The organism is Methanoculleus caldifontis, from assembly GCF_032842345.1.
Lineage (GTDB): Archaea > Halobacteriota > Methanomicrobia > Methanomicrobiales > Methanoculleaceae > Methanoculleus > Methanoculleus caldifontis.
Genome location: NZ_WBKO01000001.1, coordinates 1 through 223,277, shown reverse-complemented (window position 1 = coordinate 223,277; position 223,277 = coordinate 1). Strand labels below are relative to the sequence as shown.

The window sequence follows — 223,277 nt, the reverse complement described above, 5'->3', positions numbered from 1 at the left end:
CGGCACTCCCGCGAGGCGGTCTTTCGCCCCGGCAGGATCAAGTCCCTTGATCCAGAGGAGGTGGGCCCGGAGGGCGTCGGCGTAACGCCCCCGCCACCCGTTCCGCGGACCCGCTGCGAGCATCACGGCGGGGTCGAGTCCGATGCCGCAGACGTAGTCGACGACCTCGCGCCGCTCCGGGCTTCCCCACCCCCGCACGGCGATATCGGTGATGTGGATATGGTAGCCGCGCCCTCCTGAGAAGGCGATCCGGATATGGTTCCGCGAAAAGCCGAGCTCGTCGACGAGCATCCCGACCAGTTTCACGGTCTCCTCTCTCACCCGCTCAAGCATCATCGTGTAGGAGCCGCGGATGATATGGTCCGCGTCGAGGTCGAAGATCAGGTCGGCACCGGCCCAGCGCTTCTCGTTCATCGTCGGCGCCGACGGGGTCTGGTAGTAGGCCGTCGAGTAGTAGACGTGGGCGGGCGTCATGTTCCTGACGTAGGCCGAGAGTTCCAGCGGGTCGGAGAACGCCATGTGCCGCCGCATCCGGATCTCAGCCGCGGCGTCGAGGTAGGCGAACCCCCACTCGCGCTGCTCGAGGGATGACGGAGCGGGGAGGTTCTGCTTCCGGTAGTACTCGGAGAACCTCTGCTTCACAAACTCGAGCGTTGCGGGCCTCATGGAAACGTCTTGATCATATATGGGCCCACTCGTTCATATCCCTGTTTCCTGTAGTAGGGCCGCACCCCGACACCGCTCATCACCGCGAGCCGCCGGTAGCCCTGCTCAAGGGTCTCCTCCTCGGCGGCAGAAAGGAGCCGGACGCCGAAACTGCGGTGCTGCCACTCGTCGGCTCCTGCCTGCGCGTTGAGGGGGACCACGCCCCCGTAGACGTGGAGCTCGCGCAGGAGCGCGGCGCCCTCAAGCTCGCTCCGGAAGGGCCGGTGGGGGAACCGGAGCCGGGCGAACCCGACGAGGGTGTCCCCGGAGCCCGCCTGGATGAACCGCTCCTCGCCGCCGCAGGCCTCGTAGGCCAGGGTCGAGATCGAAGCCTCCTCCGGCGCGACCGTCCTTCCCACCTCGCGGCACCGGATACACCTGCACCGGAGCCCCTGCGAATGGAGGCGCCCCTCGGCAAGCTGCCGGAAGTTGCTGTGGCGCGAGCCCGCGACGATCAGTTTTGCCGGGATGTCGCGCTGGATCCGCTGGAGGCGGACGTACTCCGGGAGGAGCGATTTGGCGTAGGCCACAAGGTCTATCAGTTCCTCCTCGGTGTAGGGCCGGTACTCCTCCCGTTCCCAGAGGGCCTCGATCTCCGAGCCCGGCGTCACCAGGGTCGGGTAGATCTTCAGGAAGTCCGGCCGGAACCGCGGATCGGAAAAGAGTTCTTCAAACATCCGCCGGTCGTCCGCCATGCTCGCGCCGGGGAGATTCGGCATCACGTGGAACCCCACCTTCAGCCCGGCGTCCCGCAGAAGGCAGTTTGCCGCCGCCGAGTCCGCGACCGCGTGGCCCCGCCGGTTGTAGTCGAGGATCCGGTCGTCCACGTGCTGGAAGCCGAGCTCCACCTTCGTCACGCCCATCGCGAGCATCCGGTGTATGTGCTCCTCGCGGCACCAGTCCGGCCTCGTCTCGAAGGTGGTGGCGACGCACCGGACCCTCGAGGACTCGTTCGCGGCAAAGACCGCGTCGAGATCGGGTCTCTCCTGAGGGATGCCCGCGCGGGGGTAGTCGTTCATCGCCTGGACGGCGGCCCCGACGAACCACTCTTGGTATTCGATCGGCCGGGCGGTCATCGTCCCGCCCATCACGATCAGCTCCGCCTTGTCGACGTGGTGGCCGAGCATCTCGAACTGGGCGAGCCGTGCCTGCACCTGGGCGTAGGGGTCGAACGCGTGTTCGCGGGCCCGGAGCGCCGCCGGCTCCTCTCCCGTGTAACTCTGGGGAGACGCAAAGGGGTGCTCCGGCCCGCCGGGGCAGGGGAGGCACTTCCCGTGGGGGCAGGGATGGGGAGAGGTCATCACCGCGACGGGCGCCACCCCGGAGATGGTCCGGGTAGGCTTGACGAGCAGAAGCGGCCGGAGAAGCGTGCGCTCCTCCGGCGTGGCTGCGGCAAGGACGGCCGAGTTTTTGGGCATGTTGGCGCTGTAGGCCCGGCAGACCTCGAGTTTAATCTTCTGAACGCCGGCAGGGTCCGGCTTCATAGAAAGGATGCGGGAGATGATCTCCCGGCAGGTATCGGTATCGTTCATCGTTTAATGTTCGGTTGCAATCTGTTCGGACGAAAAATCGGCGTGGTATTCGATGTATGGGTTGTGGTTCGTGCGGATGTGCTGGACGATCTCGTTTCCGAGGGTCAGGATGGCTTTTTTGTGCGTCACCTTATTCTTATGGATGTGGACGGGTGAGATGCGGAGAGTATTGTACTGGTCGGTCGTGACGTCCTCGCCTGTGGTGCTTTCGTAGTACTTTCTAATGTGGACTAATAGCATGTGTAGATGGAGCAACTCTTCCTTTTGCACAATATCACCTTTCCTCGAAGAATACTACTGTCCGCGGGTAAATATAATTTGTTGGTGATCTTTTTTATATGCAGAAGGTGCGGGCGGTCGGAGCGTTTATCGGGCTCGCTATCGGGGACGCCATGGGCGCGCCCCTGGAAGGTCTTCCTCCGAGGCCGGTTGCCGTAACGGAGATGTCCGGAGGCGGCGTTCACAACACCGCGCCGGGGCGGTATACGGACGACACCCTCCAGGCGTCGGCTCTCGCGGAGACCCTGGTGCGGTGCGGGGGGTTCGATCCGGACGATTTTTCCCGCCGGCTGGTCCGCGCATATCACACCGCCCCGCAGTTCTTCGGGCCGACGTCGCGGGCGGTCCTCGACCTGATCGAGGGGGGTGTCGCGCCTGCGGCCGCTGCGCAGATGGTGCACGAGGCGAAGGGTGCGAGCCGGAGCAACGGGAGCGTGATGCGCGGGATCCCTATCGGGATCTTCTACCCGCCCGAGGAGGTGCGCGAGGCGAGCCTCGCCGCATCCCGCGTCACCCACTTCGACCCCGTCGCCGGCGAGGCCTCGGCGTTCGTCAACCGGATGGTCGGCGGGCTCTGCCGTGGGGAGGAGGCAGAAACGGCGTTCGGCCGGGCACTCGCCGCATGCCGCGACCCCGAACTCCGGGGACTGCTCGACGACTATCGGGCGCACCCCCTCGTGCCTTCGCTCGACGCCGTCCTCGCCACTCACTGCGCCGTCAGGGTCTTTATGGAGGCCACGTCGTTTCGTGATGCGGTGGTCACGGCCGTCAACCTCGGCGGCGACGCCGATACCGTCGGGGCGATCGCCGGCGCCCTTGCCGGGGCGCGTTTCGGGTGCGGGGCGATTCCGGAGTCGTGGCTCGCGGCGCTCCAGGGCCGGGAGGAACTCATCGACCTTGCCGGCAGGCTCTGGGCGGCAAGCAGGCCGTAATGCTCTAATTGTCATACAACGAGGACGCGAAGTTCGGTGACTGGATGCTGTAACTCCTCTTCGCGCTCTTCGCGTGAGGCCGTGTCACTCTCCAGACGAGTACCTCACGCGAAGCCGCGAAGCCGCGAAGGAGAGTGTCAATGCCCATGCCGGCCTCGCATGAGATAACCGTGCAGGGATAAGGTCCTATGCAGCAGCCTCAGACCGGCCGCAGTTCCACCAGTTTCAGCGGCCGGCCCCGTTCGCAGACGTCGGGAGCGTTGCCGAGGACCTCGCCGATGACGTACTTCGCCCCCTCGATGATGCCGTCGGGGCGGCAGAGCCGGTAACTCCGGCAGCCCGTCCGGGGGCACGAGAACTCGTAACTGATCCTCGAGTTCGCGATCGCCATATCGGCGCCGATCAGCGCTACGATCGCCGCCTCCGCAACGTCGACCGCGACCGCCGCCCCGTGGTGGACCGGGCAGTCGTGCCGGGTGTTGGTCCGGATCGCGACGACCTGGTATTTCCTGCCCGGTTGCAGGTTGTGGCAGGTCTTACGCACCCTGCAGCCCTCGCACTCCGTGCAGGCGCTTCCCTCGTAGATGAACTCGAGCCCGACCTTTGCGAGCGTCGACCCGATCAGCGTCACCTTTGTCTTCTCTTTTGCCATCTCGTCTCACTCCCGGTAGAGCATCTTCACGAGGTCCCGTGCGGACTCCCTCGTCAACCCCATGTCGAGGATCGTAAACCGTTCCGGTCGGATCGTCCGGGCGGCGAGCAGCGCCTCCACGGCCGTCTCGTCGTCGACGCCGATCCCGGCAGGGGTGGTCGGCGCACCGACCTTCTTCAACGAATCCCGGATCCCTCTCCAGTCCCCGCCGTGGAGATACATCGTGATGATCGCCCCGATACCGCACTTCTCCCCGTGCAGGCCCTTCTCCGGGGCGAGCCGGTCCAGTGCGTGGGAGAACTTGTGTTCGCCGCCGCTCCCGGGCCGCGACGACCCCGCGATGCTCATCGCGACGCCTGAGGAGACCAGCGCTTTCGTCACGATCCAGGCGCTCTCCTCGGAGTGTGGTTTGATGAGGTCGGCGTTCTTAAAGAGGATCTCGGCGGTCATCCGCGAGAGCGTCAGCGCGTACTCCGAGAGCGGCTCCCCCCTGAGGCGGTGGGAGAGTTCCCAGTCGAGGATCGCCGTATAGTTTGCCATGATATCCGCACACCCGGCCGCGAGCAGCCGGTGGGGTGCCGATGCGATGACGGCGGTATCGGCGATGACGGCGACCGGCGGTTCCGCCGCGAGCGAAACGTTCCCGTCGGCGGTCGGGACCGAGGCCCTCGACGAGGCGATGCCGTCGTGGGATGCGGCGGTCGGGACGCTGATGAAGTGGCGGTCGGTGTTGTAGGAGGCGATCTTCGCCATATCGATGACCCGGCCTCCGCCGACGCCGATGACGAACGCGGCCTCTGCCGCTGCGGCCTCGGCCTTCTTGATCGTCTCGAAGGGGTCGCCGCCTCCGGCGGCAAACGTCGTGACGTCGTAGGAGGCGGCAAGGAGGGCCTCGACCCTCTTCCCCGCGATGTCCCGTGTTTTATCGCCGGTGATGACGAGCGCAGAGTCACCAAGGGAGAGGTCCTCACAGACCGCAGGGATCTGCTCGATGACGCCGTGACCGATGACGACGTCGCGGGGGAGCTGCATCCACTTCGATTTGTCGAAGACCTTGGCTCTGAGTAGGTTTATGCCGTCTGCGCTCATTCAGATCAGTAATGATTAGGGAGTTCCTCTACAAATACTACATCGATCCCATCCGTTACGGTGAGGCGTATACGCTTGTCGATACGCTGACCTATGCCCTGATCCTCATCGTTGCGGTCTATCTCGTCTACCGGGGGCTCCAGCGGTACAGGATCGCCGTCGACGGCGAGCTTGTCCTCGCGACCCTCCCCTTCGTCGTTCTCGGCGGCCTCCTCAGAGTCGTCGAGGATACCGGGATGATCACCTCCGATCTCCGGTTTCTCCTGATCACGCCCCTGATCTTCTTCACGATCTTCGCGATTGCGGCGATCGCCCTCTTCACCGGGAAACTCGCGGAGAACGCGGGGCTGGTCGCCCGCTACAGCCGGGTCTACGGGGGAGCGGGCATCGTCGCCTGCCTCCTCTCCGGAGCGGCACTCGTCTGGTTCGGCCTCACCGAGTCGACGATCGCGCTCGACGTCCTCGCCATCATCCTCGTCCTCGCCACGGTCACGTCGGTTGCCTTCTGGGCGTTCCTGGTCTACGTGCTGAAGTGGGATTACGCCTCGAACATCCTCTACAAACTCCTCATCTTCGGGCACCTGCTCGACGCGAGCGCGACCAGTTACGGTATCGACATCCACCCCATTCAGTATGTGGAGCAGCACGTCGTGGGCGGCGCCCTGATCGAGGCGACCGGGACCGCGTTCTCGATGTTCCTCCTCAAGATCGCAGTCCTCCTCCCTGCAATCTACGTCCTCGAGCTGTACCGGCGGGAGGGGAATTCGGGGCTCTGGCACCTCATCCTCCTCGCCATGATCGTCGTCGGCATGGCGCCCGGGATCCGGGGCCTGATGCGGATGGTGCTCCATGTCTGAGGACTCACCCCTCCGGGCCGCGGTCTTTGCGGCTGCGGTCTTTGCCGTCTCGGTCGGGATCGGCGTCGCCGTCGTGGCCGGTAATCCCTCGATCGGTGCGGAGATGATGACTCTCTTCAGCGAGGAGGTCGTGGCCGGCCTCCTCTCCGACTCCGCGGCGGTCCTTGCGGGGAAACTCTTCCTGAATAACCTCGGCGTCTGTCTCATCCTCTTCCTCGGGGGAGCGTCGTTCGGCGTGGTCACGGGGCTCGTCCTCGCGGTCAACGGGCTCCTGATCGGCATGGTGACGGAGGTCGTCCGGCAGGAGCACGGTCTCCTCTACATCGCTGCGGCGCTCGCACCGCACGGGATCTTCGAGATCCCCGCCTTCCTCGTCGCAGGGGGTCTCGGCCTCCTCCTCGGGAAGGAACTCCTCGCCGAGTGGTACGGGAGGGGCGACGCCGCCGGTCGGGCGGTGCCTCTCGCCGGCCTCTTTCTCCGGACGGTCGTCCCTCTCCTCGTGCTTGCGGCGGTCGTGGAGGCATTTATTACGCCGGCAGTCCTAAGTATGATAGCTTAGGGCAATAGTCACAATTTTTGAGGTACGAGACGGATGGAAGAAGATACAGGCGTACTTCCCCGGAAAGAGAGTTTTTCCGAGTGGTACAACGAGGTTCTCTGGCGAGCCGAGATCATGGACGTCCGCTACCCGGTCAAGGGGCTCTACGTCTGGTATCCCCACGGGTTCGGCATCAGGAAACGTGCATACGGGATACTGCGGGACCTGATGGACCGCGACCACGCCGAGACGATGTTCCCTCTCCTGATCCCCAAGACCGAGTTCATGAAGGAGGCCGAGCACATCAAGGGCTTCGAGGACGAGGTCTACTGGGTCACTCACGGCGGCACGAGCGAGCTCGACGTGCCGCTCGCCCTCCGCCCCACGAGCGAGACCGCCATCTACCCGATGTACTCGCTCTGGATCCGGTCCCACACGGACCTGCCCCTGAAACTCTACCAGATCGTCAATACGTTCCGCTACGAGACGAAGCACACCCGCCCGCTCATCCGTCTCCGGGAGATCACGTCGTTTAAGGAGGCGCACACCGTCCACGCGACATGGGAGGAGGCGGCGGCCCAGGTCGAGGTCGCGCTCGACCTCTACAAGGAGTTCTACGACAGCCTCCGGGTGCCGGTGATCATCTCCCGCCGCCCGAACTGGGACAAGTTCCCCGGAGCCGACTACACCATCGCGGTCGACACCATCATGCCCGATGGAAAGACGCTCCAGATCGGGACGGCGCACATGCTCGGCGACCACTTCTCCCGCACCTACGATATCACCTATGAGGACGCGAACGGGGAGCGGCAGTACGCCTATCAGACCTGCTACGGGATCTCCGAGCGGTCGATCGCGGCCGTCATAAGCATCCACGGCGACGATAAAGGGCTCGTGCTGCCGCCGGAGGTTGCGCCGATCGAGGTCGTCATCGTCCCGATCATCGTCGGGAAGCGGCGCGACGAGGTGCTCGCGGCGGCGAAGGGACTCGAGGAAGAGCTCCGGAACGCTCGCTTCGCCGTGAAACTGGACGACCGGGATATGCGGCCGGGCGCGAAGTACTACCACTGGGAGATGCGTGGCGTCCCGCTCCGGGTCGAGATCGGGCCCCGCGACATCGACGCGAACACGGTCGTCGCCGTCACCCGGACGGGCAAAAAGATCACGCTCGATCGCCGCGGCGTCGTCGAGGGAGTCAACTCCGTCCTTGCAGAGTTCGGCGAAGAGATGGGCCGGGCGGCGCACCAGGCGATGGCCGATAAGATCGTCGTTGCGGCGACGCTCGAGGAGGCCGCGGCAGCGGTGAAGACAGGCGTTGCGGTCGTTCACTGGTGCGGGTCGCAGGAGTGTGCAGAAAAGATCGAGGCGGCGGTGGATGCGAGCATCCTCGGGTCCGATATCCGTTCGGACCTGATCACCGTCTCGGACGGCCCGTGCATCGCCTGTGGCGGGAAGGGCACGTCGGCTCTCGTCGCCCGGACCTACTGATTCAGCAGGACGGGCAGGTATACGTTTTTGGGTGGTCGGGGGACGAGATGTCCCCGGAGATCACCGCTTTTCCGCCGGAGAAGAATATCCGGCCGCATTTTGCGCACCGTTTCGGGACCAGCCGCTCCCAGCGGCTCATGGGAACTTCCAGAGAGAACTGCATCGTCTCCGCGTCGGCGGGGTTGCACTGGGTGAGCTCCTCGTACCGGGAGAGGACCTGCATGACCTGGAACGGGCTTGCTCCCCTGTTGCAGAACCGCTTGAAGACGAAGAGCTGGAAGATCATCCATCCCAGGTCGGAGCGTTCGAGGGTCTCCTCGTATTCGCTGCACGTCCCGTCATCTTCATCGAGGGAATACCCACAGAGGGGGCAGCGCCCGCCCACGAGTTCGTCCAGGAAGACCTCTTCATGGCAGCTCGGACAGGTGGTGTGGGGGGTATGCATTCTGGAAGTCATGGTTGTAATAGCCTCATAACCTTCTACCCTTCGGGGGCGCCCGACCTGCGCCGGGCACCTCCGAAAGTATTCCACGCCGGATGCGCGGTCTCTACGATGTCCTGAGGTTTTACTACGTATTGCGCTCGGTGTGCTCTTATACGTGTCGAATGTGGCGTCCGGGTCGCGCCTTTCTGCGGCGTTCGATCTCCTGCGCGTCCGGGATGGCGGGTGCGCCGGTGCCGGTCTGCGGTCCTCTCTCCCCCCGCAGGGCGCCGTTTCCCGTACCATCCCTGCCCGCCCTCCCGCGCTCCACGGGGGAGGAGGGCCGGCGGGACCCGCGGCCCCGGCTCTCCTCTCCGTGGAAGTGCAAATCCCTTGCGCCAGCCGCGTTTGCTGCATCGGGGCATGATACGGGCCGGGCAGCGTTCAGTTTTTATATCTTGGCGGGGCACTCTGCGCGCATGGCATCTCCAGCGGCATCTGAAGTCTACATCGTCGAGGCATCCGATCGCGATCACGCCGCGAAGGCGCTCTGGAGCGAGGCGGGGTTGCCCTCGCTCGACGGAAAGGCGGTCGCGGTCAAGGCGAACTTCAACAGCGACGACCCGTTCCCCGCGACGACCCACCCCGAGATGCTGGAAGCACTCCTCGGCCGGATCCGCGATGCCGGTGCCCGGTCGGTCCTGCTCGGCGAGCGGAGCGGGATGGGAAAGACCGCCGCGGTGCTGAAGAACCGGGGCGCTGTCGATCTTGCAGGCCGGGCGGGGGCGGAGGTGGCGGTGCTCGACGATCTCGGCCCTGAAGGGTGGGAGGCGGTCCCGCCGGACGGGCTCCACTGGGAGCGGGGATTCCTGGTCGCCCGGGTCTTTTCGGAGGCGGATGCGGTGATCCAGACCTGCTGCTTGAAGACTCACCGTTTCGGCGGGCATGTCTCCCTCTCCCTGAAGAACACGGTCGGGGCCGTGGCGGCGCGGGACCCCGCGACCGGCTACAACTACATGGCGGAACTCCACTCGTCGCCGCACCAGAGGAGGATGGTCGCCGAGATCAACCGGTTCGTTCCCTGCGACCTCGCCGTCATGGACGCGACGGAGGGGTTCTCGAAGGGGGGGCCCGAGCGGGGCGAGCGCATCGCCCCGAACGTCATCCTCGCGAGCACCGACCGCATAGCCCTCGACGCCGCCGGGATCGCCCTCCTCCGGCTCTACGGCTCGACGCCGGAGGTGATGGGAGGCCGGATCTTTGAGGCGGACCAGATCGCCCGGGCCGCCGAACTCGGCATCGGGGTCCGTTCGGCAGAGGATCTCAGGCTGGTCGCGCTCGACTCCGAGAGCAAAGATCTCGTCCTCGATATGCGGCGGATCCTCGACGAGACCGTGTAAGCCTCAGAGGATCTGGTGCTCAACGAGGATCCGGAGACCGATCCCGATCAGGATGATGCCGCCGAAGATCCCGGCTTTCCGCCCCAGGAGGCCGCCGAACGAACTCCCGATCAGGACGCCCGCGGCGGAGATGGCAAAGGTTACAACCCCGATCGTGACCGCAGGGACGAGGATCGGGGTCTCGAGGAAGGCGAAGGTGGCGCCGACGGCGAGGGCATCGATGCTGGTCGCGACGGCGAGGAGGAGGAGGACGGCCGCTCCGTTCTCGAACCGGACGCTCTCGCCGTCGCCCCGCACCGCCTCAACGATCATCTTCCCGCCGATGAGGGCGAGGAGCAGAAAGGCTATCCAGGGGGCGTAGGCCTCGGTGAACGAGGCGAGGCCCGTCCCGCCGAGCCAGCCGAGCACTGGCATCCCCATCTGGAACCCGCCGAAGAGCGCTCCGATGACGAGCGCCCACCTGACCCGGCCTTCCCTGATCGCGGCCCCGCCGCTGATCGAGACGGCCAGCGCATCCATAGCAAGCCCGACGGCGACGAGGAGGGTTGTCGCGAAATCCATTCTTCCCGATAATTGGAGGCGGTCCGGGATAACGGTATGCTCATAGGTTGCTATAAAACGCTGAAGTGCCCTACGGATACGGAGAGATGATGGAGATGAGCACACAGAAGATCGGCCTCATCCAGGCGGCGGTGGGCGACGACCCCGACCGTAACCTGGCCCACACCCTGGAGCTTGCGCGACAGGCTATCGCCGGGGGTGCCCGGATCCTCTGCCTGCAGGAACTCTACCGGGTCCCCTACTTCCCGCAGTACGAGGATACCGACGCCTCTCGCTATGCGGAGACGATCCCGGGCCCTTCGACGGAAGCCTTCGCGGCGCTCGCCCGGGAGCACGGCGTGGTGGTCGTCGTCCCGGTCTACGAGCGGACCGGGTCGGGCGAGTATTACAACGCGGCGGTGGTGATCGATGCGGACGGGCGGCTCCTCCCGGCCTACCGGAAGGTGCATATCCCCTTCGACCCGCTCTTCTACGAGAAGTCCTACTTCCGGGCCGGGGACCATTACCGGGTCTACGAGACCTGTTACGCCCGGATCGCCGTGCTCATCTGCTACGACCAGTGGTTCCCGGAGGCCGCGAGGGCGGCCGCGCTCAGGGGTGCAGAGATCATCTTCTACCCGACCGCCATCGGCCGGATCGCCGGGGAGGAGCCGCCCGAGGGGGACTGGCGCGAGGCGTGGGAGACGGTGCAGCGGGGCCACGCGATAGCAAACAGCGTCCACGTCGCCGCCGTCAACCGGGTGGGCGACGAGGGCGAGATCCGGTTCTTCGGGAGTTCGTTCGTCGCCGACGCCTTCGGAAACATCCTCGCCCGGGCGAGCGGGACCGACGAGGAGGTCCTCGTCGTCGAGGTCGACCTCTCGATGAACCGGAGCGTCCGGGAAGGCTGGGGCTTCTTCCGGAACCGGCGGCCGGAGACCTATGGTGCGCTCACCCGGAGGCTCCCGCCGGGCAGGACCCCTGCGGGGTCCGGCTATCGTATGCCGGCGGAGTGGGAGCCGCACGACGCCGTCTGGCTCTCCTGGCCCCACGACCGCGAGACGTTCGCCAACCTCGCCGGCGTGGAGCGGGCCTACATCGAGATCATCGCGGCGCTCCGGGGCTCCGAGACCGTCGACCTCCTCGTCACCAATGAAGCGATGCGGACCCGGATCGAGGCGATGCTCGAGGAAGAGGGCGTCGATACGAGGGGCGTCAGGTTCCATATCGCCGACTACGTCGACGTCTGGTTCCGCGACTACGGGCCGACGTTCGTGGTCAACAGAAAGACCGGAGACCTCGCGATGGTCGACTGGACGTTCAACGCCTGGGGGGAGAAGTATCCCGAACTCATGAGGGATACCGGGATCCCGCTCTTCATGAACCGCGAGATGGGTCTCTCCGTCTTTTCGCCAGGGATCGTCCTTGAGGGCGGTTCGATCGAGGTGAACGGCTGCGGCACGGTGATCGTGACGGAGGCCTGCCTCTTAAACCCGAACCGGAACCCGCACCTCTCGCGGGCGGAGGTCGAAGGCTACCTGGAGGCCTACCTCGGCGCCGGCCATATCATATGGCTCAGGCACGGCATCGCCGGCGACGACACCGACGGCCACATCGACGACATCGTCCGGTTCGTGGACGAACGAACCGTCCTCTGCGCCGTCGAGGAGAACGAGGACGACGAGAACTACGCCGTCCTGCAGGAGAACCTCGCCGTCCTCCGGTCCTCGACCGACCAGGACGGCAACCCCCTCAGGGTCGTCCCGCTCCCGATGCCGGGGAAGGTCGGCGGCGAGGAGCGGCTGCCGGCGAGTTACGCGAACTTCTATATCGGCAACACTGTCGTGCTGGTGCCGGTCTTCGGACACCCCAACGACGAGGTCGCGCTCGCCCGGATCCGGGGGTTCTTCCCGGACCGCGAGGTCGTCGGGATCGACTGCACGGCGATGGTCGAGGGGTTCGGCGCGATCCACTGCATCAGCCAGCAGCAGCCGTCGGCCGTGCCGGACCTCACCTGCCCTGCGGCAGAAACACCATCACGAAGGGAATGAGCGCGTAGAGCACCGTGCTCCAGGTCCAGCCGGCGAGGGCAAGCAGGATCGCGACGGCGGAGACGGCCGGGACCACCGCTACCCGCTGGTTTACGCGCATCACGTCGGTGCCGGACTGGACGAGCCGCCCCCTGTTCACGGCATACCACCACTGCGCGGCGAAGAACAGGCCGATGAGGAGGAGGTTTGCCTCGAAGACGACCGCCGCGAAGGGCTCGTCAGGGTAGTCGCCGATGAGGTTGACGGAGAAGGGGACCAGCGTGACGAACATCAGCGTGGCGATGTTGAGCCAGAGGAAGCGGCGGTCGATATGCCGGAGCCGGTCCACCTGGGCGTGATGGGCTATCCAGAAGGAAGCGAGGATGAAGAACGCGAGGAAGTAGTGGTAGAGGTCGGGAGCAAGGTCGGCAAGCATCGCCACGACGGTGATGTTGGAGGAGTTCTGGATGCCTGCCGGGACGTCGAGGCTGAGGACCAGAAGAGTCATGGCGATGGCGAATATCCCGTCGGTGAGCGCCTCCATTCTGTTCTTCGGAAAGCCGAATGGTGAACCGGCTTCCCGGCCGGTTTCGTCTCCCTGCTCCGTCTGCACGGATCCCTGTTGGAGGGCCGGCCTGATAAGGGATGAGCATTTGCGTCCGGCAGAGGGAGCCGTCACCAGGCGTTCCGGTGGACCCGGTCCTCGCGATAGCGGTCGATAGGCGGCAGGCGTACGGCCGGGTGACCGACGGTGACGAGGGCGAAGGGTGCGATCTCCCTCTGGGACGGAGCTTGAGCACCGGCGCCCGGGAGCGAGAAGAGGTTTGCGAACCCGAGCATCCGGTCGGGGTCCGGGTAGACGGCGGTCCAGACGGCGCCGAGACCGAGGGCGTGGGCGGCGAGGAGGAGGTTCTCCGTCGCCGCGGCGCAGCCCTGGACCGCAAGATCGGCCCCCTCCGGGAGGTGCAGGTCGGCGCAAACGAGGACCGCGAGCGGTGCGGGGGTGCGGACCTCCACGTAGGGGCTGATCGCCGGGACGGCATCGAGGATATGGGGGTCGTCGATGACGATGAAGTGCCAGGGGGGCTCGCCCCCGGCAAACGGGGCCTGCATCGCGGCGGCGAGGAGTTGCCTCACCGTCCCGGCCGGCACCGGGCGGTCGGTGTACTCCCGCACGCTCCGCCGGGTCATGATCACTTCGAGGGTGTCCATGTGCCGCCCTCTGGCCGGCCGGTGACTTCAATCATTCGCTGGAGTTCCGTTCGCGGCTCCATATTGTGAACGGTATATTTGCATGGTCAACCTCACGCGAAGCCGCGAAAAGACGCGAAGTCCATCGTTAGCAGTCACACCCTTTCGCGGACTTCGCGGCTTCGCGTGCGCTGATCCCTCAAGTCCCCGGACCGGGGTGCCCCACCGGCATGAGGTAGAGCGGCACGGTCCCTTCGGGGGGTGCGAGGATCTCCCCGACCTCGCCCTCGTCGAAGGCGGCGATCGCGACGGTACCGAGTCCGAGCGCCTCAGCCTGGAGGTAGACGTTCTCCGCGGCATGCCCAACCTCCATCTCGACGTAGCGCATCCCCCGCTCACCGTACCTCTCAATCGTCCTGTCCGGGACCGCGGCGATGACGATGGTTGCCGGTGCATCCCCGACGGAAGTCTGGCTCGCGGCCGCCGCCTGGAGATCGGCCCGCCGGTCCCCGTTGCCGACCCGGAGGAGCAGGTGCTCGCCGGGCCGGTAATGGTAGACCCCCGGCTCAATTCCTTCAACACTGCCCGCGACGACATAGACCTCCAGGGGGTAGAGGGCGCCGGCGGAGGGAGCGGTCCGGTGGCCCTCATCATCCGTGACCCCCTGTGCCGCCCAGAGGAGCTGGCCGACGTCGGCGAGCGCGAGCGGCAGGTCGGCGTAACTCCGGACAGACCGCCGCTCTCTCAGCGCCTCCTCGACGGAGACGCCGCTCTCAAACCGGGGCTCCGGGAGGGTGACTCCTCCCTCCGCCGTTCCCGGCGTGCTGTTCCCGTCGAGCGTCCGGAAAGCGCCTGCGCACCCGGAGACGAGCACCCCTGCGAGGAGTATCGCGACGGCGAGGCCCGCGATCCAGCCCTTCCCGCCCATGATCCTGTTCACCGGTACGGGGCTATGGATGGCGGGGGCATGAAGGTATCGGAGCGCCGCCTCTCCCTACCGCCGCTTCTTCCGCTGGCTCCTGAGAGCCGAGAAGGGGAACTTCACCAGGTCGCGGAGGCCCCCGGCCGGGGAGAAGTTCCGCATGTCCCGCCTGACTCCCGCGATCAGTTCGTCGACGACCTCCTGCTCCTTCGCCTCCCCTTCCTCCTGCACCACCGTCAGGCGGTGGAGCGAGTAGAGGCCGAGGAGGAAGGCGAAGAGGAAGAAGAACTCCCACTGCTGGATGTCGAGGGTGACGAAGACGAGTTCCTGCACCGGGTCCCTCCAGATCAGGGTCCAGATGAGTTCCCGCTCCGCGAAGAAGTCCACGAAGAGCCCGCCGAGGATCGGGGCGACCCCTGCGGCGACCGAGTTGACGAAGGTGCTCGCCGCAAGGTAACTGGTCGCCTGGCCCTGCGGGGCCATCTTGAGGCTGATGTTGCCCGAGGCGAGCGAGACCCCCGCAAGCGAGATCCCCATCAGGATGTGGATGAGGATGAGCAGCGGGTAGGTCAGGGCGTAGATCCCGGGAAGGGTGACGAACATCCACGCGAAGATCGCGAGCATGAAGAGCGGGCCGCTCACCGCGAGGACTGATTTGTTGGAGAACCGGTCGGAGACCCGGCCCCATGACCGGTAGAAGACGATGTTCATGACCTGGCTCAGGACGCCGAGGATGACGACGACCGAGATGTCGAGCCCTATCCGTTGCAGCATGTAGACCGTGAAGAACGGCGCCGCGAGGTTGACGGCGAAGTTCCAGGAGCCGAGAAAGACGATGAGGTTCTTGAAGTTGAGGTCCTGGAAGGGTTTTCTGATGGCGGCGATCAGGCTGTCGTCCCCGCCGTCGACGATCATCTCCGGTTCGGGCGTGCGGGCGAGGAAGATGATCCCGATGAGCCCGGCGATGAGCCCGAAGAGGAAGAGGACCGAGTAGCCGTAGGCGGAGAGGTCAGGAACGACGACGTTCCACGTGTCGATGAAGAAACCGGCGACGAGACTGATGACGAGGGCGATCACCGTGGAGAGGGTCAGCCGCCGGGAGAAGAAGTCGCCGAGCCGGTCCTGCGGTATCAGGTCCCGCATCCACGAGTTCCAGCCGCAGTGGGATATCGCCGAGAACGATGCGTAGAGGGCTATCGATGCGACGAGCACGATGATTCCCTGTCCGGGCGAGAGGAAGAACGGTATCAGGATGATGGGGATCCAGCAGAGACGCGCCGCAAGCGATGCCGTGACGACGACCAGCCTGCGGCTCTGGATGCGGTCGACGATGTAGATGGAGGGTATCTGCAGGAGTCCGGCAAGCGGCGGGATGGCGGCGAGCAGGCCGATGACGGTGTTCGACGCGCCGAGCTGGAGGGCGAACGCTACGAGAAAGATGCCGCCGGTCAGCGTCACCATCGCCTGGGTGGCAAGGCCGTCGCGGATGACGAGTTTCAGGCCGTGGGCGACCTCTTCGTCTGTCAGACTCTCTTTTGCCTCAAAGACCATGCCTTATCGCGCCTCTTCCACTGCTCATGGAACCGTCCCTCGCAGAGACTCCCGTGCCGGGACTCCCGGGGGCGGGCCCGGTATCGAGCGTCCATTTTTAGGGGTTATTGTATAAAAATAGAATTATATTAATTTGTTTGAATAAATTGGGGGCATGCCGGGGATTCCGGCAGGAGCCGGTGCGCGATCCCGGTGGTTTGCGGGGGTCCCGCCCCGCGAGGCCGGGCGGGGTTCGCCCCTGCACCTCCTAACTCCCCGACGACCACGGCGTCCGGAAACCCGGGTAGAGGGTCAGACCGCCGTCCACGTAGATCGTCTGCCCGGTGATGTAGGCGGCCTCGTCGGAGGCGAGGAACGCGAAGACCGCGGCGATCTCCTCGACCTCTCCTGCCCGCCCCATCGGGATATTCTCCTCGACGAGCGCCTTCTTCTCGGGGTCCTCCGCCCACTCCTTATTTATCGGGGTCGCGATCGCGCCGGGGGCGACCGTGTTGACCCGGATCCCTTCCCCGGCGTACTCGAGCGCGAGGGTCCTCCCGAGCGAGCCGAGCCCCGCCTTGCTCGCGGCGTAGGGGGCATACTGCGGTTTTGGGATGATCTCGTGGACCGATGTGTTGTTGAGGATGATGCCGCCGCCCCCGCGGTCGAGGAAGTGCCGCACCGCCTCGCGGGCGCAGAGGAACGCCCCCCGGAGGTTCACCGCGAGGACCCGGTCGTAGTCGTCGGCCGTCATCTCGTGGGTCGGGCTCGCGGTCTGGATGCCGGCGTTGTTGATCAGGATGTCGAGCCGCCCCCAGGCGTCGAGGACCTCCCGGAAGATGCGCCTGACGTCCTCCTCGCGGGAGACGTCCCCCTGGACCAGCATACCCTCGCACCCCTTCTCCCGGGCGAGGCTGCAGGCTTGCCTCGCCTCCCCAAGCGTGATCTCCGCCTCCTTCTCGCCTGAGTGGTAGTTGATGGCGACGTTTGCGCCCTCGTCCGCGAACCTGATCGCCGTCGCCCTGCCGATGCCGGTCGAGCCGCCGGTGATGAGGACGTTCTTCCCTTCCAGTCGCTTCATCCTTCTCACTTCCCGGGCCCGGGCAGCCTGCCCGGACCGGCCCTGTGTGATCCAGAGGAATTATGAAGGTGCCGGGCGGGGAGCATGGGGCCGGGCAGGTCCCTTCCTTCTGATGGAGTATCTCAAAAACAGTAAATAACCCGGGTCCGATATCATTATGCGAGGCCATCGCGCGTGCGGCGGAGCCGGGAGCGGCTGCGCGGCAGGGGCGGGCAGGATGTATAAGATGACCGGAACGGGTGAGGAGACACGGATACTTGTCGTCGAGGACGACGGCATCATCGCACTCGACATGGTGGCGCGGCTCGAAGATCTCGGCTACCGGAGCGTCGCGGTGGCGACGACGGGTGAGGACGCCATCAGGGAGGCCGAGCGGGTGCGGCCGCACCTGATCTTCATGGATATTACGCTCAAAGGCAGCATGGATGGCATTGAGGCGGCGCGGATCATCCGCGACCGTCTCGGCCTCCCGGTCGTCTACGTAACTGCCTACTCGGATCAGTCCGTCAGGAGCAGGGCCGAGGCGACCTCTCCTGCCGGATATGTCCTCAAACCGTTCACCACCGGGGACCTGATCTGCGCGATCAGGCACGCTCTCCAGCCGACGTAACTTCGGGGGGAGGCGTGAGGAGCTCGTCTCCTCCGAAGGTTATCGTCACGATCGTCCCACTGTCCCGTTCGATCGTGATCCGTCCGTTGAGGTACCGCTCGACGAGGAGCCGAACGGTGGAGAGGCCGGGGTTGGTTGTCGCGGCGATTGCGAGCCCGTCCGGGATGCCCACCCCGGTATCCCGGACTCTGACGGTGTATGCGCCCGACTGCTCGCGGTCGATCGTCACCTCCATCGTCCCGGTCATGCTGCCCGGGAATGCGTGCTGAATGACGTTGGTGATGAGTTCGGTGAGGAGGAACCCGGTGAACTGGGCAAGTTCGAGCGGCATCTCGATCTCCGGGGCGCGTACCGTCCAGGCGATCTTCTCCGGGGACACGCCGTAGGTGCCGATGAGGGTGCCGGCGAGGCGGGTCAGGTACTCCTCCATCCTGACGCGGTCGGAGTTCTGCGAGAGGTAGAGGTCCTCGTGGGCGAGGGCGAGGGCGAGGATCTGCTGTTCCGTCGCGCGGATCGCCCCTCTGGCGACGGGATCATTGAGCTGCGAGGTCTGCAGGTGCATGATGCTTGAGGCCGTCTGGAGGGTGTTCCTTATCCGGTAGTGAATCGCGTGAATCAGCGCCTCCTTTTCCTCAAGGGCTTTCTCGAGGCTCCGCGCCGCTTCGACCTCGCGGGTGACGTCCTCGAGAATGACGGTCACGCCCGGAGCTCCGTCTTCGAAGACCACGGGGACGAACTTCGCGCGGAACTGCACGCTGGAACCGTCGCTCTCCCGGTGAATCTCGCATCTGCCCTCATGCCCCCGGAGCGCGGTCCCGGTCATCTTCTCGATCTCCCGGGGGAGGGAGCGTTCCGGGAAGAACACCTCAAACGAACGGCCGGTGATATCGATCCTGCGGGGACAGAATGCAGCCAGAAACGCACCGTTAGCGAGCACGACGCGCAGATGCCGGTCCAGCACCACGATCAGGTCTGAGGTCAGCCCGAGAAGCGCGGAGACCGGTACCCGGTGCGCGAGGGTGTAGAGTTTCGCCGCGGCGACCCGGCGGACTTCGACCTGGCCCGCGGCGTAGAGCATGCTCAGGTACTTCGCAGTCACGTTCCTGCCGATCTCGAGTTCCCGTGAGATCTCAAGGATGCTGAGACCTCGTGGTTCCTGGCGGAGGAGTTTCTTGATCTCTTCAAGCTCCGGTATGGTGTCAGGCATTAGGACTTCCCCTTTTCTGTAGCCTTTCTCTCCTGTTTCCCATAGGGGTGTATGGGACCCCCGGGGTTGGGATCGATTCGCAGAGTCCCGGATCTGAAATATCACTATTCCGGCTGAATATTCAGCTGATCCGATCGACTCCGGGTGGGTATCAATTCACAAGTCATATATATAAAATGAAGCCTATCTGCGATAAGCATACGCACACACATATGCATGCATATGAGCGATGCAAAGCAGGCCAGGCTCTCAGCACTCACCCATACCCACTGACGGCAGAGCAGAGTCGGATAGACTATCCTTACTTCTGAGGCAGATCGCCGTTCCGCTCCCGTACGAGATACTCCTGACCCGTACAGATGCTGCCCGCCCCGGGGCGACATATCGATCCGGGGAGAACCCAAGAAGGATGATCACGATGGAGAGTACGCCGGAACTGTCTGATAACGATACCCTCGACTATGGCAAAGAATGGAGAATAAGCGCCGACCTCATGCGCCTGCTCAAGAGCGCCGCCGGTGGAGAGTTTGAGCCCGGGATGCTTGCCGGCGGGCTTGCCGGCGGCGAGCTGGCGGAAGTTCTCACGAAGATTGCCGATACCCGGGGTTTGATCGACAGGAACCCCCTGCCCATGATCACCGTGGACCGCGATCTCAACTTCATCGACCTCAACAACACGGCGCTCGAACTCTTCGGGTGGAGCCGCGAAGAGGGCCTGCGCCTGAACATCAAGGCCCTCGAGATTCTGGAACTGAAAGGCGAGAGCGTTGCCATCTCCATACGCGAGAAACGCCTCACCTCCGCCGAGGTGAAGATAAGGTGTCCGAAGGGCGTCCTGATCCTCAAGGAGTGGGCAGCACCGCTGTTTGACGCCGCCGGCAGCGTCAGGGGGGCGCACATGGAACTTGTGGACGTCACCCGCGAGAAGAAGGCGGCTGCAAACGTCGCAGCCTGGTATGAGTCGATCCTCGATGCGGTGCCGTTCCCGATCTCGGCTACCGACCTCGATATGAACTGGACGTTCATCAACGAAGCGGCGGAGAGCCTCATCGGCAGGAAGAGGGCGGACGTCCGTGGCAAGTCATGCGCCACCTGGAACACGGGGATCTGCAACACCAAGGACTGCGCCGTCGCCTGCGTGCGGCGGGGCGAGAGCCAGACGTTCTTCGAGATGAACGGCGGCAGGTACCAGGTCGACATATCGTACGTGACGGACGCGGACGGCGAGCCGATGGGCCAGGTCGAGATCATCGAGGAGATCACTGACCGTGCCAGGGTCTCGGAGTACATGGAACGCGAGGTGGATCGTATCGCCGGAAACCTGGAATTGCTTGCCCGCGGCGACCTCAACTTCAATCTCGCGGTCGCCGAGGCTGACGAGTATACTCAGGACCTGCGTAGAAACTTCACTAAGATCGCCGGGAGCCTGGAGAAGGTGAAAGGGGCCATCGGGCTCGTGATCGCCGATACGGAGCGACTGACCCGTGGCGCCGCCGCCGGAAAACTTGACGCCCGCGCTGACCTCGCCAGGCACCAGGGGGACTACCGCTCGATCCTCGAAGGCGTGAACGAAGCTCTCGATGCTTTCATTGATCCGATCGAAGTGACAGCGAATTACATCAACCGGATAGGTCGCGGAGAGATCCCTGAAAAGATCACGGCCGATTACCGGGGCGACTTCAACAAGATCAGGGAGAGCCTGAACCAGTGCATCGACGGCCTTGCCGGACTTGCCGAGGCGGACCGCATCCTGCAGCGGATGGCCGTCAACGATTACACGGTCCGGATGGCCGGGCAATACCAGGGTATCTTCGCGGAGGTCGCCACCGCGGTCAACACGGTCCAGGACCGGGTCAACCATATTGCCGAGATCGTCGAGCGGATCAGCCACGGCGACCTCTCCGACCACGCTGCCCTGGTGAAGGTCGGCCGCCGTTCCGAACAGGACCGGCTTGTCCCGGCGTTCGTCCGGACCCTTGATACGCTCCAGGCCCTGACCGCCGATACGGAACGCCTGACCCGGGCGGCGAAGAAGGGCGACCTGGCTTTACGCGCCGATGCGGCGAAGCACGAAGGGGAGTACCGCAATATTGTGGAGGGAATCAACGAGACGCTGGACACCGTCGTCGTCCCCTTCAAGAAGGTGCAGGGCGCCATCATCCAGCTCGAGAGCAGCACGCAGGACACGAGCAAGAGTTCCGACGAGATCGCGAAGGCAGCCGAACAGGTGGCGGTGACGAGCCAGAAGTGCGCAGACCTCTCAAAGAAGGTCCTTGAACAGATCGAGAATATCGAGGGCCAGATCGCCGACCTCTCCGCCTCGAACGAGGAGATCGCGGGGACGGCGCAGGAGGTGCTCGGTGCGACCAACGAGGCGACACGGAACGGGAGGGAGAGCCTGGAACTCGGTGAGGCCACGAAGAAGAAGATGGCGGTCGTCGAGAAGATCTCGCGGCAGAGCATGGACGAGATCGTCCGGCTCAACGGCCAGATGGCGGAGATAGGGAAGATCGTGAAGCTCATCAACGATATCGCCAACCAGACCAACCTCCTTGCGCTGAACGCCGCGATCGAGGCGGCCCGGGCCGGGGAGCACGGCCGCGGGTTTGCCGTCGTCGCCGGGGAGATCCGGAACCTCGCCGGGGAGTCCAAGCGGGCGAGCCACAACATCGAGGACCTCATCACCTCGATCCTCGACAACAGCAACCAGACCGCAAAGAACATGGAGCAGGTCTACTCGGAGATCGAGAGCGGCGTCGAGAGCGTCAACCAGACCATCGCCGAATTGAAGAAGATCGTCGCCGGAGCCGAGGCGATCAGCGGCGACATGGGTGAGATCGCCCGGGCGATCGAGGGCCAGGCGAACGTCGCGAACCGCGTCGTGCAGGCGATGGACGAGGGGGCCCGCCTGACCAAGGAGACTCAGGCGCAGGTGGAGGACCTGGCGTCGCTCTCCGAGGAGGCGAGTGCTTCGACCGAGGAGATCGGCAGCGCCGCGCACGAGCTCAACAGCATGGCACGCGACCTCAAGGAGACCATGCAGCGGTTCTCCTTCTAGGGCAGGTGTCGCGAATGGCAACCATGGGTGTTGTTGAGTTCCAGATCGGGGGTTCCCTCTATGCCCTCGATATCGGCCTCGCGCGGGAGATCGTCGAGATGATGCCGATCACGCCGCTGCCGAGGGCGCCGCCCTACCTGGAAGGGATCATGAACCTCCGCGGCGAGATCACGAACATCGTCAACCTCTCGGAGATGCTGGGCCTCTCCGGGCAGGGGGCCGGCGAGAGCCAGAAGATCATCGTGCTCGCCCCCGAGGCCTCCGGCGGGTCGAACGTCGGGATCGTCGTCGACGACGTCCACAGCGTCATCCAGGTCACGGAGGCCGATGTCGAGCGGATGGACGAGGCGATCTCCAGAGAGGCCTACATGAAGGGGATCATCAAGCTGCAGGGCAGCGATAGCCTCGATAAGGAGAGGAAGGCAGACAAAGATCTCATAATCTGGATCGATATCCAGAAAATCCTTGACGACCTACTGAGATGCAGGGATGCTTGATTGAGGGAGATGGGGCAGTGCCGGTCTTCGGGTGGGCCGGAGGCTGTTCCGGGTTCCCTGACCTGAGCCGACGTTGGGGTGAGCCGGAGATGATGACTCGGACCATGCGGAGGCGGACCTCCCCCCGACTCCGGGCGTACATGCAGTTTCTTGCAGATGCGACGGAGATCGTTTCCTGTGGCGGCGAGGAGGATGGCCGGATACAGACCTTTATCCGGCGTCTTGGCAGGACGGCAGGAGCGAGTAGCGCCTGCTTTGCCGAGATCGTCCGCATACCGGAGACGGGCGGGGTCTGCCTGCGCGTCCGTTACGAGTGGGTCGACGGCGAAGGCCAACCGCGCGGTGAAGGACGGTCCCTCTCCTGCGGGGCTCTGCCGCCCGGCTCAGCAGAGGAGCTCGCGGCAGGGCGGCCGGTCGTGGGTCTCTCTACGCCGGCCCTGGCCGTCCCCGTCTTCTTCGGGTCCGGGTTCCAGGGTGCCCTCGTGCTGTACGGACCCGAAGGGCGCGCGTGGCACCGGTTCGAGATTGATGCGGTCTGGGCGGCTGCAGGTATCCTCGGTTCGATCGCGATCTCCCGGTCCGGGGAACTGGATCCTGCCGGCTCCCCCTATCGCGTCATCGTCGAAGACCTGACCGACCCCCTCTGCAGGCTCTCGCCTGATGGAAGGATAGTGTACGCAAACAGACTGTTCTGCTCCCTCTGCTCCAGAAGACCCGACGAGATGGTGGGAATGCCGGTGCTCTCGGTCCTCCCGCCTGATATAGCGAAGAACTTCTCCGTCCCGGCTGACCTGCCCGGCACGGAAAATCCTGTCGTCACCCATGAGTTCAGGGTCGGTGGGGGGGGCAGCGCCGAACGCTGGTACCGCAGTGTATGCCGGGTGGTCCTCAATGGAGGGGGTGCGGTCTGCGGATACCAGGTCGTCGGCCACGATATCACGGAGCGTAAACGGTGGGAAGTTCGGAACAGGCGCATGAACGACCAGAGACTGGCTCTTCTGGCCGATGCCGCATCCGACGCGATAGTCGTGATTGACGATTTCGGCAGTATCACCTACTGGAACTGTGCCGCCGGAGATCTCTTCGGGTATCCTGCGAAAGAGATGGTCGGCAGGGATGTAAGCATCCTGTTTCCGCCCGGGTACTTCTACCATCCATACGTTGAGGGTGTCAGGCAAGCCGTTGCGGCTGCGTCTGGACGGGTCCTCCGCCTGCGGTTCTCTGACGTTATGTTCGCCCGGAAACAGGGCTCCGTATTCCCGGCAGATCTCTCGATAGCCGCGGTCCGGACCGGGGACGAATGGTACAGCGTCGGGATCATTCATGACACCACGGTGCAGAGAGCACGGGAGCAGGCGCTTCACGAGGAGATGGAGCGGACCGGGACACTGCTGCGGATCGCGTCGCGGCTGAGCGGCAGCATCGCGCTCGATGCCGTACTCGATGCGCTCTGCGAGGAGGCGGCCCGGGCGCTCCGGGCCCCGGCGGCGGTCGTCTTCCTCAGCGATACCTGCCGTGATCTGCTCGTCCCGGCCCGGTCGTTCGGGGTGCCGGAAGATGCACGGGATTATGTACCCTGCGTTCCCCTGGAGATTTACGAGCGCGAACTTTCGAACCAGGGGTCGGTCTTTGTCATCGGGGACCTGGTCTCCCGGACGGGCGAGGTGATCCGGGAAGGGCACCTCGAAGATCTCCCCCGGACGCTTGTGTCTGCTGCAATTTTCCACGAGGGAACCCTTATCGGCAGTCTGAACCTGGTGGCGCCCGGTGCCTCACGCAGTTTCTCCCCGGAGGAACTCGCGCTCCTGAAAGGGATCGCCGATCAGGCCGCGCTTGCGATAGTCAATGCCCGGCTCTTTGAGGAGCGGAGAGCGTACGAGCGCCGGCTGCAGGCCTCGCTCGAGGAGAAGACGGCGCTCTTAAAGGAGGTCCATCACCGGGTGAAGAACAATATGCAGGTGATCTCAAGCCTCCTCTCCCTGCAGGGCCGCCTGATCGAGAATGCCGCGGCACGCGAGTGCATCAGAGAGAGCGGGAACCGGGTGAAGTCGCTCGTGCTCGTCCACGAGGACCTCTACCGGTCGGAGTCGTTTTCCGCCGTCGATATCGGCGCTTACACCCGCAGGCTTGCAGGTGACCTGGTCCTGTCATATGACCTGCAGGACTCTGTCTCCGTCGCCGTCGAGACGGCAGGGGGGGTTACGGTCTCCGGCGATACGGCGATCCCGATCGGTCTCATCCTCAACGAACTTATCTCCAACTCCCTCAAGCACGGGTTTGCCGGCAGGGATAGGGGAGCGATCGTAGTCCGGATCGCCCTACTGCCGGACTGTTGCCTCACCATCGATTACCGTGACGACGGCGTCGGCATGTCTCCCGAAATCATCGATCAGCCGCCGGCAACCCTGGGGTTGCAACTGGTCCGGGTCCTTGCGGCACAGGTCGGAGGGACCATCGACTTCCGACGGGGAGATCCCGGAACCGTTGTAGAGATCATCGTTCCCGACAATCCCGCGAACGGGAGGAAGGATCGTGGGTAGCCTGACCCCTCTCAACGTCCTCCTTGCAGTGCCCGACAACTCCGCGGCGGGAACGCTCTCCACCTGGTTGCAGGAGCGGGGGCATACGGTCGTGGGCGTTGCCGTACGGGGCGAGGACGCCCTTAGAGCCGCAGCCGCGTCACGGCCCGGGGTTGTCGTCCTCGATGCCTCCCTCCCCTGCCCGATGAGCCCCCTCTGGATGGCCCTTGCGATCCGGGACGGGCTCGGGATCCCCATCCTCCTCGCGACCGCAGATCCGCACGATACGCTTCCGGCGGGCGGGGAGGCGGCCCTCTCACCGCAGGAGATCCTCGCGGTCCCCTTTGGCCCGGAGAGCCTTGCCGCTGCAGTAGAGACCCTGGTCGCCTGCGAGCGGGCCCGGGGTTCCGGGGGGCGTTGCACCGCCCTCACCTCCTGCCTGCAGAAAGAGGTGTTGCAGCAGCTTGAGACGAACATCGAGCAGCTCGCGACCTTGAACGACCGTATCCGCAACCCCCTCCAGGTGATCACGGCATACGCCGGATTGATGGAAGGCGACGCCCGCGACGCGATCCTGCTCCAGGTGGCGGCAATTGACGAGGTCGTCCGGCAGCTGGACCGGGGAACCCTTGCGTCGGTGGCGGTCAGGGAGTACCTCCGCAAGCACCGCGAGATCCCGGGATCATGAGGGCGCCGCCCGGTCTCACCGCCGCTCCTCGATCACCTTCCTCACAAGCGCCCTCCTGTCCGGCCTCCCCGCCGTGAGCGCCTGGAACTTCTCCTCGTAGGTCGGCCTCTCGACCGAGTAGAACGTCCCGAGCGCGATCGGCGCCTCCCGGTCGTAGTCCCACTCCCGGATCTTTCCTAGAGCGCTCTCGAACCTGCCCGTATCGACCTCGCCCTCCGCGAGCTCGTAGGCGTGAGCGTTGTAGTAGTCGGTCAGGTTGAAGTAGGTCGCGCAGATCTGGAGGACGTCGATGAACGAGAACCCCCGGTGCATGATCGCCTCCTTGAAGAGGTCTTTTAGGTGCCGGACCTTCTTCGTGTAGCCCCGGGCGATGTGGGTCGCCCCGGCGGCGAGCATCAACTCGAGCGGGTTGATCGGGTGCTCCGTGATCCCGCCGGGGGTGGAGCGGCCCTTGAAGCCGGTGGGGGATGTTGGGGTATACTGCCCCGTCGTCAGCCCGTAGACCCGGTTGTCGTGGACGACGACCGTGATGTCGCTGTTCCGCTTGGCCGCGAAGATGAGGTGGTCGAGGCCTTCGGCGTAGATGTCCCCGTCCCCGACGTGGCAGATGATCTTGAGGTCCGGGTTGGCGAGGCATATCCCGGTGGCCGCCGGGATCGAACGGCCGTGGATGCCGTAGAAACTGTTGACGTTCAGATAGTCGGTCAGTTTTCCGTGGCACCCGATCCCGCCGACTATGACGAAGTTCTCAAGGGGTATCCCCTCCTCCTCCGAGAGTTCTGCGATCGCCGACTTCATCATATGCTCGATCGAGAAGTTTCCGCAACCGGGACACCAGGTGTTCTGCGCCGGGCTGATGAGGTCGCCGGCCGGCCGGCCGGGGGGCCGGGTCGGGGTCATGAGAAGACCTCCGCGAGCCGTGCCTCAAGTTCGTCGACCGCGAACGGCCGCCCGTCGTATTTCAGGACCGATCTCCCCGGTTCAAAGCCGTGCTGCCGGAGGAGGCGGGCGAGCTGCCCGGTGGCGTTGTTCTCGACGCAGGCGACCCTCCCTGCCCCGATCATCGCCTCCTTGAAGGCACGGGTCGGGAACGGCGCGAGGACGAGCGGCTGGACGACCCGCGCCCCGAGCTTCTCGGCCGCCTCGATGCAGGCCCACTTCTCCGAGCCCCAGCAGACGATCGTCGCCCCGGCGTTCCGCTCGCCGTAGGACCTCACGACGGGATAGCCGGCAAGCTCCCGGCTCAGGCTCTCGCCCTTCTCAAGCATCTTCTCGCGCAGCCGTATGGTCTCGTCCACCGCCTCCGTGGTGAACCCGGCCTCGTCGTGGACGTAACTGTTCGCCTTGACGACGGCGCCTTCCCTCCCCGGGAAGGCAAGCGGCGAGACGCCGCCCCCGGTCCGGGCGTAGCGCCGGTACTCGCCCGTCCCGTCCCAGAGCACGGGCTCCTGGTCGGGGTGCGGGGCGACTGCGTCGATATCGAAGGAGAAGGCCCCTTCCGCGAGGGTCTTGTCGGTCAGGACGATCGAGGGGACCTGGTACTTCCAGGAGAGCATCAGGGCCGTCGCCGACCAGGCATACGTCTCGTCGAGGTCGCCGGGAGCGACGACGAGCCGGGGGAACTCCCCCTGCCCTGCGTTCAGGACGAAGTGGAGGTCGGCCTGGGAGGTGTAGGTGGGGAGGCCGGTGCTCGGCCCCGGCCGCTGGCCCATCACGATCGTCACCGGTATCTCCGCCATCCCGGCGAGGGAGAGGCCTTCCGTCATCAGGCAGAACCCGCCGCCCGAGGTCCCGACCGCCGCCTTCTCGCCGGCGTAGGCGAGGCCGAGAGCCATCAGGATGACGCTGATCTCGTTTTCGGGGTGGAGAACCTTGATCGCGAGGCCTTCTGCGTGGTTGGCGAGGAAGTGCAGGACGTTCGAGGTCGGCGTCATCGGGTAGGCGACGTAGGATTCGAGCCCGCCGTGGACGAGGCCGAGCCCGGTGACCTCGTTCCCCGTCAGGACCGGGAGCGCCGGTCCGCCGAGGGGTTCGACGGAGAAGACGCGATCCGCGCCGTCGTAGCCCCGCCCGGCGACCCGGAGGTTCGCATCCAGGTGCTTTGCGGGGACGCTTTCGCGGAGGACGTCCTCGAGGACCTCCCGGCCGATCCCCGCGACCCGGGCGAGCGCGCCGAGCATCGCGGAGTTCCCGGTGATCCGGGGTGCTTTCTCCTCGTTGAGGATGGTGTCGAGCGGGAGGCCGTAGCCCTCGGCCTCGACGACCTGCGAGGCGTCGTAGATGACGGTCGTGCCGCTGTGGATTCGCTCCCGGTGGTTATCGATGCTGTTCTGGTCGAAGGCGAGGAGGACATCGACCGGGGTGCGGTGCGCCCCGATCGCTCTTGCCGAGGCCCGGATGATCGCGAAGTTGTGCCCGCCGCGGATGAGCGAGGGATAGTCGAAGTACATGTAGGTGCGGTAGCCGAGGCGGGAGAAGAGAGCGGCGATCGAGAGACCTGCCGTATTGATACCTTCGCCGGCCTTCCCGCCGATCAGCACGGAGTATTCGCCCATGATTATCAGACGTGCCGTAGCCCGCCTGTGGGTAAATAGGTTATGCACCCCGGGGCAGTCGTTACCCGCAACTCGCACCTGACGGTGCTCGAACTCCGGGCCCGCACCTAGCGGTGCTCATGTTCCGGCCCTTCGGGCCATCGCACCCTCCGGCCCGTCGTTCAGCGCACGATCGGCGACGCCGTCTTGTTGAACGGGTTCGTCCGTATCGCGAGCGAGAAGAGGTACGGGTAGTTACGCTGGAGGTACTCCATGTAGGCGAGCCACTCCCTGACGAGCAGGCCGTAGACCCGCTCGACGTCCCCGGCGAGGTGCCGGAGATCGCTCTCCGGGAGCCCGGCAAAGTCCCCCCGGCGTTCGAGCTCCTCGGTCAGGTGGAAGACCGCTCGCAGAAGGTTGGTGAACGACTCGTGCTCCATGAGGACAGGGTTCTCGAGCAGCCGCAGCAGGAAGCCCCGCCGCTCCGTGAGGTACCGGCAGAGCTCCTCCAGATCCGCGGCCTCGACGGCGACGCCGCAACGGTGGCCCCGGAGGCTGTCGCGCGCCCCGGAAAACTTCTCCGGCGTCCAGGCCTCCGTCACGACGAGTTCCTCCCTGAGCCGGGACAGGCCCGGGTCCCGGTCAGAGACGAAGGTGAGGAGCCCGGTCCCGACCTCCGAGAAGAAGGTCCCGATCACCATGTTCAGTTTCTCAAGCCTCTCGCGCTTTGCCCGGACGCTCAGGAGCTGGTTCAAGATCAGCGTGACCAGGAGGACGTTGATCGGCAGAAAGCCGAGCGCGTTGAAGATGTAGTGGTAGGTGTTCTCCGGATCGCCGAGCACGAGGTACTTCACGGTGTAGATGACCGCCGACGAGGCAACCAGGACGATCCCGAGCCGCACTTCCCAGGTCCGGAGGTTGAGAGGCATGCGCAGGGGAATGTACGCGTGCCGGGAGAAATAAAGGTTGGGCCCCGGCCAGCCCTTATACCCGGAGGCTTGACGGCACCGTGGCGCTGACCGGCGAAGGGACCTTCTGCCGCCGTGCGATCTCCGCCTCGACCCAGGCGGTGAGTTCGAGCAGGCCCGCCTCGAGCGGGACCTCCGGGGCGTAGCCGAGCACCTCGCGGGCCTTGCCGATATCCGCGATGCAGTGGCGGACGCCGCCGACCCGGCCGGTCCCCGTGACCTCGGGCGCGAGGTGCTGGCGCCGGGTCATCGTCGCGAACAGTTCCGCGATGGTCCGGAGCGTGTGGGAGCGGCCGCTCCCGATGTTGAGCGTCTTCCCGGCGGCGGCCGGGGTCTCGAGGGCCAGGCGGAAGGCCCGCGCCGCGTCGTAGACGCTCACGAAATCGCGCTGCTGGCCGCCGTCCTCGGGCAGCCGCACCGGGAGGCCCTGGAGCAGGCGGGACGCGTACTCGGTCAGCATCCCTGAGTAGGGGTTGGCGTACCCCTGGTACGGGCCGTAGACGTTGAAGAGTCTGAGGACTGTCGTCGGGATGCCGTAGGTCCCGCCGATCATCCTGCACATCTCTTCCTGGTCGTGCTTGGAGAGTGCGTAGATCGAGCGCGGCGACGCCTCCTTCGTCTCCGGCGTCGGGAGGGGATAGAGCACCTCGCCGTCCGGGCCCCGGGGCTCCCAGTCCCCTCTTGTTGTCTGTTCGGGTGAACGCCGGACCTTCGGGTGGACAATACCGTTGTAGGAGTTGTAGAGCCCCTCCCCGTAGACGGCGGCGCTCGAGGCGACGATAAGCCGCTCGACCGGATGTTCCAGCAGCGCCTCCAGCAGGACGGCGGTCCCGGTGGTGTTGACGCTCATGTACTTCTCGATCCGGTACATGCTCGGACGCTCACCGACGACCGCCGCGAGGTGGAGGACCGTGTCGACCCCCTCGAGAGCCTCCTCTAACCGATGCGGGTCCCGGATATCGCCGACGAAGACTTCAGCCCGCCGGTCGAGGTGGGCGGGTCGCTGCCGCTCCGGACCGTGCACCTGCGGCGTCAGGTTGTCGAGGATGCGGACCCGGTAGCCGTGCTGCAGCAGCTCTGCGGCAAGATGTGACCCGATGAATCCCGCCCCCCCGGTGATGAGGAGCGTCGGATTGGTATCCGTTTGCATGGTATATCAGGCACACCTGATGGCGCTCTTCGCATTAAATATTATCGAGAATGCGAAATAATTTTAAAAACGAGAGACCCGGGGGATCCGCTCCACTCCGGATCGCTTTCTCCTATCCTGCGATCCGTCCCGTCAGGCCGGTGCATACGGCCGTGAGGGGAGGTGGAGGGTCTCCCCCTGCCGGTACCGCTCCGGTGCTCAGGAGTCGAGGATCGACTCGGCAGCGTCGCGGTAGGCCCGCATGACGTAGGGGATGCCGGAGACCGCTTCCGCCTCTTCGGTCAGCGCCATCAGGTCGCTCCGGGAGACCGACTTGAGGCTGAAGTTCCGCGACCCGGCCATGACCTGCTGGAGCCCGGTCCTGAACTTCTGGGCGTAGGTGTAGATACCGAGCGCCCCGAGCGGGATCTCGTTCATCCGGCCCTGGTGCTTCTCCTTGAGCTCCTCGTAGCAGACGAAGATCTCCTCTACGCTGCTGCCGTACTTCGAGACGGTCTTGGGGAGTTCGCCGTTTGCGAGCCACTTCTGGATGTTCTTCCCGACCATGCCGGGGATCATCAGGCCGCGGCCCATGCAGACGGCCTTGACGTAGGGGCTGCCCATGGCGATCGCCTTGAAGGCGTTTGCCTCGTCGGAGAACCCGCCCGCGATCGCGAGGTCCGGGACGCGGATGCCCCGTGCCTTCAGCCGCTCGGCGAACTGGTAGGCGAGGGACTCGATGTAGAACGTCGGGATACCCCACTCGTTCATCATCGGCCAGGGGCTCATGCCCGTGCCGCCGGGGGCGCCGTCGATGGTGAGGAGGTCGATCTTGGCTTCGGCGCTGTAGCGCATTGCCATCGCGAGTTCGACGGCCGAGTAGGCGCCGGTCTTGAGGGTGACCCGCTTGAACCCGATGTCGCGGAGCCGGTCGACTTCGTCAAGGAACCCTTCACGGGTGACGAAGCCGAGGCGGGAGTGCCGCTCGAACTCCTTGATGGCACCGTCCTTGAAGGCTGCCTGGACCTCGGTGGATCTCGGGTCCGGGAGGACGATGTAGCCACGGTTCTTGAGCTGGTTTGCCCGGTCGAGAGTGTTGACCTTGATCTCGCCGCCGATGCACTTTGCGCCCTGACCCCACTTCAGCTCGATGGTCTCCAGGTTGTGCTTCGAGGAGACATACTCCGCGGTTCCAAGCCGCGTGTCCTCCACATTCAGCTGCACCAGGAGTTCGCCGTAACTGTCATGGAACCTCCGGTAGGTCTCGATCCGGCGGTCCATCTCGGGGGACTTGCTGACCTTGCCGTTGTGGTCGAGCTCCAGCTTCGGGTCGACGCCGCAGACGTTCTCACCGCAGACGAGGGTGATCCCCGCTATGGCGGCTCCGATCGCGAAGTGCTCCCAGTTGGCCCGGGCGATCTCGGTCGAGCCGAGCGCTCCGGTGAAGATGGGGACCCGCAACGGGACCTTGATGTCCCATCCGTACTCGGTCGTGGTATCCACTTCGGAGAATACCGCGGTGTCGGGGTTTGCCTCGACGCCCTCGGGCAGCCCCTTGGCGCCCTGTGCGTATCCCTGGATGTTTAAGTGCGAGTAATCGATCGGGTAGTCCTTGTCGGCTCCGGCGGTGATCTCGCCGAACGGGCCGGGGTAGAGAACTTCTCTGCCACGGAAGGAAGAGAGCCAGATCTCACAGGACCCCTTGCAGCCGTCCACGCAGCGGGTGCAGATGCCCGACATGGGCACGACGTCCCGGGAACGGTTGGTCGTTCCTGTTGCTTCGTTAGCGTTGGGTCGTTTAAGATTCATGCTTGTACCTCTATGGGTATAGATAGAAGTTTCCTTCTCGCAGTCATAAATATTGTGTATTTGTAAGCCTTCTGCCCCGCTCTATTTCCTGCTATCTTCTGGCCCGGATTTTTATTCGCTTGGTTTAACCCGGCTTTTCGTTCCGGTCTCGATACTGCGGCGGAACCCGGTATTTATATCGCTGCATTCCCGGTATCTCGCGGACACGGCGAAAGGGTAAAATATCTTCGTGTACATGGAGGTTTATGAACTTCAGGTTACTGTCTTCTCTCATCGTGCTGCTGATTGCGTGTTCGCTCTGTGCAGCCTGTACCGGCACCAGCGAGACGCCCGGCCCGTCCGCGACACAGACTCCGACGGTTACGGCGACGCCTGTTCCCGCGACGCCGGCCTCGCTGACTCCCGGCCCGACACAGACGGCGCCGCCGGGAAAAGAGGTTGAGTTCCAGATCACCGAGAACTACCCCTCAAGGGTTACAAGCGATCTCACCATCACCTTCGTTGGCGGTGCCGGCCAGAGTTACGTAACGGGCATCGATCTGCGCGTCACCAAGGCAAACGGTGAGGTTGTCACCAGCCCGATGCAGCCGATCACCAGAGAAGAGTTCACCGTCAACAACGCAAAAGGAGAGAACCGCGTTGAGATAACCGTTGCCTTCGTCACGGGAGGTTCGTACAAGGTTGTAGACCGAATTGTGAAAGTTCCGTAACTTCACTATTTTTCAGAAAAGTCGTAATTTGCCGGGTTTACCCCGGCTATCTCTTCTCCACGCCCCATCGTATGAGGAGCCCCTCGTCGAGGCGGACGGCCTCGGTGAGGCGGAGACGCGGGAAATCCTCCTCCCGGAGGAGACCGGGGCCGTCGGCCGGCGTGGGGGCGTCCTCTCCGCCGATGACGATGTTGCCGACGAACGTCTGGAGCTCGTCGACGAGCCCGCGGGCAAAGAGCGCACCGATCAGGGTTCCCCCTCCCTCGACCATCAGGCGCCCGACGCCCCGGCGGTGCAACTCCTCAAGGAGCGCCGTGAGGTCGACGGTCTCCTCGCCGGCGACGATGACCGTCGCGTACTCTTCGAGGGCCTCGAGCTTCTCGGGCGGCGCCTGCTTTGAGACGGCGACGATCCGCCTCCCGGTCCCCTTATGGAGGATATCCGAGTCCAGAGGAATCCTTCCCCGGCTATCCACCACGACTCTGATGGGATGCTCGTCCCTGCCTGCCGCTCTCCGTTCGGCCCTGAGGTCCGGCGACTTGACGGTGAGCGAGGGGTTATCGGCGAGCACGGTCCCGATGCCGACCATGATGGCGTCGCTCTCCGCCTTGATCCGGTCCACCCGGGAGAAATCCTCCTTGCCGGATATTCGCACCTGCCGCCGCTCCCTCGTTGAGATCTTTCCGTCCGCGCTCATGGCGATGTTGACGAAGACAAACGGGCGCATATTTCAGGGTTATGCGGCGATCGTAATATATGCTCTCCTCCCGGAGGCGCTACGGGCGTCTGCTGCGGTTCCGGACTCCCATCGGGGGCGGGGGAAAATATCTGTCGCGAACCCCCGGACATGGGCTATTTTTGTTGAGTTTCTGGAAATATTCTCTATCTTGCGTCGCAGAATTCCGAATAGCATATATAGGCCCACCGGATAACTCTCTGTATCGTCTATGTCCCCAAACCGGTGTCGTGCGAGCTGTTTCCGGGAGGATCTCTTTACCGGGACCGACGTTGTCAGGATGATCGTCATCGTGTCGTTCTCGGCGGTCTCGCTCATGCTGACGGCAGCTGCACCGGCTGACGTTCACCTTATCTGCCCCCTCACCTACTGCATCCCCATCCTCCTTGTCGCCATCTGGTTCCCCCGCCAGGGGTTCCGGGTGACCGCACTCCTGGTCGCCGGGTTCCTGCTCATCCTGACCTACGTCTCGACCCTGGGCTTCGCCGTCGACCCGGTGATGACGGGGCTCCACGCAACGCTTTTCCTCTGGGTCTTTGGGGCCACGGTCCTCTTTACGCCGGGCACCCGCGGCCTGGTCGACTCGCGATGCCGGGAGATCCTTGCAGAGACCCACGACGCAAAGTTTCTCTGCGACCCGCAGACCCTTCGGCTGCTCTGTGCGAGCCCACGGTGCGCCGAGATCCTCGGCTACGCCCCGCAGAACCTTGTCGGGGTTCCGGCGGAGAGGCTCTGGGCGGACGAGGGCGGCAGGACGCGGTTCGTCGAGAGCATGAAGCGGGAGAGTTACATCGGAAGCATGGAGGCGACGCTCCGTGCGCAGAACGGCGATCTCCGGGCAGTCCTCCTCTCCGGCCGGGCGCTGGTTCCGGAGAATCTCTACGAATGCACCATCGTGGATGCAGGCAATCTCCGGGACGGGAACACGGACCTGGTCAGGTCGAACGAACGCCTGCTGCAGCTCATCCAGCAGTCGAACGACATCTTCTTCGTCCAGGACGCTGAAGGCCGCATCCTCCACTTCTCGTGGCTGCGCGCTCCCGATTACGGGATCTCACCCGACGACCTGATCGGGCGGGGTGCGGAAGCCCTTCTTCCCGGCGACCTTGCGGCCCGGCACGCTGCATGGGTCCGGAAGGTGGTCGACGAGCAGAAGACCGTCCGCTACGATCTCGACCTGGAGATCGGAGGCGCCCTTCACATCTTCTCGGTCATGATCGCTCCCTACCACGGGGCGGACGGCAGCTTCATCGGGGTCGCCGGCTCGGCGCGCGACACGACCGAGATCCGGCGGCAGAGGCTCGCCTGCAGGCAGATGGCCTGGGAGATCGACCAGTGGAAGGGGCTCGTCGCCACCCTGTCCCACGAGCTGCGCACACCGTTGCAGCCGCTCATCGGCTACCTCCAGATGATCGTGGAGGATCCCGCCTACTCCGGCATCAACGGAGAGACGGAGAAACTCCTTTCGACCTGCCTTGCGTGTGCGAGGCAGGAGCGGGCGGTGGTGGAGAGGATGGTCGAGTTGAGCCTGCTCGCGAAGGACGATGCCGACCTGACCGTCCAGGATATATCCGTCCGTCAACTCGTCGACTCCGTCATCTCCTCCGGCGAATACGGCCTCGAGACTGAGATAAGCAATGAAATCCCCGAGAACGCCTGCATCTGGGGGGATGGCGGCCGGCTGCGCCTGGCGGTGGAATGTCTGGTATCGAATGCGGTTAAGTATAATGACCCGCCAAGGAAAGTATGGATCCGCTATGCGGAATCAAACCAGAACCATTATATCATGGTGTGCGATAATGGCATCGGTATCCCCGCAGATCGCATCGCATCGATCTTCGGGTCGTTCTCTATCGGGGGCGCCGGGCAGCCGAACCGCAACGGCTGGCGTATCGGGCTGGGACTCTCGATCGCGAACAAATATGCCCGTTTGCACGGCGGGGAGATTACCGTGACGAGTGTGGTGGGCGAGGGAAGCACGTTCACCATCAGGATACCAAGGGAGGTATAAACTGTGGGAAACAAGATCATGGTCGTCGACGACGACCTGCCGACGCTGGAAGTAATGGAACTGCTGCTCAAGAAGATCGACCGCGAACCGCTCCTGGTCCACAACGGGTGGGACGCTCTCCGGGCGATCAAGAAAGAGAAACCTGCGCTCATCATCCTGGATGTGATGATGTCGCCTATCGACGGCTGGCAGTTCCTTGAAGAACTGAAGAGGAGCGAGGAGCTCAGGGATATCCCGGTGCTGCTCTTTACCGCAAAGCACGTCTGGCCGGAGGAGTATTCCCGGTATGCGAACGATATCGTCGGTGTCCTGGAGAAGCCCATCTCGCTTGCCGAGTTAAAGACGGCACTGGAGAGAGTCCTCCCCAGGGATGCCTCTTCCCGTACGGGGAACGACAGCACCCGTCATACGCCGCAGATCCGAAGCGGGTAACCCCTTTTAGGAGCATATCCCGCCGGCACCCGGTTACCGGGGCCGCACGCTCCCCACCGAAAGGCATTTTATCAGCCGAAGGCGTATCACGGGCAGTGAGACCCTTATGATCGTGACGGATCTCCCCGGTCTGCCCTCGCTCAGGGAATACCGACAGATTATGGGAGCGGAGCAATTCCTGGCACTCGAGGAGATGGCCGGCCGCCTATCGGGCGTCCGGATGCAGGAGATCAACTCGACCCGCCACGGGGGGGGCGTGGCGGAGATCCTGATCTCCTACGTGCCGTTCCTGAACGCGCTCGGTCTTGAGACGACCTGGAGCGTCATGGAGGCCGGGCCCCCGTTCTTTGAGGTCACAAAGACCCTCCACAACTTCCTCCAGGGCCGTGACGGGTTCTCATCCGAGATGGTCGAGACCTACTGGGAGGCCCAGCGGCAGAACGAGGGGCTGATCGAGGACGATTGCGACGTCGTGACCGTCCACGACCCCCAGCCGCTCGGCCTGGTCGAGTTCCTGACCGCAAAGGAGCGCGAGCGAAAACGGCTGCTCTGGCGGTGCCACGTCCAGCTGGAGACGGTCCCCACCGCGACCGCGGGCAGCATCGGGAACATCCTGCGAAGGCTGGTCGAGAAGTACCACGCAAGCATCTTCTCGAGTTTCCAGTACCTCCCCCTCTGGAACGTCCCGAGTTTCATCATCCCGCCCTTCATCGACCCCTTGTCCGAGAAGAACCGCGACCTCCCGGCGAGCGAGATCGACGCCGTCCTGAACAAATACGGCATCGACCCGGAGAAGCCGATCGTCACCCAGGTCTCCCGCTACGACGTCTTCAAGGACCCGGTCGGGGTTATCCAGGCGTTCCGGAGGGTCCGGCAGAAGACCCCCTGCCAGCTCGTCCTCGTCGGCGGGCGGGCTTGCGACGACCCCGAGTGTTACCTCGTCCTGCGCGAGGTCCGCGGGGCGGCCGAGGACGACCCCGATATCCACGTCCTCGACCTCCCGCCCGACAGCCACCGGGAGATCAACGCGCTTCAGCGGGCTTCGGACGTGATCATCCAGAAGTCCATAAAAGAGGGGTTCGGGCTGACGGTGACGGAAGCGCTCTGGAAAGGAAAGCCCGTCGTCGCCGGGGACGTCGGCGGCATACCGCTCCAGATCCGCGACGGCTGGAACGGTTATCTGGTCTCGACGGTCCAGGAGACCGCGGACCGGGTCCTCCATCTCCTCCGGAACCCTGAGAAGGCGGCAGAGATGGGGACGCGGGGACGGGAGTTCGTCCGGGAGTACTACCTCCTCCCCAGGGGCGTGCAGGATCACCTCGCCGTCGTCGACCAGGTGGTCAACGGGAAGATCACCGCCCGCGACAGCGTCATCTGTTACCACCCGCAGGTGGTGACGACCCGGATGGCAACCTGCTCCCCCCGGTACTGATACCTTCCTCTCCCGTGCCGGGTCCGGGACCCGTCACGTGATTGGGATCTCCCGTCCTCCGGGCTCCGACCGGCGCCTCATCTTCGCGAGGCGCACCTCAAGGACGCCGTTCTTGAAACCGGTCACGGCCCCCTCGCTCACCACGCTCGCCGGCAGGCGTATCAGCCGGCTCAGGATGCCGTTCCCGCGCTCGTGGATGGCGTAGTTGCCGGACTCCTCCCCGGCCGGCCCGCCGCGCCTCGCCGTTATCCGTATGGTCTGGGGGTTGAGCAGGGTGATCGCGATCGCGTCCTTCTCCGCGCCCGGCAGTTCGGCGACCACGATCACCTCGTTCTCGTGGTCGAGGATGTCGACCCTGAAGTCCGCAGCGAGGCCCGGGAAATCGTGGCTGCCCCCGCGGGCGAGCGGCGGCGGCCTGCCTGCCGGGATATCGCGGGTGTTCGGGTCGCTTGCTCTCTCATCCGTGCCCCGCCTTCCGAAGCCGGCGGGGTCGTCTTCTCTTCCAGTCATGGCCCTGTACCTCCTGTTCTCCGACGGCCCTCGGATGGCCCGTCCGGCGATCTCTCTTGAGCCGGTGCATTTAATCCTTTGCGCAGGAGAGATGGACGGCGGGCAGGCTCCACGAACCGGCAGACCTGCCGCGCCACCCCCTCGTTGAGTCCGGCCGGGCCGGCAGGTGTGCGTCTGTCGGCCGGGGGGTGCACCACCCGCTCTGAGCCCGTAATGCGTCCGATTCCCCTCCTCCCGCAGAACCGTGCCTCCTGCGGTGTATACCTTGGGGTCTCCCGGCGGTCCGGCCCGGTGCCGGACAAGAAATCTCTCCGGGCATCGCCGTCGATACCGGCGATGCACCCGCGATATGGGTTTCCCATGCCTTTTTCACTGTCCGTCAGGTTTTTCTGGCGTGACCGGTATGGTGGGGAACCCCCGGTTCTCCCGGGTGCGGGGTTGATTGGAACGGCTCGCCGCCCGTGCCGTCATCCTGCCGGCAATGCCCGTACCGGCGGCTCTGCGGGGGTTATGGAGAAGACTGATATGGCTCAATTCAGACCGTTTGATATGGAGGGCATGCCCGTCGAGGAGCAGCCCATGAGCTGGAAGGATATGATCAAGGCTCCGTACGACAAGAAGTCGGTCGACGCCTACACCCGGACCCGGATCATCCTCATGAACGGCATCGAGAACAACGCCGTCATCATGTCGCACGCCATCGAGCGGATGCACCCGGATCCCGGGGTGAAGAAGTCGATGGCCATGATGCGGCGGATCGACTCCCAGCAGCAGGAGACGATCAACTGGCTCAACCCGGCGGACCAGTCGGTCATCGAGACCACTCTCGGCTACGAGCAGGTTGCGGTCGACCTCACCGCGAACCTGGCGCAGAACGAGCCGGACCCCTACGTGAAGCAGACGCTGGACTTCGCCCTGCTCGAGGACTTCGATCACCTCTACCGCTACAGCTGCCTCTACGACTACATCGAGGGCGGCGACCCGGAGGCGATCGTCCAGGGCAAGACCGAGGTGAAGCCGGGCCGGCCGACGAGCATCGAGCACCGCCACCCGGACGAGTCGATGCGGAAGCACTACGACAAGGACACGGCCGACATCAAGACGAAGATGAACTACATCACGATCGTCGCGGGAGAGCAGCAGACGATGCTCTACTACCGGGGGCACGGATTTATGTACCCCGACGAGATCGCACGCCACCTGTATGCCGAGATCGCGGAGATCGAGGAGCAGCACGTCACCCAGTACGGGCTGCTCGGCGACCCGAACGAGACGATGCTTGAGAAGATGGCGATGACGGAACTCAACGAGGCATATCTCTACCACTCCTGTGCGGCGACCGAGAGCGACCCGAGGATCAAGGGGATCTGGCAGATGTTTGAGAAGATGGAGATCACCCACTTCAACGAGTGCGCACGGCTCATCAAGCAGTACGAAGGGCGGGATATCCACGACCTCGTGAAGGCCGACGTCATCGAGCCTCTGGTGGTCTTCGAGCAGAACAAGGACTACGTCAACAGCGTCATCGAGAACCAGCTCGATCTTGCGCCGAACAACATGGAGTTCGTCCGGATGCGGGACCTCCCGGACAACTGGGCGACGTTCGGCTACCAGCGTGTCATGAACGCAAAAGGCGTCCCGAGCGAGGAGATCGTCTCCAAGGCGGGCCGGGACCTCGCGGAGCGCGATCAGGCGGAGAATATCCGGAAGGTCAAGCAGGAGATGGCCCGCCGGGTGGAGAAGGGCATGGCGGCGGTGCCCACCCGGTGATCATTTTTTTGGATGCGAGTGTCTGCTACGCCTCCCGTTCGGGAGGCTCGCCGTCTTCAACTCTTCTGAGGGTGAACCGGAAGGCCGCCCCCTCCTCGGGCCGGCCGGGCAGGCGGTCCTCGGCCCGGATGGTGCCGCCGTAGCGGGCAAGGAGCATCCGGCAGATCGAGAGGCCGAGGCCCTGGCCGCTCCCCCGGGCTTTCCCCTGCTCGAACCGGGCAAAGATCGCTTCCTTCACGTCGTCGGGGACTCCGGGGCCGGTGTCGGCGACGCTGACCCGGACCGTCCCCTCGTCCGGTCCTTCCTCGACGGCGATCGCTATCTCCACGTCCGGCCCGCCGTGTTTTGCGGCGTTCCCGATGAGGTTCGTGAAGACCTCGGGCAGGAGATCGTCGGCGAGGACCGCGACGGCGAGGCCGTCGTAAGTGATACGGGCGTCCGGACGGTGAGCGATCTCCTCGCGGACCACCCGGTCGAGATCGACCGGGACGAGCCCGGCCCGGCTCTCGCGGATCTTCCGGATGGTCCCGACGTTTGCGGTGATCTCGATGCTCTTCTTGATGCCCGCCCGGAGTTTCTGCAGGTACTCCCGCTCGACCCCGGAGAGCGTCTCGTCGAGGAGGTCGGCGTAGCCGAGAGTGACGTTCTCGGCGTTCCGGATATCGTGGGTGAGGATATCGAGGTAGAGGTTCGCCTCCCGGTTCGCCGCCTCGATCCGCGGGTAGAGCATCCCCCGGAGGATCCCGGCCCCGACTTCCCGGCCGACCGCTTCGAGGATCCGGCGGGCTTCCTGCGGGATCCCCTCCCCGCCGGTGCTCCCGAGGACGAGCGTCCCGATGACCGAGGACTCCGCGACGATCGGGATGAAGGCGAGGGAGGAGACGCCGAGGGCGGCGGCAAGGTCCTGCCGGGCGGGTGCCGTCTCCCCCGCCTCGATATACCTGGGCTCCCCGGCAGCGAAGAGGTCGTCGTAGGGGGAGAGAAGGGCGTTGAGGGTCCGGTAGCGGGAGAGGTAGCGATCGGGCATCTCCCGGTGACAGCGGAGCACCGCCTGCTGCCGGTCGGGATCGAGGAGGTAGACGGCGCCGACGTCGAACTCCATGTGCTCGAGCGTGGCATCGAGCGTATCCCTGAGGAGCTCGTCGGAGGCGAGTGCGGATGCAGATGCCGCGATGATCCGGTTTAAGACCGCGAGTTGCTGGTTCCGCACCCGGATCTCTTCTTCGGCGCGCTTCCGGTCGGATATGTCCACGAAGCTCTCGATGAGACAGGGCCGCCCCGAGAGATGCACTCTGGCAACCGATTTCAGTACCGGGACCTCTTCTCCATCGGCGGTGAGGACGACCCGCTCGGACCTGTCGAACGTGCTGCCCTGATCGGTGATGGGGCAGTTCCCCTCCTCGGCAGGGCAGATATGGTTATGACAGCACTTCCCGACGACCTCCTCACGGGGGGCCTTGAAGAGTGCGAGCGCTGTGGGATTCGCGTCGAGGATCCGGTGAGTCGCTGCATCGACGACGACCACGCCTGTCGGGAGAGACGCGAGCAGCACCTTCAACTCCTGTTCCCTCCGGCGCAACGCCTCGACTGAGCGTTTGCGCTCGGTTATATCGCGTGAGGTGGCGAGCAGCCGTTCGGGGACGCCCTGGGGATCACAGATCGGAGTGACCACAACTTCCCAGTACCTCATCTCTCCCGCCGCCGTCCGGCAGGGCGCTTCAAACTGCCCTCTGCCGTTCCGCCGTGCCGCTGAAAGGGCCTCCGCGACCATATCCCGGTGCTCCTCCTCCCAGAAACACAGAAAGTTGGTGCCGAGATAGGGCGTGATATCGGCGATCCCGAGTTCCTGCAGCCCGTACGGGCTCATCGAGATGAGATTTCCGTCCAGGTCGAGCACCTTGATGCACTCGTGGACGCTCTCGAATATCTTTCGGTTGAACTCCTCGGACTCCTGAAGTTCTTCCTCTGCCGCTTTCCGCCGCGAGACGTCCGAGAATGTCATGACGCCATAGCGCACGACCCCGTCGGGGTCCCGGACCGGTGCGGCGCTGATGCAGACGTGGCCCGTCGTCCCATCGCCGCGGAGGATCTCGATCTCGTCGTCGATGATGGCCTCTCCGGTCCTGATGATCCGCGAGAAAGGGTATTCATCGATCTCGTAGGGCCGCCAGCCCAGGCGGACACCTTCGCTGCTCCCGCCCGGGCAGGGTTCCTCCCCCTCCGGAAGGGAACACGGCCAGATCTCCCGCATCCTGTCGTTTGCGAGGACCAGCCTGCCCGAGGGGGCCTCGGTGAGGATGACGCCGCAGGGCATCTGCTGGAGCACTGCTTCGAGGCGCTTCCTCTCCGACTGGATCTGCCGCATCAGGCGTGCGCGTTCCTGTTCTGTCCGCTTTATCGCGGTGATATCTTCGACCAGGCAGCCGAACTTTCCCCGCTCCGGACAGAACGCGATGATGTCGAGGTACTTCTCCAGCACCGGGTTATAGTGCTCGAAGCGCACGGACAGACCCGTCTGCGCCGCCCGGCCGAGAGATGCAATAACCTCGCCTCCTATATCGGGCAGGATCTCCCGGATCGTCCTGCCGACAAGGCAGTCCCGGCCTATTCCGGCAAGCGCCTCAAACGCCGGATTGATCTCGAGAAACCGGTAGTCGGCGGGCTCCCCCCGGTCGTCGCAGACGATCTCGCAGTAGGCAAACCCCGTGGCCATCGACTCGAAGAGTGCGCGGTACCGATCCCTGCTCTCCCGGAGCGCCAGTTCAAGGCGTCTCTGCTGCGAGATGTCCCGGCATACGGCGAAGATATAGTCTACGCTGCCCGAAGGGCCGTAGAACGGATTGATCAGGTAGTCACAGACGCTCTGGCTCCGGCCGGCCGTACCGGGCGAAAATTCGCCGCGTAAGGCGATTCCGGTCGTGAAGACCTCCCGGGCATGCCTGAGAAACGGGTCCCATCTCCCGGCGGCCCGGCCGGCCGGATCCCGCAGGTCCATGACGGGTGCGTGTGCGTAGACGCAGGCGAGGTTGCGGTCCAGGATGAAGATGGAGTCGGGCAGGTTTGCGAAGGCGGCGTCGAGACAGGCGGTATCGCACCCAAACCCCGGGCCCGGCTCCGCAGGACTGCCCGTTTTGGAACGGCGATGGCTGTGGGCCGCGTTGCGCGCCTCGCGGATCGCTCCCGAACAGGTATCGAGGGCTTTCTGGATCGCAACCTCATCCGCGCCGCTCCGGCCGCTCTCAGCCTCCAGGCTCTGGAGTTCTTCGATGATCTCCTGAATGGACCGGCGAATGGCGTTATTCATGACCGTCCGGTCTTCCCTCCCTGCGGCATTCCCCCTCATCCTAGCGACGGATCTCCAGACCGACGAGGACCTTCTCCCCGTCGGAGAGATCGCCTATGAGTTTTCTCAAGGGAGGAGGCAGTTGCCGGATCAGGGTGGGTATCGCGATGATCTCTTCGCGGCGAGCGATCTCCGGGTGATCGAGAAGGTCGACCACCTCGATCGAGTACTTCCCGGGAAGGTGCTCCTCGCAGATCCTCCGGAGGTTCTCGATCGCTCTCCTGGACTTGCTGGTTCTTCCTGCCACGTAGAGCCGGAGTTGCCAGAACTCGCCGGCGTCGTCCGGGGCCGTGATGCCGTTGGATTCAGGGTTCAAGAACTCTCCTCTCCGTCCCGGTCGCTCTTCAATCGGCTCTCCGCCGCGTCGCCATCTCTCTGCGGTACCCGGCACGGGTCTCGTCGTCGAGCTCCAGCTGCCGGCGGTACCGGTCGAACTCGTCTGTTTCCGCTTCAAGTTCCGCTTCGAGTGCGGCTATCTGCGCCTCGACCGCCTTCTGCCTTCTCTCGAGTTCGATCCTGCGCTTTCTGAGACTCTCCGCCCGTTCGCTCGCCTCGGCCCTTTCTTTAGCCTCCTGAACATGGCGTGCCGAACCGGTCAGGACGCCGGCCGGGCCGAGGTAGACGTCCACGAGGTCGATCCCTTCGTCGGTGATGACGAACTCGCGGACCTGGTTGGAATGGGCCATGCCCCGGGACTTCAGGATGTGGAGGACGCGGTTGCGCTCGCCGCTGGAATCGACGTTCTTGAGGAGGATCCAGGTATCCATCAGCGACGAGATCCCGATCGTTGTCTGATCGGAAGACCCCTCCGCCCCCGGGGTCAGATCGGTGAAGAGCCCGGTGACGTGGCGGCTCTTTAAGTGGTCGATGAGCCGGGTCAGCATCGACTTCGTGTCGATCTCCTCCCCGACGGCGATCAGGCTCGAGATCGGGTCGACGACGACCACGTCGGGCGCGAGGTCCTGGACGGCCTTGATCATCGTCGCAAGGTGCGTCTCCAGGCCGTAGGTCATCGGCCGGGAGGCGTGGATGGTGAGGAGCCCGGCATCGATCAGGGGGGCGAGGTCGATCCCGATGGACCGCATGTTCCGGACGATCTGGCCTGGCGACTCCTCGAAGGTGAAGTAGAGGCATCGCTCGCCTCGTTGGCAGGCGGCCCGCGCGAAGACCGCGGCGAGGCTCGTCTTGCCGGTGCCGGGGGTCCCGGAGACCAGGACGCTCGAGCCCCGGTAATACCCCTCCCCGCCGAGCATGGTGTCGAGCCGGGGTATGCCGGTCGGGATACGCTCGTCGAGGGCTTCGTGCGTCAGGCCGAGGGTGGTGACCGGCATGATGACGAAACCTTCGCGCTCCGTGATCAGGAACGGGTACTCGTTCGTGCCGTGGGACGAGCCGCGGTACTTGACAATCCGGAGCCGGCGGGTCGAGATCTCGTTCCGGATCCGGTGGTCGAGGAAGATGACGGCGTCGGAGACGTACTCCTCGAGACCGTGCCGGGTCAGGCTGTCGCCCGAACCGCTCTCGCCGGTCACGACGGCCGTGACACCCTTCTCCTTGAGCCAGAAGAGGAGCCGGCGGAGTTCGGCGCGGAGGATCCCCTCGTTGGTGAGACTGGCAAAGAGGGTCTCGATGGTGTCGAGCGCCACTCTCTTCGCTCCGATAGAGTCGATCGCGTAGGCGAGCCGGATGAAGAGTCCGTCGAGGTCGAACTCGCCGGTCTCCTCGATCTCGCTCCTCTCGACCCGGATGTATTCGAGGGCGATCTTCTTCTCCGCGATGAGTTGCGGGAGATCGAAGCCGAGCGAGTGGACGTTCTTCACCAGGTCCTCTTCCCTCTCTTCGAAGGAGACGAAGACGCCGGGTTCATTATACCGGACTGCGCCGTTCACCAGGAACTGCATGGCAAAGAGCGTCTTTCCGCTCCCCGCTTTCCCGGCGACAAGCGTGGGCCTGCCCTTCGGGAGCCCGCCGCTGGTGATCTCGTCAAGCCCGCTGATCCCGCTCGCGGTCTTGAGAAGGGCATTCTCAGTATCCCCCGACTCTGCCGCGACACCTGTGGATGGGTACATTCGTTAGAAAGTTCAGCGGGTCTTGATATTATACCTGCTTATGGTGGTAGCTGCTCTCCGGCCCCCCCGGAGCCTCCAGGGGCCGGAGAACAGCTCGATCGGACCTTACGGGGCTCCGGGGGTATCCCTGAAGTCGTGTACGGGGTTTTTTACCGGTTTCGCACAGGTGCCGTCCCCGGGCATGGGCGAGGTCTCTTCCGTACCGGTGCCCGTGGCCTCCCTGAGGGTGAACCGGAACGCCGCGCCCTCCTCGGGCCGGCCGGGCAGGCGGTCTTCCGCCCGGATGGTGCCGCCGTAGCGGAAAAGAAGCATCCGGCAGATCGAGAGGCCGAGGCCCTGGCCGCTCCCCCGGACTTTCCCCTGCTCGAACCGGGCAAAGATCGCTTCCTTCACGTCGTCCGGGACCCCGGGGCCGGTGTCGGCGACACTGACCCGGACCGTCTCCTCGTCCGGCCCTTCCTCGACGGCGATCGCTATCTCCACGTCCGGCCCGCCGTGTTTTGCGGCGTTCCCGATGAGGTTCGTGAAGACCTCGGGCAGGAGGTCGTCGGCGAGGACCGTGACATGCAGCCCGTCGTAAGTGATGCGGGTGTCGGGGTAGTGAGCGATCTCCTCGCGGATCACCCGGTCGAGGTCGATCGGGACAAGCCCGGTCCGGCTCTCGCGGATCTTCCGGATGGTCCCGACGTTTTTGGTGATCTCGATGCTCTTCTTGATGCTCGCCCGGAGCTTCTGCAGGTACTCCTGCTCCGTCCCGGAGAGCGTCTCGCTGAGCAGGTCTGCGTAGATGTTCGCGACGTTGTCGGCGTTCCGGATATCGTGGGTGAGGATATCGATGTAGAGGTTCGCCTCCCGGTTCGCCGCGTCGAGCCGGTCGTATAACATCCCCCGGAGGACTCCGGCCCCGACCTCCCGGCCGACCGCCTCGAGGATCCGGCGGGCTTCCTGCGGGATCTCCTGCCCGCCGGTGCTCCCGAGCACGAGCGCCCCGACGACCGAGGACTCGGCGACGAGCGGGATGAAGGCGAGGGAGGAGACGCCGAAGTCCGCGAGTGCGTCCCGGTCGCGGGTGGAGGCACTCTCCGTCCCCTCGACGAACCACGGCTGCCCGGCGATGAAGACCCGGTTGTAGGGCCAGTGGCGGACGTCGAGGGTCCGGTTCTGCATAAGGGCGAACTCCGAGACCCTCCGGTAGCACCGGATGACCGCCTGCATCCTGTCCTTCCCCTCCAGCATGTAGATCGACCCGACGTCGAAGCCGAAGGTGTCGAGCACCGCATCGAGCGCGTTCTCGATGAGTTCGTCGAGGGTGAACGCCGAGGCCGATGCCGTGATGACCGCGTTCAGGACGGCGAGCCTCCGGTTCCGGATACGGATCTCCCCCTCTGCCCGTATCCGCTCCGTGACGTCGGCGAGCGAGAAGACCAGCCCCTGAACGGTTCCCGCTGCGTCCTTCACCGGGACGAGGCTCCAGTCCCAGTGGGTCGTGCCGCGCTCGGGCTGGCTCTCGTAGACGAACGGTTTTGCGTATATCCGGAACGCCTCCCCGGTATCCCGAACCCGCTCGAAGATCGCCTGGTTCTCCGGGTTCGGGAAGAGGTCGAAGTGGCCCCGGCCGAGGAGTTCCTCCTTCGCATACCCGGAGCCTTCCGCGTAGGCCGTGTTGACCCGGACGAACCGGAGATCGGCGTCGAGATAGGCGAGGTGAACGTCGGTGTGCTCCATGACTGTCCGGAGGAGGTCGCGCTCCTCCGCGAGGTCGGCCGCGAGCGACCGGTTCTCGCCGAGCAGCCGCTCCCGCTCCGCGTCCGCCTGCTTCCTCCGGCTGATGTCCCGGGCGAGCCACCGGATCTCGACGAGGCTCCCCCGGTCATTCCGGACTGCCGTGGCCGAGAGGGAGACCGGGACGGGCTTTCCGGCCGCCGGCTGCATCCAGACCTCGATCCCCCGCAGGGGTTCGGGGCCGCCGTCCTCCAGCCGTGCGATGAGCTCCTGGTAGGCCCCTCTGGACTCCGGGACGATGTGCGACAGGCCGGGTGTCCCGATCAGGCTCGCTTTCTCTTTGCCGAGGAGGAGCGCTCCCGCCCGGTTCACGTCGAGGATCGACCCTGAGGGGTCGCAGACAAAGTAGCCGTCGGGAGCGAGGTCGAAGAGCTCCCGGTAGCGGCTCTGCTCCTCGCTCTCCCTGCTCGCGGTGACCTCGCTGACGAGAAGAGCTACCGTCCCGTTGCCCGGTGTTCTGACCGAGCACGCCACCCGTCGGCCGGGAGCGATCCGGCACTCGAGCCCGGAGAGCGGTTTCTCTGTCCGGATCGAAGCGAGCAGGCGGGCGGCTGCCTCCGCGTCGGCGATGAGCGGTGCAAGATAGGTGCGGACGAGCGCCGTTCCGTCCGCACCCGAGAGGTCCCGGTCTTCCGGCACCGGCACAAGGCGGCGAAAAGCCTGGTTGACCTGCACGACCCGTCCGTCGGAGTCGAGCAGGAGCAGACCTTCACTGAGGTCGTCGAGGACGGCGTCCGGGACGGCTGGCATCGGCGGTGGCGTTGCATGCATGGTGGGTCGAGCTCCCGGATCACCTGACTATGTTGAGAAGAGATCTCTCTGGTACGGATGGTAATAAAGGTGGATGGGATGGATTCCGGCACAATCGGTCATCCTGCCCGCGCGCATGTGTATCGGCATCTCTTACCTGACAGATCCCATAAATACCTTGTCGTCCGGCAGAGCGGCTCTCGCCTCGCGGGCGAATGCCAGGGTCCTCTCCGGGTTGCGGACACCGTCTCTCTTGATCCCGGTGTGGACGTCGACGCCGTACGGGCGGACTATCCGTATCGCCTCCGCGACGTTCTCCGGCGTGAGCCCTCCAGCGAGCAGAACGGGGATTGTCGAATTCGCGACTATCGTTGCACTGATCTTCCAGTCGTGGGGGATCCCCGTTCCGCCGATCTTCTCCGTGGTCCTGGTGTCGAGGATGAGCGCGTCGGCATAAGGCTCGTAGCGCTTTCCGGCCGTGATAGCCGACCTGTCCATCACGTGAACGGCTTTGACGATCTTGAGGTGCGGGAGAGCGTCGCGGATGGCATCCATCTCCGCCGGTTCGATGCTGTCCTGGATCTGCAGGGTCGTGCAGTGCGAGTCTCTCACCAGCCGAATAAGGTCTTCAGTCTCCTGCAGGTGGGTGACCGCGACCGGTTCGATGAACGGCGGGAGGTGCCGGATCATCGCTGCGGCATCTTTGGGCGTCACAAAATCGCTGCTCTGGTAGGTCACGCCCATGATGAAGCCCATGGCGTCGCAGCCTGCATCGATCGCACACTGCATATCCGCAAGACCGGCCGTTCCGCAGAATTTGACACGCATCAGGTCCTCCCTGCCGTTGTGGTGGATTGAGAATTATATGGCGTTAAAAATCCGGTCTCACGGTCGAATGCCGCTTATTAGGCCGTGATACGTAAGCCTTCGGCGGGAATCGAACCCGCGACCTCGTCCTTACCAAGGACGCGCTCTACCGGCTGAGCCACGAAGGCGCTATCTCCATAGATACTTCTGAAGCAAAAGTCCAGGAAAGTTGCTTGAAGTGCCCCCGCCCGGATTTGAACCGGGGACAACCAGATCTTCAGTCTGGCGCTCTCCCAGTCTGAGCTACAGGGGCTGCTGCCTTACAATGTTGTCTGTTGTCCCTAATAAACCCTATGCCTCCGGGGTGTCCCGCACCCCCGCCGGTTGCGAGACGGCGGTGGGCAAAAACCGCCTGTTTATCTCGTCGCACGCCGATGTATGAAGAATGGGCCGAAGCGATCCAAAGTCGGATGCCCGGAGCGCGAACCTGATGCAGGCGCTCTCCGGGCGGACGGAACACGTCGTGCACCTCACGCACAACGACCTCGATGCCGTCGGGAGCGACGCCATCCACCGGAGGAAGTACGGGGAGGTCTTCACGGTCTGGTCTTCGGTCGGCAAGTTCCTCGCGAACTTCGACGCCGTTGCGGGTTCTCCCGGGCGGGGCGACCTCCTCAGCATATCGGATATCGGCTACCAGCAGGGTGTCGAGCAGCGGCTCGCGAAAGCGCGGTCGAACGGGTGGCGGATCGAGTGGCGGGACCACCACCGCTGGAAGGACGAGGAGGTCAAGGCCGTCGAGAAGAAGACGAGCCTTCTCAGGGTCGATGTCTCCACCTGCGCGACGGGGCTTGTCGCCCGCGACCTCGCCGGCGGCGATCCGGTGGCCGAGGAGATCGCGCGTGTCGTCTGCGACTACGACCTCTGGAAGCACCAGGACCCCCGGTCGAAGGTCCTCGGCCAGGTGGTGATGCAGAAGGGCTTCCGCGAGTACGTCCGGGACAATCTCGTCCGGGGCACGATCCTTGACGCGAAGATCGAGGGCGAGTACGAGCGGATCGTCCGCGATATGGAGCGGGATATCAGAAAGAGCCTCCGGCACACCACCATCATCGAGAACGGCCGGTACCGGATAGCCTTCGCCCCGCTCTACGGCTACCCGAGCGAGACCGCCCACGCCATCCGCGACGAACTCAAGACCGATATCGAGGTGGTCGTCTCGGATAACGGCCGGTTCTCCATCCGCTCCGTCCCCCCGGTCAGCCACCTCATCGCCCGTGCCTTCTCCGGCGGCGGCCACCCCCACGCGTCGGGAGGGACGTTTCAGTTCGGCCTCATCGACCGCCTCCTCTTCTGGCTCCTCAAACGGAACCGGCACTACCGCCTGCTTGCAGAAGAAGCGGAGTCTATCGAGTGACGAACGCCCGGTCGAGGAGCCTCTTCCAGTACTCCGGGCAGCCGTCCTCGCAGTAGCCGCCGACGTCGAGCATATCCGGGTCGGCGAAGGCCGTTGCGGCCGCGAGGTCTTCCTCTCGGGCGTCGAGCAGGATGAGTCTCCTGACCCGGAACCGCTCCATCAGGTCGGGGGCCCGCGAGAGGTCTTTTGCCGGGAGGACGAGATCGCCCTGGTACTCGAGCAGGAGTTCGAGGTCGAACTCTCCCGGGCTCCGGGGGTAGAAGAGGATCTTTCTTGATGCGAGGACCTCGAGTTCGATCGGGTCCGCCGTATCCGCGACGAGGACGTGCCCCCGGACGCCTGCGTCCCGCATCTCCCGTGCGAGCCGGGCATATGCGCCCGCGACCGTCTCGCTGAACTCCTCCTCGTCCCCGATGTAGTCGTCCTTCAGGTCGAGCATGTGCGGAGCGGGGAGGGAGACCCGGGCCTCTTTCGACCTTGCCCGGATGAGACGGGCATCGGCGACGACAGCCTCCGGGTCGGTCCCCGGCTCGCCGACGAGCACCCCGTCCTTCATCCCGATGAAGGCTTCCCGCCACCTCTCACCGTAGAAGAGGCCCCCGGCGGCAGGCGCCGTCACGCCCTCCTGGGCGTCGAGCGAGCGGGAGAGCCGGTAGCTCGTGAGGTCCGCCTCCTCTCCCCTCACGCCTTTCAGCCACTCCGCGAGTTCCGGTACCCCGGGCATCCCTACCTCGGAGCCGAAGGACCGGACTTGTATTGGAATCCGTCGTGCCATGCGCTGGTATCTTTATTAGCATCGCAACCAGAGTAGATAAGGATGAGTGGTAAGCCGTTGCTGGTAACGTGCGGGCTCCCGTATACGAACGGTCCCTGCCATATCGGGCACCTGCGGACCTACGTGCCGGCGGACTTTTATGTCCGGTATATGCGCCGGTCCGGGGAGGAGGTCGTCTTCGTCTGCGGTTCCGATAACCACGGAACCCCGATCGTGATCAGCGCCGAGCAGGAAGGTTCGACCCCCCGCGTCCTCTCGGAACGCTATCATCAGCACTTCTACGATACGTTCCGGAAGATGGGTGTCGTCTTCGACCGGTTCGGGATGACCGACGACGCCATGAACCACGAGACCACCCGCTCGATCGTCGATCGGCTCATCGAGAACGGCTACGTCTACGCAAAGACCATCAGCCAGAGTTACTGCCCCCAGTGCGAGCGGTTCCTCCCTGACCGCTACGTGGAGGGGATCTGCCCCCACTGCGGAGCGGTCGCCCGGGGCGACGAGTGCGACCAGGGGTGCGGGCAGCACCTCGAGCCCGGCGAGATCAAGGACGCGGTCTGCAAGGTCTGCGGCGGGAAGGCGGAGTACCGGGAGCAGGAGCACTACTTCTTCAGGCTCTCGGCCTTCCGCGAGTTCCTCCTCGAGTACCTCCCCGACCTCCGGGGGACTTCGACCGCCCGGAACTACGCCCTTGGCTGGGTAAAGGAACTCCTCCACGACTGGTGCATCACCCGGACGCTCGACTGGGGCGTTAAGTTCCCGGGGAACGACGACCTCGTCGTCTACGTCTGGGTCGACGCGCCGATCGGCTACATATCGTTCACGAAGGAGTGGGCGGAGGCGGCAGGCGCCGACTGGAAGGAGTACTGGTGCGGCGACGAGACCCGCGTCACGCATTTCATCGGCGGAGACATCATCTACCACCACTGCATCTTCTGGCCGGCCCTCCTCAAAGGAGCGGGCTACGGTCTTCCCCACGCAGTGGTCGCGAGCGGGATGGTCACGATCGAGGGGAGGAAGTTCTCAAAGTCCCGCGGCTACGTCGTCTGGACGAACGACGACTACCTCGATCAGGGCCTCCCGGCGGACTACCTCCGCTACTACCTCCTCTCCTACACGAACCACACCAAAGAGTTAGACTTCTCCTGGAAGGTCTACGCAGAGAGGGTGAACAACGAGATCGTGGGCACGCTCGGGAACTTCATCTACCGGACGATGTACTTCGCCGAGAAGGAGTTTGCCGGCGTGCCGGATCTGGCCCCGCGGCGGGAGGTCATCGAGGAGATCGAGCGGTCGCTTGCCGTCATCGATGCCGGGATGCGGGACTATGACTTCAAGAACGCCGTCGACTCGATGATGGCGCTCGCGTCGTTCGGGAACTCCTACATCCAGAGCAACGCACCCTGGAAACTGATCAAGGAGGACCGCTCCGCGGCCGAGCAGGCGATCGCCGACTGCCTCCAGATCGTCAAAGCGCTCGTCCTCGTCTTCCAGCCCCTGATGCCCGATGCGATGCAGCGGGCCTGGGCGATGCTCGGCTACGACGACGAGGTCGCGGGCCACCCGATTGCGGAAGCCACGGCGCCGATAGGAGCACGGGCACTTCCAAAGCCCTCCACCCTCTTTACGAAGATCGAGAAGGAGCAGGTCGCCGACCTTGATGCGACCCTCAACCTGCGGGTCGAGAAGGCGAAGGCGGCCGCCGCACCGAAGATGCCCGTCGTCTCGATCGAGGAGTTCGGGAACCTCGATATCCGGACGGCGAAGGTAGTCTCGGCCGAACCGATCAAGGGCTCGAAGAAGCTCTACAAACTGATCGTCGACCTCGGCGGCGAGAAGCGCCAGGTCGTCAGCGGGATCGCCCAGTTCTACAAGCCCGAGGAACTCGTGGGCCGGGACGTCGCGATGATCGCAAACCTCGCGCCGGCAAAGATCTTCGGCGTCGAGAGCCGGGGGATGATCCTCGCCGCCGGCGACGAGGCCTCCCTCCTGGTCCCCCTCCGCCCGGTCAAGCCGGGGACGAAGGTCCGTTGACCGGGACGACCCGGTCAATCCTGTTTTTCATCGAGCGCCGGTCGTAGACGACCACCCGCCACTCGCCGCCGGGCGAGAACGGACGGACGCCGGGGTGGTGGTTGGCCGTAAAGACCATCTCCGGCTCGTCGGTGATCCAGTAGCCTGACGCCGCCGGATCGTCTATAGGGAGGTAGAAGATGTATGCAGCCCTTCCGTCGTCGAGGGCCGCGTTCCCGAGTATCGCGGTCTCCACGTTGTGGAGTATTCCATCAGGGCCGGTGAGATAGACCCGGCACTCCGTGAGGTTGACGGCGCTCGCGGTTATCCGTATCACCGGCGCCCCGCCGTAGCCGGCGACGGCCTCGACCGGGGAATGAGAAGGGAGGCCGAGGCTTGAGATCTCCCCTCCGTCGCCGGGAGAGAGCAGAACCCCGGCTACGACGGTCATCATCACTGCGGCCATGACGATGGCGCAGACCGTTGCCGTTCCGGTCGAGATGGGGCCCTGCTTCACGAGCAGCCAATGGACATCACCCTATATTTGAAACTATGGGTTGAGCGGGACCGGAGGGGCCCGATACCGGTATTTCGCAAGAACGGAGATCAAATTCTTGAATTCCTTTTGAAGCCCGGCGTTTTCTCAAACTCCGGCCCAAAGGGCCATCATCTTTCGCGACTTCGCGGCTTCGCGTGAGGTTCTATCACCCCTCTATGCTGAGAACTCACGCGAAGCCGCGAAGAACGCGAAGGGAAGTCGATGGCTTAACCTTCTGAGAACGGTCTGATTCTAGCGAAGTACTAGGTTTGAAAGAGCGAGGGGTCAGTCCGGACACTAGAGCCGGTCGAGCGCTTCTCTCCCGGTCATGCCGACGGCAACGCCGCGGTCGGATGCACACCTGTTCGCCCCCTTGATCTCGCCGCGGAGGAGGTCCTCGACGGTCTCGATCGAGGATGCGCCTCCTGCGGGTTTGACACGCGCCGCGGGATATCCGAACTTCTCGAGCGCATCGACGTCGAACGCGCCGCAACCGACCATGCCTGCGTCGGTCACCACCGCCACGAGGTTCACCGGGCCGAGGGGGATGACGTACCCGTCGGCATCTTTGCCGGTCAGTCTGACCGTTTCATGCTTCATAGCATGAGGTTAGCCAGACACCGTCATCAATCTCGCGCTTTTTGCCGGGGTGTCCACTAACAGGGGGTTGAGGGCATTTCCCGGTATCGAGGGGGTGCCGGACCCGGACGCTCCTTACGCAGGCCTCGCGAGCTCGGGGGCGATCGGCGGGATGTCGGCCGAGTGTACGTGCAGCGCCTTCACGTCGGGGGGAGAGGCCGTATACCGCTCGATATCCTGCACGGCCTCCTTAAAAATGCTCTCCCTCGATGCCTGCAGCGACTCCTCGTCCTCCCAGAGGGTGATGAGGATGGCGGCGTCCTGGTCTTCGGGCGACATCAGGAAGAGGTACCCGCGGAACCCCTGCATCCTCTCTGCATCGTCGCCTTTCTTCGAGATGACCTCAAGCGCGGCATCGCGCTGGCCCGGCCTGAACTTCCAGGTAGACATTCGTGCAACAGCCATGGTAACCGGGGCCCCGAATGGTACCGGTAGTGATAAACTTTGTCCACCCCGGAGATCGAGAGGGCGGCCGGGTTCAGGGAGGAAGTATCCTCCGGAGGAAGATGACGGATCGCAAAAACGGACGGGCCTGGAGGGATTCGAACCCTCGACGTCCGGGTTAGAAGCCCGGCGCTATGTCCTGGCTAAGCCACAGACCCCTGTGGTATTCCCATACATTTTGGTTGTCCGGGGATATTAACCCTTTGTGGGCCGGGCGCGGGTCGCACCTGACGGTGCTCGAGCTCCGGCCCTTCGGCCCTTCGCACTTCGAAGACCTTCGGTCTTCTCGAGCTCCTTTCCCTTCGGGAAAGTCGCTAAAAAAAAGAGAGCGTATCATCCGGCACGATAACACGCCGACCTGATGATCTCGACCTTGGTGGGATCGCCCCACTTGTGTCCGTCGACGCCGCTCGCGATGGTCGTCCCCCTGAACTGGACCTTGATCCGGGCCGACATCTGCTCACGCTCCTCGTAGAAGAACGGGTTGACGAAATCGACGACCCGTTTCATGCCGATGTTGAGGACGAGGAGGTCCGCCATGATCCCCGGGTCGCCCGGCGAGAGATCCTCCTCGCTGATCGACGTGATGAAGATGCACTCCCCCGGGGCGGCCTCGGTCAGGGTGATGATGTTGTGGGCGCTCTTCAATTCGAGGGTGCGGGCCTTGCCCGTCTTGAGTTCTGCAATGACTGACGGCGAGATTCCGGTTAACGCTGCATACTTCATGGTTATCACCCGTACATCGGCAACTGATCTCTCCGCGGCGTGGCCTCGGTCTTCTGCACCTGTTCGGCGATCTGGGCCATCGCCGCCTCGATCTCCACCGCCTGCTCAAGCAGCGGCTGGACATCCAGGTTGAGGCCGTAGATGCGGTTCAGGACCTCGATCGTGGCCGCAGAGGACCGCGGGTCGGGGGTGTTCACCGTCTCGCCAAGGAGCCCGAGCCCCGGGATCCCCCGCGTCTTGCACTCGGTGAGGAGGCTTGCCGCGATGCCGGAGATGCTCCCCATGGGGAGGATGATCGTCTGCTCCTCGATGCGCTGGAGGACGCCGCTGCTCGTCGCCACTCCAAAGACTCTCTTCTCCGGCTCGTTCGTGATGATCCCCGCGATCGTCGCTATCTCCTTGATATGGAACTGGGTGAGCCAGTTCATGATCCCGTTCGCCACCTCGTAGCAGATCGCCGGGTGGATGGGGACGTCGGAGATGATCGCCGCGAGGCTGTCCTTCTCGTAGAGGCGGACGGGCACGTTGATCACGCCTTTCGTCATCAGAGCGACCGGCGGGAAGTATTTGCTCGTGATCGCCCCGATCTGCTCGAACTCCATCTGCTCGACGAGGTATTGCAGCGCAATACTCCCCACAAGCCCGCTGCCGGGAAACCCGATCAGCACCGTTTTTTCAGCGCCGGCAAGCGCCCTCGATATCACCTTTATATCGTCCATACGATCAACCACTCGTTCCCGGATTAGTTTAACATAGAAGGATGTCCCTTAAAAATATTATGCAGGAATACCAGATCAAGCGCGGATACACAAAAACTCTTGCAGAATCGATGGTACAGGCCCTTCGCGACCAGTTTGAGGCCGAACCCACGGCGGCGGAGGACGGCCATTATATCGTCACCTACGGAGCACTCCGGCGCCTTGAGGTCTGGTGCGGTGCGGGAGGCAAGACCCTGGTCGTCGATACCGAGGCGAACAAGGAGGCCGACGACGAGGCGATCATCGATACCAACCGCCGGTTCAGAAACTATCTCCAGCAGGTGACCGGGTATACCGCAAAAGAGCGGGCGAAGAAGGCCCAGCAGGCCCTGAAGGGAAACGAATAACCGGACAATCGTCGCCGGCAGGCGGTATGAAGTGGATACCGCTTGCTTCAGGCTGAATCTCCGGTTTTTCTGCTTTTCTTTCCGGGTTTCGGTGCGGGGAGTGCGGCACAGGTGATCCGTGTCAACTCTTTCAGGAACTCCCGATCGTCCAGTTCGGTCATCAGGAAGTACGGTCTTGCGCCTCCGTAGGGAGGAGCGGTCTCGCAGTCCGGCATGAACGCCTTTCCGGGCTCGGTGATCTTTACAAAGAACTGGTTGTCGCAGACACAGGCGAAGAATACTCCATTGCAGTAAATCCCGTATTCGCCGAAGATCTTCCTATAGGTGATATCGCCTGCGTCGCCGAGCTGTTCGACCACGAACTCTACGAACTCCGACGTCGATGCCGTATGCATCGCCTCCTCATTCTCCACACCATGCTCTGCACTGCTCGATCCTTCTTCCATCGTCACCCTGGTTCTCGTCGAACGCGAACTGCACGAGCCGCTCGCAGGGGAACTCGTTGCATCGGCCGCAATTATCGAGCCCCTTTACCTCGCAGCAGGCCTTCAGCGGGCAACTCTCGCCCCAGAACGGCTTCTCTATCACCGTGCATCCTTTACAGCCCGTCTGTGCCCGGTACTCGCACTCGCCGCAGAGTATTCCACACCTTGACTCGATCATCTTTTCACGCTCCGTCGGCTCCCATTGCCGCATCCTTGCAAACAGCCCGCAGAAGGCGGGCACCGATGTATTCACGGTCTCCGGAAAGGGTGATATATCTAACTCCCGCAGGGCGAAAGTGAATCGGAAGCTTACAGGCCCAGTATTTCGCTAACACGTTTGAGACCGTCTTCAGGAGTTCAAACCATCGACTTTTCTTCGCGTTCTTCGCGGCTTCGCGTGAGCTAACCCGCGAGGATGTTATACGGCCTCACGCGAAGCCGCGAAGCCGCGAAGAACGACCTCCCCGAAGGGGAGGGAGTTTGAGCACCGCAGGTGTGAAGTGCGACTGCCTGCAGGGCAGGAGCATGAGCACCGTCAGGTGCGACTTGCGAGCATAGCGAGCATGAGAAGCCCTCCAGGCTTCGAAGAACAACATTCCGTAGGAACGGAGTTTGAGAAGACCGGAGGTCTGCGAAATCCGGTGTCCGGGTACTGCCAACTTCTCGTTACGGTGCCATATGAGACCACATCACTCAATGTAGGATGCCAAAACTAGTGAAGTGCCGGGGCTGTATCAAAAAAGAGAAGGAGATTATTCGATCACGATCGCCGGCTTGAAGGGCAGGGCACCCGACGCCTTTGCGTGCGTGCTCTCTCCGGCGTCCTGGACCGTCACCGGCACGCGGAACTCGTGCTCCAGGAACTGCCGGGCACCCTCGAGGATCGCCTGCTCGTCGAGGGTCGACTCCAGGATCTGCTTCACCAGTTCGGGGGGGAGTTTCAGGACGAGTTTCGTGATCTGCTTTGCGGCGTCCGTCGCCTCGCGGCCGCGCTTGCGCATCCCTTCGTTCTGCATGATCTCGCGCATCACCCTCGTCTTGTCCGTCGAGGCCGCGATGATCCGGAAGGCCTCGTGCTTCCAGTCGGGGGCGACGAAGAGGCTGATGGACTTCGGCTCCATCGGGATGAGTTTCAGGATGGACTCGATATCCTCGACCGTCCTCTCCAGGAGCTCTTCCGCAAGCTCGATCTCGGGGCTGATCCTGCTCTCGTCCACCGCCGGCCAGGGGGCGAACGATGCCAGGCCCTCCCCGCCGATATCCTTCCAGAGCGACTCGCAGGTGAAGGGGATGATCGGCGCGAGCAGCCGCACCCAGGTCCGGCAGAGGTCCTGCATCACGGCTCCGCCGGCCACACCCTCGGGCAGGCGGCGGCGGTACCACTTCAGGTCGGCCTCAACGCCGAAGAACGCCTCCTGCAGCGCCTGCCGGGTCTGGAATGACTCGAAGGCTTTCGTGGTGCTCTCGACGCGGCGCTGGAGCCTGCTCGCGAGCCAGGCGTCGATGTCGTAGGCGCCTTCCGCCTGCCTTGCGTCCGTGACGGTGTTCCAGAACCGCTCGATCTGTTTCCTCGTCGAGGAGACGAGTTCGTTACGCCAGTCGAAGTCCTGCCAGGGCTCGGCGCTCCCGACCAGGAACATCCTGACGGTATCGGCGCCGAACTCCTCCACGGCATCCTCGAGCAGGAAGACGTTGCCCTTGCTCGAGGACATCTTCGCACCGTTCAGGAGACCCATGCCGAAGACGACCATGCCCTTGGGCTGGAAGTCCTGCGGGAAGATCGCCCGGTGGTGGAAGAGCTGGAAGGTGAGGTGGTTCGAGATGAGGTCCTTTGCCGAGAACCGGTAGTCGTAGGGGTACCAGTAGAGGAACTCGCTCCGGATCGCATCGAGGGTCTCGCGGTCGACCGTGGTCGGGTTCCCTTCGCCCTTGAAGATGTACTCAAAGACCTCCGGCGTCAGGTTCTCCGGCGGGATGGCTTTCAGGTGGTGGGAGATCGTGTAGTAGGCCATGTAGACCGTCGAGTCGGAGAGCGGCTCGATGATCCAGGTCGGGTCCCAGGGGAGCTTGGTGCCGAGCCCCACCCGCCGGGTGCAGGCCCAGTCCTTCAGCCAGTCGACCGTCCGGTCGAACTCCGCCCTGACCTCGGGCGGGACGAGCGACATCCGCTCGAGCTGGGTCTTCACCTGCTCCTTCCAGCACGGGTCGCTGTACTCCAGGAACCACTGGTCGTGGAGGATCTTGACAAAGACCCTCCCGCCGCACCGGCAGATCACCTGGCGGTTGTCGAACTCGTACATCGGGATGGAGCCGTAGCGCTCCATCATCAGCGCCGCAACGTCGTCGCGGGCCTCGCGGACCGGTCTGCCGCCGTACTTCTCAAAGACCTTCCCGCGGGAGAACTCGGCGCTGTAGACCTCCTGGGTGAGCGCCTCCATCCCCGGGTCGTTCTGGTCGCGGATGCCGGCCCGTTCGACGGCGTCCCTTGCCGGGATCTCGCCGTACCCCTCGACGGAGATGAGCGGGATAGGCCGGAGGGACGTGTACTTCCCCTGCTGCTGCAGGTCGCGGAGAGCGATGTAGTCGAAGGGCGCGTGGGCCGGGACGCTCATGACGATCCCGGTTCCCATATCGGGGTCGACGAACGTCGCCGGGAGAACGGGGACGTCGCCGGAGAGCGGGTGGGAGACCGTCTGGTCGATCAGGACGGTGCCGGGGATCTCCTCGGTCACGGTGACGTTGTGGTCCTGGAGGTTCAGTTTCCCCGCCGCCTCGCGGCTCAGGATCCACTCCTCGCCGTCGACCATCGCCCGCACGTAGGTGACTTCGGGGTTCACCCAGAGGTTCGTCACGCCGTAGATCGTCTCTGGCCGGAGCGTGGCGCACGGGATCTTCGCACCGTTCCAGGAGAAGACTACCAGAGTGAACCTGATGATCTCGGCCTTGTCGCCCTCGAGAAGGTCGTGGTCGCCGACCGGGTTCTCGCACTGCGGGCAGTACTTGACCGGATGGGCCCCTCTGACGACGTGCTCGTCCTCGTGCAGGTGACCGTACTGCCACTCGATGAACTTGCTGTACTGGGGGTCGACGGTGATGAACCGGCGCCGCCAGTCGATCGAGAGGCCGCACTTCTGCATCACCCGCCGGTACTCCTCCGAGAAGTGCCGGACGATCTCCTTGGGGTCGGTGAACCGATCAAGGATGTCCTGCGGCACCCGGTAGAGGTCGCGGTAGAGCCCGACCGTCTTCGCATCGCCGTTTGCGATCCGCTTCGAGATCCCGATGACCGGGGTGCCGGTGACGTGGAACGCCATCGGGAAGAGGACGTGTCTCCCCTTCATCCGCTGGTACCGGGCAAGGACGTCCGGAACGATGTAGGTCCGCCCGTGCCCGACGTGCATCGCCCCGCTCGGGTAGGGGAACGCCACGGTCAGGTAGTACTTCTCTTTGCTCTCTACCGGATCAGCCTCGAACGCGTGCTCCCACCGGGCTCTGCACTCCCGTTCGTTGCCTTGCATATCTAATCCGCTCACTATAAGCCTCCGAATCCTGGATTACTCATCATCCCATCTGCATCTCATACCGGCCGCAGCCGGATCGTCTCGCCCTCGTTGTAGCGCTTGAGCATCTCCTGGGCGATGGTGCTGTTCTTCGCGAGGAGGATATCCCCCTCCTCGTTGACCGTCGCCGTGAAGAGATACTCCTTCCCGGCGAAGACGTCGACGATCTTGCCCCTGTTCTCCGTCGAGACGATGGTGAGCTGCTTCTTGTCGATCCGGATCCGGATCCCGCCGGCAAGTTGCATCTCCTCCTCGGCGGGCTTCTTCGTCTCAAGCTCGCTCCGCGGCCTGATGTCGATCCCGATACCGAGTTTGTTCACGATCGCCGAGACGTTCTTGCCGCCCTTCCCGATCGCTGCCGGGACGTCCTTGTCCTCGATGTAGACGACGGCCTTGTTGTCGCTGATGATCCGGACCTCGACCGGGCCGCTCGTATACCGCCCGATCTCCCGCTGGACCTCCTTCTCCGCGACCTTCCAGGAGACGTTCTCCCCGGCCTCTGCGGGTGCCGCTGCGGGAACTGGTGCGGGTGCTGCCGCGACGGCAACCGGCGCCACCACCGGGGCGGCGGCCGGTGCTGCGAGTTCTCCGGTGTTCTTCCGGACGATCGGCATCACCAGGGTCTCTCCCTCGTAGCGGAAGATCTCGATCTCGGGCTCCCGCCGGGAGTGCTCGCGGACGACGATGACCGGCCGGATGTGGGTCTCCCCCGGCATGCCCTCGGGAGCCTTGATCGTCAGTTCGAGATCGTAGATCTTCATGATCCTGCCCTGGACGACGTAGATGATGGTGTTGACGATCTGCGGCAGGACGCTGTAGTCCACGCGGTCGCAGAACCGCCGGAGGCAGTCGTGCACCTCCATCGCGTGGACCACGCCGACCATGCCCATCCCTGCAAGGCGCATATCGGCATAGACTGCGAAATCCTCGTTCTTCCGGATCTCGTCGAAGACCACGTAGTCGGGCCGGACGAGCAGGAGGGCCTCGGCGGTGTTTGCCATGCTACCTTCAAGCGCCGTATACTGGGTGATGTGGTCGGGCACCTGCAGGTCCCGCGGCGCCTCCATCGTCTTGACGATGAAGTCGTGGTCGGCAAGGAACGTCGCGAGGCTCTGGGCGAGCGTGGTCTTCCCGGATCCGGGAGGGCCGGCCACCAGGACGCCGCGGCGGTTCCCGAGGATCCGCTTCTTGATCTCGGGCGCCATGTCGTAGTCGTCGAGCGCGAGATCCACGAGCGGCCGGACCACCGTGATCTCCATCCCGTCGGAGAACGGGCGGCGGGCGATCGAGATCCGGAGCGACCCGATCTGGACGACCGTGATCCCCCGCTTCTCGAGCTCGATGAACCCGTCGGGATCGCGCTTTGCCCGCTCGAGAAGTTCCTGCGCCATCGACCGGAGTTCGTACTCCGACATCGGGGCGTCCCGGAGCATGACGAGCCTGACATCCCGGAGTTTCCCCTTCTTTGCCATCGGCGGGGCCCGCTCTTTAAGAGTGACCGCGATCGTCTCCTCGTCGAAGTACTGGTCGATCGAGAGCGGCGAAAAGTCCCCTATCTGGGGTTTTAAGTAGGTGACGTCGAGGCCTTTCGCCTTAGCCACCTCCGCCTGGACGAGATCGCTCGTGACGAACCGGGCCTCGTGCTCGATGGCGACGTTCCGGATCAGGGCGTCGATCTCGCCGCCGCTTGAGAGTTTCACCTGGTCGAGGCTCGGCCGGCCCCCGGAGTACTGGAGGGAGATGACATCTTCTTCAGACATCCTGAAAAGTTCCTGGAGTTCGTTCAGACCAGAAAACCCTATCTCCCGTCCTTGATTCGCCTGTGCCTCCAGTTCGGCGACGACGGCTTCCGGTATGATTATTGTTGCGCCTTTATATTCGCCGGTTTTTATCAGCGATGTTATGCGCCCGTCTATCACGACGCTGGTATCGGGTACAATTTTCATAAAAAATCACCATAGTAATGAAGTCATTCACCCTTATTAGCGTATACCTTCTCCGGATCAAAGACTGTTCCGGCGATCTCTTCTCCATCGGCCGTCCGGTAGAAGCACGAGGCATGGCCGGTATGGCAGGCGGCACCGGTCTGTTCCACCTCGTAGAGCACCGCATCCTCATCGCAGTCCACGAGTATGCGGCAGACCCGCTGGAAGTGCCCGCTCTCCTCGCCTTTCTTCCAGAGCTTCTGCCTGCTCCTGCTATAGTAGTGTGCGTATCCGGTGGTCCGGGTGAGTTCCAGTGCCGTAGCGTTTGCGTAGGCGAGCATCAGGACCTCACGGGTCCGTCTCTCCTGCACGATGACAGGCACCAGTCCGTCCTTGGTAAATTGTATCTCCATATTTTCACATTCCTGCGAGCGTCTTCATGATGACAAAGAGGATATCTCCCATGAATAGTGCGGTCAGGAATCCCGCAGTGATCGGTATGATGAACGGAATGCCGTAGGATATCCAGACCCTGCCGGCCTTCCGGTAGAGGGCAATCTCCTTCTCGTAATCTTTCGGGTGCATCCTGAGATCTTTTGTGTAAAGCCGCCGTTCCCCTCGCGTCATGCGTCCGAGCGATTCGGTAAAACCGACGAACCGCCTGACCAGCCTGCCGTCCTCTTCTGTTATATCTTCCATGACGAAACCGAACTCGTTCTGGATCGTTTTTCCGTCGACGGGAAAGCCGAGAAAGAGGCACGGCAACGGGGCCCTGTTCCCCTCCAGCAGATTCTTTGCGAATATTGCAACGGGTGCCGCGATATTGATGAGCACGGCGTTGGTCAGCACCGTGAACGGGAAGAATCCTGTTGGCGAAATGCCGAAATACGGCTCCATCGGGAAAAACGGGACGCATGCGGTGATGATGATGAGGGCATACGCGTCTGCCCCTCCAAAGAGGTTTGCAGCCTGGAAGAAGTAGAAGAATCCGCAGAAGATTGCGACAAGGACAAGATATCCTGCCGCCATTCGCCAGTCTGCAAGGAGGGTCAGTCCGTATACCCAGAAAGCCGCCGGGACCGCGACTGCGAGTGCGGGGCGCCAGGTCCTGTGGGGCACCCGCCGCTCCCGTGCGTCGAGGATCGATGCGTAGATGAGCGTGACTCCTATCGCGGCCGCTGCAATCATGAGCGGGACGGCTGCCACGGGCGGAAGAATCATGGGCGAGTACTTTATCCACCTTTCATCTCTTATTTCTGGCGATCTCGCTTTGTCGGGATCTCCGCCGTCATGTCCTGCTTTTAGGCCTGATAAACCTTTCCGTCGCTCGCTGCACCCTCGAGACGCCTCTTCCTCCCGGCCGGCAGTTCTCGCGGTTGTCCGGGGCATTCTGGAGATCGCCACCGACACGCTGCCTCATCGGATTTTTTGTACCGGGTACTTTCAGTTCAATTTACACGAGAATCCGTTCCGACTCATCACAAGGTATTAATAATAGTATACTGATGTGGTATAATGTGGTTGGGGATAAAATCCCCGTTCTGGCATAAAAACCACTGAAATACCATACCTGAAGATATTCATGGACATAAACGACCTTATAGGCCAGATTCTCAGGCAGTCGGAGTACGAAGGCCGCTTTACGCTCGACGAGTTGTTGCACTACAGCAGCGTCCATTCCCTGACCGGTATCGGGGTCTCGCGAGAGGGGACGCACGCATTTTTCCTGGTTCTCTCCGGGGGCGAACCGGACGGCGCGATACTTGTCGACGAGAAAGGGACGCTCTTTGGCGACGCGGCGGTCCTGCACCTGAACGGAGGGGAGACGTTCGAACTCTCCCGGGTGACGCCGCAGATCACCGAGGCGCTGATTTCGCGATGCAGGGTCTACGAGAAGAGCCATCTCAAGAAGAACGGCCGTCTCGAGATCCCGACCATCGGCACCCCCGTCCGGCAGCGGGTGGGGGTGCTCTGCCTGACCGTCCGCAGCGGCGGGGAGCCCCTGGGTGGAGTTCACGTCTCGATCCGGAAAGGAAAACTCGTCACCACGAGCGACGTGACGGACTCAAAAGGCAGGGTCCGTTTCCGGCTGCTGAACGGGCGTTATATGTGCGTGGTCTCGGACCGGAACACGGAACGGACACGGTGCATCATCGAATTCCATGAGCCTCAGGTAGAAATGTGCGTAAATATTGGGGGCACAGAGGATGAGAGCAAATGAGGATGAAGAACGTGAATTGATAGCAGCGGTCAGGAACCTTCTTACGCAGCCCGGGAGACCGGAGGACAGCGGGGCAGGTACCGTGGCGGAGGACGGGGATGTTGCCCCGCCGTTCCGGCCTGTGGAGGAGGAGGCCGGGGAGGAAGTATCCCCGGATGTCGACACCTCCGACCCCGAGGTAGAATGCGAGACGCCGGAGCCGTCCGACCAGCAGACACCGCCGAAGAGGGCGGGCATCCGCTCGCTCATCGACTCGGTGGCGAGATCCGGTTCTTCCGGAGGGCGGCAGGCAGGCGGCGAAGACCCCGTCAGGGCGCTCCTCGACCGGATCGAGCAGCGCAAGGCGGACGACGCCGGGGAAGGCGGGGACGCCGGGGCGGGGCGCAGGGACCCCTTCGGCCTCCTCAACCGGATGAAGGGCCGCAGAGAAGAGGAGTTCTCCGGGCAGGAGGACTCCGTTGCGGCGGAGATCGATGAGCCTGACTCCGCCGAGGAGATCTCTGCCGGAGTGGTCTCGGTCGACGACCTCGGAAATCTTGCGGACCTGATCCTCCCGAAGAGCGCGACGTTCACGGTCGAGGAACTGAACATCAACCGCAACCATAATCACTTCGATTTCGTCGACAACGCCCGGGTCGTCTCGGAGTTCGACGACCTCTTCTCGCGGGCTTTCACTTCCACCACGCTTGCCGTGGCTGCGGCGAGCGAGGCTGCTCAAGCCGAGGAGGCTTCGCAATCGCGGTTCCCGTTCCTCAAGAAGTTCCAGGGCGCAAAACTCGCGGCAGCGATCGAGGAGTACAACCCGGCGATCCACGGGGCGCTCGTCGATCTCTCGATGCGGCCGTCCCCGGGGCTGGAGGAGATCGAACTCTACCCGGTGAACGAGCCGTATGCCTACGTCAGGGTGACCTACGACAGCACGACGCACGAGTACACCTACCATGTCATCGAGCCCGTGCTCACGCCTGCGGAGCAGGAACTCTTCTCGGAGATCAAGGAGCGCCTCTTTGAGACGCTCAACATCACCACCCGCGACATCAGCCGCGATGCGGCGAAGACGGCGCTCCGTGATGCGGCGAATATCATCATCGCCGATTATGGAATCCGCCTCTCCCCGCCGGAGCGGGAGAAGATCCTCTACCATGTGGAGAAGGAGTTCCTCGGCGACGGGCTGATCGACCCGGTGATGCACGACAAGTATATCGAGGATATCTCCTGCGACGGCGTGAACAGTTCGATCTTCGTCTACCACACGACGTATGAATCGATGAAGACGAGCCTCGTCTACCGCGACGCCGTGGAGCTCGACTCGTTCGTGACGAAACTCGCGCAGCGGGCCGGGAAATACATCTCCATCGCCGAGCCGATGCTCGATGCCACGATGAGCGACGGGTCGCGTATCCAGATGACGCTCGGGGCGGAAGTGACCGCCCACGGTTCGACGTTCACGATCCGGAAGTTCCGCGAGGAGCCGATCACGCCGACCGACCTCATCGAGTGGCACACCTTCTCGCCGCTCGGCGTCGCCTACCTCTGGCTCGCGGTCGAGAACGCCAAGTCCTGCATCTTTGCCGGCGGGACGGCGTCGGGGAAGACGACGACCTTAAACGCCATATCGCTCTTCATCCCGCCGCTCGCAAAGATCGTGACGCTCGAGGATACCCGCGAGTTGAAACTCCCTCACCCGAACTGGATCCCGAGCATCACCCGCGACTCGTTCTCGCAGGACGGGCGGGGCGAGATCGACATGTACGAACTCCTGCGTGCCGCCCTCCGGCAGCGCCCGGAGTATATCCTGGTCGGTGAGGTCCGCGGCAAAGAGGCCCTGACCCTCTTCCAGGCGATGAGCACCGGTCACGTTACCTATGCGACGATGCACGCCGACTCGGTCGCGAGCGCCGTCCACCGTCTGGAGAACCCGCCGATCGACGTGCCGAGGAACATGCTCTCGGCGCTCTCCCTGATGTCCATCCAGGTCCAGGCCCGGGTGGGCGGCCAGCGGATCCGGCGGAACAAGCAGCTCATCGAGATCCTCGATATCGATCCGCGGACGAACGAACTGATCACGAACGAGGTCTTCCGCTGGCATCCGGCGACCGACGAGATCCGTTATTCCGGCAAATCCTACATCCTCGAGCAGATCATGGAGGACCGGGGATGGAGCGAGGAGCGGATGCGCGAAGAGCTGAAACGCCGGCAGGAAGTGCTCGAATGGATGCGCATCAAGAAGATCCGCCACTTCCGTGACGTGAGCAAGATCCTGATCTCCTACTTCAGGGACCCGGAGTCGGTCATCCAGCGCGTGCGGACCGACCTCTACGGGGAGGCTGGTTCGGCATGAACGGATTTGAGCGGTTCTGCTTCAACCTGATCGGCCGCGAATTCAAGGCGAAGCGCGGGAACTACGTCAGCCTCAGGAACGACCTGATGGGGGCCCGGATGAACACGCCGTTCGAGGCCTACCTCGCGACCGCCTACGTCTCCTCCATCGTCGTGGGACTTGCCGCTGCGGTCCTCATCGGGGTTCTGACCTATATCCTGAAAGTTCCCGACATGATCACCTACCGGGGAGCGGTGCCGGAGATCTTCTACGCGTTGAACGACTACAAACTCGTGCTCGGCACCGTCGTCATCACGGTCCTCTCGCTCCTGATCTTCGGGGGCATCTCGTATCTGGTCTTCCTCCTCTACCCCGGCATACGGGCCGGCGAGCGCCGGAGGAACATCGACGCCACCCTCCCCTATGCCATCAACTACGTCACCGCGATGTCTTCGGCCGGGATCACCCCCGACGAGGTCTTCCGGCTGCTCGGCCAGAGCAAGATCTACGGCGAGAGTGCCGTCGAGGCCCGCTATGTCTCGCGAGAGACCGATTTCTTCGGCAAAGACCTCCTCGACGCTCTCCGGACGGTCTCGCAGGCGACGCCGAGCGAGCGGATGCGGGAGTTCATGCAGGGAGCGGTCGCGAGCATATCGAGCGGGAGCAACCTCACGGAGTACTTCCGTGCCAAAGCCCACCAGTATACGCTCGAGAACAACCAGCAGCAGAAGTCGTTTCTGGAGACGCTCGGCCTGATCGCGGAATCTTACGTCACCGCGATGGTCGCCGGCATGCTCTTTCTGATAATTCTGCAGTCGGTGATGACGATCCTCTCAGGCGACTCGGACCCGTTCTTCCTCTACATCATCATCTACCTGATCGTCCCGTTCGGGAGCATGATGTTCGTCATCCTGATCAGTTCCATGACCCCGGAGGTGTGATATGGGATTCAAAGATATCTTCGACGATTTCCTGAACCGGTTGCCGAACCGGGACCGGTCCGGAGGCTCCGGGATGGATGGCGATGCGGCAGGACTCAATGCGTTCGAGGAGCAGGAACGCCAGATCTTCGATCAGATCGAGAATACGAGGAAGTACCGGGAAGGATTCTACCGCTTCATCCGGCATCCCCTCCAGGTGATGATCGAGGAGCCCTTCACCGTCCTCTACATCTCCGTCCCCGCGGCGCTCGTCCTCCTGATCGGCGGATTCATGAGCCTGGTGATGTCCTACGGCGTCGGGGTCCTCTTCTCGACGACGATGATCGACGACGTCCTGGTCTTTGCCCTCCTCATCGCCATCGTGCCGCTTGCGCTCCTCGACCTCAAGGAGTCGCTGCGGGTCTCGAGCATCGAGGCCTCGCTCCCGAACTTCTTCCGGGACGTGGCCGGGATGAACGACTCGGGCATGACGCTCCCCCACGCCATCCACATCGTCTCGGAGGGCGAGTACGGGGCGCTCACCCCGCACATCCGCAAACTCGACACCGAGATGTCCTGGGGCGTCCCGTTCGTCGAGGCCATCCGCCGGTTCGGAAAGACCGTGAACACCCCGCTCGCCGAGCGGAGCGTCGACCTGATCGCCCACGCGAGTTCTGCGGGCGGCGACGTGAGCGAGGTGCTCCGGGCGGCTGCCCACGACGCCTACGAGTTCTTCAACCTGAAGTCGGAACGGCGCAACGGGATGATGATCTACATGATCATCGTCGTGATGTCGTTCTTCGTCTTCCTCTTCGTCATCGGGGTGCTCTCGAGCACCTTCCTGACGACGATGGCGGAGGCGGGGCAGGCGGTCGCGAGTTCGGGGTCGAGCCAGACCTTCATGGGTACCGTGGACCTCTTCCTCTACAACCGGATCTTCTGCCACGCCGCCCTGATCCAGGGGTTCTTCTCCGGGCTTGCGGCGGGCGTCATGGGCGAGGGCCGGGTCCTCGCGGGGCTGAAATACTCGGCGCTGATGGTCCTGATCGCCTGGATCGCGTTCCGGTTCTTTATCTGAAGAATCGGGACGGATCTTCTTTTTTCGGGGGACGCCCCGGCTCCAGCAGCCCGGTTTCACCATGCGCCCATAGGGCGGCGGGGCGCATTTTAACCGTTCAACGGTGTCGGGATCCGGGTAGCACCGGATTAGGCGGAGCGATCGCGGGGCTGACCGGGCCCGCTCGGGGAGAATTTTTAACCTGGCATAAAAGATATACCAGCATGAAGATGCAGGCCGTTATCACCGGTGGAAGAGTACACGGTGTAGGCTACCGGGTGTTCCTGCTCCAGAGATCCCTTGAGTTGGGGTTCCAGAGGTTCAGCGCAAGAAACAGGGTTCAGAACGGCTCCGAACAGGTGGTCGTGCAGTATGAAGGCGAGCCCGGGCAGGTGGATGCACTCGGTTCTATCATCCGGGAGGAGCATCCCCCGGATGCAGATGTCTCCAATATTGCATTTGAACAGTATGAGGGCTACGTCGTCGCGGTAACCGACTATATGCATGTCATCCAGATCGAGCAGCTCTCCAAAGGCATTCCTGCAATTATCAGCATCGATAGGAAGCAGGATAGTCTGCTTGAGAAGAACGATCAGATCCTCCAGAAGATGGATCAAATGGAAACATCGATCACAGGCGAGATCCGCGACCTGCGTATCGATCTGCGTTCCCACCTCGATCGAAAGTTATCTGCAATGGAACAGGATATCCAGCAGATCAAAGCAAAGATCGGTCTGCTCTAAAGACCCTTAATTTCTGCCCTCGATGTGCTGGAGCCCGGCGGCTCTCTTCAGGTCGTACCTGGTGATGTTCATGCCCCTGTTCTAACGGCCCGCCACAACCCGAAAGCGCTTCGCGGTTTCTTATGCTCCGGCCCTTCGGCCCGCCACAACCCGAAAACGCTTCGCGGTTTCTTATGCTCCGGCCCTTCGGCCCGCCACAACCCGAAAACGCTTCGCGGTTTCTTATGCTCCGGCCCTTCGGCCCGCCACAACCCGAAAACGCTTCGCGGTTTCTTATGCTCCGGCCCTTCGGCCCGTCGCATCCATAAACCACGCCATAATTGCATCCATATCCACGTGCGCCTCGAAGTGCCGGGCAAGTTCGTCATACGCATCCGCGGCGCCGAGAGCCCCCCCGCCGGACGCGGCGACCGGTTCAAACGGCACTCCCCGCCGCTCCGAGAGGTAGGCGAGGAGGGCGTTTGCGGCCGAGGGGTTCTGGAAGAGGCCGTGCATGTAGGTCCCGAAGACCAGACCGTCGGGGGTCGCGGCCCCGTCGCCGGAAAACGCCGCCGGCAGTTCCCCCTGCTCCGTCTCGCCCATGTGGATCTCGTATCCCTCCACCTCTCCCATGCCCGGGAGGATGGGACCCGGCCCGGTAGCCCGGCGCCGGACCTGGACCGTCGTCTTCCGGTAGCCGGTGAAAGCCGTGGCGACGTCGAGGAGCCCGAATCCCGCGTAATCGCCGGGGATATCCGACTCGATCCCGGCGTCGACGATCGTGCGGCCGAGCATCTGGTAGCCGCCGCAGATCCCGACGATCGGGACGCCCCGCTCGCGGGCGAGCCGGAGTTCCTCCCCTGTGCCCGCCAGCTGCAGCGCCTCGAGATCCGCGACGGTGTTCTTCGTCCCGGGGAGGATGATGCAGTCGTAGCCGGCGAGCGATCCTCCCGGCGGGACATAGTCGACCGTTGCATGGCGCTCGAGGAGCTCGAAGTCGGTGAAGTTCGAGATCCGGGGCAGGCGGACGACGGCGATCCTGACCGATCGATTGGCCGCCCGCCGCCCCTTGTCGGCGATCGAGAGGGAGTCCTCGCTCGGGAGCGGGATCTCCGCGTAGGGGACCACCCCGAGCACCGGCACACCCGTGAGGTCCTCGAGTTTCGTCACGCCCGACGCAAAGAGCCCGGTATCCCCCCGGAACTTGTTGACGATCACCCCCGCGACGAGGGGCCGGATGTCCTCCGGGAGGAGGGCGAGGGTTCCGTAGACCTGGGCAAAGACCCCGCCCCGCTCGATATCGGCGACCAGAATAATCGGGAGGCGGAGGTGCCGGGCGAGCCTGATGTTTGCGATGTCGCGGTCGTAGAGGTTCACCTCCGCCGCTCCCCCGGCTCCTTCCACCACGATATGGGCGTAGCGGTTTTGCAGGCGCTCGAACGCCCTAAGAGCCTCTGAAAGAAGCGTATCGGTCTCCGCGTAGTAGTCCCGGATCTGCACATCCTTATAGGGCCGGCCGAGCAGCACCACCTGCGAGGTCTGGTCCCCCTTCGGCTTCAGGAGGATCGGGTTCATATCGGCCGAGGGCTCGACCCCGGCCGCGAAGGCCTGGACCGCCTGGGCGATCCCGATCTCGCTCCCGTCGGCGGTGACGTAGGAGTTGAGGCTCATGTTCTGGGATTTGAACGGCGCGACAGGGATTCCACGACGGTAGAGCGCACGGCAGAGCGCCGCGACCGTCATGCTCTTCCCGACGTGGGATGCGGTTCCGAGGACGATAAGAGACATTACCGACAGGAGCGTTGGGCACGACGGGTTATTAAGGGCGGGGGTTCATGGTTGCAACATGGAGTTCTCCCCGCAAGGCCGTCTCCTCCTCGAACGCCGCTACCTCCTCCCCGGCGAGACCCCGGACGGCCTCTTCTCGCGGGTCGCAAACACCGTGGGCGGTCCGGCAAAATCCCGCGAGTTCTTCTCGCTCCTCTCCGATCTCCTCTTCCTCCCGAACTCCCCGACCCTGATGAACGCCGGCACCGCGGCCGGGCAGCTATCGGCCTGCTTCGTCCTCCCCGTGGAGGACACCCTCGAGGGGATCTTCCGGACCCTCGGCCAGATGGCGCTCGTACACAGGTCCGGCGGAGGGACCGGGTTCTCGTTCTCCCGCCTCCGACCCCGGGGAGACGCCGTCAACGGGACCGCCGGCGCCGCAACCGGGCCGGTCTCATTCATGCGGGTCTACGACGCGGCGACCGCGGCGGTCCGGCAGGGCGGGAGGCGGCGGGGGGCGAACATGGGCGTCCTCGCCGTCTCTCACCCCGACATCGAGGAGTTTGTCACCGCGAAGCAGACCGGGGGCTTTGCGAACTTCAACATCTCGGTCGGCATCGACGAGCGGTTCCTCCGGTGCCTCGCGACGGGGAAGGCCTACGACCTCACGAACCCCCGCGACGGCAGCGTATGGAGGAGCATCGAGCCCGGTTCGCTCTGGCGCCTCATCGCCGCCTCCGCCCATGCCTCCGGGGAGCCGGGAGTGCTCTTCCTCGATGAGATCAACCGGCGGAGCACCACTCCCCACCTCGGCCGGATCGAAGCAACCAACCCCTGCGGCGAGCAGCCGCTCTACCCCTACGAGAGCTGCAACCTGGGAAGCGTCAACCTGGCCCGGTGCGTCAGAAAGGGCGACCTCGACGAAGATCTGCTTATCGCCACCGTCCGGTCCGGCGTCGACTTCCTCGATGCGGTCGTTGATGTCAACCGCTTCCCCCTCCCTGAGATCAGGGAACGGACCCTTGCCACCCGGAAGATCGGCCTCGGGGTGATGGGATTTGCCGAGGCGCTCATCCGGCTCGGCATCCCCTACGAGTCGGGGGAGGCGCTCCGGTTTGCCGAAACCCTGATGGAGCGGGTCCAGAACGCCGCCCGCGGGAGGTCGGAGGAGCTCGGGAGGGAGAGAGGGTCGTTCCCGGCGATAGAAGGGTCCGTCTATACCGGAGAGATGCGGAACGCCACCGTCACCACCATCGCCCCCACGGGTTCGCTCCACCTCATCGCCTCTACGACGGGCGGAATCGAGCCGGTCTTCTCGTTTGCCTATAGCCGGACGATCGACGGAGAGCAGGTCGAGATCGTGAGCCCCCTCATCCGGGAGTTCCTGCCGGAGACCGCCGGCGGGAGGGATGTCGCGGCGCACGTCCGCCGCTACGGGACAGTCGTTGGCCTCCCCCTCGACGAGCATACTCGGAACCTCTTCAGGACCGCCGTCGAGATCGCACCGGAGCACCATGTCCGGATGCAGGCCGCGTTCCAGAAGCACGTCGACAACGCCGTCTCAAAGACGGTGAACCTCCCGGAGAGGGCAACCCCCGACGAGATCGTCGGCATCTTCTCCCTCGCCCGTGACCTGGGGTGCAAAGGCATCACCGTCTACCGCCACCTGAGCCGTCCGGACCAGGTAATCTCTCTCGGCTGCGATGTCTGTCAGATTGGCGGATGACATGCCAACTAATATATAACGAGAGCTGAAAGGTACATGCAATGAACGGTGGGATATGTCCGACCTGCGGACTGCCAAAGGAACTGTGTATCTGTGAAGAAGTCGCGAAGGAACAGCAGAGAATCAGCGTAAAGATCAACAAGCGGCGCTATGGAAAGGAAGTCACGGTCATCGAGGGCCTCGACCCCTACGATATCGATCTCGAAGACCTCTCCAAGTTCCTGAAAGCGAAACTCGCCTGTGGCGGCACGGTCAAAGACTCCTCGATCGAGCTGCAGGGCAATCACCGCGAGCGGGTGAAGGACCTGCTCGCTCAGAAAGGATACAACATGGAAAATATCAGTTGACCCCGATCGGTTCTCTGGAGGGAGAACCCGGGCAGCTCTTTTTTTGCCGGATTCGTGGCGGTTCTGCCGGGAGCGGATGCCGTCTTTTGCCGCCCTGACGGCTCCCGGAGCGATAGACATTATAATCAGCAGGGAAATCCAATTACACGGGAAGTAGATGGACCATGGTGATGAGATGTTCGTTTGCGCTCGATCCCGACCTGATGGAGCAGATCGACCAGTTTGCCCGGGATCACGCGTTCGACCGGAATGAAGCTATCCTCGAGCTGATCGAGGCCGGTCTTGCCAGCCGCCAGGATAACGGGACGGTGATGGTCCGGCAGCAGCGCTCGTTTGAGGAACTGAACCGGCTTCTCAAGGAGATCGAGGACGTCAAAGAGGTCCTCACCGAGCTCAGGAACGAGGTGCGGCTGGTCCACCATACCATCGAGACCGACTGGAACAAGGAGGCGAAGGGCGTTCCGTTCCAGACCAAGCATCCCTGGGAGTTCTGGCGGAAATAGTCCGCTCAACCTGCTCTGGAAAGACCATTTTTCAGAGGTCTGATCTCCAGCGGCTGATTCCTCTCCTGGATTGGGGGATGCCGCTCTCCAGGACAGGCCATGCCTCGTTACCTCACGCGAAGGCGCGAAGCCGCGAAGACCGAGGATCTGCTGGTTACTTCCCTTCGCGCTCTTCGCGGCTTCGCGTGAGATGACAGGCTGATCCGGAATCTACTGCGCCAAACTGCATTGAGGACCGGGTATGTTCTTGGATGAAGTACTGCCGCAGAGTCCGCTCAACTGATGATATTCGCGATGCTTCGGAACCCCTCGCCGGACTGGTCGTCGCAGACGACCGCTTCGACCTTCTCCATATCGACCCGCTCCGCGTCCCGGCAACGGCTACAGTAGGCCCGTGCCGGTGAGGGCAGTTCCTTTCCTCTGACCACGACGCGGGCGGAGTGGACGCAGAATCCGCACCGGTCGACGGTTACGGCCCCGCCGGGGGTGCACTCCACCCGGCCGCGGACGACCGGGAGGCGCCGTACCTCACTCATAGGCCTCGACCCGGTAGCCGGCACGGCCGAGGATCCCGGCGACCTCGGCCCGCCAGGCGATATCGTCGTCGGTCCCGAGCGGTGCGACCGATTCGTCCCAGCACCGGCGGAGGGTGTCGTCCTCGGTGACGAGGCTCCTCCTCCCCTGCACCTTCCCGACCTCCCGGCCGTCGCCGGCAAAGATCCGCATGGTGCAGCAGGCGTAGGACCGGCAGATGTAGGGGCGGCTGTTGTGGATGGTGCAGCCGTACTTCCCCTCCTTCCCCGGGAGAGGCCGGAGGAACGGGCACCAGGTCTGGTGCCTGCTGCTCTCGGTGGTGTCCTTAAACGCGTCGACGAACCGGTCCTCGACCCGGGCACGGAACGTGCCGCCGACGATCTTCTGCCGGCAGAGAAAGTCCCGCCCGGTGAGCCTTTTTTCGATCTCGATCAGGTGGCCGCCTGCGTTCATGCAGCACTTCCCGCAGAGCGTACATTCAAACGCGGTCATCTTCCCTGTAGACTCTCTCTGCAACAGAGAATAAAGGTTCGGGAGAGCATACCGGGTCACCCCCAAATGTTAAATCGATACGCGGACAACGGAGAGCTATGAAGGTGTGCATAATGTGCGGAGGGGAGGGCACACGGCTCCGCCCCCTCACATTCGGGCGTCCCAAGCCCTGTATCCCGATTGTCAACAAACCCTCGATCCAGCATCTGGTCTCACACCTCGCGAACCTCGGGTTCAACGACGTGGTCGTCACGCTCGGCTACATGAGCGATGCCATCGAGGCGGCTCTCGGAGACGGGTCGCTCTTCGGGGTCAACGTCACCTACGTCCACGAGAAGACGAAACTCGGGACGGCGGGGAGCGTCAAGAACGCCCAGAAGTACCTCGAGGAGCAGCCGTTCCTGGTCGTCGGCGGCGACCACGTCGTGGGGTTGAACCTGCTCGAGTTCTACCGCGAGCACCTGGCGAACGACTCGATCACCACGATCGGCCTCATCAGCATCGACGACCCCACCGAATACGGGATCGCCGAGATCGACGCGAACTACCATATCAAGAGGTTCAAGGAGAAGCCGAGTCCGGGCGAGATCTTCTCGAACCTCGCAAGCACCGGGATGTACGTCTGCAACCCGGAGATCTTCGACCACATACCCTCCGGCGAGAAGTTCGACTTCGCCCGGAACCTCTTCCCCGAGTTGATGGAGAAGGGCTACGCCCTGAAAGCCTGGCTCGCCCGCGGCAACTGGTCCGACGTGGGGAGCCCCCGGTCGCTCCGCGAGGCGGAGCGGTGGAAGCTGCAGAACATCGGGTTCACGAACATCTCCGGCGACCTCTACATCAAGGGCGCCCGGATCCTCGGCCCCGCCCAGATCGGGAGTTCGGTCTCGATCGCCGCGAACTCGCGGGTGATCGGGCCGGTCTCGATCGGCGCCGGGACGATCATCGAGGAGAACGTCATCATCGGGCCGTATACGAGCATCGGGGAGGGGTGCATCATCAAGAACGGCGCGAAGATCTTCTCCTCGTCCATCTACAACCGGGTGGTGATCGGCAGGGAGAGCACCGTCAGCGGGAGCATCATCGACAACGACACGCTCATCGGCAGCGGGTGCAACATCGAGCACGACACGGTCATCGGGCCGCACGCGGTCCTGAAGAACGGCGTGGTCGTCCACTCGGGAACCCGGCTCTGGCCTGAGGTGATCATTCCGGAGGGGACGGTCGTCAAAGAGCATGTCTTGAACGAGGACTTCGACACCCGGATCGAAGGGTCGTAAGGGCCGGGCTCTCTCTCTCTTCAGCGGGTGGGGCGCCAGCACCCACCCTCTCTTCTACCCGCCCTGGTAGCCAGATGGGACTATATACGCGGACTGTAGGTGAAAGTCCGGGGTAGCTCTCCCCGTGAAAAAAAAGGATCTGTTCACCCGTGCCTGACAAGCCGGTGCGTCAGCGCGACGAGCGGGTGGCGGGCGTAATCGAGCACCTTGATGTCGTCGAGCGTATTGAGGTTCAGGGTCTTTGCCGTCCGCTCCATTCCGAGCTCGATGTTCTCCCTGACCTCGATGATGTAGGCGTCGAGGTTCTTGATCCCGAGCCTTTTAGCCGCGATCGCCCGGTGGTGCCCGTCGACCAGGATCCAGCGGCCCGGTCGGCGGACCACGATCAGGGGTTCGGCGAGCCCTTTCTTTATCTCGTACATCCTCCCCTCCAGTTCGTCCTCGTAGATCTTTGACTGGGTGGGCAGGAGTTCGTTGATCGGGACCGACCCCCGCCGGAGGGCCGGCTCGACCCCGTAAAGTTTCTTTAAGGTCTCGATGAACTTGAAGACCTTCTCCGGCGAGACGTGCTCGATCTGGGACCGGATGACGTCGGCGTTCGACATGATCCCGATGAGCTCGTTCTTGTCGTTGACGACCGGGAGTTTCTGGATGCCTGAGCGGAAGATGACGCGGGCCGCATCGTTCACGCTCATGTCCGGGTCGGCGACGATGAGGTGGCGGGACATCACCTGCTCGATCGGTGTTGCGGGGTGGGCGAAGAGGAGGTCCCGCGCCGCGATGTAGCCCACCACCTCTTTCGAGTTGTCCTCCACCACCGGGAAGCCGTCGTGGTGCGTCTTCTTCATGGCTTCGATGACATCCCGGACTGTTCCGTGAGCGTTGACGGTGACGACGTCGTAGGTCATGTAGTCTTTGACCCGCTTCTTATCCATCATGATAGTGTCACACTGGCTCGACATGAATTGTTCGGTCGGAATTCGCGAGGAATAGGAAAAAAAGTTACTCGATCGGGATTGTCGTCCCGGTCTCGACGGGTGCCTTCTTCAGCCGGACCTCGAGCACCCCGTTCTTGAACGAGGCGGCGGCGCCCTCCTCGTTCACCTCCGCGGGGAGCATGACCGTCCGGCTCATCTGGCCGTAGACCCGTTCCCGCATGAAGAAATCCCTTGCCTCCTCCTCGGTCTGGCCGCTCCGGATGCTCACGATCTCCAGGTGCTGGGGGTCGATGAGCCGGACGGCGACGTTCTCCTTCTCGACGCCGGGGAGATCGGCAACGACGATCACCTCGTCCTCGTGGTCCCGGACGTCCACACGGAAGTCACGGACTGCCGGGACGATCCGGCCCCTGACCTCCTCCCCCCGTGCGCCGATTCCCCCGATCATGGACTGGAACCTGCTCTCCATCTCGGCCATAAGGTCGTCGAAGTCCTGCCATATGGAGCGATACGGTCCTCGTTCAATTCTTGTCATCGTAATCACTTCTCCCGATTGATATGGCCCCGGGCGAGCGGGTCGCCCTGGCTAACTTTAAGGTAGTGATATTGGCATATATATCTTTTCATCGGGGGCTCGGCGCTCCTTCGCAACAATACTATTTTATTTCACCGAAAGTCGATTGTACCGTAATGAAACAGACACAACAGAAATCCTCGAAGGACGAGACCTCGCCCTGGATGAAATGGGCCTATGTCGGTGTCGCCCTTCTCGTGGCAGTCGCCATGGTGGGGACGTATCTGGCCCCGCTCCTTGATGCCCCGCGGAACGCTCAGGTCGGCAACACGGCGCTGATCGGCTATACCATCCGCGGCGAGGACGGGCGCCCTCTCGTCACGACCAACCAGAATCTCGCCGCAAGCGAGTACGAGAAGAACAACCTCGTCTTCCTGACGGGCAACCTGGAGATCCCGGTGGGCACCCTCTCGAGCGAGGGCGTCGAGATCGTCCCGATCCCGGTCGTGTACCCGACCGATGCGCCGAACTTCGGCCTGATGGGCTTTGAGCTCGGCGCACTCTCGCAGGGGCTTGTCGGGATGCGCGTCGGGGAGACCAGGACCGTCAGCCTCGGCGCCGGGGCGAACGACCTTGCGCTCACCCTGAGCCGCGAAGACGCAGATGAGATCGGCCTTAACTTCACGGAGATAGAAGTGGGCGACGTCTTCCTGCGCGAGTTCATGGTCTCGTCGGGCGTCCCTGTCGGCAACCAGACCAACCAGACCTCCGCACTCCGTTTCTGGAAGGTCAGCGAGAAGACCTCCGACTCGGCGATCGTCACGTGCCGCTACGGCAACGCCGAGGTCACCCTCAATGGTATAACGGGGTAACGGCACCCCACTATTTTTTATAGTCTTCCTGCCTCCTGACACATATGGCGTTGAGAATACTGACTTTTTACCAGGAAGGCTGCATGGGGTGCGAGGAGCAGACCCCGATCCTTCGCGAGGTGGAGGGAGATCTCGGTGTCAAGATCGAGGAGATCAATGCCGTCGAAAACCCGCAGTACATCAAGGAGTACAATCTCCGGGTGACGCCAACGACCCTCGTGATCGCGGACGACGAGGTCAGGGAGCGGATGGAGGGGCTCGTCCACCGCGAAGACCTTGAGGCTGCGGTCCGGCGTCACCTGCCCGAGCCCCTGCCCCGGTGAGGCGGGGTCTCTGGCGCTGCGATCCGCTTCCGGCCACGGAGACGGTCTCCTTCCGGGATCATGCCCGGCCTTCGTCGAGAACCGGAGGTCGGGGAGGCGGCGGTAAAAAAAGAGGTCTTCAGTCCGTCAGAGGAGGGACCGGGGATCGCTACCGCCGGTAGCCCCGCTCAAGGTAACCATAGATCCGCTTTATCCGGCGGGCAAACGTCTTCCAGCCTTCCTTGCGCAGGACCGGGCCGTCGCGGAGTTTGATGTGCGAGATCTTCATCCGCCGCCCGCCGAACGTATAGGTCTCCCCGACGGCGAACTCATCCTCCCCGTCCGCCGCCTGGTAGAGGGGGATGGTCGTCCGCCCGGAGTGGACGGACGCCCTCACGACGACCTGCTCGATCCCCCGGGTCCAGAGGGTCGTCACCTCATCGGCCTTCGCGTGGGAGACCCTTCGCTCCCCGGCCTCGATGCCGGTGACCTCGACCCCGAACACCTCGTCGCCGCACTCCGCGGCGATCCGGTCTCCGAGGGAGACGGCCTCGTCTTCGAGCATCTCCACGCTGCAGACCATCGACTCGGTCTCGCGGCTCACGATCGCCTTGACGGTGAAGATCCGGGGTTCGGGGGGCTTCGGAATCCGGTGGACCTGACCGCACTCGGCGCACTGCACCACCAGATCGGCGGCTTCACGGAGGACCTGGTGTTCGCACTCCTCTTTACAGACGGGGCAGACGATACTAATCATTCATTAGCAATAGAAGCCCTCACCTAATTAAGCATGAAGGCGAGGGACATCGTGCGGGCACGGGGGCACCCGCTGATCCGGGGAGCCCATCCGACCACGTTTGAGGTGACGAGAGAGGAGACGCTGACCCTTGCGGGCGACTGCATCATCGGCGTCGCCGCCGACAAGGGTGCTGCCGATCTTGCTCCGGATCTCAAGGCGCTGCTGTGCGACGACCGGGCGGTGCTCACGACCAGGCTTACCGCCGGCGGCGAGACCGTCGAGATCCGGTCGCGGGGCAGTGCGGCGCTCACCCTGGACCACCCGGCGGACCTCGTCTGGCGGCGGAGTGACTTTGCCTCCGACCGGACTGTGGCCATCCGCTCCGATTGCGTCGCGGCGACCCTTCCCCGGGAGTTCATCGAGGCGCTCCGGCGTGGGGAGGAACTGGTCGTCGAGCTCGAGGCGGAGATCCCGGAGAACGACTGTCCGTAGGGCGCGACGGTTCTAGCGAACCGTTGTCCTTTGCGTTCTTCGCGGGTCGCACCTACAGTGCTCCAACTCCGCTCCTGATGGAACGTCGTTCTTCGCGTGAGGTGGAGTATAAGGGGAGTGACAAAGTCTCACGCGAAGGCGCGAAGGCGCGAAGGCCGCGAAGTCCCTGGTGGTTGCCCCCTCCCCCCTCCGCGTGAGGCCGCGTCCTCCAGCCCCCGCCCGCACCGGCCGCCGGGGATAGGTTTATGCATCCGGGTGCGGGGAACGGGAGGGCATGCAACCGTTCACCCCGGCGCTCGACGACCTCCTCGAACTTCTCGCGGCCCTCGACCGCCGCCTCCGCCCGCCCGAAGCCGGCGGGAGAGCGGCCCCCGCGGGGGACCAGCTCCTGCAGAGATCGCACCTCGTCGAGATCTACAACGAGGTTGACGCCCTGATCGCCGGCATCCGGAGCGTCGAGGCCGGGTACCGGCGGTGCCGGGACCGGTTCACCCTGGTCCCGGCCGGATGCATCTGCACCGGGCCGGACGGGGCCATCCTGGAGGCGAACCGGGCGGCGGGCACCCTGGTCGGCGTCGAGCCCGACCGCCTGCAGGGGTTCCCCCTCCAGGCATACCTCGAGCCCGGGTGCGTCCCGGCGTTCCGGTCGGCGGTCGCAGCCCTTGTCCGGGGCGAAGAGGTCCCGCCACAGGAATTCCGGTTCGCACGCCCCGCCGGGCGCACCTTCCCCGCCGCCGTGGCGGTCAGGGTCGCTCCCGACCCCGGCGGCGGCCCGCCCGAGTTCCTCTGGGCCTTCTGCGATCTATCGGGGCAGGAAGAGGCGCTCCGGGAGAGCGAGGAGCGCTACCGGGAGCTGACCGAGAACATCAGCGACGCCTTCATAGCCCTCGACCGCGAGGATCGGATCATCTCCTCGAATCGGGCCGCGGTCCGCCTCCTCGGCAGCCCCGAGGAGGAGGTCATCGGGAAGAGCATCTATGACATCTTCCCTGAACTCCAGAGCGAAGCCGTCACCGGGTTTTTGCGGGAGATCCGGGAGTCCGGTCGGGCAGATATCGCCGAGTACAGTTTCCACTTCCGCGGCCGGGAGCACACCTTCGAGGTGCGGGCGCTGCCCACCCGCGAGGGGGTCGCCCTCTACATTCACGATATCTCCGACCGCCGGCAAGCGGAAGAGGCCCTCAGGAAGAGCGAGGAGCAGTACCGTGCCGTCGTGGAGAGCCAGACCGAGATGATCTACCGCCGGTCGCCCGACGGCACCATCACCTTCGCAAACGATGCCTACTGCCGTTCCATCGGGATCCCGTGCGGGGACCTCGTCGGGCGGCGCTACGTCCCCGCCGTCCCGGCAGACGACCGGGCCCGGGTCCGGCAGCACCTCACCTCTCTCACCCCCGCCCATCCTGCCGCCACCATCGAGCACCGGGTCGTCATGCCCGACGGCAGGGTCCGGTGGCAGCAGTGGACCGACACCGCCTTCTTCGACGACGGGGGCGCCGTCACGGAGTTCCAGTCGGTCGGCAGGGATATCAGCGAGGCGCAGATGGCGCGGGAAGCGCTCCTCCTCGCGAACCGTAAACTCAACCTGCTCTCGGACGTGACCCGGCACGATATCTTGAACCGGCTCAACGTCCTCTCAGGCTACCTCGACCTCTCCCGCGAGCAGGCGGACGACCCGGTTCTGCTCGAGTATTACCGCAGGGAGGAGGATGCCCTCCGGGAGATCCGGCGCTACATCACCTTCACCGGGGAGTATCAGGATATCGGCCTCTCCGCGCCGGCCTGGCAGGATGTCGGGGAGGCTGCCCTCGAGGCGGCGGCGGGGCTCGTGACCGGGGGGGTTGCCGTCGAGGTGCAGGTCCGGGATCTCGAGGTCTACGCCGACCCCCTCATCGTCCGCGTCTTCTCAAACTTCATCGAGAACTCACTCCGGCACGGAGGGGGCATCACCCGGATACGGATCTATCCCGAAGAGTCGGAGAGCGGGATGACCGTCGTCTACGAGGACGACGGGATAGGTATCCCCTACCCGGAAAAAGAAGCGATATTCGAGCAGGGGTTCGGGCGGCAGACCGGGCTCGGCCTCTTCCTTGCCCGGGAGATCCTCGCGATCACCGGCCTCTCCCTGCGGGAGACCGGGATCCCGGGCACGGGTGCGCGCTTTGAGATCGCCGTCCCGCCGGAGTCCTACCGCCTCACCGATCGCGGCCGAGCTCGGTGAGCCGCATCTCGGCCGTGCCGAGGATGTCTTCGCACTGCTTCACGAGGAGCGCGCCGCGCTCGTAGATGGCGATGCTCTCTTCAAGGCTTGCATCGCCGTCTTCCAGCCTCCGGACAATCTTCCGGAGTTCTTCCAGTTTCTCTTCAAACGTATCCGTCATACGTCGTCTCCTCCACGGTGACCCTGCACGCCCCGTCTCTGAAGCGCAGCACCACGTGGTCGCCCGGCCTGAGGTCGCGGACGCTCCTCGCCACCTTCCCGCCCGACCCGGCGATGCAGTATCCCCGGTCCAGGACGGCGAGCGGGTTTCTGCCCGAAAGATCCGCGCGGATCTCCGCGAGCGCAGCCCGCTCGCGCTCGAGTCTCGCCGTCGCCGCCCGCCGGAGCAGGTCCTCGTGCTCGGCGAGGCGCTGCATTCGCTCGTTGACCTTCCGGGTGAGCCGCCGGGGGTGCATCCGCCCCCGGAGGTCCTCGACCTCGGCTGCGGCGGTGTGGACCCGGTGGAAGAGGAGCGCCCCCATCCTCTCGCGGTGAGCGGAGAGTTCGCGGAGCACCTCTTCCCGGTTCGGCACCGCCCGCTCCGCCGCAGCCGACGGCGTCGGGGCCCGGAGGTCCGCCGCGAAGTCGCAGAGGGCGGTATCCACCTCGTGCCCGACCGCACTGATCACCGGTGTCCGGCACGCCGCGACGGCCCTGACGACGTCCGGGTGGTTGAAGGCGAAGAGGTCCTCGAAACTTCCTCCCCCGCGCCCGACGATCATCACGTCGACGAGGCCGTCGAGCCGCCGGATCGCCTCCGCGATCTCGAGGTGCGCTCCCTCGCCCTGGACGGCCGCCGGGGAGAGGACCACCTCGGCCGGATAGCGACGGGAGACGACCGAGAGGATGTCCTGCAGCGCCGCGCCCGTCGGGGAGGTGACCACGCCGACCCGGCGCGGGAAGAGGGGCAGGGGCCGCTTCCGCCCGGGATCAAAGAGCCCTTCCTCCTCGAGCTCCCGCTTCCAGCGCTCGACCATGAGGTGGCGTTCCCCCGCGCCTGCGGGAAGGAGTTCTCTGACGATCAGCTGGTACTTCCCGTGCGGCTCGTAGACCTCCACGGTCCCCCAGGCGAGGACGTCCATGCCGTCCCTCGGCTCGAACGCGAGGGCGGAGGCGTAGGAGCGCCACATGGCGCAGTTGATCAGGGCGGAACTCCTTCCGTTCCTCTCGCCGAGGGAGAAATAGCGGTGACCGGAGGAGTGACCCTTGTAGTTGGTCACCTCCCCCCGCACCCAGATCCCCTGAAGGCGGACGTCGTCGAGGAGGTCGCAGATGAGCCGCGAAACCTCGGAGACCGCGAGAATCGGGGTGCCGAACCGGTCCGGACCGGCAGATGGGCTGCCGAGTATCATCACAATCTATTAGACCGATGGTTTATATCAAGTAGTGTCATGGGCCGTTTCGCCGTCTCGACCATGTTCTTCCACGAATACCCGTGCGACCACATCTTCGATTACGTCGCCGAGTCCGGTCTCGACGGCCTCGAGTTCTGGGTCGAGACGCCGCACTTCTGGCTTCGCGACCGCCCCGAAGACGAACTCGCCGGGTGCATCACCGCTCATCCGGACCTCGCCCCGATCACCGTCCACGCCCCGACACTGGACCTGAACCCCTGCTCCATCAATCCCCGGGTCGCCGCGATCTCGGTCGAGTACGCCGTCGAGGCCGTCCGGATGGCCGACCGGATGGGGGCCGCCGTGGTCACGGTCCACCCCGGACGGCGGACGGCGAAACGGCAGCCGAGCGCCTACGACTACCGGCGGTTCGAGGAGTACATCTCCCGGCTCCGGGAGGCGGCAGGGGAGGCGCGGGTGAAGGTCGCGATCGAGAACCTGGAGCCCCGGGTCAACGCCCTGCTCTACACGCCGGAGGATGCGGCCGAGTTGCTCGAACGGGAGCCGTGGCTTTCGTTCACCCTCGATATGGGGCACGCCATGATGACCTCAGCCGACGAGGCGCTCCGGTTCGTCGACCTCTGCGGGGACCGGACGGTGAACGTCCATGTCAGCGGTCTCGGCGGCAACAGGCGCCCCCACCACCCCATCCGAGATGACCCGGCCGCGAAGCGGTTCCTCGCGGAGCTTGCCGACCGGGGCTACGACGGCTACCTCACCCTGGAGCTCGAAGACATGGTCTTTTCGGCCCCCCTCTCGTCCGAAGAGAAGGTTGTGCTGCTCGCGCGGGAACAGGAGGCGCTCGGACGGATATTTCCCTGATGCGCTGGGTTTATAATCTCTGCCTGCAACATAATTGATATAACCCAACCTTTCGACGACGCAATATACAGCCGCTGAACGCGGCGTGGAATAAATGGTAATCGTAGACATTGTAACTATAGAGATCGTACTATTTCTTATCTGCCTGCTCCTGTCGGGCTTCTTCTCAAGTTCCGAAGTCGCCCTCGTCTCGATAACCCGGGCGAAAGTCCACGCACTCTTATGTCAGGGCCGGAAAGGAGCGGAAGCGCTCGAGAGACTGAAACGATCGACGGATTCTCTCCTGATCACCATCCTCGTCGGGAACAATATCGTCAACGTGGCCGCCGCCTCGCTCGCGACCGCGATCGCCATAGGCATCTACGGCGACGTCGGTATCGGGATAGCGACAGGTGTCACGGTCATCCTGATGCTGATCATCGGCGAGATCGGGCCCAAGATGTATGCCTCCCGGCACACCGAAGAACTCGCGCTCCGGGTCGCCGGGCCCATCCTTCTCCTCTCGAAGGTGCTCTATCCGGTGCTCTGGGTCGCGGACCGGATCAAGGGGCAGTTTGCCTTCAGGCCCGGCGTGGCCGAACCGGTCGTCACCGAGGAAGAGATCAAGGAGTGGATCGACGTCGGCGAGGAGGAGGGGACGATCGAGGAGGAGGAGCGGGATATGCTCTACTCCGTCCTGCGCTTTGGGGACACGACGGTCCGCGAGGTGATGACGCCGCGGGTCGACGTCGTCATGATCGAGGACACGAGCACGCTCGAGCACGCGCTCTCCCTCTTCAACGAGACCGGGTTCTCCCGGATCCCGGTCTACCACGAGCGGATCGACAACATCCTCGGACTTCTGAACGTAAAAGACGTCTTCGCTGCCGTATTCCGCCAGCAGACGAGCGCGACGATCCGCGACCGGATGTACGAACCCTACTTCGTTCCCGAGAGCAAGAAGATCGACGAGCTCTTAAAGGAGCTCCAGTTAAAGAAGCAGCACATGGCCGTCGTCCTCGACGAGTACGGGTCGTTTGCCGGGATCGTGACGGTCGAGGATATGCTCGAAGAGCTCGTCGGCGAGATCATGGACGAGTTCGACGAGGAGGAGCCCGAGGTGCAGCAGATCGAGGAGGGCGTCTACCTTGTCGATGCACGGACGTGGGTCGAGCACATCAACGAGGACCTGCACCTCAACCTCCCGGTGACGGACGCCTACGAGAGCATCGGCGGCCTCGTCATCGACCGGCTGGGGCATATCCCCCGCCGCGGCGAGGTGGTCAGGGTCGAGGAGAGCAACATCACGCTCGTCGTGATGCAGATGCGGGGCCGGCGGCTCGTCAAGGTGAAGATGACCATCGCGCCGTCGGCCGTGCCGGATGAAGCCCGGTGATATCCGGAGCATGATACCTATGGATGGAGAGAAACCTCTTAACAGGAAACGGATCGCAGTGCTCGCCTCGGGAAGGGGGTCGAACTTTCAGGCGGTGATCGACGCCATCGCGGCCGGTGAGATCCCGGCGATCTGCGTCGGTCTCGTCACCGACAACCCCCGGGCTTACGCGATCGAGCGGGCGAAAGCCGCCGGGATCCCGGTGACGGTCGTCGAGTATGCACGGTTCCCGACGAGAGCCGCCTACGAGGATGCTCTCCTCGCCGCAATGCGGAACTGCCGGGCGGACCTCTTCGTCCTCGCCGGCTACATGCGGATCCTCGGGACCGGGATCGTCCACGAGTTTGCGGGCCGGATGATGAACATCCACCCCGCCCTGCTCCCGGCGTTCACCGGGCTGCACGCGCAGCGGCAGGCGATCGAGTACGGGGTGAAGGTCGCAGGCTGCACCGTCCACCTCGTCGACGAGGGGACCGACACCGGCCCCATCGTCATCCAGCGGTGCGTGCCGGTCCTCCCCGACGACGACGAGTCGACGCTCGCCGACCGGATTCTGGTCGAGGAGCACGCGGCGCTTCCGCTTGCCGTGAAGCTCTTCTGCGAGGGCCGCCTGGAGGTCAGCGGCCGGCGGGTGCGGGTCCGCTGACCCGGTCCATCAAATTCTTATATATTCTTCCGCCTCCAACCTCAAGACCCACTACCTGTTGGAACAGATATGGCAGATACGACACGAAGATCGGGCTCCCGGAGGCTCGCCCGGGAGAGGATCGCTCTCCTTTTTGCGCGGGCAGCCGAGTTTTACCCGGAGAATCCCGGGTGGAGCAACCGGTGCGTGGAGCTCGCGCGAAAGATCGGGATGCGCCACCGCGTACGGATCGAGCGGCCGCTGAAACGCCGGTTCTGCCGCCGGTGCAGCACTTACCTGGTGCCGGGATCGAATGCCCGGGTCAGGATTCACCGCGGGTGCGTGATAATCACCTGCCTTGCCTGCGGACACCGGTCGCGGTATCCGGTCGGGAGACCTCAACCATGAGCAAAGAATCATTTCAGGATCTCAAACCCACCATCTGGGTGGGGAAGCGTGGTATTACGAACGTCATGATCGAAGAGATCCGGCGCCAGATCAAAGACCGGAAGGTCGTCAAGGTCAGGTGGCTCCGGAATACGGAGGTCGATCCCGAGGCGATAGCCGCATCGGCCGGCGCGGTCCTCGCCGAGGTCAGGGGGCGGACTCTCGTTCTCACGGAGCGGCGAGGCCGATCTCCCGGGCGGGATTCTCGAAATATATAAAACATCACTGGACGAATATGTAAAGACTGTTAGCGATAGTGAGGTTCATCTATGACGACTGTATACGACATCCCTGCCGACATGTTCATCCGGCAGGTGGCAGAAGAACTCAAGAAAAACCCGCAGATTCAGCCCCCTGGATGGGCCGCTTTTGCAAAGACGGGGGTACACAAAGAGATGCCCCCCGAGAATGACGACTGGTGGTATGTGCGTGCGGCGGCGATCTTCCGGCGTATCTACACCGACGGCCCGGTGGGTGCCCAGAGGATGCGCTCCATCTACGGCGGCAACCGCGACCGCGGCTCGGCCCCGAGCCACTTCCGGAAGGGAAGCGGTTCCATCGCCCGGAAGGTCTTCCAGCAGCTCGAAGCGGCCGGATACGTCTCCCATGCGAATGAGGGGCGTGTGGTCACTGCGGCGGGGAGATCGTTCCTCGACAATGTTGCAAACGGTCTGAAGCCCCAGGCTGCACAGAACGCGCCCGGACTTCTGAAATACTGATCGACCGGTGGTGTGACTGATGGTAGACGACGAACTCGCGGAACTCCGCCGCCGGAAGATGGAACAGATGCAACGGCAGGCGATGGATCAGCAGACGATGGAAGACGAGGCGCAGCGCCAGCAGCAGATCGAATCGCAGATCCGCGTCATGCTTATGGAGATCCTTGAACCCGAAGCGAGGGAGAGGCTCAATACCATCAAGTTGACCCGGCCTGAGTTTGCGAAAGCGGTCGAGCAGCAACTGGTGATGCTGGCCCAGAGCGGCAGGATCCGGCAGCGGATCAACGACGAGCAGTTGAAGGGTCTGCTGGCCCAGTTGACGCCGTCGAAGAAAGAGTTCAGGATCACGCGGAAGTAATGGAAGCGGGTGTGCTCTTCTCAGGAGGGAAAGACAGTTCGCTCGCGGCGCTCATGCTCGCGCGCGACTACGGCGTGGAGTTGAATACCTGCGTATTCGACCCCTGCCGCGAGGTCCCGGCGGTGCAGGCTGCTGCAGCCGCTCTGCATCTCCCCTTCAGGAAGAGAGTGCTCGGACGAGACCTCCTTGAGGAGGCCGTCGACCTGCTCCTTACGTGCGGTTACCCGAACGATGCTATCAACCTGGTCCACCGGGCGGCGGTCGAGGCCCTCCTCGACGAGTATGAGGTGGTCGGCGACGGCACCCGCCGGGAGGACCGGGTCCCCCGGCTCGAGCGCTCCGAGGTCCAGCACCTGGAGATGACCACGGGCCGCTCCTATATCCGGCCGCTCCTCGGCTACGGGAAGACGGAGGTGGAACGCCTCGCGGGCAGGCTGCTCGTGATCCGGTATGGGGAGACCGGGAGCATCGGGAACGGCGACTACGAAGGAGAAATTCGCTCGGCGATCCTTGAACGCGGCATCGATCTGGCTCCGTTCTTCCCTCCCCGCCACCTGCAGTCGCTGGTGGTCGGGCTGAGAGAGACCTGAAAGATATAAGAGTGAGAATCATGAGCAAGTTGATGAAGGGCCGGAAGATCCGGCTGGCGAAGGCATGCGAGCAGAACCGCCGCGTGCCTGCATGGGTGATGATCAGGACCAACCGTGCAGTCGCGTCGCACCCCAAGCGGCGCAACTGGAGACGGAGCAGCTTAAAGGTGTAGGGCTATGGCAGAGGCATTGAAAGAACATATCTATATCATTCCGCTCCGCGAAGTGAAGCGTGCGCCCCGGTGGAAGCGGTGCAACACCGCCGTCAAGGACATCAGGGCGTTCCTCGTACGGCACATGAAGAGCGAAGAGATCAAGCTGGATAAGAGCATCAACGAGAAGGTCTGGGAGCACGGCAGCGAGAAGCCCCCGAGAAAGATTCGCGTCCGCGCGATGAAGTTCGAGGACGGGCAGGTCCAGGCCGAGCTCGCCGAGGAGTGAAATGACAGGGACGATCGATCTCACCGGCGATCCGAACATCGGTGTCTACGCCCGCGTCTTTGAGGATATCGCTATCGTGTATCCCGGAGCTCCGGAAGAGTTCACTGAAGCTCTCGCACGGGAACTCGATGTCGAGATCGTAACCACCACCATCCAGGGAAGCAGCATCATCGGATCGCTTGTTGCGGGAAACAGCCAGGGCATGATCGTCAGCGATCTTGCCGCCGCCGAGGAAGTGGCGGTCCTCGAGGAATACCGTGAGGTCTTCCGGCTCGGAGGGTCCATGAACGCTGCCGGCAACGTCATCCTCGCAAACGACTACGTTGCCGCCGTCCACCCGGAGATGGAGATCGGTGTCGCCGAGGAGATCGGGTCGTTCCTCTCTGTGCCGGTAGTCCGGCTCTCGCTCGGCGGCATCAAGACCGTCGGCATGGCCGCATTTGCGACGAACCGCGGTATCCTCGTCCACCCGAGAGCGAACGAGTCGGAGATCGCCGCCCTCGAGCGGGTGGTCGAGCTCCCGATCGGCCTCGGGTCGGTCAACATGGGGACCGGGCTCGTGGGGACCGGGCTCCTTGCGAACAGCAAGGGGTACATTGCCGGGTCGGTCACGACCGGGTTCGAGCTCGGACGAATTGAGGAAGTCTTTGGATTTTTGGAGTGAAGTGTCATGGAGAACCAGATGTTTGAAGTTGTAGGCGCGTGCAAGATCAACGACACGTGGAAACCGTACCGCAAGGTCATCGGGGCCCCGAACGAGAACCAGGCAAAAGAGAGGGTTCTCGCGGTGATCGGAAGCAAACACCGCCTGAAGAGAAATTATATCACCATCGAGACGGTTAACGTAGTAGCTGGTGAATAACGTGGAACAGGCAGATCCTCGCGAGATACAGACCCTCCAGATGTACTTAAACGAGTACGGGCAGCAGATCGAGATCCTGACGCAACAGCTCTCGATGATCGAGCAGCAGCGCCTTGAGGCCGCCGCCGCCATCGAGACCCTCCGGGCCATCACGGAGACCGAAGACGGCGTCGTCCTCCTCCCCATCGGGGGCGGTGCCCTTCTGCGGGTGAAGGTGCTCGATGCCGGACACGTTCTCGTGAACATCGGCGCCGATGTCTCGGTCGAGCGCGCCGGTGCGGAGGCCATGGAGTATCTCCAGGATCGGATCACCGAACTTGAGGCCCTCGGAAAGAAGGTCGCAGGTTCGGTCGAGCAGTTGCAGGGGCAGGCAACGGAGATCTCCCGCCGCCTGGAGGCGGCCTACCGGGGGGCCCGGCAGGCTCAGGCAGGTCAGGGCGGAAGCTGATAATGTTCGATTCTTTAAAGAAGAAACTTCAGAATATCAGGACCAAGTTCACCTCGAACATCGAGGAGGTTGCCGCGGCCGAGCCGGCACCGCCGGCGGTCGAGCAACCTGCACTGCCGGAGGCTGCAGAGGCCGCGCCCTCTCCCTCTCCTTCTTCTCCCGTCTCCCCCGAACCGGCGGCCGCTCCGGCGGCTCCGGCCGCAAGGGAGGCAACCGCGGAGGAGAAGCGGGAGGCGCCCACGTTTTTCAACAGGTTGAAGGTTCTCGTCAAAGAGCGTGAAGTCCTCCTCCAGGAGAAGGACATCGAGGAGCCCCTGATGGAGCTCGAGATGGTCCTCCTCGAGAACGACGTCGCGCTCCCGGTCACGGACGAGATCATCGCCCGCATGCGTGGCGACCTCGTGGGTCGGCACCGGAAGATCGGGGCCTCGGTCGACGATCTGGTGGCCTCCACCCTGCGCTCGGCGCTCTGCGGAGTGCTCGGCGACGGGCTCGACCTCCTGCACTACGTCCGCGAGCACGAACGGCCCGTGAAGATCCTCTTCACCGGCGTGAACGGGACCGGGAAGACGACGACCGTCGCCAAGGTCGGCCATTACCTCCAGAAGAACGGCTTTACGGTCGTGATCGGCGCTGGGGATACCTTCCGTGCGGGCGCGATCGAGCAGATCCGGACTCACGCCGACCGTCTCGGCATCAAGACCATCCAGCACCAGGCGGGCGCCGACCCCTCGGCGGTTCTCTACGACACCGTCCAGTACGCAAAGGCGCACGGGATCGACGTCGTCCTCGCCGATACGGCCGGCCGGTTCCACAACCGGGCGAACCTCATGAACCAGCTCGAGAAGATCCGGCGGGTCATGAAGCCCGACCTCGTCGTCTACGTCGACGAGGCGGTTGCGGGCAACGACGCGGTCATCCGGGCCGACGAGTTCAACAAGGCCGTCGGGACCGACGCGGTCGTCCTGACGAAGGCGGACATGGACCCGAAGGGCGGCGCGGCCATCTCGGTTGCGCACACGGTGGGCAAACCGATCCTCTTCCTCGGGGTCGGCCAGGGCTACGATGACATCATGCCGTTCAAACCCCGGGTCGTGGTCGACGAACTCCTGGGGGAGGAGGCCTGATGCTCGACAACCTCGGCGCGTCCTTAAAAGACGCGGTCAAGAAGCTCGCCGGCAAGACGGTGATCGACCGGGCCGCCGTCGACGAACTGGTCCGCGACCTCCAGCGGGCGCTCCTTCAGTCCGACGTCAACGTCAAACTCGTGATGCAGCTCTCGCAGGCGATCAAGCAGCGTGCCCTCGATGAGGAGCCGCCGAAAGGGATGGGCGTGCGCGAGCACGTCCTCCGGATCGTCTACCAGGAGCTCGTCCGCCTGATGGGAAAACCGGGCGAAGTGACGCTCGGCCCCCAGACGATCCTGATGGCCGGCCTGCAGGGGAGCGGCAAGACCACGACGACCGCAAAGCTCGCCCGCTACTTCCAGCGCAAAGGCCTGCGGGTCGGTGTGATCTGCGCCGATACCTTCCGGCCGGGCGCCTACGAGCAGTTGAAGACGCTCTGCGACCGGATCAGCGTCCCCTGTTTTGGGGACCCGAAGGAGCAGGACGCGCTCAAGATCGTCCGCGAGGGCCTCCCGAAGTTCCGCAAGCTCTACGAGGTCATCATCGTCGACACTCAGGGAAGGCACGCCCTCGAGGAGAACCTGATCGAGGAGATCATCAACATCAACGAGACCTCGCATGCCGACCACCGGTGGCTCGTGATCGACGCGGCGCTCGGCCAGCAGGCGAGCGAGCAGGCCCGCCGGTTCCACGCGGCGATCGGGATCGACGGCGTCCTCGTGACGAAGATGGACGGCACCGCCCGGGGCGGCGGCGCGCTCTCGGCGGTCTCGGAGACTCAGAGCGGGATCGTCTTCATCGGGAGCGGCGAGACGATCGAGGACCTCGAACGGTTCGACCCGGACGGGTTCATCTCCCGGCTGCTCGGCATGGGGGACTTGAAAGCCCTCGTCGAGCGGGCGGAGGAGGCGGTCTCGGCCGAGGAGATCGACGTCAACGCGATGCTCAAGGGGAAGTTCACCCTCCGGGACATGTACAAGCAGCTTGAGGCCTTAAACAAGATGGGGCCCTTGAAGCAGATCATGAGCATGCTCCCCCTTGGCGGGATGCAGATCCCCGACGACGCCTACGACATCACCAGCACCAAGATGCAGCGCTACAAGGTGATGATGGACTCGATGACGGCATCGGAGCTCGACGACCCCTCGGTGATCGGGAGTTCGCGGATCCAGCGGATCTCTCGCGGCGCAGGGGTCTCGACCGACGATGTCAGGGACCTCATCAAGTACTACAAGATCATGCAGCGTGCCTTAAAGGGCATGCGCGGCATGAGCGGCGGCAAGTTCAACATGCAGCGCATGATGAAGAAGTTCGGCAGGAACCAGTAGATGAAGCGCTTTGCCGTCGTGGGCCACCTGGCCGCAACCAGCGGCGCCTTCAGCCTGAACGACCTTGCCGGCAGCGGCGGAAGGATGGACGTCCTCTGCCGCTGCATCAACTCCTCGTTCTTTCTCTCCCACGATCTCCGGCGCGACGTCGAGTGTTACCTCATCCTCTGCGGAGAGCCCGGCCCCGAGAAGACCGTCCTCTTCAGAGGAAGCGAGGTCCGCTACCTCTCGCCGGACGAGCGGAGCAGCGCCGCCCTGATCAAGAAGGCGCTCTCGATCCCCTGCGGCGACTCTTTCCGGGAGTCGACGCCGGGGGTCTACGTCCGCCGCGGCGGGTTGTCGAGGCTTCTCGCCGAGATCCCGTTCGCGGTCCTCGACGAGGGCGGGGAGGATATCCGGGCGGCCTCAGCCCTTCCGGAGAACTATCTCCTCTCCGACCACCACAACCTCACGGCCGAAGAGGGGGCTCTGGTCGAGGGGTATCGCAGTTACTCGGTCGGACCGCGGTCGCTGCACGCCGATCACACTATCACCGTCCTCTTAAATGAGATGGACCGGAGGGAAGCCTGATGGAAATCATAGAAGAGGTAGAAGCAATCCTTGGATACGGCGAGACCTGCGACCGCTGTCTCGGCCGGTTCTTCGGGAAGCGGTCGTTTGGACTGACAAACGAGGAACGGGGCCGGGCGCTCCGGATCACGCGCGAACTTGCGGCGAACGTGCCCCACCGGGAGGCCGACCACGGTTCCTGCTGGATCTGCGGCGGCGAACTCTACCGCGTCGACGAGTGGGCGGCGAAGGTCGTCGAAGCGGTCCAGGGTCTCGAGTTCGAGACCTTCCTCGTGGGGACGAAGGTTCCGCCGCTCGTCGCGGAGAGCGAGGAGATGGTCTGGAGCGATCTCGCTCTCCGCGACCCCGAACCGCTGAAGGCCGAGATGAACCGGGAGGTCGGCAAAGCCGTCTCGGTGCTGGCGGGCAAGACGGCCGACCTGAAGAGGCCCGACATCGTCGTGATCCTCGATCTCTCGGAGGGGACCGTCGAGGTGCAGGTCAACCCCATCTACTTTGTCGGTCGCTACCTGAAGTACGAGCGGGGGATCCCGCAGACCCACTGGGACTGCCGGGCCTGCCGGGGAGCCGGGTGCGAGAAGTGCAACTTCACCGGCAAGCAGTACGCGGACTCCGTCGAGGAACTGATCGGCCGGCCGGTCATCGAGGCCTTCGACGCGGAGAACGCCGTCCTCCACGGCGCCGGCCGGGAGGACATCGATGCAAGGATGCTCGGGTCGGGCCGCCCCTTCGTGATGGAGGTCGAGGTGCCGCGGAGACGGTCGGTGGACCTCGCGGCCCTCGAGGAAGAGATCAACCGGAACGCCGACGGCCGGGTGGGTGTCCACCTGACCGGATGGGCGGACCGGAAGACGGTGCAAAGCCTTAAATCAGACCAGGCGCATAAAAAATACAGGATCCTGGTCGAGACAGACGCCTCCGTAACGCCAGAGGAGTTCGGAGCGGCCCTCGATCAGTTAAAAGGTGTAACGATACGACAGCGCACCCCCATCCGGGTGTCACACCGACGGGCAGATAAAGTCCGGGAACGGCAGGTCCTCGATATCCAGTGTACAGGCACACAAGACGACAGATACTGGGTGGAAGTCGTCGGCGAAGCAGGCCTCTACATCAAAGAACTGGTATCGGGTGACAGCGGCAGAACCCAGCCCAGCCTCGCCCAGATCCTGGGGCGCACCGCACGTGTTGTCAGCCTCGATGTAGTGCTGGTCAAAACAGCGAACGAGTATGGTGAGTAATCATGGCACATCATAATGGACCACGCAAGAAGACGCGGTATAAGTTCAAGAAGGACCTCCGAAAACGCGGTATCCCCCCGGTCACCTCGGTGATCCAGAATTTCGAGATCGGGCAGAAGGTGCACGTTGTCGTCGAGCCGAGTGTCCAGAAGGGCATGCCCCACCGGAGATTCCACGGTAAGACCGGCACGGTCATCGGGCAGCGCGGACGCGCATGGCTCCTCGAGGTCAGGGACGGAGATACGATGAAACAGGTGATTGCGAGACCGCAACATCTAAAAGCGCAGAAAGTATAGTTCTCATCAGTTGGTGATTGGCATGAAGGTAAAACGGATCGTTAGCGAAGAGCGGATGCTGCTTCCCGAACTGCGTGAAACGCTTCTTACGGTGGAGGCAGCCCGGCTTGAGTCCGGCGAGGAGATGTCTTACGAACTTCGTAAGAGTATCGAGCATGCCAACCACCTCTCAAAGACCACCGCCGAGAAGGCCCACGACCTCGTCGCCGAGCTTGTGAAGCTCGAGAAGATGAAGGAGGATATCGCCTTCCGCATCGCGAACCTGATGCCGCGGACCCGGGACGAACTGCGTGCTATCTACGCTAAAGAACGGTTCAACCTTACGACGGAAGAGCTCGACGAGATCCTCGATCTGGTAATGACTCACTTCTGATTGAAGGGGTGGTGCCTGTGAGGACCGAAAAGAAAGAGGAGAACGCTATAGTCATCGATATCCTTCCAATGGGATATGCGAACGACCAGCGTCCTGTCTACAAGCGCGAACCGGTCGTCCTCGCCGTCGGCGTGGACCAGTTCAAGTTGCTCGAGCTCGTCCCGAAGACGGGTGCGAACATCCAGGTCTACGACCGGGTCTACATCGGCGATGCGGAGCGGGAGAAGATTGAGCGGGTCAAGCGGCGGATGAGCTACGAGGACCTGACGGCGACGGCGAAGCTCGAGTTGCCGTTCGTGGTCGAGCAGATCGTCCGCGAGAACGAGTCGAGGTTCGTCGACTTCTTCAACAAGTCCGTTCCCATCACGCCGAAGTTCCACATGCTGCACCTGCTTCCCGGCATCGGGAAGAAACTGATGTGGGAGATCATCGAGCAGCGGGGGAAGAAGCCGTTTGAGTCCTTTGCGGACATCTCTGCACGGATCAAGTCGCTCCCGCACCCCGACCGGATGATCATCAACCGGATCCTGCACGAGATCGAGGATCCGGAAGAGAAGTATCACGTCTTTACGTCGAAATGAGCGCTCCAAGAGATCAGCACTTCCTCGTCGACCGGAGGGCCGTCGAGAGGATTGCGGGTTCGGTCGAGGTCTCCGGTCGGCGGGTGCTCGAGATCGGGCCGGGCGAGGGGATCCTCACTCGCGCCCTCCTCGACCGTGGTGCGCACGTCATCGCGGTGGAGATCGATCCCGCTCTTGTGGAAGAACTCGAGTTGACCTTCGCCGACGAGCTTGAGGAAGGCCGTCTCGAGATAGTCCCCGGCGATGCGAAGAAGGTGGAGATCCCGCCGTTCGACCTCGTCGTCGCGAACCTCCCTTATTCTGTCTCTTCTAAGATCACCTTCCGACTGCTCGATATCGGGTTTGAGGTCGCGGTCCTGATGTACCAGAAGGAGTTTGCCCAGCGGATGATCGCGCAGCCGGGGACGTCCGATGTGGGCCGGCTCTCGGTGATGGTCCAGACCTATGCGTCGGTCAAACCCATCCTCGAGCTCTCGCCCGCCTCCTTCCGGCCGAGGCCCCAGGTCCGCTCCTGGGTTGTCAGGATCACTCCGCACGAACCGCCGTACCCGATAACTGACCGGAAGGTCTACGCCGACGTCGTCCGGGTGCTCTTCTCCCACCGGCGAAAGACCATCAGGAAGGCGCTCAGGCTCGGGGAGGATGCGTTTGCCTCCGAGACGATCGAGCGGGCGATCGCGGCCCTCCCCGAAGATCTTCTCCAGCGGCGGCCCGAAGACCTGACGCTTGAGGAGTTCGCGCTGGTGGCAAACACGCTCGCCGGGTGCTGACCGTGAACCGCGGCGAGGTTCCCGATCAGGTCTATCCGCCAGCCGAGGACTCGTTTCTCCTCCTCAGGGCGGCGCTCCGGGAGGTCCGGGAGACCGACCGGGTGCTGGAGGTCGGGACCGGGAGCGGCTACGTCGCGGCCGGACTTCTCGACCGGGCGGCGGCGGTCGTCGCGACCGACATCAACCCCCATGCGGTGGCATGCGCCCGCTCGCGCGGGGTCGCGGCGGTCCGGACCGACCTTTTTGCGGGGCTATCGGGGCCCTTCGACCTCATCCTCTTCAACCCGCCCTACCTCCCGACCGCTCCCGAGGAGCGGATCGACGACTGGCTGGAGTACGCCCTCGACGGCGGGCCGACGGGGAGGGTGACGATAGAGAAGTTCGCCGCGGATGTAGGCCGGGTGCTCTCGCCCTTCGGGCGGGTTCTCCTCCTGGTCTCGTCCCTGACCGATCCTTCCGCGGTGAGGGGACTCTTCGCCCGTGCGGGTTTCGTCTCGTTCATCGTCGACGAGGAGAGGCTCGAGGGCGAGACCCTCTACGTCCTCCGGGCGATGCGGGACCTCTGCCGGATGGGGTTGTGAGCGGTTCGGGTTTCCTCACGGTCTCGCACAAAGCCCGTAATGAGTGCCCTAGCACCTGGCGGTGTTCAAGCTCCGGCCCTCCGGGCCATCGCAAGTCGCACCTCCGGTGCTCCAACTCCGCTCTGTGGGAGCGTCGTTCTTCGAAGCCTGAGGGCTTCTCATGCTCGCTTTGCTCGCACTTCGCACCTGACGGTGCTCACGCTCACTTCGTTCACGCTTCGAAGCCTGAGGGCTTCTCATGCTCGCTTTGCTCGCACTTCGCACCTGACGGTGCTCACGCTCACTTCGTTCACGCTTCGAAGCCTGAGGGCTTCTCATGCTCGCTTTGCTCGCAAGTCGCACCTCCGGTGCTCCAACTCCGCTCCGCAGGAGCGTCGTTCTTCGCACCTGACGGTGCTCATGCTCCTGCCCTGCAGGCAGTTGCACTTCGCGGCCTTCGCGGCTTCGCGTGAGGCTCCGTGTAGGATGGCGATACAATCTCACGCGAAGTGCGAGCGCAGCGAGCTTGAGCACCGCAGGTGCGAGCCGCGAAGAGCGCGAAGTCTGTAATGAGTGTCCTCCTCTTCTCCCTTCTTCGAGCGAGTCAACGACGACCCGATGCAGGTGGCTTGATACCCTGTTGCGGCGATACCTCTCACCTGCGAGAACCTGACTGCTGTTCCGGCCGGGCAACTCGCATGGAGGGAGTATCATCGCACACACGTGGAATCCGGATGACTACCGGCAGCACTCGTCCACCCAGGCCAGCTGGGCGCATGAACTGATCGCGAAGCTCGATCTATCCGGCAACGAGCGGGTGCTGGATCTCGGCTGCGGCGAGGGGAAGGTGACCGCGGAGATTGCAGCCCGCCTTTCCTCCGGTTCGGTGCTCGGCCTCGACCTCTCCCCCGATATGATCGCCTTTGCCCGGGAGCATCTTCCCCCGGAGCGGTGCCCGAATCTCCGGTTCGTCGAGGGGGACATGCTCGACCTGCCGTTTGATGGGGAGTTCGACGTGGTCTTCTCAAACGCCGCCCTGCACTGGGTCCCCGACCACGGCAGGGTCTTTTCGGGCATTGCCCGCGCTCTCCGGCCGGGGGGCAGGGTCCTCCTCCAGATGGGCGGGAAGGGAAATGCCGCACCGGTCCTCGCGCTCGCGGACGCGATGCTCGAAGAGGAGCCGTGGAAGGATCTCTTCGACGGTCCGGTCCCCCGCTACGCCTTCTATGGGCCGGAGGAGGAGCGCGAGTGGCTTGCGGAAGCGGGACTCACGCCGGTGCGGGTCGAGCTGATCGGGAAGGACATGTCATTCGATAAAGCGACGGACGAAACGTCCGGAGCTCGAGCACCGCAGGTGCGAGGGCTGGATGGTCTCATGGGGTGGATCCGGACTACCTGGCTCCTCTACCTCGACCGGCTGCCCGAGGAGGCCCGGCCGGCATTCGTCGCCGAACTGGCGAACCGGTACGTCGAGCGGCACCCGTCGCCCGACGGCCGCATCCACGTCCCGATGGTGCGTCTCGAGATCGAGGCGGTCAGACCGCCGGGGTGAAGACGGGGCGGCTCCATATTGAGGGCTGGTTCTCCGGACCGGGGAGCGTTGTCCGGCCCGTCGCCGCTCGCACCTGACGGTGCTCGAGCTCCGCTCCCGGCAGAGCATCGCCGCTCGCACCTGACAGTGCTCGAGCTCCGCTCCCGGCAGAGCATCGCCGCTCGCACCTGACGGTGCTCGAGCTCCGCTCCCGGCAGAGTGTCGCCGCTCGCACCTGACAGTGCTCGAGCTCCGCTCCCGGCAGAGCATCGCCGCTCGCACCTGACGGTGCTCGAGCTCCGCTCCCGGCAGAGTGTCGCCGCTCGCACCTGACAGTGCTCGAGCTCCGCTCCCGGCAGAGTGTCGCCACTCGCACCTGACGGTGCTCGAGCTCCGCTCCCGGCAGAGCATCGCCGCTCGAACCCCTCCGGGTTTCTCCCGCTCCGGACGTTCCGTCCGTCGCCGCGGAAAGGTATATATCCGGGCGAATGGTATCCGGGCAGCGTATGCGGATACGGGAGAAGACCCTGGCGGTGCTGCTTGTCCTCTCGCTCGTCATGAACGTCTTCCTCCTCGCAGTCGTCCTCGTCCAGGGGGACGGCCCCTCCCCGTCCTTCTCCGGGTCCGGCACGGTGACCGTGGAGCCGGTCGCGACGCCGCCTCTCCTTACCCCGGCGAGGGCGACCGGGTCCGGCACGGCCTCGATGCAGGCACCGGTCGTTCTCAGAAAGATCGAGCCCGAACAGAGCGGCCCGTTCTTCTACGAGCAGGCGATCGAGGATGGTGCGATGGTGACCATCTCGGCCGAGGTCGTCCCCGGCAAAGGAAGGGTGCTCGTCCAGACAAAGCCCCTGATGGGGATCGTCTTCCAGGAGACCGCGAACCGGGCGGTCGCCCTCGCCGCCGACCGCTCCCGTGCCGACCTCGCGCAGAGCGACATCATCTTCAGCATCCAGGGGCCGGACGAGGTCTCGGAGATCGACGGGCCCAGTGCGGGGGCGCTGATGGCAATCCTCCTCCTCTCGGTGCTCGAAGGGTTCCCGCTCAACGAGAGCGTGACCGTGACCGGGACCGTCGACGAGACCGGGGGCATCGGCCCGGTCGGCGGGGTTCTCGAGAAGGCGGAGGCCGCCGCGGCGAGCGGGAAGACGCTCCTCGTCCTCCCGGAGAGGAACGAACGGATGGTCGAGTACCGCGAGAACGCCAGGTCGCCCGCCTGGCTGATCGTCGCCCGGCAACGTCCGGTGATCGTGGACGCACGGGAGTTCATCGAGGAGAACTTCGGCATCCGCGTGGTGTACGCGGGCTCCATAGACGACCTGCTCGCCGAGATCCGTGCTCCCGGCGGAACGTAGCAAGACCTTTATACCTTCCCACGGGGTTCTCTCGTGATCGCCATGCACTCCCGGTTCGCCCTCCTCCTGCTCATCCTCGTCTGCTGCACCTTCCCGGCCTCCCTGGCGTTGCAGGACCCGGTCGGCCCCCTTCCCGGGGATGCGGTCTCTCCCGCCCCGGCCTACCCGGATTCGGCCACGCTTAGTGCGCCCGTGGTGGTCCAGAGGATTGAGCTCGTGCGCCAGGGCCTCTTTCTGTACGAGCAGGTGACCGAAGAGGGCGCGATGGTGACCGTCACGGTCGAGGTCGTGCCCGGCAAAGGAAGGCTTCTCGTCCATACGACGCCCCTGATGGGGGTGATATTCCAGGACGCCGCGAGGACCGCCCTTGCCGCCGCAGAGCGCCGGACCGGGGCGGACCTCTCCGGAAGCGACGTCATCGTCTCCCTCCAGGCCGGGGGAGACGTCAACGGGATCGACGGCCCCAGCGCCGGAGCGCTGATGGCGGTCCTGATGGTCTCGGCGCTGGAGGGCTTCCCGCTCAACGAGAGCGTGACCGTGACCGGGACGATCGACTCCGCAGGCCGGATCGGCAGGGTGGACGGCATCGGCATGAAGGCGGAGGCCGCCGCCGCTTCCGGTCGGACACTCCTCCTCATCCCGCAGGAGAACAGCGTGGCGCCCGGTTACCGCGGCTTAGGACAGGGACCGGTCACGGATATGAAGGCCGCCGTCGAGGGCGAGACCGACATCCGGGTGGAGTACGTCGCGACACTCGACGATGCCCTGCGCTACCTCCGGGCCGAACCGCTCCCGGGACCGGCGGCTGCGGCGTATCCGGGGGGCGGGATCGCGATCGCCGGCATGATCTCCTGAAGGTATTTATCCGGGCACGGGCCACGTACCCGGAGAACCATGAAACCACAGAGTCTCTTGATCGCCGGGGCTCTTGCGGTCGCCGTGATCGCAGTCCTCGCGGTCCTGCTGCCGGGCCTCTCCGCGCCCCCGTCTCCCGGCCCGGGAGAGGGCGAGCCCGCTCCGGTCCCGACCCCGACCCCGGCGCCCGTCCCCGAGAACGGCACCTACGTCAACGCCACCTACGGGTATGCTCTCACCTGCCCGGAGGGGTGGCTCTACACCGAGTCGGGAGAGAGCGTCTGGTTCTCTTCGCCGGTGAAGCACGAGGAGGTCCGCGTGAACGCGATCCCCCTCTCCGGTGGGAATACCGCCGATACGGAGAAGGTCCTCCTCGCACTGAACGAGACCTACGCAAAGGACCTCGCGGCCGGGATCGATGCCAGATGGGTCTCGACGGAGAGGATCTCCCTCGACGGCAGCCCGGGATACATGTCAGCGTTCTCCGCTCCCATCAACGATGAGGATGACTACACCTTCATCGCCCGTTACACCGTCCGGAACGGGACCCTCTACTCGGTCATGCACACGGTCTTCCCCGCGGAGTACGACATCTACAACGCCGATGCGGCACCTCTGGCGGAGTCGTTCCGGTTCATCTGATCCCATTTTTGCCCGGCAGTTCGGCATCCTGCGGTGCCGGGGCTACCGGTGCGCGGATGCAAAAAAGAAGTGATGAGGCGGGTATGAGTTTGAGAGATTGTCTCTTCTGGTAGGGCGCTTTTGGAGGTTCCAATTAGTTGTTCTCTTCGGCCGGGACATCCGGCATCTCCGGAGGGAGGATAGCTTCGGGAGAGATATTGAAGTAGTGCTCGATGACCTGGTCGTTCTCACAGTCATGATACTGTTCCCCTCCACCCTGTGTCATCATCCAGAGGCGAATCTGCTGGAGTAGCGTCACATCGGTTCAATCCTTTCGTCCGCAGCGGGTGAGTCCCCCCTGTGACAATAGCCATTCTTGTCCTCGAAGAATAAAGCCATTACGATACGGGATTTGGCCCATATTCCCTTAATAATCCGACAAAATCAAAAAATGGGTTTATTGCGGGGTTATATTGCGGGGCTATTCTCTCACACTCGCCGGAAGAGCCCGTCGAGTTTCCGCTTGTCGAACGCAATCACCGTCGGCCTCCCGTGGGGACAGGTCCAGGGGGTCTTCGTCCGGGCGAGCTGGGTGAGGAGGCGCTTCTGCTGGTCGTGGGTGAGACGGGCGCCCGCCTTCACCGCTCCCCTGCAGGCGACGATGCAGGTGACCGCTTCCCGCCGGTCGGGGCCGGTGCGCGGCTCGCCGTCCAGGATCTCGGCGATCGTCTCCCTGACGGCTTCCGGGTCCTCGACCGCGCCGAGGGCCGCCGGCACCGCCCTGACGGCGAAGGTGTCCCGGCCGAACTCCTCGACCGTGAACCCCTCGTCAGCGAGGAGCGGTATCGCGTCCCGGAGCGCAGCGGAGTCCTTCGGGGGGAGGGAGAGGACGACCGGCATGATCAGTTCCTGCGACCCCGCCGCCTTATCGCGCTCCTCCGCGACCTGGTCGTAGAGGATCCGCTCGTGGGCCGCGTGCTGGTCGACGAGGTAGAGGGTGCCGTCGGCCCCCTCCGCGACGATGTAGGTCGCGGCCACCTGCCCGACCGGCTCCATCGCGGGGAGGAGGTTCTCCCGCCCCTCCGTCTCGGTCCGGCGGAGCTGCCGGTCGGAGAGGGCGATCTCGCGGTGTCCGGCGGCGTAGGCCGCCTCGGCCTCGCGGGCCGCCGGGGCAGGAGCCGGGGCCGGGGCAGTCTCATCCGGGGCCGCGAGGTGCTGCTGCACGGGTTCGGCCGGCCTCTCGCCGACGAGGTCGTGGCCGGCGAGCGCCTCCTCTACCGCGGCCGTGACCGCCGCGAGGATCTCCCGCTCCCGGGAGAGGCGAACCTCCCGTTTCGTCGGGTGGACGTTGACGTCCACCAGGTCGGTCTCGAGCGAGAGGTCAAGGAACGCCACCGGATAGCGGTCCTTCGGGAGGAGGGTCCCATACCCCTCCCGGATCGCGGCGGCGATAGGCCGTGAGGAGATGCTCCTCCCGTTGATGCTCAGGAAGACCTGCGAGGGGTTCCCCCTGCTCTCCAGGGGGCGGGAGACGTAGCCGCTGATACGGAGGAAGGGGAGCCTCGCCTCGACCGGGACGAGCGTCCGGGCGAGGTCCGCGCCGTAGAGCCCGGCGATGATGGCGAGGAGCCCCGCGGCCCGCTGGGTCGCCATCCGCTCCTTCCCGTTGTGGACGACCCGGAAGGCGACCTCGCCGTGGGCGAGCGAGAGGTTCTCGACAACCCCGTAGAGGTGGGCGAGTTCGGTGTTCTTGCTCTTCAAGAACTTCCGGCGGGCGGGGGTGTTGTAGAAGAGGTGCTCCACGACGATCGTCGTCCCCTCCGGCGCCCCGACCTCGCTCTTCTCGACGATCTCGCCGCCCCGGACGACGACCCGCGTCCCGGCAAGCGCTCCGGCGCCCCGGGGGCGGGTGATCAACGTCACCTCCGCGACGGCGGCGATGCTCGCGAGCGCCTCGCCCCGGAACCCGAGCGTCCGGATATCGGTGAGGTCGGCGATATCCCGGATCTTGCTCGTCGCGTGGGGGTGGAACGCGAGGACCGCCTCCTCCGGCGTCATCCCCTCGCCGTCGTCGGTCACCCGTATCTTCGTGATCCCGGCCATATCGGAGGTGACGTCGAGGAGGATGCTCGTCGCGCCCGCGTCGACGGCGTTCTCGAGGAGTTCCTTTGCCACCGACGCGGGCCGCTCCACGACCTCGCCGGCGGCGATCTGGTTCACGGTGTCCGGGTCGAGGACCCGGATCTTTGCCTCCGTCATCGGTCGCACCTCTCTCCGTTTGCCATCTTCCTGAGGCGGCAGAGGGCGTTCAACGCTTCTATCGGCGTCATCTCGTCAGGATTGAGGCTCCTGAGTTCCCCGACCGCCGGGTTCTCGGCGACCGCCCTCTCGCCGGAGTCGACGAGGAGCATCTGGGTGTAGCGGGGCGCCCGCGGTCCGGCCGGGGTCTCCCGCGTCGAGGCCTCCTTGAGGAGTTCTATCGCCCGGTCGGTCACCTTCTTCGGGACCCCGGCGAGGTGCGCCACGTGGACGCCGTAACTCCGGTCGGTCGCGCCGGGGATGATCTTGCGGAGGAAGACCACGTCCTCCCCTGTATCCCTCACGGCGAAGTGGAAGTTCTTCACCCGCTTCTGCGACCCCTCGAGGTCGATGAGGTCGTGGAAGTGGGTCGCAAAGAGGGTCCGGGGGCCGGCGGAGGCCTTGCCGTGGAGGAACTCCACCACGGACCGGGCGATCGCGCACCCGTCGAGCGTGCTCGTCCCGCGTCCTATCTCGTCGAGGATGACCAGGCTCTGCGCCGTCGCGTTGTTTAAGATGTTTGCCAGTTCGAGCATCTCGACCATGAACGTCGATTGGCCGGAGGCGAGGTCGTCGAACGCCCCGACCCTGGTGAAGACCCGGTCGACGATCCCGACCGTGGCGTGGCGGGCCGGGACGAAACTCCCCATCTGGGCCATGATGCAGCAGAGCGCCACCGCCCGCATGTAGGTGGACTTCCCCGCCATGTTCGCCCCGGTGATGATCATGATCTGGTCGCCGGAACTATCGAGGTCGGTGTCGTTCGGGACGAACGGGACCGGGAGGTGCCGCTCCACGACCGGGTGGCGGCCGTCGCGGATGACGACCCGGCCGTTCTCCTCGATGACCGGGCGGGAGTAGCCGTAGCGGGCCGCGACCTCGGCGAGGGCCGCGTAGACGTCGAGCAGCCCCACGGCACGTGCGGTTGCCTGGAGGGGGGGGACCTCTTCTGCGAGCGTCCGGACGAGTTCGGCGTAGATCTCCGCCTCGAGTGCGGAAAGGCGCTCCTCCGCGGTCGCGATCATCGCCTCCTTCTCCCGGAGATCGGGTATCGTGTAGCGCTCGCCGTTCGCGGTCGTCTGCCTCCGCTCGTACTCCGGCGGGACCAGGTGCAGGTTCGGCCTCGTCACCTCGATGAAGTAGCCGAAGACCCGGTTGTAGGCGACCTTGAGCGACTTGATGCCGGTCCGCTCCCGCTCCTGCTGCTGGAACTCCACGATCCAGTCCTTCCCGGTCGTCGCGAGGTGCCGGAGTTCGTCGAGATTCGCATTGAACCCCTCGCGGATCATCCCGCCGGACTTCGCGAGCGCCGGCGGGTCGTCGACGATCGCCCGCCCGACAAGGTCGACGACGCGGGCATGGTCGTCCATCGCGTCGAGGGCCTCGCGGACGAGGGCCGGCACGTCGCCAGCAAAGAGCGTCTTCACGTCCGGTATCGCCTCGAGCGACTCCCTGAGCGTGAAGAGGTCGCGGGGGCCGGCGTTCCCGTAGGCGATCCTCCCCGCGATCCGCTCGATGTCGGCGAACTCGCCGAGCGCTGCGCGGAGCGCCTGCCGCTCGATGGAGTGGCCGACGAACCACCCGACGGCATCGAGCCTCGCCTCGATCGCCGCCTTCCGGACCAGGGGGGCGACCAGGAACGACCGCATCGTCCGGCTCCCCATCGAGGTCTCGGTGACGTCGAGGGCGGCAAGCAGGGTGCTCCCGTCACCCTCGCCCCGGATCCCCGCCGTGAGTTCGAGGTTCCGGAGGGTGATCGCGTCGAGAACCATGTTCCCCGTCGGGATCCGGGTCGAAAGCCCTGTGATGTGGGAGAGGGGCGACTGCTGGGTCTCCTGGGCGTAGCGGAGCGCCGCTCCGGCCGCGGCGATCGCGCCGCTCAACCCGGCACAGCCGTAGCCGTCGAGCGTCGCCGTCCCGAACTGCCTACAAAGGCGCTCGCACGCCGCGTCCGTGTCGAACGCGTCGTCGCGGTAGCGGCTCACCGTCACCCCGACGGTCTCGAGCCGGTCCGGGAGCGCGTCAGGAAGGCTCTCGGGGACGATGACCTCCGAGGGGCGGTACCTGACCGCCTCCGAGACGATATCGGCATAGTCCCGCCCGGCGGAGACGAAGAACTCGCCGGTGGAGACGTCAAGGAACGCGAGGCCGTAGGTCTCCTTCCGGTCGGGGGCGACCGCCATCAGGTACCGGGCGCCCGCCGAGCCGAGCATCGAGGAGTCTATCAGGGTGCCCGGCGTGATCACCCTGGTCACGTCGCGCTTCACGACGCCCTTTGCGGTCTTCGGGTCCTCTATTTGATCGCAGATCACCACCTTGTAGCCCTTGCCTACCAGGCGGGCGATGTAGCCGTCGGCGGCGTGGTGCGGGACGCCCGCGAGCGGCATCCGGTCGCCGTTCTTATCTTTCCCACGCGCCGTCAGGGTGATATCGAGTTCGCGGGCCACCACGCCGGCGTCTTCGCCGAACGTCTCGTAGAAGTCCCCCATCCGGAAGAAGAGGATCGCATCGGGGTAACGGGTCTTCACCGAGTAGTACTGCCGCATTGCCGGGGTCGGTCCGTCGGTCATCGCTTCTCCTTATACAATCCGCATGGGGCCACATAAGGGTACTCCCCTCAAATCCCGCCGGATACGGCCCCGATTTCCTGCACCACCCGGGCGCTTCTGCCAAACTACATACGCCTGAAGCGCGTACCAGAACGCGATACTATATGGCGGCGACGATCGCAGAGAAGATATTCTCGATGAAGTGCGGTAGATCCGTCCGCGCGGGCGACGTGGTGATGGCCCCGGTGGACGCGGCGATGATCCACGACATCACCGGCCCGCTTGCGGTCCGGGTCTTCCGTGAGATGGGAGGAGAGCGCGTGTATGATCCGGAGCGGATCATTATGCTCTTCGACCACCAGGTGCCCGCCGATTCGATACCGGCTGCCGAGAACCATGTCTTCATGCGGCAGTTTGCAGCGGAGCAGGGGATCCACAACTACGACCTCCTGGAGGGCGTCTGCCACCAGGTCGTGATGGAGAAGGGGCGGGCGGCGCCGGGCGAGATCATCGTCGGGACCGACTCCCACACCTGCACCTACGGTGCGGCGGGCGCGTTCGCGACCGGGATCGGCTCGACCGATATGGGGTTCGTCCTGAAGTTCGGGGCGCTCTACTTCCGGGTGCCCGAGAGCATCCTCGTCGAGGTCGACGGGAGATTCGGCCGGAGAGTCGGTCCGAAGGACCTCATCCTCTCGCTCGCCGGGGATATCGGCGCCGACGGCGCGACCTATATGGCGCTTGAGTTCACGGGCCGGGCCATGGAGAAGATGAATATGGCCGGCCGGATGACCTGCGCGAACATGGCGATCGAGATGGGTGCGAAGGCCGGGATCGTCCGGCCCGACGCGGCCACCTGGGATTACGTCGCCGCACGCCGGGATATCGAGCCCTTCGACCTTGCGGGCGACGTGGACGCAACCTACCGGGACCGCCGGCGCTACGACGTCACCGACCTCGCACCCCAGGTCGCCGTCCCCCACAACGTCGACAACGTCGTCGACGTCACAAAGGTCGCGGGGACGAAGGTCGACCAGGTCTTCATCGGCTCCTGCACGAACGGGCGCTACGAGGACCTTTTCGAGGCGGCCGAGGTGATGGGGAGTGCTGATGCGTTCGCCCCCGGCGTCCGGGTGATCGTCATCCCGGCCTCGCGGACGGAGTATCTCAAGGCCCTCCGGGCCGGCCTCATCGAGCGGTTCGTCGAGGCGGGAGCCCTTGTGGAAGCACCGTGCTGCGGTCCCTGCATGGGCGGGGCGTTCGGGCTCCTTGCCCCCGGCGAAGTCTCGCTCTCGACCTCGAACCGGAACTTCCGGGGGAGGCAGGGGAGCACGCAGGCCCTGGTCTACCTCTCTTCGCCGGCGACGGCGGCGGCAAGCGCCCTCTACGGCGAGATCACCGACCCGAGGGAGGTGTGAAGATGCGGGTATGGAAGTTCGGCGACGATATCGATACGGACGCGATCATCCCCGGCAGGTTCCTCACGATTTACGATCCGGCGGAGCTCGCGAAGCACGCGTTCGAGGGGACGCGGGATGAGTTTGCGAAAGAGGCGCGGGAAGGCGACGTCGTGGTTGGGGGGACCAACTTCGGGTGCGGCTCCTCCCGCGAGCACGCGCCGCTCGCGCTCCTCGGCGCCGGGGTGAAGGTCGTGGTCGCGAAGTCCTTTGCGAGGATCTTCTACCGGAACGCCGTCAACACGGGGCTCCTGCCCCTGGTCTGTCCGGAGGCGGACGCTATAGCAGACGGCGACGCCGTCAACGTGGACCTCGCCGGCGGCTACATCGAGGCGAACGGCAGAAGGCTCGCGGTCGAGCCGGTGCCCGGTTTCCTCAAGGAGATCGTCGATGCCGGCGGCCTCGTATCCTACGCGAAGAACCTGGATGAGGTGAAGAGATGCAACATCGAGTAGCGGCAATCGGCGGGGACGGGATCGGCCCCGAGATCGTGGCGGCGGGCAGAGAGGTCCTCGACGCCGCGGGCGAGCGGTATGGGTTTGATATCGCGTGGACGGACTTCGACATCGGGGCGGAGCGCTACCTTGCGACCGGGGAACTCCTGACCGAGGAGGATATCCGGGAGCTCTCGAAGTTCAACGCGATCTACTTCGGCGCCATCGGCGACGACCGGGTGAAGCCGGGGATCCTCGAGAAGGGGATCCTGCTCGCCATCCGGTTCCACTTCGACCAGTTCATCAACCTCAGACCGATCAAGCTCCTCGACGGCGTCACGACGCCGCTCGCGAACAAGAAGCCGGAGGACATCGACTTCGTCGTCGTTCGGGAGAACACCGAGGACTTCTACGTCGGGATCGGCTCGCGGTTCACCGGAAGACACGAGCAGAAGACCCTCGAGGTCGTCCGTGACATCTACAGCGTCAAATTCGGCCTCGACGTCGAGACCGACGCCGACGAACTCGCCTACCAGATCGGGGTGATCACCCGGCCGGGCGCGGAGCGGGTGATCCGCTACGCCTTCGACCTCGCAGAGCGGCGGGAGAAGAAACTCACCTCGGTCGACAAGGCAAACGTCCTCTCCGACGTCTACGGCCTCTGGCGGGATGTCTTCACCGACGTCGCCGCCGGCTACCCGGACGTCCGGACCGAGTTCAACTTCGTCGACGCCGTCACGATGTGGTTCGTCAAGAACCCCGAGTGGTTCGACGTCGTCGTCACCCCGAATATGTTCGGCGACATCATCACCGACCTCGGCGCCATGATCCAGGGCGGGCTCGGCCTCGCCCCCGGCGGGAACATCAACCCCGCGGGGACGTCGATGTTCGAGCCGATCCACGGCTCCGCGCCGAAATACCGGGGCATGGACGTCGCAAACCCGCTCGCGACCGTCTGGGCGGGCTCGATGCTCCTCGACCACATCGGGGAGCACGAAGCGGCGGCGGCGGTCCTCCGGGCGATCGAGCAGAGCATCCTCGATGGATACGTCACCCGGGATATGGGCGGGGCGAAGAAGACGAGCGAGGTCGGGCAGTACCTCGCGTCGCTCGTCCGGACGGTGTAGGGCCGCCGCCAGTATCAGCATCTCACGTGAAGTCGCGAAGCCCTGGAGTTGTTAATAACTCTCTTCGCGGCTTCGCGGCTTCGCGTGAGGTCATAATAGGGGAGCCATCCGGTCTCACGCGAAGGCGCGAAGCCGCGAAGACAGGTTGCCGGCAGTCACCCGGGATATTTGCGGCAGTCCTCCGGGGCATCTCCTCAGAGCCCGTCTTTTATATCTCCGCGCCTCCATGATCTTGTAGAACGATGCCAGAGGACCAGCATACGCCGTGCGAGAACCCGCTCTGGCCCTGTGCGATGACCGGGGCGGTCGCATGCCTTTCGGGGTTCGAGGACCTCGCCGTCGTCGTCCACGGGTCGAGCGGCTGCTACTTCTACCCCTCATCCCTCGTCGGGGTCCCCATCCACGGGACGTTCCTCGTCGAGAGCGAGATCATCTTCGGGACGGAGTCGCGCCTCGCGGAGGTGATCGGCGACCTCGAGGGCCGCTACTCCAAAATAGCCGTCGTCAACACCTGCGTCCCCGCGATCATGGGCGAGGAGATCGGCGACCTCGCCTCCGACGGGCGTATCCTCGTCGTCGACAGCCCCGGGTTCCTCGGCGACCTCGAGGCCGGCTACCGCCGGGCGCTCGACTGCGTCGCGCCGGAGGTGGACCCTGACGCCCCCGGCGTCAACATCGACGGGATCTGCCGGACCGACCCCTTCTGCCGGGGGAACGCCATCGAGGCCCGGCGGCTCCTCAACCTCGCCGGCGCCACGGTCGGGACGACATTCTGCCTCGACCGCTACGAGGCGGCCCACCGTGCTGCCCCGTTCACCGTCGAGACGAACCCGGACCTATCGAGCGGTGTCGGGACCTCGTGCGGCTCGCTCCTCGGCCTAGAGGCCGTTGCCGGGACGTTCGAGCGGCTCGCGGCCGCAGTCGACGGGGTCGATGCCCGCCCCGTCAGTGAGGAAATCGCCTGGGCCGACGCCCGGATCCGGAAGGCCTGCGACAAGTACCTCCGCCGGTTCGACCCGCCCCGGGTGGCGATCACTGCCCAGAGCGCGTATGCCTCATTCGCCGCGGACCTCCTCGACCGCTACCTGGGCGCCGAGATCGCCCATGTCGCGGCCCGGAACGGTCCCGGGACCTCCACGACCGATTTCGCGGCGGTCCGGAAGATGATCCTGGACGCTGAGCCGGACCTCGTCCTCGGCTCCTCCTACGAGCGGTCCATCGCCCCCGGCGCCGCGTTCGTCGGGCTGACCCCGCCGCTCCGGGGCAGGGTCCTCCTCTCCTCCCGCACGATTGCCGGGATCGAGGGGGCGCTCCTCCTGATGGAGGAGGTGCTCAACGCCTGCATCAACCGCTCCCGGGGCCCGGAGACCGGAGCGGCGGGCCTCTCCTGAGGAAAGCGTTAATAGGCCCGGTGCCGCACAGCAATCATAACGGAGAGCAGGGATCCCGGTGGATCCCCGCCCTGCCGCCGGAGTAGGTCCGCATGCCGCTTGTGAAGATCGAGATCCGCACGGGAAAGCCGGTCGAGTACCGGCAATTACTCATCGAGAGCCTTCGCAAGGCTTTCGTGGACGCTTTAGGGACCCCGGAGGCCGCCCTCTGGCTCCGGCTCTGCGAGCGCAAACCCGAGAACTTCCCGATGCCCCCCGGCCGGTCGGCCGACGCGGTCCTGATCGAGGCCTCGCTCATGCCGGGGCGGAGCGCCGAGACGAAGCAGGCGCTCTATCGGGCGATCGTGGGGTACCTCGACCACGATGCGGGCGTCCGCCCCGAAGACGTCTGCATCGTCCTCTACGAGCCGCCCGTCGAGAACTGGGCCGAACACGGCGAAGCGTTCGGGCCCTCGCGGTAGGCCTGCGGGGTGTCATAAGGTTTTTAAGACCCGGCGGATATCGGGGTGCCGACCTGCCTGTATGGGCAGGTCGTTACAGGGGGTTATGGCATGACACACCACGGCGGTTACGGCGCCCACGATATGCTTCTGACGAAGATGTACGATCTTTTAGACGAGGACCAGATGCGGCAACTGATGGTCCGGATGATCGAGTCCCGCATCAAGATGAAGCAGCAGCACATGGAACTGATGCAGCACAAGATCGAGACCTACCAGATGGCACGCGACATGCTCCAGAAGGGCATGAAGAAGTGAGCCTGCGCGGCCTCGCATGCCCTGGTGCGCGAGGGACCGGGGCTCTTCTCTTTTTACTCCTCACGGCGAATACATCCGTATGGACGTGATCGTCAGGAAATACCGCGAGGAGGACTTCCCGTCTGTTTCTGCCCTCGAGCGGGAGAACAGCCCGCAGGGGTGCAAGCCCGAGGTCTTCGTCCGGCAGGCGGGCATCCTCTTCGCCGGGACCTTCTTCATCGCGGAGTGCGCCGGGAGGGTCGTCGGCTACACCATCGGGGCGCTCGTGCAGCACCGGCCGGCGACCGGGTGGATCATCCGGCTGGTGGTCGCAGGGGAGCACCGGCGCCGGGGAATCGGGGAGAGCCTGGTTTCCGCCGTCGTCGACAGTCTCCGGGAGGTGGGGGCGAGGGAGGTCTATCTCTCGGTCGCACCGTCGAACCGGGGCGCCCGGGCGCTCTACGAGAAGCACGGCTTTGAGGGGGCGGAGTTCTCTCCGGACTACTTCGGCGAGGGGGGCGACCGCCATATCCTCCGGAGAGACCTCGCCGGCGGGGAAGGCTTAATCAGCAAGGGTTGAGATAAGTGGTCTGATATCATGCCCCTCACCCCGCTCCATATCGGAGAGGCGTTCAAACCGGCGCCGCAGTTCCGGTCCTACCTCTACGCCTCCCTGGGCCTTGCCATCGCCGTCTTCGTCCTGCCGTGGTTCGTCCCGCTCGTCGCCCTGAGCCCGGCACCCATCGCTCTCGCCGTCACGCTGCCGGTCGTCGGCGCCTTCGTCTTCGTCGTCTACTGGATCCCGCTCTACTACGAGAGCATCGTCTACCGGCTGACCGTCACCGAGATCACCTGGCAGCGGGGGGTCTGGTTCCGGCAGACGGGGATCGTCCCCTACAACCGGATCACGAACGTCGATATCAGCCAGGGGCCCCTGATGCGCTACTTCGCCTTCTCGGCGGTCAAAGTGCAGACCGCGGGCTACTCGGCCCAGGCACAGGCGGAGATCGTCCTCACCGGGATCGAGGACCCAAAAGACGTTCAGGAGAAGATCATGAACTTCGTCCGGACGGTCGGCCCGGTCGCGGTCGACGGCGGGGCGGAGCAGCCGCCGGCACTCCCTGCCGCCGGCGAGATCGTGGAGGAGCTCCGGGCGATCCGGCAGTTGCTGGAGAGCAGGCAGGAGAGATAACACTTTTTTGGGAAAAAGGGGGGAGGACTACTGCCCCCGAATCATGTCCCGCTTGATGACCAGGACCGGCTGGCGGGCGTTCTTGATCACGTACTCCGAGACCGTCCCGAGCAACCGGTCGCGGAGGTTGGACCGGCCGTGGGAGCCGAGGACGACGAGCGAGGCCCCCTCCTCGTCCGCGGCAGCGACGACCTCTTTTCCGGGGCTCCCCACGGGCGTTCTGACGGTCACTGCCATGCCCTGCTTCTCGAGCGCCCGGCGGGTGTCGATGACCCTGTGCTGGATCTCCTCACGGAGCTCGCGCTGGGCCTCGGTCTCGCGGTCCGGTATGGTTCCGAGGAACCCCTGCCCGCCGGAGGCGATCATGGTGACGTCCTTCTCGTCGATGACGTGGACGAGGACCACCTCCCGGGCTCCCGCCTCCCGCAACACGGGGATGTAGTCGAGCACCTTCATGGAGGGTTCGGAAAAGTCCGTTGGGAACAGGATGCGTTTGAACATCGATGACACTCTCTCCGGGGGTCTCTCTCTCGCACCGGGTATTTAAATGGCACTGTGCGGAGTCGGGCGGGGGAGCCGCCCCCTCACCCCCGCCCCTTCCCCCTCACCAGCACCCGCCACCGGTTCAGCATCCGCCGCAGCCCGGCGGTCCCCACGGGCGCAGGATACGGCAGGGGAATGGCCGTTCCCTCCGGGTCGACGGTAAGACCGAGGGCTTCGGCGCACTCGGTCGAGATCCCCTCCGCCGCCGGGTCCGGATCGAGCATCGGGTGGGGGGAGCGGAAGCAGACCCGGCTCCCCGAAAGGTCGGAGAACCGCGAGAGCATCTCCGCCTGATAAGCCCGCTCCTCCTCGACCGCTTCCGAGGCGTCGACGCCGCAGATCCGGCCGACCTCCTCGAGAAACCGGCACGTCCCCGTGAGGCCGGCCGGGAACGAGTCCACGTAGGGCGTCTTGAACCTCCGGAGGAGGTCCTCGCCGACCGGCCGGAGCGAGGGCTCGCGGAGGATGTTCACCGCGGCGGCGCCGAGCCGGCCGGCGTCCTCCGTCGCGATCCCCCGCACGAACCGGAGGTTGATCCCGATCCCGAGCCGCGAGAGGAGGCGGGCGATCTCCGCCGCGTTCTCGTCGACCCCGTACTCCAGGTTCTTCTCGCCGACGAGGTTTGCCGCGAGTGTCACCTCCGCCGCAGGGCTCGCGAGCGAGGCGACCGAGGAGAGGGCGTTCCTGATCCCGGTCTCGAAGACCCCGCCGAGGAACCCCGCCGTCGGGACCGCGATCACCGGGACGCCCCAGGGCCTTGCGCAGACCGCCGCCGTGTCGTCCCCGATCGTCTCGACGATGCAGGTCGAGAGGACGAAGATCGAGGCGGGCGGCGGCGAGGAGACGAGCGCCCGGGCTATCGTCTTCTCGAGAGCCTCCTCGCCGCCGAAGATGATATCGTTCTCGGTGAGCCGGGTGGAGAGGAGGCGGGGAACCTCCACGCAGTCGTTCGCGAGGATGGTGGCGTGGAGGAGGGAGAAGTTGTGGTGGGTGCATCCCGACGGGCCGTGGACGATGCAGACCGCGTCCCGTACCTGCGTCAGGACCGAGAGCGCCCCGGTCAGGGTGCACCCCTCAAACCTGGACGAATTCGAGGGCGAAGGATTCGAGTTCATCCATCTCGAGGGGGGTCGGGGTGCTCGTCGTCTCGTTCGCGTAGATCGTCCGGGCGAGGTCCTGGTAGACCGCCGCCTGGGCCGAGTCGGGGGCGTACTCCACGACCGTCTGCTTCTGGAGTTCCGCGATCTGGACCACGCGGTCGCGGGGGACGTAGGCGATCATTCGGGAGTTGATCCGGCGGGCGAACTCCTCCACCAGGTCCCGCTCGCCCTCGATGTTCTTTGCGTTGCAGATGACGCCGCCGAGCGTGCACCTGCTCCGGACCCGGCGGGAGAGGCGGGTGATGGCCTTCGCGATGTTGTTTGCCGCGTAGATCGACATCAGTTCGCCGGAGGTGACGAGATAGACCTCCTGCGCGTACCCCTCCCGCATCGGCATCGCGAACCCGCCGCAGACGACGTCGCCGAGGACGTCGTATACGATCACGTCGCCCGTGAGCGCCTCCAGGCGCTCCAGGAGCTGGAAGGTCGCGATGATCCCTCTCCCGGCGCACCCGATCCCCGGCTCCGGTCCGCCGGCCTCCACGCAGCGCACTCCCCTGAAACCGGTGTGGACGACGTCGTCGACGGTGATCTTCGCGTCGCCGCGCTCCCTGATGAGGTCGAGCACCGTCGGGATCCAGGTCCCGTGCACCAGCATGCGGGTGCTGTCGTGCTTGGGGTCGCAGCCGATCTGCAGGATATCGAGCCCTTCCCCTGCGAGTGCCGCCGAGAGGTTTGCTGACGTAGTGGATTTCCCGATTCCACCCTTCCCGTAGAGGGCGATCTGTTTCATCATTCCTAGTATGCGCTTGCATGGGTAATTAGGTGTCGGGTGGATTTTGTGGGGTTCGTGTATATATTGTTTGCTGTGATTCACAATGCTTATTTTTGTGCCATTTTCTACTTACTGTGCGAGAAAAAATGTCTTTTTGGTTTTTAAGTTGTTAATGTGCGATTTTTAATTTCCAAAAAGTATATTAATCGCTGTTTGAAACTCTTGTTTACGCAGAGGGAAAACGATGGACCCAAGATTTCGAGCACGGCTGGTTGCGGCGATCATCCTCCTGATCGTCGTCTGTTCGATCTTCTCGGTGAGCCCGGTCGCCGGTTTCCGTCTGGAGAACAGGGATGGGAGCGGGACCGAGGCGGCACTCGCAGAGGCTCTGGTACTGCAGCAGAGCACCAAGATCCGGGATGAGTACATGGAGAACCTCACCGTCTACATCGACAGCAGGAACGAGAAGTTCCGGCAGCAGGATGCGTCCGATAACGCGAGCGGCGTGAGCGGCCTCTACGCCCCCGATGAGAACGCCATCTATATCCGCTCGGACAGGCAGCCCGAGCGGGCCGACGACGTCTTCGTCCAGCAGGTCGGCTACCGGGTCTACCACACCATGGGCTTTGACAAGAGCACGGTCCTCCCTGACCTCGAAGCGGACGCCGGGACCTACCTGACCCGCATCACCCCCCCGCCCGGCGAGGAGAGGCAGGCGGCCGTCTTTGCCGAGGCCTTCATGCTCTACCACACCTCCCCGGCGCTCCTCGAGGAGGACGCCCCGGGCATCTACGCCTACATGGACCTGCTCGTCAAGAACGGCGGGGACTACGCATCGATCGACGGTCTGTATATCGGGCAGGCGTGATCGCCTCCCCTTCCTTTTTTTACCCGGGCAGGTTCAGTCGAACCGTTTGAAGACGCCCATGACGAGCATGATCACCGGGATGATCTCAAGACGCCCCACCCACATCAGGATGATGAAGAGGATCTTCGCCGAGTCGGTCATATCCGGCGAGACGAACCCCGTGGAGATGCCGTTGTTGCACATCGCGGAGACGACCTCGAAGATGACGTTGCTCGAGTCGAAGGCCGTGGGCTGGAGGTGCATCACCAGTATCGTCGCGACGAAGATGGTGAGGAAGTAGAGCATGATGGTCAGCATGTTCCGCGAGACCTCGAGGTCGGCGATGTTCTTCGGGATCACCCTGCCGTCGTATTTGAACGGCACGAGGACCTTGCCCGAGACGAACATCCGCCGGAACCACCAGACCAGGCTCTGGAACCCGAGCACGACGCGCGAGAGTTTGATACCTCCGGCGGTGCTCCCCGCCGCCCCGCCGATCACCATCAGCATCGAGAGGAAGAGGACCGTCACGCTCGCCCACTCGTTAGGGGAGGCGACCTGATAGCCCGTGCTCGTGACCGCCGCGGCCGACATGAAGAGCGCCTGGCGGACGGCGGTGGGGATATCCGTCGCGGTGAGCGTGACGAGGTCCCAGGCAATCACGAAGATGCCGAGCGCGATGAGCATGAAGAGGAGGCGGGCCTGCTGGTCTTCGAAGAACCGGACGCCCTTCTGGCGGTAGAGGAGGTAATAGAGTTTGAACGGCAGAGCGCCGGCAATCATGACCGGGACGATGAGGATCTCGAGGAGCGGGTTGTTGTAGTATGGGATCCCCTCCGAGTGGACGGAGAATCCCCCGGTGGCGATCCCGGCGAGAGCGATGTTCACCGCGTCCCAGACGGGTACCCCGGAGAAGAGGATGAGGGCGACCGATGCTCCGGTCAGGACCAGGTAGATCTTCCACATCTCCATACCCGTCGCGACGACGCTCGGCATCAGGGCCTCCGAGCGCCCCTCCGACCGGTAGAGGCGGAACTGGGTCAGCCCGGTCCTTGAAGCCAGCGCGACGGTGAAGGCGACGATCCCGATCCCGCCGAGCCACTGCATCAGCGACCGCCAGAAGAGGAGGGTCCGGGGCAGGTCTTCGACCGAGCGCATCATGGTCAGGCCCGTATCGGTCCACCCCGACATCGCCTCGAAGACGGCGTCGAGGTAGGAGACGCCGAGGCCGAGGGTGAAGGGGAGGGCGCTCACCAGCGCGATGATCAGCCAGATCAGGGCGACGGCCATGAGGGCGGCGGAGAGGGGCGGCTCGCGCTCCCGCCGGGGGATCCGGGCGAGAAGCGTCCCGAGCAGGAAGAGAACGATCGGGACGGAGGCCATGGGGGGGAACATCTCCCACTCCCCGTAGATCGCCGCGACGACGAGCGGCACCGCCGTGGCGACGCTCATGTACCTGAGAATCTCGCCGATGTCGGGCGCGACGATCGAGAACTGCTCGACCCTATCCATCGATACACGTTCTCCGGGCGCTCTTATCTACTTTCGCCCGGCGGTGAAACGCCCTCCGGGCGGTGGAGAGCGCCTCCATTCACCGGCGCCCGCATCCGCACCCGCCGTCTCCGGAGAGCGTCGCCGGGTCGCCGGCAGCTCCCGGCGGGGCGCTCTCGATGAAGATACGCCGGTTGATGATCCGCCAGGCGAGGATGAGCTGGGCCATGTCGCCGGCCGTCAGGTAGGCGCCGCTCTCGACGAGGTCGATGGGCCGCACCAGTGTCTGAATCTCGATGTTCCTCTCCAGTTTCCTGACGACGGCGTCGTTCAACTCCCCGTCGAACGCGAGCGCCCCCATCGTTCTCCCCCCGACCTCCTCGGTGGTGAACTCGACCATGAAGTCCCGTTGCGAGAGCGAGAGGAGGGGGAAGAGGTCGATCGAGAGGTCGACGTCCCTGATGCTCCGGTCGAGTTTGCTCTGGCAGAGGGTGACATGGTAGACGTTGCGCCGCTCGCTCGCCTCCCTCCCGTACTTCGAGAAGGCGATCCTGATGACCGCATCCGCAAACGCGCACTGGGGCGCGACGTACCGCTCGAAGTCCGGTTTGCGCTCCTCCATCTCCCGGAGGACGGCGTCGCGGGAGTAGCCCCGCTGCTCCACGTCGCGCTTGATCTTCCAGGCCCGTTTGACGTCGGGGTCCGGGTCCACGTAGAGCTTGAAGTCGATCAGGCTCCGGAGGGTCCCGGTGATGAACGGGTGGAGCCCCTCGATGATCAGGATCTTCGTCGGTCGGAACGTCACCGGGGGGTCGAAGACCCCGGTGTCGTGGTTGTAGACCGGTTTTTCTATCGTCTCTCCCGCCTTGAGTGCCGCGAGGTGCTCTTCCAGGAGATCGAACCGGTTCGCCTCGGGGACGAGCGGGGTGATCCCGAGAGCTTTGCGCTCCCGGCGGTCGTAGCGGTGGTAATCGTCGATGCTGAACGTGGAGACGAGGTCCTCGCCGAAGATCTCGCGGATGGCCCGGGTGAAGGTGGTCTTCCCGCTCCCGCTGTCTCCCGCGACGCCGATGACGAAGACGTAGGACGACTCGGCAATGACTCTCTTGAAGTCCGATTGGGGCATGGGTCAGCTCGGGAAGTAGTCGGCGTCTCCCGTGTTAACGTTTCGGTCCCACCCCGCACGGGGCGGGCCGCCTACGGTGCGCCGATCCCCGCCTCGCGGTGCCTCTTCGCGATCTCGTCGGCGAGACGGTCCAGCGCCGCGAAGTCCTCCTCCTTCGGGAGGCCCCTGACGTAGACCGGGTCGAGGACCTCGACCTTGAGCCGGCCGAGCATCTCCTTCAGGGTGTCGACGGTCTTGCCGCCCCAGCCGTAGGACCCGATCACCGTCACGTAGCGGGTCTTGGGGCGGAGGAGGTTTGTGAGGTACGCCGCGTAGACCGCCTGCGGGTGGGGGCCGAAGATGACCGTCGGCGTCGCGATCACGATCGTCGCCGCGTCCACGAGGGATTTGGCGAGTTCGCCGATATCGGTCCGGGGCAGGTTGAACGGCTCCACCTCGACGCCGCGCTGCATCAGGGCGTCGACGAAGTGGTCGACCATCGCCTGCGTGCTCCCGTGCATGGAGACGTATGGGAGGACCACCGTGTTCTTGACCGCGTCGCTCGTCCAGTCGCGGTAAGCGTCCATGATGAACGCCGGCTTATCGTAGATCGGGCCGTGGCTCGGCGCGATCAGGTCGATCCGGCGGGTCGCGAGTTTCTCGAGGTGCGCCCTGATGCTCGACCTGAAAGGCATCATGATCTCGGCGTAGTAGCGTTTCGCCGACTCGTAGACCGTGCCCTCGTCGGGGACGTAGAGGGAGCTCGTCGCGTAGTGCGAACCGAAGAGGTCGCACGGGAAGAGGATCCGGTCCTCCGGGAGGTAGGAGAGCATCGTCTCCGGCCAGTGGACCCAGGGGGCGATGATGAACTCGAGCGTTTTGTCGCCGAGAGGGAGCGTATCGCCGTCGCCGATCGTGACGACCCGGTCCGGGTCGATCCGGAGGAGGTCGACCAGCATGTCGCGGCATTTGGCGTTCGTCACGAGTTTCGCGTCATACCGGTCGAGGACCGCCGGTATCGACCCGGAGTGGTCCTGCTCGGCGTGGCTGGAGACGACGTAGTCGATCTTCTTAACGCCGAGGCTGTCGAGGTTCGCTATCAGGTCCCCGACCTTTGCCGGGTCGACCGTGTCGATCAGCGCCGTCTTCTCGCTGCCCCGGATGAGGTAACTGTTGTAGGTCGTCCCGTCGGGAAGCGGGATCAACTCGTCGAAGAGCCGGCGGTCCCAGTCGATGGCGCCGACGGCAAAGACGCCCGGCACGATCTCACGCGCGGCCATACTCTCCCGCCTCCCCCGGTTCAGTTCTGCGATAGACACCGATGTCTGACATACTTCACGCTCCGCGGGCCCGGGCGGGCCCTGATGCCTCTATCCTGCCGGAACGCAGATAACGGTTTCGCCCTATCCGCCGCCGGAAAAGAGGGTGGCCTGTCTCCCCCCGCCGCCCGCCCCCCTCCGGACCTCATTGGCAAAGAGGTGTGCCTGCCTGGTCGGCTCAGGGAGCCGGTAGCCCCGCGTCGTCGCGAGGACGAGGCCGACCGCCTGCGCGAGCGCGATCCGATGTCCCACCGAGACGTAGACGGGCTTCGTCCTCTCCTTCGTCCGGACCGCCATCCCGATCGTCTCTGTGTCGCGGAGGATGGGGGCGGTTGATCCCCTGCCGGCTTCGGGCTCGGCCGCCGTCCCGGTGAGGAGGCTCTTTGCGACCCCGACCGTCGGCCGGTCGAGGAGGACGCCCATGTGGCTCGCGATCCCGAGCCCCCTTGGGTGGGCGATCCCCTGGCCGTCGAAGAAGACGACGTCCGGTTCGGACCGGAGCCGCCGGCACGCCTCGACGAGGGCGGGCCCTTCGCGGAAGGAGAGGAGGCCGGGGATGTAGGGGAACTGCGTCCCGGCGGAGGCCGCGACCCGCTCGACGACGGCAAGATCGGGGTAGCGGAGGACGACGACGACCGCGTGAATCTCGTCCGACCCCCTTGCATACGAGGCGTCGGCGCCGGCCACCAGGGAGACCTCACCGACATCGCCCGCGAGGCGGACCCGGTCCCGGAGCACCTCCTGGAGGCGGACGGCCTCGCCCGGCGTCAGGTCGAAGGGGTGGGTCTCGCTGATCTTCATGGCCGCTCCTGCTGAAGGGACTGATTCGCGTTGTGCTATAAAACTATTATTATATACTTTGCGCGTACAGCACCCCGCAGGGAAAAACGTATGAGCAGGCAGAACCCGCTTCGCTATGCGATTGCCTTCCTGATCGCGCTCGTGGGAGTTGCGGTCGCCTATCTCGCCCTCACGACTCCCGGCCTCTCCCTCTTCCTCTGGGCCGCCGCCGCCGTAATCCTCGCAGGGATCTTCGCCGCCGCCGCGACCCAGATCGCCGACCAGTGGGAGAAAGCGGTCGTCCTGCGCCTGGGCAGGTTCACGGGCCTCCGGGGTCCGGGCATCTTTGTCCTCGTGCCGCTCGTCGATACGATAGCCTACTGGATCGATCTCCGCACCATCACGACATCTTTCCGGGCAGAGAAGACCCTGACCCGCGACACGGTCCCGGTCGACGTCGAGGCGGTCCTCTTCTGGCGCGTGAGAGACCCGGAGAAGGCGGCGCTGGAGGTCGAGGACTACCGCTCCGCAATCAGCTGGGCGGCGCAGACGGCGCTCCGGGAGGTGATCGGGAAGTCCGACCTCGCGAACATGCTCGAGGGTCGCGAGAGGCTCGATGCCGAGTTGCAGCGGATCATCGACGTCCGGACCGAGCAGTGGGGGATCCACGTCAGTTCTGTTGAGATCCGGGACATCCTGATCCCCCGCGAGCTCCAGGATGCGATGTCCATGCAGGCCCAGGCGGAGCGGGAGCGGCAGGCGCGGGTGATCCTTGGCGACTCCGAGCTCCAGGTCGCAAAGAAGTTCGAGGAGGCGGCGCGGACCTACCAGGACAACCCGACCGCCCTCCACCTCCGGGCGATGAACATGCTGTATGAGGGCCTCAAGGAGAAGGCGACGCTCGTCCTCGTCCCGGCCTCGGTCCTCGACACGATGAACCTGGGGACCACCCTCGGCCTCTCGGCGCTCGCGAAGAAGACGATGGAGGAGGACGGGGGCGGCCGGGGAACGGCGGCCGGCGACGAGAAGCCCCGCCCGCCGCCGGCAAGGGAACCCGGCCCCTCCTGAACCCGTCCTCCCGGCCCCCTTCCCCCGGGGGGCGAGTCATTTTTATACGTGGAGAGGGGGTACGGCAGTCATCCGGGACGTGAACGGTATGGGAAGATGGGTCTGCAGCGTCTGTGATTACGAGTACAACGAGGAGGCCGGCGACCCCGCTGCCGGCATACCTCCGGGAACGCGGTTTGAAGACCTCCCCGGCGACTGGCGGTGCCCCGGCTGCCGGGTCGGGAAGGAGGCGTTCGTCCGGGTCAATGGAGCGGGCGAGACGGAGGTGAACGAGGATGACGTCCTCTGAAGGGGCAGCGACGACGGTCGCCGACGTGCTGGTCGCGGAACTGGCGGCCTGGGGGATCGACCTCTACTTCGGCATCCCCGGAGCCTCGTCGCTCCCGCTCGTCGAGGCCGTCAGGAAGAACGAGAACGCCCGCTACATCGTCGTCCGGCACGAGCAGACCGCGGCCCTCGCCGCATCCGCCTACAACAAGTTCACCGGCAGGATCGCGGTCTGCCTGACCATCGCGGGGCCGGGGGCGACGAACCTCGCGACCGGTCTTTATGACGCAAAAGAGGACCACGCGAGCGTCCTCTCCTTGAACGGCCAGGTGAAGACCCAGTACGCCGGGCCGGGCGGCATCCAGGAGATCGACCAGGATGCCTTCTTCCGGCCCATCGCGGTCTTCAACAACACCGTCGCTGACCGGACGACGGCGGTCAAACTCCTCACGCGGGCGTTGCGCTATGCGGTCATCGGCCGCGGCGTCGCCCAGCTCTCGCTCCCGAACGACGTCCAGCGCGAGCCTCTCGACCCGGACTACTGCGCCCGCGAGACCTGCCTTGCCGAGGTCCGGGTCGCCCCGACCGAGGAGGCGGTCCGGGCCGCTGTTGAGGCGATCGACGCTGCTGCCCGCCCGGTCATCCTCGCGGGGTTCGGGGCCATGCACGCGGCGGGAGCGGTCGCCGACCTTGCAGAGGCCGTCCGGGCCCCGATCGTCACCACCTTCCGGGCGAAGGGCATCCTCCCCGACGATCACGCATGGGTCGCGGGGGTCCACGGGCCGCTCGGCACGCCGCATGCCCGCTCGCTCGTCGCGGCGTCGGACCTCGTGATCGCCTGCGGGGCGAGTTTCTCCGACCTCACCGGGATCCCCGGCGAGAAACCGGCCGTCCAGATCGATATCGACCCGCTCCAGCTCGGGAAACACCCCCTCGCCGCGGGGGTCTGGGGCGACTGCGCCACCGCCCTCCCCCTGATCGTCGAGCGGGTCCGGCCGCGGGAGGAGACCGGGACCCGGGCGTGGCTTGCCGAACAGAAGCGGGAGTGGTTCGAGCGGCTCGACCGGGAGGCCGACCCGGCGGCCGTGCCGCTCCGCCCCCCCTACATCATGAAGGTCCTCTCCGAGACCCTGCCGGAGGACGCCCTCATCTCCCTCGACGTCGGGGAGAACCAGTGGTGGTTCGGGCGGAACTTCCTGATGAAGCGGCAGCGGTTCGCGATGTCGGGGTACCTCGGCACGATGGGCTTTGGGCTTCCGGGGGCGATCGCGGCGAAACTCGCCTACCCGGAGAAGACGGTCGTCTGCATCACCGGGGACGGGGGGTTTTCGATGGTCATGGCCGACTTCGTCACGGCGGTAAAATACGGTCTCCCCCTCACGGTCCTGGTCTTCAACAACCACGAACTCGCGATGATCCGCGAGGAGCAGCGGGAGGCGGACTACCCGCCCTACGGCACCGAGCTCGCGAACCCCGACTTCGCCGCGTATGCGGAGGCCTGCGGCGGCGCCGGGATCCGGGTCGCGAGGCCGGAAGAGCTCCCTGACGCCGTCCTCCGCGCACTCCGGATGGACCGGCCGGTCGTCGTCGATATCGAGACCGATCCGAAGCGGTTCGGGTGATCGAGGTCCGGTCGGCCGAAATATATAAATGGTTCAGCCGGGAATGGAGTTCCGAGGGTAAATGTGAAGGTCATGGTGCAGGCACTCGCCTGCACCGGACACGCGCGGACTCCGGATCTCGGTCCGGGCAGGAGGATCAGCGTCCCTCTGCTCTCTCCACGCCAGGAGCTTCCGGGTGCCCGTCTCTTTCGCGGGCATCCGGGGCAAAACACGCGGCAACCCCGGTCCGCTCCTGCACCCGCCGCAAGCAGTCTACGACTCCATTCGACACAGGCGCATCCTCGGCTTTTTCCGGTAGATCCTGGCCGTCTCGCCGGGTCTCAGTATTTCGCTGTGACATCCGAGATCGAGCGATGCAGCCTCGGGTGGTGATTTAAAACAGGGTTAGCAGTATCCGGGCACTGGATTTGCATCTCCGATGTTCACGCTCACTGCTTTCGCAACTCGCACCTCTGTGCTCGAATTCCGTTCCCTTCGGGAAAGTTGTTCTTCGCGCCTTCGCGGCTTCGCGTGAGGCTTTAGTGCCCCCCTGTACTGAAATCTCACGCGAAGCCGCGAAGAACGCGAAGTGCGACTGCCTGCAGGGCAGGAGCATGAGCACCGTCAGGTGCGAGTTGCGAAGGGAAGTCAATGACCTGATCCCCGAGTGAACTGCTTCAAACATTTTCGCGAAGTACCGGGTCCTGAGTGTTCGATGCCGCGGCGGATCGCCTCTTACTCCTCCCGCCCGGAAAGCAAGCGCCAAAAGATGGGTGGGGGTGTATCAGACGTCGGAGAGGTAATCGTAGAGGTATGCGGCGAGCACCGCACCGACGATCGGGCCGATGATGTAGATGGGGAAGAACTCCCAGAGGTTCGGTCCCGCAAGGAGCCAGTCGCCGAGATAGGGCCCGAACGTGCGGGCGGGGTTCAACGACGCACCGGTCAGGTTCCCGGTCGTCGTGATGACGCCCGCGACGATGAGGCCCACCGCGAGGCCGGCGAACCCCGGCGGCGAGCGTTCGTCGACGGCGGCGCCCATGATGACGAGCATCAGGATGAACGTCCCGACGGCCTCGATGACGATCGCCTGCAGGTAGCCGATGCCGGGGAAGGGCGCCGTCGCCCCGAGTCCTCCGACGGCGACGGCGTCCGGGCCGACGGTCCAGGCGAAGAGAAGGCTCGCGGCCGCGGCGCCGACGAACTGCGCGACGATGTACGGGACCACCTCGCGGGCCGGGAACCGGCGGGTTGCAAAGAGGGCTATCGTCACCGCCGGGTTGATGTGGCAACCCGAGATCCTTCCGAGCGCGTAGATGGACCCGGCGACGGCGATACCGAAGGCGAGCCCTATGGCGAGCCAGTCGCCGAGGCCTCCGAGCGCCCCGATCCCGATGTTGAAGGGAGTCGACGGGGTGGTCCCTGCCGCGAGCATCAGCGTGACGACCGCGGCCCCGGCCCCGAAGAAGACCAGGATGAACGTCCCGACGGCTTCGGCGACGAATCGTTTTCCAAGGGATATTGTCATTCTTTCACCGGATATGTGATACCGATCATTACGGGTTGATGTTGCGCGAAGGCCTGCGAGCGCTCCTCACTTCCCATACAGCGCAGCATAGCACTCCGGGCAGAGAATGCGAGGCAACGGCGCCTTCACGCGCTTGCTGGGGAGCGGGTAGCCGCCCTCCCAGACGTCGACGTCCTTCCGGATGGCGTGCTCCATGCAGAGCCCCATCCCGCAGACGATGCAGATCGCCACCGCCTCGCTCTCTCCGCCCTCAAGGGCACAGATGTAGCACTTCACGGCAACACCCTCTAGACCGCCTCTTTCCACTGGCAGTAGCGTTGCCGCTGATCGACCAGGCTCGTCGTGGCGCAGTTCTTGCAGGCCCGTGCCGGGGCGGCCGCCGTGGCCTTATCGAGGGCGATGATGTTCGTCATCATCGTCGCCGTCACCGGTTCGCTCGTCAGGAGGCACGGGTAATCGGCAAGCCGCATCAGGGCCGAGAACCGGACGGTTATCGCGCAGGCCGGGTAGGCGTACCACTGCGGATTCATCAGCACCTTGTTCTCGTGGATGGGTGCAAGGTCGACGGGGTGCTTCCCGATCATGGGGGTCAGGGACTCGTCGGACCCGTTCCGGTTCTTCCGGGCCTTGTCGAGGAGTTTCCACCCGCGGTAGATCATGTCCATGAAGTCGCAGTTGTGGAGCTCCGCCGCGGCTCCCCGTGCAGGGTAGGCCTGGACGAAGTTGTGGAACCTCTTCGTGAGGAGGTCGACGACCATCGGGGCGCTGAAGGCATCCAGTTCGAGGATATACTCGGTTGCGGCGGCCGATGCGCCGGTGGCAAGCGTCAGGACGTCCCAGTAACTCTTGTACGAGTCGAGCGCTCCCCGGAGCGTGGAGTCCATCACCTCCGTGACCGCCTCGATAACCGCCATCACGACGTCGTCCTTGCACATGTTGAAGGTCGACTGCGCGATGTGGTGCGAGATGTCGCCGACACTGTAGGCCGGGATCGTCAGGATGTTGCCGTAATGGACGCCGTCATCGATCGCAGCCCTGACGGTCGATTCCATCCGCCGCCGGTACCCGCTCATGTACTTCCGCGGGTCAAACGAGGTCATCCCGGCGGCCTCCATCAGCTCCGCCTGGGCCTCGACCGGTTCGCGGTAGATCTTCTGCATCATCGCGATCTCTTTTGCCGTCGCCTCGGCGGGGGTGGCCCCGGCCTCGAGAGCGTGGGCGAAGGTGTCTCCGAATCCGTAGGAGGTGTTCATCGCCCAGGACTTGGCGGCGAGGATCGCCCGCTTGTGCTCGATGGGGATCTCGGTCTGCTTCAGGACCCGGTTCACGACGTTGCTCGTGCTTCCCGGGATCAGCGCGAAGTCGACGACGCAGGTGGGGCCGTAGAACCCGCCGTAGCGCCGCACCGCCTCAAGCCCGATCCGGGCCTCCGCATCGGCGACCGCCTGGATGAAGGCGTCGACGCTCTTTGCGAACGCTTCGTCCTGCTCCTTTAATATCTCGAGCACCACCGGGGTCTGGTAGTGCTCGACGAACGGGTCGTCCTCGGGCCGGACGGTCTTCGCAAGGCCGGTGAGGGTCTCGTAGTGCGAGATCACCGAGTTCTTGTGGAGGTCGATGACCGCCCGGCTCTGGTCGCCGATCGCCGTCATCTTCCTGACTTCATCTACGTAGGGTTTTGTGTCGGTGAGGACATACTCCTCGCCGCGCTTCGCCCTGACCGTGTTCACGTCCGCCCGCTGGGCGGCCATGGCCTCGTTAATCATCTTCTCGTAGAGTTCTCTCATCTGGATCACCTGGTGCTCTTGCGGCGGTCCCGGGGGATCACCGGGTTTGGCAGCGCTGCTCTGAGGACAGAGGTGCGAGTGCGAGGTCGAGGGAGAGGGGTCCGATCGGGAGAAGAGCGGTGAACGGTGGTCGAGAACGCTTGAACGGAAGTACGCTGGTTCGGTGTCGGTCCCTGCACGCTCCGTCTTGCCTTCGAAACTCCTATAGAGATTCGTCGATCGGCGTACTGGGTCGTTCTCGCATATATCTCTTGTGTCGCCCGCCGGAGCAGGCACCGGGATGAAAAACGGGTTGTTCCGGGGCGCCCGGCGCCTTCCGCGACCGTATCGCCGGATCAGAACCAGGCGTCGAGCGTCTTCTGCGTCGCCTTCACCGAGACCCGCGAGAGGGAACTCCTGACCCGGTCCTCGGAGAAGTCGTAGCGGTCGCAGAGCATCGCGACGACGCCTTCGACATCCGGCGGCCTCCAGTCGAGGGCGTAGTCGTCGGTGACGGGCGGGGCGAGGAAGAACTCCCGGACGGGCGCGGGATCGAAGTCGGGCATCTTCTCCGCGATCGTGGACGCGAACTCCCCCTTCTTCACGATCTTCAAGGCCGTCTTGCCGCCGACGCCCCGGACGCCCTGGTTGAAGTCCGTCCCCACCAGGATCCCGATCTCGACCAATTGCTCCCGCGTCACGCCGAGGCGGTCGGAGAGCGAGGAGAGGACGATCCGCTCGGGGTTCACCGTGATCGTCCGTCCCCGTGACTTCCGCCTGCCGCTGACCGTGAGGTTCCGCACCAGGACCGGGGAGCCGAAGAGGAGCGAGTCGTAGTCCTGCGAGACCGCGTAGGTCGCCATCCCCTTCCGGACCATGTGGGCCGCCTGGGCCTCGCCTTCGCTCGGCGCCTGGACCCGGGGGATCCCGAGGAGGTCGAGGAGTTCGTGGGACGACTCGATGATATGGCTGTCGATACGGGTGGATGCGCTCGCCTGCCGATAGGCCTCCTCCGTATCGCCCTCCTGGATCGCCGCCTTCCACGCCTCGTCGGCCCTCGCGCGGACGAGCCGCCGCTCCTCGATCGTCCCCTGCTTGAACTCCGGCGGTCTGCCGTCGAAGACGTAGACCGGCCGGATTCCCTTCTCCAGGAAGTTGACCGTCCGGAAGAGGATGCCGGAGAGGTGCGAGGTGACGCGGCCCGCACCGTTCATCAACGGGGTGCCGTCGGGCTGCCGGATGATGGAGAGGAACTGATAGAGCGCGTTGTGAGCGTCCACTGCGGCGATACCGGCGAGGTCTTCCCACGCCACCGGTTCCTTGCAGTCGGAGAGGATATCCCGAATTGCGACGCCCATGTTACCTACTTATGAGTGAGGGAAGAGCCATTAAGATGGCGGTCCGGTTCAGCGGTACATCCGCCGGGAGAGCCCGTCGACGATCTCCTCGATGTGGCTGACCGTGTTGTCGTATCTGGCGCTCATCGTCTTTCCCATCTCCTCCATATTCACGCGCATGGTGCGCTCCCGCTGCGCAACACTCTTCTCGAGGCTGACGACCTTCATGCCGAGGGATATGAGTAGTCCTCCGAGCGAGAGCATCATGAATGTTGCAGCGACCGCTATGACCAGGTCCTGCCAGAACCGCATCACCAGCACGACGGTGGAGACCACCATCACGATGGTGAGAACGATGTCGCCGATGAGTTCGCGAATCTCCATATTTTAAAGTGATGAGGATGCATTAATTAACCTACCTAAAATGAATGGAGTAGTATAATGCAGATACGCGACTGGCTGCCGTTTCTTGGGATGCCCCTTATGCTCCTGTTCGTCCAGGTGATTGCGATCGTCCTCGTTCTCCCCATGCAGGCGGCGGGACTCGTTGCGTTCGAGGATCCCGAGTCGGTCGCAAATCCCCTGCTCTTCATCGGGATGCTGCTCGTATTCACGCTGGTCCTCCTCCTCCTGATCCGGTTCGGGGGACGGCGCTTCATCGCCGTATTCATCGGCCTTGCCATGTTCATGACGTTCGTCTACATCTTCTCGGCGCTCTCCATCCTCGCGTTCGGGATGAACGACGTCGCTGCAATCGGGGCGCTCATCGCCGCCGGAGGGGCGACGGCGCTCCTCTACCTCTACCCGGAGTGGTACGTCATCGACGTCCTCGGCGTGCTGGTCTCCGCCGGCGTCGCATCCATCTTCGGGATCTCCCTCGCCATCCTGCCGGTGCTCGTCCTGCTCGTCCTGCTCGCCGTCTACGACGCGATATCGGTCTACCGGACAAAGCACATGATCACCCTCGCCGAGGGCGTCATCGAGACGAAAGCCCCGATCATGGTCGTGGTCCCGAAACGGGCGGACTACTCGTTCCGGCGGGAAGGTCTCAGCATCGAGGAGGGAAAAGAGCGGGGCGCGTTCCTGATGGGCATGGGAGACCTGATCATGCCCTCGATCCTCGTCGTGTCCTCGCACGTCTTCGTGGATGCGCCCGCGGTCCTCTGGATACTCTCGGCACCGACCCTCGGCGCGATGATCGGGTCGCTCGCGGGCCTTGCGGTGCTCCTTTACTTCGTCAACACGGGGAAGCCCCAGGCGGGGCTCCCACCCCTGAACAGCGGGGTTATTGCTGGCTTTCTGGTTGGGGCGGCTCTCGCAGGTTCGTTTGGGTGGCTGCCGCCACTCTGAACGTGAGGAGGAGGTCGAGGACCGCCTCCACCCCGTCGCCGGTGAGCGTGGACATCGCCGGATAACCTTCGATCCCCCGGATATCCGCTTTGTTGACGACCGTCACCACCGGCACGTCGACGAGCCCGCGGACCTCGTCGAGGAGCCGCAGTTGCTCATCGAGCGAGTAACCGCAGTGCTCGCTTGCGTCCAGGATGAAAAGGACGACGTCGGCCGTGTTGATGATGGCGCTGACCGCCTGCCGCTCGATGGGGTTCCGCTCGTCCGCGGGCCGCTCGAGGACGCCGGGGGTGTCGATGAGCTGGATACGCTCGCGTTTGGCGATATCCCGGTGGCCGACGATGATCCCCTTCGTCGTGAACGGGTAGGAGGCGATCTCGGGCTCGGCCGTCGAGACGAGCCTGATGAACGACGATTTCCCCACGTTCGGGAACCCCGCCACCACCACGGTGAAGTCTTCCTCGGTCACGTGCGGGAGTTTCCGGAGGATGTTCCTGGCCTCATTGAGGAAGAGGAGGTCGTCTCCCACCTGGTGAACGATCGAGGCGATCCGGGCGACGGCCTGTTTCCGGGACCGATCGGTGTCATCGGCGTACCGGATGTTCCGGGCGTAGCCCGAGCCGATGACCTTGACCTGGTCGGCCGCCCAGGTGACGGCGCCGAGGGACTTCTTCATCCGGTCGAGCGAGAGGAGGATATCGGTCACCTCCTGGTAGAAGGGGGGAAGGCGCTCGAAGCTCGGGAACGAGCTGACCACGCTCTTCAGCTTGTCGTGGATGGCGCTTCCGACCGCTCTCACGAACTCTTCATTTGCCCTGTCGACGTTGGTCTTCAGTTTCTTCTTGGCTGCTGCCCTGCGAAAACTCCGGTCGAGCACTTCGTCTGCCGTCGGAACGGTCGGTATGGTTTCAAATTCCACTGCACGCACAACCTAATGTATTTAAACAACGTATAATGAGTGATAATTATGGATCTTTCCCCGATTCAGAAGGATATCCTGATAACCCTGATTACCTTATATCATCAGTCTTCCCACTCTATAAAAGGTGAGGAGATCGCGGAGGTGCTGAAGCGCAACCCGGGCACCGTCCGTAACCAGATGCAGGCATTGAAGGCGCTCAGCCTTGTCGACGGCGTCCCCGGTCCCAAGGGCGGCTACAGCCCGACCGCACGCGCGTACAAGGAGCTGAACCTCGGGGATCTCGAAAGCCAGTTTGAAGTGCCGATCTTCCGCGACGGGGAGAAGGTGAAGGGCGTCCGGGTCGTGGAGCTCGATTTCACCACCCTCTGCCACCCTGACCTCTGCCAGGCGATGGTCCGGATCATCGGGAGCGTGAAACTCTTCAGGGTGGGCGACAGGGTCACGATCGGGCCGACGCCGGTGAACAAACTCGTCGTCCGGGGCGAGATCTACGGGATGGACGAGAACCAGCAGGCGCTCCTCTTCAGCGTCTCGGAGATGATATCGCTCCCGAAGAAGCCGATCAAGCACTATATGACCTCGCCCCTCCTGACCCTGCCCTTGGACGCCACGCTCCGGGATGCGGTACGGCTCTTTACCGTGCACCGAATCCACGGGGCGCCGGTGATCGAGGACGGCAGCCTTGCAGGTATCGTGACGCTGAGCGATATCGCCCGCGGCCTCGACGAGGGGCTGACGCTCGATGCGCCTGCGGCACGGGTCATGACGACGGATGTGGTGGAGGCGCCGTCGTCGATCCGGCTCTATGAACTCGTGGGCCGGTTCAAGGAACGGGAGATCGGGAGGGTGATTGTGGTCGAGGACGGGAAGCCCGTCGGGATCGTTACCCAGACCGATATAATTCGGGTCTTTCCCTCACTTTAATACCCTCCCCGTTCTGAATTTTCCACTCCGACCCTTCTGGAGACGGATAAGTATTTATATGAGAATACCTATGGTGCTTCTGTAAAACGAGTTCTGTTTGAGAGTACATTTCACAGAGCTCAATGAAAAGGGGGAAATGAGAACATGACTGATATACCTCTGGCACCTGTTGGCAGAATCGTGAAAAAGTCCGGCGCGGAACGTGTGAGTTCCGATGCCAATGAAGAGCTTGCAAAACTGATGGAACAGTACGCCTCACGGATCGCGAAAGAAGCGATCAAACTCGCGGGTCACGCGGGCAGGAAGACGGTCAAGGCAACCGACGTTCGTATGGCTGCCGAGACCGTGAGATGAATCAATCCCGCATCCATTTTTTACGGTCCGGGGGGACGAACCCCGCCGCCCCGGTTCTGAAGATTCTTTCCCGGCATCGGGATGTATCCGTGACGCAACCTTCGGGCGCTCACAGGATTACGGTCTGCGTGCTCCCGGTCCTGGAGGCACGGGGCTCTCTTGCGGGAGATCCGGTTGTTTATCGTGGGTAGCGCAGGCGGCGATCCTGTCGGGATGCGGATCCCGGAAAACCAGTTTTGCGGCGTTTCGAGGATTTGGAATTCTTAAAATAGTACAAACACCCCACGCTCTGTATGAGCAAAACATTCTGCCATGCCCTTGCCAAGAAGAGGGTGATGAGTGACGACGGCGTACTCATCGGGACTCTCAAGAACATCATGGTCGACCTCGATTCCGGGGGAATCGTCGACCTGATCGTCATACCGGATAAGACGTTCAGGACCGAGGGATACCGGATGGATGAGGACAGGATGCTCGTGCCGTTTGAGGCGGTAAAGAACGTAAAAGATTATATTGTTGTTAAGCGGGACCTGATGAAGAGGTCCGGATAATACTTTTTTACCGCTTCGACGAAGCCGTCCCCGTAGGTTCTTTCTGAGACCCAGTCGGCCGCCGATCGGGTCGGGGCCGGAGCATTTGCAACCGCGACGCCGACGCCGGCAACCTCGAGCATCTCGATATCGTTCTCGGAGTCGCCGATGGCCATCATCTCCGAGGGGAGGATCCCCATCTCGCCGGCAAGCTCGCGGAGCGCCGTCCCCTTGTTCACGCCGAGCGCCTGGAGGTGGATGGCAAACCCGGTATCGAGCAGCCTGACCGGGAGGTGGCGGTCGCGAATGACTGCCCGGGCCTCGTCGGGGTCGATGTTCCGGGCAAATGCCACGTCGGCGAACCGGTACTGGGCGCTGAAGAGTTCGAGGTCGGTGCCCTTATCGGCAAAATAATCTCTCAAGACCTCGAATGCGCCCGTGCTGGCGTCTTTGTCGCCGGCGATCCGGAGGGTGCCGGGAAACTCCCTCCGGTAGACGCCGCCGTTCTCGCCGATGATCGTCCCGTCCGTCCCGACCATCTTGCAGAGGCCGTCCATGAAGCAGACGGTGTTGCCGCTCGCAAGGACGACCTCCACACCGGCGTCGACGAGCGTCCGGATGGCCTCGACGGCCCCGGTGTTGATCCGCCGGCGCTGGTCGGTGATGGTGCCGTCGACGTCTGTGACGAGCGCCTTTAACACGGTTTGAGCCCTGCCTGTTCGACCATGAAGGGCGCCTCACCTTCGGGGAGGTTCGGGCTGTCGACAAGGCGGGCGACCCTCTTGCCGCCCTTGCTCTTACGGAGGTAGAGCCGGAAGGTCGCGGTGTGGCCGACGATGTTGCCGCCGATCGGTTTCGTGGGGTCGCCGAAGAGGACGCCGGGGTTCGACATCACCTGGTTGGTCACGAGGCCGACGGCGTTGTGGTCGTCGATCAGTTTTAAGAGGTCGTGCATGTGCCGGTTCAGTTTCTGCTGCCGGGGAGCGAGGGTGCCTCTCCCTGCGTACTCCGACCGGAAGAGGGACGTCAGCGAGTCGATGACGAAGAGCCTGACCGGGTAGTCGGAGGTGCGCAGGTCGTTTGCGAGTTCCCGTGCGGTGTCGAGGAGCAGCATCTGGTGGTCGGAGCTGTGCGCCCGTGCGACGTGGATCCGCCCGAGGACCTCGTCGATCGTGCCGAGGTCCGCCGGATCGGAGAGCCCGTTGAGCATCTGCTCGATACGCTCCGGGCGGAACGTGTTCTCGGTGTCGACGTAGATGACCCCGCCGGCGAGGCCGCCGAGGTCCTCGGGGAGCTGGGCGTTGACGGCCATCTGGTGGACGAGCTGGCTCTTCCCTGACCCGAACTCGCCGTAGACCTCGGTGATCGCCTGGGTCTCGAGACCGCCGCCGACCAGTTCGTCGAACTCGGGAACCAGGGTCCTGAGCTTCTTGATGTCCTTCCTCTTGTCGAGGATGTCGCGGCCCGTCTTGAATCCGCCGATATCCGCCATCTTCCGGGCGGCGAGGATCACCTTCTTTGCAGTTGCTTCGCCGATCTCCGCTGCCTCGGCGAGATCGGACGTGGTGGCCGTTGCGACGCTCTCGACGGTCCCGTACCCCGCCTCACGGAGTTTCTCTGCTGTAGTTGCCCCGACGCCGGGTAAATCTTCAAGATCAATCTCTGACATCTTATTCCTCACTTGATCTCTCTGTGTGTTCTGGTATGCTACACTAAGAGTCTTTAGCGTGAGACATAAAGGTGGCTCGCCGTGCGGGGTGAAAGTGAAGGGCGGGGATCAGGCCCCGCCGGAGAGTCGGTCCAGGCGGCGGTGGAGATCGTCGGGATCGGGCGGTACCGCCTCCACGTCGTCGAGAAGGATCACGCCCCGGTGGACGGTTCCCCGCCCGCGCACCCGGATTCCGACGGGCAGGGGTTCCGCGAGGAGGTAACAGGCCTCGCCGGTCTCAAGAGCGGCCCCGCGGGCCGTGGGGATGATTGTTCCTTCGACATCGATCTCCTTCTCCTCCCCGGCGACGACGACAAGAGCGCTCCCCCAGGAGACATGGATCTCGAGATCCCCCTGCCGTCCCCGTTTCGCGGCCGCGTTGTAGACCTCGATCAGGTCGCCGGGAGCGAGGTGCTCCTCCGCCCGCTCTCCCCAGACGACGACCGGGACCTCCCCGGTTGCGTCGGCGAGGACCAGGTTCCGGACAGAGGACTGCCGCCCGTTCCGCGTGACAAACGATCGGGCGGGCTGGACGCGGACGACCGTTCCCGCAAGCGAGTAGGAGCCCCCTTCCTTTACGTCCGCGACCGGGTCCGTCGGAACGGCGATCTCCCGGCAGGAGGGGAGGAGAGATGCCGCATCGCCGAGGCTGTACTCAAGCCCCTGCTCGCTCTCCCGTGCGGTTGCGCCGCGGATGACGACGTTTGCCCCCGGCATCGCGCCTTCGAGGACGGCCGGCGACCAGGCGACGAGCCGGAAGACTCCGTCCTCGTTCCCGATCACCGCTTCGACCATCTCTCCCTCGCTCCCGTCGCGCCGCTTGAACGTCCGCGGGCTCCCGACCGCGATCAGCCTGACCTCGAGATCGCCTGCCGGGCCGGGAGAGGCGGCGGAGGGCCCCGTCTCGTCCGGGCAGGCGATCTCGCACGTCGCCTTCTGGACGGCGGCGGCGGTGACGTCGGGGATCTTCCCGCCGCCCTTCGGCCGGCCGAGGATCTCGAGCACATCGCCCGCCTCGATCTCGCGGACCGCGCCGGCCTTCTCGTCCCAGAGGGTCAGCCTGGCCCTCCCGGTCTCGTCGCCGACCGTCACGTTCGCGACGATCCCGGTCGTGCCGTCCTGCCGCTCGAACTCCTTGGGCTCGCCGACGTCGAGGACCTTCGCGAAGAAGCAGACGAGGCTGGAGGCCCCGGCGATCTCGCGGACCCGGACGTGCGAGCGGCCGAGGTCTTTGACGACCAGCATCGCCGCGGTCTGTTCGTCGAGGAGATCTCCCGCCTCCACCACCTTCTCTTCCACCCGGCGGTCGAACTCCTCTTTCGCGAGGAGGTCGTCGACCAGGAGGTAATGGAAGTTCACGTCGATCTCATTCCTGCCAGGGCGGCGTCACCATCGGGGCGGTCAGGTCATCGACCGTCTCGGCCCGGCGCATCAGTGCCGCCCTGTTGCCCGCGAGGAGGACCTCGGCGCACCGGGGGCGGCTGTTGTACTGCGACGACATCGCAAACCCGTAGGCCCCGGCGTCCAGCACCGCGATGATGTCGCCTGCGGCAAGTTCGGGCAGCATACGATCTTTTGCCAGGATGTCGCCCGTCTCGCAGATCGGCCCGGTGACGGAGTACTCCCGGACCGCGGGCGCGTCCGCTTTGTTCGCCGCGACGACCTCGTGGTAGGAGTCGTACATCGTCGGCCGGACCAGGAGGTTGAACCCGGCGTCGACGTTCGCGAACGTCTTGTGGGCGGTCTTGACGGAGTTGACCCGCGTGAGAAGCACTGTCGAGTCGGCGACGAGCCACCGGCCGGGCTCGACCCAGAGTTCGGGCTCGATCCCGAGCTCTTTGATGCCGCGGAGGAAGATCGGCATCACCGCTCCGGCGTACTCCTCCGGTGTCGGGGCCCGGTCGGTCTCGCGGCGGTAGGGGATGCCGAGACCGCCCCCGATATCGATGAACTTCGGGTTTACCCCGATCTCGATCAGGTCGCGGGCGACACCGATCAGGACCTCCACCTCGCGGGCGAAGGGCTCCACGGCCAGGATCTGCGAGCCGATGTGGCAGTGGATCCCGATGGGGTTGACGTGCTCGAGGGCGAGCGCCTCCCGGTAGGCATCAAGGATCCGGGCTGCGGGGATACCGAACTTGCTCGTGGCAAGACCGGTCGCGATCTTCGGGTGGGTCGGGACCTCGATCGCCGGGTTGACCCGGAAGGCGATATCGACGGTCTTGCCCGCCTCCCCGGCCGCGGCGTCGAGCTGCCGGAGTTCGTCGGGCGAGTCCACCGAGACCCGGATCCCCTTCTCGACCGCGAGGGCGAGGTCTGCGGGTGTCTTTGAGCTCCCGTTGAAGAGGAGTGAGGCCGGGCGCATCCCGGCGGCGAGGGCGAGCGCGACCTCTCCTGCGGAGAAGACATCGGCCCCGGCGCCCTGTGACGCGAGGATCTTAAAGATCGCGAGGTTGCCGTTCGCCTTTGCGGCGTAGAGGAGCCTGACCTTCGGGTAGTGGGCGGTGAGCGCGCCGGAGAGCCTCTGGAAGTTCTCGCGGATCCTATCCTCGCTCGTGACGTAGAGCGGGGTGCCGAACCTTCCGGCGAGTTCGACGGTGTCGTGCTCGCCGATCGCGAGGCGGCCGTCCCGGACCGAAAGGTGGGAGGGGAGGATCACAGGTCGAGCCCCCGCATCCGCTCTACGGCCTCGTCGATCCGCTCGATGGAGCGGGTGATCGCGAACCGGACGAACCCTTCGCCGTTCTTCCCGAACCCTACTCCGGGGGTCGCGACGATCCCGGCCTGGTCGAGGAGCTTCGCGGAGAAGGCCATGCAGTCGTCGACCGGCGCCCAGACGTAGAAGGTCGCCTTCGGGGCACGGACGTCAAGGCCGATCTCGGAGAGGCCTTTCACGAGCGCGTCCCGCCGCTCCTGGTAGATGCCGCAGGCCTGCTGCACGCAGTCCTGGGGCCCGGTGAGCGCGGTGATCGCGGCGTGCTGGATGGCGTCGAACGCGCCCGAGTCGACGTTGGTCTTGACCCGGCCGAGCCCGGCGATGATCTCGGGGTTCCCGCAGGCCATCCCGATCCGCCACCCGGTCATGTTGTAGGTCTTCGAGAGCGAGTGCATCTCGATCCCGACCTCCATCGCGCCGTCGACTTCGAGGAACGAGGGCGCCTTATAGCCGTCGAAGGTGATCTCGGAGTAGGCGTTGTCGTGGACGACGATGATGTTGTGCTCCCGCGCGAACTCGACGACCTCCTCAAAGAACGAGAGGGGTGCGATTGCGGCCGTGGGGTTGTTCGGGTAGTTGATAAACATCAACTTCGCCTGTTTCACGACGTCGGCGGGGATATCCTCAAGGACCGGGAGGAAGTCGTTCTCCGCCCTGATGGGGAGTTCGTGGACCTTTCCCTCGGCAAAGAGGGTGGAGGTCTTGTAGACGGGGTAGCCGGGATCGGCGGCGAGGACGACCTCGCCCGGGTTGACGAACGCCTCGGCGATGTGGGCGATGCCCTCCTTGGACCCGATGAGCGCGAGGACCTCTTTCTTTGCCTCCAGGTCGATGCCGAACCTGCCCTTGTACCAGTCGGCCACCGCCTGGCGGTAGGCGAGCATCCCGGTGTAGGAGGGGTAGTGGTGGTTCTTCGGGTCCCGGGCCGCGGTGCAGAGCGCCTCCACGATATGCGGCGGGGTGGGGAGGTCGGGGTCGCCGACCCCGAGGTCGATGACATCGACGCCCTGGCGCATTTTCTCCTCTTTCATCGCATCGATGCGTGCAAAAAGGTAGGGGGGAAGGTGATCCATCCGTCTTGAGTACATTATCAGATATTGCGCACGGAACCCTATCTAATTTCTTGCTCGGCCCAACGATGCTTCCGGGCCGGCAACGCTGATACGATAGCAGGCCCAACGCTGTAGCGGAATGAGCAATCAGGATCAGCGTCCCGTGTACATGGACCACGCGGCGACGACATTCACGAAACCCGAAGTCCTCGCGGCGATGGAGCCGTACTTCTCCCGATACTTCGGGAACCCCTCCTCCCTCTACCGGTTCGCCGGCGAGCCCCGGAAAGGTGTCGAGGCGGCGCGGGGGCAGGTGGCGGCGGCTCTCGGCGCGACCCCCGGGGAGATCTACTTCTGCGCCGGCGGGAGCGAGGCCGACAACTGGGCGATCAAGGGCGTCGCCCTCGCGAACCACAAGCGCGGCGACCACATCGTCACGACCGCGATCGAGCACCACGCGGTCCTCCACACCTGCGAGTGGCTCGAGAAGCAGGGGTTCTCCGTCACCTACCTCCCCGTGGATAAGTTCGGCCGGGTGGACCCGGGCGAGGTCGAGGAGGCGATCACGGGCCGGACGATCCTCGTCTCGGTGATGGCGGCGAACAACGAGATCGGGACGGTCCAGCCGATCGCCCGGATCGGCAAAATTGCGCGCGACCGCGGCGTCCTCTTCCACACCGACGCCGTCCAGGCGGTGGGAGCGGTCCCGATCGATGTGGACGCGATGGGGATCGACCTCCTCTCGCTCTCGGCCCACAAGTTCTACGGCCCGAAGGGGATCGGGGCGCTCTACGTCCGGCGGGGGAGCCGGCTTGAGAACCTCGTCCACGGGGGCGGCCAGGAGCGCGGCCGGCGGGCCGGGACCGAGAACGTCCCCGGGATCGTCGGCCTGGGGCGGGCGATCGAACTTGCGACCGCCGATATCGAGGGGCATAACCGCCGGCTCGCCGCGATGCGGGACCGCCTGATCCGGGGCGTCCTCGACGCGATCCCGGACTCCCGGCTGAACGGCCACCCGACCGAGCGGCTCGCGAACAACGCGAACTTCAGTTTCCGCTACGTCGAGGGGGAGTCCATCCTGCTGATGCTCGACGCCCGCGGGATCGCGGCCTCGACGGGGAGCGCCTGCTCCTCGGCGTCGCTTGAGCCCTCGCACGTGCTGCTCGCGACCGGCCTTCCTCACGAAGAGGCGCACGGCTCGCTCCGGCTCACCCTCGGCGACGCGAACTCAGAGGAGGACGTCGACTACGTCCTCGAAGTGCTCCCCGACGTGATCGGGCGGCTCCGGCAGATCTCGCCGCTGACGCCGCCTGCCGGCAAAAAAGTGCAGGAGGCCGAGTGATGTATACAGAGAGAGTGATGGAAGAGTTCACGAACCCCAAGAACGTGGGCGAGCTTGCGGACGCCGACGGCGTCGGCGAGGTGGGGAGCCCGTCCTGCGGGGATATCATGCGCATCTACCTCAAGATCGAGGACGACCGGATCACCGACGTCCGGTTCAGGACGTTTGGGTGCGCAGCGGCGATCGCCTCGAGTTCGATGGCCACACGGATGATCCGGGGGATGACCCTCGACGAGGCGTGGGACCTCTCGAACGGCGACGTCGTCGCGGCCCTCGGCGGCCTCCCCGACGCGAAGGTCCACTGTTCGCTCCTCGCCCGGGACGCGATCCGGGCCGCCGTCAACGACTACCGGGCCCGCCGGGGGCTTCCTCCGCGGGAGACGGGTTCCTGCGGCGGGGACGGGTGCGGCTGCCACCCCAAGAACGGTTAAATACGGACGCTACGAAGGTAACACCATGGTTCTCCCGGAATATATCGTGGTCTTCTGCACGGCTCCCGCCGGCGAGGCGGAGGCGATCGCGAAGGCGCTCGTCGATGCCCGGCTCGCCGCCTGCGTGAACGTCACCGGCGTGCAGTCCTGCTACCGCTGGGAGGGGGCGGTTCACGACGAACCGGAACGGCTCCTGATCGTCAAGACGCGGCAGAGCCTCCTCGACCCGCTCATCGCGAGGATCAAGGGGCTCCACAGTTACGAGGTTCCCGAGATCATCGCGATGCCGATCGTCGGGGGCTACGCGCCGTACCTCGACTGGATACGGGAGGAGACAACATGATGGAGATCGTCTGCCGCGCAGGCGTCCAGGTGACGGGCGAGGGCGCGCGCGAGGTCCACGACGATATCATCGTCGAGGACCGCGTCAGGCTCTTCCTGAACGATGAACCCCTGACAACCCTGGTGGCGAGCGCCGATCGCCTCGACGACCTCGGCGTGGGGTTCGTCATCAGCGAGGGGCTCGTCGATGCGGTCGACGCGGTGGAGGTCGAAGGAAACGACGTCCGTATCACCGCCCCGGCCCGGAGGGACGTCGAGCTCGCGACGGAGTCGTCGGGGGGCTCCTGCGCGCTCTGCGAGCCGAAGCGGGTCGGATCCTCGATCACCGTCACGGCAGAGACGATCCGTGCGGTCACGGCATCGATCGAGTCCGAGGTCTGGCGGAAGACGGGGGCCGTCCACTGCTCGGTCCTCTTCTGCGACGGCGAGTTCGTCACCCGGGCCTGCGATGTCGGCCGGCACAACACCGTCGACAAGGTCGTGGGCTACGCGGCCCTCCGGGGGCTCGACCGGTCGACCTGCATCCTCGGCTGTACCGGGAGGCAACCGGCGGGGATGGTCGCGAAGGCGGCGAACGCGGGTATCCCGATCGTCGTCTCCCGTGCCGCCTCGACCGATCGCGGCATCCTGACGGCGGAGCGGGCGGGGCTCACCCTGGTCTGCTTCTCGCGGGGGGAGCGGTTCACCATCTACACGCATCCGGAGCGTGTATCCGACATCTTTGAGGAACTGGAGAAGGCCAGAGCATGACAGAGGAGAACCAGAAGACTGCACTGATCCTGCTCGGATGCCCGCAGGTCCCGGTCCAGACGAGCATGGCGCTCTACCTGGTCCACGGCTTGAAGGAGCATGGCATCCGGCCGGTGGTCGCCGGGACGGTGGCCGCGCGGAGACTGATGGAGGTCGCCGACCCCGGCAGATTCTACCTTGGGGAGATGGCCGACCTCGACGAAACGATCGACGAGATCACGGAGAAGCAGCGGGACTTCGACCTCTGCTTCGTCTTCATCCACAACGACTCCGGGGTCGCCTACGCGGGCACCATGGCCTATATCTCGAAGGCACGGGTCTACGCGCTCCTCTTCGGGGAGCACGCGGAAGATCTCGCCGGCGAGATCGAGTTCCCCTGCGAGGTCGTCGCGGCGAAGGCCGTGCACAACCCGATGCCGTTGAAGCGCAAACTTGACGAGGTGATGAGATGGGCGGCTGTCTCGAAGCGTTAAAACCCGAGATTCTCTTCTCGCAGGCCTCCTTTAAGGAGGCGCGGGACTATATCAAGACGAACGTCCGTGAATACTACGAGGTCGAGCCGGGCTACAAGATCTTCGACGTCCACATCATCGGCGTTCCGCCGCTCTATGTCGGCGTCGAGGGCGATTACGTGATCTTCCCCTACACCAAGCCCTGCCACGGGACGTTCGTGGTGAAGGTCGTGGGCGGCGAGGAGATCGAGCGGCTGCGGGCGAGGAAGAAGTAGCACCATTTTTTTCTTGAGGGGATCCCCGGTTCGTGTTTCACCCGTCGGGCCGGGGGTCTGGCGCCGGGCTACGTCGCTGCTTCGCAGAGAGTCTGTATGGTTGATGGCGCCTTCTCTTCGCGTGAGGGTGTAGCACTGTCCCTGTATGTCGCCTCACGCGAAGGCGCGAAGGCGCGAAGTCGGTATGTATGTTGGCAATCCCTTCGCGTTCTTCGCGGCTTCGCGTGAGATTGTATTTCTGCGTCTTGGCAATGCCCGGGAATAGCAGACTCTCAAACAATATGGTTCCCTGACCCGGTTCAAGAGGTAAAAATGTGCGGCCGGGATCTCATCGGTACTACACTCTCTTCAGCGAGTCGATCGCAACGCCGTACTGCTCGCCGTCTTGCAGGTAGGTCAGTTCGATCTCGTCCGGTCCCACGATCTCGCCGAAACAGTAGCCGCCGTCTTGTTCGGCGGTGGCGAGGGCCCTGCCGTCACGCCCGATGGCGCCGGCGATCGGCGTCCGGATCTCCGTGCCGTTCGCGGTCGTAAACACGGTATAGCCGGAGAAGATCCGGCCATGCTGTTCGGATACGGTCATCGTCATCGTGACGGTGGGGTAGTCGGTGAACCCCGTGCTCCCTTCGTATCCTGCCATGGCCGCGGTCCAGTTGCCGGTGAGGTCGGGGATGGTCGTGGCGTTTGTACGCATCGGGGTGGGTGCCGGCCCCGTGTAGACCCCGGAGCCGAGCCACCAGTCCTCGTCCACCTTCATCACGTAGCCCAGTTTGGATTCGACCGTCCGGTTGTGCGCAGGGTTGACGTAGTAGAACCGGACGAATCCGGAGCCGTTCTTCGCCGCGTCGATGAACTGCCGGGTGTAGGGGTTGCCGAACGCATCGAGTTCGCCCATCCGGCTCACGCCGATCTTATCGGGGTCGAACGGGTGGGCGAGGGCGACATTGTTGAAGTCGTAGGCGTAGATGTAGAGTTCGCCCCGGACGAATGTTCCGTTCGGGTCGGAAAACTCGGCGAGGGCCTTTTCTTTGCCGTTTGCGTGTGCATACGCAACCGCGCTCTCGACGAAGGCGACGAGCGTCTCGTTCGAGGTGTGGATCGCGGGTTCGGGGGTTCCGGGGGTTCCGGGCTCAGTCTGCATGCACCCGGCAGTTATCAGAACCAGGCCGAGGGCGCAGAGGCACAGGAACGATGTAAAGGAGATCTTCATGCGATCAAATCAGTATCTCCTCCCTAAAAAGGTGCAGAAATGTATGCCGGAGGTTCGCCGGGGCCTCCCGGGCTCCTCCGGCCGCGGGGTTGAGCGCAGCCGATAACCGGCGCCGGTCCGGCTACAGCAGCACAAACCACGGGTCCCGGAGGCCGACGTTGTACTGGGCGATGAAGAGGGCGTCGCCAACATCGATGGCGCCGTTCCCGGTGACGTCGGTCTTCCGGAACCGGTCGGTGCCGGCAACAGGTATCTCCCGGAGCTCCACGATCTCCTGGAGGACGACGAGGGTGTCGGCCTGGTTGACCTCCCCGTCTTCATTCGCGTCCCCGAAGAGGACCGGGGTGACTTTGATGTACCCCGGCTCTGTGACCGTCGAGAGCCCGCCGTCCACCCCGAGCGTGACAGTGTAGTTGCCGGGGAGGGTGTAGGTATGTACCGGATGCTGCTCGGTCGATGTCTTGCCGTCGCCGAATAACCAGTTCCACGCCACAGGCGAACCGGTGGAGATATCGGTGAAGGCAATCGTGAGCGGTGCCGGCCCCGATGTTGGTGTGCTGCCGAACGCGGCTATTGGCGTAACCGTGATATAACCGGTAGTTCGCGTGCTGTTGTGGCCGCCGGTGTTGAATGCCTGCAGTGTTACTGGATAGATGCCGGGAGTGGTGTAAGTGTGCGACGGGTTCTGTTCTGACGACCCTGCGGGCTGCAACTGCCACGTGTCGTTTAATCGAGTACCGTCATCACTAACACCGCCCATTAAGAGGACGCTGCCGTCCGGCATCGCCACGCTGCTGTAATAGTATCTCTCCGTCCACCCGGAACTCACGTTCACCTCCGTCCACGTGACACCGTAATCGGTCGATCGCCACGTATCGTTCATTCCGATGCCGCCCATCACGAGGATGCTGTCATCCGGCATCGTGACCGTCGTATGGCCGTATCGTCCCATCCACCCGGAGCTCGCGTTCACGAGCGTCCACGTTGCGCCGTAATCGTCCGACCGCCACACATCGTTCCTGCGACTCCTATCATAACCTCCCATGAGCAGGATGCTCCCGTCCGGCATTGCGACTGCTGTATGGGCCCAACGCGCTGTCCACCCGGAGCTCGCGTTCACCAGTGTCCACGTTGCGCCGTAATCGGCCGACCGCCACGTGTCATTCATGATCATGCCGGGGAAACCGCCCATGAGTACAATGCTTCCGTCTGGCATCGCAACTGTAGTGTGGCCCCACCGCCCCCACCACGGAGAGCTTGCGCTTGTTAACGTCCATGTCGCGCCGTAATCGGCCGACCGCCATACATCGTTCCTGTAGGCGGGATCGTCGCCGCCTATGAGCAGAATGCTGCTGTCCGGTAGCACAACGATGCCGGGCTGGACCCTTCCCGTCCACCCGGAGCTCGCGTTCATCAGCGTCCACGTTCTGCCGCGATCGGTCGACCGCCACGTGTCGTTCCTGAGGGCGGTGCCGTCATAACCGCCCATGAGGATGATGCTTCCGTCCGGCATCGTGACTGCTCTATGGCCGTTCCGTGCCGTCCACCCGGAGCTCGCGTTTATCTCTATCCACGGCTCGCTGTACGTCTCGTCGCCGAAGAACCATGCCCACCCGGTCGGGTCGTCTGTTGAAGTGTCGGTAAAGGACACGGTCAGGGGTGCTCGCCCTGAGGTCGGCGTGCCGAAAAACGCTGCTATTGGAGCAACCGGGGCGGGGGAGACCTCAACATACTCTGTCTCGGAGAGCATATCGGTTCCCGCCGCGTTACCGACCGTCAGGTTGATCGTGTAGGTCCCGGCAGCGGCGTAGGTGTGCGTGGGGTACTGCTCGGTCGAGGTCTCGCCGTCCCCGAAACTCCAGAGCCAGGAGGACGGCCCGCCGATCGAAGCGTCGGTAAAGGTTACGGTCAGAGGTGCGGTGCCTGAGACCGGTGCGCCGGAAAACGCTGCCGTCGGCGGAACCGCCTGGACGGTGACGTACCCGGTCTCTCGCGCGCATGTGTAGCCGTCGGCGTTGAACGCCTGCAGCGTTACCGAATAAGTGCCGGAAGCGGTATACTCGTGTTGCGGGTCCTGTTCCGACGACCCTGCGGGCTGGAGGCGCCACACATCGTTCAGGGGGCCGCTGCTGCTGCTACCGCCGCCCATGAGAATGATGCTCCCGTCCAGCATCGCGACGCAGGAATGCTCGGCTCGTCCCGGCCACCGGGTACCCGGGTTCACCTCTGTCCATGTAGTGCCGTAATCGCATGACCGCCACACGTCGTTCCTGAATTCGGTGTCATCCCAACCGCCCATGAGCACGATACTGTCGTCCGGCATCGCAACCGCCGTGTGCACGTCCCGCCTCGACCACCCGGAACTCTCGTTCACCCGCGTCCACGTCGTGCCGTAGTCGGTCGACCGCCATACATCGTTCATGTTGCGGAAGTTGGCGCTGTCGTAACCGCCCATGAGGATGATACTCCCGTCCGACATCGCGACGCTGGCGAAGGAAACTCGTTTCGACCACCCGGCACTCGCGTTCACCTGTATCCAGGTTGCGCCGCTATCCTGTGACCGCCACACATCATTCATACAGCCATAACACCAGCCGCCCATGAGCACGACGCTCCCGTCCGGCGTCGTGACCGCCGTATGGGCTTCCCTTATCGGCCACCCCGCACTCGTGTTCACCGGCGCCCAGGTCGCGCCGCCATCGTCCGATCGCCAGACGTCATTTCTGAGGTCGGTATCATCCCGACCGCCCATGAGGAGGATACTCCCATCCTGCATCGCGACGCAGGAGTGCCGGAGTCGTGCTGTCCACCCCGAACTCGCGTTCACGAGCGTCCAGGTGACGCCGGAATCGGTCGACCGCCATGTGTCGTTCCTGAGGGCGGCGCCGTCATAGCCCCCCATCAGGACGATGCTCCCATCCGGCAGCGCGACACTTGAGTGGCCGGATCGTGCCGCCCACCCGGCGTTCGCGGTTTGCCCCGTCCAGGCTTCGTCGTACCGCTCATCGCCGAAGAACCATGCCCACCCCGTCGGCTCGCCGGCGGAGGTATCGGTGAAGGCAATCGTGAACGGTACGGTGCCGGAGGCCGGTGCGCCGGTGAATGACGCCTCAGGCGCGGCAGCGCTAACGGTGCCGAAAAGCAGCAGAATAGATGCGATATAGAGGCAAATTGTCGTCACAGGAATGTTTGTTTGTCGAGAAGTCATCTGTAATTGAAAAAAAGTCATCGGGCATATACATTTCGTTTTTCATATCCACTAGTGGTTAACGGAACGAGCGTGTTTCCTCGCCGCCGGGCTCCCTGACCCGCCGCGAACCGACTTCCCCTCCGCCCCTCCCCCCGGCCTTCGTCGCCCTTATCATCCGGCCCGACATATAGGGCGCGATGAGCCCCGGCACTCCCTGTCCCGCCCTCCGCGTCACCGATCTCACAAAAAGATTCGGGGAGCGGACGGTCTTTGAGTCCGTGACCTTCTCGGTCGCGGAGGGGGAGTGCCTCGCCGTCACCGGCCCGTCCGGTTCGGGGAAGTCCGTCCTCCTGAAGTGCCTCAACCGGCTCGTCGAGCCATCGGAGGGGAGGATCGAGGTCTTCTGCACCGATACCGCCGGCTGCGACCCGGTCGAGGTCCGGCGACGGGTCTGCCTGGTCCTCCAGACCACTGTCCTCTTCGAGGGGACGGTCGCGGAGAACCTCGCCTACCCGTTCGCCTTCCGGGCGAACCGGGACCTTCCCCGGCCCGATTTCGGCGAACTTCTCGCGTCGGTGGGGCTTCCGGCATCCATCCTCTACCGCGACGGCGGCACGCTCTCCGGGGGCGAGGCTCAGCGGGTGGCGATCGCCCGGGCGCTTGCCCTCCGCCCCGCCATCCTCCTCCTCGACGAACCCACCTCGGCGCTCGACCGGGCGGCTGCGGAGGTGGTGGAGGAGACGATCCGGCGCCTCAACCGCGAAGGGCAGACGATCCTCTTCGTGACGCACGACATGCGCCAGGCCCGGACGCTCGCCGGCCGGATCCTCGTCCTCGCGGACGGCCGCCTCGTGGAGGCCGCATGAACGGCGCCCTCTACGATCCCATCGGAGGTCTCGCGACCGTCGCCCTCGCCCTGCTGCCGGTCGCCCTCGTCATCCTGCTCTCGCGCACACGACGCCTCGGCCTCGAGCGCGAGATCGCGTTTGCCGTCGCACGCGGCATCGTCCAGCTGATGCTCGTCGCCCTGGTGATCGTGGCGGTATTTGAGTCCGAAAGCCTGCTCCTCGCCGTTCTGGTGCTCGTGGGGATGATGGGGGTCGCCGCGCTCATCTCCGCGCGAAGGGCAGAGGGGATCGGCCACCCGCACCGGATCACCTTCCCGGCGATCGCCGCAGGCTCGTCTGCCGCGCTGCTGATCCTCATCGCTCTCGGCGTCATCCCGCTCATCCTCGAGTTCATCATCCCGATCGGAAGCATGGCCGTCGGCGCCGCGATGATCGCCTGCTCCCTCGCCCTCAACCGGTTCACGGCCGGGCTCGCCGCGAACCGGCTCCGCATCGAGACCGCGCTCTCCCTCGGCGCGTCCGTGGACGAGGCGCTTGCCCCCGTCACCCGCGAGAGCGTGAGAGCCTCGCTCATCCCTTCCATCGACCGGCTGAAAGCGCTCGGTCTCGTCGTCCTCCCCGGTTCGATGGCAGGCATGATCATCGGGGGCGCCGACCCTGTCTGGGCTGCGGAGTACCAGCTCGTGATCATGTTCATGATCTTCTCCGCGGAGTTTTTCACCTCGGTCACCGCGACATCGCTCGCCCTCGCGGAGTACCCGCTCCCGGAGGACGGCGATTAGCCCCGTGTCGGTGCCCCTGTCCCGCGGAAAAGAACGAGGTATAAATTCAGCGAGTGAAGTACTACATTAGTGAGAACCGATCGCGGCCGGTGCCCCCACGGGGCGGCGGTCGCGTGTGGTCGTGCACCGGCCGGTCCGGAAGGGTGGGGCGGGACACCCGCCGGGTGCCGGAGATGTGCGGTTTAGTGGGGGCAGATATCGGGCCCTGCATGTGAGTGAGACCATGAGCGGACCGTTGAGGGTGTTGTTGATCGGAGGGAGCTTCGGTGACGTCCGGCGTATCGAGGAGTTGCTTGGGCTGTGCGGGCGGGAGGGTGCGCTGACGCACTGCAAGCGCCTCGAGGACGGGCCGGCCGCTGTCTCCGACGGCGCGGCCGAGGTCGTGCTCCTCGACCTCGCGGAAGGCGGGGAGGCTGGGGTCGTCGACAGCCTGCGGGAAGCGTCGCCGGAGACGCCGGTCATCGTGCTCGGCAGGGAGGCGGACGACCCCGCCGTGCTCGAAGCGCTGCGGCGCGGTGCGCAGGATTACCTGGTCAAAGGGAAGATGGACGCGGAACTGCTCCGCCGCGCCGTCAGGTACGTGCTGGAGCGCGGGCGGGTCGAGCGCGCTCTCCTGCACTCGGAGGAGACCTACCGGCGCCTGGTCGAGAACCTCAACGAGGGTGTCCTTGCGGTGGATGCGACCGGGCGCATCACCTTTGCAAACCCCCGGATGGAGGAGATCCTCGGCCGTCCGCCCGGGAGCCCGGTCGGGCACCTCATCGCCGACTTCATCGAGGCCGGCAGCCCAGCTCCAGCCGCCGGAGATCTCTTCTGTCATCGGACCGACCAGAAGCGGGAGTTCGAGCTGGACCTCATCTCCGCCGACGGGAGAAGCGTCCACGCGCTCGTGGTCACGTCCCCGATAACCGGCGCCGACGGCGCCTTCGCCGGGTGCCTTGCAGGTGTTCTCGATATCACCGACCGCAAGAACGCCGAGGAAGCGCTCAAGCGGAGCGAGCAGAAATACCGGCTCGTCGTGGAGAGCCTCAGCGAGGGGATATGGGTGCTCGACCCGGGAGCGTGCACCTCGTTTGTCAACCCGCGGATGGCGGAGATGCTCGGCTATGCCGTCGAGGAGATGATCGGCCGGCCCATCCACTCGTTCCTCTCCCCCTCCTCTCGCGCCGTGATGAAGGATCGCCTGGACTGCCGGGCAAGCGGCATCCGGGAGGAGTACGAGTGCGAGTTCGTCAGGAAGGAAGGCGACTGCATCACCGCGCTGATGATCGCCTGTCCGTTCACCGACGATACCGGTGACTTCCGGGGCTCGATCGCCGGCGTGATGGATATCACCGAGCGGAAGAGGGCCCAGGAGGATATCCTGGTCCGGAACCAGCAGTTGATGGTCTTGAACCAGATCATAGGCGTCTCGGCCGCCTCCCTCTCTCTCGCCGAACTTCTCGAGGAGTCGCTTGAGAAGACGCTGGAACTGATGGGGCTGCACCTCGGGATCGTCTACATGCTCGATGCCGAGCGGAAACGCGCCCTCCTCCAGCACCAGAAGGGGATGCCCGCTTCGTGCCTCTCGAAGAACCGCGTCATCAAGGTCCATCACTGGCCGTTCAACTTCATCTTCATCGCGGGCCAGCCCCGCTACATCGAGCAGCAGTCCGACCTCAACTCCATCGAGGCGAGCATCCTCCGGGAACTCGAGATATCGGCGCTCGCGTGCGTCCCGCTCATCGCGGAGTCGGTCGTCGTCGGTGCGGTCTATGCCGGCAGCAGGACAAAAGAATCCTTCTCCCGCGAGGAGAGGACGCTTCTGGAGACGATCGGCAAAGAGATCGGGTCGGGCATCCTGAAGGGGATGCTGCACAAGAAACTCGAGGCGGCGAACCGGGAGGCGAACCTCTACCTCGACATCATGACCCACGACATCAAGAACGCCGAGAACGTCTCGAGCCTCTACGCCGATCTCCTCATCGAGATGCTGGGGGGAGAGGCCGCGCTATACGCGAAGAAGATCCGGAGCAGCGTCCATAAGAGCGCCGAGATCATCGGGAACGTCACCACGATCCGCCGCATCCACCACGACCCGTCCGATCTCGGCCCGGTCGACCTCGGCACCGTCATCCGGACGGAGGTCGCTACCTTCCCCGACGTTGCGATCGAGTTTGGGGAGACCTCCTGCCGGGTCTGGGGGGACGATCTCCTCTCAGAGGTCTTCTCAAACCTCATCCGGAACGCCGTCAAGTTCGGGGGCCCTGACGTCGGGATCGCGATCCGGGTGGAGGATTACGACGGCGAGAGCGTGCAGGTCTCCGTCGAGGATACCGGCCCCGGCGTTCCGGACGAGGTGAAGGGGTCGCTCTTCACCCGGTTCGAGCGGGGATGGGCCGAGGGGTGCGGGGACGGCCTCGGCCTCTTCATCGTCCGTACGCTCATCGAGCGCTACGGCGGCACCATCCTGGTGGACGACCGGGTGGAGGGGCGGCCGGACCTCGGTGCCGCGTTCCGGTTCACCCTCCGCGAGGTCCTCCCGACGGGGGACGACGAGGACGAGGACCTGGACAGAGAAGAAGACTCCGAGTGAGGGGGTGTCCCGGCATCCGGATGGGGGGCCCGCGGTCAGAGCGACGGATCGGTTACGGTGATCCCGGCGTCCACCATCCGCTCGCGGATCAGGTCTGAGATCTCGAACTCTCTCCTGGCACGCAGCTCAGCCCGGATCTCCTGAAGGATCCGGACGGGCACGCTTGCATCGCGCAGGAAATTGATCCCGAGGATCTCCCCGAACTCTACCAGTGCTCCGATGTCCCCACGGTCTGCAAGCGCCCGGATGGCCGCGAGCGCCATCGGAGTGTTGAGATCCGATTCCATGGCATCGACGAACGCTTTTCTTCCCTCCCGGTCCTCGCCGGCATCTTTTGTTGCGACTGCGCGGATATGTTCGAGCGCCCGCGCTGCATTTGCCAGCCCCTCTTCGGTGGCCTGGAGCGGGGACCGGTAGTGAGACAACAGGATATAGTATCTCAGCACGTCCCTGTCCCAGGTCTTGAGAGCATCCCTGACGGTGATGAAGTTCCCGGACGACTTTGACATCTTCTTTCCTTCGACCGTCAGGAATCCCGTATGCAGCCAGTACCCGACCATGGGGTGCTTCCCTTCCAGCGACTCCATCTGTGCGATCTCCGCTTCGTGGTGAGGAAAGATCAGGTCCAGTCCCCCACCGTGGATGTCGTACTGCTGCCCGAGATACTTCTCGGCGATCGCCGTATCCTCGATATGCCACCCCGGCCGTCCCCTGCCCCACGGGGAGTCCCAGGTATACTCCCCGAACTCCCCGAACTTCCAGAGCGCAAAGTCCAGGGGAGCATGTTTTCCTTCGTCGGTTATCCGGCTGACGCGGTCTGTCCCGTGCTGGCCGGAGAGTTCCCCGTTCCGCTCGAATGTACTCACATCGAAATATACCCCGGTCTCCGCGACGTATGCCGCACCGCGCCCGATCAGGCGCTCCACCTGGTGCACGATCTCGGGGATGTGCGTGGTGGCACGGGCATAATGGCTCACTGCGTCCACGTCGAGAGAGTGCATATCCCGGAGATACGCGGTCTCAAATGTCCTTGCGAGCACGCTCTGGGATACGCCTCTCTCCCTCGCACGGTCGATGATCCTGTCGTCGACATCGGTGATGTTCTGGAGATAGAATACCTCGCTCCCCGTCCACCTGAGGTACTTTGCCAGCACGTCGAAGGCGATGTAAGTCCTGGCGTGGCCCAGGTGCGGGTAGTCGTACACCGTCGGACCGCAGACAAACAGGGTAACCCTACCTGGGTTGCGGGTCACGAGGGGTTCTACGGTTCTCGACAGCGTGCTATAGAGGTGCAAGGCGACGATCTCCTTTCGTCTGACGCCGGCGGAGGGAGTCGAACCCCCAGACATTCGCTTTGCAGGCGAAGGCATTAAACCGCTCTGCCACACCGGCCTGATGTTGCGCCTCTCTCGGTGCGCCTCCCGGAGCGATCACCGTCGTCGTGCGTCCGCTTCGACCCTCTCCGGCACGTCCGGTGATCCCCCGTGCTTTATACTGTCATCCCCCTTATTCGTATGGATCACTCCGGTGAGGGTTCATCTCCTGCCGGCAGTGCCCATTGGCGGGCTCCTGCTCCGGGGTCGCTTCTCTCGTCGCGTGAGATGCTGCCGCATTTCGCCGCTGCCGGGGCAGGCAGAACGTCGGCTTCCTGTCCGGGCCGTGTCTGACGTTTCCCTGCGATATCAAAAGGTTTATGCCGGCAGAATTCATTGTTACCGTCGTGACTCCTGCATACGTCCGGGTTATCCAGTTCGTTGCGGCGGTAGGCGTCTGCCTGGTTGCAGCAGCAGTCGGCTCGCTCTTCACGACGCCGGCCATCCCGACCTGGTATGCAACTCTCGTAAAACCCGCCCTGAACCCGCCGTCATGGGTCTTCGGCCCCGTCTGGACGGTGCTCTACATCCTGATGGGTATCGCGCTCTACCTCGTCTGGACCAGGGGGTGGGACCGTAAGGACGTCAAGGTCGCGATGGCGATCTTCGGCGTCCAGCTGATCCTGAACGTCCTCTGGTCGTACCTCTTCTTCGGCCTCCAGTCCCCGTTCCTCGCCCTCATCGAGATCGTCCTCCTCTGGGTTGCGATCCTCATGACGATCCTCGCATTCTACCGTGTCTCCGTGCCCGCGGCACTTCTCCTCATCCCCTATATCCTCTGGGTGAGTTTCGCGGCCTATCTCACCTACGGGATCTATATGCTCAACCCATAGGGGAATTTACCCCTCGATTTTTTGAGGCGCATTGCGCCCGGGTCTCGCGCGAAGTACGATGTTCCCCAGGAACGGAGTTCGAGCACCGCCAGGTGTGAAGTACGATGTTCCGCAGGAACGGAGTTCGAGCACCGCCAGGTGCGAAGTGAACTCAAAGTAACAACATCGAACTTCGCGTCCTTCGCGGCTTCGCGTGAGGCTGTATCGCTATTTGCTCCCGTTAGCTCACGCGAAGTCGCGAAGCCGCGAAGAAAAGGTTTCGGGTCCGGCGTTCCCGGGAAGCCTCAGCGCTTCTCGATCTGCCGCCAGACATGGGCGAACCGCTGGAGGGCGGTGTAATGGCCGAGGACGCCGAAGATGACGAGCAGCCAGCCCAGGTAGTTCAAGCCGTAGATCGTCCCCGGGATCAGGACCGTGAGGACGCCGGCGATGATGATCAGCACCAGGCGGTCAGCCCGGCCGAGGATGCCCCCGTAGAACCTCCCGACCCCGACGGCCTGCGCCTGGGTGCCGAGGTAGGAGGACATCAGGACCCCGGTCAGGGCGAAGACGCCGATCGGCCATGAGGCGGCCCCGCCGGCGAAGATGCCGGTGATGATGAAGATATCGGCATACCGGTCGATGACGTGGTCGAGGAAATCCCCGCGGAGGCTCGCGAGCCCCATGTCCCGGGCGAGCGCTCCGTCGAGCGCGTCGAAGACCGCGTTCATGGCGACCATGACGGTGCCGATGACGACCCCGCCGGCGTAGTACGCGAGGGCCGCAAGCACCGATACGAAGAACGAGGCGATGGTGAGGCTGTTTGGAGTGACGCCGGCCCTTCGTGCGAGGCTCACGACGGGCTGCATGATCCCCTGCACGTGCGGCCGGAACTGGTCGAGCGTCATGGGCCGGCCCCCAGGTAGTCGCTCCAGTCGATAGCCCCACAGGACGGCGGCAGTTCTCCCCGGACGAACCGCTCGACCCGGTCCGCACATTCCGCGACGGCGAGATCAGTCGTGTCCACCTCGAGGACGTGCTCGTCGGGGTGCTCCTCGAGCGTCTCGATCAGGATGACGTCGAGCGCCTCCGCCTCGACGTTCTCCGCGATCTTCTCGGACGGATAATTTCGCGGGCCGAGGCGTGCGGCGAGGACGTCCGGGCGGCACCGGAGGACGATCACCCGGTCGCAGGGGAGGAGGTGCGCGAGGTGCCCCTCGACGATCCCGTCGACGGGCTCGAACTCCTCGACCCACCGGTCGACGTCCACAACCAGCGTCTCGCGGCAACTGTCCTCCTCGATGATGTAGGGCCGCACCGTATCGGTCAGGCGGACGACCCGGTGGCCGCGCCGCTCAAGCTCTGCCGCGACGGCCGTCTTTCCCGTTCCCGGCGTGCCGGTGATGCCGATCATCATATGCTCTTGATCGCCTCGAGGAATCGCTCGTTCTCCCAGTCTTCGCCGACGCTGACCCTGATGTAGTGGTCCCCAAGGCCGGGGAAACTCGTGCAGGACCGGACGAGGACGCCCTTCGCCGCGAGGCGTTCCGTCACCTCGCCGCCCGTGTGGGGGGCGACGTCGATCATGACGAAGTTCGCGTCCGAGGGAAATACCGCATACGGCACCTCTTCCATGAACCGCCGCCGCCACGCCCTGACATGGTCGCGGGTCTCGCGGACCCGGTCGGGGTCGGAGAGCGCGCCTATCGCCGCCGCCGCCGAGACTGAGTTCAGGGCGAACGGGGTTGCCGCCCGGTTGTAGAACGGCTCGAACCACTCCGGGACGAAAGCGTAGCCGACCCGGAACCCCGCAAGGGAGAAGATCTTCGACATCGTCCTCCCGATGACCAGGTTCTCGTGCCGCTGCATCAAGGGCCGGTAATCGATATCGGCAAAATCGACGTAGGCGTTGTCGAGGAAGAGCAGCCCCTCCATTCCCTCGAGGATCTCCTCGACCGCCTCCGGCGTGACCGAGTTTCCCGTGGGGTTGTTCGGGGAGCAGAGGAAGGCAAGTCTCGCCCCCTGCGAGGCCTCGATGAACGCCTCCGTATCGACCGAGAAGTCCTCCCTCCGGGGGACGTTCACGACCCGCCCGCCGTGCGCAGCGGCCGCGAGCCCGTAGAAGGAGAAGGTCGGGGTCGAGACGACCACCGTCTCGCCGGGGTCGACGACCGTCCGGATCACCGTCTCGATCACCCCGTCCATCCCGGCGCCGGTGACGAACCGGTAGTCGCCGTGGTAGCGCCGGAGCGCCTCGACGAGCGCGAGGTTCCGCTCGTCCGGGTAACGGTTTCCCTCCCGGAGAGCTGCCTCTGCCGCCTCGAGCGCGGCCGGCGACGGCGGGCGGGGATTCTCGTTGCTCGCGAGCCGGGCAACCCGGTCGATGCCGTGCTCGCGCGCGACGTCCTCCGCCTTCTTCGCGTAGGAGTAGCCCGCCGCGCCTGCGTAGCACGCCCTAACGAAGCGCCGCATCGATGACACCGACAGCCGCGTCGATCTCTTCGTCCGCGATCACCAGCGGCGGGATCAGCCGGAGGTTGCCGTCGGCGGCGCAGTTGACGAGCACCCCGTTCTCCGCGCAGGTGCGCTGGACCTCCGGGCACCGGTCGCCGACCGAGATCCCGATCATCAGGCCGCGGCCGCGGGGGTTGTGGGCAGCGAGCCCCTTCATGAACCGCTCGCCCTTTGCCGGGATGCCGGGGAGGGCCCCCTCGATGACGTCGATCGTCGCGAGCGCCGCCGCGCAGGCGAGCGGCCCGCCGGCAAACGTGCTCCCGTGCTCGCTCCGCCCGAACTCGAGCCCCTCGCGGGCGACGAGCGCGCCGATCGGAAAGCCGCTCGCAAGCCCCTTCGCGAGCGTGACGATGTCGGGGGTGACGCCGGTGTGCTGGACGGCGAGCCACTTGCCCGTCCGGCCCATCCCGGTCTGGACCTCGTCGACGATCATCAGCGCACCCGCGTCGTCGCAGATCTCCCGGATGCCCCGGAGGAAACTGTCGGGCGGGATCAGGACGCCCGCTTCGCCCTGGATCGGCTCGACGAAGACCCCGGCGGTATTCTTATCGACGGCAGCGGCGAGCGCGTCGAGGTCGCCGTAATCGACGAAGGTGCAGGCGGGCTCGAGCGGCTCGAACGGCTCCCGTATCGCGGGCTTGTGAGTGACCGCGAGCGACCCGCAGGTCCTCCCGTGGAACCCGTGGGTGAACGCGACGAACTTCTTCCTCCCGGTCCGGATGCGGGCGAGTTTGATCGCGCCCTCGTTCGCCTCCGCGCCGGAGTTCGAGAGGAACGCCTTCGCAAGGCCGGTTATCCCCACAAGCCTCTCGGCGAGTTCCGCCTGGTTCGGGACATAGTAGAGGTTCGAGCAGTGGATCAGCCGCTTTGCCTGGTCGCAGATCGCCTCGACCACCGTCGGGTGGCAGTGGCCGGTGCTGCAGACCGCGATCCCTGCCACGCAGTCGATATACTCCCGTCCTTCGTCGTCCCAGACGCGCGACCCCGCGCCGCGGACGATCTTCATCGTCCGGTTAAACGCGGGCATGTAGTAGCGAGCATCAAGCTCCCGTGAATCTTCTTCCATGATACCATTGCGGGCGTCGACCGCCCGGGTCTTCTGTTCCACGCTCTCCCTCACTCGTATTCGATCGTCGCCGGGGGTTTGGGGGTGACGTCGTAGACGACCCGGGCGACACCGGGGATCTCGGCGGTGATCCGGGTTGCCATCCGCGAGAGGGTCTCGTAGGGCAGGAGCAGGGGGTCGGCGGTCATGCCGTCACGTGACTGGACGGCCCGGACCGCAACGATCCAGCCGTGGAGCCTGACGTCGCCTTTGACGCCGGTCCCGAGCCCGACGAGCGCCGCGAAGCACTGCCAGGGGCGGAACTTCTCCACCAGGCACTCCTCGACGATGGCGTTCGCCTCGCGGACGATCGCGACCTTCTCGCGGGTCACCTCGCCCAGGACCCGAACAGCGAGCCCCGGTCCTGGGAAGGGCATCCTGTGCTGGATCTCGACGGGGAGGCCGAGCCCGCCGGCGACCTCGCGGACCTCGTCCTTGTAGAGGTCGGCGATCGGCTCGATGACGCCCTTGAAATCGATGTTGAGGGGCATCCCGCCGACGTTGTGGTGGCTCTTGATGCCCCCCTCGCTCTCGATGCGGTCGGGGTAGATCGTCCCCTGCAGGAGCATCGTCGCCCCCGTCCGCTTCGCTTCCCGCTCAAAGACGCGGATGAACCGCTCTCCGATGGCCTTGCGCTTCGCTTCGGGGTCGGTGACGCCTTCGAGCGCCGCGAAGAACTCGTCTGCGGCATCCACGACAAGGAGGTTCCCGTCAAAGAGGGTCCGAATCCGGTCGGTCTCTCCTTTCCGCATGAGACCGGTGTCCACGTATATCGGGACGAGGCGGTCGCCGATGGCGCGGGTGGCGAGCGCCGCGCAGACCGACGAGTCCACGCCGCCGGAGAGCGCCATCACGACCTTTTCGTTTCCGGCAGCGTTGCGGATCTCTCCGACTGCCTTCTCGATGAACTTCTCAACATTTACCATTGTATTCTCACCTTATTCGGAGGTTGACCTGTTCTTCTTACATGCATCCACAAAGCCGACGTAGGGCGGGGAGGGTTTTGTCGGGCTCGACCTGAACTCCGGGTGGAACTGCGTCGCGAGGTAGAAGGGGTGATCCGCGAGTTCGCAGACCTCCATCCGCTCGCCGCAGGCGCCCGAGAAGACCAGGCCGGCATTCTCGAGATCGGCGATGAACACCGGGTTCACCTCGTAGCGGTGGCGGTGCCGCTCCACGACCTCTGTTTTGCCGTAGAGGCCGGCAACCTTCGTCCTCTCTTTGAGGGCGACGTTGCAGTTGCCGAGGCGCATCGTGCCGCCGAGATCGGAGACCTCCTCCTGCTCGGGGAGGATCGCGATGACGTGCGTCCCCGCCCCCATCTCTTCGCTCGTGGCGTCCGCGATGCCGAGGGTATGCCGCGCATACTCGATCACCGCGAGCTGGAACCCCAGGCAGAGGCCGAGGAAGGGCTTTTTGTTCTCACGGGCGTACTGGATCGCCCGGATCTTGCCCTCAATCCCTCGCTGGCCGAACCCGCCTGGTATGAGGATGCCGTCGACGTCGGCAAGGTCTTTTAACTCGAACGTCTCCGCGTCCAGCCAGCGTATGTTCACCTCGGTCGAGAGCGCTCTCCCCGCGTGCTTGAGCGACTCCTTGATGGACATGTAGACGTCCTCGATCCCGTACTTACTGACGATCGCGACCGTCGCCCGGTTCGTGTACTCCTGCGAGACGACCCGGTACCACGCGGGGTCGGGCTCCCGGTTGTCGAGGGAGAGGTAGCTGCAGACGACGTCCGCAAGCCCCTCCTTCTCCAGTTCCATCGGGATCTGGTAGATGTCGGGGACGTCCTTTGCGGAGATCACGGCCCTGACCGGGACGTCGGTGAACGTGGAGATCTTCTTCTTCGTCTGCGGGCCGACCACCTCGCCGCTCCTGGCGACGATGATGTCGGGCTGCAGGCCGAGTTCCCTGAGGGCTTTGACCGAGTGCTGGGTCGGTTTGGTCTTGAAGTCCCCCATCGTGTCCATCGGGACCAGGGTGACGTGCACGAGGAGCATATCCTCCGGCTGGAGTTCGCCGTGCATCTGCCGGACCGCCTCGAGGAACGGCATGCTCTCGATGTCGCCGACCGTGCCGCCGACCTCCACCAGGCAGACCTTTGCGGTGCTGCCGCCGTTGATCTGCTCGTGCGCCGCCCGGTGGATACAGTGCTTGATCTCGTCGGTGATGTGGGGGATGATCTGGACGGTCGCGCCGAGGAAGTCTCCGCGCCGCTCTTTCTCGATGACGTCCTTGTAAACCTTGCCCGTCGTGATGTTGTGGATCGACTTGAGGCTGATGTTTAAGAACCGCTCGTAGTTGCCGAGGTCGAGGTCGACCTCGCCGCCGTCGGAGAGGACGAAGACCTCACCGTGCTGGGCGGGGTTCATGGTGCCGGCATCGATGTTGAGGTACGGATCGATCTTTACCGCCGTCACCTCGTAGCCCCGGTTTTTTAAGAGGCGGCCGATGGACGCGGTGGTGATGCCTTTACCGAGTCCGCTCATGACGCCGCCGGTTACAACGATATACTTCAAACGCTCGTTCCCCTCCGATAGTCCGGAATCTATAACTTATGTATGTGATCTCTCTCTTGAGAATGTATTGTTCATGGGTTCCGGGGGAAATCCCCCGGATACCTGCGGCGCTACTCGCCGATGACTGCAAACGACGTCGATGTCCGGGTAAGAAGCGTATCGTCCGCCGCGTCCCGGACTTCCCCCTCCGCAAACGCTACCCTGCGGCCCTTGCGGATGACTCTCCCGGTGGCGACGATCGTCCCGGCGTTGACGCCTTTGAAGAAACTTGTGTGCTCGTCGATCGTGGCGATCCGCTCGCCTTTTGCAAGGCGCGTGTAAAGCGCGAGCGCGATCGCCTCGTCCGCGAGCGCCACGTAGACCCCGCCCTGGAGCCACCCGGCACCGTTCAGCATATCCGGCCGGACCTCCATCGTGAGGCGGGCGTGCCCGTCCCCGTATTCGGCAACATCTATCCCCATCAGTTTAAAGAAGGGATTTGCATCCCTCCCGACCCGTTTGAGTTCATCTATGTAGCCCACGTGACCACACCTTGCTCCCGGGAGGGTTTGAGGGCAGCCCCGATAAGGCTTGTGAACGCCCCTCTATGGGCCGGTCGGACGCTGGAGAACATATAAAAACAAATATCTCCCCCTTTCTCCACAATTAGGTGCATGGATGATGCGTGGCAGCCCGAAGCGCTCCGGAACAGGAAGCTTGAGCAGCTTCAGGCTACCATGAACGAGTACGTCGGGAGGAACATCGCCCAGGTGGAGGGGAACCTCCCGGTCTTCTTCGGACACGTTGCCGCCACGCTTGATAAGACGTTTCCGGCCCTGGATGATCGGTCGTATGACGACTTCATCGACTCCGTCACCCTGACGCTGCTCAGCGCCACGCGCGAGAATCCCACGCCGGAGTTCCTGGAGAAGACCCTCCGCCATGCGATGGGGAACAAGCGGCGGAGGAAGGGGCGGGCGACGCTCGACGTGGTCGCGGGCCTCAAACTGATCGATACCGGCAACTACCTGCCGGCGATCGATTACCTGGCCCGGCACAGGGATTACGACGGGCGGGTCAACGCCGCGATCGCCTACAGTTACTACGCCCTCTCCCTCGCGCCGGGCAAAAAGCAGGACCTCCGCCCGAACGATATGGAACTCCGGGCCCGCGAGGAGATGCTGGCCCTCTGCCGGTCCCGTCCGCCGCTCGACCGTCTCGGGATCTTCGACCGGAAGGATACCCGGATGAACCAGATCTTCTGGTTCACGCTGGACCTGGCCTTCACCTGGTTCCCGAGCCAGCCGGAGTTCTACCGGATAGGTATCCTGCGGGCGAAGCACGAGGGGGATACCGAGCGCCGCCGCACCCTCCTTGGCCGGGCTACGGAACGGTTCCCCGACGACCGGTACTTCCTCGCGGACGCGTTTGCCGTCCACGTGGAGCAGCGCAACGGGAGCGCCGCTGCTGCCGTCGTCAAGCAGATGATGCAGCAGTACCCCGACGATCCCGGGCCGATCTATTTCGGGCTGAAACTCGCGATCCTCGGTTCGCAGCCGGCATCCTACGCGAGTTTCCGGAAACTTGCCATCCTCAAGCAGTTCCCCCGGCACCTGCTCCTGATGCTCGATGCCGTGCTCGAGGTGATGTGCGGCCATAAAACCGAGAGTTACCTCTGTTTTGAGGAGGCCAGGAAGGCCTCGCCCGGTCGGGAATACTATATCACGGCGCTCGAGTATATCCTCCGCGACTTCGTCGAGGGTGATGAAGAACGGTCGAAGCGGGCGAGGTCCGTCTTCTTCACGACCGTCGACCAGTACTGCATGCACGCCCTGAAACTCGAGGGGCAGTGACCGCACCTGCGAAATACTGTTTTTCTCTCCCGTCAGGTACATTCGGGAAAACTACACCGGATATCTCGCCAAAAGAACCGATCTCAATGATTGAAGGGGAAGTCGGAACGATGGGTATATCTAGATCGACATGCCAAACTCTCTACAGGCCGGGCCTATGGGCCCGAATATCCGGGTAGATCGGGATGGGTCGGTTACGATGACGGGAAACAATACTTTTCAAGGCACCGGGGATGAAATATCCGGGATCGGCGGCGTCCGGGAGTTTCGGGAGTCGCCCTGCCCTGGAGAGGAGATCGTCTACCTCTCGATCCTCCGTGAAGTGCCCGACGGTCTCGTCCTGCTGGACGACAGGGGCACCTGCCGGTATCTCAACGAGGCGTTCACCAGGATCACCGGGTATACCCGGGAGGATGTCCCGACCCTGGAGGCGTGGTTCGAGCGCGCCCACCCGAACCCGGCATACCGGCAGAAGGTGCAGGGCCAGGGGCAGGAACTCTTCCGGGGCGACCGGAACGCCCTGGTGGCGAGCGTGGTCCGCCGGGACGGCAAGGTGCGCGACCTCGAGATCCGGCGGGCGCCGGTCGAGGGCGGGTGCAGCCTGCTTGCCGTCCGCGACGTGACCGAGCACGCCCTGGTCGAGGAGCACCTCCGGCAGGCCACGTCGGAACTGACGGCGGTGATCGAGGCGTTTCCCGACCTCTTCCTCCGGCTGAACGCCGACGGGACGATCCTGGACTCCCGGGCCGGGAGGCTTTCGGATGTGCCGCTCGTCTCCCGGGCGCTCCTCGGCCGGCGGCTGCAGGACCTCCTCCCCGCAGGGGCCGGTGAAGCCCTTGGCAACTCCCTGCTGGAGGCCGTCAGGACGAACGCGCCTGCAGCGCCTTTTGAGTTCATCTGCTCGGATGCCGGGGGGGTCCGGCACTACGAGGCCCGCGTCGTCCCGCTCTACGAGACGCACCTGATGGCCGTCATCAGGGAGATCACCGAGAGGAAACGGGCGGAGCAGGAACTGCACCGCCACCGCGAGCACCTGGAGGAACTCGTCGCCGAGCGGACGAAGGAACTCGAGCATGCGAACCAGCAGCTCGAGCGTCTCCTCTACTACATCGAGATGACCGAGCGGAGGGCTGCCGAGGAGTGGCTGGACTCTTCGATCGAGCAGGGCACCCTGGATGCGGCGGGACCCGAGGAGGCGCGGATCACGACCGACGCCGCGGGGACGATCGTGATCGTCAACACTGCGGCCGAGTTCCTGACCGGCTACGCCGGGGAAGACCTGGCCGGTCTTTCGGTATGGTCGCTCCTCTCCGGCGGCGACGCGGCGGAGGTCCTCGCTTCAGAGGTGCTCGCCCGCGGTCGGTCCGGCGAATGCACCGTCGAGGCGATGGTCGTGAGAAAGGATGGGTCGAGGCGCCCGGTCCGTGTCTCGGCCGACCCCATCCTCGACGACGAGGGCGCCGTGACCGGCATGATCTGCACGCTCCGGCAGGCGTGAGGTCAGAGCCGGAAGCCGCAGTACTCCGGGTGCAGAGCGCCGGGGTCCTGGGGCGCCACGGTGACGGCGACCTGGTCGGAGTAGAAGCCGAGCCCTTCGAGCGCGGCAAGAAGCGCTTTTTCGTGAGTGTTGTTGATCTCGCTTAAGTGAGCGAGCATCGCCATGTGGACCTTGCCGGCGAGCGCCTGGAGGCACCGGGCGGCGTCGGGGTTCGAGAGGTGGCCGTGCTTTGAGCGGATCCTGCTCTTGAGGTAGGCGGGATACGGCCCTTCCTCGAGCATCTTCGGGCAGTGGTTGCTCTCGAGGAGGACGGCGTCGCAGGAGGCGAGCCGGTCGAAGATGGTCGTGGTGACGGTGCCGGTGTCGGTGCAGCAGCCGACCCGGAGGTCGCCTTCGGTGATAGAGAACCCGCAGGGCTCGCGGGCGTCGTGGGAGGCGGCAAAGGCCTCGACCGAGAAGTCGCCGACGGAGAAAGGCTCGCCGCACCTGCACCGGCGGAGCTCCGCCTGCGCCGTCCCGCACTTATCCGAGAACTCCGCAAGCGTGCCGCCGGTCGCGTAGACGGGAATGCGGAGTTTCCTTGCCAGGACGTCGGCGCCCCGGATGTGGTCGATATGCTCGTGGGTGACCAGGATCCCTTCGATGAGGGATGCGTCGGCGCCGGCGTCCGAGAGGCGGCGAAGGATCTCGCGTGCGGAGAGCCCCGCGTCGACGAGGAGCGCACCCCGCTCCCCCTTGAGGTAGGCGCAGTTTCCTTTGCTCCCGCTCGCGAGGACCGTCAGTTCCATTGTAGAAATGGTGGTCGGTGCGGGTATTTAAGAGCACGGCGACCGGTCGTGCGCAAAGCCCTTGGGCTCGGGGATACCATCACCTGATGAGCGGGCATGAGCGGAACGGAGGGCTCCTGGCAGGGGCAGGTTCACCGGATCGTCGCGGGGATCGGGGACGGCCGGGCACGCATCGACCGGGGTGCTATGCGGGACCTCGTCAACACCTACCTCGTCCGGTCGCTCGATACGACGGCGCTCCGGTTCAGCCTCCCCCTCCTGCTCGCGGCTCCGTCGGGCGCGTCCGGTCCGGGTGCCGACGGGGCCGCCGGGGTGCTGATCGAGGCGATCAAGGCGGCGGTCCCCGGCGAGCGGGACCTCGGTCCGATAGCGGGGGCCGGGACGGAGCACCCCCGCCACTGTCTCCCGAACGTCGAGCCGGTCACGCTGGTCGCCTCAAGGAGCGCCGTCGGGACCGATCTCTGGCGGCCCGACGACGGGAACCGGATCGACGGCGATAGCCTCCGGCTGGTCATCAGGGGCGCCCTCCCCTACCCCGGCCCCCCGACCCCCGGCGCGGTCGGGGAGGTTATGGATCGCTTCAGCGCTCTTATTGAGGGGCTCGACCGGGTCGTGCGCCGGGTGCCGGAGCGGACCCTTGTTGCGGCGCGTGACCTCTCCGTCGACCAGAAGGCCCTCCGGTGCGCCCTGCCCGGGCTGGGGCTCGTCGCGTTCGTCGCCGACGGGACCCGGCCGGCCCGCACCTTCACCCCGTTCCGGTGCCACCCCCGGATCGCGGGCCCCAAGGAGGGGGTTCATATCCCCTTCCGCTGTCCTGCGGACCTCGACCCGGTCGAGGTTGAGCTCGCCGGGAGCGGGAGGGTCGCAACAGGCCTCGGCATCCGGCGGCGGGAGGCCTTCGCGGTCGCGGGCTCGAACGCCGAGGGGAAGAGCACCTTCCTCCACGCGATCGTCGCGGGGCAGGACGACCACGCCGCCGGGGACGGGCGGGAACTCCTCGTCAGCGTCGACGGGGTCGCCCGGGCCGAGGCGGGGGAGCGGGACCTCGCCGGGGCGGACGTCAGCCTCTTCTTCAAGAGCCTCCCGCCGGGGCTTGCGGGCACCCCCCGGGCGGCCTTCGGCCGGGGGAGCGGCTCGCTCGTGATGGCGCAGGAGTTCCAGGCCGCGGTCAGGGCCTCGGCGCCGCTCCTCCTCCTCGACGAGGACCGGTCGGCGACGAACCTCCTGGTGCCGGGCTGCCTCCAGAGCGGGGAGGTGACGCCGCTGGCGACGTTGCTCGCGACCCGGCGGGAGGCGCTCGGCGAGACGGCGCTCCTCTTTGCCGCCTCGTCGCTCGATATCCTGATCGCGCAGGCCGACCGGATTCTCCTCCTCGCCGGCCATGAGGCGCGGGCGCTCGACCGCGGGGAGTTCCGGCGGCGGCTGGATGTGTATCTTGCCGAGGTGCGGGAGCACCTGGCGGAGGACGAGTGAGCCTGCGCCCTTCGCGGGTGCTACTGTGTGAGGGGTAATGTTCTCTGTTGCCGGACCTGTTCCCACAGGATCTCTCCGACGATCTCCTGTTCCTCATCGGAGAGCGGCTTTGAGAGGTCGATGCCGGCATTCTTCGCGTCCCGCATAACGTTCTGCGCATAGGTGTCCCCGGCCTCCCAGGACTCGAGCATCAATTGGGTGTACTTATCGCTGTACGAGGGGATTGGGGTAACGCGGACAAATCCTGTCTCTGCACCACAGGAATCGCTTCCGTTCATGGTGCTATTCACCGGTCCGCCCTGCCCTATGTAACCGAAATCGCTGATAGCGGTCACCGTTGTGCCGAGCAGTTTGTTCGCGCTCACCTGAACCGCGTAAAAGGGTTCGCCGTTTTTCTGAACATAGTACCGGTAATACAGGGGATCCCCGTTGGAGTCGAGCAGGATTGCGGGATTCTGGGAGACCACCGAACCGTTGAATGTATCGTATGCTTCCTGGTTGGACCTGGTAAGCGTGTATTGTTCAAGGATTGCCACTGTCGCCTGGTTCCATCCGGACTCTACAGGGACGGTTGTATTGACTGCTACAGGCTGTTCCTCGACCGCTACACAGCCGCATGCAATGGCGCAGGCCACGATGAGCGCTACAGATGCAAGCGGTGGAATCATGCGATGGTTCATCAATACGGCCTCTTTGAGGGATCTATTCTTGCGCTTATAACAGTTGTTCTTCGTCGCGGCGATCCCCCGGCCAGGTGGAAGCAGGCTGCGCGTGCTTTGGGAGCGATCGCACCTCTTTCCGGTCGTTGGTGCTCGTGCAGGTGCCCGGCGGGGGATGACGGGCCCTCAGCCCTGCCGGACGGCGTGGGCCGCCTCCGCCGAGAACGAGACCACAACCCGGCTCCCCTCCCGGAGGCCGAGGTCGTCCACCTTCTTCCAGGCGAGGACGGCCGAGAGCGGGAAACCGCAATCGACCGTCACCCTGCTGAACGGGCCGCGGGGGACGATGGAGGTCACGGTGCCGGGGAGGATGTTTCCGTCAAAGACTCTCCCCCCCCGGACCGCCGGGGCGATCCGGAGGTCCTCGGACCTGATGCAGAGGGAGACCCTCTCCCCCGGCCTGAACGGCGCAGCAACCCTCACCCGGACGCCGCCGGCATCGACCGCGTTGGTGCCGTTCTCGGTGACGACGACCCCGTCGACGATGTTCTCGGTCCCGACGAACCGGGCGACGTCCCGGCTTCCCGGGAGGGTGAAGACCTCCCGCGGCGTCCCCACCTGTGCGAAGAGACCGTTCATCAGGACGCCGATCCGGTGGGCGAGCCGCTGCCCCTGATACATGTCGTGGGTGGAGAAAATGATCGTCGTGCCGAGGTCGCGGTTGATCCGGATGACCAGGTCCTCGATCGTCGCCACCGAGACCGGGTCGAGGTTCGCCGTCGGCTCGTCCATCAAGAGGATCGCGGGCTCGATCACCATCGCCCGGGCAAGAGCTACCCGCTGCATCTCCCCGCCCGAGAGCGTCCTGGCCCGCCGCTCCCCGTAGCCGGCAAGCCCGACCATCTCGAGGGCTTCCTCGACCTTCTCGCGGATCGTGGCCTCCCTCGCTCCCCGGAACCGGAGCCCGACGGCGACGTTCTCCGCGACCGTCGTGTTGAAGACCGCCGGCTTCTGAAAGACCATCCCCATCATCCGGCGGATGGTGAGGCTTCTTGCCTGCTCCCCGTGGATATCGGTGCCTTCGATCCGGATCGTCCCGCCCGTCGGGGTGTCGAGGAGGTCGATGAGGCGGAGCAGGGTCGACTTCCCGGCGCCGCTCGGCCCGATGACGGCAAAGATCTCTCCCCGCTCGACCCGGCCGGTGACGCCGGCAAGCACGCTCCTGCCGTCGAACTCTTTTCTCACGCCTTCAAGTTCAATCATGGGTTCTACCTGTGCTGGATCGTGGTGATGACGAGGTTGACGGCGAGGGCGATGACGAGGAGGATGATCCCGAGCGCGATCGACGAAGAGATGTTGCCCATCGAGGTCTCCAGCGATATCGCGGTCGTCAGGACCCGGGTCGAGCTCGCGAACGACGATGCCATGATGTTGCCGCCGACCAGGATCGCCGCACCGACCTCGGAGATCGCCCGCCCGAACCCGATCGCGACGGCGGCGAGAAGGGCAAACCGCGCCTCCTTCATGACGTTGACGAGGAACTGGAGACGGGTCGCGCCGAGCGACCGGAGAGTGTCGCGGATGACCGGGTCGACACCGGAGAGCGCCGAGATCGTGAGGCCGGTCATGATCGGGAGGACGAGGACCGTCTGCGCGATGACCATGGCGGTCGGGGTGAAGAGGAGCCGCAGGAATCCGAACGGCCCGACCCGGGATATGAGCAGGAATATGAGGAGCCCGACGACGACCGTCGGCAGGGAGTAGAGTGTCTGGATCAGGTTGATCAGGCTCTTTCTGCCGGGGAACGTCCCGAAGTAGATCGCGGCGCCGAGCGGAACGGCGATCAGGCCGGCGAGGATCGTCGCCGTGAGCGAGATAATGATGCTCCGCACGGCGATCCCCATCACGTCGGCATCGAGCGTGACGATGAGCCGGACCGCCTCCAGAAATCCCTCGACAATCTCGTACATGCTCTGCACCTATTGTGGTCTGCCGGAGGCAAAATGGGGTGGGAATTTAGGCCGGATCAGGCGACCGGGTCCTTCACTTCAGCCTCGGTCACGCCGATCTTCGCCCAGTCGTCCTTTGCGGCGTAGAAGAGCGGCTGGCCGTACCGGTCGACGCCGAAGGAGGCGATCTCTTTCTGGACATCGTCGGAGATCAGGAAGTTGACCCAGTCCTTTGCGACGGTACTGTTGATATCGGGGAACTTCTCCTGGTTGATCTGCATCGCGGAGTAGACGTTGAGGAGGATCTCGCCCTCGTCCACGATCGTCACGAGGTCGAGGTTGCCCTTGTAGGCGAGGTAGGTCCCGATGTCGGAGAGGGTGTAGGCCTCTTTCTCGTTTGCCATCTCAAGGGTCGCGCCCATGCCCGTCCCGGCCTCCCGGTACCAGTCGCCGGAGCCCTTGATCTGTGTGGTGTAGTTGAACCCGGCAGCCTTCCAGATGGCCTGCTCTTTAGAGTGCGTGCCCGAGGCGTCGCCGCGCGAGACGAAGATCACGTTCGCGTCGCCGGCCATGCCCTTCTCGCGGATGGCGGTGAAGGCCGCTTCGGGGGTCATGTTCGCGACCCCTGCCGGGTCGGACCCGGGCCCGACGAGGACGAAGTAGTTGTAGGCGAATACGCGCCGGTCGGCCCCGTAGCCATCGGCGAGGAAGGTGTCTTCACGCGCACGGTCGTGGACCATCATGACGTCCACGTCGCCACGCTGCCCGTACTCGAGCGCCTTGCCGGTCCCGGCGGAAACGATCAGGACTTCGGCGTTGTACTGCTTCTCGAAGATCGGGGTGAGGTGGTCGAGGAGCTTGGTGTCGTAGAGGCTCGTCGTCGTGGCGATACGGAGCTGCTGCTTCTCTGCGGGAGGCTGGTCGGTTGTTGTCCCGGTGCAGCCGCAGATGAGTATGAGGGCGACCATGAGGGCCGCAACGGCAAAAAGGGTTCGTCTTATCATACCCAGTATGGTAGCCCGACCTGCGAATTAAATCCATTGCATTTGCACGTGTATCAATAGTATTAAGTTAACTTGTTTTCCGTTGGGGTGTTGGTAAGTTTACCTCCGCTGGAGTGCCGGGGGGGCGGCTCCCCTCACCCGATCACGACACCGCGTTGCCCTCCGCTTCGACGAAGAGGGCCGTCTGCCCCCGATAGCAGATCGCAAAGGCCATCGGCGCGGAGATTCCCCGGGCACTGCAGTCTCGCGGGCGAGCGCTGTAAGCTCTTCTGATTAACGCAGGAACATTCCGCAACCCCCAAAAGGAGGAGGCGACAATGACTGAACGATTATGGGGGAGAGGCTCGGGACGGAGGAGCGTGGTATCCGGATAACCCTTGAAGAGGTCGCCGGGGCCGTCGGTGACTTCGGGACCATCTTCCCCATCCTGCTCGGCGTCGCCATCGTCTGCCCGGATGTGAACGTCAGCCACTTCTTCCTCTTCCTCGCTGCCTGGTTCGTCATCGCCGGGTTCTACTACCGCCTCCCGATCCCCGTGGAGCCGATGAAGGCGATCGGGGCCGTCGTCATCGCCGAAGGCCTCTGTGCCGGCGAGATCGTGGCCTCAGGCCTCGTCGTCGGGGCGCTCTTCCTCATCATCGGCCTCGTCGGCGGCATGGCCTGGCTTGGGGAGCGGATCCCGAGGTGCGTCATCCGCGGCGTCCAGGCAGGGCTCGCGCTCCTCCTCCTGAAGACTTCGCTCGATTACGTCCTCGTTGACATCCTCTTTGCTGCTATATCCATCGGGATCATCCTCGCCTTCTTCGTTTTGTCGCAACGGACCCGGACCCCCGACGTCTCCGCTCTCCTGGTCCTCATCATCGGGCTTGGTGTCGGGATCGCCGTGCAGGGGATGCCGCCGCTCCACCTGATGCCTCTCCCCGCTCTCGTCGTCCCGATGCCCGTAGACTTTATCGCCGGAACCTGGGACCTCGTCCTCCCGCAGATCCCGCTCACGCTCGCGAACGCCGTCCTCGCCACGTCGCTCCTCACCTACGACCTCTTCCCGAAGAAGGGCGTCGACCCCGACAGGCTTTCGCGGACCATCGGCGCTATGAACCTGGTATCGACGCCGCTCGGCGGGTTTCCGATGTGCCACGGCGCCGGGGGGCTCGCCGCCATGTACCGGTTCGGGGCGAGGACCGGCGGGGCGAACATCGTCGCCGGCCTCTTCATCTTCGTCTTCGCCGTCGCCTTCGCCCCGCCGGAGGTCCTGACGCTCATCCCGCTCGGGGTCTTTGGGGCGCTCCTGGTCTTCGTGGCGCTCGAGCTCGCGAAGCACAGCGTGAAGACTGACTCATACCTGGTCACGGGGGCCATCGCCGTCCTCACCCTCGCGATCGGCCTCAGCGTCGCGTTCATCGTCGGGATGGTCCTTGCCTATGCGCTGGAACGGCGGGTGGGAAGGCAGCGGACCGGGCCCTGACCCTGTCCTTCGCGTTCCTCGCGGCTTCGCGTGAGACTTAGCGGCTGCCCTTCACTCTACCTCACGCGAAGCCGCGAAGGCGCGAAGCGAGCATAAGCACCATCAGGTGCGAAGTGCGACGGATCGGAGCATGAGACAACGGCGTTCTTCTTCGCTTGCATAGGTGGGTAAGGAGGCTTGCAACCGGCAGCGCTCGTATGCCGGTGCTCCGGGCAGGGCAACAGTGAAACGGGGGCCGGGTGAGCGTTGTGCTGCGGCCCGGCCAGGGTTTATCTCATTCGGCGGGAGACCTGAGAGGATACTCATGGACACCGTCACCGTCCTCGGCCTCGTCGCCGGCTCGCTCACGACGCTCTCGTTCGCGCCGCAGGTCGCGAGAGCCTGGCGCACGGGCTCGACCGCCGACCTCTCGCTCCTGATGCTCGTCGTCTTCCTTGCCGGCGTCCTGCTCTGGCTCGCCTACGGCGTGGTGAGGGCGGACCCGGCCATCATCGCGGCGAACGCCGTCACGGCCGCTCTCATCGGCCTGCTCCTCTCGCTGAAACAAAAGAACGGGTGAGCCCGCTCACCCGCGGATGACGTGGATCGCCGTCGCCTTGACCGAGAGGGTCACGGGGGTGCCCGGCGCGAGCGCGAGGTCGCGCACCGACCGCCGGGTCAGGACCGCGGTCAGGACGACGCCGCTGTCCACCTTCACCTCGGCGACGGGGCCGTTCTCTGCGACCGAGACGACCGTCCCGGCCATCGTGTTCCGGGCGCTGGAGCGGCGTTCGCCACCGACGGCGATGACGACGTCGTCGGCCCGGATGCAGAGGGTGATCTTCTCGCCCGCGGCTGCCTCCGTCACCGCCTCGAACGTCCGTCCCCCGGCATCCACTGTCGCGAGCCCGTCCTCGTTTGCCGTCACTCTCCCGTCGAGGATGTTCTCGACCCCGACGAACGAGGCGACCTCGCGGCTCTTGGGCGCGTTCAGCACGACGCCGGCCTCTCCTTCGTCCACGAGGGCCCCGTCGATGATCACCGCCACCCGGGTGGCGAGGAGGTGGGCTTCCCGGCGCGAGTGGCTCACCTGGACGATGGTGAGCCCCTCCTCCCGGTGGAGGCGCCGGAGGTCCTCGATGAACTTCTCCTGCGTGACCGGGTCGAGGGCCGAGAGGGGTTCGTCGAGGAGGAGGATGTCTGGTTTCACCGCGACGGCCCTCGCGAGCGCCACCCGCTGCTGCTCCCCGCCGGAGAGGGTGCCCGGGTAGCGGTCAGCGAGATGGGCGATCCCGAACCGTTCGAGGAGGCCGGCGACCCCACTCCTGGCCTCCGCCTTCCGCATCCCCCTGACCCGGAGGCCGTAGGAGACGTTGTCGCTGACCGTCATGTTCGGGAAGAGCGAGTAGTCCTGGTAGACGAGGGCGACCCCCCGTCTCTCCGGCGGGAGCGCGGTGATCTCCTCGCCCCGGAGGAGGACGCGGCCGTGCTCGGGCGAATGAAGGCCGGCGATCGCCTCGAGGAGGACCGTCTTTCCCGCACCGGACGGTCCGACGACGAAGTAGTAGTCGCCCTTACCGATCGTGAGGCTGACGTCCTTCAAGCGGAACGAGCCTAAGTTGAGCGAGACCCGGTCAAACGCGATCATCGTACCTCCCCATGAACCGGGTCATCCGTCTGAGAAGGTAGAAGACCCCGAAACTGATCAGGATGACCGCAAAGGCGATGCTCCTGCTCGTGTTGATGCCGTCCGTCGTGAACGAGTAGTAGATCAGCGTCGATATGATGAACGGGTAGTAGGCGATCATGACGACGCCGGCGAACTCCCCGATCGCCCTCCCCCAGGCGAGGACGGCGCCGCTGTAGACGTGCCGGAGGCTTAAGGGGAGCGTGACCGTCCGGAAGGTGGTGAAGGTCCCGGCACCCAGCGTGCGGGCGACGTTCTCCAGGTGGACCGGCACTTTCTCGAAGCCCTCCCTGACGGTGTTGACGTAGAACGGCGAGGCGACGAAGAGCATCGCGACGACCGTCCCCGGGTAGGCGTCCTCGAACGCGAGCCCGATCTCCGAGAGCGGGGCGCCGAGCCATCCCCTGCGCATGAAGAGGAGGTAGACGAGCAGGCCCGCCACGGTGTGCGGCAGGATGAGGGGGATATCAACGATGCTCTCGACGATCCCTTTGAACCGGGAGGGGCGCGCCCGGGCGAGGACGTAGGCGAGCGGGGTCCCGAAGAGGACGAGGAGGAGGACGGCGTTCGCTCCCGCACCGAACGTGAGGAGGATCGCGTGGATCACCGCAGACGATGTCGCCACCTCGATGAGGTGGGCGGGGTTCGCGAGCTCCGCCGAGGCCATGCTCGCGATCGCGAGCACCGTGATTCCGACGAGCAGCGCACCGAGGATGCAGAACCCGATGGTGCACCAGTCTACGTAGCGTCCCCGGTGCCCCTTCCACCGGGTGGCGGGGCGGATATCTCCGCCACACTCTGCCGGGAGGGGGTCGGTTGAGAGCGTTTCAGTCTTCATGTCCGTCTGTTGCTGATACCCTGTTTGTGTCCGCTTCGCTGAAAGTCTGTCGGAAAAGAGGGGGGTTCAGGCCTGCATCGAAACGAGCGGCTGAAGGCCGGCCGGGACGCTGCCGTAACCGTCCGCAGGCACGATCGGGGGCTGGCCGTCGGCGGTGAGGATCTCCTGGCCGGTGGCGCCGATCAGCATCTCGACGAACTCGATGCCGAGGTCGGGATGCTGTGCGATCTTCGGGACGGTCACGCCGTAGACGATCGGCGAGCCCGCGTAGAGCGTGGTGCCGTTGCCCTTCTTCGCCTCGGTCCGGACGCTCGCGTAGGTCTCCGCGAACTCGACCGACGAGAGGTCGATCTCTTCGGGGAGCTCGATGAAGCGGAGGTCGTTCTGGACCGCGACGCTCCTGTACTCCCAGGCGTAGTCGAGTCCGCCGGACTGGACCATCTGGACGAGTTCGACGCTCTTAGGCCGGATGACCATCTTACCGCCGCTGGGCTTCGGGTCGGCTGCGTGGATCGTGGAGGTGCCGTTCTCCTCGGTGACCGTGATCTTGCTATTCGCCCCGACCAGGGTCTCGAAGATCCGGTCGTCCCCGTAGTGGCCCTCGGCGAGCTGGATCACCATCGGGGTGCGGTAGCCGCAGGGGTCGGAGTTCGGGTCGGCAAAGCCCCACCGGACGCCGTCGCGGGCGAGGATCTCATACCAGTTCTCGGCGGTGATCTCATTTGCGTACCTGCTCTCGTTCGAGTAGGTCAGGACCATCCGGTTCTTCGCGAACGTGAGGTACCAGTCGGCGTCCTCGGGCATCATCATCTCCGGGATGAGATAGTAGTCGGCGGAGGCGAGGACGTCGGCGGGTTTGCCGTTCTCGGTGATCTTCTTGATGCAGTCGACGCTGCCGGCGGGCTCGAGGAGGACGGTGACGCCGGGGTGGTCGGCCTCGAACGCCGCTTTCACCTTCTCAAACGGTCCGGTCAGGCTTCCTGCATGGAAGACCTTCACCTGGACGTTCCCGGCGGGTGTCGAGTCGGTGTTCGTCGTGCAGCCGGAGAACAGGACCGCGGCGACGATGAGGAAACATGTGAGCGCACATAGGCGGAGTACCTTCATGGTATAGCGGGTACGCCGACTGTAATATTAAGCATGTTCTTTCTGGTTTAAGTTAACTACTTGTGATTTACCTATGTTCTCCGGGGCTGCAGGTCCTGCCAAACCCGGAGTTCCGGCTGGATCCGGCTCCGTTGCAGGTGGAGGAGGATGCAGGGCCGCCTGCCGGTGGAGAGGGCGATCCGGTGCCGAAACCTTAACGCTCCTGCCCGCCGACCCTCTTCCTCATGTGGCAGGCGCTGGATATCGAGACGTGGCTCGCCGGACGGCGGTCGGACCTCGACCGGGTGAAGGGACCGGTCTCTGAGATCGTCGGGAGGGTGCGGGCGGAGGGCGACGCGGCCCTCCTCGACCTGACGAAGAAGTTCGATGGGATCGATCTTGAGGAGATCGCCGTCTCCGACGAGGAGCGGGAGGCGGCCTACGATCAGGTGGACGCGCAACTGGTCGAGAGCCTGGTGGAGGCGGAAGCGCGGATCAGCCGGTTCCACGAGCTGCAGCGCGGGCGCGACCTCTGGCTGCAGGAGATGGAGCCGGGGGTCACCCTCGGCGTCAAGACGACGCCCTTATCCCGCATCGGCGCCTACGTCCCCGGCGGCCGGGCGGCATACCCCTCGACGGCGCTGATGTGCACGATCCCGGCGAAGGTCGCGGGCGTCGCGGAGATCTGCTGCTGCACCCCGCCGCCGACGAGCCCGATCACCCTCGTCGCGCTCGATATCGCCGGGGTCGACGAGATCTACCGGGTCGGCGGCGCCCAGGCGATCGCGGCGATGGCGCTCGGGACCGAGACGGTCCCGCGGGTCGAGAAGATCGTCGGGCCGGGGAACGTCTACGTCACCGCGGCGAAGATGCTTCTCCGGGACGAGGCCGAGATCGACTTTCCGGCGGGGCCGAGCGAGATCGCGATCCTCGCAGACGGGACGGCGAACCCGACCTTTGTCGCGGCCGATATCCTCGCGCAGGCCGAACACGACCCGAACGCCGCCTGCGTCCTGGTGACGACCGATGCAAGGATCGCGGATGCGGTCGGGGCCGAGGTGAAGCGGATGGCCGCGGAGGCGAAGCGCCGCGAGATCGTCGCAAAAGCGCTTGAGCACTCCGGCTACATCGTCGCCGGCGACCTCGACGAGGCCGTCGCGACCGTCGACGGGATCGCCCCCGAACACCTCTCGGTCCAGGTGGCCGACCCGCTTGCCGTCCTCAACCGGATACGGAACGCCGGATCGATCTTTGTCGGCCCCTACGCGGCGGTGGCCTGCGGTGACTACGCCTCGGGGACGAACCACGTCCTCCCGACGGCAGGATACGCCCGGCTCTACTCGGGCCTCGACGTGAACCACTTCTGCCGGCGCTCGACGGTCCAGGTGATCACGCGGGAAGGCCTTGAGGCGATCGGCGATGTGGTGGAGACGATCGCCGACGCGGAGGGGCTCCACGCCCACGCGGAGTCGGTGCGGGTGCGGAGAAGAAGATAAGAAAAGACTCTTTTTTGTTCCCACTCTGCAGAAACGGAGCTTGAACATTACTGGATGTATGTATCGACTGACGAAACACGGGGTGGTGCTCCTGGTCGACCATTTTCACCCTGCACGGCGCACTTTCATGTTCCGGAGAGTCGACGAGGCATTTGTATGGCCGGGGACTCCAGAATTCGTACCTGGTTTTGTTTCCTGTCTCACGCGAAGCCGCGAAGAACGCGAAAGAAAGGAGGGTGTTTATGAATGTGGAGGAGGTCTCGTCGGTTGTCGTTGATGCGGCTTACCACCTGCACCGGGATCTGGGGCCAGGGCTGCTCGAATCTGTCTATGAGGCTGTCCTTGCCCAGACACTAGAAAAACGTGGATTGCAGGTGGAACGGCAGAAGTCCGTGACGTTCGATTACGATGGGATGCACTTTGACGATGGTCTTCGGGTGGATTTACTGGTGGAAGGTTGTCTGGTGGTTGAGTTAAATCTGTCGAAAGAATTGCTCCAGTTCATGCCAAGCAGGTGTTGACGTATCTCCGGTTGATGCAACTTTCTCTGGGCCTGCTGATAAATTTTGGTGCAGGGACGTTCAAGGAAGGCGTGAGACGGATCGCCAACAACCACACGGACTTTACGTCTTCCCGCCTCCGCGTAAATCAACGATATATGGCTGATGTTGCGGTCCCACATGAAGACAAGGTATGAAGACGGGCCGCCAACTGCGCGTGAGTTAATGGGGTATAGTGGGGAAGAATTCATGCGAAAGACACGAAACCGCGAAGAGGTGTTACCCTCAGTGACATGCCGAACTTCGCGTTCTTCGCGGCTTCGTGTGAGGTAATGGGCATGAAGGTTGGCATGCCCCGGTCAACGAAGCGCAGTTCCTCTGGGTCACTAACGCCTGAGATGTGTCACCTTGATGTCGGCGCCGAGGGCTCCGGCGCGGCCTTGCCCCGGACCATCCGTATCTTCTCCATCGCGTCCTCTGCGACGCTCTTCTCCTCGGCATCCCCGCTCCGGGCGAGGTCTTTGAGCGCATCGATCGCCCGCGGGTTGCCGATGTACTTGAGCGCCCCCGCGGCGTAGAGCCGGACGTTCCGGTCGGCGTCCTTCGTCGCCGCGATCAGCGGCTCGACCGCGGCGTCGCCTATCCGGAAGAGGGCGCCCCCCGCCGCCCCCCGGACATCCGGATTCCCGTCGCGGAGCAGATTGATGAGCGGCTCCACCACGGCCGGGTCGCCGGTATCGCCGAGGACGCCGGCCGCGACGATCCGCTGCTCCGGATCCGATCCGGTGAGCACCTCCGTGAGCGGCCCGATCACCTCGTTCCCGAGCTTCGCGAGCGCCCCGGACGCCTGGCACCGGAGGTCGTCGCTCGCGTCTCCGAGTGCCCGGACGAGGGGCTGCACCGCGTCGGGATCGCCGACCTCGCCGAGGATGGCGGCTGCGTAAACCCGCCGGATCTCCCTCCGCGTCTCGACCTCCCAGGTCCGGCCGCCGGGCCCGATCACAGTCGCCGCGCCTCCGGGGGCTCCCGGCTCCTCGTACCTCCCCGACGCCTCCGGGCTCTCGAGAAGTTCGACCAGCGGCCCGACCGCTGCGCTCCCGAGCATGGTGAGCGAGTCTGCCGCCGCTTCCCGCACCGCCGTCATCGGGTCGCCGAGCGCCCGAATGAGCGGCTCGACCGCTCCCGGCCCGCCGAGGTCTCCGAGAGCCAGGGCGGCCCGCTGGCGGGTCAGCCCGTTACCGCTCCCGAGCGCCTCGACCAGACCGTCCGCATCCTTCTCAGCCCGCAGAAGATCGATGTTGTACCGCCTCTCGCCCTGCTGCTCCGCGAGAGAACTTCCTCCTTGCTCCAATCTTTTCGCCTCCGGTTCCGGCGTATGACGCCCCACCGGTATAAGAACCTTCTCCGGCAGAAACAGGTCGGCCGCGGGGCCGGAAAAAGAGGGTGGTCTGTCCCGGCATCAGCGGGACGCCGGCGGAACGGGCGTCGGTGCCCCCCGTCTCTCACGGTACCGCGCCATCCCGTCCTCGGCCGCCCTCCGGACGGCGGGGTCGCTGTCGTTGAGCGCCCGGCCGAGAGGGCCCTCGGCCCGCGGGTCGGCGATCTCGCCGAGGATGACGGCGGCGTATGCCCGGCGGATGCCCATGCCGGGGAGGGCGCCTTCCGGCACGACAACCGCTCTCCGGGCTCCGGGGAAGAGGGCCTCGTGCTCCCTCGCATCTGCCGGACCCCCGAGGAGATCGTGCTGCGCGAGTTCGCGATGCCGGAGACTCTTTCGCGTCCCGACATCCGCCGGCCCGCCGAGGAGGTCGTGCTGGGTGATCTCCTCCTCCGTATCGCGGGACGTCCCGGCTCCCGCTCCCCGGAGGTCCTCCGGGCCGCCGAGCATGTCGTGCTGGGTGATACCCCCCGTGTGCCGGAGCCTCCTCTTTGCAAGCGGTATGCCCTCGGGGCCTCCGAGCAGGTCGACCTGCGTGAGCCCCTCCCAGGGCGCCTCCCGCGGCAGCCCGTACGCCGCGGCGCCGGGACGCTCGAGGAGATCGATCAGCGGCTCGACCGCCGGCGTCCCGACCATCACGAGCGCGTTCGCCGCCCCTTCCCGGACACCCTGGACCGGGTCGGCGAGCGCGCGGATGAGTGGGTCCACCGCCCTCCATTCGCCGAGCGCGCCGAGGGCGAGTGCGGCATTCCGGCGGACGACCGGATCGCTGCTGTTCTGCAACGCTTCGGTCAGACCGCCGGTGTCCCGCCCCGACGTCATGCGCTCAAGATCGTATCGCTTCTCTTCTCGTGATTCTCCTATCGGAAGATCCCTTCTCTGCACCTCAATCACCTCAGGATGGGATGATAATAACCGTTTTTTAATATAATAATGTTGTGTATAAAATTCTGGGATGCCCCGACCGGTATCCGGGCCCTCCCGCCAATCGCCGCGGAGAAGGGGGTGCAGGTATTTATCCGCCGAGAGCGAGGAGAGTATCATGCCGGAGGAGAGACGAAAGGCGGAGCTGAAGATCTCCGGGATGCACTGCGCGTCCTGCGCTCTCAATATAGAGAAGGCCCTCCAGGGCCGGGACGACGTCTACGAGGCCCGGGTCAACCTCGCGGCCGAGACCGCCACCGTCGAGTACGACCCGACGCGGGCCACCCTCGCCGACCTCGAGCGGACTGTCGGCGACGCCGGATTCGAGGTCGTGAGGAACGAGGTCACCGTCAGAGTCGGCGGGATGGTCTGCGCCTCCTGCGCCCAGGTGATCGAGATCTCGCTCACCGATCTTGAGGGGGTCTACGAGGCCCGGGTCAACCTCGCGACCGAGAACGTCCGGGTCGTCTACAACCCCGCACTCGTCACGATCTCCGATATCCGGGCCGCCGTCGAGGATGCCGGCTACCAGTACCTGGGGCTCGAGGAGGAGGTCTCCGAGGACGTCGAGGCCCGGATGCGGGAGGAGGACCTCCGTGACAAGTTCCGGCGCTTCGCGGTCGGGTTTGCGGTCAGCATCCCCCTCTTCTTCTACATGCTCTTCGGGATGCCGGGGATGGGAGCACTCCCGGTCTCCGTGAACCTCGTCATGCTCGTCATCACTCTCCCGGTCTTTGTCTACGTCAGCGCCCCGATCTTCAAGGCGGCCGCGGCGGCGCTCCGGAACCGGGCGCTGACGATGGACGTCATGTACGCGATGGGGATCGGCGTCGCCTACGGGGCAAGCCTCCTCGGCACCTTCAATATCGTCCTCACCCCGGCCTTCAACTTCTTCGAGACCGCGGTGATGCTTGCCTCGTTCCTGACGCTCGGCCGCTACCTGGAGGCCCGGGCGAAGGGGAGGACGTCGGATGCCATCAAGAAACTGATCGGCCTGCGGCCGAAGACCGCGACGGTGATCCGCGACGGCCGGGAGGTCGAGGTCCCCATCGAGGACGTCGTCGTCGGCGACGTCATCCTGGTCCGGCCGGGGGAGAAGGTGCCGGTGGATGGCCTGGTCGTGGGCGGCGAGAGTTCCGTCAATGAAGCGATGATCACCGGCGAGCCCATCCCGGCCGATAAAAGGGAGGGCGACGGGGTCGTCGGCGGCACCCTGAACGTGAACGGCGTCCTCCGGGTCAGGGCCGAGAAGATCGGGAAGGACATGGTCCTCTCGCAGATCATCAGGCTCGTCCGGGACGCCCAGGGCTCGAAGCCTCCGGTGGAGCGGATTGCGGACGTCGCGGTCTCCTACTTCATCCCGGTCGTCCTCGCGATCGCCACCGTCGCCTTCCTCGTGTGGTACCTGGTCCTGGATGCCACGCTCCTCTTTGCGCTCACGGTCCTGATCTCGATCCTGGTCGTCGCCTGTCCCTGCGCGCTCGGTCTCGCTACCCCGACCGCCGTGACCGTCGGGATAGGGAGGGGCGCCGAACTCGGGGTGCTGATCCGGAACGGCGAGGCGCTTGAGATCTCCGAGAAGCTGACCGCGGTCATCTTCGACAAGACCGGGACGCTCACCCGGGGGAAGCCCGACGTCACCGATATCGTTCCGGCCGGGATGGGGGAGGGCCGGCTCCTGTCACTCGCGGCGGCGGTCGAGAAGAACTCCCAGCACCCGCTCGCGGAGGCGGTCGTCCGGCGGGCGGAGAGCGCCGGCGTCAGCGTCCCGGCATCGGAGCGGTTCACGACCTTCGGCGGCAGAGGGGTGAGCGCCGTGGTGGAGGGGGAGGAGGTCCTGATCGGGAACCAGCCCTTCCTCGACGAGTATCGCATCGGTGTCCCCCCCGAAGCGGAGAGCCGGATCGCCGCCCTCCAGGACGAGGGGAAGACCGCAGTGCTCGTCGCCGCCGCGGGCAGGTTCGCGGGCATCCTCGCCATCGCCGATACCCTCAAACCGACGACGAAGGCGGCCATTGCGGACCTCAAAAAGATAGGTCTTACGGTGACGATGATCACCGGCGACAACCCGCGGACGGCAAACGCCATCGCGCGGGAGGTCGGGATCGAGGACGTCCACGCCGGGGTGCTGCCGCAGGAAAAGGCACGGGAGGTCCGCGCTCTCCAGGAGCGGGGCGAGGTCGTGGCGTTCGTGGGCGACGGTATCAACGACGCCCCGGCGCTCGCGCAGGCGGACGTCGGGATCGCGATCGGGAGCGGGACCGACGTCGCGATCGAGAGCGGGGATATCGTCCTGATCCGCGACGACCTCGTCGACGCCGTCGCGGCCATCGAACTCTCCCGGAAGGTGATGAGCCGGATCAAGCAGAACCTCTTCTGGGCGTTCGCCTACAACTCGGCCCTCATCCCGCTCGCGGCAGGCGTGCTCTACCCCTTCTTCGGCATCACCTTCCGGCCGGAGTTTGGGGCGCTCGCGATGGCCCTCTCGTCGGTGACGGTCGTCTCGCTCTCGCTGCTGCTCAAGACATATATACCTCCGGTGAAGAGAGGGATGATGTCGGAGGTTGATGCACGTGGCAGTTGATCCGGTATGCGATATGGACGTCGACGAGGCGACCGCGAAGTTCAAGAGCGAGTATAAGGGGAAGACTTACTACTTCTGCGCTCCGGGGTGCAAGAAGCTCTTCGAGCGGGACCCCGAGGCCTACCTGAAGGGGGAGTGACCTCCCTTTTTTGCGGTGCGAAGCACCTCGCCGGGTGGGATCGGAAGGGCGATATACCCGGAGAATAATAGGATATTTGTGATTTCGGGCGACACCCGAAGCCCTTTTTGATATAGCAGCCCGTGGTTTACTGCCCCGTCAGAACCGGTAGACCGCCTTCCCGGTCCGTGCCCCCTGCCTTCCCTCGCCCGGCGCGAGGTCCGCAGCGTCGTCGCAGGCTGCCCGGAGGGTGGCGCTCGCGTTGTCGGCGAAGTGGACCGTCCAGGCCTCCGGGGTCCGGGGCTGGATCTCGCCGTACTGGCCGTGGTGCGCCATCAGGATATGGAGGATGTGCGCGAATCGCGAGGGGTCGACGCCGTCCGCGTGCCGGAGGAGCGCCGCGGCGCCGAGCGCCGTGTGCCCGACGAGCGTGTAATCGGGAAGCGCGACGAACGAGAATCCCTTGCGGCGGAAACAGGCCGCCTTCCCGACGTCGTGGAGGAGGGAGCCCGCGAGGAGGACGTCGGTGTCCATCTCCGCCCGGCAGATGGTGGCGGCGAGGGAGAGCGCTATCTCCGCGGTCTCGAGGGTGTGTTCGGCAAGGCCCCCCATGTAGGCGTGGTGGTGGTGTTTGGCCGCGGGCGCTTCGAGGAACCCGGGAGTATCGTCGATGACCCTCACCACCAGGGACTGGATATCGGGGTCCTCGATCTTCGCGATCATGCGGCCCAGCCTCTGCCGGATATCGGCACAGTCCACGGGCGCGTAGACGAAGAGCGACGGGTCGAACTCGGCCGATAGCAGCGGGGCCTCGAAGCAGGCGATCCCGTCGTTGACGTTGACCTCGCAGGAGCCGTTGTAGACCTTCGCGTAGCCCCAGATCCGGTAGACCTCGCCGACCGCGATCGCGCGGTAGAACTCCTCGATCTGCCCTGCATAATCGGGTGTCCCCCAGACCTTGCAGGCCCCCCGGCCCGTCCGGTCGGAGACGGTGAGCTGGATGTACTTGCCTCCGTCCCGCTTCTCTTTCAGGTCTGCAACCTCCACCACGAAAGGCGCATCGACCTGCATGCCGTCCCTGAGTTCCTGAACGAAGACCGTCTTCTCAAGCACCGTGACTCTCGCTCCTGCAGAATCCGTCGGCCTCAAAACCCTTAAAACCCGGCGGTTTGTTCCGGCGCGGAGAGGGCCGCGTCCCTCACCCGAACCGGAGCCGGACCATGCCAAGAAGCATCTTCTTCGCGTCCGTCGTCGCCACCTTCGACTCGTCGCGGTTCTCCCAGGTGATCGGGACCTCCTCCACCCGGCACCCCCTCTGCCGCAGCCGCCAGAGGAGCTCGACGTCGAACTCGAACCCGGTCGACCGGATGGCGGGAAGAACCTTATCAAGCGCCTCCCGCCGGAAGGCCTTCGCGCCGCACTGGGTGTCGCAGTAGCCGAGCCCGAAGAGCATCCTCACGAGGAGGTTGAAGAGGCGGCTCTCCACCCGGCGCCGGAACCCCTGCCTCACCGGGAGGACGGAGTCGGGGAGCCAGCGCGACCCGATGACCCCGTCCGCGGCCGCGAGACGGTCGAAGAGGCGTTCCATCTCCGCAAGGGAGGTCGAGCCGTCCGCGTCCATGTAACCGACGTAGCGGGTGGTCGCGGCCCGCATCCCGGCGACGACCCCGCCCCCTTTCCCGAGACGGGTGGGATAGGTCAGGCACCGGATGGCGAGCGACGGGTGGGCCTGTGCGAACGCCCCGATGACCGCGGGGGTGGCGTCGGTCCCGTCGCAGACGAAGATGAGGTCGCCGGAAAAGCCCGATAGGTCGAGAAGGAGCGATTGTATCCTCTGCTCTTCGTTGTATGCGGGGATCACCAGGGTGCAGTCACCCCGGCTCACGCCGCCGTTGCCGGTATCGTTCAGCATTCCAGTTTCGTGATGATGGTCTCGGCGAACCCCGCCGCAGCAGCGGGGCCGTTCGCGGTCACGACCTGCAGGTCGGCGACGACGGGGATGGGAAGAATGTTTGCCCCGGCCTTCTTCATCTCCTCCATCGCCGCAGGGCTTGAGTACACCGTGGCCTGCCGGCCGGCGAGGATGCCCGCCCGGGCCAGGACGACCGGCGCGAGGCAGATGGCGGCGACGACCTTGCCCTGCTTGAAGAACTCCCGGACGAGGGCGACGAGCCGCTCGCAGCCCCAGAGGTGCTCCTCCGAGCCGGAGCCCCCGACGACGACGATCCCGGCATATTCTCCGGGATCGACGTCGTCAAACGTCATCGCCGCCTCCGCGGTGCCGCCGAGCATCCCGGTGCAGGTGCCGGCGGTCGTGGAAACGATCTCGACGCCGATCCCCGCCTCCTCGAAGGCTCTCTTCGGGACCTCCAGCTCCTCGTCCCTGAACCGTTCCGGTGCAATCGCAAGCAAGAGTCTCATGCAGGTCTCCTATCTAGGATTTGTTCATAAGCGTATTGATGGTTGCGGGGTGGACGGCTTGCGAGGGATAGTGGAGGTACCCTCTCCGGAAGGCGCCCGCTCCACACCGGATCGCCTGCGCGTGATTTGAAATAACATTATTATAATAATGTCGCGATTCAGGTCCAGAACCCCGCGGCGGTATGGAGCCCGCGAAGTCTGCAGGAGACCCCGCCTCTCCCGGACCCGGCCTGCGCGTCGCGCCGATCGCAGGGCGGAGAGCCGGGCGGGGATCCCCGGTGCGGGCCGCACAGCGTCGCGGGGGTCGATGAGCGGAGTTTATACCCATGCGATGCGGCACCTATCTCTGGATCGTCTTCCTCTCGGCACTCGTGTTCGTTGCAGTCGCGGGAGCGGAGAGCGAGGACTATGTTGTCACCCTGAACCGGACCTACGGCGGACCGGACGCCGGCGAGGCGGTATACGCGATCGTCGCTGATCCTGAAGACGGCTTCTTCCTTGCCGGGGAGACGGGATCGTTCGGGGCGGGGAAGACGGACGCCTGGCTTGTCCGGCTGACGGCGGACGGCAGCGAGGAGTGGAACCGGACCTACGGCGGGGAGGAGGCCGACACCGCGCGCTCCGTCCTCCTGACCGAGAACGGCACCCTCCTCCTTGCCGGCAACCTGACCTATGTCACGAACGGGACGCGGCTGGACACCGACGCCTGGCTCCTGATGGTCGACCCGTCGGGCGACGAGGTCTGGAACCGGACCTACGGCGGCGCGGACGTCAACGCTTCGGCGAACGCGGTGACCCCGACAGGTGACGGCGGCTTCCTCTTCGTCGGCTCCACCGCGGCCTGGGGAGGGAACGAGTCGGATGCCTGGGCGGTCAGGGTGAACGAGACGGGCGGCGAGGTCTGGAGCAGGGTGCTCGGCGGGTCGGGGAACGACACCGCGAACGCCGTCGTCCGGCTCCCCGACGGGGACTTCGTCTTTGCCGGCAGCACGGAGTCGTCGGGGGCCGGGATGGCCGACGTCTGGGTGGTCCGGCTGAATGAGTCCGGCGGCGAGGTCTGGAACCGGACGTTCGGGAGCCCCGACGACGATCTCGGCCGGGCGGTGATCAACACCCCGGACGGCGGCCTCCTCGTCGCCGGAACCTTTACGGAGAGGCCGGATAACGAGACAATCGACACCGACGCCCTCCTCATCAAACTCACCCCCGCCGGCGACATAATCTGGAACTGGATCTACGGGGATTTCGGCGTGAACGAGTCTGCTACGGCCGTCATCTGGGCCGCTGACGGCGGCTATGTCTTCGCCGGGGAGACCGGATTTTTGGGCGTCGACGACACCGACGCCTGGATCGTCGGGACGGATGCCGCCGGCGCTGTGGTGTGGAGCAAGATCGCCGGCGGCGTGAACCCCGGCGACCGGGCCGCGTCGCTCGTCGAGGCGGAACCCGGCGGGTACGTCGTGGCCGGCACGTTCAACGCCACGGTGCGGGATGGGTCGGTGAATACGGATGCCTGGGTGATAGGGCTCGAGAAGGCCCCGGAGCCGACGCCGACTCCGACCACGACCCCGACGCCCGCGCCCACGGTGGCACCCCTCAAGCCCCCGAAGGCACCGGTCGTTCCCCAGAAGACGCCGGTGACCGCCGCCCCGACCCCGGTCCCGACGACGCCCACGCCCATCCCCACCCGGGTCATAAAACCCGTCGGGGAGGTGACTATTCCGCCGGCACCCACGCTGACAGTGGACCCGACGCCAAGAGTGACGGTGGGCCCGACGCCGAGAGTGACGGTGGGCCCGACACCAAGAGTGACGGTGGGCCCGACACCAAGAGTTACGGTGGGCCCAACCCCGAGAGTTACGGTGGGCCCGACCCCGAGAGTGACGGTGGGCCCAACGCCGGCGCCACGTGACGATGATGATGATGACGACGATGAGCGGGACGACGATGATGGCGAGAGGAGGGCGCTCTCGGGAACCGTCTGGTACGACCTCGATGGGGACGGGGCTCCCGGTCCCGGCGAGCCGGGCATCCCCGGCATCAGCGTCCGGTTGATCGGGATGCGGACGATGTTCGATGCTGCGGTCACCGGGCCGGACGGGTCATACCGGTTTGAGGCCGTCCCCACCGGCGGTTACAGCGGCGCCGAGTTCCTCCTGCCGGACGGCTACTCGTGCACGATCTCCGGCCCCGGCAACGACGCCGTCCTGCTTGACGGGCTGGCGTTCGCGGGGAGCGTTGACGGGCAGGAAACCCTGAACGCCGGGTTCATCGGCGACTACCAGACCGAGACCCCGGAGACGGCCTACGGGTGGGTTCTCGGGACGACCTGGAGCGACGACAACCAGGACGGCATCCGTGACGAGACCTACGGCATGACGGACGTCGAGGTCCGCCTCATGGACGCGGAGGGCGAGGTCCTGGCGTCGGCCCGCACGGGTTATCACGACCGCTACACATCCTTCTACCTCTTCGGCCCCCTCCTCCCCGGCGAGTACGCCGTGGCGTTCACCCCGCCGGAGGGCTACGTCTTCACGGCCCCCGGTGGGAACAGTTCTCCAGACCCCTCAACCGGCTCGACCGATCTCTTCGTCGTCGGCGGGGGCGACATCGTCACCAGGGACGCGGGGCTGATCATCCCCGCTCCCACGCCGACTCCGCCGGCAGGCGAGGCGGGCGGAGCGGGCGATGTGGCGAGCCCGGAGAACGAGAGCATCGGGGACGGCGGGGATGCGCGCGATCCGCCTCCCCCTTCGCCTGATTGGGATCTGCCTACCCTGGCGTAATCTGGCCTGGTTTACTGCATTTATGGGTCAATTTTTTGGAAATTAGGTATTTTTATCTGCCGGATGTGGGTGCCGCCTGCTCCGGTACATTTAACAATCTTCATATAATATAACGACTATCCTGGGGTCGAACCCCGACGGACTGGGGATCGGGAAAAACCCGCTCAGTCCCGGGGGTTGCACCATCCGGACCGCCCTCGCCGGCGTCCGGAAGGCGAGGTGAACCAGATGAGAGCAATCAGCGTTCTTACAACCATCATAACAGCAGCACTGGTCTTCGGTACGATTGCAAGCGCGGCGGGCGCAGTTCCGCCGGAACCGGATCTCGGCCGGACCGTCGGCACGATCGGGGGGACCATCTTTCTCGATGCCGACGCCGACGGCGTCCAGACCGCCGGCGAATGGGGGATGAGCGGCGTTGCCGTCAACCTTCTCGACGCTGCGGGGGAGAGGATCGCGACGGCCGAGACCTTCTCCCACGCCTGCGAGGGCCTCTACATCTTCAGCGGCGTCGGCCCGGGAAACTACACCGTCGAGGTCGTCCTGCCTGAGGGCTACGCCTTCACCGTCGCCGGGAACGATACGACCGGCGCGACGGCGAGCACCATCGACCCGGTCAATGGGACGGTCGAGATCGCCCTGACGGAGGACCTGATCGAGGAGTCGGACCTCGTCGTCAGGGACGCGGGGCTTGTCGCCGCCGGAGCCTGACGGCACCCATCACCTTTTTATTGGTGTTTTTCGACGTGCTGCCGGAGCATCGTCCCCGGCCGGTAACGGTCGGCGATCTCGAGCGTCTTCGCCCGCAGGGCCGCGTGCTCGGCGATGCAGGCCTCCGGGGGAGCCGCTTTCCGGAGGATCTGGGAGGTGTTCTCGGTGATCTGGATGAGTTCGGTCGCGATCAGGCTGTTGAGCCAGATGAGGTCGCGGAGCATCTCCTTGAGTTCTTCGTCCTGGTTCATGGATGAAGATTGGCGGTCCTTCCACTTCAACCGTGCCAAAGAGGAGGGTTGATGCGTCCCGCGGCGAAATGCTTCAGGAGATATGGGTATGCAATTTCTGGAGTTCGCCGAGGTTTGCGAGCGCCTCGAGGGGATAGCAGGGCGCCTTGAGATGATCGAGCAGGTCGCCGCCGTCCTCCCCCGGCTTGACGACGACGAACTCCCCGTCTTCGTCCGCTTCATCATGGGGAGGGTCTTCCCCGACTGGAGCACAAAGAACCTCGGCGTGGGTCCGAACCTCCTCTACGACGCCGTGGCCTACGTCGTCGGGACGAAGAGGGATACGGTCCGCGAGGCGATCAACGCGACCGGGGATGCCGGCCTTGCCGTCGAGCGCCTCCTCGCGAAGAAGGAGCAGACCTCGTTCTTCATGCAGGAGCTCGGCCTCGTCGATGTCTACCGCGAGTTCGAGCGGATGGCGGCAGCGGGCGGGCAGCGGTCGCAGCGGGAGAAACTCCGTGTGGCGCAGGGGCTCTTCGGGAACGCCCGGCCCCTTGAGGGGCGCTATCTCGCAAGGCTGATGCTTGAGGAGCTCCGGATCGGGATGGGCGAGGGGAACGTCCGCGACGCCGTCGCCCGTGCGTTCGCGGTCGACGTCCGCCTCGTCGAGCATGCCCACCAGGCGATGAACGATCTGGGGCAGGTCGCCCTCCTCGCCCGGCGCGACCCCGACGCCCTTTCCCGCGTCACGATCGAGCCCTTCCGGCCGGTGAAGATGATGCTCGCCCAGGCGGGGACGATCGCCGCCCAGCTCGAGGACCACGGCGAGGTGGCGGTCGAGCACAAGTACGACGGGAGCAGGTTCCAGTTCCACAAGGTCGGCGGCGTCTCGCGGATCTACTCGCGGAAACTCGAGGAGGTCACGGGGAGCCTCCCCGACATCGCCCGGCTCCTCGTGGAGGCGACCAATCACGACGTCATCTTGGACGGGGAGGCGGTCGCCGTCCGGGACGGGAAACCGATGCCGTTCCAGTACGTCATCCGGCGGTTCAGGCGCAAGCACGAGGTCGACGCGATGATGGAGCAGATCGAACTCGTGCCGAGGGTCTTTGATATCCTCTATCTGGACGGCGAGTCGCTGATGGACCGGCCCCTCTCGGAGAGGCGGAAGATCCTCGATGAGGTGCTCACAGCCCACGTCGCAGAGCAGTTCCGGGTCACCGACGTCGCCGGGGCGGAGGCGATCTATAACGAGGCGCTCGGTCTCGGCCACGAGGGCGTGATGGTGAAGGTCCTCGACTCGCCTTACACGCCGGGCGTCCGGGGCCGCCTCTGGGTGAAGGTGAAGCCCGGCGTCGAGACCCTCGACCTCGTGGTCGTCGGGGCCGAGTGGGGCGAGGGCCGGCGGGCCGGGACGTTCGGGTCGTTCCTCCTCGCGGTCCAGGACCAGGGCCGGCTCCTCGCCGTCGGGAAGGTGGCAACCGGGATCAACGACGAGACGCTCGCGGAGCTCTACGCCCTCTTCAAGGATAAGGTGATAGCCCGTTCGGGGAAAGAGGTGACGCTCGAGCCGGATGTGGTCTTCGAGGTCGGCTACTCGGAGATCCAGGCGAGCCCGAACTACGGGAGCGGCTACGCGCTCCGGTTCCCGCGGTTCGTCCGGGTGCGGGAGGACAAGAGCGCCGACGAGGCCGAGAGCCTCGATTCCCTCATCGAGCGCTACCTCCGGCAGAAGAACGGGCAGGGAAGTCTGTAGCAACATCCCGGCCGGCAACGAAGGCGACGTGGTCTCACGCGAAGGCGCGAAGCCGCGAAGAGGAGTTACATGCCTATCTACCAAACTTCGCGCTCTTCGCGGTTCGAAGCCTGATGGCTTCTCACGCTCCGGTCCTGACGGACCATCGCGGCTCGCACCTACGGTGCTCAAGCTCGCTACGCTCGCACTTCGCGCGAGCTAACTCACGCAGGGCTTCCTTTAGAAATCAAAGAGCGTCCTCTGCGTCGCGAGCTCCGGGATGAGCCTGCTGTGGGAGCGCCAGTGGTTGAACCCGATCAGCCGGGAGGCAAGGTTGACCGCCTCCTCAAGACTCGCGCACGTTCTCTTCTCGCCCCGCATGGCGTTCCGCGCCGCCTCCCGGATGACCCAGGTGCCGAGCGGCGCCCAGTACTCGCTCGTGACGTTTCTGAGGACCAGTATCCGCGCCGAACGCCGGACGCTCTCCAGGTACTCCGCGACCGCGAGGCGTGCCGAGTAGTAGGCCCCCGCTATCGGGGAGTAGCCCGACTTCGTCATGCCCTCTCCGTCGCGGGCGATCGTCTCGCTCCCGCCGCCCCAGAGCGACTGCTTCCCCCAGACCTCGATCATCTCGTACTTCCAGTCGCCGGGGACGAGGATGCAGACGATATGGTTCCCGTAGAGTGCGGCCGAGAAGACCTCTATCCCGCCGAGCGGGGGGTAGCGGGCGATCTTCTTCTTGAGCCGGGTCGAGACCGTGTCGTCGACCGCCGTGATCGCCCACCGGGTGGGGACGACGCGCCGTTTCTTCCCGAGGAGCCCGGCGGTCATGAGCTGGGTGATCCGGTAGACGTCGATGCCGGAGGCATTGAGGATCTCGCAGGCGTCCGTAGCACCGAGGTCGGTGTCGGAGGTCGCCCGGTCGACCGCCCGGTCAACCCTTGCGTTGCCGAGGACGTCCATATCCCGGATGGCACCGGTGAGCCCGACGGGGGCGATCGTCCCGTCGAACCGGAGGTCGAAGGCGACCGGTTTCACAAAGCGCACCTCGACGTCGAGCGGGCTGCTCGAGAGCGCGATCTCCTGGATGCTCCCGGAGAGGTCTTTCGCCTCCCCGGCCCCGCGGATCGTCCGGGCCCGGAGCCCCACGATCTCCTCGATGCCGAGCCCCCGGCTGACCCAGTCCGGCGGGTTGTCGGCGTCGTCGATCATCAGCGGCCCCCCGGCGACCTTCGGGTAGCCGTAACTCCCCACAAAGACCGACGGGGCGGCCCCCTGGTAACGGTCGCTCGGCCGCACCGGGAGGCGGGCGTAGAACCTGCTCATGATCGGGCAGCGTTCGAGCCCGCAGAACCCCCTCCCCTTACACTCGGCGCATTGCATCTCTATCCTCCGCGAAGGTCGAGGACGACCCGCACCCTATCTCCGAGGGTGCGGAGGGTCTCCTCCACCCACTCCTCCCAGCAGTCGGCCAGGAGATCCCTCGTCGCCGCAACCTCCCGGCCGAGGTCGTCGTCCCGGCCGTCGAGGACCTCGACGACGACCGAGCCCGGAGCGTAGCCGGGCGCCACGATGGTATCGGCGTCCCCGTCGACCACCCCGAAGACCGGGATCCCGGCGTGGGAGCAGATGTGGCCGCAGACGGCGGTGGTGTCGTCGCCGACGGCAAGCACCCCGCAGACCTCATCATCGAGTTCGCGGTAGAGGGTGTGGCCGCAGTGGTCGACGATCGCTACCCTGCCCCCGCGGGAGACGCGCCTTCCCTGCCGGGGAGGGACCGAGCGTACCACCCCGCTCTTGCACCAGGCCGCCGCGATCTCCGGGAGGCCTGCCCGGAGGAGTTTCTCGATACCGTGGGGCTTCTCGTCGAGGCCGGAGACGGCCCGGAGGGTTCCGCCCTCGCTCGCGAGGACGACCGTCTCCGCCGTCGCGGTCCCGACGACGATCCCGTTGACGAAGACCGCCTCGCCCGGGATGCAGCCGCGGACCTCCCGGACGCCGTCCTGTCGGGCGCGGGCGCTCGTCGCGTGGACGAGGGCGTAACCGGTCAGGTCTGCGATCTCCGCCGCAAGCCCTTCGTCGCCGCCGTTCCAGCAGTAGACGGTCCCGCTCGAACACTCGACGTGAACGAGCCCTTCGAGCCGGCCCGCGACAAGCTCGCCGAAGATCCGGCCCGACTCCGGGGTCTTCCCCCGGTTGACCAGGCATGCCTGACCGGCGAGGCCGGCGAGGACCACGCTCGGCCGCTCGTCTGTGCAGGTCGCCGGAAGCCCCGACTCCTCGGCGGCGGTCCGGGCCATCACCCCCGCGACGAGCACCCGCCGGGGGGAGAGGAGGCCGATCAGCCGCTCTGCGTCCCCGGCGTCGAAGGCCTCCGGGCCGTGCACGACCATGACGAGGTTCATCAGGTACTCCTGCGACCTCGTCGACTATCAGGTTACCGTCCCGACGAGTTCTGGACGGGGAGGTAGGGCATCAGGGCGCCCGCGAGTTTCGCGATATCCATCGACTGGAGGACGACCCGGCCCGGTCCGGTCAGCGTCGTCAGGAAGAGCCCCTCCCCGCCGAAGAAGACGGTCTTGACGCCGCCCGCGAGCTGGATGTTGTAGTCGACGGTGCTCTCGAACCCGACGACGAGCCCCGTCTCCACCCTGACGACCTCGCCGGGGGCAAGCGTCATCTCCATGATGTCGCCGCAGCAGTGGAGGAACGCGGTCCCCTTACCCGTGAGCCGCTGGAGGATGAACCCCTCGCCGCCGAAGGCGCCCGACCGGAGCCGCTTCGTGAACGCGATGTCGAGGTCGATCCCCTGCTCGGAGCAGAGGAAGGCGTCTTTCTGGGCGATGAACTCGCTCCCCGCAAGTTCGAGCGTGAAGATCTTGCCCGGCACGTTTCCGGCAAACGAGACGAACCCTTCCTTCCCGGTCGGGGTGAACTCGGTCATGAAGAGCCCCTCGCCGGTCACCATCCTCTTCAACCCCTTGAAGAGCCCGCCCTTCATGTTGGTGGTCATCTGCATGTTCCCGCTCATGTTGACCATGGCGCCGGCCTCGGCGCAGATACTCTCGCCGGGGGCGAGGTGCAGGGTCACCATCTGCAGGTTGTCTCCGGTTATCTTATGCTGCATACTGATGCGTTTTTTGTCGCCCGGCAATAGGTTTTCTCTTTATTCTGCCGGAAACCTCCCGGCCGCCTCCTCACCCCGACTCCGCGGCTCCGGGGCCCGCACCCTGCCGCGCCCGTCACAAGGTTTATTGCCCCGGACGGGCATCTCCCCCGTGTGTCCACCGAGCGCGGAGTGCGGATAGCGGCCCATCCTGCGGAGGCGATCGTCCCGGGAGCATACCTCACCGATGAGGTCGTGCGGACCGTCCTCGAGCGGCAATGCTGCCGGTGCGCCGGGTGCAACGTCCCCCTCACCGCCGGGTCGACGCACTTCGACCTCCGCGAACCCGTCATCTGCGGCGGGTCCCGCACGAGCAAAAATTTTCTGGCTCTCTGCCCTTTCTGTCACCAGAACCAGATGCGCCGGATCCGCAGATGGCTTGCAGGCCATAGGCATAAGTAGTACCCGGCGCCAGATCGGCAATCATGATGTGTAGACGGAGCCCGACACAGGAGCACGGGTGGCGTTCGACGGTTATGAGGACGGCGACCGATGCGGTGGAGAAGGCGAGCGGCGCGGTGGAGAAGGTGACGGCGCCGCCGCCCGAGACCTGGCGTTCGAATACGATGCAGCTGCTCGAGTCCGTCGTCACCCCCGGCACGATCCCGAACATAGTCGTCTCCTTCACGGTGATGACCCTGATCATCCCGCGGATCCCGAACCGGTTTATCGCTTCGGCCGCCGGGTTTGCCGTGGGCTCGGTCCTGCGCGGGTAGCCCCGCCGCTCCGGGGCCGGGCCGGGACGAGGCACTTCCACGCGCTTCCTATGAGGTTCTCCCGCCCGGCCGTCCGGAGGCCCTCGCAGACGAGAGCGTAGTTCTCCGGGTCCCGGTAGTGCATGAGGGCCCGCTGGACCCGCTTCTCCCGGTCCTTCGGGACGTAGACCTCCTCGAGGGTGAAGGGGTCGAGCCCGGTGTGGTAGATGGTCGTCGATATGCTCATCGGCGTCGGCGTGAAGTCCTGGACCTGCTCGGTGTAGAGCCCGGTGTCGCGGACGTACTCGGCAAGTTCGACCATATCCTCCATCCTGCAGCCCGGGTGGCCGGACATGAGGTAGGGGACGAGATACTGCCGTTTCTTCTTACCCTGCTGGAGGGCCTCGAACCGTTCCCTGAAGGCGTCGAAGGCCTCGTGGGGGGGTTTGCCCATGCAGGTGCATACCCTCTCCGAGACGTGTTCTGGGGCGACCTTGAGGTGCCCGGAGACGTGGCGCTCGCAGACCTCCGCCAGGTACTCTTCCTCCGCGGGGACCAGGTCGTAGCGAATGCCCGAGGCGATGAAGACCCGTTTCACCCCGGGAATCTCACGGAGACGCCGGAGGAGGCGGAGCTGCTCCTCGTGGCTGCGGCCGAGGGTGGGGCAGTCGATGCAGCGGCGGTCGGGACAGGTGCCGGCGGTCTCCCACCGGCCGCAGTGAATCCCGTACATGTTCGCCGTCGGCCCGCCGACGTCCTGAACGACGCCCGCGAACTCCGGCATCCTCGCCATCCGCTCCACCTCGCGGACGATCGAGTCGATGCTCCGGCTCTGGATGATCCTCCCCTGGTGGTGGGTGAGGGCGCAGAACGAGCAGGCCCCAAAGCACCCCCTATGGCTGACGACCGAGAACCTGACGGGTTCGAGGGCGGGGATGGGCTCGGTGTAGGAGGGGTGGGCTCTCCGCGCGTAGGGGAGTTCGTAGACCCGGTCGAGCTCAGGGCCCGGCAGGGGCATCGCCGGCGGGTTCTGGATGACGACGGTCTTTGGGTGCGGCTGGACGACGGGACGGCCCCGCAGGGGGTCCTGCTCGTTGTAATGGAGCGCGAACGCCTTTGCGTAGGCATACCGGTCCTCCTTCACCTCCGCGTAGCCGGGGAGGACGACATATCCGGCCGGGTCCATGCTCCGCCAGGTCTTGAGGTCGATCCGGTAGGCGGTGCCGGGGATATCGGTGAGAGTGCCGGTCGCCTCGCCGGCCGCGAGGCGACCGGCGATCGCGACGACCTGCCGCTCGCCCATCCCGAAGACCAGGAGGTCGGCGGGGGCGTCGGCGAGGATGGCCTGCCGGACTGAATCGGACCAGTAGTCGTAGTGGGCGAACCGCCGGAGGCTCGCCTCGATCCCCCCGATGACGACCGGCGTCTTCGGGAAGAGGGCGTGGACCCGGTCGGTGTAGACGAGGGTCGCCCGGTCGGGCCGGAGGAGTCTTCCGCCCGGCGAGTAGGCGTCGGAACTCCGGCGCTTCAGGTTCGGGGTGAAAGCGTTCACCAGTGAATCGACGTTCCCGGCGGAGATCGAGAAGAAGAGCCGGGGCTCCCCCAGGCGCCGGAAGTCATCGTCGCTTCGCCAGTCCGGCTGGGCGATGACCCCGACGGAGTAGCCGGCGTCCCACAGGACCCGCCCGAGCAGCGCCGTCCCGAAAGAGGGGTGGTCGACGTAGGCGTCCCCGGAGATGAGGATGATGTCGAACCGGTCGATGCCGAGCCGTCCTGCCTCCTCCATCGTCATGGGGAGGAACGCCGGCTGTGCTCTCATGGGAGTGCCCGGTCAAAGACCGGCAGGTCGACGCCGGTCTTCTCGTCGGGGAGTCTCCGGGCGGAGATCCCGACGAACTCCGTGACGATCGCCTCGACCACCAGGTAGACCTCCGCCTTCTCGCGGAGGCACCCGGCGAGCGACCGGATCCCCCTCCCCGCCACGGTGTGGATATGGAGGGACGGTCCCTCGACGCCGGGATGGATGGTCGCAAAGCCGAGGAGTTCCCAGCCCCCGAAGATCTCCTCCCGCCGCGGCGTCGGCGGGATGACCATCTCCTTTGGCCCCGTCACCAGCGTCGCGTTCCGGGCGGCGCCGAGGAAGTGGACCATCCCGCTCTGGATGTTCATTGCCGCGACAAAACGCCTGATCTCCCTGATGAAGTCCTCCCCGTCGTCGATCCTGACGGTGAAGACCCTTCCGACCTGTCCTTCAGAGTACTGCATGGACTCACTCCCTGATAGGTAGTGTCGCCGGAGATGATAAGTGCTTGACCGCCTGCCGGACGGCGGGGGATTCATATACCCCTGCCTGCAATCCTGTTACCGCCTGCCGCCCACCGGCGGGCGGTCTTGAGGTGTGGTCCCGGTGGTCTGGTTTTCAGAGGTCGAGCATCTGCGGGGGTTTGCCGCCCTCGCCGTGATCGCCGTTCATGTCTCGATGAACTACACCGTGATCCCCGTCGTGAACCTTCTCGCCCTCCTCGACGTCTTCGTCTACATCGCCGCCCACTTCGCGGTCCCGGTCTTCATCGTCATATCCGGGTGGGTGCTCGCGGCGCGGTATGCGGGCGAGTACTCGATCCGCGAGTTCTACCGCCGCCGGGCGAAGACGATCCTCATCCCCTACCTCTTCTTCTCCGCCCTCTACCTCATGGTGACGGTCGAGGGGGCGTTCGGGTTTGCCGGCGTCCCCTCTCCGGAGAGGGTGGCGGAAGCCCTCCTCCTTGGGACCGCCGCCTACCACCTCTGGTTCTTCGTTTTGATCATCCAGCTCTACCTCCTCTTCCCGCTGATCGTCCGGGGCTACGACTTCTTCGACCGGGGAGGGGCGGCGCTCTACCTCCTCCTTTCGCTCCTCTTCCTCCAGGTCCTCTGGAACGCGGGGGCCCACCTCCTCGGAGCCTTCGCGGGCACGGAGTGGTACACGGTCCTGATCCGGCTCTTTGTCTCGCACCTCTTCTACTTCGTCCTCGGCATCCACGTCGCCCGGCATACCGGGGGGTTCCGGTCGGCGCTCCGGTCCCTCTCTCCCGCGGGGATGATCGCCGCGGCGGGCGGGGGCGCCCTCCTCCTCGGCGGCATCTGGATGGCGGCCGTACTCCACTATGGGAGTATCGGAGGGTCTTCGCTCGCGGTCTTCTGCGTCTACCGGCTCCTCGAACCCCTCTACTACGTCCCGGTCGTCGCGGTGCTCGTCCTCGCGGCCTGGCGGCTGGAGGAGGGCGGCGGCCGCTCTGCGGGCGCTCTCCGGTCCTTCGGGGAGCACTCCTACGGGGTCTACCTCGTCCACCCCCTCGTCATCGCCGCCGGTGCAGCCGCCTGGGCCTCCCTCACAGGGTTGTCGTGGGCCGACTGGCTGACCTATCCGGTGATCTTCGCGGCGGCGGCCGTGGTGAGTTACGTGGTGGTGCGGGGGCTGTCGGGAGTCCCGTACGCCGGGTACCTGATCGGGGGATCAAGGGTGCGGATGGGTCCGTGACGACCCTCTCTCGCCGTGCCTGCGCGACGCCGGTCCCGGCCCGGTCCTGGTTGGAGAACGCCTTCCGCCGGGTGAAGATCCTCCACCTCTGCAACAAACCTGCGATTTTGTAAATCGGATTGTTTATGCTCTTATTTTTACTATCTGGATGATTTCATGCCGTAAAAGTGGTCGCTGACAATGGGATAGAATCTTTCCAATACCCTTGGATTCATGCAATGCGATTGAATTATATCCTATATTGGAGAATTGTTCTTCGTCGGTTGGATCTGCTCGCAGGGGTTTGTGAGCGGTCCGACATATGGTCAACGTAACGATATGGGTGACGTTCACCCCACTCCCAACAAGCCCGGGTGAACATCACGACAGCCCGCAGGCAAGACGTGTTTGCTCTCTTCATGCTTAAGAGTTTACCGTTCTGCCGGCCCGGATGGTGATTGCCGATGAGGATGAAGCGTGTGAAGAGAGCTCTGTCTCTCCTTGTAACGGTACTGATGGTGGCCGGGGCGAGCGTCCCGGTCGTGAGCGCGTTAAAGCCAGGTACAGCCGCATCAAGCGTGAACGTCGCCGGAAACCTCTTCTCCGGTACGAGAATTTCTGTAGCCGGGAAGCCCGGCACGCCATGGAAGCGTGTCGACTCCTCTGAAGCGCCATGGTGGAGCACCGCATGGCTCTACCGGGTGCCGGTCGCCGTCACCGGCCCGTCCCCGGCCGACGGGTCTCCTCACCGCGAGGTCGTCCTATTCCGTCCCGGGATGCGGGCCGAATTCGACGACCTCCGGTTCGTCACCGAGGACGGTACCGTCCTCGACCACTGGAAGGAGACCTACGTGGCTTCGGACTCGGCGGTCGTCCGGGTCTACCTCCCCGCCGGTGCGACCTCGATCTGGATGTACTACGGGGATGCATTCGCCCCGGGCCCGATGCGTGTATCGGGCGAAGGCCTTCGGCGTCCCGGATTCTTCTCCGGCGGCCGGCTCCGGCACCCTGCCGGGACCGGGCCGGCATTCGCCTACGGTACGGCGCAGATGACCCCCTCGTGGCGACGGTTGCCATGACCCCCGACGGTCGGTCGTTTGCCCGGTCCGGGGGGCGGGCAGGAGCTCCGCGCCCGCAGGGCCGGTATGTGGGATCGCATGAGCAGGGGTTTTGAGAGGTCCGGGGCGGTAAGGTGTCCATAAACTACCAGCGGGCCCTCGAGGACTCGTTCGATTATACGCGGGACGCTCTCCGTGGAGGTCTGGTGCGCTGGCTCCAGCTCATCGCCTGTATCGTCGTGTTCCCGCTCATCTACGGCTACTTCGTCCGGATCATGCGGGGAGACGCGCCCGACCTCGGTGGCTGGGGCAGGCTTTTTTCCGACGGCCTGAAGCTGCTCGTCGTCTACCTCGCCTACATCGGGCTGATGCTCCTCGCCGCGACGGCCCTGATGGGAGGTGCCGGCATCCTCGGGGGGCAGGGGCTCGTTGCCGCCGTCGCCGCTCTCGCAGCCTTCGTCTTCTTCCTCGTCATCTGGCTCGTCATGCAGATGGCGGCGGTGCGGTTTGCGAAGACCGGGTCGCTCCGCGCAGCGTTCGACATCCCCGCTGTCCTCGCTCAGATCCGTACGATCGGCTGGGGCTCGTATATCTTCTCCCAGATCATCCTCCAGCTCGTCCTCATGATCTTTACGATGGTCCTCGTCTTCCTGGTCGTCACCGTCGCGGGCATCGTCGGGCTTTTTGCAGGTATCGTCGGGATTCTCCTCGTTCCCGTCCTCATGCTCGCGGTATCCCTGGCGATCTACATCTTCCAGTATCGCTATAACACCCTCGTCTACGAGAGCGGGGAGGCGACCTCCGGTTTCCCGCCGGTGACGGCGTAGGCGAGGGGCTATCGGGGCGGCAAAAACATCTCTTTTTCCGAAGGCCGATTGGGTGCGGTGACGGAGCCGGAACGAGCACCACGCCCCGGCAGGGGAGGATCGAAGGAAAAGGAGCCTGATGAGGGGGGGCCTGCCTTGCGATCCGCAGGAGTTCGTCAGGCCCCCCATTCCCGGACCGGCCGTAGCGTGGTCCGGAGGCTCAGGGATTACGAGTATCCGGTGGCGTTCTGTACGACAGAATCAGCCAGTTCCCTTAAGTATCCGACACTATCGACGGCTCTCAGTCTGCTGCCGATGTACTGCCGGTATTGAGGTTCGTCGAGTACCTGCGGCGTCTCTTTCTCGATCCCTTTCGTCAGATCCTGAACGATCGTTACGCTGGCGCCTCGCTCAAGCCAGCCTTCCATGGCGTAGCGGTTGCAGTAGTCCGAGGCCACGCCGAACAGGGTAACTTCGACGCCGGCGAGGTTGCGGCCGGGACTGATTGCTCGGACGTACTCTTCGCGGGCAACCCTCTCTCCCGGTTCATAGGGGTTGTCTACAAAATGAAACAGGTTCTCATGCGCAGCCTTCCGCCCGGGGTCATTGAACGGCGTGTCCTCCGACCTCTTTTCGCTCCACATATCGAATCGATTCTTTGTTAGATACCGCTTATTCGGCAGACCGGAGACATCGATCGCCAACTCCCAGTCGTCTGTGCCATATTCGCAGTGGACGGGGAATACTTTGCCTTCTTCGGTCCGGCTGTACTCTTCTGCAAAGTGGGTGTCCAGTATGATCAACGTACGATCGAAAACGCCGTCTCTAACCCGGCGTAGAAAATCGTTTGCCGGGGCAATGATATCTTGAGCGCCTTTGACGTAGAGGTTCCCGTCTTCCTGTGTAAACCCGTTCTGCATATCGCCTATCTGTAGTATCCGCACCTTCTCCATCGGCTAAGCCCCTTGTCGTTCTATATTCGGCGGCGCTGGAGAAAAGTTCGATCGCACTCTCTGATCGGGGTTACGATCCCGTACACCCACTCACGCGGAGTGGAGGGCCCCGCGAAGGCTCGATCGGCGGCTCTCTTTTCGTCTCACCGGCGAGCGTGCGCCTCTGCCTTCCCGCGACGCCGGGATGGGGATCTTGCCCGTGCGGACCGGGCTTGCCGGGCAGTGGGTCCGTGCCGGCCTGCGCTTCTCTCCAGGCGCCGCCCTCTCCGGTTCATCCTCTGGCGACGGCAGGAGCCCCTGGTAGAGGGCCGCGATCAGGGCCTTCCCGAGGGTGGTCGGCACGTAGAATGATGCTTCGACATTCCCGACCTCGTCGAGGGTCCGTGCCTGCCTGGCGATGAGCCCCGCATTTCCGAGCGCTCGTAAGGCCCTCGCGATCTCCGGGGGCTCTGCCTCAAAGAGGTCGCGGATCTGGTTAAACCGGAGCCCTTCGTCCCTCTGCAACAGCGCGATGTAGATTGCCCATGCCTTCTTATTCCCCAGTGGGCTCGTGGCGTTGATGATGACCGAGGGGACCTCGGATAACTGCCGCTCAAGGATTGTCTCGTTCATGCTCCGCTCCCGGATCCTGTCCGGTACTATTTTTGTTACCTGCTGATATAACTTTGCACATCCAAGTAACGGATCTGTTATCGTCATCCTTTATCCCCGCTGACCCGCACTTTCTCCCGATGGATTTCCTCTCCGCGCTCAACCAGGATCTCGACTATTCGGAGAGGCTGAAAGACGAGCTCGCCATCGGGCTGTTCGGTTCGTTCAGGAGGGCGCACCTGGAGGCGTTAAAGCGGCATCTCCGGGATGATGAGGGTTCAACGCCCGGATCTCGTATGATCTTGAGGCCTCTCACCCGAGGTTCCGGGAGAGGACGATCACGCATACGGCTTCAGGTTGGGGGAAACCCTGGTGGAGGAGAGCCGGGTGCACATCATCCACTTCTTCCGGGAAGAGGAGGATGAGCACGGCATCAACGATTCGGCTACCCTGGAGATCGGGATCCTCTACGGCCTGAACGCTGGCTCTCCTCAGACGAGTCGTTACACCCTCATTCTCTGCGAGGCAGGGTACGATGCCAGGAATATCGGGGGCATGCGACGCGGCATACGCCCCTGCACCGAGAGGGAGTGGCGCTGGCATGATTTTGAAAGCCGCGACGAGGTAATCCTGCATGCAACGCAGTTCTGCTACGATTGCCTGCTGGACTATTCTCTCTTGCTCTGAGCGGGATTGTGCCGGCAGCCGGCGATGATCTCGGGCGCGCAGACCGGGGTATATTCTGGCCCGCGAACTTCACCGCACCTCCCCGCTCGTGTCCTCGCGAACGCAAGCCACCTCTTCGCTAGCAGCCTGCACGCCCCCTCCTCCGGCCCCGAAGGTGGGCACGGCGTGGGGTGGGCGAAAACCCGGGAAAAAACATACACGGGCGGCGGACGCAGACCTGGACGGGGGAGCGGGGAACTGAAGACGATTCTCTGGAGAAGGCATTATCGTCCTTATGGTGTCAGCGCAAAAATATCTGGTTTACTGGCCTGTCCGGGCGATGTAACTCCCGGAAAAGAACTTCAAGAAATCAATCGTTTCAAAAACGGTGATGGGCTCGCTGAGATTCGAACTCAGGACCTCCGCCATGTCAAGGCGACGTCATAACCAGCTAGACCACGAGCCCGTGTCTGCCCGACGATCAATAAGGTTGGTGTCGCCGGTATAAATATATTTCTGCCCCCGCAAGGCCGCTCCGTGCCGGCTCCTCCCTATCGGGGGCCGGCACGCGCTGCAAAGAGGGGGGTGGTGGCCGGGCCGATCAGATCTTGGCGTGCTTTGCCGTCTGGATGCCGTCGATCTTCCTGATCTCCGCCATCGCGTCGGCCGGCACCGCGGAATCGACCGTCAGGACCATCAACGCCTCTTCGCCGGGCTTGTGGCGTCCCACCTGCATCCCGGCGATGTTCACGTTCACCCGGCCGAGGATCGTCGCGGCCTTGCCGATGACGCCCGGCTTGTCGGTGTGGCGGGAGATGACGACGTGGCCGGTCGGGGTCAGGTCGGTCATGTAGCCGCCGATGCTCACGATCCGCGCGCGGTTCGGGCCCGAGACACTCCCGCTCACCGACTCGGTCATCCTGTCGGTTTTGGCGGTGATGTTGATGATGTTCCGGAATCCCTGGGCTTCCTCCGTCGTCGTCTCGCTCAGCCGGATGCCGCGCTCCTTCGCGACGAACTCCGCGTTCACGATGTTGACCGGCACCTGCAGGATCGGGTCGAGCAGACCCTTTAAGATGACGCGGGTGATGAACTTCGTGTTCGGCAGGGCTGCCGCCTCGCCGCCGTAGGTGATCTCGAGCGACTCGAGCCTTCCTTCGGTGAGCTGGATGAGGAGGCTCCCCATCTTCTGCGCGAGGACTGCGTACGGCTCGACGAGTGCCTGCTGCTCCGCGGGGATCATCGGCGCGTTCACCACGTACTTCGCCGCGCCGCCCTCAAGGACGCTGATGCACTGGTTTGCGACCGATATCGCGACGTTCTTCTGCGCCTCGACCGTGCTTGCGCCGAGGTGCGGGGTGACGATGACCTTATCGAGGCCGAGGAGCGGGGAGTCCGTCGGGGGCTCGTTCTCGAAGACGTCGAGCGCCGCACCGGCGACCTTGCCGCTCGCGATCGCGTCCGCGAGCGCCTGCTCGTCGATGATCCCGCCGCGGGCGCAGTTGATCAGCCGGACGCCGTCCTTCATCGTGGCGATCGTCTCGGTGTTGATGACGTGGCGCGTCTCCTTGATCAGCGGCGTGTGGACCGTGATGACGTCCGCTCTCCGGAAGAGCTCATCGAGCGGCACCGTCTCGACACCGAGGCTTGCCGCACGCTCCTTCGTGATGAACGGGTCGTAGGCGATGCACTTCATCTCCATAGCCTGAGCACGCTTCGCCACCTCGCGCCCGATACGCCCGAACCCCATGATGCCGAGGACCTTGTCGTTCAGCTCGACGCCCATGAACTTCGAGCGCTTCCATTCGCCCTTCTTCAAGGACGCGGTCGCCTGGGGGATGTTGCGCGCGAGCGAGAGCATCATGGCCATCGTGTGCTCCGTGGCCGCGAGGGTGTTGCCTTCGGGAGCGTTCGCGACGATGATCCCCCTGCGGGTCGCCGCCTCGGTATCGATATTGTCGACCCCTGCCCCGGCACGGCCGATAAACTTGAGTTTCGACCCCGCGTCGATGACACGCGCCGTAACCTCGGTGCCCGACCGTACCAGGAGGGCATCGTAATTCCCGATGATATCAACGAGCTGATCCTCGGTCAGCCCGGTGTTGACATCCACATCGGCAAATCCCTTCAGGATGTCAATCCCTTCATCTGCCAGCGGGTCGCTGACCAGCACTCTATATTTCACAGTTCAACCCATATCTGATTCGACATCATGTGTATTGATGCTTTTTCCTCCGAAATCTTTTATGTAATGGTGAGAAGTATATGTGTGGTGCGAGCATGAAGGAAATGCCCAACGTTCTGTGGCTCGAAGAAATTAAAAAGGAAGATATCCCCTCCGTAGGTGGAAAGGGGGCATCTCTCGGCGAGATGACTTCGATTGGTCTCCCCGTGCCGAAAGCGTTTGTGGTGACTGCCCAGGCATTCCGCAAGTTCCTCGTTGAGACCGGGATCGAGACGACGCTCTTCCGCCGGCTGGAGCGCCTCGACGTCGACGACAACGGAGCGCTGGAGTCCGTCTCGAAGGAAGCGCAGGACCTCGTGATGAGCGTCGAGATGCCCGATCACATCCGCGAAGAGATCACCGATGCATACACCCGGATGGGTGCCGATGGAACGGTCGTCGCCGTCCGTTCGAGCGCCACCGCCGAAGACCTGCCTGACGCCAGTTTTGCCGGTCAGCAGGAGACTTTTCTCAATATTCTCGGTGAAGAGGACCTCCTCGATGCGGTCCAGCGCTGCTGGGCCTCGCTCTATGGCGCGCGTGCCGTCTACTACCGGGCAAAGCAGGGGTTCGACGACCGGAGCGTGAACATCGCCGTCGTCGTCCAGGAGCTCATCCGGTCGGAGAAGTCCGGCGTCATGTTCACCTCCCATCCCGTCACCGGCGAGCCCCTGACGATCGTCGAGGGTTCCTGGGGACTCGGAGAGGCCGTCGTCTCAGGCAGCGTCTCCCCCGACAACTACGTCTTTGACCTGCGCTCCGGCCGGGTGGTCGACCGCCTGATCGCCGAGAAGGAGATCATGATCGTGCCGGAGGGCCGGCATGGGACGAAGACCGTCGAACTCTCCGCCGAGCAGCGGATCGCCCCGGTCCTCTCCGACGCGGAAGTATCCCGGCTTGCCACGCTCGGTAAGATCGCCGAAGACCACTACGGCGTCCCGCAGGACGTCGAGTGGGCGATCGTCGAAAGCGACGTCTTCATCCTCCAGTCCCGGCCGATCACGACGATCAAGCGGCCGGAGATCCCCCGTAACGGGTCCGCGGGACAGCAGAAAGGTCCCCTCGGCGTGGTGCTGGTGGAAGGCCAGGGCGCCTCCCCCGGCATCGCGAGCGGCCGGGTCGTGATCGTGCGTGACGTCAAGGACACGAGCGCCGTCAAGGACGGCGACATCCTGGTCACGAAGATGACCAACCCTGACATGGTGCCGGCGATGCGCCGGGTCAGCGCCATCGTCACCGACGAGGGCGGGATGACCTGTCACGCGGCGATCGTGAGCCGCGAGCTCGGCACCCCCGCGGTCGTCGGGACCAAGAAGGCGACCAAGGTCTTGAAGGACGGAATGATCATCACCGTCGACGGCGAGAAGGGCACCATCTACGAGGGAGCGGTCGAGGCCCCGGCGGCGGCCGCACCGGCAGTTGTGGCGGCAGCGCCCGCCCCGGTCATCACCGGGACGCTCGTCAAGGTGAACGTCTCCCTGCCTGAGGCCGCACAGCGAGCCGCAGCCACCGGCGCGGACGGCGTCGGCCTCCTCCGGATCGAGCACCTCATCCTCGGCCTGAACAAGACCCCCGGCTGGTATATCGAGAACGGGAAGGAAGAGGAGTTCATCGCCGAGCTCTACGGCGGCATCAAGACCGTCCTCGACGCTTTCCCGGGCAAACCCGTCTGGGTCCGGACGCTCGACGCTCCGACCGACGAGTTCCGGAACATGGAAGGCGGCCACGACGAGCCGATCGAGCACAACCCGATGCTCGGCTGGCGCGGGATCCGCCGCGACCTCCAGAGCCCCGACCAGTTCCGCCTCCAGATCGAGGCCTTCAAGAGGCTCTGGGCCGCGGGCTACGAGAACCTCGGCGTGATGTTCCCGATGGTCAACCACCCGAGGGAATTCGTCCAGGCGCGGAACATGATGCAGGAGTGGGGTGTCGACGTGGAGACGGCGACCCTCGGCGTCATGATCGAGATCCCGAGCAGCGCCATCCTGGTCGAGGACTTCATAAAGGCCGGGATCCGGTTCGCCTCCTTCGGGACGAACGACCTCATCCAGTACACGCTCGCCATCGACCGGAACAACGAGAACGTCGCGGACATGTACGAGCCCGAGCACCCCGCCGTGCTCAAACTGATCGCCTACGCGATCAAAGCCTGCCGGAAGCACGGCATCGAGTGCTCCATCTGCGGCCAGGCCGGCTCCGACCCCAAGATGGTGACCTGGCTTGTCGGGCAGGGGATCAGCAGCGTCTCGGCGAACATCGACGCGATCCCCCGTATCCGCGAGGCCGTAGCGCGGAAAGAACGGCAGATCCTTCTTGATGCGGCGAGAAGAAATGCGTGAGTCTGGGTGTCCTGAGGAAGATCTCTTCTCCTTCCTCCTGTCGAAGCGGCAGGAGGACCTCGGCTACCGTAACATCCTGAGTTCGATGTGCACCCCGCCCCACCCGGTCGCGGCGCGGGCGCACGCCCTCTTCCTCGAGACCAATCTCGGCGACCCGGGACTCTTCCCGGGAACCGTCGCGCTCGAGGAGCTCCTCGTCAGGAGGCTCGGCACCCTGATGCACCACCCCGGTGCAGGGGGCTACGCCACCTCCGGCGGGACAGAGTCGAACATCCAGGCCTTCCGGATCGCGAAGAAGGTAAAACCGGTGAAATTCCCGAACGTGGTGGTCCCGGCCTCCGGCCACTTCTCGTTCCAGAAGGCCTGCGACATCCTGGGGCTCGAGATGCGGGTCGCACCGCTCGATGCGGAGTACCGGATGGACGCGGAGGCGGCGGCCGGCCTTGTGGATGAGAACACGGTCTGCATCGTCGGGATCGTCGGGACGACAGAGTACGGGGTGATCGACCCCATCGCCGCCCTCTCGGAGATCGCCCTCGACCGCGACGTCTTCCTCCACATCGACGCCGCCTTCGGCGGGATGGTCGTCCCGTTCCTCGAGAACCCCGCGCCGTTCGACTTCAGTCTCCCCGGCGTCGCCTCGATCTCCGTCGACCCCCACAAGATGGGGATGAGCACCATCCCGGCGGGCTGCCTCCTCGCCCGGGACCCGAACCACTTCTCGTGTCTCAACGTCGAGACGCCCTACCTGACGGTGAAGCAGGAGTGCACCCTCGCGGGCACCCGGCCCGGCGCCTCGGTCGCGGCGGCCGTCGCCGTCCTTGAGTATCTCGGGATGGACGGGATGCGGGCGGTGGTCTCCGGGTGCATGGAGAACTGCCGCCGGCTCATCGAGGGGATGGAGACGCTCGGCTACCCGCGGGCGGTGACTCCCGACGTCAACGTGGCGACGTTCTCCTGTGAGAATCCGCCCGCCGGCTGGCGTGTCTCGCGGACGCGGGGCGGGCACATGCGGATCGTCTGCATGCCCCACGTCACCCGCGACGTCATCGAGGCATTCCTGAACGATATGAGTGATACCCATGCTTGAACGTCTTATTCAGTCCCTGGAAGCCTCCCCGATCACGAAGCGGGGAGAGTACAACTACTTCATCCACCCGATCACCGACGGGGTGCCGCTCCTCGAGCCCGACCTCCTCCGCGAGATCGGGTGCGCCATGGTGCGCTGCCTCGACCTTGAGGGCGTCGACAAGATCGTCGTCTGCGAGGCGATGGGGATCCACATCGGCGTCGGACTCTCGCTGATGACCGATATCCCGCTCGTGGTCGTGCGGAAACGCCCCTACGGCCTCCCCGGCGAGGTCGCGGTCCATCAGACGACGGGCTACTCGAAGGGAGAACTCTACCTGAACGGCATCGAGGCGGGCGACCGGGTCGTGATCGTCGACGACGTCTGCAGCACCGGAGGGACCATGCGGGCCCTGATCGGCGCGATCGAGAGCACGGGTGCCGAGATCGCCGATATCTGCGTCGTCGTCGGCCGGGGCGACGAGGAGATCGGCCGGCCGCTCAAGGTCCTGGTCAAGATCGAGGTCTCCGAGACGCGGGTGCGTGTCGTTGATACCTGTTTCTGAGATCGTCGGGAGACTCCGGGAACGGGGGGCGCGGTCGGTCGCCCTCCAGTTCCCCGCCGGGCTTGCACGCCAGGCGCCGGCGACGGCCGCCGCCCTCCGCCGCGAGGGCTTCGAGGTGATCGTCAGCGGGGACCCCTGCTATGGGGCTTGCGACCTCGCGCTCGACGCCCTCGCGTTCGCGGACGTCCTGGTCCATTTCGGCCACGCACCCGTCGAAGCGCGGCCGGACGTCATCTACGAGCCCGTCCGGTTCGACTTCGACGTCGAGGTGCTCGAGAACGCCCTTCCTCTCCTCCACGGCCGCCGGATCGGCCTCGTCACGACCGTCCAGCACGTCCACCTGATCGGCGCGATGACGGAATTTCTCCGCGACCACGGCATCGAGGCGGCCGTCTCGCCGGGGGACGGCCGGACACCGCTCGCGGGTCAGGTCCTTGGCTGCAACTTCGCCGCCGCCCGGGCGACGGGGGCCGACGAGGTCCTCTTCGTCGGGACCGGGGTCTTTCACCCGATCGGCATCCGGCTCGCGACGCGGGCCCGGGTGGTGGCGCTCGACCCCTACACGGGCGAGGCGCAGGAAGTGGACGCCGACCGCCTGGTCCGCCGCCGTGCTGCAGTGATGGCGAAGGCGGAAGGCGCCGCGAACTTCGGCGTCATCGTCAGCACCAAGAGCGGGCAGCGGCGGATGGACCTCGCCCGGCGGCTCGTCGCCCTCTCCGATAAGGCGGTCCTGGTCGCGATGCGGGAGGTCTCCCCCGCCGAGATGCTCGACCTCGGTTTTGCGGCCTACGTGAACACCGCCTGTCCCCGGCTCGCCTACGACGACCAGATCCGGTTCCCGGTCCCGGTGCTGACGCCGCCGGAGTTCGAGATCCTCTGCGGGGTCCGGGCCTGGGACGACTATACCATCGACGAGTACCTCGCACCATGAACCTCCGGCAACTCGAGATGCAGCTCGAACGCCTCGAGGGGTTCGAGCGGCCGACGGCCCGGCTCGAGCAGTACCAGACCCCGGCGCCGGTGGCGGCCCGCCTCCTCCACCACGCCGCCATGCAGGGGGCGATCGAGGACTGCCGGGTCTGCGACCTCGGCTGCGGGACGGGGATCCTCGCCTGCGGCGCCGCTCTTCTCGGCGCCTCCGCGGTGACGGGGGTGGACATCGACCCGGCCGCGATAGCCGTCGCCCGGCGGAACGCCGGATCGCTCGGCGTCGAGATCGAGTTCCTCGTCGCCGACATCCGGAGCCCGAACCTCGACCGGCCCCCCCTCTCCTGCGACACCGTCGTGATGAACCCGCCGTTCGGGGCGCAGAAGGCTCATGCCGACCGGCCGTTCATCGACCTCGCGCTCGAGATCGCGGGCGAGGTCTACGGTATCTTCAACGAGGGCTCGACCCCGTTCGTCGCCGCCTACACGGAAGGCCGGGCGGCGATCGAGGAGGTGATCCGGTGCGCGTTCCCGATGAAGCGGACGTTTGCCCATCACCGCAAGGAGCGAGTAGATATCACGGTTGAGGTCATACATCTACGGCGGATCTGACATTCGTGACTGATAATACAAAACCGGTCTGGGGGCTCTCCGCGGCCCACCTGGTGACCGACCTCTACTCGCCGGTCCTTCCTGCAATCCTCCCGCTCCTCATCGCCGACCAGGGCTACTCGTTCTTCCTTGCAGGGCTGATCGTCACGGTCTACAACCTCACCTCATCGATGACGCAGCCCCTCGTCGGCTGGCTCTTCGACACCCGGGGGTTCGCCTTCCACATCAGCACGAGCGTGCTCCTGAGCGCGATCTTCATCTCCATCGTCGGCCTCCTCGACAGTTACGCGCTCGTCCTCGTATCCGTCGCGATCGCAGCGCTCGGCCACGCCTTCTTCCACCCGAGCGCGCTCGGCACCGTCAGCCGCCTGGTCAAAGACGCGAACCGTGGCCGGCTCACCTCCTACTTCGTCATCGGGGGCAACATGGGCTACGCGATCGGTCCCATCTGCGCCGGGGTCGCGGTCGGGCTCATGGGTCTTCCGGGCCTCGTCGTCCTGGTCATCCCCGGCATCGTGATGGCCGTGGTGCTCCGGCGGGTCCTCCCGCCTCCCGAGCACTTCAAGGCCCCGGTGGCCGCCGCCCGGACGGAACGGCCCGCCTACCGGGCGATCGCCCTCCTGGTCGCGGCCTCGGGCCTCCGGGCGTGGGCGATCTTCGGCTCTGTCGCCTACCTGCCGACCATCCTCACCCTGCGGGGGGTCGACCTCGTCACCGCGAACCTGCTCGTCTCGGCCATGCTCGTCTTCGGGGTCGTGGGGCAGGTGGTCGGCGGGATACTCTCCGACCGCTACGGCCGCAAGGAGTACACGATCGTCGGACTGGTCGCCGCCGTCCCGCCGTTCGTCGTCTTCCTCACCGCCGGCGGCGTTGTCTCCCTCGTCGCGCTGATGATCTTCGGGTTCATCCTCTGGTCGACCTTTGCCGTCACCGTCGCGATGGCTCACGAGATAGCCCCCGGCAACGTCGGGCTCGTCTCCGGCCTGATGCTCGGCCTTGCGGTCGGCGTGGGCGGGATGGGGGTCGCGGCGACCGGGTGGATCGCCGATATGACCACGCTCTCGGCCGGCCTCCTGACGATCCCGATCGCGATCGCCCTTGCCGTCCCGCTCTTCCTCGCCGTCCCCTACCCCTGGAAGTCCCTTGCCCGCGGATGAACCGGTCTCACCAACCCATTAAGTACCGGGAGTGCCGATTCATCCCCGATGGTCACCCGGTTCCAGCGCTACCGGCAGATCGCCGATGTGCTGGTCAAATACGGCTTCGGGATCCTGGCCGAGGAGGTCATCCCCGGGGGAGAACGGTTGCGGGGGCTCGGCAGAGCCCAAAAGGACGAGCGGTCGGTGTACGAGCGTATCCGGCTCGCCATCGAGGAGCTGGGCCCCACCTACGTCAAGTTCGGCCAGATCATGAGTACCCGGCGGGAACTTCTCCCGCCCGAGATGATCGAGGAACTGCAGAGGCTCCAGGACCGGGTCGCCCCGGTCCCCTACGCCGAGATCCGGCCGGTGATCGCGCGGCATTGCAGAAACCTCGAGGAATGTTTCGACATCATCGAGGCGGAGCCGGTCGCGGCGGCCTCGCTCTCGCAGTTGCACCGCGCCGTGACGAGAGACGGCCGGGTTCTCGCCCTCAAGGTGCAGCGTCCGGGGATCGTCGACCTGATCGAGACCGATCTCGAGATCCTGCGGTCGCTCGCGATGCGGGCGGACACGCTCTTCCCCGACCTGCGGGTCTACAACCTGCAGGGGATGGTGGACGAGTTCGCGACCCAGATCCGGCGCGAGCTGGACTTCACCCAGGACGGGATGAACGCGGAGCGCCTCAAGCGGAACCTCGCGGAGATGCCGTGCGTGAGGATCCCCCGCATCCACTGGAATTTATCGGGGCCTTCGATGCTCGCGATGGACTACGTCGAAGGAGTCCGTATCGACGACGTGGAGGCGATCCGGGCCCTCGGCCTCTTCCCCGAGGACGTCGCCGCGGCAGGGTTTGAGGCCTACGTCAAGCAGATCTTCGTCGACGGTTTCTTTCACGGCGACCCCCACCCGGGTAACCTTCTCGTGACGCGCCAGGGCGAGATCGTCTTCCTCGACTACGGCATCATCGGTGTCCTCCGCCCGGAACGGCGGCGGGTCTTCGTGGACCTCCTCCTCGCCATGAGCCAGACGGACGTCGCCGGGGTGATCGCGGCGCTCAAGAAACTCGACGTCCGGATCGACCCGGCGGTGCTCGATGCTGTGAAAGACGATCTCTACGTGGTCCTGCTCGACTACCGGGAGACGAAGATCGAGCAGGTGAACTTCGGGGTGGCGATCCGGGGCCTGACCGATACCCTCCGCAGGTACCGTATCCGGGTGCCGCCGACCCTGATGATCATGATGAAGGTGATCGTCATGGTGATGGACATCGGCATCCGGCTCGACCCGGCGTTCAACTTCGACCAGAGGATCCGGCCGTACCTCCTCGATATCGCTACGGCGCAACGGCTCTCCGCGGATAACGTGACGGGTGCGGTGCAGTCGATCATCGGTGCGGCCGAGGGTCTCCTCGCCATCCCCGGAAACGTGAACGAGACGCTAAAGACCCTCTCTGAAGGGACGGTCACGATCGAGCTCGAGGAACGCGACCTCACCGAGATCGTCAACGTCATCGACCGGACGAGCGACAAGATCATCGTCGCGGTGGTCGTCGGCGCTATCGTCGTGGGCTCGTCGCTGATACTCCGGATTGCCGAGCTCCCGATCCCCGAATACATCTCGCTCCTCGCCGTGCTGGGCTACGTTTTCGCGGTGATCGTCGGGTTTTACGCGGTCTACAGCGCTCTGCGGCACGGGAGATCGTTTAAGAGATAAGCAACTCTTGAGAGAACGCAAAACGGTTTTGAGTGATGCCGGGTGCCGGGGTGAGTCTTCCAGTATCCGGACCAACTTCGCGCCCTCGCACCAGACGGTGCTCGAGTTCCTATCCTACGGATAGTCGCACTTCGCGCCTTCGCGCGAGCTCCCGTCAGGCATGCGAGTGCATCGCACAGGGCGACAGCAATCCCGGCCCGGGGGTGCAGCGCATCCCCGCGGGATAAAATGGGGTTACTCGGACTTCTTCTTGAAGAAGAGCCTGCAGTGGCAGGACCCGTTCTCTTCGATCTCTTTCTCGTGATAGATGCAGGGGCAGACGATGACCCGGTCCTTCTCGGGGTCTCCGCTCCGGAGCCTGCAGGGACAGTACGCCGCCCCGAACCGCTCCTGGTTCCGGGCGAGCCCGCGGAGGACGGCCTCGAGCTGCCGATCGTCGACGTTCAGAATGTAGCCTTTCTCCTTTGCGAGCTGTTTCGCTCTGCTCCGTGCTTCTTCGATTCCCTCTTCAGTCATGGCAGAAACTCCTGGTGCGTCATTCTCCGGTGCCCGTGTTCTTCGATATAGGTTATCATCGACTTAAATATCTTGATTCCGTCCGCCGATCCCAGCACGGGCTCGCTCGCCCGTTCCGGGTGCGGCATCATCGCGAGGACGTTTCCTCGTTCCGAGAGGATGCCGGCGATGTTCTCCGCCGAGCCGTTCGGATTGCTCTCCGGCGTTGTGTTGCCGTACTCGTCGCAGAACCGGAACGCGACCCTCCCCTCGCGGTTGAGGCGGCCGAGCGTCTCCTCAGGGGCGACGTACCGCCCCTCCTTATGGGCGATCGGGACCCGGATGACCTCGCCCTCCCGGTAGAGCGCGGTGAACGGGGAGTCGGCGTTCTCGACGCGGAGGTGGACGTGCCGCGAGATGAACTTCGGATAGGCGTTCAGCGTGAAGGTGCCGTCGACCAGTCCGGCCTCGGAACCGATCTGCGCACCGTTGCAGATGCCGAGCACCAGTCCTCCGCTCTTCGCGTGCCTGAGGATCTCCTTCATGACCTGCGTCCGGGCGGCGATGGCCCCTGCCCGGAGGTAGTCGCCGTAGGAGAACCCGCCGGGGAGGACCACGGCGTCGTAGGACCGGGAGAGGCCGTTCTTATACCAGACGAGGTCCGTATCGACCCCGCAGACGTCCGAAAGGACATGGCGGGTATCCCGGTCGCAGTTGCTCCCGCCGAACTGCACCACAGCAAACCTCATGCCTCACTCAACCTCGATCGTGTAGCGATGGATGACCGGGTTTGCGAGAAGCCGCTCGCAGATCTGCCCGGCAACCTCGCGGGCCGCATCCGCATCCGCCGCGTCGAGCGCGATCTTAAAGAGCCTTGCCGTGCTCAGGTCTTCGGTCGGAAAGCCGAGGTTCTGGAGGGCGTGCCGGATGGCACGCGCCTCGGGGTCCAGCATGCCCTTCTTGAGGGCGATGGTGATGGCTACGGTATACTTCATGCGGACTCTTCGCGCGGCGGTGAAAGTATACGTTTCGCCACCCCGGCGTAGGTCTCCATGACGTCCCCCTTGTTGAAGCGGTAGACGTCTTTGTCGAGGGATGCCCGGGTCTCCTTGTCCCAGAGCCGCATCGAGTCCATGCTGATCTCGTCGCCGACGACGATCTTCCCGTTATACTTGCCGAACTCGAGTTTGAAGTCGACCAGGATGATGCCGCGCGCATCAAGGTACTCTGAGAGCACATCGTTCACCGTGAGCGCCATGGCCTTGATCTGGTCGAGCTCCTCGGGTGTCACGAGATCCAGCGCGTAGATCAGGTCGTCGTTCAACATCGGGTCGTGGTGAGCGTCGCTCTTGTAGTCGATGACGATCACCGGCGGGTCGAGCCGGTCGCCTTCCTTGAACGGGTACTTGCGCACGATGGACCCGGCCGCGACGTTTCTGACGATCACCTCAAGCGGGATCATCTCAAGGTTCCGCACCGCGAAGGTGGCGGGCTCGATGCTGCCGAGGTAATGGGTCTCTATTCCGTTCTCTTCCAGGTACCTGAAGAAGAAAGAGGAGACTTCCGCGTTGTAGCTCCCCTTGCCGCCCAGGGTATCTTTCTTCTCGCCGTCGAACGCCGTGATGTCGTCCCGGAACTTCATGATGTATACTTCCGGGTCGTCGGTGCGGTAAACGGATTTCGCCTTCCCTGTGTAGAGGAGGTCAACCTGTTTCATGGGCCAAATCTCCGGATATGTGTTGTCCGGTATGTATGATGAGGTTATGCTCCGCGGGCCCCGCCGGACGCCGCGAGCCTCCCGGCGAGGCGGCGGATCAGGGGTGCGAGGCGCGGGGAATACCACTCTTTCTCGATATACTGCGGGTAAATGCAGAGCCGTTCGCGGAGTTCTGCATCCCCGGCAACCCTCCGGAGTTCCTCGATCTGCGGCCAGGGGTGCTCGGGGTTGACGTAGTCGATCGTGAGCGGCGAGACCCCGCCGAGATCGTTGACTCCGCACGAGACGAGGCGGGATGCGTCGATGAGGTTCGGGGGGATCTGGACCGCTACGTCCGGGGGAAGGATCTCGCGGGCGAGGGTGATCGTCGCGCAGATCTCCCCGGTCCCCGGCACCGGTGCGCCCTCCATCGCCGTCCCCGGCTTCGGACAGAAGTTCTGGACGATCACCTCCTGGATGTGGCCGAATCGGCGGTGGAGGTCCCGGATGACCCGGAGCGACTCTTCGCGATCCTCCATCGTCTCGCCGATCCCGAGCAGGAGCCCGGTCGTGAACGGGATGGAGAGTCTCCCGGCGTTCTCGATCATCTCGATCCGGACGGCCGGGTCCTTTCCGGGGGAGTTCCGGTGTGCCGGGACGTCGGCGGTCGTCTCGAGCATCAGCCCCATGCTCGCGTTCACCTCGCGGAGCCGGTCGAGCTCGGCGTAGGTGAGGATGCCGGCGTTGGTGTGCGGCAGGAGCCCGCGCTCGATGGCGGCGAGGGAGAGGTCGTAGACGTAGTCGAGGATATCCGCGTAGCCGATCTTCGCAAGTTCGGCATCAAAGCCGGGCACCGCGCCCGGCCGTTCCCCGAAGGTGAAGAGCGCCTCCGTGCAGCCGAGAGCGGTGCCCGCCTCCAGCGTCCGGAGCACCTCGGCGGGGGGCACGATGCACCCCTCCCCGACGGGGGTGCAAAAGCAGCAGTAACCGCAACGGTTGATGCAGACCGTCGTCAGCGGAAGAAAGACGTTCCTTGAAAACGTGATCACGCGGCGGTGCATGGGTATATGTCGGCCCCCCTCCAGATGAACCTTCGGGGCCGGGTTTCCTCTGGGGATGCTTCACGCTACTCCGGATGGCACCGGTCGAGAAAGAGGTGGGTGAAGAGGCGCGAGCTCCTGTGTACAGATGTCTCTCCGGAAGTGCTTTGCAACCTCTCCGATAAATGGCCGGGTGCCGATGGGGGTTTTCTACAGAGCCCGGTCCGGGTCTCCTCCGTCACATGGGAAACGATGCTTTTTTGATACAGCCCCGACAACCGTTTCACGATGTACTTTCACGCGCTCATCCCTTTTAAGCCGGTAAACCCGAAGACCCGGCTCTCCTGCATCCTCAACCAGGAGGAGCGGGAGGCGTTTGCGCGGGCGATGCTTGAGGATGTGATCGCTTCCGTGCTGAAGTCGGGGTGCAGCGCCACCCTGCTCTGCACGCACCCCTTCAAACACGACGACGCGCTCATCGCCGTCCGGAAGGAGTCGTTGAACGAGGCGATCAACTGGGCGCTCGCGCAGTTCCACTGCCCGGCGCTCATCATCATGGCCGACCTTGCCCTGGTGACTGCCGGGGACATCCAGCGGCTGATCCGGACCGAGAAGGATATGGCCATCGTGCCCGGCCGGGGCGGGGGGACGAACGCCATATTCTTGAAGAAACCCAAGTGCTTCCACGCCGACTTCTACGGCGCAAGCTTCCTTGACCACCTCCGGATCGCCGCCGAGTGCAACTTCTCCGTCGACGTGATCGACTCGTTTCGGATGTCGACCGATATCGATGAGAAGGAAGACCTCGTCGAGATCCTCATCCACGGAAAAGGGAGGAAGAGCCGGGAGTTTTTAGAGAGCCTGGGAATCTCTCTCCTCATCGACGAGAAGGGCCGGGTCCGTGTGGAGCGCGACGCCCATAAAGAGACACTCTGAAGCGTCGATCGTGGCGACCCCGGCGTAATCGTCGCCGATGGGAAGGCCGACTCCCCGCACGAGGGCCGCGGGGACGCACTCTCCCGCCTCTCCCATCACGAGTTCGGCGGCCGAGGCGATACAGTCGGCCACCGCCCGCTTCGTGACCTCAAGTTCACGCCCGAAGAGATCTCTTTTCCCGCGCTCGTCGACCACCGAGGGGATGCCCGAACAGCCGATGGCGACCCCGCTGCACCCAAGGCGCATTGCGTGCGTCCTCGAGTCGATGACGATGACCCCGACGTCCGCTCCCGACCGCTCCCTGAGTGCCGCGCGTATCCGTGCGGCGGAAGCGTCGGGGTCGGCGGGGAGCGGGAGGACGAAACCCTCGGGGGTGTTCGAGGCGTCGATCCCCGCGTTCGGGAGGAGCGTCCCGCCCTTCATGCAGAGCAGGAAGCCGGGTATCCCGCCGACGACCCGGTCGCTCTCGCGGAGGACCACTTCGGCGACGCGGGGGTCCATCCGGTACTCTTCGGCGAGCCGGAGGGCTTCTGCCGACGGTTCGATCCCGGCGAGCCTGACCGCCCGCCCTTCGGCGGTGGCGACGGGCGACTCGGCGACGACCACGATATCCCCGTCCCGCAGCCCCCGGCACTCCGAGCGTCCGGCGGCTTCAAAGAGGTGCGCCGCGACATCGTCGCCGGCATGAATCAGGGGGGTCGCAAGCCCGTATACAGAGAACGATGGTGGTGTCATACTCTTCTCATCTTCTCGTAGACCCGCAAGAGGTCTTTGGTCTCGGCAACATCATGGCTCCGGACGACGGCTGCCCCGGCATCGAGGAGCATCGTCGTGAGCGCGAGCGTTCCCGCGAGCCGCTCGTCGGGTCCCCTGCAGAGGAGGTCGCCGAGAAAGGTCTTCCGCGAGACCGCGGCGAGCACCGGGCGGCCGAAGGCCAGAAACGAGGAGAAGTTCCTGCAGAGTTCCCAGTCGTCCTCGCTCGTCCGCGAAGGCGTCCATCTGCCGACGGCGGGATCGAGAACGTATTCATCGATACCGGAGCGGGCGCACCGCTCCACAACCGTGCCGAGGGCTTCCATCGTTGCGGCGAGGCCGACGGGGTCGCCGGGCTCCCTGCAACTCGCCATCGCAAAGACCGGGAGGCCGGCATCGGCGACCAGCATCGCGTAGCGCTCGTCGGAGAGGCCGGAGATATCGTTTGCCGCGTGGACGTCGTGGCGGAGGCAGACCTCGAGCACCTCGGGATAACGGGTATCCACCGAGAGGGTGATCCCGGTCCCGTCGAGTTCGGCGAGCGCCGCGTCCACCCGCGCCGCCTCCTCGGCGACGGTGAGGGGGGGAGACCCCGGCGCCGTGCTCCGCGCACCGAGGTCGATCAGATCGGCGCCCGCTTCAAGCATGGCAACTGCCCGGTCGTGAACCCCACCGGCCGGAGTGTAGGAGCCCCGGTAAAACGATTCGGGGCTGCAGTTGATGACACCCATCAGGCGGGCGGGAGCGCCGCCGCCGATCCGGAGGCGGTTTACCGTGCAGTACCGTTGCATGTCCTCAACTTGGCTGCCCTGAACGTGTTCTCCATCAGGGTTGCGATCGTCATGGGGCCGACGCCGCCGGGGACCGGCGTTATCGCTCCCGCACGATCCTTCACCGCATCGAAGTCGACGTCGCCGCAGAGCTTGCCCTGCTCGTCGTAGTTGATCCCGACGTCGATGACCGTCGCGCCTTCCTTCACCATCTCCGGCCCGACAAACCTCGCCTTCCCGACCGCGCTGACCAGGATATCGGCTCTCCGCATCTCTTCAGCCAGGTTCTCGGTCTTAGAGTGGCAGATGGTGACGGTTGCGTCGGCGTTCAGGAGCAGAGCGGCCATGGGGCGCCCTACATCGATGCTCCGGCCGACGACGACCGCACGTTTGCCCCGGATCGGGATCTTATACTCTTCGAGGATCGTCATGATCCCCTGCGGGGTGCAGGGGGCAAAGACCGGGTTCCCGGCAAGGAGCCTGCCGAGGCTGCAGGGGTGGAACCCGTCCACATCCTTGTCGGGTGCGACCGCCTCGATGACGCGGGTGGTGTCCACCTGCGGCGGGAGGGGGAGCTGGATCAGGATGCCGTTGATGTCGGGGTCGTTGTTGAGGCGGTTGACCGCCTCGAGCACCCGCTCCGTCGAGGCGTCCTCCGGGAGTTCGATCCCGATGGACCCGATACCGACGCGCTCGCACGCCCGGTGCTTCATCCGGACATACATCTGTGATGCGGGGTCCGCCCCCACGATGACGGTGGCGAGGCGCGGATAGAGCCCCGACTCTTCTATCCTCTCTTTGAGGATCTCAAGCCTCTTTTCAGAGACTGCTTTTCCATCGAGTATCATGCTACTTCAGGGTAGAGGGGATACTTGCTCGCGAGGGCAATAACCTCTTCCCTCACTTCGGCGATCGCCTTCTTCGAGGTCTTGTCTCTCGCGATATCCTTGACGACCCGGGCGATCCAGTGGCCGATCTGCTTCATCTCCTCCTCTTTCATGCCGCGGGAGGTGACGGCCGGCGTGCCGATCCGGAGCCCGCTCGTCACGAAGGGGCTGAGCTGCTCGCGGGGAATGGTGTTCTTGTTGACGGTGATCCCCGCCTCGCCGAGCGCGGTCTCGGCCGCGAGACCCGTGAGGTGCTCGCCGTTCGTGGAGACGCTTGTGAGGTCGAGGAGGATGAGGTGGTTGTCGGTGCCGCCGGAGACGAGGTCGAGCCCTTCGCCTGCGAGGACGTCGGCGATCGTCCGTGCGTTCCTCACGACCTGGCCGCAGTAGTCTTTGTACGCGGGGGTCAGCGCTTCCTTGAAGCAGACGGCCTTCGCGGCGATGACGTGCATCAGGGGGCCGCCCTGCATGCCGGGGAAGATGGACTTGTCGATGACCTGGGCGTCTTCCTTGCTGCACATGATGGCGCCGCCGCGGGGGCCGCGCAGGGTCTTGTGCGTCGTCGTCGTCACGGTGTCGACGACCCCGACCGGGGAGTTGTGGTATCCGGTCGCGCAGAGCCCGGCGATGTGAGCGATATCGGCCATGCAGCGTGCGCCGACCGTGTCCGCGACCTCCTGGAAGGCCTTGAAGTCGATCTCGCGCGGGTAGGCGCTCGCACCGCAGACGATCATCTGCGGCTTGACTATCCGTGCCATATCTTCGATGGCCGCGTAGTCGAGCGTCTCCGTCTCAGAGTCGACGCCGTAGTGGAAGATGGAGTACCAGCGCCCGGTGATGTTGACCGGCGAGCCGTGAGAGAGGTGGCCGCCCTGGGTGAGGCTCTGGCTCATGATCTTGTCTTTGTAGTTGAGGTGGGCAAAGTAGACCGCCTGGTTTGCCTGGCTGCCGGAGTGCGCCTGGACGTTCGCGTGCTCCGCCCCGAAGAGCCGGCAGAGCCGGTCGCGCGCAAGGTTCTCCACGACGTCGTGGAACTCGCAGCCGCCGTAGTAGCGCTTGCCGGGGTAGCCCTCGGCATATTTATTGGTCATTATAGAACCCATCGCTTCGAGAACCGCCTTACTGACGACGTTTTCCGAGGCGATCAATTCCAACCCGTTTATCTGACGCAGGCGCTCTTCCTCGATGAGGCCCGCGACTTCCGGATCGAAGTCTGCCAGACTGGACATGCACAAAAAGGTTGCTTCGGTGAGGTAATATTCTTTCTTTTGCAGGATTTGCCAATAGCCGTTCCGGATCTTGTGGCTCGCGGCGGTTTTCCTGCCGGACTCCGGATCCAATGTAATACTTCTTTATTTCGAGAATCTATAGGAATATTATTACGTAATTATTATCAAGGATTAATTTGAGGGAGTTTATGGCGCAGAAGGATGCGAGAATACGTTTTCTTGAGCGAGAACTCGCCGAGCGCGAGAAGGAGATGGAGATGAAAGATTACGAGCAGCCGCCGGCGGTGACGGTGGAGACAGCGACGATCGAGGCGGGGGAGGAGCGCCTGCGCGATCTGGAGCGGAAGGTGCGCGACCTCGAGGCCCTGGTCAAGGGACTGACGGAGGAAGTCCTCGACGCCAAGTCGGTGATGATGAAACTCCTGCGGGAGGCGGAGGAGCGCAGGAAGAAGCCGGTGGCCGAGGAGCGCAAGCCCGCGCCCGCCATCCAGGCGGAGCCCCGCACCGCGGCGCAGCCGGCCCCGGCGCGTGCCGCCGAACCCCGGGCATCCCCGCGCCCGGCGGAGAGGCAGCAGCAGCCGGCAGATCCCGTTCCTCCGGGCACGAAACTCGAACTGATCATGCAGAACGACGGGACCTTAAGGCCGGAGCCGCGGCGCCCCTCGGAGTACATCGTCGCCAGCACCAGGACCGGCAGCATACCGGCTAAGGCGCGGGGGAAGAGCGGCAGCAAGCCCTCGGACCGGACGCTCTTCGTGGAACAGAAGAAGCGTATGGTGGACGACGTCATCCAGGCCGAAGAGGATGACACGGTCGATCTCGATCGGTAAGCGAAGGGAGTCTCATCCTTGTACATCACGCAGCTTGAGATCGACAACTTCAAGTCTTTCGCAAGAAAGACGAAGATCCCTTTTTTTGAAGGATTTACTGTCGTCTCAGGCCCGAACGGTTCTGGAAAGAGCAACATCATCGACAGCATCCTCTTCGTCCTCGCCCTGTCGGGCGCCCGGGGGCTGCGGGCCGAGAAGCTGACGGACCTGATCAACGTCAACTCCGGGAAGGATACCGCCGAGGTGACGGTCACGTTCTCGGACGGCACGACGATCCGCCGCCGGATCAAGCGGACGCCGACGGGGTACTACAGTTACAACTATCTCAACAACCGTCTCTGCAAGCAGAGCGATGTCATCGAGTTCCTCAACAAGTTCGGGATCAAGCCCGAAGGCTACAACGTCGTGATGCAGGGCGATATCACCCGTATCATGGAGATGAGCGATGGGGAGCGCCGGAAGATCATCGACGAGATCGCGGGCGTCGCCGAGTTCGACCACAAGCGCGAGCAGGCGTTCTCGGAGCTCGAGGTGGTGCGGGAGCGGATCGAGCGCGAGGAGATCCTCCTCTCCGAACTGACGGCGAGGCTCGACGCGCTCCAGCACGAGCGCGAGCAGGCGATAGAGTACCGGCGGTGGCAGGACGAACTGGAGCACCTCGGCCGCTGCCGGGGGGCGGCGCTCGTCCGGCAGAAGGAGGGTGAGATCGAGACCCTCCACGCCCTCATGCTCGAGCAGCAGGCGGCGATGGGCCGCACCGCCGCGGAGCATGAGGCCGTCCGCAAACGGATCGACGAGGCGCGCGGGCGCCAGCGTGCGGTCGACACGGAGATCGGCCAGAAGAGCGGCCCTGAGTACCTCGCGCTCGTCGGGCGCCTCGAGGAGGCCCGGAGCGCGATCCGGCTCGCCGAGAAGACGATCGAGCGGCTGGGCTCCGGCCGGAGCGAGAACCTCGAGACGCTCCAGCGCGTCTACATGGACAGCAGGCGCGCGGAGGCGAAGGTCGGCGAGTGCGCGACGCAGATCCGCAACCTCTCGATCGACCGCGCGAACCTCGCTATGGAGGTATCGGGCCAGCGCGAGAAGCTGCAGGGGGTCGAGGAGCGGATAGCAAGCGAGAGCAAGGAGGTCGAGGGGATCAAGGACCGGCTCTTCGCGAGGCTCCAGGATCTTGAGGGCCAGAAAGAGCTCCGCGCGAAGATCCTCCGCGAGCAGGACCTCTTGATCGAGAAGAGCCGGATGCGGACCTCCGAGCGCGAGCGCCTGGACGCGCGCATCCGCCAGATCGAGGAGGAGCTCGCGAACAAGCAGGCGCAGGTCGCGGACTACGCCTCGTGTCTCGCCGGGTGCGAGACGCAGAAACGGCAGGTGGAGCGCGACCTCTCCGAGGCCGAGAGCTCGCTCTTTGCCCGGCGGTCCGCTCTCGACCGGCTGCAGAAGGAGATCCGCGAGAACCAGCAGAGCCTGATGCGCTTTGAGGCGCAGCAGCAGGTCCAGGGCGATGCCGGCGGGAAGGCGATGGACGTCGTCCTCGATATGGACGGGGTCCACGGCACCGTCGCGCAGCTCGGCCGGGCGCCGCCGGAGTACGCGACCGCACTCGACGTGGCGGCGATGGGCCGGCTGCGGTGGGTGGTCGTGGACACCGATGCGGTGGCCTCGGACGCGATCCGCTACCTGAAGGATAACCGTCTCGGCCGGGTCACCTTCCTCCCGCTCAACAAACTCCGTCCCCCGGTTCTCCAGCCGCTCGAAGCCGATCCCGGGATCGTCGGCTACGCGGTCGACCTGCTCGAGTTCGACCCGGCGTTCGACCGCGCGTTCCGGGTTGTCTTCGGCGCGACGGTCGTGGTGGATACTCTCGAGCGGGCGCGGCGGATGATGGGCCGCTACAAGATGGTCACCCTGGACGGGGACTTCGTCGAGAAGAGCGGCGCGATGACGGGTGGCTCTCAGGTGAAGAAGGTCCGCGGGTTCGGGGTGGCGGTCGACGACGAGATCATGCGGGTCCGCGCGGCCCTCGCGGGCCTCGAAGCCGAGGCGGCGGAGGTCGACGCATCCATCCGGCGGCATGCGACGGCGGCGGAGGCGAAACGGGCGGAGCGGAGCGGGCTCGATGAGCAGATCGCGCGCTACCGGATGCTTGTCGATGAGTTCCGGAAGCGCACCGAGGTGCTTACGGGAGAGCAGCAGACTCTCGCCGCGACCCTGCAGGAGATGGCCGACGGCGTGAAGACCGGCGGCGAGGAGCTCGCGCGGCTCGAGACCGATCTCGAACGGACCTCTGCCGAGATCGCGCGGTTCTCGGCGGAGGTCGAGGACCTCAAGAAGAAACTCGACGACACCGAAGTCCCCGCGCTCACCGAGCAGTACGAGTCGCTGCGCAAATCCGTCGAGGATCTCGAGCGCCGGCTCCGGAACAAGGACGCGGACATCGCCGACGTCCGGCGCGAGCGGCAGCACTTCGCGAACCGGACCGAGGAGCTCGCGGCGGAGCGGGACCGTCTTGAGGCGAAGAACCGTGAGATCGACGCCGAGATCACGGCGGCAAAGGAGCAGATCGAGGACCGGCACCGCCAGATCGTCCAGCTCGAAGCGCTCCAGAAGGAGTTCTCCGACGAGCTCGCGGGCCTGCACGCCGAGCGCGACCGTATCCTCGACGAGATCCGGGCGCTCGACCGGGGGGCGCTCGAACTCTCGGGCGCGATGGAGCGCGTCCGGATGCAGGCCGATGCTCTCGCCGAGCGGGAGCGGGTCCTTCTCGTGGAGCTCGGGGTGCTCAGGGAACAGGCCGGGGACGTGACGACCGATCTTGACCTTGCCGCCATCGATGCCGGGCTCGCGGAGGCCAACCGCGCGTTGAAGAAGATCGGCGCGGTGAACATGCTCGCGATCGAGGAGTGCGACCGGGTCAGCGCGCGCGTCGCCGAGCGGACGGAGAAGAAAGAGGTCCTCTCGCGGGAGCGGACGATGCTCCTTGAACGGATCGAGCGCTACGAGAAGATGAAGTACGAGGCCTTCATAACCGCTTTTTCCGCGATCGACGCGAACTTCCGCACGATCTTCGCGCGGTTGACCGATGGGAGCGGGAGGCTGGTCCTCGACAACGAGGAGGACCCGTTTGCCGGCGGGATGACGTTCGCGGTCCAGCCGCGCGACAAGAAGGTCCACCTCCTCTCCGCGCTCTCCGGGGGCGAGAAGTCGCTCGTCACGCTCGCGTTCATCTTCTCGATCCAGCAGTATATGCCCGCGCCGTTCTACGCTCTCGATGAGGTGGATATGTTCCTTGACGGGAGCAACGTCGGCCGGATCGCCGCGATGATCAGTGATCTGACCGGGAACGCGCAGTCGATCATCGTCTCGCTCAGAAAGCCGATGATCGAGCGCGCCGACCGTATCGTGGGCGTGACGATCCGCCCGGACAAGAGCACTTACGTGACCGGTGTGCAGAACAATGGATGAGGAGCCCGTCGAGATCCTGGCCGGCATGGCCGAGCGGGGGGAAGTCGATCCCTGGAACATCGATATCGTGGATGTGACGGACCGGTTCCTCGCCGAACTCGACCGGAGGAAGGAACTCGACCTGCGCGTATCGGGGCGGACGCTCTTTTATGCCGCCTGCCTGCTGCGGTTGAAGTCGGACTACCTCGATGGGTGGGACGGTGACGGGGATGAGGAATCTCTCTCTGAGGAGGAGGAAGACGCATTCTCCTGCACCGACTTCGACTTTGAGCCCGGGGACGGCGGATGCGAGCCGATGGGGCGCCTGGAGCGGGAGATCCAGCGCCGCCTGGGGAGAAAGAGCCTGCGCAAGCGGCCGCCGGTCACGCTTTATGAGCTCATCAAGCAGCTCAAGACCGCGGAGAAGGAGCAGCGCCGCCGGCAGCGGAGGCGGACGCCCACGGTCCGGGAGCCGGACCTCGATCTCAGCGCCGGCGATGTGGTGGCGGTCGCGCACGACGAGGGCTACCGGGACTCGGTATCCGTCGTGATGGGGGAGTTCCGGCGCGCCATGCAGGGCGGCGGCGTCCTGACGCTCGACGCTCTCTCCGCGGCGATGGGGCGGAGCCGGCGCGAGGTGTATATTCCGCTCCTCTTTCTGATGCTGGAGGGGAAACTTGCTCTCTGGCAGGACGAGTTCTTCGGCGAGATCTACATCGGCGACCGGGTTCCCGGCGGGGATGCAGGTTTTGATGCAGGTGCGGGGGGCGCCCCGCTCCCTGCGGGCGAGCCATAGACTCCGCCTCCTCTCTTTGCCTGGATTGCTGTTTTAGCGAGTATCCTTTGGCGTGAGTGTGTCGCGCTCCTGCGCGCGTGGCAATTCTCCCGCGCGCTCTGCATATATAGTTGGCCCTGGAGCAGCATTTTCGGGTGAATCTGCGGCCGGTCTGACGCCTTCCGGCCCCTGTCCAGGGTAAATGTATAAATACCCCCGGAGTCAACATCATATGGTCGGATCGGGAGTGAATCTCGTCCTGAATTCTGCATTCAGGTGCAGAATCGGCGATACTTCCGATCAATATGGGGGTTCGAGCCCGGTGCTCGGATCCGACGGGGCAGGGGAATGTTTATATGACATTGAGCCTTACATAGTAAGGCTGTGTTGTCCTGGCGTCAGACCGTGCAGCCCCGTCGGGGTGGTCTGGTCTGCGTCACTTCAACTGCTTGTGAGGGACCCGGTCTCGACCGGGTTCTGATGCGGGTTGACAATGTTTATATGTCGGGAAGTTCCACATATATTCTCGCACAATGTGTCGCCGGCGCAGGATGCGTCGGGCACGGTTCGGGAATAAAACGATGAATTCCCGGCGCGACACCTGAAGCAGGGTCGTAATGTTTATATGCGATGCAGAACAAACATTATGTCCTGCGCAGGCAACATCGGCTCTGGCCGATTCCCTGCATCCAAAGGGTATGAAGACTCGAGGCGAAATCCTCGAATCCGAAATAGGAAGCAAGTGTTTAAATATCTGCAAAACAAACATTGTTTCCCTGTAAATGGAGACCCAACACGACCGCACAATCGCGGGTTGGTTCTGACGTTGGCATTGGCAATGCGGAAATTTGTTCAGTAACCGCTAATTCCTCCCAAGTTTATCAGTAGTGTGCATACTTCAAATTCTGGTTGATCCTGCCAGAGGTCACTG

220 protein-coding genes, 5 tRNA genes and 1 pseudogene (1 of these 226 running past the window's edge) are annotated in these 223,277 nt (G+C 64.7%); 113 read left to right on the top strand and 113 right to left on the bottom strand.

All coding sequences use genetic code 11. The features are described from left to right. The 3 genes in view from F8E02_RS01130 to F8E02_RS01120 are tightly spaced (at most 3 nt apart) and all read right to left on the bottom strand, a layout consistent with a single transcriptional unit that may run on beyond the window. A protein-coding gene (locus F8E02_RS01130; RefSeq protein WP_317063599.1) for a DNA primase small subunit PriS crosses the window boundary here: on the bottom strand, positions 1–666 show its 5' portion. The gene continues 447 nt to the left of window position 1, outside the view; the window shows 666 of its 1,113 coding nt (coding positions 1–666); it begins with the start codon at positions 664–666; the stop codon falls past the left edge of the window. Continuing rightward, positions 663–2,237 carry a tRNA uridine(34) 5-carboxymethylaminomethyl modification radical SAM/GNAT enzyme Elp3 gene (locus F8E02_RS01125; protein WP_317063598.1) on the bottom strand — a complete coding sequence of 525 codons (1,575 nt, stop codon included), beginning with the start codon at positions 2,235–2,237 and terminating at the stop codon, positions 663–665. The genes F8E02_RS01130 and F8E02_RS01125 overlap by 4 nt, the downstream gene beginning before the upstream one ends. Positions 2,238–2,240: 3 nt before the next feature. Further along, complete coding sequence (locus F8E02_RS01120; protein WP_317063597.1) at positions 2,241–2,507, bottom strand: UPF0058 family protein; 267 nt, start codon at positions 2,505–2,507, stop codon at positions 2,241–2,243. A gap of 68 nt (positions 2,508–2,575) precedes the next feature. Between F8E02_RS01120 and F8E02_RS01115 the strand changes: the two genes are divergently transcribed. After that, entirely contained in the window at positions 2,576–3,448 is an 873-nt protein-coding gene (locus tag F8E02_RS01115) for an ADP-ribosylglycohydrolase family protein (RefSeq protein ID WP_317063596.1), read from the top strand. 199 nt (positions 3,449–3,647) lie between these two features. On the opposite strand, the gene F8E02_RS01110 is transcribed toward F8E02_RS01115, so the two are convergent. Further along, positions 3,648–4,100 (bottom strand): UPF0179 family protein, encoded by a 453-nt coding sequence (locus tag F8E02_RS01110; protein WP_317063595.1) that lies wholly within the window; start codon positions 4,098–4,100, stop codon positions 3,648–3,650. Positions 4,101–4,106: 6 nt separating this feature from the next. Beyond that, a complete protein-coding gene (locus F8E02_RS01105; RefSeq protein WP_317063594.1) occupies positions 4,107–5,189 on the bottom strand; it encodes an NAD(P)-dependent glycerol-1-phosphate dehydrogenase in 1,083 nt (360 codons plus the stop codon). Between the two features lie 11 nt (positions 5,190–5,200). On the opposite strand from F8E02_RS01105, the gene F8E02_RS01100 reads away from it, so the two are divergent. From F8E02_RS01100 to proS, 3 genes are read left to right on the top strand one after another with little or no spacing between them, the layout of a single operon-like run. Next, positions 5,201–6,046 (top strand): DUF63 family protein, encoded by an 846-nt coding sequence (locus F8E02_RS01100; RefSeq protein ID WP_317063593.1) that lies wholly within the window; start codon positions 5,201–5,203, stop codon positions 6,044–6,046. Next, entirely contained in the window at positions 6,039–6,605 is a 567-nt protein-coding gene (locus F8E02_RS01095; protein ID WP_317063592.1) for a stage II sporulation protein M, read from the top strand. The genes F8E02_RS01100 and F8E02_RS01095 overlap by 8 nt, the downstream gene beginning before the upstream one ends. Before the next feature lie 33 nt (positions 6,606–6,638). Then, a complete protein-coding gene (gene proS, locus F8E02_RS01090) occupies positions 6,639–8,072 on the top strand; it encodes a proline--tRNA ligase (RefSeq protein WP_317063591.1) in 1,434 nt (477 codons plus the stop codon). Position 8,073: 1 nt separating this feature from the next. Here the strand turns inward: proS and F8E02_RS01085 are convergent, their stop codons facing one another. Beyond that, complete coding sequence (locus F8E02_RS01085; RefSeq protein ID WP_317063590.1) at positions 8,074–8,529, bottom strand: hypothetical protein; 456 nt, start codon at positions 8,527–8,529, stop codon at positions 8,074–8,076. Between the two features lie 443 nt (positions 8,530–8,972). Between F8E02_RS01085 and F8E02_RS01080 the strand changes: the two genes are divergently transcribed. Next, a complete protein-coding gene (locus tag F8E02_RS01080; protein ID WP_317063589.1) occupies positions 8,973–9,893 on the top strand; it encodes a DUF362 domain-containing protein in 921 nt (306 codons plus the stop codon). Between the two features lie 3 nt (positions 9,894–9,896). Here F8E02_RS01080 and F8E02_RS01075 read toward each other — a convergent pair whose 3' ends face one another. Beyond that, positions 9,897–10,454 carry a manganese efflux pump MntP gene (locus F8E02_RS01075; RefSeq protein WP_317063588.1) on the bottom strand — a complete coding sequence of 186 codons (558 nt, stop codon included), beginning with the start codon at positions 10,452–10,454 and terminating at the stop codon, positions 9,897–9,899. Between the two features lie 89 nt (positions 10,455–10,543). Here F8E02_RS01075 and F8E02_RS01070 point away from each other — a divergent pair, with 89 nt between their 5' ends. After that, positions 10,544–12,484 (top strand): agmatine deiminase family protein, encoded by a 1,941-nt coding sequence (locus F8E02_RS01070; protein WP_394357907.1) that lies wholly within the window; start codon positions 10,544–10,546, stop codon positions 12,482–12,484. Here the strand turns inward: F8E02_RS01070 and F8E02_RS01065 are convergent. The 5 genes from F8E02_RS01065 to F8E02_RS01045 all read right to left on the bottom strand — a co-directional run bounded on the left by F8E02_RS01065 (position 12,444) and on the right by F8E02_RS01045 (position 17,187). After that, on the bottom strand, positions 12,444–13,007 hold the full coding sequence (locus F8E02_RS01065) for a TMEM175 family protein (RefSeq protein WP_317063586.1): 564 nt from the start codon (positions 13,005–13,007) through the stop codon (positions 12,444–12,446). The two genes, F8E02_RS01070 and F8E02_RS01065, sit on opposite strands and share 41 nt — an antisense overlap. Positions 13,008–13,138: 131 nt before the next feature. Beyond that, positions 13,139–13,675, bottom strand: a complete 537-nt coding sequence (locus F8E02_RS01060) for a nitroreductase family protein (protein ID WP_317063585.1) — start codon at positions 13,673–13,675, stop codon at positions 13,139–13,141. A gap of 178 nt (positions 13,676–13,853) precedes the next feature. Continuing rightward, complete coding sequence (locus F8E02_RS01055; RefSeq protein WP_317063584.1) at positions 13,854–14,594, bottom strand: SagB/ThcOx family dehydrogenase; 741 nt, start codon at positions 14,592–14,594, stop codon at positions 13,854–13,856. Between the two features lie 54 nt (positions 14,595–14,648). After that, on the bottom strand, positions 14,649–16,127 hold the full coding sequence (locus F8E02_RS01050; protein ID WP_317063583.1) for an MFS transporter: 1,479 nt from the start codon (positions 16,125–16,127) through the stop codon (positions 14,649–14,651). Between the two features lie 247 nt (positions 16,128–16,374). Then, complete coding sequence (locus F8E02_RS01045; RefSeq protein WP_317063582.1) at positions 16,375–17,187, bottom strand: glucose 1-dehydrogenase; 813 nt, start codon at positions 17,185–17,187, stop codon at positions 16,375–16,377. Between the two features lie 226 nt (positions 17,188–17,413). Here F8E02_RS01045 and F8E02_RS01040 point away from each other — a divergent pair, with 226 nt between their 5' ends. Further along, positions 17,414–17,797 (top strand): response regulator, encoded by a 384-nt coding sequence (locus F8E02_RS01040; RefSeq protein ID WP_317063581.1) that lies wholly within the window; start codon positions 17,414–17,416, stop codon positions 17,795–17,797. Here F8E02_RS01040 and F8E02_RS01035 read toward each other — a convergent pair. Continuing rightward, entirely contained in the window at positions 17,772–19,004 is a 1,233-nt protein-coding gene (locus F8E02_RS01035) for a sensor histidine kinase (protein WP_317063580.1), read from the bottom strand. The genes F8E02_RS01040 and F8E02_RS01035 overlap by 26 nt on opposite strands. A 409-nt stretch (positions 19,005–19,413) precedes the next feature. On the opposite strand from F8E02_RS01035, the gene F8E02_RS01030 reads away from it, so the two are divergent. The 4 genes from F8E02_RS01030 to F8E02_RS01015 all read left to right on the top strand — a co-directional run bounded on the left by F8E02_RS01030 (position 19,414) and on the right by F8E02_RS01015 (position 25,766). Beyond that, entirely contained in the window at positions 19,414–22,062 is a 2,649-nt protein-coding gene (locus F8E02_RS01030; RefSeq protein ID WP_317063579.1) for a methyl-accepting chemotaxis protein, read from the top strand. Positions 22,063–22,076: 14 nt separating this feature from the next. Continuing rightward, the gene (locus F8E02_RS01025) at positions 22,077–22,559 is read left to right on the top strand and encodes a chemotaxis protein CheW (RefSeq protein WP_317063578.1); all 483 of its coding nucleotides are present in this window, start codon (positions 22,077–22,079) and stop codon (positions 22,557–22,559) included. An 89-nt stretch (positions 22,560–22,648) separates the two neighbouring features. After that, positions 22,649–25,099: a PAS domain-containing sensor histidine kinase gene (locus F8E02_RS01020; protein ID WP_317063577.1), complete on the top strand. Its 2,451-nt coding sequence runs from the start codon at positions 22,649–22,651 to the stop codon at positions 25,097–25,099. Continuing rightward, entirely contained in the window at positions 25,092–25,766 is a 675-nt protein-coding gene (locus F8E02_RS01015) for an ANTAR domain-containing protein (protein ID WP_317063576.1), read from the top strand. Before F8E02_RS01020 ends, F8E02_RS01015 begins: the two co-directional genes overlap by 8 nt. Before the next feature lie 15 nt (positions 25,767–25,781). Here the strand turns inward: F8E02_RS01015 and F8E02_RS01010 are convergent, their stop codons facing one another. The 5 genes from F8E02_RS01010 to F8E02_RS00990 all read right to left on the bottom strand — a co-directional run bounded on the left by F8E02_RS01010 (position 25,782) and on the right by F8E02_RS00990 (position 32,206). Then, positions 25,782–26,666 carry a thiamine pyrophosphate-dependent enzyme gene (locus F8E02_RS01010; RefSeq protein ID WP_317063575.1) on the bottom strand — a complete coding sequence of 295 codons (885 nt, stop codon included), beginning with the start codon at positions 26,664–26,666 and terminating at the stop codon, positions 25,782–25,784. After that, positions 26,663–28,321, bottom strand: a complete 1,659-nt coding sequence (locus F8E02_RS01005) for a 2-oxoacid:acceptor oxidoreductase subunit alpha (RefSeq protein ID WP_317063574.1) — start codon at positions 28,319–28,321, stop codon at positions 26,663–26,665. The genes F8E02_RS01010 and F8E02_RS01005 overlap by 4 nt, the downstream gene beginning before the upstream one ends. Positions 28,322–28,482: 161 nt before the next feature. Further along, a complete protein-coding gene (locus tag F8E02_RS01000) occupies positions 28,483–29,229 on the bottom strand; it encodes a hypothetical protein (RefSeq protein ID WP_317063573.1) in 747 nt (248 codons plus the stop codon). Between the two features lie 55 nt (positions 29,230–29,284). Continuing rightward, the gene (locus F8E02_RS00995; protein WP_317063572.1) at positions 29,285–30,418 is read right to left on the bottom strand and encodes an NAD-dependent epimerase/dehydratase family protein; all 1,134 of its coding nucleotides are present in this window, start codon (positions 30,416–30,418) and stop codon (positions 29,285–29,287) included. Positions 30,419–30,616: 198 nt separating this feature from the next. After that, positions 30,617–32,206, bottom strand: a complete 1,590-nt coding sequence (locus tag F8E02_RS00990; protein ID WP_317063571.1) for an FMN-binding glutamate synthase family protein — start codon at positions 32,204–32,206, stop codon at positions 30,617–30,619. A gap of 245 nt (positions 32,207–32,451) precedes the next feature. On the opposite strand from F8E02_RS00990, the gene F8E02_RS00985 reads away from it, so the two are divergent. Further along, a complete protein-coding gene (locus F8E02_RS00985; RefSeq protein ID WP_317063570.1) occupies positions 32,452–32,916 on the top strand; it encodes a hypothetical protein in 465 nt (154 codons plus the stop codon). Between the two features lie 46 nt (positions 32,917–32,962). Here the strand turns inward: F8E02_RS00985 and F8E02_RS00980 are convergent, their stop codons facing one another. Continuing rightward, complete coding sequence (locus tag F8E02_RS00980) at positions 32,963–33,643, bottom strand: 2,5-diamino-6-(ribosylamino)-4(3H)-pyrimidinone 5'-phosphate reductase (RefSeq protein ID WP_317063569.1); 681 nt, start codon at positions 33,641–33,643, stop codon at positions 32,963–32,965. Between the two features lie 9 nt (positions 33,644–33,652). Beyond that, entirely contained in the window at positions 33,653–33,943 is a 291-nt protein-coding gene (locus tag F8E02_RS00975) for a hypothetical protein (protein WP_317063568.1), read from the bottom strand. Here F8E02_RS00975 and F8E02_RS00970 point away from each other — a divergent pair. From F8E02_RS00970 to F8E02_RS00960, 3 genes are all read left to right on the top strand, one after another. Beyond that, the gene (locus F8E02_RS00970; RefSeq protein WP_317063567.1) at positions 33,933–35,663 is read left to right on the top strand and encodes a PAS domain-containing sensor histidine kinase; all 1,731 of its coding nucleotides are present in this window, start codon (positions 33,933–33,935) and stop codon (positions 35,661–35,663) included. The genes F8E02_RS00975 and F8E02_RS00970 overlap by 11 nt on opposite strands. Positions 35,664–35,666: 3 nt before the next feature. Then, positions 35,667–36,095, top strand: coding sequence for a response regulator (locus tag F8E02_RS00965; RefSeq protein ID WP_317063566.1), 429 nt, complete (start codon positions 35,667–35,669; stop codon positions 36,093–36,095). A gap of 106 nt (positions 36,096–36,201) precedes the next feature. Next, positions 36,202–37,527, top strand: a complete 1,326-nt coding sequence (locus tag F8E02_RS00960; RefSeq protein WP_317063565.1) for a glycosyltransferase — start codon at positions 36,202–36,204, stop codon at positions 37,525–37,527. Positions 37,528–37,560: 33 nt separating this feature from the next. Here F8E02_RS00960 and F8E02_RS00955 read toward each other — a convergent pair whose 3' ends face one another. Further along, positions 37,561–38,037, bottom strand: a complete 477-nt coding sequence (locus F8E02_RS00955; RefSeq protein ID WP_317063564.1) for an Hsp20/alpha crystallin family protein — start codon at positions 38,035–38,037, stop codon at positions 37,561–37,563. A gap of 525 nt (positions 38,038–38,562) precedes the next feature. On the opposite strand from F8E02_RS00955, the gene F8E02_RS00950 reads away from it, so the two are divergent. Next, on the top strand, positions 38,563–39,807 hold the full coding sequence (locus tag F8E02_RS00950; RefSeq protein ID WP_317063563.1) for a hypothetical protein: 1,245 nt from the start codon (positions 38,563–38,565) through the stop codon (positions 39,805–39,807). 25 nt (positions 39,808–39,832) lie between these two features. Here F8E02_RS00950 and F8E02_RS00945 read toward each other — a convergent pair whose 3' ends face one another. From F8E02_RS00945 to F8E02_RS00915, 7 genes are all read right to left on the bottom strand, one after another. After that, positions 39,833–43,150 (bottom strand): PAS domain-containing sensor histidine kinase, encoded by a 3,318-nt coding sequence (locus tag F8E02_RS00945; protein WP_317063562.1) that lies wholly within the window; start codon positions 43,148–43,150, stop codon positions 39,833–39,835. Between the two features lies 1 nt (position 43,151). Continuing rightward, on the bottom strand, positions 43,152–43,466 hold the full coding sequence (locus tag F8E02_RS00940) for a circadian clock KaiB family protein (RefSeq protein WP_317063561.1): 315 nt from the start codon (positions 43,464–43,466) through the stop codon (positions 43,152–43,154). A gap of 28 nt (positions 43,467–43,494) precedes the next feature. Further along, entirely contained in the window at positions 43,495–45,219 is a 1,725-nt protein-coding gene (gene kaiC, locus F8E02_RS00935) for a circadian clock protein KaiC (RefSeq protein WP_317063560.1), read from the bottom strand. Positions 45,220–45,324: 105 nt separating this feature from the next. After that, positions 45,325–47,772 carry a PAS domain S-box protein gene (locus F8E02_RS00930; protein ID WP_317063559.1) on the bottom strand — a complete coding sequence of 816 codons (2,448 nt, stop codon included), beginning with the start codon at positions 47,770–47,772 and terminating at the stop codon, positions 45,325–45,327. A gap of 132 nt (positions 47,773–47,904) precedes the next feature. Then, complete coding sequence (locus F8E02_RS00925; RefSeq protein WP_317063558.1) at positions 47,905–48,579, bottom strand: phosphoribosylanthranilate isomerase; 675 nt, start codon at positions 48,577–48,579, stop codon at positions 47,905–47,907. A gap of 94 nt (positions 48,580–48,673) precedes the next feature. After that, positions 48,674–48,746: transfer RNA gene (locus F8E02_RS00920), tRNA-Thr, on the bottom strand. A 51-nt stretch (positions 48,747–48,797) separates the two neighbouring features. Then, positions 48,798–48,871, bottom strand: a tRNA-Phe gene (locus F8E02_RS00915). Positions 48,872–49,003: 132 nt separating this feature from the next. Between F8E02_RS00915 and F8E02_RS00910 the strand changes: the two genes are divergently transcribed. After that, positions 49,004–49,975, top strand: a complete 972-nt coding sequence (locus F8E02_RS00910) for a DHH family phosphoesterase (protein ID WP_317063557.1) — start codon at positions 49,004–49,006, stop codon at positions 49,973–49,975. Here F8E02_RS00910 and F8E02_RS00905 read toward each other — a convergent pair. Further along, entirely contained in the window at positions 49,965–50,699 is a 735-nt protein-coding gene (locus F8E02_RS00905) for a hypothetical protein (RefSeq protein ID WP_317063556.1), read from the bottom strand. The genes F8E02_RS00910 and F8E02_RS00905 overlap by 11 nt on opposite strands. 93 nt (positions 50,700–50,792) lie before the next feature. On the opposite strand from F8E02_RS00905, the gene metG reads away from it, so the two are divergent. Next, on the top strand, positions 50,793–52,787 hold the full coding sequence (gene metG / locus F8E02_RS00900; RefSeq protein WP_317063555.1) for a methionine--tRNA ligase: 1,995 nt from the start codon (positions 50,793–50,795) through the stop codon (positions 52,785–52,787). Here the strand turns inward: metG and F8E02_RS00895 are convergent. The 6 genes from F8E02_RS00895 to F8E02_RS00870 all read right to left on the bottom strand — a co-directional run bounded on the left by F8E02_RS00895 (position 52,762) and on the right by F8E02_RS00870 (position 55,832). Beyond that, complete coding sequence (locus tag F8E02_RS00895) at positions 52,762–53,283, bottom strand: hypothetical protein (RefSeq protein ID WP_317063554.1); 522 nt, start codon at positions 53,281–53,283, stop codon at positions 52,762–52,764. The two genes, metG and F8E02_RS00895, sit on opposite strands and share 26 nt — an antisense overlap. A 318-nt stretch (positions 53,284–53,601) precedes the next feature. After that, on the bottom strand, positions 53,602–53,904 hold the full coding sequence (locus tag F8E02_RS00890) for a YunC family protein (protein ID WP_317063553.1): 303 nt from the start codon (positions 53,902–53,904) through the stop codon (positions 53,602–53,604). A gap of 114 nt (positions 53,905–54,018) precedes the next feature. Next, positions 54,019–54,348 carry an antibiotic biosynthesis monooxygenase family protein gene (locus F8E02_RS00885; RefSeq protein ID WP_317063552.1) on the bottom strand — a complete coding sequence of 110 codons (330 nt, stop codon included), beginning with the start codon at positions 54,346–54,348 and terminating at the stop codon, positions 54,019–54,021. 122 nt (positions 54,349–54,470) lie between these two features. After that, positions 54,471–54,545: transfer RNA gene (locus tag F8E02_RS00880), tRNA-Arg, on the bottom strand. A gap of 175 nt (positions 54,546–54,720) precedes the next feature. Beyond that, the gene (locus F8E02_RS00875; RefSeq protein ID WP_317063551.1) at positions 54,721–55,113 is read right to left on the bottom strand and encodes a DUF473 domain-containing protein; all 393 of its coding nucleotides are present in this window, start codon (positions 55,111–55,113) and stop codon (positions 54,721–54,723) included. A 5-nt stretch (positions 55,114–55,118) separates the two neighbouring features. Next, complete coding sequence (locus F8E02_RS00870; protein WP_317063550.1) at positions 55,119–55,832, bottom strand: proteasome assembly chaperone family protein; 714 nt, start codon at positions 55,830–55,832, stop codon at positions 55,119–55,121. Positions 55,833–55,873: 41 nt separating this feature from the next. Here F8E02_RS00870 and F8E02_RS00865 point away from each other — a divergent pair, with 41 nt between their 5' ends. Next, complete coding sequence (locus F8E02_RS00865) at positions 55,874–56,218, top strand: DUF5611 family protein (protein WP_317063549.1); 345 nt, start codon at positions 55,874–55,876, stop codon at positions 56,216–56,218. Between the two features lie 47 nt (positions 56,219–56,265). Here the strand turns inward: F8E02_RS00865 and F8E02_RS00860 are convergent, their stop codons facing one another. The 6 genes from F8E02_RS00860 to F8E02_RS00835 form a co-directional block, all read right to left on the bottom strand. Next, positions 56,266–56,631 carry a TfoX/Sxy family protein gene (locus F8E02_RS00860; RefSeq protein WP_317063548.1) on the bottom strand — a complete coding sequence of 122 codons (366 nt, stop codon included), beginning with the start codon at positions 56,629–56,631 and terminating at the stop codon, positions 56,266–56,268. Continuing rightward, entirely contained in the window at positions 56,621–56,881 is a 261-nt protein-coding gene (locus tag F8E02_RS00855) for a DUF3795 domain-containing protein (protein ID WP_317063547.1), read from the bottom strand. Before F8E02_RS00855 ends, F8E02_RS00860 begins: the two co-directional genes overlap by 11 nt. Before the next feature lie 574 nt (positions 56,882–57,455). Further along, positions 57,456–60,221 (bottom strand): leucine--tRNA ligase, encoded by a 2,766-nt coding sequence (gene leuS, locus F8E02_RS00850; protein WP_317063546.1) that lies wholly within the window; start codon positions 60,219–60,221, stop codon positions 57,456–57,458. A 59-nt stretch (positions 60,222–60,280) separates the two neighbouring features. Further along, positions 60,281–62,209 carry a PINc/VapC family ATPase gene (locus F8E02_RS00845; RefSeq protein ID WP_317063545.1) on the bottom strand — a complete coding sequence of 643 codons (1,929 nt, stop codon included), beginning with the start codon at positions 62,207–62,209 and terminating at the stop codon, positions 60,281–60,283. A gap of 23 nt (positions 62,210–62,232) precedes the next feature. After that, positions 62,233–62,601, bottom strand: a complete 369-nt coding sequence (gene hisI / locus F8E02_RS00840) for a phosphoribosyl-AMP cyclohydrolase (protein ID WP_317063544.1) — start codon at positions 62,599–62,601, stop codon at positions 62,233–62,235. A gap of 4 nt (positions 62,602–62,605) precedes the next feature. Beyond that, entirely contained in the window at positions 62,606–63,598 is a 993-nt protein-coding gene (locus tag F8E02_RS00835; RefSeq protein WP_317063543.1) for an A24 family peptidase C-terminal domain-containing protein, read from the bottom strand. 172 nt (positions 63,599–63,770) lie between these two features. On the opposite strand from F8E02_RS00835, the gene F8E02_RS00830 reads away from it, so the two are divergent. From F8E02_RS00830 to F8E02_RS00810, 5 genes are all read left to right on the top strand, one after another. Then, positions 63,771–64,409, top strand: coding sequence for a hypothetical protein (locus tag F8E02_RS00830; RefSeq protein WP_317063542.1), 639 nt, complete (start codon positions 63,771–63,773; stop codon positions 64,407–64,409). After that, on the top strand, positions 64,396–66,750 hold the full coding sequence (locus tag F8E02_RS00825) for a type II/IV secretion system ATPase subunit (RefSeq protein WP_317063541.1): 2,355 nt from the start codon (positions 64,396–64,398) through the stop codon (positions 66,748–66,750). Before F8E02_RS00830 ends, F8E02_RS00825 begins: the two co-directional genes overlap by 14 nt. Then, positions 66,747–67,670 (top strand): type II secretion system F family protein, encoded by a 924-nt coding sequence (locus tag F8E02_RS00820; protein ID WP_317063540.1) that lies wholly within the window; start codon positions 66,747–66,749, stop codon positions 67,668–67,670. The genes F8E02_RS00825 and F8E02_RS00820 overlap by 4 nt, the downstream gene beginning before the upstream one ends. 1 nt (position 67,671) lies before the next feature. Continuing rightward, a complete protein-coding gene (locus tag F8E02_RS00815; protein WP_317063539.1) occupies positions 67,672–68,727 on the top strand; it encodes a type II secretion system F family protein in 1,056 nt (351 codons plus the stop codon). Positions 68,728–68,930: 203 nt separating this feature from the next. Continuing rightward, positions 68,931–69,449 carry an acylphosphatase gene (locus tag F8E02_RS00810; protein ID WP_317063538.1) on the top strand — a complete coding sequence of 173 codons (519 nt, stop codon included), beginning with the start codon at positions 68,931–68,933 and terminating at the stop codon, positions 69,447–69,449. A 273-nt stretch (positions 69,450–69,722) separates the two neighbouring features. Here the strand turns inward: F8E02_RS00810 and F8E02_RS00805 are convergent, their stop codons facing one another. Continuing rightward, on the bottom strand, positions 69,723–71,216 hold the full coding sequence (locus F8E02_RS00805; RefSeq protein ID WP_317063537.1) for a cobyric acid synthase: 1,494 nt from the start codon (positions 71,214–71,216) through the stop codon (positions 69,723–69,725). 58 nt (positions 71,217–71,274) lie between these two features. On the opposite strand from F8E02_RS00805, the gene F8E02_RS00800 reads away from it, so the two are divergent. The 3 genes from F8E02_RS00800 to F8E02_RS00790 all read left to right on the top strand — a co-directional run bounded on the left by F8E02_RS00800 (position 71,275) and on the right by F8E02_RS00790 (position 73,771). Then, positions 71,275–72,921 carry an adenosylcobalamin-dependent ribonucleoside-diphosphate reductase gene (locus tag F8E02_RS00800; RefSeq protein ID WP_317063536.1) on the top strand — a complete coding sequence of 549 codons (1,647 nt, stop codon included), beginning with the start codon at positions 71,275–71,277 and terminating at the stop codon, positions 72,919–72,921. Positions 72,922–72,962: 41 nt separating this feature from the next. Beyond that, positions 72,963–73,268: a stress response translation initiation inhibitor YciH gene (yciH, locus tag F8E02_RS00795; RefSeq protein WP_209730510.1), complete on the top strand. Its 306-nt coding sequence runs from the start codon at positions 72,963–72,965 to the stop codon at positions 73,266–73,268. Positions 73,269–73,432: 164 nt separating this feature from the next. Next, positions 73,433–73,771, top strand: coding sequence for a type II secretion system protein E (locus F8E02_RS00790; RefSeq protein ID WP_317063535.1), 339 nt, complete (start codon positions 73,433–73,435; stop codon positions 73,769–73,771). A gap of 275 nt (positions 73,772–74,046) precedes the next feature. Here F8E02_RS00790 and F8E02_RS00785 read toward each other — a convergent pair whose 3' ends face one another. Both F8E02_RS00785 and F8E02_RS00780 read right to left on the bottom strand, forming a co-directional pair. Beyond that, positions 74,047–74,307 (bottom strand): hypothetical protein, encoded by a 261-nt coding sequence (locus F8E02_RS00785; protein WP_317063534.1) that lies wholly within the window; start codon positions 74,305–74,307, stop codon positions 74,047–74,049. After that, positions 74,300–74,797 carry a YkgJ family cysteine cluster protein gene (locus F8E02_RS00780; RefSeq protein WP_317063533.1) on the bottom strand — a complete coding sequence of 166 codons (498 nt, stop codon included), beginning with the start codon at positions 74,795–74,797 and terminating at the stop codon, positions 74,300–74,302. Before F8E02_RS00780 ends, F8E02_RS00785 begins: the two co-directional genes overlap by 8 nt. A 98-nt stretch (positions 74,798–74,895) precedes the next feature. Here F8E02_RS00780 and F8E02_RS00775 point away from each other — a divergent pair, with 98 nt between their 5' ends. Then, positions 74,896–76,074, top strand: a complete 1,179-nt coding sequence (locus tag F8E02_RS00775) for an NDP-sugar synthase (protein WP_317063532.1) — start codon at positions 74,896–74,898, stop codon at positions 76,072–76,074. Positions 76,075–76,217: 143 nt separating this feature from the next. Here F8E02_RS00775 and F8E02_RS00770 read toward each other — a convergent pair whose 3' ends face one another. Both F8E02_RS00770 and F8E02_RS00765 read right to left on the bottom strand, forming a co-directional pair. After that, positions 76,218–77,009, bottom strand: coding sequence for a CBS domain-containing ParB/RepB/Spo0J family partition protein (locus F8E02_RS00770; RefSeq protein ID WP_317065133.1), 792 nt, complete (start codon positions 77,007–77,009; stop codon positions 76,218–76,220). Positions 77,010–77,076: 67 nt separating this feature from the next. Then, positions 77,077–77,547, bottom strand: a complete 471-nt coding sequence (locus F8E02_RS00765; protein WP_317063531.1) for an Hsp20/alpha crystallin family protein — start codon at positions 77,545–77,547, stop codon at positions 77,077–77,079. 155 nt (positions 77,548–77,702) lie between these two features. Between F8E02_RS00765 and F8E02_RS00760 the strand changes: the two genes are divergently transcribed. Next, positions 77,703–78,398, top strand: a complete 696-nt coding sequence (locus F8E02_RS00760; protein ID WP_317063530.1) for a hypothetical protein — start codon at positions 77,703–77,705, stop codon at positions 78,396–78,398. Positions 78,399–78,442: 44 nt separating this feature from the next. After that, the gene (locus tag F8E02_RS00755; protein WP_317063529.1) at positions 78,443–78,721 is read left to right on the top strand and encodes a thioredoxin family protein; all 279 of its coding nucleotides are present in this window, start codon (positions 78,443–78,445) and stop codon (positions 78,719–78,721) included. Positions 78,722–78,869: 148 nt separating this feature from the next. Here the strand turns inward: F8E02_RS00755 and F8E02_RS00750 are convergent, their stop codons facing one another. After that, the gene (locus F8E02_RS00750; RefSeq protein ID WP_317063528.1) at positions 78,870–79,457 is read right to left on the bottom strand and encodes an HVO_0476 family zinc finger protein; all 588 of its coding nucleotides are present in this window, start codon (positions 79,455–79,457) and stop codon (positions 78,870–78,872) included. A 33-nt stretch (positions 79,458–79,490) separates the two neighbouring features. Between F8E02_RS00750 and F8E02_RS00745 the strand changes: the two genes are divergently transcribed. Both F8E02_RS00745 and F8E02_RS00740 read left to right on the top strand, forming a co-directional pair. After that, positions 79,491–79,931: a DUF371 domain-containing protein gene (locus F8E02_RS00745; protein ID WP_317063527.1), complete on the top strand. Its 441-nt coding sequence runs from the start codon at positions 79,491–79,493 to the stop codon at positions 79,929–79,931. Positions 79,932–80,205: 274 nt separating this feature from the next. Then, positions 80,206–82,152 carry a PAS domain S-box protein gene (locus F8E02_RS00740; RefSeq protein ID WP_317063526.1) on the top strand — a complete coding sequence of 649 codons (1,947 nt, stop codon included), beginning with the start codon at positions 80,206–80,208 and terminating at the stop codon, positions 82,150–82,152. Here F8E02_RS00740 and xseB read toward each other — a convergent pair. Together xseB and xseA are read right to left on the bottom strand one after the other, a co-directional pair. Beyond that, entirely contained in the window at positions 82,127–82,312 is a 186-nt protein-coding gene (gene xseB, locus F8E02_RS00735; RefSeq protein ID WP_317063525.1) for an exodeoxyribonuclease VII small subunit, read from the bottom strand. The two genes, F8E02_RS00740 and xseB, sit on opposite strands and share 26 nt — an antisense overlap. Further along, on the bottom strand, positions 82,296–83,543 hold the full coding sequence (gene xseA / locus F8E02_RS00730; protein WP_317063524.1) for an exodeoxyribonuclease VII large subunit: 1,248 nt from the start codon (positions 83,541–83,543) through the stop codon (positions 82,296–82,298). Before xseA ends, xseB begins: the two co-directional genes overlap by 17 nt. 39 nt (positions 83,544–83,582) lie before the next feature. Here xseA and F8E02_RS00725 point away from each other — a divergent pair, with 39 nt between their 5' ends. The 26 genes from F8E02_RS00725 (at position 83,583) to F8E02_RS00600 (ending at position 101,498) form a co-directional block, all read left to right on the top strand. Then, positions 83,583–84,407, top strand: coding sequence for a sugar phosphate isomerase/epimerase family protein (locus tag F8E02_RS00725; protein ID WP_317063523.1), 825 nt, complete (start codon positions 83,583–83,585; stop codon positions 84,405–84,407). A gap of 94 nt (positions 84,408–84,501) precedes the next feature. Further along, entirely contained in the window at positions 84,502–85,782 is a 1,281-nt protein-coding gene (locus F8E02_RS00720; protein ID WP_317063522.1) for a hemolysin family protein, read from the top strand. A gap of 19 nt (positions 85,783–85,801) precedes the next feature. Continuing rightward, positions 85,802–86,428 (top strand): phosphoribosylglycinamide formyltransferase, encoded by a 627-nt coding sequence (gene purN / locus F8E02_RS00715; RefSeq protein ID WP_317063521.1) that lies wholly within the window; start codon positions 85,802–85,804, stop codon positions 86,426–86,428. Between the two features lie 69 nt (positions 86,429–86,497). Further along, on the top strand, positions 86,498–86,815 hold the full coding sequence (locus F8E02_RS00710) for a ribonuclease P protein component 4 (protein WP_317063520.1): 318 nt from the start codon (positions 86,498–86,500) through the stop codon (positions 86,813–86,815). Further along, positions 86,812–87,072 carry a YhbY family RNA-binding protein gene (locus F8E02_RS00705; protein ID WP_317063519.1) on the top strand — a complete coding sequence of 87 codons (261 nt, stop codon included), beginning with the start codon at positions 86,812–86,814 and terminating at the stop codon, positions 87,070–87,072. The genes F8E02_RS00710 and F8E02_RS00705 overlap by 4 nt, the downstream gene beginning before the upstream one ends. 51 nt (positions 87,073–87,123) lie before the next feature. After that, a complete protein-coding gene (locus tag F8E02_RS00700) occupies positions 87,124–87,573 on the top strand; it encodes a 30S ribosomal protein S19e (protein ID WP_317063518.1) in 450 nt (149 codons plus the stop codon). Positions 87,574–87,592: 19 nt separating this feature from the next. Beyond that, on the top strand, positions 87,593–87,931 hold the full coding sequence (locus F8E02_RS00695; protein WP_317063517.1) for a DNA-binding protein: 339 nt from the start codon (positions 87,593–87,595) through the stop codon (positions 87,929–87,931). Next, a complete protein-coding gene (locus tag F8E02_RS00690; RefSeq protein WP_317063516.1) occupies positions 87,931–88,521 on the top strand; it encodes a DUF7411 family protein in 591 nt (196 codons plus the stop codon). The genes F8E02_RS00695 and F8E02_RS00690 overlap by 1 nt, the downstream gene beginning before the upstream one ends. 20 nt (positions 88,522–88,541) lie before the next feature. Further along, positions 88,542–88,694 (top strand): 50S ribosomal protein L39e, encoded by a 153-nt coding sequence (locus tag F8E02_RS00685; RefSeq protein ID WP_214019632.1) that lies wholly within the window; start codon positions 88,542–88,544, stop codon positions 88,692–88,694. A 4-nt stretch (positions 88,695–88,698) separates the two neighbouring features. Continuing rightward, positions 88,699–88,962, top strand: coding sequence for a 50S ribosomal protein L31e (locus F8E02_RS00680; RefSeq protein WP_317063515.1), 264 nt, complete (start codon positions 88,699–88,701; stop codon positions 88,960–88,962). Position 88,963: 1 nt separating this feature from the next. Continuing rightward, positions 88,964–89,626, top strand: coding sequence for a translation initiation factor IF-6 (locus tag F8E02_RS00675; protein ID WP_317063514.1), 663 nt, complete (start codon positions 88,964–88,966; stop codon positions 89,624–89,626). A gap of 6 nt (positions 89,627–89,632) precedes the next feature. Then, entirely contained in the window at positions 89,633–89,824 is a 192-nt protein-coding gene (gene rpl18a / locus F8E02_RS00670; protein ID WP_317063513.1) for a 50S ribosomal protein L18Ae, read from the top strand. After that, positions 89,817–90,272 carry a prefoldin subunit alpha gene (gene pfdA, locus F8E02_RS00665; RefSeq protein ID WP_317063512.1) on the top strand — a complete coding sequence of 152 codons (456 nt, stop codon included), beginning with the start codon at positions 89,817–89,819 and terminating at the stop codon, positions 90,270–90,272. The genes rpl18a and pfdA overlap by 8 nt, the downstream gene beginning before the upstream one ends. Before the next feature lie 2 nt (positions 90,273–90,274). Further along, positions 90,275–91,399, top strand: coding sequence for a signal recognition particle-docking protein FtsY (ftsY, locus tag F8E02_RS00660; RefSeq protein ID WP_317063511.1), 1,125 nt, complete (start codon positions 90,275–90,277; stop codon positions 91,397–91,399). Continuing rightward, complete coding sequence (locus F8E02_RS00655; RefSeq protein ID WP_317063510.1) at positions 91,399–92,727, top strand: signal recognition particle protein Srp54; 1,329 nt, start codon at positions 91,399–91,401, stop codon at positions 92,725–92,727. Before ftsY ends, F8E02_RS00655 begins: the two co-directional genes overlap by 1 nt. Beyond that, complete coding sequence (gene trmY / locus F8E02_RS00650) at positions 92,728–93,297, top strand: tRNA (pseudouridine(54)-N(1))-methyltransferase TrmY (RefSeq protein WP_317063509.1); 570 nt, start codon at positions 92,728–92,730, stop codon at positions 93,295–93,297. Next, positions 93,297–94,535, top strand: a complete 1,239-nt coding sequence (locus tag F8E02_RS00645; RefSeq protein WP_317063508.1) for a tRNA pseudouridine(54/55) synthase Pus10 — start codon at positions 93,297–93,299, stop codon at positions 94,533–94,535. The genes trmY and F8E02_RS00645 overlap by 1 nt, the downstream gene beginning before the upstream one ends. 2 nt (positions 94,536–94,537) lie before the next feature. Beyond that, positions 94,538–94,831: a 50S ribosomal protein L21e gene (locus F8E02_RS00640; protein ID WP_317063507.1), complete on the top strand. Its 294-nt coding sequence runs from the start codon at positions 94,538–94,540 to the stop codon at positions 94,829–94,831. A gap of 22 nt (positions 94,832–94,853) precedes the next feature. Further along, positions 94,854–95,204, top strand: coding sequence for an RNA polymerase Rpb4 family protein (locus F8E02_RS00635; RefSeq protein ID WP_317063506.1), 351 nt, complete (start codon positions 94,854–94,856; stop codon positions 95,202–95,204). Positions 95,205–95,221: 17 nt separating this feature from the next. After that, entirely contained in the window at positions 95,222–95,785 is a 564-nt protein-coding gene (locus F8E02_RS00630; protein ID WP_317063505.1) for a DUF655 domain-containing protein, read from the top strand. Then, positions 95,782–96,555, top strand: coding sequence for a 16S rRNA (adenine(1518)-N(6)/adenine(1519)-N(6))-dimethyltransferase RsmA (rsmA, locus tag F8E02_RS00625; RefSeq protein WP_317063504.1), 774 nt, complete (start codon positions 95,782–95,784; stop codon positions 96,553–96,555). The genes F8E02_RS00630 and rsmA overlap by 4 nt, the downstream gene beginning before the upstream one ends. 2 nt (positions 96,556–96,557) lie before the next feature. Then, positions 96,558–97,136, top strand: a complete 579-nt coding sequence (locus tag F8E02_RS00620; RefSeq protein WP_317063503.1) for a HemK2/MTQ2 family protein methyltransferase — start codon at positions 96,558–96,560, stop codon at positions 97,134–97,136. A gap of 652 nt (positions 97,137–97,788) precedes the next feature. Next, on the top strand, positions 97,789–98,667 hold the full coding sequence (locus F8E02_RS00615; RefSeq protein ID WP_317065132.1) for a class I SAM-dependent methyltransferase: 879 nt from the start codon (positions 97,789–97,791) through the stop codon (positions 98,665–98,667). A gap of 485 nt (positions 98,668–99,152) precedes the next feature. Next, a complete protein-coding gene (locus tag F8E02_RS00610) occupies positions 99,153–100,001 on the top strand; it encodes a S16 family serine protease (protein ID WP_317063502.1) in 849 nt (282 codons plus the stop codon). A 42-nt stretch (positions 100,002–100,043) separates the two neighbouring features. Beyond that, positions 100,044–100,856, top strand: a complete 813-nt coding sequence (locus tag F8E02_RS00605; RefSeq protein WP_317065131.1) for a S16 family serine protease — start codon at positions 100,044–100,046, stop codon at positions 100,854–100,856. Positions 100,857–100,895: 39 nt separating this feature from the next. After that, positions 100,896–101,498, top strand: a complete 603-nt coding sequence (locus F8E02_RS00600; RefSeq protein ID WP_317063501.1) for a PsbP-related protein — start codon at positions 100,896–100,898, stop codon at positions 101,496–101,498. 133 nt (positions 101,499–101,631) lie between these two features. On the opposite strand, the gene F8E02_RS00595 is transcribed toward F8E02_RS00600, so the two are convergent. The 3 genes from F8E02_RS00595 to mutS all read right to left on the bottom strand — a co-directional run bounded on the left by F8E02_RS00595 (position 101,632) and on the right by mutS (position 106,345). Beyond that, positions 101,632–101,796, bottom strand: a complete 165-nt coding sequence (locus F8E02_RS00595) for a hypothetical protein (protein ID WP_317063500.1) — start codon at positions 101,794–101,796, stop codon at positions 101,632–101,634. A 170-nt stretch (positions 101,797–101,966) separates the two neighbouring features. Beyond that, on the bottom strand, positions 101,967–103,736 hold the full coding sequence (gene mutL / locus F8E02_RS00590; RefSeq protein WP_317063499.1) for a DNA mismatch repair endonuclease MutL: 1,770 nt from the start codon (positions 103,734–103,736) through the stop codon (positions 101,967–101,969). Then, complete coding sequence (gene mutS, locus F8E02_RS00585) at positions 103,733–106,345, bottom strand: DNA mismatch repair protein MutS (RefSeq protein ID WP_317063498.1); 2,613 nt, start codon at positions 106,343–106,345, stop codon at positions 103,733–103,735. Before mutS ends, mutL begins: the two co-directional genes overlap by 4 nt. A 143-nt stretch (positions 106,346–106,488) precedes the next feature. Here mutS and F8E02_RS00580 point away from each other — a divergent pair, with 143 nt between their 5' ends. The 8 genes from F8E02_RS00580 (at position 106,489) to F8E02_RS00545 (ending at position 112,662) form a co-directional block, all read left to right on the top strand. Continuing rightward, positions 106,489–107,742 (top strand): 3-isopropylmalate dehydratase large subunit, encoded by a 1,254-nt coding sequence (locus tag F8E02_RS00580; protein ID WP_317063497.1) that lies wholly within the window; start codon positions 106,489–106,491, stop codon positions 107,740–107,742. 2 nt (positions 107,743–107,744) lie between these two features. After that, positions 107,745–108,236, top strand: coding sequence for a 3-isopropylmalate dehydratase small subunit (locus F8E02_RS00575; protein WP_317063496.1), 492 nt, complete (start codon positions 107,745–107,747; stop codon positions 108,234–108,236). Continuing rightward, positions 108,221–109,342 carry an isocitrate/isopropylmalate dehydrogenase family protein gene (locus tag F8E02_RS00570; RefSeq protein WP_317063495.1) on the top strand — a complete coding sequence of 374 codons (1,122 nt, stop codon included), beginning with the start codon at positions 108,221–108,223 and terminating at the stop codon, positions 109,340–109,342. The genes F8E02_RS00575 and F8E02_RS00570 overlap by 16 nt, the downstream gene beginning before the upstream one ends. 242 nt (positions 109,343–109,584) lie before the next feature. Beyond that, positions 109,585–110,733: a nitrogenase component 1 gene (locus F8E02_RS00565; RefSeq protein WP_317063494.1), complete on the top strand. Its 1,149-nt coding sequence runs from the start codon at positions 109,585–109,587 to the stop codon at positions 110,731–110,733. A 92-nt stretch (positions 110,734–110,825) separates the two neighbouring features. Continuing rightward, the gene (locus F8E02_RS00560) at positions 110,826–111,194 is read left to right on the top strand and encodes a tautomerase family protein (RefSeq protein WP_317063493.1); all 369 of its coding nucleotides are present in this window, start codon (positions 110,826–110,828) and stop codon (positions 111,192–111,194) included. Positions 111,195–111,284: 90 nt separating this feature from the next. Continuing rightward, complete coding sequence (locus tag F8E02_RS00555) at positions 111,285–111,491, top strand: hypothetical protein (RefSeq protein ID WP_317063492.1); 207 nt, start codon at positions 111,285–111,287, stop codon at positions 111,489–111,491. A gap of 79 nt (positions 111,492–111,570) precedes the next feature. After that, positions 111,571–112,050, top strand: a complete 480-nt coding sequence (locus F8E02_RS00550) for a GNAT family N-acetyltransferase (RefSeq protein WP_317063491.1) — start codon at positions 111,571–111,573, stop codon at positions 112,048–112,050. 18 nt (positions 112,051–112,068) lie between these two features. Beyond that, a complete protein-coding gene (locus tag F8E02_RS00545; protein ID WP_317063490.1) occupies positions 112,069–112,662 on the top strand; it encodes a PH domain-containing protein in 594 nt (197 codons plus the stop codon). A 27-nt stretch (positions 112,663–112,689) separates the two neighbouring features. Here the strand turns inward: F8E02_RS00545 and F8E02_RS00540 are convergent, their stop codons facing one another. From F8E02_RS00540 to cfbC, 3 genes are all read right to left on the bottom strand, one after another. After that, positions 112,690–113,163, bottom strand: coding sequence for a universal stress protein (locus F8E02_RS00540; protein ID WP_317063489.1), 474 nt, complete (start codon positions 113,161–113,163; stop codon positions 112,690–112,692). An 83-nt stretch (positions 113,164–113,246) separates the two neighbouring features. Continuing rightward, entirely contained in the window at positions 113,247–114,320 is a 1,074-nt protein-coding gene (locus F8E02_RS00535) for a nitrogenase component 1 (protein ID WP_317063488.1), read from the bottom strand. After that, a complete protein-coding gene (cfbC, locus tag F8E02_RS00530; protein WP_317065130.1) occupies positions 114,280–115,098 on the bottom strand; it encodes a Ni-sirohydrochlorin a,c-diamide reductive cyclase ATP-dependent reductase subunit in 819 nt (272 codons plus the stop codon). The genes F8E02_RS00535 and cfbC overlap by 41 nt, the downstream gene beginning before the upstream one ends. 226 nt (positions 115,099–115,324) lie before the next feature. On the opposite strand from cfbC, the gene F8E02_RS00525 reads away from it, so the two are divergent. Next, positions 115,325–115,948: a hypothetical protein gene (locus F8E02_RS00525; RefSeq protein WP_317063487.1), complete on the top strand. Its 624-nt coding sequence runs from the start codon at positions 115,325–115,327 to the stop codon at positions 115,946–115,948. Between the two features lie 33 nt (positions 115,949–115,981). Here F8E02_RS00525 and F8E02_RS00520 read toward each other — a convergent pair whose 3' ends face one another. From F8E02_RS00520 to nfi, 4 genes are all read right to left on the bottom strand, one after another. Further along, the gene (locus tag F8E02_RS00520; protein WP_317063486.1) at positions 115,982–117,439 is read right to left on the bottom strand and encodes a TrkH family potassium uptake protein; all 1,458 of its coding nucleotides are present in this window, start codon (positions 117,437–117,439) and stop codon (positions 115,982–115,984) included. A 79-nt stretch (positions 117,440–117,518) separates the two neighbouring features. Beyond that, a complete protein-coding gene (locus tag F8E02_RS00515) occupies positions 117,519–118,544 on the bottom strand; it encodes a phosphoribulokinase (RefSeq protein ID WP_317063485.1) in 1,026 nt (341 codons plus the stop codon). A gap of 71 nt (positions 118,545–118,615) precedes the next feature. Next, the gene (locus F8E02_RS00510; RefSeq protein WP_317063484.1) at positions 118,616–119,803 is read right to left on the bottom strand and encodes an FprA family A-type flavoprotein; all 1,188 of its coding nucleotides are present in this window, start codon (positions 119,801–119,803) and stop codon (positions 118,616–118,618) included. A gap of 123 nt (positions 119,804–119,926) precedes the next feature. Continuing rightward, entirely contained in the window at positions 119,927–120,643 is a 717-nt protein-coding gene (nfi, locus tag F8E02_RS00505; RefSeq protein WP_317063483.1) for a deoxyribonuclease V, read from the bottom strand. A gap of 90 nt (positions 120,644–120,733) precedes the next feature. On the opposite strand from nfi, the gene F8E02_RS00500 reads away from it, so the two are divergent. The 3 genes from F8E02_RS00500 (at position 120,734) to F8E02_RS00490 (ending at position 123,579) form a co-directional block, all read left to right on the top strand. Beyond that, a complete protein-coding gene (locus F8E02_RS00500) occupies positions 120,734–121,690 on the top strand; it encodes a slipin family protein (RefSeq protein WP_317063482.1) in 957 nt (318 codons plus the stop codon). Between the two features lie 88 nt (positions 121,691–121,778). Next, entirely contained in the window at positions 121,779–121,979 is a 201-nt protein-coding gene (locus F8E02_RS00495; RefSeq protein WP_317063481.1) for a rubredoxin, read from the top strand. Continuing rightward, a complete protein-coding gene (locus F8E02_RS00490) occupies positions 121,966–123,579 on the top strand; it encodes a thiamine pyrophosphate-binding protein (RefSeq protein WP_317063480.1) in 1,614 nt (537 codons plus the stop codon). The genes F8E02_RS00495 and F8E02_RS00490 overlap by 14 nt, the downstream gene beginning before the upstream one ends. A gap of 763 nt (positions 123,580–124,342) precedes the next feature. Here F8E02_RS00490 and F8E02_RS00485 read toward each other — a convergent pair. From F8E02_RS00485 to F8E02_RS00465, 5 genes are all read right to left on the bottom strand, one after another. Beyond that, positions 124,343–125,086 carry an MIP/aquaporin family protein gene (locus F8E02_RS00485; protein WP_317063479.1) on the bottom strand — a complete coding sequence of 248 codons (744 nt, stop codon included), beginning with the start codon at positions 125,084–125,086 and terminating at the stop codon, positions 124,343–124,345. A gap of 66 nt (positions 125,087–125,152) precedes the next feature. Next, on the bottom strand, positions 125,153–125,362 hold the full coding sequence (locus F8E02_RS00480) for a DUF2180 family protein (protein WP_317063478.1): 210 nt from the start codon (positions 125,360–125,362) through the stop codon (positions 125,153–125,155). 11 nt (positions 125,363–125,373) lie between these two features. Continuing rightward, positions 125,374–126,873, bottom strand: a complete 1,500-nt coding sequence (locus tag F8E02_RS00475; RefSeq protein WP_317063477.1) for a DUF2193 domain-containing protein — start codon at positions 126,871–126,873, stop codon at positions 125,374–125,376. 335 nt (positions 126,874–127,208) lie between these two features. Beyond that, the gene (gene fen, locus F8E02_RS00470; RefSeq protein ID WP_317063476.1) at positions 127,209–128,210 is read right to left on the bottom strand and encodes a flap endonuclease-1; all 1,002 of its coding nucleotides are present in this window, start codon (positions 128,208–128,210) and stop codon (positions 127,209–127,211) included. A gap of 48 nt (positions 128,211–128,258) precedes the next feature. Beyond that, positions 128,259–128,573 (bottom strand): hypothetical protein, encoded by a 315-nt coding sequence (locus F8E02_RS00465; protein WP_317063474.1) that lies wholly within the window; start codon positions 128,571–128,573, stop codon positions 128,259–128,261. Between the two features lie 57 nt (positions 128,574–128,630). Between F8E02_RS00465 and F8E02_RS00460 the strand changes: the two genes are divergently transcribed. Continuing rightward, on the top strand, positions 128,631–129,539 hold the full coding sequence (locus tag F8E02_RS00460; RefSeq protein WP_317063472.1) for a presenilin family intramembrane aspartyl protease PSH: 909 nt from the start codon (positions 128,631–128,633) through the stop codon (positions 129,537–129,539). Here F8E02_RS00460 and F8E02_RS00455 read toward each other — a convergent pair. After that, positions 129,475–130,458 (bottom strand): NOG1 family protein, encoded by a 984-nt coding sequence (locus F8E02_RS00455; RefSeq protein ID WP_317063470.1) that lies wholly within the window; start codon positions 130,456–130,458, stop codon positions 129,475–129,477. The two genes, F8E02_RS00460 and F8E02_RS00455, sit on opposite strands and share 65 nt — an antisense overlap. 48 nt (positions 130,459–130,506) lie before the next feature. Between F8E02_RS00455 and F8E02_RS00450 the strand changes: the two genes are divergently transcribed. The 3 genes from F8E02_RS00450 to F8E02_RS00440 all read left to right on the top strand — a co-directional run bounded on the left by F8E02_RS00450 (position 130,507) and on the right by F8E02_RS00440 (position 132,290). Next, positions 130,507–131,385 (top strand): CBS domain-containing protein, encoded by an 879-nt coding sequence (locus F8E02_RS00450; RefSeq protein WP_317063468.1) that lies wholly within the window; start codon positions 130,507–130,509, stop codon positions 131,383–131,385. A gap of 144 nt (positions 131,386–131,529) precedes the next feature. After that, positions 131,530–131,739, top strand: a complete 210-nt coding sequence (locus F8E02_RS00445; protein ID WP_292386548.1) for a histone family protein — start codon at positions 131,530–131,532, stop codon at positions 131,737–131,739. A 293-nt stretch (positions 131,740–132,032) separates the two neighbouring features. After that, positions 132,033–132,290, top strand: a complete 258-nt coding sequence (locus F8E02_RS00440) for a PRC-barrel domain-containing protein (RefSeq protein WP_317063463.1) — start codon at positions 132,033–132,035, stop codon at positions 132,288–132,290. Here the strand turns inward: F8E02_RS00440 and F8E02_RS00435 are convergent. The 5 genes from F8E02_RS00435 to F8E02_RS00415 all read right to left on the bottom strand — a co-directional run bounded on the left by F8E02_RS00435 (position 132,248) and on the right by F8E02_RS00415 (position 137,781). Further along, complete coding sequence (locus F8E02_RS00435) at positions 132,248–132,970, bottom strand: phosphoglycolate phosphatase (RefSeq protein ID WP_317063462.1); 723 nt, start codon at positions 132,968–132,970, stop codon at positions 132,248–132,250. The genes F8E02_RS00440 and F8E02_RS00435 overlap by 43 nt on opposite strands. Beyond that, positions 132,964–133,938: a DNA repair and recombination protein RadA gene (radA, locus tag F8E02_RS00430; protein ID WP_317063461.1), complete on the bottom strand. Its 975-nt coding sequence runs from the start codon at positions 133,936–133,938 to the stop codon at positions 132,964–132,966. Before radA ends, F8E02_RS00435 begins: the two co-directional genes overlap by 7 nt. 108 nt (positions 133,939–134,046) lie before the next feature. After that, a complete protein-coding gene (locus F8E02_RS00425) occupies positions 134,047–135,336 on the bottom strand; it encodes an OB-fold nucleic acid binding domain-containing protein (RefSeq protein WP_317063460.1) in 1,290 nt (429 codons plus the stop codon). A 7-nt stretch (positions 135,337–135,343) separates the two neighbouring features. After that, a complete protein-coding gene (lysA, locus tag F8E02_RS00420; RefSeq protein WP_317063459.1) occupies positions 135,344–136,636 on the bottom strand; it encodes a diaminopimelate decarboxylase in 1,293 nt (430 codons plus the stop codon). Next, positions 136,633–137,781 (bottom strand): LL-diaminopimelate aminotransferase, encoded by a 1,149-nt coding sequence (locus F8E02_RS00415; RefSeq protein WP_317063458.1) that lies wholly within the window; start codon positions 137,779–137,781, stop codon positions 136,633–136,635. Before F8E02_RS00415 ends, lysA begins: the two co-directional genes overlap by 4 nt. Positions 137,782–137,884: 103 nt before the next feature. Here F8E02_RS00415 and nifS point away from each other — a divergent pair, with 103 nt between their 5' ends. Genes nifS through F8E02_RS00385 form a run of 6 tightly spaced genes read left to right on the top strand, consistent with a single transcriptional unit; the run spans position 137,885 to position 141,337 of the window. Next, positions 137,885–139,087 (top strand): cysteine desulfurase NifS, encoded by a 1,203-nt coding sequence (nifS, locus tag F8E02_RS00410; protein ID WP_317063457.1) that lies wholly within the window; start codon positions 137,885–137,887, stop codon positions 139,085–139,087. Next, positions 139,087–139,518 carry a Fe-S cluster assembly scaffold protein NifU gene (gene nifU / locus F8E02_RS00405; RefSeq protein WP_317063456.1) on the top strand — a complete coding sequence of 144 codons (432 nt, stop codon included), beginning with the start codon at positions 139,087–139,089 and terminating at the stop codon, positions 139,516–139,518. The genes nifS and nifU overlap by 1 nt, the downstream gene beginning before the upstream one ends. Positions 139,519–139,543: 25 nt before the next feature. After that, positions 139,544–139,861, top strand: a complete 318-nt coding sequence (gene cutA, locus F8E02_RS00400; protein ID WP_317063454.1) for a divalent-cation tolerance protein CutA — start codon at positions 139,544–139,546, stop codon at positions 139,859–139,861. After that, a complete protein-coding gene (gene fdhD, locus F8E02_RS00395) occupies positions 139,858–140,610 on the top strand; it encodes a formate dehydrogenase accessory sulfurtransferase FdhD (RefSeq protein WP_317063452.1) in 753 nt (250 codons plus the stop codon). The genes cutA and fdhD overlap by 4 nt, the downstream gene beginning before the upstream one ends. Further along, positions 140,607–141,083, top strand: coding sequence for a DUF1890 domain-containing protein (locus F8E02_RS00390; protein WP_317063450.1), 477 nt, complete (start codon positions 140,607–140,609; stop codon positions 141,081–141,083). The genes fdhD and F8E02_RS00390 overlap by 4 nt, the downstream gene beginning before the upstream one ends. Continuing rightward, positions 141,059–141,337, top strand: a complete 279-nt coding sequence (locus F8E02_RS00385; RefSeq protein WP_317063448.1) for a DUF1894 domain-containing protein — start codon at positions 141,059–141,061, stop codon at positions 141,335–141,337. Before F8E02_RS00390 ends, F8E02_RS00385 begins: the two co-directional genes overlap by 25 nt. A gap of 337 nt (positions 141,338–141,674) precedes the next feature. Here the strand turns inward: F8E02_RS00385 and F8E02_RS00380 are convergent, their stop codons facing one another. Both F8E02_RS00380 and F8E02_RS00375 read right to left on the bottom strand, forming a co-directional pair. Then, entirely contained in the window at positions 141,675–142,547 is an 873-nt protein-coding gene (locus F8E02_RS00380) for a cache domain-containing protein (RefSeq protein ID WP_317063446.1), read from the bottom strand. Between the two features lie 121 nt (positions 142,548–142,668). Further along, positions 142,669–145,728: a PKD domain-containing protein gene (locus F8E02_RS00375; protein WP_317063444.1), complete on the bottom strand. Its 3,060-nt coding sequence runs from the start codon at positions 145,726–145,728 to the stop codon at positions 142,669–142,671. 206 nt (positions 145,729–145,934) lie between these two features. On the opposite strand from F8E02_RS00375, the gene F8E02_RS00370 reads away from it, so the two are divergent. The 3 genes from F8E02_RS00370 (at position 145,935) to F8E02_RS00360 (ending at position 149,942) form a co-directional block, all read left to right on the top strand. After that, positions 145,935–146,603, top strand: coding sequence for an ABC transporter ATP-binding protein (locus tag F8E02_RS00370; protein WP_317063442.1), 669 nt, complete (start codon positions 145,935–145,937; stop codon positions 146,601–146,603). Next, on the top strand, positions 146,600–147,367 hold the full coding sequence (locus tag F8E02_RS00365) for an ABC transporter permease (protein ID WP_317063440.1): 768 nt from the start codon (positions 146,600–146,602) through the stop codon (positions 147,365–147,367). The genes F8E02_RS00370 and F8E02_RS00365 overlap by 4 nt, the downstream gene beginning before the upstream one ends. 223 nt (positions 147,368–147,590) lie before the next feature. After that, positions 147,591–149,942, top strand: coding sequence for a hybrid sensor histidine kinase/response regulator (locus F8E02_RS00360; protein ID WP_317063438.1), 2,352 nt, complete (start codon positions 147,591–147,593; stop codon positions 149,940–149,942). 35 nt (positions 149,943–149,977) lie between these two features. Here the strand turns inward: F8E02_RS00360 and cysS are convergent, their stop codons facing one another. Both cysS and F8E02_RS00350 read right to left on the bottom strand, forming a co-directional pair. Next, a complete protein-coding gene (gene cysS, locus F8E02_RS00355; protein WP_317063436.1) occupies positions 149,978–151,291 on the bottom strand; it encodes a cysteine--tRNA ligase in 1,314 nt (437 codons plus the stop codon). Continuing rightward, a tRNA-Cys gene (locus tag F8E02_RS00350) sits at positions 151,261–151,334 on the bottom strand. The genes cysS and F8E02_RS00350 overlap by 31 nt, the downstream gene beginning before the upstream one ends. Before the next feature lie 328 nt (positions 151,335–151,662). Between F8E02_RS00350 and F8E02_RS00345 the strand changes: the two genes are divergently transcribed. Further along, positions 151,663–152,148: a TspO/MBR family protein gene (locus F8E02_RS00345; RefSeq protein ID WP_317063435.1), complete on the top strand. Its 486-nt coding sequence runs from the start codon at positions 151,663–151,665 to the stop codon at positions 152,146–152,148. 284 nt (positions 152,149–152,432) lie between these two features. Here the strand turns inward: F8E02_RS00345 and F8E02_RS00340 are convergent, their stop codons facing one another. The 7 genes from F8E02_RS00340 to F8E02_RS00310 all read right to left on the bottom strand — a co-directional run bounded on the left by F8E02_RS00340 (position 152,433) and on the right by F8E02_RS00310 (position 158,789). Continuing rightward, positions 152,433–153,035 (bottom strand): CDP-alcohol phosphatidyltransferase family protein, encoded by a 603-nt coding sequence (locus F8E02_RS00340; RefSeq protein ID WP_317063433.1) that lies wholly within the window; start codon positions 153,033–153,035, stop codon positions 152,433–152,435. Then, complete coding sequence (locus tag F8E02_RS00335) at positions 153,032–153,544, bottom strand: adenylate kinase family protein (protein ID WP_317063431.1); 513 nt, start codon at positions 153,542–153,544, stop codon at positions 153,032–153,034. Before F8E02_RS00335 ends, F8E02_RS00340 begins: the two co-directional genes overlap by 4 nt. Beyond that, a complete protein-coding gene (gene hisC, locus F8E02_RS00330; protein WP_317063429.1) occupies positions 153,541–154,599 on the bottom strand; it encodes a histidinol-phosphate transaminase in 1,059 nt (352 codons plus the stop codon). Before hisC ends, F8E02_RS00335 begins: the two co-directional genes overlap by 4 nt. Next, positions 154,583–155,707 carry an aspartate aminotransferase family protein gene (locus F8E02_RS00325; RefSeq protein ID WP_317065129.1) on the bottom strand — a complete coding sequence of 375 codons (1,125 nt, stop codon included), beginning with the start codon at positions 155,705–155,707 and terminating at the stop codon, positions 154,583–154,585. The genes hisC and F8E02_RS00325 overlap by 17 nt, the downstream gene beginning before the upstream one ends. 50 nt (positions 155,708–155,757) lie before the next feature. After that, entirely contained in the window at positions 155,758–156,672 is a 915-nt protein-coding gene (guaA, locus tag F8E02_RS00320; protein ID WP_317063428.1) for a glutamine-hydrolyzing GMP synthase, read from the bottom strand. A gap of 12 nt (positions 156,673–156,684) precedes the next feature. Continuing rightward, positions 156,685–158,268, bottom strand: coding sequence for a CTP synthase (locus F8E02_RS00315; RefSeq protein WP_317063426.1), 1,584 nt, complete (start codon positions 158,266–158,268; stop codon positions 156,685–156,687). A 110-nt stretch (positions 158,269–158,378) separates the two neighbouring features. Continuing rightward, a complete protein-coding gene (locus tag F8E02_RS00310) occupies positions 158,379–158,789 on the bottom strand; it encodes a PaaI family thioesterase (protein ID WP_317063425.1) in 411 nt (136 codons plus the stop codon). Between the two features lie 132 nt (positions 158,790–158,921). On the opposite strand from F8E02_RS00310, the gene F8E02_RS00305 reads away from it, so the two are divergent. Both F8E02_RS00305 and F8E02_RS00300 read left to right on the top strand, forming a co-directional pair. Then, a complete protein-coding gene (locus tag F8E02_RS00305) occupies positions 158,922–160,100 on the top strand; it encodes a hypothetical protein (RefSeq protein ID WP_317063424.1) in 1,179 nt (392 codons plus the stop codon). Between the two features lie 199 nt (positions 160,101–160,299). Beyond that, the gene (locus tag F8E02_RS00300; protein ID WP_317063423.1) at positions 160,300–161,598 is read left to right on the top strand and encodes a PAS domain S-box protein; all 1,299 of its coding nucleotides are present in this window, start codon (positions 160,300–160,302) and stop codon (positions 161,596–161,598) included. Positions 161,599–161,600: 2 nt separating this feature from the next. Here F8E02_RS00300 and F8E02_RS00295 read toward each other — a convergent pair whose 3' ends face one another. Then, positions 161,601–162,386 (bottom strand): MBL fold metallo-hydrolase, encoded by a 786-nt coding sequence (locus tag F8E02_RS00295; RefSeq protein WP_317063421.1) that lies wholly within the window; start codon positions 162,384–162,386, stop codon positions 161,601–161,603. 96 nt (positions 162,387–162,482) lie between these two features. Between F8E02_RS00295 and F8E02_RS00290 the strand changes: the two genes are divergently transcribed. Then, entirely contained in the window at positions 162,483–163,859 is a 1,377-nt protein-coding gene (locus tag F8E02_RS00290) for a P-loop domain-containing protein (protein WP_317063419.1), read from the top strand. A gap of 20 nt (positions 163,860–163,879) precedes the next feature. Here F8E02_RS00290 and F8E02_RS00285 read toward each other — a convergent pair whose 3' ends face one another. From F8E02_RS00285 to F8E02_RS00270, 4 genes are all read right to left on the bottom strand, one after another. After that, positions 163,880–164,539: a hypothetical protein gene (locus F8E02_RS00285; RefSeq protein ID WP_317063418.1), complete on the bottom strand. Its 660-nt coding sequence runs from the start codon at positions 164,537–164,539 to the stop codon at positions 163,880–163,882. Positions 164,540–164,704: 165 nt separating this feature from the next. After that, entirely contained in the window at positions 164,705–165,781 is a 1,077-nt protein-coding gene (locus F8E02_RS00280; protein WP_317063417.1) for an ABC transporter ATP-binding protein, read from the bottom strand. A gap of 5 nt (positions 165,782–165,786) precedes the next feature. Beyond that, positions 165,787–166,488: an ABC transporter permease gene (locus F8E02_RS00275; RefSeq protein WP_317063415.1), complete on the bottom strand. Its 702-nt coding sequence runs from the start codon at positions 166,486–166,488 to the stop codon at positions 165,787–165,789. 56 nt (positions 166,489–166,544) lie between these two features. Continuing rightward, entirely contained in the window at positions 166,545–167,471 is a 927-nt protein-coding gene (locus F8E02_RS00270; protein ID WP_317063413.1) for a substrate-binding domain-containing protein, read from the bottom strand. 331 nt (positions 167,472–167,802) lie between these two features. Here F8E02_RS00270 and F8E02_RS00265 point away from each other — a divergent pair, with 331 nt between their 5' ends. Then, on the top strand, positions 167,803–168,936 hold the full coding sequence (locus F8E02_RS00265) for a putative sulfate/molybdate transporter (RefSeq protein ID WP_317063411.1): 1,134 nt from the start codon (positions 167,803–167,805) through the stop codon (positions 168,934–168,936). A 304-nt stretch (positions 168,937–169,240) separates the two neighbouring features. Continuing rightward, positions 169,241–169,495 carry a SemiSWEET family sugar transporter gene (locus F8E02_RS00260; protein ID WP_317063409.1) on the top strand — a complete coding sequence of 85 codons (255 nt, stop codon included), beginning with the start codon at positions 169,241–169,243 and terminating at the stop codon, positions 169,493–169,495. A gap of 6 nt (positions 169,496–169,501) precedes the next feature. Here F8E02_RS00260 and F8E02_RS00255 read toward each other — a convergent pair whose 3' ends face one another. The 3 genes from F8E02_RS00255 to wtpA form a co-directional block, all read right to left on the bottom strand. Continuing rightward, positions 169,502–170,563 (bottom strand): ABC transporter ATP-binding protein, encoded by a 1,062-nt coding sequence (locus tag F8E02_RS00255; protein WP_317063407.1) that lies wholly within the window; start codon positions 170,561–170,563, stop codon positions 169,502–169,504. Beyond that, positions 170,550–171,440 (bottom strand): ABC transporter permease, encoded by an 891-nt coding sequence (locus F8E02_RS00250; RefSeq protein ID WP_317063405.1) that lies wholly within the window; start codon positions 171,438–171,440, stop codon positions 170,550–170,552. Before F8E02_RS00250 ends, F8E02_RS00255 begins: the two co-directional genes overlap by 14 nt. A gap of 66 nt (positions 171,441–171,506) precedes the next feature. Then, complete coding sequence (gene wtpA / locus F8E02_RS00245; RefSeq protein ID WP_317063403.1) at positions 171,507–172,547, bottom strand: tungstate ABC transporter substrate-binding protein WtpA; 1,041 nt, start codon at positions 172,545–172,547, stop codon at positions 171,507–171,509. A gap of 224 nt (positions 172,548–172,771) precedes the next feature. On the opposite strand from wtpA, the gene hisD reads away from it, so the two are divergent. Both hisD and F8E02_RS13050 read left to right on the top strand, forming a co-directional pair. After that, the gene (gene hisD, locus F8E02_RS00240) at positions 172,772–174,022 is read left to right on the top strand and encodes a histidinol dehydrogenase (protein ID WP_317063402.1); all 1,251 of its coding nucleotides are present in this window, start codon (positions 172,772–172,774) and stop codon (positions 174,020–174,022) included. A gap of 242 nt (positions 174,023–174,264) precedes the next feature. Continuing rightward, positions 174,265–174,719: pseudogene (locus F8E02_RS13050) on the top strand (GxxExxY protein). 206 nt (positions 174,720–174,925) lie between these two features. Here the strand turns inward: F8E02_RS13050 and F8E02_RS00230 are convergent. After that, a complete protein-coding gene (locus F8E02_RS00230; RefSeq protein ID WP_317063398.1) occupies positions 174,926–175,873 on the bottom strand; it encodes a HEAT repeat domain-containing protein in 948 nt (315 codons plus the stop codon). 108 nt (positions 175,874–175,981) lie between these two features. After that, complete coding sequence (locus tag F8E02_RS00225) at positions 175,982–176,845, bottom strand: HEAT repeat domain-containing protein (RefSeq protein WP_317063396.1); 864 nt, start codon at positions 176,843–176,845, stop codon at positions 175,982–175,984. A gap of 157 nt (positions 176,846–177,002) precedes the next feature. On the opposite strand from F8E02_RS00225, the gene F8E02_RS00220 reads away from it, so the two are divergent. Continuing rightward, positions 177,003–179,468 carry a heavy metal translocating P-type ATPase gene (locus F8E02_RS00220; RefSeq protein WP_317063394.1) on the top strand — a complete coding sequence of 822 codons (2,466 nt, stop codon included), beginning with the start codon at positions 177,003–177,005 and terminating at the stop codon, positions 179,466–179,468. Continuing rightward, positions 179,458–179,607, top strand: a complete 150-nt coding sequence (locus tag F8E02_RS00215; protein ID WP_317063392.1) for a YHS domain-containing protein — start codon at positions 179,458–179,460, stop codon at positions 179,605–179,607. Before F8E02_RS00220 ends, F8E02_RS00215 begins: the two co-directional genes overlap by 11 nt. 138 nt (positions 179,608–179,745) lie before the next feature. On the opposite strand, the gene F8E02_RS00210 is transcribed toward F8E02_RS00215, so the two are convergent. The 3 genes from F8E02_RS00210 to F8E02_RS00200 all read right to left on the bottom strand — a co-directional run bounded on the left by F8E02_RS00210 (position 179,746) and on the right by F8E02_RS00200 (position 182,007). After that, on the bottom strand, positions 179,746–180,699 hold the full coding sequence (locus tag F8E02_RS00210; protein WP_317063391.1) for an HD domain-containing protein: 954 nt from the start codon (positions 180,697–180,699) through the stop codon (positions 179,746–179,748). A gap of 85 nt (positions 180,700–180,784) precedes the next feature. Then, positions 180,785–181,498, bottom strand: a complete 714-nt coding sequence (locus F8E02_RS00205) for a dolichyl-phosphate beta-glucosyltransferase (RefSeq protein ID WP_317063389.1) — start codon at positions 181,496–181,498, stop codon at positions 180,785–180,787. Further along, a complete protein-coding gene (locus F8E02_RS00200) occupies positions 181,492–182,007 on the bottom strand; it encodes a DJ-1/PfpI/YhbO family deglycase/protease (RefSeq protein ID WP_317063387.1) in 516 nt (171 codons plus the stop codon). The genes F8E02_RS00205 and F8E02_RS00200 overlap by 7 nt, the downstream gene beginning before the upstream one ends. 326 nt (positions 182,008–182,333) lie before the next feature. On the opposite strand from F8E02_RS00200, the gene F8E02_RS00195 reads away from it, so the two are divergent. After that, positions 182,334–184,793 carry an SdrD B-like domain-containing protein gene (locus F8E02_RS00195; protein ID WP_317063385.1) on the top strand — a complete coding sequence of 820 codons (2,460 nt, stop codon included), beginning with the start codon at positions 182,334–182,336 and terminating at the stop codon, positions 184,791–184,793. 228 nt (positions 184,794–185,021) lie between these two features. Beyond that, on the top strand, positions 185,022–185,504 hold the full coding sequence (locus F8E02_RS00190) for an SdrD B-like domain-containing protein (RefSeq protein WP_317063383.1): 483 nt from the start codon (positions 185,022–185,024) through the stop codon (positions 185,502–185,504). A gap of 17 nt (positions 185,505–185,521) precedes the next feature. Here the strand turns inward: F8E02_RS00190 and F8E02_RS00185 are convergent, their stop codons facing one another. Then, entirely contained in the window at positions 185,522–185,755 is a 234-nt protein-coding gene (locus tag F8E02_RS00185; protein WP_317063381.1) for a hypothetical protein, read from the bottom strand. An 88-nt stretch (positions 185,756–185,843) separates the two neighbouring features. Here F8E02_RS00185 and F8E02_RS00180 point away from each other — a divergent pair, with 88 nt between their 5' ends. Next, a complete protein-coding gene (locus F8E02_RS00180; RefSeq protein WP_317063379.1) occupies positions 185,844–187,490 on the top strand; it encodes an ATP-dependent DNA ligase in 1,647 nt (548 codons plus the stop codon). 219 nt (positions 187,491–187,709) lie between these two features. On the opposite strand, the gene F8E02_RS00175 is transcribed toward F8E02_RS00180, so the two are convergent. Genes F8E02_RS00175 through F8E02_RS00165 form a run of 3 tightly spaced genes read right to left on the bottom strand, consistent with a single transcriptional unit; the run spans position 187,710 to position 190,596 of the window. Then, a complete protein-coding gene (locus F8E02_RS00175) occupies positions 187,710–188,852 on the bottom strand; it encodes a hypothetical protein (RefSeq protein WP_317063377.1) in 1,143 nt (380 codons plus the stop codon). 2 nt (positions 188,853–188,854) lie between these two features. Continuing rightward, positions 188,855–189,874, bottom strand: coding sequence for a DUF2117 domain-containing protein (locus F8E02_RS00170; protein ID WP_317063375.1), 1,020 nt, complete (start codon positions 189,872–189,874; stop codon positions 188,855–188,857). Between the two features lie 32 nt (positions 189,875–189,906). Then, positions 189,907–190,596 (bottom strand): TIGR00266 family protein, encoded by a 690-nt coding sequence (locus F8E02_RS00165; protein WP_317063373.1) that lies wholly within the window; start codon positions 190,594–190,596, stop codon positions 189,907–189,909. Between the two features lie 153 nt (positions 190,597–190,749). Between F8E02_RS00165 and F8E02_RS00160 the strand changes: the two genes are divergently transcribed. Continuing rightward, positions 190,750–191,037: an HNH endonuclease gene (locus F8E02_RS00160; RefSeq protein WP_317063372.1), complete on the top strand. Its 288-nt coding sequence runs from the start codon at positions 190,750–190,752 to the stop codon at positions 191,035–191,037. A gap of 23 nt (positions 191,038–191,060) precedes the next feature. Then, positions 191,061–191,351 carry a hypothetical protein gene (locus F8E02_RS00155; RefSeq protein WP_317063370.1) on the top strand — a complete coding sequence of 97 codons (291 nt, stop codon included), beginning with the start codon at positions 191,061–191,063 and terminating at the stop codon, positions 191,349–191,351. Here F8E02_RS00155 and F8E02_RS00150 read toward each other — a convergent pair. Beyond that, complete coding sequence (locus F8E02_RS00150) at positions 191,302–193,149, bottom strand: YgiQ family radical SAM protein (RefSeq protein WP_317063368.1); 1,848 nt, start codon at positions 193,147–193,149, stop codon at positions 191,302–191,304. The two genes, F8E02_RS00155 and F8E02_RS00150, sit on opposite strands and share 50 nt — an antisense overlap. Then, complete coding sequence (locus F8E02_RS00145; protein WP_317063366.1) at positions 193,146–193,595, bottom strand: PPC domain-containing DNA-binding protein; 450 nt, start codon at positions 193,593–193,595, stop codon at positions 193,146–193,148. Before F8E02_RS00145 ends, F8E02_RS00150 begins: the two co-directional genes overlap by 4 nt. Before the next feature lie 142 nt (positions 193,596–193,737). Here F8E02_RS00145 and F8E02_RS00140 point away from each other — a divergent pair, with 142 nt between their 5' ends. From F8E02_RS00140 to F8E02_RS00130, 3 genes are all read left to right on the top strand, one after another. Then, on the top strand, positions 193,738–194,850 hold the full coding sequence (locus F8E02_RS00140) for an acyltransferase (RefSeq protein ID WP_317063364.1): 1,113 nt from the start codon (positions 193,738–193,740) through the stop codon (positions 194,848–194,850). Between the two features lie 458 nt (positions 194,851–195,308). Next, complete coding sequence (locus tag F8E02_RS00135) at positions 195,309–195,908, top strand: DUF2341 domain-containing protein (RefSeq protein ID WP_317063362.1); 600 nt, start codon at positions 195,309–195,311, stop codon at positions 195,906–195,908. A gap of 113 nt (positions 195,909–196,021) precedes the next feature. After that, positions 196,022–196,714 (top strand): DUF4013 domain-containing protein, encoded by a 693-nt coding sequence (locus F8E02_RS00130; protein WP_317063360.1) that lies wholly within the window; start codon positions 196,022–196,024, stop codon positions 196,712–196,714. A gap of 206 nt (positions 196,715–196,920) precedes the next feature. Here F8E02_RS00130 and F8E02_RS00125 read toward each other — a convergent pair whose 3' ends face one another. Together F8E02_RS00125 and F8E02_RS00120 are read right to left on the bottom strand one after the other, a co-directional pair. Further along, positions 196,921–197,646: a cysteine hydrolase family protein gene (locus F8E02_RS00125; protein ID WP_317063358.1), complete on the bottom strand. Its 726-nt coding sequence runs from the start codon at positions 197,644–197,646 to the stop codon at positions 196,921–196,923. 90 nt (positions 197,647–197,736) lie between these two features. Then, the gene (locus F8E02_RS00120; RefSeq protein WP_317063356.1) at positions 197,737–198,258 is read right to left on the bottom strand and encodes a hypothetical protein; all 522 of its coding nucleotides are present in this window, start codon (positions 198,256–198,258) and stop codon (positions 197,737–197,739) included. A gap of 351 nt (positions 198,259–198,609) precedes the next feature. Between F8E02_RS00120 and F8E02_RS00115 the strand changes: the two genes are divergently transcribed. Beyond that, the gene (locus tag F8E02_RS00115; protein ID WP_317063354.1) at positions 198,610–198,924 is read left to right on the top strand and encodes a hypothetical protein; all 315 of its coding nucleotides are present in this window, start codon (positions 198,610–198,612) and stop codon (positions 198,922–198,924) included. Positions 198,925–199,295: 371 nt separating this feature from the next. Here F8E02_RS00115 and F8E02_RS00110 read toward each other — a convergent pair. Then, a tRNA-Val gene (locus F8E02_RS00110) sits at positions 199,296–199,369 on the bottom strand. Between the two features lie 135 nt (positions 199,370–199,504). Then, positions 199,505–201,088, bottom strand: a complete 1,584-nt coding sequence (gene serA / locus F8E02_RS00105) for a phosphoglycerate dehydrogenase (protein WP_317063353.1) — start codon at positions 201,086–201,088, stop codon at positions 199,505–199,507. Positions 201,089–201,183: 95 nt separating this feature from the next. Here serA and ppsA point away from each other — a divergent pair, with 95 nt between their 5' ends. From ppsA to F8E02_RS00070, 7 genes are read left to right on the top strand one after another with little or no spacing between them, the layout of a single operon-like run. Then, a complete protein-coding gene (gene ppsA, locus F8E02_RS00100; protein ID WP_317063351.1) occupies positions 201,184–203,466 on the top strand; it encodes a phosphoenolpyruvate synthase in 2,283 nt (760 codons plus the stop codon). Next, complete coding sequence (mfnA, locus tag F8E02_RS00095) at positions 203,459–204,556, top strand: tyrosine decarboxylase MfnA (protein ID WP_317063349.1); 1,098 nt, start codon at positions 203,459–203,461, stop codon at positions 204,554–204,556. Before ppsA ends, mfnA begins: the two co-directional genes overlap by 8 nt. After that, on the top strand, positions 204,549–205,100 hold the full coding sequence (gene hpt / locus F8E02_RS00090) for a hypoxanthine/guanine phosphoribosyltransferase (protein WP_317063347.1): 552 nt from the start codon (positions 204,549–204,551) through the stop codon (positions 205,098–205,100). The genes mfnA and hpt overlap by 8 nt, the downstream gene beginning before the upstream one ends. Then, positions 205,078–206,031, top strand: coding sequence for a diphthamide biosynthesis enzyme Dph2 (dph2, locus tag F8E02_RS00085; RefSeq protein ID WP_317063345.1), 954 nt, complete (start codon positions 205,078–205,080; stop codon positions 206,029–206,031). The genes hpt and dph2 overlap by 23 nt, the downstream gene beginning before the upstream one ends. Then, the gene (locus F8E02_RS00080) at positions 206,028–206,639 is read left to right on the top strand and encodes an METTL5 family protein (protein ID WP_317063343.1); all 612 of its coding nucleotides are present in this window, start codon (positions 206,028–206,030) and stop codon (positions 206,637–206,639) included. The genes dph2 and F8E02_RS00080 overlap by 4 nt, the downstream gene beginning before the upstream one ends. A gap of 5 nt (positions 206,640–206,644) precedes the next feature. Further along, positions 206,645–207,796 carry an MFS transporter gene (locus F8E02_RS00075; RefSeq protein WP_317063341.1) on the top strand — a complete coding sequence of 384 codons (1,152 nt, stop codon included), beginning with the start codon at positions 206,645–206,647 and terminating at the stop codon, positions 207,794–207,796. Positions 207,797–207,844: 48 nt separating this feature from the next. Beyond that, positions 207,845–209,494 (top strand): ABC1 kinase family protein, encoded by a 1,650-nt coding sequence (locus F8E02_RS00070; RefSeq protein WP_317063339.1) that lies wholly within the window; start codon positions 207,845–207,847, stop codon positions 209,492–209,494. A 234-nt stretch (positions 209,495–209,728) separates the two neighbouring features. Here the strand turns inward: F8E02_RS00070 and F8E02_RS00065 are convergent, their stop codons facing one another. The 5 genes from F8E02_RS00065 to cofG are packed head-to-tail and all read right to left on the bottom strand — an operon-like array spanning position 209,729 to position 212,746. Next, positions 209,729–210,010, bottom strand: a complete 282-nt coding sequence (locus F8E02_RS00065) for a ferredoxin-thioredoxin reductase catalytic domain-containing protein (protein ID WP_317063337.1) — start codon at positions 210,008–210,010, stop codon at positions 209,729–209,731. Next, complete coding sequence (purQ, locus tag F8E02_RS00060; protein WP_317063335.1) at positions 210,007–210,738, bottom strand: phosphoribosylformylglycinamidine synthase I; 732 nt, start codon at positions 210,736–210,738, stop codon at positions 210,007–210,009. The genes F8E02_RS00065 and purQ overlap by 4 nt, the downstream gene beginning before the upstream one ends. Positions 210,739–210,741: 3 nt before the next feature. Next, positions 210,742–210,984 (bottom strand): phosphoribosylformylglycinamidine synthase subunit PurS, encoded by a 243-nt coding sequence (gene purS / locus F8E02_RS00055; protein WP_317063333.1) that lies wholly within the window; start codon positions 210,982–210,984, stop codon positions 210,742–210,744. Beyond that, positions 210,981–211,706: a phosphoribosylaminoimidazolesuccinocarboxamide synthase gene (gene purC / locus F8E02_RS00050; protein WP_317063331.1), complete on the bottom strand. Its 726-nt coding sequence runs from the start codon at positions 211,704–211,706 to the stop codon at positions 210,981–210,983. Before purC ends, purS begins: the two co-directional genes overlap by 4 nt. A gap of 44 nt (positions 211,707–211,750) precedes the next feature. After that, a complete protein-coding gene (gene cofG / locus F8E02_RS00045) occupies positions 211,751–212,746 on the bottom strand; it encodes a 7,8-didemethyl-8-hydroxy-5-deazariboflavin synthase CofG (protein ID WP_317063329.1) in 996 nt (331 codons plus the stop codon). Positions 212,747–213,013: 267 nt separating this feature from the next. On the opposite strand from cofG, the gene cofC reads away from it, so the two are divergent. Next, positions 213,014–213,661, top strand: a complete 648-nt coding sequence (gene cofC / locus F8E02_RS00040) for a 2-phospho-L-lactate guanylyltransferase (RefSeq protein ID WP_317063327.1) — start codon at positions 213,014–213,016, stop codon at positions 213,659–213,661. Here cofC and cofE read toward each other — a convergent pair. From cofE to glyA, 4 genes are read right to left on the bottom strand one after another with little or no spacing between them, the layout of a single operon-like run. Beyond that, a complete protein-coding gene (gene cofE, locus F8E02_RS00035; RefSeq protein ID WP_317063326.1) occupies positions 213,578–214,396 on the bottom strand; it encodes a coenzyme F420-0:L-glutamate ligase in 819 nt (272 codons plus the stop codon). The genes cofC and cofE overlap by 84 nt on opposite strands. Further along, positions 214,393–215,205, bottom strand: coding sequence for a dihydropteroate synthase (folP, locus tag F8E02_RS00030; protein ID WP_317063324.1), 813 nt, complete (start codon positions 215,203–215,205; stop codon positions 214,393–214,395). Before folP ends, cofE begins: the two co-directional genes overlap by 4 nt. Then, positions 215,184–216,032, bottom strand: a complete 849-nt coding sequence (gene folD, locus F8E02_RS00025) for a bifunctional methylenetetrahydrofolate dehydrogenase/methenyltetrahydrofolate cyclohydrolase FolD (RefSeq protein ID WP_317063322.1) — start codon at positions 216,030–216,032, stop codon at positions 215,184–215,186. Before folD ends, folP begins: the two co-directional genes overlap by 22 nt. Further along, positions 216,029–217,300, bottom strand: coding sequence for a serine hydroxymethyltransferase (gene glyA, locus F8E02_RS00020; RefSeq protein ID WP_317063321.1), 1,272 nt, complete (start codon positions 217,298–217,300; stop codon positions 216,029–216,031). The genes folD and glyA overlap by 4 nt, the downstream gene beginning before the upstream one ends. Before the next feature lie 188 nt (positions 217,301–217,488). Between glyA and F8E02_RS00015 the strand changes: the two genes are divergently transcribed. The 3 genes from F8E02_RS00015 to F8E02_RS00005 are packed head-to-tail and all read left to right on the top strand — an operon-like array spanning position 217,489 to position 222,367. Then, positions 217,489–218,130: a DUF7518 family protein gene (locus F8E02_RS00015; protein WP_317063319.1), complete on the top strand. Its 642-nt coding sequence runs from the start codon at positions 217,489–217,491 to the stop codon at positions 218,128–218,130. An 18-nt stretch (positions 218,131–218,148) separates the two neighbouring features. After that, a complete protein-coding gene (gene smc / locus F8E02_RS00010) occupies positions 218,149–221,592 on the top strand; it encodes a chromosome segregation protein SMC (protein WP_317063317.1) in 3,444 nt (1,147 codons plus the stop codon). After that, on the top strand, positions 221,585–222,367 hold the full coding sequence (locus F8E02_RS00005) for a ScpA family protein (RefSeq protein ID WP_317063316.1): 783 nt from the start codon (positions 221,585–221,587) through the stop codon (positions 222,365–222,367). The genes smc and F8E02_RS00005 overlap by 8 nt, the downstream gene beginning before the upstream one ends. Positions 222,368–223,277: the final 910 nt, after the last annotated feature.

What these genes read in the sequence shown, in the direction of transcription:
- F8E02_RS00465 (WP_317063474.1), bottom strand. Translation starts at nt 128,573, where the DNA reads ATGGAGATTCGCGAACTCATCGGCGACATCGTTCTCACCATCGTGATG.
- mfnA (WP_317063349.1), top strand. Translation starts at nt 203,459, where the DNA reads ATGCGTGAGTCTGGGTGTCCTGAGGAAGATCTCTTCTCCTTCCTCCTG.
- F8E02_RS00515 (WP_317063485.1), bottom strand. Translation starts at nt 118,544, where the DNA reads ATGCCCCAATCGGACTTCAAGAGAGTCATTGCCGAGTCGTCCTACGTC.
- hisD (WP_317063402.1), top strand. Translation starts at nt 172,772, where the DNA reads ATGTGGCAGGCGCTGGATATCGAGACGTGGCTCGCCGGACGGCGGTCG.
- cutA (WP_317063454.1), top strand. Translation starts at nt 139,544, where the DNA reads ATGGTTCTCCCGGAATATATCGTGGTCTTCTGCACGGCTCCCGCCGGC.
- F8E02_RS00065 (WP_317063337.1), bottom strand. Translation starts at nt 210,010, where the DNA reads ATGACTGAAGAGGGAATCGAAGAAGCACGGAGCAGAGCGAAACAGCTC.
- rpl18a (WP_317063513.1), top strand. Translation starts at nt 89,633, where the DNA reads ATGGAGAACCAGATGTTTGAAGTTGTAGGCGCGTGCAAGATCAACGAC.
- F8E02_RS00700 (WP_317063518.1), top strand. Translation starts at nt 87,124, where the DNA reads ATGACGACTGTATACGACATCCCTGCCGACATGTTCATCCGGCAGGTG.
- F8E02_RS00205 (WP_317063389.1), bottom strand. Translation starts at nt 181,498, where the DNA reads ATGCTGAACGATACCGGCAACGGCGGCGTGAGCCGGGGTGACTGCACC.
- F8E02_RS00655 (WP_317063510.1), top strand. Translation starts at nt 91,399, where the DNA reads ATGCTCGACAACCTCGGCGCGTCCTTAAAAGACGCGGTCAAGAAGCTC.
- fdhD (WP_317063452.1), top strand. Translation starts at nt 139,858, where the DNA reads ATGATGGAGATCGTCTGCCGCGCAGGCGTCCAGGTGACGGGCGAGGGC.
- F8E02_RS01030 (WP_317063579.1), top strand. Translation starts at nt 19,414, where the DNA reads ATGATCACGATGGAGAGTACGCCGGAACTGTCTGATAACGATACCCTC.
- F8E02_RS01045 (WP_317063582.1), bottom strand. Translation starts at nt 17,187, where the DNA reads ATGAAGCGACTGGAAGGGAAGAACGTCCTCATCACCGGCGGCTCGACC.
- cofE (WP_317063326.1), bottom strand. Translation starts at nt 214,396, where the DNA reads ATGACACCACCATCGTTCTCTGTATACGGGCTTGCGACCCCCCTGATT.
- F8E02_RS00885 (WP_317063552.1), bottom strand. Translation starts at nt 54,348, where the DNA reads ATGGCTGTTGCACGAATGTCTACCTGGAAGTTCAGGCCGGGCCAGCGC.
- F8E02_RS00220 (WP_317063394.1), top strand. Translation starts at nt 177,003, where the DNA reads ATGCCGGAGGAGAGACGAAAGGCGGAGCTGAAGATCTCCGGGATGCAC.
- F8E02_RS00910 (WP_317063557.1), top strand. Translation starts at nt 49,004, where the DNA reads ATGGGCCGAAGCGATCCAAAGTCGGATGCCCGGAGCGCGAACCTGATG.
- glyA (WP_317063321.1), bottom strand. Translation starts at nt 217,300, where the DNA reads ATGTCCAGTCTGGCAGACTTCGATCCGGAAGTCGCGGGCCTCATCGAG.
- F8E02_RS00475 (WP_317063477.1), bottom strand. Translation starts at nt 126,873, where the DNA reads ATGAGAGAACTCTACGAGAAGATGATTAACGAGGCCATGGCCGCCCAG.
- F8E02_RS00450 (WP_317063468.1), top strand. Translation starts at nt 130,507, where the DNA reads ATGGATCTTTCCCCGATTCAGAAGGATATCCTGATAACCCTGATTACC.
- F8E02_RS01085 (WP_317063590.1), bottom strand. Translation starts at nt 8,529, where the DNA reads ATGACTTCCAGAATGCATACCCCCCACACCACCTGTCCGAGCTGCCAT.
- F8E02_RS00260 (WP_317063409.1), top strand. Translation starts at nt 169,241, where the DNA reads ATGGACACCGTCACCGTCCTCGGCCTCGTCGCCGGCTCGCTCACGACG.
- F8E02_RS00370 (WP_317063442.1), top strand. Translation starts at nt 145,935, where the DNA reads ATGAGCCCCGGCACTCCCTGTCCCGCCCTCCGCGTCACCGATCTCACA.
- rsmA (WP_317063504.1), top strand. Translation starts at nt 95,782, where the DNA reads ATGAGCGCTCCAAGAGATCAGCACTTCCTCGTCGACCGGAGGGCCGTC.
- F8E02_RS00750 (WP_317063528.1), bottom strand. Translation starts at nt 79,457, where the DNA reads ATGATTAGTATCGTCTGCCCCGTCTGTAAAGAGGAGTGCGAACACCAG.
- F8E02_RS00520 (WP_317063486.1), bottom strand. Translation starts at nt 117,439, where the DNA reads ATGGATAGGGTCGAGCAGTTCTCGATCGTCGCGCCCGACATCGGCGAG.
- F8E02_RS00385 (WP_317063448.1), top strand. Translation starts at nt 141,059, where the DNA reads ATGGGCGGCTGTCTCGAAGCGTTAAAACCCGAGATTCTCTTCTCGCAG.
- F8E02_RS00365 (WP_317063440.1), top strand. Translation starts at nt 146,600, where the DNA reads ATGAACGGCGCCCTCTACGATCCCATCGGAGGTCTCGCGACCGTCGCC.
- F8E02_RS00295 (WP_317063421.1), bottom strand. Translation starts at nt 162,386, where the DNA reads ATGGAACTGACGGTCCTCGCGAGCGGGAGCAAAGGAAACTGCGCCTAC.
- F8E02_RS00775 (WP_317063532.1), top strand. Translation starts at nt 74,896, where the DNA reads ATGAAGGTGTGCATAATGTGCGGAGGGGAGGGCACACGGCTCCGCCCC.
- F8E02_RS00190 (WP_317063383.1), top strand. Translation starts at nt 185,022, where the DNA reads ATGAGAGCAATCAGCGTTCTTACAACCATCATAACAGCAGCACTGGTC.
- nfi (WP_317063483.1), bottom strand. Translation starts at nt 120,643, where the DNA reads ATGAAGATCAGCGAGACCCACCCCTTCGACCTGACGCCGGGCGAGGCC.
- folD (WP_317063322.1), bottom strand. Translation starts at nt 216,032, where the DNA reads ATGATACTCGATGGAAAAGCAGTCTCTGAAAAGAGGCTTGAGATCCTC.
- F8E02_RS00200 (WP_317063387.1), bottom strand. Translation starts at nt 182,007, where the DNA reads ATGAGACTCTTGCTTGCGATTGCACCGGAACGGTTCAGGGACGAGGAG.
- F8E02_RS00270 (WP_317063413.1), bottom strand. Translation starts at nt 167,471, where the DNA reads ATGATAAGACGAACCCTTTTTGCCGTTGCGGCCCTCATGGTCGCCCTC.
- F8E02_RS00500 (WP_317063482.1), top strand. Translation starts at nt 120,734, where the DNA reads ATGAGCAGGCAGAACCCGCTTCGCTATGCGATTGCCTTCCTGATCGCG.
- purS (WP_317063333.1), bottom strand. Translation starts at nt 210,984, where the DNA reads ATGAAGTATACCGTAGCCATCACCATCGCCCTCAAGAAGGGCATGCTG.
- F8E02_RS00335 (WP_317063431.1), bottom strand. Translation starts at nt 153,544, where the DNA reads ATGATGATCGGCATCACCGGCACGCCGGGAACGGGAAAGACGGCCGTC.
- F8E02_RS00565 (WP_317063494.1), top strand. Translation starts at nt 109,585, where the DNA reads ATGCCAGAGGACCAGCATACGCCGTGCGAGAACCCGCTCTGGCCCTGT.
- F8E02_RS00610 (WP_317063502.1), top strand. Translation starts at nt 99,153, where the DNA reads ATGCGGATACGGGAGAAGACCCTGGCGGTGCTGCTTGTCCTCTCGCTC.
- F8E02_RS00875 (WP_317063551.1), bottom strand. Translation starts at nt 55,113, where the DNA reads ATGAAGTATGCAGCGTTAACCGGAATCTCGCCGTCAGTCATTGCAGAA.
- F8E02_RS01060 (WP_317063585.1), bottom strand. Translation starts at nt 13,675, where the DNA reads ATGGACACCCTCGAAGTGATCATGACCCGGCGGAGCGTGCGGGAGTAC.
- F8E02_RS00540 (WP_317063489.1), bottom strand. Translation starts at nt 113,163, where the DNA reads ATGTTCAAACGCATCCTGTTCCCAACGGACTTTTCCGAACCCTCCATG.
- F8E02_RS00485 (WP_317063479.1), bottom strand. Translation starts at nt 125,086, where the DNA reads ATGACAATATCCCTTGGAAAACGATTCGTCGCCGAAGCCGTCGGGACG.
- radA (WP_317063461.1), bottom strand. Translation starts at nt 133,938, where the DNA reads ATGTCAGAGATTGATCTTGAAGATTTACCCGGCGTCGGGGCAACTACA.
- leuS (WP_317063546.1), bottom strand. Translation starts at nt 60,221, where the DNA reads ATGCAAGGCAACGAACGGGAGTGCAGAGCCCGGTGGGAGCACGCGTTC.
- F8E02_RS00255 (WP_317063407.1), bottom strand. Translation starts at nt 170,563, where the DNA reads ATGATCGCGTTTGACCGGGTCTCGCTCAACTTAGGCTCGTTCCGCTTG.
- F8E02_RS00570 (WP_317063495.1), top strand. Translation starts at nt 108,221, where the DNA reads ATGCAACATCGAGTAGCGGCAATCGGCGGGGACGGGATCGGCCCCGAG.
- F8E02_RS01125 (WP_317063598.1), bottom strand. Translation starts at nt 2,237, where the DNA reads ATGAACGATACCGATACCTGCCGGGAGATCATCTCCCGCATCCTTTCT.
- F8E02_RS00120 (WP_317063356.1), bottom strand. Translation starts at nt 198,258, where the DNA reads ATGAACGAGACAATCCTTGAGCGGCAGTTATCCGAGGTCCCCTCGGTC.
- F8E02_RS00800 (WP_317063536.1), top strand. Translation starts at nt 71,275, where the DNA reads ATGGAGTTCTCCCCGCAAGGCCGTCTCCTCCTCGAACGCCGCTACCTC.
- F8E02_RS01095 (WP_317063592.1), top strand. Translation starts at nt 6,039, where the DNA reads ATGTCTGAGGACTCACCCCTCCGGGCCGCGGTCTTTGCGGCTGCGGTC.
- trmY (WP_317063509.1), top strand. Translation starts at nt 92,728, where the DNA reads ATGAAGCGCTTTGCCGTCGTGGGCCACCTGGCCGCAACCAGCGGCGCC.
- wtpA (WP_317063403.1), bottom strand. Translation starts at nt 172,547, where the DNA reads ATGAAGGTACTCCGCCTATGTGCGCTCACATGTTTCCTCATCGTCGCC.
- F8E02_RS00760 (WP_317063530.1), top strand. Translation starts at nt 77,703, where the DNA reads ATGAAACAGACACAACAGAAATCCTCGAAGGACGAGACCTCGCCCTGG.
- nifU (WP_317063456.1), top strand. Translation starts at nt 139,087, where the DNA reads ATGTATACAGAGAGAGTGATGGAAGAGTTCACGAACCCCAAGAACGTG.
- xseA (WP_317063524.1), bottom strand. Translation starts at nt 83,543, where the DNA reads ATGATACTCGGCAGCCCATCTGCCGGTCCGGACCGGTTCGGCACCCCG.
- F8E02_RS00560 (WP_317063493.1), top strand. Translation starts at nt 110,826, where the DNA reads ATGCCGCTTGTGAAGATCGAGATCCGCACGGGAAAGCCGGTCGAGTAC.
- F8E02_RS00575 (WP_317063496.1), top strand. Translation starts at nt 107,745, where the DNA reads ATGCGGGTATGGAAGTTCGGCGACGATATCGATACGGACGCGATCATC.
- folP (WP_317063324.1), bottom strand. Translation starts at nt 215,205, where the DNA reads ATGCAACGGTACTGCACGGTAAACCGCCTCCGGATCGGCGGCGGCGCT.
- F8E02_RS00855 (WP_317063547.1), bottom strand. Translation starts at nt 56,881, where the DNA reads ATGATCGAGTCAAGGTGTGGAATACTCTGCGGCGAGTGCGAGTACCGG.
- F8E02_RS00980 (WP_317063569.1), bottom strand. Translation starts at nt 33,643, where the DNA reads ATGCGCCCGTTTGTCTTCGTCAACATCGCCATGAGCGCGGACGGAAAG.
- F8E02_RS00415 (WP_317063458.1), bottom strand. Translation starts at nt 137,781, where the DNA reads ATGTACTCAAGACGGATGGATCACCTTCCCCCCTACCTTTTTGCACGC.
- F8E02_RS00525 (WP_317063487.1), top strand. Translation starts at nt 115,325, where the DNA reads ATGGACCCAAGATTTCGAGCACGGCTGGTTGCGGCGATCATCCTCCTG.
- F8E02_RS00810 (WP_317063538.1), top strand. Translation starts at nt 68,931, where the DNA reads ATGAAGATGCAGGCCGTTATCACCGGTGGAAGAGTACACGGTGTAGGC.
- F8E02_RS01075 (WP_317063588.1), bottom strand. Translation starts at nt 10,454, where the DNA reads ATGGATTTCGCGACAACCCTCCTCGTCGCCGTCGGGCTTGCTATGGAT.
- F8E02_RS00970 (WP_317063567.1), top strand. Translation starts at nt 33,933, where the DNA reads ATGATCGTCATCGTGTCGTTCTCGGCGGTCTCGCTCATGCTGACGGCA.
- F8E02_RS00815 (WP_317063539.1), top strand. Translation starts at nt 67,672, where the DNA reads ATGGGATTCAAAGATATCTTCGACGATTTCCTGAACCGGTTGCCGAAC.
- purN (WP_317063521.1), top strand. Translation starts at nt 85,802, where the DNA reads ATGGATGGAGAGAAACCTCTTAACAGGAAACGGATCGCAGTGCTCGCC.
- kaiC (WP_317063560.1), bottom strand. Translation starts at nt 45,219, where the DNA reads ATGTACCCATCCACAGGTGTCGCGGCAGAGTCGGGGGATACTGAGAAT.
- F8E02_RS00580 (WP_317063497.1), top strand. Translation starts at nt 106,489, where the DNA reads ATGGCGGCGACGATCGCAGAGAAGATATTCTCGATGAAGTGCGGTAGA.
- F8E02_RS01070 (WP_394357907.1), top strand. Translation starts at nt 10,544, where the DNA reads ATGGAGATGAGCACACAGAAGATCGGCCTCATCCAGGCGGCGGTGGGC.
- F8E02_RS00300 (WP_317063423.1), top strand. Translation starts at nt 160,300, where the DNA reads ATGACGGGAAACAATACTTTTCAAGGCACCGGGGATGAAATATCCGGG.
- F8E02_RS01050 (WP_317063583.1), bottom strand. Translation starts at nt 16,127, where the DNA reads ATGGTCTTTGAGGCAAAAGAGAGTCTGACAGACGAAGAGGTCGCCCAC.
- F8E02_RS00070 (WP_317063339.1), top strand. Translation starts at nt 207,845, where the DNA reads ATGGTCACCCGGTTCCAGCGCTACCGGCAGATCGCCGATGTGCTGGTC.
- F8E02_RS00870 (WP_317063550.1), bottom strand. Translation starts at nt 55,832, where the DNA reads ATGGACGATATAAAGGTGATATCGAGGGCGCTTGCCGGCGCTGAAAAA.
- F8E02_RS00600 (WP_317063501.1), top strand. Translation starts at nt 100,896, where the DNA reads ATGAAACCACAGAGTCTCTTGATCGCCGGGGCTCTTGCGGTCGCCGTG.
- purC (WP_317063331.1), bottom strand. Translation starts at nt 211,706, where the DNA reads ATGAAACAGGTTGACCTCCTCTACACAGGGAAGGCGAAATCCGTTTAC.
- F8E02_RS00985 (WP_317063570.1), top strand. Translation starts at nt 32,452, where the DNA reads ATGAACTTCAGGTTACTGTCTTCTCTCATCGTGCTGCTGATTGCGTGT.
- F8E02_RS00890 (WP_317063553.1), bottom strand. Translation starts at nt 53,904, where the DNA reads ATGAAGCATGAAACGGTCAGACTGACCGGCAAAGATGCCGACGGGTAC.
- ftsY (WP_317063511.1), top strand. Translation starts at nt 90,275, where the DNA reads ATGTTCGATTCTTTAAAGAAGAAACTTCAGAATATCAGGACCAAGTTC.
- F8E02_RS00765 (WP_317063531.1), bottom strand. Translation starts at nt 77,547, where the DNA reads ATGACAAGAATTGAACGAGGACCGTATCGCTCCATATGGCAGGACTTC.
- F8E02_RS00180 (WP_317063379.1), top strand. Translation starts at nt 185,844, where the DNA reads ATGCAATTTCTGGAGTTCGCCGAGGTTTGCGAGCGCCTCGAGGGGATA.
- F8E02_RS00440 (WP_317063463.1), top strand. Translation starts at nt 132,033, where the DNA reads ATGAGCAAAACATTCTGCCATGCCCTTGCCAAGAAGAGGGTGATGAGT.
- F8E02_RS00265 (WP_317063411.1), top strand. Translation starts at nt 167,803, where the DNA reads ATGGGGGAGAGGCTCGGGACGGAGGAGCGTGGTATCCGGATAACCCTT.
- F8E02_RS00695 (WP_317063517.1), top strand. Translation starts at nt 87,593, where the DNA reads ATGGTAGACGACGAACTCGCGGAACTCCGCCGCCGGAAGATGGAACAG.
- nifS (WP_317063457.1), top strand. Translation starts at nt 137,885, where the DNA reads ATGAGCAATCAGGATCAGCGTCCCGTGTACATGGACCACGCGGCGACG.
- cfbC (WP_317065130.1), bottom strand. Translation starts at nt 115,098, where the DNA reads ATGAAACAGATCGCCCTCTACGGGAAGGGTGGAATCGGGAAATCCACT.
- hpt (WP_317063347.1), top strand. Translation starts at nt 204,549, where the DNA reads ATGCTTGAACGTCTTATTCAGTCCCTGGAAGCCTCCCCGATCACGAAG.
- hisI (WP_317063544.1), bottom strand. Translation starts at nt 62,601, where the DNA reads ATGGAGATACAATTTACCAAGGACGGACTGGTGCCTGTCATCGTGCAG.
- F8E02_RS01110 (WP_317063595.1), bottom strand. Translation starts at nt 4,100, where the DNA reads ATGGCAAAAGAGAAGACAAAGGTGACGCTGATCGGGTCGACGCTCGCA.
- F8E02_RS00380 (WP_317063446.1), bottom strand. Translation starts at nt 142,547, where the DNA reads ATGAAGATCTCCTTTACATCGTTCCTGTGCCTCTGCGCCCTCGGCCTG.
- F8E02_RS00950 (WP_317063563.1), top strand. Translation starts at nt 38,563, where the DNA reads ATGGCTCAATTCAGACCGTTTGATATGGAGGGCATGCCCGTCGAGGAG.
- F8E02_RS00390 (WP_317063450.1), top strand. Translation starts at nt 140,607, where the DNA reads ATGACAGAGGAGAACCAGAAGACTGCACTGATCCTGCTCGGATGCCCG.
- F8E02_RS00720 (WP_317063522.1), top strand. Translation starts at nt 84,502, where the DNA reads ATGGTAATCGTAGACATTGTAACTATAGAGATCGTACTATTTCTTATC.
- F8E02_RS01005 (WP_317063574.1), bottom strand. Translation starts at nt 28,321, where the DNA reads ATGGGCGAATACTCCGTGCTGATCGGCGGGAAGGCCGGCGAAGGTATC.
- F8E02_RS00165 (WP_317063373.1), bottom strand. Translation starts at nt 190,596, where the DNA reads ATGCAGCATAAGATAACCGGAGACAACCTGCAGATGGTGACCCTGCAC.
- F8E02_RS00195 (WP_317063385.1), top strand. Translation starts at nt 182,334, where the DNA reads ATGCGATGCGGCACCTATCTCTGGATCGTCTTCCTCTCGGCACTCGTG.
- F8E02_RS00080 (WP_317063343.1), top strand. Translation starts at nt 206,028, where the DNA reads ATGAACCTCCGGCAACTCGAGATGCAGCTCGAACGCCTCGAGGGGTTC.
- F8E02_RS00740 (WP_317063526.1), top strand. Translation starts at nt 80,206, where the DNA reads ATGCAACCGTTCACCCCGGCGCTCGACGACCTCCTCGAACTTCTCGCG.
- F8E02_RS00150 (WP_317063368.1), bottom strand. Translation starts at nt 193,149, where the DNA reads ATGAGAGCACAGCCGGCGTTCCTCCCCATGACGATGGAGGAGGCAGGA.
- F8E02_RS00745 (WP_317063527.1), top strand. Translation starts at nt 79,491, where the DNA reads ATGAAGGCGAGGGACATCGTGCGGGCACGGGGGCACCCGCTGATCCGG.
- F8E02_RS01065 (WP_317063586.1), bottom strand. Translation starts at nt 13,007, where the DNA reads ATGGAGGCGCTCACCGACGGGATATTCGCCATCGCCATGACTCTTCTG.
- F8E02_RS01020 (WP_317063577.1), top strand. Translation starts at nt 22,649, where the DNA reads ATGATGACTCGGACCATGCGGAGGCGGACCTCCCCCCGACTCCGGGCG.
- F8E02_RS00550 (WP_317063491.1), top strand. Translation starts at nt 111,571, where the DNA reads ATGGACGTGATCGTCAGGAAATACCGCGAGGAGGACTTCCCGTCTGTT.
- F8E02_RS00510 (WP_317063484.1), bottom strand. Translation starts at nt 119,803, where the DNA reads ATGGCCGCGCGTGAGATCGTGCCGGGCGTCTTTGCCGTCGGCGCCATC.
- F8E02_RS01025 (WP_317063578.1), top strand. Translation starts at nt 22,077, where the DNA reads ATGGCAACCATGGGTGTTGTTGAGTTCCAGATCGGGGGTTCCCTCTAT.
- F8E02_RS00185 (WP_317063381.1), bottom strand. Translation starts at nt 185,755, where the DNA reads ATGAACCAGGACGAAGAACTCAAGGAGATGCTCCGCGACCTCATCTGG.
- F8E02_RS00820 (WP_317063540.1), top strand. Translation starts at nt 66,747, where the DNA reads ATGAACGGATTTGAGCGGTTCTGCTTCAACCTGATCGGCCGCGAATTC.
- F8E02_RS01100 (WP_317063593.1), top strand. Translation starts at nt 5,201, where the DNA reads ATGATTAGGGAGTTCCTCTACAAATACTACATCGATCCCATCCGTTAC.
- F8E02_RS00725 (WP_317063523.1), top strand. Translation starts at nt 83,583, where the DNA reads ATGGGCCGTTTCGCCGTCTCGACCATGTTCTTCCACGAATACCCGTGC.
- F8E02_RS00960 (WP_317063565.1), top strand. Translation starts at nt 36,202, where the DNA reads ATGATCGTGACGGATCTCCCCGGTCTGCCCTCGCTCAGGGAATACCGA.
- F8E02_RS00005 (WP_317063316.1), top strand. Translation starts at nt 221,585, where the DNA reads ATGGATGAGGAGCCCGTCGAGATCCTGGCCGGCATGGCCGAGCGGGGG.
- F8E02_RS00635 (WP_317063506.1), top strand. Translation starts at nt 94,854, where the DNA reads ATGAAGGTAAAACGGATCGTTAGCGAAGAGCGGATGCTGCTTCCCGAA.
- F8E02_RS00785 (WP_317063534.1), bottom strand. Translation starts at nt 74,307, where the DNA reads ATGAGTGAGGTACGGCGCCTCCCGGTCGTCCGCGGCCGGGTGGAGTGC.
- hisC (WP_317063429.1), bottom strand. Translation starts at nt 154,599, where the DNA reads ATGCGGCGCTTCGTTAGGGCGTGCTACGCAGGCGCGGCGGGCTACTCC.
- F8E02_RS00755 (WP_317063529.1), top strand. Translation starts at nt 78,443, where the DNA reads ATGGCGTTGAGAATACTGACTTTTTACCAGGAAGGCTGCATGGGGTGC.
- F8E02_RS00805 (WP_317063537.1), bottom strand. Translation starts at nt 71,216, where the DNA reads ATGTCTCTTATCGTCCTCGGAACCGCATCCCACGTCGGGAAGAGCATG.
- F8E02_RS01080 (WP_317063589.1), top strand. Translation starts at nt 8,973, where the DNA reads ATGGCATCTCCAGCGGCATCTGAAGTCTACATCGTCGAGGCATCCGAT.
- F8E02_RS00825 (WP_317063541.1), top strand. Translation starts at nt 64,396, where the DNA reads ATGAGAGCAAATGAGGATGAAGAACGTGAATTGATAGCAGCGGTCAGG.
- F8E02_RS00125 (WP_317063358.1), bottom strand. Translation starts at nt 197,646, where the DNA reads ATGGAGAAGGTGCGGATACTACAGATAGGCGATATGCAGAACGGGTTT.
- F8E02_RS00605 (WP_317065131.1), top strand. Translation starts at nt 100,044, where the DNA reads ATGCACTCCCGGTTCGCCCTCCTCCTGCTCATCCTCGTCTGCTGCACC.
- mutS (WP_317063498.1), bottom strand. Translation starts at nt 106,345, where the DNA reads ATGACCGACGGACCGACCCCGGCAATGCGGCAGTACTACTCGGTGAAG.
- F8E02_RS00325 (WP_317065129.1), bottom strand. Translation starts at nt 155,707, where the DNA reads ATGGAAGAAGATTCACGGGAGCTTGATGCTCGCTACTACATGCCCGCG.
- F8E02_RS00770 (WP_317065133.1), bottom strand. Translation starts at nt 77,009, where the DNA reads ATGGATAAGAAGCGGGTCAAAGACTACATGACCTACGACGTCGTCACC.
- guaA (WP_317063428.1), bottom strand. Translation starts at nt 156,672, where the DNA reads ATGGTAAATGTTGAGAAGTTCATCGAGAAGGCAGTCGGAGAGATCCGC.
- metG (WP_317063555.1), top strand. Translation starts at nt 50,793, where the DNA reads ATGAGTGGTAAGCCGTTGCTGGTAACGTGCGGGCTCCCGTATACGAAC.
- F8E02_RS00675 (WP_317063514.1), top strand. Translation starts at nt 88,964, where the DNA reads ATGACAGGGACGATCGATCTCACCGGCGATCCGAACATCGGTGTCTAC.
- F8E02_RS00925 (WP_317063558.1), bottom strand. Translation starts at nt 48,579, where the DNA reads ATGCGTGTCAAATTCTGCGGAACGGCCGGTCTTGCGGATATGCAGTGT.
- F8E02_RS00710 (WP_317063520.1), top strand. Translation starts at nt 86,498, where the DNA reads ATGGCAGATACGACACGAAGATCGGGCTCCCGGAGGCTCGCCCGGGAG.
- cysS (WP_317063436.1), bottom strand. Translation starts at nt 151,291, where the DNA reads ATGTCTGGGGGTTCGACTCCCTCCGCCGGCGTCAGACGAAAGGAGATC.
- F8E02_RS00975 (WP_317063568.1), bottom strand. Translation starts at nt 33,943, where the DNA reads ATGACGATCATCCTGACAACGTCGGTCCCGGTAAAGAGATCCTCCCGG.
- F8E02_RS00285 (WP_317063418.1), bottom strand. Translation starts at nt 164,539, where the DNA reads ATGAACCATCGCATGATTCCACCGCTTGCATCTGTAGCGCTCATCGTG.
- F8E02_RS00995 (WP_317063572.1), bottom strand. Translation starts at nt 30,418, where the DNA reads ATGCAAACGGATACCAATCCGACGCTCCTCATCACCGGGGGGGCGGGA.
- F8E02_RS00175 (WP_317063377.1), bottom strand. Translation starts at nt 188,852, where the DNA reads ATGCAATGCGCCGAGTGTAAGGGGAGGGGGTTCTGCGGGCTCGAACGC.
- F8E02_RS01105 (WP_317063594.1), bottom strand. Translation starts at nt 5,189, where the DNA reads ATGAGCGCAGACGGCATAAACCTACTCAGAGCCAAGGTCTTCGACAAA.
- F8E02_RS00360 (WP_317063438.1), top strand. Translation starts at nt 147,591, where the DNA reads ATGAGCGGACCGTTGAGGGTGTTGTTGATCGGAGGGAGCTTCGGTGAC.
- F8E02_RS00555 (WP_317063492.1), top strand. Translation starts at nt 111,285, where the DNA reads ATGACACACCACGGCGGTTACGGCGCCCACGATATGCTTCTGACGAAG.
- F8E02_RS00865 (WP_317063549.1), top strand. Translation starts at nt 55,874, where the DNA reads ATGTCCCTTAAAAATATTATGCAGGAATACCAGATCAAGCGCGGATAC.
- F8E02_RS00690 (WP_317063516.1), top strand. Translation starts at nt 87,931, where the DNA reads ATGGAAGCGGGTGTGCTCTTCTCAGGAGGGAAAGACAGTTCGCTCGCG.
- F8E02_RS00945 (WP_317063562.1), bottom strand. Translation starts at nt 43,150, where the DNA reads ATGAGGGGGAATGCCGCAGGGAGGGAAGACCGGACGGTCATGAATAAC.
- F8E02_RS00535 (WP_317063488.1), bottom strand. Translation starts at nt 114,320, where the DNA reads ATGAACTCGAATCCTTCGCCCTCGAATTCGTCCAGGTTTGAGGGGTGC.
- F8E02_RS00680 (WP_317063515.1), top strand. Translation starts at nt 88,699, where the DNA reads ATGGCAGAGGCATTGAAAGAACATATCTATATCATTCCGCTCCGCGAA.
- F8E02_RS00280 (WP_317063417.1), bottom strand. Translation starts at nt 165,781, where the DNA reads ATGATTGAACTTGAAGGCGTGAGAAAAGAGTTCGACGGCAGGAGCGTG.
- cofC (WP_317063327.1), top strand. Translation starts at nt 213,014, where the DNA reads ATGTACTTTCACGCGCTCATCCCTTTTAAGCCGGTAAACCCGAAGACC.
- yciH (WP_209730510.1), top strand. Translation starts at nt 72,963, where the DNA reads ATGAACGGTGGGATATGTCCGACCTGCGGACTGCCAAAGGAACTGTGT.
- F8E02_RS00645 (WP_317063508.1), top strand. Translation starts at nt 93,297, where the DNA reads ATGGAAATCATAGAAGAGGTAGAAGCAATCCTTGGATACGGCGAGACC.
- F8E02_RS00145 (WP_317063366.1), bottom strand. Translation starts at nt 193,595, where the DNA reads ATGCAGTACTCTGAAGGACAGGTCGGAAGGGTCTTCACCGTCAGGATC.
- xseB (WP_317063525.1), bottom strand. Translation starts at nt 82,312, where the DNA reads ATGACGGATACGTTTGAAGAGAAACTGGAAGAACTCCGGAAGATTGTC.
- F8E02_RS01040 (WP_317063581.1), top strand. Translation starts at nt 17,414, where the DNA reads ATGACCGGAACGGGTGAGGAGACACGGATACTTGTCGTCGAGGACGAC.
- mutL (WP_317063499.1), bottom strand. Translation starts at nt 103,736, where the DNA reads ATGACGGAGGCAAAGATCCGGGTCCTCGACCCGGACACCGTGAACCAG.
- F8E02_RS01000 (WP_317063573.1), bottom strand. Translation starts at nt 29,229, where the DNA reads ATGCCTCTCAACCTCCGGACCTGGGAAGTGCGGCTCGGGATCGTCCTG.
- F8E02_RS00905 (WP_317063556.1), bottom strand. Translation starts at nt 50,699, where the DNA reads ATGCCCGGGGTACCGGAACTCGCGGAGTGGCTGAAAGGCGTGAGGGGA.
- F8E02_RS00830 (WP_317063542.1), top strand. Translation starts at nt 63,771, where the DNA reads ATGGACATAAACGACCTTATAGGCCAGATTCTCAGGCAGTCGGAGTAC.
- F8E02_RS01010 (WP_317063575.1), bottom strand. Translation starts at nt 26,666, where the DNA reads ATGACCCCGACCCGGCCCCCCGGCCGGCCGGCCGGCGACCTCATCAGC.
- F8E02_RS00445 (WP_292386548.1), top strand. Translation starts at nt 131,530, where the DNA reads ATGACTGATATACCTCTGGCACCTGTTGGCAGAATCGTGAAAAAGTCC.
- fen (WP_317063476.1), bottom strand. Translation starts at nt 128,210, where the DNA reads ATGGGCGTCGCAATTCGGGATATCCTCTCCGACTGCAAGGAACCGGTG.
- F8E02_RS00290 (WP_317063419.1), top strand. Translation starts at nt 162,483, where the DNA reads ATGAGCGGAACGGAGGGCTCCTGGCAGGGGCAGGTTCACCGGATCGTC.
- F8E02_RS00460 (WP_317063472.1), top strand. Translation starts at nt 128,631, where the DNA reads ATGCAGATACGCGACTGGCTGCCGTTTCTTGGGATGCCCCTTATGCTC.
- F8E02_RS00340 (WP_317063433.1), bottom strand. Translation starts at nt 153,035, where the DNA reads ATGACGCTCGACCAGTTCCGGCCGCACGTGCAGGGGATCATGCAGCCC.
- F8E02_RS00490 (WP_317063480.1), top strand. Translation starts at nt 121,966, where the DNA reads ATGACGTCCTCTGAAGGGGCAGCGACGACGGTCGCCGACGTGCTGGTC.
- F8E02_RS00305 (WP_317063424.1), top strand. Translation starts at nt 158,922, where the DNA reads ATGGATGATGCGTGGCAGCCCGAAGCGCTCCGGAACAGGAAGCTTGAG.
- F8E02_RS00780 (WP_317063533.1), bottom strand. Translation starts at nt 74,797, where the DNA reads ATGACCGCGTTTGAATGTACGCTCTGCGGGAAGTGCTGCATGAACGCA.
- cofG (WP_317063329.1), bottom strand. Translation starts at nt 212,746, where the DNA reads ATGCACCGCCGCGTGATCACGTTTTCAAGGAACGTCTTTCTTCCGCTG.
- F8E02_RS00955 (WP_317063564.1), bottom strand. Translation starts at nt 38,037, where the DNA reads ATGACTGGAAGAGAAGACGACCCCGCCGGCTTCGGAAGGCGGGGCACG.
- F8E02_RS00155 (WP_317063370.1), top strand. Translation starts at nt 191,061, where the DNA reads ATGATGTGTAGACGGAGCCCGACACAGGAGCACGGGTGGCGTTCGACG.
- F8E02_RS00015 (WP_317063319.1), top strand. Translation starts at nt 217,489, where the DNA reads ATGGCGCAGAAGGATGCGAGAATACGTTTTCTTGAGCGAGAACTCGCC.
- F8E02_RS01115 (WP_317063596.1), top strand. Translation starts at nt 2,576, where the DNA reads ATGCAGAAGGTGCGGGCGGTCGGAGCGTTTATCGGGCTCGCTATCGGG.
- F8E02_RS00685 (WP_214019632.1), top strand. Translation starts at nt 88,542, where the DNA reads ATGAGCAAGTTGATGAAGGGCCGGAAGATCCGGCTGGCGAAGGCATGC.
- F8E02_RS00930 (WP_317063559.1), bottom strand. Translation starts at nt 47,772, where the DNA reads ATGCATGCAACGCCACCGCCGATGCCAGCCGTCCCGGACGCCGTCCTC.
- F8E02_RS01035 (WP_317063580.1), bottom strand. Translation starts at nt 19,004, where the DNA reads ATGCCTGACACCATACCGGAGCTTGAAGAGATCAAGAAACTCCTCCGC.
- F8E02_RS00275 (WP_317063415.1), bottom strand. Translation starts at nt 166,488, where the DNA reads ATGTACGAGATTGTCGAGGGATTTCTGGAGGCGGTCCGGCTCATCGTC.
- F8E02_RS00640 (WP_317063507.1), top strand. Translation starts at nt 94,538, where the DNA reads ATGGCACATCATAATGGACCACGCAAGAAGACGCGGTATAAGTTCAAG.
- proS (WP_317063591.1), top strand. Translation starts at nt 6,639, where the DNA reads ATGGAAGAAGATACAGGCGTACTTCCCCGGAAAGAGAGTTTTTCCGAG.
- F8E02_RS00705 (WP_317063519.1), top strand. Translation starts at nt 86,812, where the DNA reads ATGAGCAAAGAATCATTTCAGGATCTCAAACCCACCATCTGGGTGGGG.
- F8E02_RS00990 (WP_317063571.1), bottom strand. Translation starts at nt 32,206, where the DNA reads ATGAATCTTAAACGACCCAACGCTAACGAAGCAACAGGAACGACCAAC.
- ppsA (WP_317063351.1), top strand. Translation starts at nt 201,184, where the DNA reads ATGAAGGAAATGCCCAACGTTCTGTGGCTCGAAGAAATTAAAAAGGAA.
- F8E02_RS00495 (WP_317063481.1), top strand. Translation starts at nt 121,779, where the DNA reads ATGGGAAGATGGGTCTGCAGCGTCTGTGATTACGAGTACAACGAGGAG.
- F8E02_RS00845 (WP_317063545.1), bottom strand. Translation starts at nt 62,209, where the DNA reads ATGAAAATTGTACCCGATACCAGCGTCGTGATAGACGGGCGCATAACA.
- F8E02_RS00790 (WP_317063535.1), top strand. Translation starts at nt 73,433, where the DNA reads ATGGTGATGAGATGTTCGTTTGCGCTCGATCCCGACCTGATGGAGCAG.
- purQ (WP_317063335.1), bottom strand. Translation starts at nt 210,738, where the DNA reads ATGAGGTTTGCTGTGGTGCAGTTCGGCGGGAGCAACTGCGACCGGGAT.
- F8E02_RS00170 (WP_317063375.1), bottom strand. Translation starts at nt 189,874, where the DNA reads ATGAACCTCGTCATGGTCGTGCACGGCCCGGAGGCCTTCGACGCCGGG.
- F8E02_RS00250 (WP_317063405.1), bottom strand. Translation starts at nt 171,440, where the DNA reads ATGAAGACTGAAACGCTCTCAACCGACCCCCTCCCGGCAGAGTGTGGC.
- F8E02_RS00545 (WP_317063490.1), top strand. Translation starts at nt 112,069, where the DNA reads ATGCCCCTCACCCCGCTCCATATCGGAGAGGCGTTCAAACCGGCGCCG.